Raw genomic sequence first — 227,276 nt, 5'->3', positions numbered from 1 at the left:
GCCCCTTCGGGCACGGCGATCATGAAGACGATGTCGGCGTCGCCGTCCGGGGCGCCGAACGACACCGTCCGGGCGAGGCGGCTCATCGCCAGGGTCGGCTCGGAGACCGACGCGGACCGGGCGTGCGGGATCGCGATGCCACCGGGGACGCCGGTGCCGACGCTGGCCTCGCGCTTGATCGCGTCAGCGGCGAGGGATGCCCCGTCCGCCGCGCGGCCGGTCGCGGCGACGCGGTCGGCGAGGACGCGGATGACGTCGCTCGAGGTGGCGCCGAGGTCCTCGTCGAGACCGACGAGCTGGACGCTGATGAGGCGTGGACTCGTGTTGACGGACATGGGTTGCTCCTTTGCAATGGCGCTGGGGGCGCGGGTGCTGCGGGGTTGAGTGTGTGTGCGGGGGTGGGTCAGGCGGGTTCGGGCGCTCGCTCGAGCGCTCGGACCTCGATGCCCGACGGGTCGGTGTGGTCGAGGGCGGGGACGTCGCTTCCGGGGAGGGCAGCGGCTGCCGCTCCGGTGGCGACGGCCTGGGCGAGGCGTTGCTCGGGCGACTGCCCGGCGACCTCGGCGAGCAGGTAGCCGGCGAGGGAGGAGTCCCCCGCGCCGACGGTCGAGCGCGCCACGATCCGGGGTGCTGCGGCCGCGTAGCTCCCGTCCTCCGTCACGAGGACGGCTCCGGCGCTGCCGAGCGTCAGGAGCACGGTGCCGACGTTCTTGTCACGGAGGCGCTGCGCCGCGGTCGCTGCCGCGTCGACGTCCCGCTCGAACTCGTCCGGGTCGCCGCCGACGACCTCGGCGAGCTCCTCGGCGTTCGGCTTCACGAGGTCGATCCGCTCGCCGGACTGCAGCAGCGCGGTGAAGGGGACGCCCGAGGAGTCGACCGCGATCCGGACGTCGTCGCCGTGGCGCTGCCGGACGGCTCGGACGAGGACCGCGAGGGCGTCGTCCGGCAGCCCGGGGGGCAGGGAGCCGGCGAGGACCACCCAGCGTGCGACCGGTCCGGTCGCGGTGGCACCGGCGGTGTCCGCGACGAGGGCCGCGAGGTCCTCGAGGCGACCCGCGAGCGACGGACCGGGCTCGTTGAGCTTCGTCGTCGTGCCGGTCGGCTCGGTCACCGTGACGTTCGAGCGGAGCGGCGCACCGATCGGGAGTGCCGCGGTCGGGATCCCGCGCGTCGCGAGGCCGAGCAGCACCGGGTCGAGTTCGTCGCCGGGCAGGACCGCCACGGTGTCGCCGCCGCTCGCGACGACGACCCGGGAGACGTTGACGCCCTTGCCGCCGGGCTCGGCCGTGGAGCGGGTGGCGCGCTGGACGGCGCCGCGCTGGAGTTCACCGGCGAGCTCGATCGTGCGGTCGAGGCTCGGGTTCGGGGTGACGGTGACGATGCGGGTGCTCGTGGTGCTGCGTGTCGTGTTCGTGTTCGTGGTCATGCGACGACCACCTCGACGTCGGCTTCGGCGAGCGCTCCGGCGAGGTCGGCCGGCGGCTCCTCGTCGGTGACGATCGTGTCGATCTCGTCGAGCCGGGCGAACCGCATGAGCGCCTCGACCCCGTGCTTCGCCGCGTCCGCGAGCACCACGCTGCGCCGGGCCGCGAGGACGTACGCCCCCTTCACCGCCGCCTCGTACTCGTCCGGCGTGCTCAGGCCGAAGCCCGCGGACAGGCCGTTCGTCCCGACGAAGGCGATGTCCGGACGCAGCGCGCCGATCTGCTCGACCGTGGCCGTCCCGACGGCGGCGCTCGTCACCCCGCGGACACGGCCGCCGAGCAGGTGCAGTTCGACGTGCTCGCTGTGCTGCAGGGTCGCGGCGATCGGGACCGAGTTCGTGATGACCGTGAGGGTCGCCCCGGCCGTCGCGGGTTCCCACCGGGCGAGCTCGGCGGCGACCGCGGCGCAGGTGGTGCCGGCGTCGAGGGCGATCGAGCCGGTGAAGGTCGGCGGGACCAGTCGCATCGCGGCCCGGGCGATGGCGGACTTGGCGGAGTTGTGCTGCCCCTCGCGCTCGGCGACGGTGAGCTCGACGACGCTCGATCGTCCGACCGGGACCGCTCCCCCGTGCACGCGGCGCAGGAGGCCGGCGGACTCGAGGGCGTCGAGGTCACGTCGGACGGTCTCGGTCGTGACGTCGAAGTGCTCGGCGAGGTCGGCCACGGACACGCGGCCGGCGTCCTGCAACGCTGCTGCGATCGCGTCGTGCCGCTCGGTTGCGTACATGCCCGAACTCCTTCGTTCCCGTGGGTTTCGAGAAGAGTACGTCCGGATGCCACACAAACGCAACCGTTCCGTGCCGGAACCAACACGGCCGCAGGTCGGCGGGACCGCCTCCGCCCGGTCCGCCCGGTCCCGCCCGCCCGGTCCCGCGGCCCGCCCAGGCCGGTCTCACCCACGGCCGAGGTCGCACGAACTGCCGCCCGCACGCTCCCCGAACGGCACGTCGTGCGACCTCGGCGGAACGCAGACGGCAGGTCGTGCGACCTCGGCACCGCCCCACCCGCGCGCCCGACACACACCCCGGACACGACGACGCCCCGACCCGCCGGAGCAGGTCGGGGCGCGGTCGTCCCGGACGTCGAGCGCGTCAGCCCTTGACGGCTCCCGCGGTCATCCCGCTCACGAGCCGCCGCTGCACGATGAGGAAGAACACCACCACCGGGATCGAGAACAGCACACTCGCCGCCATGAGCCCGCCGAAGTCCGTTCCCTTGTTCGTCGAGAACCCCGCGAGCCACACCGGCAGCGTGTACATCCCCTGGTCCTTGAGCATCACGTACGCCGTCAGGTAGTCGTTCCACGCAGCGATGAACGCGAACACACTCGTGGCGATGACCCCCGGCATCACCAGCGGGAACAGCACGCTCCACAGGATCCGGAACGTCCCCGCGCCGTCGACCTTCGCGGCTTCCTCGATCTCGACCGGCACCGCGACGAAGAACCCGCGCATGACCCAGATCGAGAACGGCAGCACGCTCGCGACGTAGGCGAGGATCAGCCCGATGTAGCTGTTGAGCAGCCCGAGCGACTGGAACGACAGGAACAGCGGGATGAGCAGAGCACCCGACGGGATCATCTGCACGAAGAGGATCGCCACGAGGATCGCCCGCCGCCCACGGAACCGGAAGCGCGACAGCGCCGCCGACGCCAGGAACCCGACGACGATGGACAGCAGCACGGCCGCCACGACCACGATCGCCGAGTTCCGCAGGTACACGAGGAACCCGTCCTGCGTCAGCGCCCGCGTGAAGTTCTCGAGCGTCGGCCGCAACGGCAGCCAGATCGGCGTGAGGGTCGTCACCTCGTCCGACGGCTTGAACGCCGTGTTCACCATCCAGTAGATCGGGAACACCCAGACCAGGCAGAAGACCACCGCGATCGTGTTCGCCACGACCCGTGGCTTGCGTCGGCGCGCACGCACCGGCGCGATCGGACCGGGCCGGGAGGCGCGGCCTGCCCCCGTCACGTCGGGTTGCGCCTCGGAAGCGGTCGCCCCGGTGACACCGGGGGTGGTCGTCGTCGTCACAGGTCTTCCTCCCCGCTCCGGACCAGCCGGCGGATGTAGTAGCTGGTGAGCGCCCCGAGGATCAGCGTCGAGATGACGGCGATCGCCGCGCCCTGCCCGTACGCGTTCGACACGAAGGACTTCACGAACGTCCAGATGCCGAGGGTGAGCGTGGTGTCCTCGGGCCCGCCCTTGGTGAGCAGCCAGATCTGGTTGAAGACGTTGAAGTCCCAGATCACCGAGAGGATCGTCACGAGCAGCAGCGTCGGCACGAGCGCCGGCAGGGTGATCGAGCGGTACATCGCCCACGCGGATGCCCCGTCGAGCGCCCCGGCCTCGTAGTACTCGGGCGCGATCTGGGACTGCGCGGCGTACAGCGTCAGCGCGACGAACGGCACCGCCTGCCAGATCACGAGCGAGAGCACGATCGTCAGTGCCTGCCCGGGACTCGACGCCCAGTTGTCCTGCGTGTGGTCGCCGAACACCCCGAGCTGGGTGATGAGCCAGTTGAGCACGCCGTAGAAGGGCTGGAAGAGCCACTGCCAGACCAGGCTCGACGCGACGTTCGGCATCGCCCACGCCAGCACGAGCACGACGCTCACGACCGTGCGCATGACGACACCGAGCCGGGTCAACAGCTGGGACACCGCCATGCCGATGCCGATGGTCCCGATCACCATCGCGCCGGTGACGAGCACGGTGCGCAGCATGACCGGCCAGAAGCTGGCGTCGGTGAGGACGTTCGTGTAGTTCGTGAAGCCGGCGAACCCGGCCTGCCCGGTGAAGATCGCCCGCAGCCCGTAGTCCTGGAAGGAGATGACCACCAGGCGGACGAGCGGGTAGACGACGAGCGCGAGGAGCAGCAGCGCAGCCGGTGCGAGCAGGACCAGCGGCGCTCGTGACGAGGTGAGCGATCGACGCCCTGCGCGACCGCCCGGCCCGGTGGGACCGCGACGCCCCGTCGACCCACGCCGGGTCCCCGGCTCGGCCTGCGCCGAACCGGGGACCCGCTCCGCAGTGGAGGTCATCGAACTACTGCTGCGCGTTGAGCGCGGTCGTGAGGTGCTCCGAGAAGCCCTCGGCTGCCTGCTTCGGCGTCTTCCGACCGGTGGCGACGTCCGCGAACATCGTCTGGAACGTCGAGTCGCCCTCGATCGTCGCCCAGCCCGGGGTCGCCGGCGTCGGACGGCTCGTGGAAGCCGCCTCGAAGTACGGCTTGTGGAGCTCGTCCACGTCACCGGCGACCGCGTCGAGCAGCTGCGTGGAGTTCGGCTCCCAGCCGTCGACCCCGAACACCTGGTCCTGCTGGAACTTCTTCGAGGTCAGGATCTTCGTGTAGTACAGCGCGAGGTCCTGGTTGGCGGACTTCGACGGGATGCCGAGGTCCGAGCCACCGAGGAACACCGGCTGCGTCTTGCCCGCCGTGCTCGACGGCATCGCGAACGTGCCGATCTGGTCCTTGAGCTCGGGCTTCGCCGTGGTGATCGAACCGATCTCCCACGCGGACCCGAGGATCGCCGAGGTGTTGCCCTGCGCGAAGACGTCGGACTCAGCCGGCTTGTCGGTGTTGATGTCCTGCGTGGACTTCGCCGAGTACGAGTTCTGGAAGTCCTTCCACGCGGTGAGGCCCTTCACGGCGTCGGCGGAGTCGATCGCGCCCTTCCACTTGCCGTCCTTCTCGGTGGCGATCTGCCCACCGGCGTCCCACACCCACTGCAGCCCGCCGTACCAGTACTGCCCCGGCATGTAGAACGCCGAGAAGTCCGCCTGCGGGTTCTTCGCCTTGACCTTGTCGAGGTCGGCCGTGAGCTCGTCGTAGGACTTCGGGACGTCGGTCACCCCGGCGTCCGCCCACATCTTCTTGTTGTAGATCACCGCGCGGTTGCCGGCGAAGAGCGGGGCGCCGTACAGCTTGCCGTCCACGGTCGCCGGGCCCTCGAGCCCGGAGAGCCACGTCTGCCCGTCGGCCAGCTCGTCCTTGTACGGCGAGAGGTCCATCAGGCCACCCGTCGCCGCGTACACCGGCACCTGCGTGTTGCCGAGGTCGACCACGTCCGGCGCGTCCTTCTGCGCGAGGGCCGTGGTGAGCTTCGTGGTGATGCCGTCCCACTGCTGGAGCTGCAGCTTCACCTTGGCACCGGTGGCCTTGGTGAACTGCTTCTCGGCGACGTCGAGGATCTTCGGGCTGAGGTCGCCGTTCATGATCCAGACGGTGAGGGTCTTGCCCTTGCCATCGGGTGTGCCGATGGACTTCGTGCCGCCGTCGGAAGCTCCGTTGCTTCCGGCGGAGCACCCGGTGAGGGCGAGCGCGCCTGCGAGGGCGAGCGCACCGAGTGCGGCGAAACGCGTGCGTGTCACGTTGACTCCCTTGGTCCGACCTTTATGAAAGGACGTTGCGTAATGGTGAGTAAAGACCCATCACGCGGGGATGTCAACCACGAATCGGCAGGCTGTGGACAATCGCGATCCGCATGTTTCCGGGGGATCACGGATGTGGAACGGATGATCGACGGCGCTTGACGAACTGGTCATGACCAGGCATGATCAGCACCCACGCTCAGGCGTCGAACGGCACCTCGCCGTGCTGGCTCACACCCGCACGCTGCCGGTAGGCCAGGTGCCCACCGAGGTACCCGCCGACGCCGACGACCGCGAGCCCCGCGAACCCGAGGAGCTTGCCTGCCCCGTGGTTCCCGGACTTCCGTTGCATCCACGACAGCCCGTACAGCGAGATGCCCACCCAGTTCACGGCCTGGTGCACCCAACCGGTGCGGAGTTGCGCACGATCGAGCTCCGACCAGTCGACGTAGCCGGCCACCGAGGCGCTGCCCGACGACACCAGCCCCACACCGACGAGGGTCTTCGCCGCCCGCGCGTTCCCCTTCCCGCCGATCAGGTCGAGCACCGCCGCCGAGATCCACGCACCGAGCGGCACCTGCACCATGAGCGGGTGCAGCGGGTGCCCGAACGGCACGCCGTGGAGCAGCTGGCGCAGTGCCTTCGGCTTCGCGAGGGCGTTCACCACGGAACGATCGATGTCGACGGCCTTGTCGAGCACGCTCGCGTGCTCGACGGCGTCGGTGAGGCGACGGAACGCTCGGATCTCAGGCATGCCCTGGACCGTAGGCCTGGAGGCGCGGTGCCGGTCCCAGGAACCGGCACCGCCCCTCCAGGTCGTCACGTCCAGTGCGCCGCCTACTCCTCGACGATCTCCGCGAGTTCGAACGGCTCCACCGTCAGCTCGTCGCCGCCTGCGGCGACGTCGACGCGGACGGTGTCCCCGTCACGCACGTCACCGGCGAGGATCGCCCGCGCCAACCGGTCGTCGATCTGCCGCTGCATGAGCCGGCGGAGCGGACGCGCTCCGTACACCGGGTCGTACCCGCGCTCGGCGAGCCAGGCACGGGCGTCCGGGGTGACGGCCAGCTCCAGTCGGCGGTCGGTCAGCCGGCGTGCGAGCCGGTCGACGTAGAGCGACACGATCTGGCCGAGGTCCTCTTGCGTGAGCGCCTGGAACACGACGATGTCGTCGAGTCGGTTGATGAACTCGGGCCGGAAGGCCTGCTGGACGAGCTCGCGGACAGCCTCCTCGCGCTGCACGTCGGTGATCGACTGGTCGGTCATGAACTGCGACCCGAGGTTCGACGTCAGGATGAGGATCGTGTTCCGGAAGTCCACCGTCCGGCCCTGACCGTCGGTCAGGCGGCCGTCGTCGAGGACCTGCAGGAGCACGTCGAAGACCTCGGGGTGGGCCTTCTCGATCTCGTCGAGCAGCACCACGGAGTACGGGCGACGCCGGACGGTCTCGGTGAGCTGCCCGCCGGCCTCGTAGCCGACGTACCCGGGCGGGGCGCCGATGAGCCGCGCGACCGAGTGCTTCTCGCCGTACTCGCTCATGTCGATCCGGACGAGTGCCTTCTCGTCGTCGAACAGGAACTCGGCGAGCGCCTTGGCCAGCTCGGTCTTGCCGACGCCGGTGGGGCCGAGGAACAGGAACGAGCCCGTCGGACGGTCCGGGTCGGAGATGCCCGCGCGGGTGCGACGGACCGCTTCCGACACGGTCGAGACGGCGGAGCGCTGCCCGATGATCCGACGGCCGAGTTCGTTCTCGAGGTGCAGGAGCTTCTCGGTCTCGCCCTGCAGCAGGCGCCCGAGGGGGATGCCCGTCCACTGCGCGATCACGGCGGCGATGTCCTCGTCGGTGACGCTGTCGTTCACCATCCGGTCGGCCTGCTCGGCTTGTTCGGCGGCGGCGAGCTCGGCCTCGATCCGGGGCTTCTCGCTGTACTCGATGCGCGACACGAGTTCGTAGTCGGCCTCGCGCTGTGCCCGCTGGGAGCGCATGTTGAGGTCGTCGAGCTGCTGCTTGAGTTCACCGATGCGGTTGAGGCTGGCGCGTTCGGCCTGCCACCGCTGCTCGAGTTCGCCGAGCAGGGTCTCGCGGCTCGCGAGCTCGGCCCGCAGCGTCTCCAGCCGGGCCTTCGACGCGTCGTCCTTCTCCTGCTTCAGCGCGAACTCCTCGACGCGCAACCGGTCCACGGTGCGCTTGAGCTCGTCGATCTCGACCGGGCTCGAGTCGATCTCCATCCGGAGCCGGCTCGCGGCTTCGTCGATGAGGTCGATCGCCTTGTCGGGCAGCTGCCGACCGGAGATGTACCGGTTCGACAGGCTCGACGCGGCCACGAGCGCTGAGTCGTTGATCGTGACCTTGTGGTGCGCCTCGTAGCGCTCCTTCAGGCCGCGGAGGATCGCCACGGTGTCCTCGACGCTGGGCTCCCCCACGAAGACCTGCTGGAAGCGCCGTTCGAGGGCGGCGTCCTTCTCGATGTACTCGCGGTACTCGTCGAGCGTCGTCGCGCCGATGAGTCGGAGCTCTCCGCGCGCGAGCATCGGCTTGAGCATGTTCGACGCGGCCACGGAGCCTTCGCCCCCACCGGCGCCCATGAGCGTGTGCAGCTCGTCGATGAACGTGATGACCTGCCCGTCGGAGTCGTTGATCTCCTTGAGCACGGCCTTGAGCCGCTCCTCGAACTCGCCGCGGTACTTCGCGCCGGCGATGAGGGCGGACATGTCGAGCGACACGAGCCGCTTGTCCTTAAGGGAGTCGGCGACGTCACCCGCGACGATCCGCTGGGCGAGTCCTTCGACGACGGCCGTCTTGCCGACGCCGGGTTCCCCGATGAGCGCGGGGTTGTTCTTGGTGCGACGCGTCAGCACCTGGGAGACGCGTCGGATTTCGGCGTCCCGCCCGATCACCGGGTCGAGCTTGCCGTTGCGGGCGATCGCCGTGAGGTCGACGCCGTACTGCTCGAGGGCGGTCTTCTGTCGCTCTTGCGAGTCGGGAGCGCCCTGGAGGTTCGCCATGCGTTCCGTCCTTTCGTTGCGGTGGTCCTGTAGTTGAGTCTACTCCACTCAACTTGCGTTCGCAGCGGGAGATTCCCGCCGCGGGTTCCGGATGCCGACGGCACTCACGAGTGCGCCGGCGAGGAGCAGCAGCGCCATCACGACCATCGCGCGGTGCAGTCCCTCGACGCTCACGGCACCGCCGAGGACGATCCCGGCGAGCGCGACCATGACGAGCCCGGCGATCCGCGCGATCGCGTTGTTGACGGCCGAGCCCGCACCCGCCTCCGACTGCGGGACCGACCCGAGGACCGCACTCGTCAGCGGCGTCACCATCAACGCGATCCCCGCTCCGAAGAGCACCAGACCGGGGAGCACCGACCACCAGTATCCGATCGGCTCGTCACCGGCGAAGAGCAGCAGGAGCGCCCCGACCGCGGCGATCGCAGGACCGGCGGCCATGAACCACCGCGGACCCCAGCGGTCGGCCAGCGACCCGACCGTGGTGGAGAGGAGCAGGAGCATCACGGTCGGGGGCAGCGTCGCGAGGCCGGCGAGCCAGGCCGGGAACCGCCAGACCTCTTGCAGGAACAGCGTCACGACGAAGAACACCATCCCGAGGGCCCCGTAGATCGACAGCGTCGCGAGGTTGCCGACGGTGAAGTTCCGCGCACGGAAGAGCTCGAGCGGGACCAGGGGTGCACCGTGCCTGCGGGTGACGCGGAGCTCCCACGGCACGAACGCCACGAGCGCGGCCCCGCCGAGCACCAGCGCGGCGAGGACGACCGGCGCGCCCCACCCGAGGCGCTCCTGCTCGATCAACCCGAGGACGACACCGCCGACGCCCACGACCGCCAGCACGGCGCCGACCACGTCCACGTGCGCCCGCGGCCCCACCCGGACGTCCGCCGAGATCCGTGACACGAGCGGGATCGTCACCGCGATCGGCACGGCCGTCAGCACGAAGATCCACCGCCAGCCGACGCCGTCCACGACGAGGCCGCCGACGACCGGCCCGAGGATCGTCGCCGCGCTCGACCACGCCGTCCACGTGCCGATCGCCTTCGCCTGGGCCGCACCGCGGAACGCCGCCACGATGAGCGCGAGGGCACTCGGGGTCACGAGCGCACCACCGACGCCCTGCAGCGCCCGGGCGACGATGAGGACCTCGCCCGTGGGGGCGATCGCGCACACGATCGAGGCGATCCCGAAGACCACGAGGCCACACGTGATGATGCGGACGCGGCCGAACAGGTCGGACAGACTGCCGGCCACGAGGATGAGCGAACCGAGCGTCACGAGGTACGCGTCCACCGTCCACTGCTGCACGACCAGTCCCCCGCCGAGTTCGTCGCGGATGGCGGGGAGCGCCACGTTCACGACGCTCGAGTCGAGTCCCACGACGAAGGACGACAGGATCGCGACGACGAGCACGACACGGCGGTCGTCGCGGAGCGGGGCCGTGGCCGACGGGGCTGGGGTCGTCATGTGCCCATCCTCCGCCACCGCGCGCGGTCCCGCCTGCCCCTCGGAGGACCTGTGGACAACTCGCCGGACACGACGAAGCCCCCGCGACCGATGGGGTCGCGGGGGCTGCCGACAGGACGGGGCTGGGGTCCTAGTTCCTGGAGTCCGAGTTCGGCTGGACCGACGGGCCGGGGTTGACGACCGGCTGCGGAGCCGGCTCGGCCGCGGTGTTCGTCACGGTCGTGGCCTGCACGCCGGGGTCGGTGCCCTTGGCCTTCTTCTCGTCGTCGCCCATCTCCTTCTTGAAGATGTTGATCGACTGCCCGAGGCCCTTGGCGAGTGCCGGGAGCTTGGTCGCACCGAACAGCAGGATGACGATCCCGAGGATGATCAGCAGGTGTACGCCACCGAGGTTTCCGAGCATCATGACTCCTTGAATCTGGATCTGGTCGCCGTCTCCGAGTCACCGTCGACGCGTGCGGCGGAAGTCCGTCGTGCACCCATCGTAACTCGCACCGGTCGGGAAACCCAGGCCGGGCACCCGAACGGACACCGTTCGCACAGGCAGCACCCCCGGACTGCCGTTGCAGCCGGGGGGTGCGCGTGCCGGTCGCGGGTCAGGCGCGACCGGGTCAGTAGGCGCCTCGGGAGCGCAGCACGGACGGGATGGTCCGGGCGAGGATGACGACGTCGTGGACGAAGGACCAGTTCTCGACGTAGTGCAGGTCGAGCCGGACACCGTCGGCCCAGTCGAGGTCCGAGCGGCCGCTCACCTGCCAGAGCCCGGTGATGCCCGGGGTCACGAGCAGCCGGCGGTCAGCGAAGTCCTCGTACAGGGCGACCTCGCGCGGGAGGGCGGGTCGGGGGCCCACCAGGCTCATCGAACCGGTCAGGACGTTCCACAGCTGCGGCAGCTCGTCGAGGGACGTCCGACGCAGGAACGCACCGACCCGGGTGATGCGCGGGTCGTGCTTCATCTTGAAGAGCGGCCCCGCGCCCTCGTTCTCCTGCTCGAGCGCGGCCATCCGGGCTTCGGCGTCGACACACATCGTCCGGAACTTGAGGATCGGGAACTCCCGCCCGTCGCGCCCCACGCGGGTCTGGCGGAAGAACACGGGGCCTCGGTCATCCGCGCGGATGACCAGGGCGATGACGGCGAACACCGGCGCGAGGAGCAGCAGACCGATGCCGGCACCGAGGACGTCGAGCGTCCGCTTGCCGATCCGCCGCCGGTAGTCGGGCGTCTCGACGTGCATGAGCGGCAGGCCGTCGACGGGTCGCTCGTGCACCCGGCCGGCGGCGATGTCCGCCAGCGGCGAGGACACCACGAGTTCGACGCCGTGCGCTTCCAGTTGCCACCCGAGCCGCCGGAGTCGCTCGTGCCCGCCCCGGATCGCGCCGGCGACCACCACGGCGGCCACCGGTTCGCTCTGGGCCCGGTCGAGGACGGCGTCGACCCCGTCGATCACCGGGACGCTCGTGTCCCCGAGCGGCACCCGGGACCCGGCGCGGACGCAGTCGGAGATGACCGCCCGGACGCGGTACCCCGCCGCGGGGGTGGCCGCGATGCGCCGCCCGACGTAGGTCACGTCGTCGAGGTCGCCGACGAGCAGGACGTCCTGCAGCCCCTCGCCCCGGCAGCGACGTCGAGCGAGCACGGTCCGGACGGCCTTCCGACCGATCGCGAGGAGGAGCAGCCCGAGCGGGAACGCGATGGCGACGTAGCCACGGGCGAGGTCGACCTGGACGGCGTACGCGACCCCGGCCACCGTCGCGACGGTGACCAGACTCGCGGTGATGAGTCGCCGGAACTCGTCGCCGCCGACACCGACGATGCGTGGGTCGCGGCTGCGGGACACCGTGAGCAGGACCATCCAGGCCACGATCATCACGGGGGCGACCACGAACTCGGTCCACCCGGCAGCGCTCGAACCCGCGGGGAGCTCACCAGGGAACCGGACCACGTGGGCGACGGCGAACGCGACGAGCAACAACCCCAGGTCGAGCCCGGCCAGGCCGAAGCCCGTCGCACGACTGCGACGGGTCCGGCTACGGGTCGGACGCCCGACGACCTCGACGGAACGGGACACCGCGCTCAGCGGTCGCATCGCGAGTGACATCGGGAGCCCTCCTGTCGGCCACCGGCCGGGGAAGGACCGACCGGGTGCCGCCGTCATCCGGGACGACGGAACGGCACTCCGATCAGAATATCACGCTGGAGTTCTGCATATCAATGGCCGAGCACGTCCGCGAGGGTCCACACGACGGGAGCCGCGGTGAGCGCCGGGATGTCCGCCTCGGTCACGCCGCGCAGTCGGTAGGCGACCCGCTCCCCCGGCAGCAGGGTCATGAACCCGCGGTCGACGGTGCCTCCGGGCGCGACCCGGTCTGGCTGGAAGAGGAGGTCACGCACGAGACCCTCCGCCTCGACGACGAGGTCGAGGCCGTCGCCGTCGGAGGCGGGAGTGAACGTGGTCCGGTACTGTGCCGGCTCCCAGCGCATGTCCGTGTCGGGCCCAGGAGTCCAAACCGCCCGACGCCAGTCCATGTCCGCGACGACGAGCTCGTTCGTCGGGTCGTCCACCACGCCGACCGACTCCGGCAGTGCCACCACGGCGACACCGGCGGCGGAGAGGCGGACGGGCAGCGACGCCTCGGCGAGGACCGTCCCCGCGAGGGTGACCCGCCGCACGCGGACGACGCTGTCGTGCCCCGTGCGGGTCGAGCGGACGGCGACCTCGATGGGCGCGTTGCCGAACGCCCCGGGCGACACCCCGAGCGAGAGCGTGTCCGCCAGATCGCCCAGATCGGCCGTCTCACCGACGGAGGCCGACGTGGTCGGGCGATCCGCGCCTCCTGGCTGCCCCGACGGCTCGCCCGCAGAACCGGACGCGCCCGCCGGAGCGGACCCGCCCGCCGGACCGGATCCGCCCGCCGGACCGGACGCGACCACAGCCGCGACCGAGGACACCGGACGGATCGTCAGCAGCACGTCGTCGTAGAGCCGCCGCAGCTCGTGCGCCAGCGGCTTCAGCCGCCCGGCCGAGTCGATCGCCGACCACGACGAGACCGGCCAGAGGTCGTTCAGCTGCCACACGACGACGCCGGTGTTCCGAGGCCAGTGCGTCCGCCAGTGCTCGACGCCCGTCGCGATGGCGCGCGCCTGCTGCAGCTGCGTCAGGTAGTGCCACCGGTCGAACTCGGCCGGCGCCACGGAGCCGAACCGCGGCGCGAGGCCCCGCGCGAGCTTCCCCATGCCGTCCGCGGCCTTCTGGTGGTGGACGACCCCGGGCGAGTCCACCGCGAGCGGCGAGTCCCGCACCGCGTCGCGCAGCGTGCGCCACGCGGGCGGCGCCTGCCAGCCGAACTCCGAGACGAACCGCGGCACCGAGTCGCGGTAGGCGGTGTCCGGGAGCCGGTTCCAGACGTCCCACGAGTGGTGCGTCTCGTGGTCGACGTCGTTCGCGGGGAGCGACTCGGAGCCCGACCACGGCGAGGCGACCGTGTAGAAGCGCGAGGGGTCGACCGCGTCGACGATCGTCGGCAGGAGGTCGAGGTAGTAGTCCAGACCCCAGCCGCGGCCCTCGAGCGAGGCCTCCCAGCCGTCGACCTCGTGCAGCCAGATGTTCTCGTTGTTGCCGTTCCAGAGCACGAGCGAGGGGTGCCGTGCGAGCCGGGCGACGTTGTCCCGGGCCTCGGCGATGATCTCGCTGCGGATCGGCTCGCCCTCGGGGTAGGCCGAGCAGGCGAACGGGAAGTCCTGCCAGACGAGCAGTCCGAGCTCGTCGCAGACCTCGTAGAAGTCGTTCGACTCGTAGACCCCGCCGCCCCAGACCCGCACGAGGTTGACGTTGAGGTCGGCTGCCGCGCGCAGACGGTCCTCGACCCGGTCGCGCGACACCCGCGAGACGATGACGTCGTCCGGGATCCAGTTCACGCCGCGGACGTCGATGATCGTGCCGTTGACGTGCACGTTGAACGGCTTGCCGATGCTGTCGGACGTCGTCTCGATGCGCGTCGAGCGGAAACCGGTGCGGAACGTCGAGCGGTCGAGGACCTCGCCGTCGACCGTCTGCAGCTCGACCACGACGTCGTACCGGTCCTGCGCGCCGTAGCCACGCGGCCACCACCGCTGGACCTCCGGCACCCGCACGGTGACGACGGTCTCGTCGTCGCGCGGGGTCAGCTGCGCGCGGGAGCGCTGGCGGGTGGTGCCGCCCTCGGCCGTCGCTCCGCTGACCGTCACGACGAGCACGAGGTCGTCGTCCTCGCCGTCCTGGTCGAGGTCGTTCAGCCCGGAGCGCTCGACGGTGATGTGCGCGTCCAGCACGCCCTCGCCCGCCTCGACGTCGACCAGTGGCCGGACGTCGCGCAGCCTGGCGGTCGACCAGCGCTCGATCGCGACCGGTCGCCACGGGCCGCTCGTGACCGCCGTCAGCCCCCAGTCCCACCCGAAGTTCGATGCCATCTTGCGGATGTACGGGAACGGTTCGTCGTACGGACCGGGCATGCTGCCGGCCTTCGCCGCGACGCGTCCGGCCTCGCGGTAGGGCGACTCGAACAGGAGCTCGAGCGTCTTCTCCCCGCGGCCGACGCCGCCGGTGCTGTCCCGGGCGTCGAACCGGTAGCGGCGGTGCATGTTCCGCGTCGTCCCCACCACCACGCCGTCGAGGCTGAGCTCGGCGACGGTGTCGAGCCCGTCGCACACGAGGTCCACGCGCTCGAAGCCCCGCGGGTCGACGTCGACGGTGCGCTGGTAGGACCAGTCGGCCCGGCCGACCCACTTGGCGCCGTCCTCGTTGCGGTCGAACGTGGGGTCCGCCAGCAGCCCCTCGCGCTCGAGGTCGGTGTGGACCTGCCCCGGCACGGTGGCGCCGATGGTCCGGCCCACGACGTCGGCCGGCGCGCCTGCTGGCGGCGCCTCACCCGCCATGGTCACGGTCCAGCCGTCGCGGAGTTCCTCGCGTTCGAGGGTCATGCGGGTCCTTCTCTTCGGCGGACGGGTTGGTGTCCGCTGCGGTCGGGACGCCGGCCGGGGGCCCGCCTCGTGGCCGGGTTCTCGGCCGGGAGGCGCGGCACCGGTTGCCCGGGCGTCGTCGCGTCGCGCGCGCGGAACGCTGGTGCGGTCGCGCGTCGGGGTGCTCGGCGATGCTAGTACGGCGACCTTGCAGGACTGCGAGTGGCAGGCTGGAAGACGTGATCAGTGTTGCACTCGCCACCGCCCTGCGCGACGCCGGCCTGCGGTGGCACCCGACGACCGGTGACCGGTTCGTGATCGACAAGCCGGGTGTCGACGACGACGTCTACACGGTGTCCGAGATGACCGTGGAGCGGCACGACTACCCCTCGGGGACGGTGCTCGGCTTCAACGGGACGACCGAGTGGGCGCTCGACTCGGTCGACGCCGCGGAGTCCCTCTGGCTCCCGCGCGAGGACCAGCTGCGTGAACTGCTCGGGCCGGCGTTCGTGTCCCTGTCGGCGGGGTTCACGGTGGTGGCGACGGTCGACGGCGCTGATCGTTCGTTCACGTCCGACGACGCGGCAGAGGCGTACGGGCTGGCGCTGCAGGCGTACATCACGGCGGCGCTGGCGTAGCGGGGTACGTCGGGCGGCGACGGCTCGCCCGGGCTGAACGTTGCCGGAATGCCTGCTGGGTGCCCTTTGGTTGACTCGGACCATGACCGTTCCGAACATCACCCTGAACGACGGCAAGACCATCCCGCAGCTCGGCTTCGGCGTCTTCCAGATCGACCCCTCCGAGACGAAGGAAGCGACGCTCGCGGCGCTCGAGGTCGGCTACCGCCACATCGACACCGCTGAGATGTACGGCAACGAGAAGGAGGTCGGCGAGGCCATCGAGGCCTCGGGCATTCCGCGCGAGGAGATCTTCGTCACGTCGAAGCTCAACAACGGCTTCCACGACCCCGAGGCAGCGCTGGAGAACGGCAAGAAGTCGGCCGACCTGCTCGGCGGCTACACCGACCTCTTCCTCATCCACTGGCCGCTGCCCACCGTGTCGGACTTCGTGCCGACGTGGAAGGCGATGGAGGAGCTCTACCGCGGCGGCACCGCCCGCTCGATCGGCGTGAGCAACTTCCAGGCCCACCACCTCAACCGCCTCGCCGCCGAGACCACGATCACCCCGGCCGTGAACCAGATCGAGGTGCACCCGTACCTCACGCAGGACGAGCTCCGCGCCTACGACCGCGAGCACGGCATCGCGACCGAGGCCTGGTCGCCCATCGCGCAGGGCCTCGTGCTCGACGACGAGACGATCACCCGCATCGCCGGCAACGTCGGCAAGTCCGCGGCGCAGGTCGTCCTCCGCTGGCACATCCAGCGCGGTGACATCGTCTTCCCGAAGTCGGTCACCCGCGCCCGCGTCGAGGAGAACTTCACGATCTTCGACTTCGAGCTCTCCGACGAGGACATGACGGCGATCTCGTCGCTCGACAAGGGGCACCGCACCGGTCCGGACCCGGACACGTTCGACTACGTCCCGGCCTGATCCGGACACGCAGAAGGCCCCCGCGTTAGCGGGGGCCTTCTGCGTGTGTGCCGAGCTACTCGCCCTGCTTCTCGATGATGTTCTGGGCGCCGCGGTCGTCGACCTTCGACGGCGCCGCACCGGAGTAGAGGACGTCGTTGGCGTTGCCCGACAGCACGACCCTGTCGGCGGTCCCGACGGTGATCCGGGAGATCGCGCTCTCGACGATCAGTTCCTCGACATCGCCGAGGTGCACGATCGAGTCGTTGCCCGACACCGTCACCTTGGCGCAGGCGCCGTCCACGGTGACCTCCGCCCCGGACTGGTCCACGACGGCAGCTCCCTCGGCGCACGTGACGGTCTTCTTCGTCTCCGGCACGCGCACCTCGGCGTCGCGGAGCACCGAGGTCTTCGCGGAGGCCGACGCCGAGGACTCGGATCCGGCCGCTGACGACGACTTCCGCTCGTCCGTGGCGGAGCAGCCGGCGAGCACGACCACGAGCGCGACGGCGGCAAGAGTGGGAGCAAGGATTCGGGACGTGCGCATGACGGCGCCTTTCGTTCGGGATGGGGCTCTGTCGGAAGTGATGGGGTGGGAGGGCCCGACCGGTCTTCGGGCCCTCCCGGTGCAGCGCATGGGCTGCGGTGTGGTGTTACTGGGCGTTGCGGTCGACCGTGAAGTTGGCCGACACGGTCGAGGTCTTGCCCGACGCGGTGGTCTGCTTCACCTCGAGACCCCTGTACTCGCCGCCCCGCTTGAGGTCGAAGTCAGCGGTGGCACGCCAGGTGCCGTCCTGCCCGACCGTGGTCGTGGCGACTTCGGTCCGCGACGAGGCGACCCGGATCTCCGCCCCCGGAGTGGCGGTCCCGACGAACGTGGGACGCAGCACCATCACCTGCTCGTCCTGGGCCGGCGCCGAGAGCGTCAACTGCCGGAAGGACTCGTTCGAGACGATGAAGTGCACGCGGATCGTGCCGACGAGCGTGCCGCGGATCGACTGGTCGACGTAGAGGTTGTACTCCCCCGGCGCCAGCGGCTTGTTCGGATCGGTCTTCGCGACCCACTGACCGTCCACCACCGTGCCCGAGGCGACCTCACGCGAGGACCCACGCACCGAGATCGTCGCGCCCTCGTGCCCGGTACCCCGGAACACCGGTGCGAGGGTGTCGAGGACCTCCCCTTCGCCCGGGCTGGTGACCGTGTGCGGCGTCACGATCGGGGTCACCGCACCGATCGTGAACCGGTGACGGATCGTGGACGTCAGCCCGCCCTTGCCGATTTGGTCGAAGTACAGGTCGTAGTCGCCCGTCCCCAGCTCCATCGTGGAGTTCGCCGACCAGGCGCCTTCCCCGTTCACCTTCGCGGACGCGACCTCGCGCGTCGAGCCTCGGACCACGACCTTCGAGCCGGCCTGCCCGGTCCCCGCGAATGCGACCGCCCCCGGAGCGACCGTGCCGTCCTTCGCCGGCGTCGTCACGACCACCGGCGCAGCGGGCGCGCCGTAATTCAGGGTGAACGACTTCACGTCCTCCGGCGCACCCTCGATGACGACACTGAACGAGTTCGCGCCGGAGGTCGCCTTGTCGGGGTCGATCGGGATCTCGTACCCGTCGCCCTTCGCGACCGTCCGGCCGATCTCCTGTTCGATCGAGTTGCGCAGCACGACGCTCGATCCGGTCGGGGCGGCGCCGAACGCCGTCGCCGGCTTCGTCGGATCGGCCGCGTCGAAACGACCGTCGGCAGTGAGCTCGACCGTGCCCTCGCCCGGGTTGACCACGATGGTCTCGGTCTGGACGTTGCCGCCCTTCGACTTCTGCGTGACCTTCAGCTCATGCTCGTTCTCGTTGAGGTCCGCGGTCTTCAAGCTCCAGTTCTGAGTGTCACGGACCGTTGCGGGCCCACCCACGAGCCGGTCCCCTTCTCGCACCTCGACGACAGCGCCAGGCTCACCCTTGCCGCGCACATCGACCTGCCCGCCCGGGTGCAAGAACCCGTCCTCGGGACGCTCGACGAGAAGCTGCCTCCCGTAATCGACCGACACGGCAGTCTTGCTGGCCCGCTCGCCCTGGAGCGACTGGTACACATTGAGGTCGTACTTGCCACCCTTGTTCGGGGCAGGCAGTTCAACCGACCACGCACCCGAGATCGCGTTCGCCGGCTCCGAGGCAACGACCATCTGGTCGTCCTCGTTGAACACCTGTACGACCGCGCCAGGGTGCGCGGTCCCGGAAAGCGTGACGAGGTCATCACGATCCGTGCCGAACGCGTGGTCCACGACCAGGTCCGCGATCCTCAGCTCGACATCAAGGTCGTATTCCGCGGTGATTTCCTGGTTCTCGTACTGCAGCAGCTTCACCGGGTTCGACCCCAGCTCCAACTCGTCGAGACGGAAGTCCCACACGCCGTCATCGTTCACACGTGTCTGGTCCTCGAACTCGCCATCGCCCCACTGCAACACCACATCCGCAGCAGGGGCGGCGATTCCGCTGACAAGTGCCTCGCGCGCCGGAACGTCGATCGAGTCGACCGCCCCGTAAAAGCCGGAGAAGGGGGCAGCGAACTCTGTCTTCTGGCCTGACTCCGTGAACTCCGCCCAGGACGTGTTCCAGGGTACGAGCCAGCTGTTCGGGCGGTCGAGTGGCCGGGGGCCCGACGCATCCTCCACGAAGAACCGCTGCGCGGCATCAGAGGGATCGCAGGACACAAAATTCGTGGCAGTGAGGCTGAGGCAGAGATCCGTTGCCTCCACTCGGAGCTGTTGCGCGAACGACCCGGCGGGGACACTGACCCGCACCGCCGCATCTCGAGCCTCATCAGCGGTGCTGAAGTGCCTGTAGGACAAGTCGCCACCCGACATGATGTATGCGACGTACGTACCACCGTACTTTCCGTACAGCGCACCGTAGGAAGACGAATGGGCGGGCTTGTCCGGATCGATGCCAGGAGTCCGTGTAAGGGCGGAGGCAGGTGCTGCCCCGAAGGACAGGCCGGAGGCGAGGGTCGCGACGGTGAGCACCGAAGCACCCAGACCCTTCGCGAACCGCTTCTTGTTGCTTGACATGGTGAAGGTCCCTTTCGAGGGGATCAGGCCGCGTGCTCTCGCTCGGGACGATCGGGTCGCCCGCGATCTGCGGTCATCGTGGTCGCGGGACACCCCGCTGCCATACCACAATATCAAACACCGGCGTGAAATACAACACTCGTCATGGCAACAACTTGAGTCATTCGGACGCAACTTCCAGCTCCCAGAGTTGACGCGCCTCCTGGCAGGAGTAGAGTTGAGTCCATCGGACGCAAGTCCAACGACTTCAGCAAGACCCGCACCAACAGAAGGAGCACCCACACATGGGACGTGCAGTAGGCATCGACCTCGGAACCACCAACTCGGTCGTCAGCGTGCTCGAGGGCGGTGAGCCCACGGTCATCGCCAACGCCGAGGGCATGCGCACCACGCCGTCGATCGTCGCCTTCACCAAGGACGGCGAGGTGCTGGTCGGCGAGACCGCCAAGCGCCAGGCCGTCACGAACGTCGACCGCACCATCGCATCGGTCAAGCGCCACATCGGCACCGACTGGACGACGGACATCGACGGCAAGAAGTACACGCCGCAGGAGATCTCGGCCCGCATCCTGGGCAAGCTCAAGCGCGACGCCGAGCAGTACCTCGGTGAAGACGTCACCGACGCGGTCATCACCGTGCCGGCGTACTTCAACGACGCCGAGCGCCAGGCCACGAAGGACGCCGGTGAGATCGCCGGTCTCAACGTCCTCCGCATCATCAACGAGCCGACCGCCGCTGCTCTGGCGTACGGCCTCGACAAGGGCAAGGAAGACGAGCTCATCCTGGTCTTCGACCTCGGTGGTGGCACGTTCGACGTCTCCCTGCTCGAGGTGGGCAAGGACGACGACTTCTCCACGATCCAGGTCCGTGCGACCTCCGGTGACAACCGCCTCGGTGGTGACGACTGGGACCAGCGCATCGTCGACTACCTCGTGAAGAAGTTCAAGGACGAGCACGGCGTCGACCTCTCGACGGACAAGATCGCGAAGCAGCGCCTCAAGGAAGCCGCCGAGCAGGCGAAGAAGGAACTGTCGTCGCAGATGTCGGCGAGCATCCAGCTCCCGTACCTGACGCTGACGGCAGACGGTCCGCTCAACCTCGACGAGACCATCTCGCGCGCCCAGTTCGAGCAGATGACCTCCGACCTGCTCGACCGCACGAAGAAGCCGTTCAACGACGTCATCAAGGAAGCCGGTGTCTCCGTCAACGACATCGCGCACGTGGTGCTCGTCGGTGGCTCGACCCGCATGCCCGCCGTGGCCGAGGTCGTCAAGTCGCTGACCGGCGGCAAGTCCCCGAACCAGGGCGTCAACCCGGACGAGGTCGTGGCCGTCGGCGCCGCGTTGCAGGCCGGTGTCCTGAAGGGCGAGCGCAAGGACGTCCTCCTCATCGACGTCACGCCGCTGTCGCTCGGCATCGAGACCAAGGGCGGCCTGATGACGAAGCTCATCGACCGCAACACCGCGATCCCGACGAAGCGCAGCGAGACCTTCACGACCGCTGACGACAACCAGCCGTCGGTCGCGATCCAGGTCTTCCAGGGCGAGCGCGAGTTCACCCGCGACAACAAGCCGCTCGGCACCTTCGAGCTCACCGGCATCGCGCCGGCTCCCCGTGGCGTCCCGCAGGTCGAGGTCACCTTCGACATCGACGCGAACGGCATCGTGCACGTGTCTGCGAAGGACAAGGGCACCGGCAAGGAGCAGTCGATGGTCATCTCCGGCGGCTCGTCGCTGCCGAAGGAGGACATCGAGCGCATGGTCCGCGAAGCCGAGGAGCACGCGGCCGAGGACAAGGCTCGCCGTGAGGCCAACGAGCGTCGCAACCAGGCCGAGCAGCTCGTCTACTCGATCGAGAAGCTCATCAAGGAGAACGACGAGAAGCTCCCCGCGGACGTCAAGTCCGAGGTGCAGGCCGACGTCGACGCCCTCAAGTCCGCGCTCGCCGGCGAGGACGACGAGGCCGTGAAGACCGCCTTCGACAAGCTCAACGAGTCGCAGGGCAAGCTCGGCCAGGCCATCTACGCCCAGCAGGACGCAGGCGCCCCGGCCGGTGAGCAGCCCACCGCCGACCAGGCGGCACAGGACGACGAGGACATCGTCGACGCCGAGGTCGTGGACGACGAGGACGACAAGGACAAGAAGTAACGATGACGGATCCCAAGGACAACGTGCCGAACGAGGACGAGCCCCAGGTCGAGGGCGACGCCACGAACGCGGCCGAGCCCGAGGACCTCATCGAGGCGGAGGGGCCCGACGTCGAAGTACCGACCGACGGCCCCGCCGCCGGGGGCCCGGCGGCGAACGACCTCTCCCCCGAGGACGAGGCACTCCTCGCCGACGCCGCCCGTGGCATCGCGGAGGACAAGCTCAGCACGGAGGACCGCGACCTGGTCGCCGAGATGCGTGCGGACATGCTCCGTGCGCAGGCCGAGCTGGTGAACTTCCGGAAGCGCGTCGAGCGCGACCGCGAGGCCAACCGCGAGGTCGCCATCGCCGAGGTCGTCCGGGCACTCCTGCCGGCGCTCGACGACCTCACCCGCGCCGAGGCGCACGGTGACCTCGCCGAGGGCCCCATGCAGGTCATCGGGCAGAAGATCCGCGGCGGCTTCGAGAAGTTCAAGCTCGTGCAGATCGGCGAGAAGGGTGAGTCCTTCGACCCGAACATCCACGAGGCGATCGTGCAGCTCCCGACACCGGGCGCCACCGGCCAGACCGTGGCGGACGTCGTCGAGCCGGGCTACAAGCTCGGTGAGCGCGTCCTCCGTGCGGCCAAGGTCGCGGTGGCGGTCCCGGCCTGAGCGCGGGGAGGAGGTAGGGATTCATGGCCAGTCAGGACTGGTTCGACAAGGACTTCTACAAGGTCCTCGGCGTCGACAAGACGGCGAGTGACGCTGAGCTGAAGAAGACCTACCGGAAGCTCGCGCGGCAGTACCACCCGGACTCCAACCCGGGTGACGCCGCCGCCGAGAACCGCTTCAAGGAGATCAGCGAGGCGTACTCGGTGCTCTCCGACAAGGAGCAGCGCCAGGAGTACGACCAGGTCCGCGCCATGGGCTCCGGCGCCCGCTTCACCGCGGGTGGCCCGGGCCAGGGCGGCGGCTTCGAGGACGTCTTCGGCGGCATGTTCGGTCAGGGCGGGGGCGGACAGCGTGTCCGCTTCGGCCAGGGCGGAGCAGGTGGCGCCGGTGGCTTCGAGGACATCCTCGGCGGGATGTTCGGCGGTGGCGGCGGCTTCGGCCAGACCACCGGCGGCTACCGCGGCTTCGGTGGGCCGACGAAGGGCCGCGACGTCACCGCGACGACGACCCTCGACTTCACCACTGCGATCGCCGGCGACACCGTCAAGCTCTCGCAGGGCAACGGCCGTCCGGTGAACGTCCGGATCCCCGCGGGGGTCGCGGACGGGCAGAAGATCCGGCTCCGTGGGCGCGGCGAATCCTCGCCCGACGGCGGGGAGGCCGGTGACCTCGTGGTCACCGTCACCGTCCGCAAGCACCCGGTGTTCGAGCGCGACGGGCAGAACCTGCGGCTGGACGTCCCCGTGACGTTCGTCGAGGCGGCACTCGGCGCGACGATCGAGGTCCCGACGCTCGGCGGCTCCACCGTCAAACTGAAGGTCGCGCCCGGCACGCCGTCGGGTCGCGTCCTGCGCGTCAAGGGCCGCGGCGTCGCCACCAAGAACGGGACGGGCGACCTGCTCGCGACCGTCCAGGTCGCGGTGCCGTCGCATCTGACGGACAAGCAGCGGGAAGCGGTCGAGGCCCTCGCCGAGGTCCTGCCCGACGAGGACCCCCGTGCGGACCTCCTCGCCAAGGCGCGCAGCTAGCGGCGCGCAACACCAGCAGTAGACCCGGCCTGGAGGCGCGGCGCGGCTCCGTCAGGAACGCGCGCCGTGCCTCCAGTCTGGTTTCCGGACCATGCGAACGACGGAAAGGAACACGCCATGACCGACATGGACGAGAACTCGCCCGTCTTCGCGATCGCGATGGCGGCGGAGCTCGCCGAGATGCACCCGCAGACGCTGCGACAGTACGACCGGCTCGGCCTGGTCGTGCCCGGCCGTACGCGCGGCGGGTCGCGCCGGTACTCGATGCGTGACGTCGCGCAGCTGCGCGAGATCGCGCGCCTCGGGTCCGAGGGTGTCTCGCTCGAGGGTATCCGCCGTGTCCTCGAGCTCGAGAACGAGAACCGCGCCCTGCGCGAGCGCGTCAGCGAGCTGGAGACGGCCCTCGCCGACCAGCTCATCAACCGGCCGGGCGCCCGCGTGTTCGCGGCGACCACCACCGGCGGAGCGGTGCCGCTCCGTGCCGGCATGCGGCCGCAGCGGAACACGCAGATCGTGCTCTACCGCGGGCCTCGCTGACCCGTCCGCACCGGGACCATCGGTACGCTGGCGCCGTGCCACCGGACTTCGCCGACTTCTTCCGCCGCCGCGACGACGACGCGCCGGACCTCATCGCGATCGACGGCACGGACCGCTTCATCCTCGACGAGGCTCCGCACGTGCACGGCGACGCGCTCCGGCAGCCCGGCGAGGTCGCCGTCGTCGACGACCGGTACGGCGTGCTGACCCTCGGGGCGATCACGGTGCACGGTGCGTCGGACGTCCGGGTCGTGCAGGACTCCCTCGTCGGGGTGCGTGCGCTCGAGGCCAATGCAGGCACCTTCGGACGCCGGGGCTTCCACCACCCCTCGTCGCTCGAGCAGGCGTTCCGCGACGTCCGGCTCGTGCTGCTCCGGCTGTCGAAGTCGAACGACCGGCTCGACGAGCTCGCCCGCGCCGTCGCCCGGTTCGCCGCGCCCGACGTCGTGCTGCTGTGCGGCGGGGTGTCGAAGCACATGAACCTCTCGCAGAACGACGTCCTGCGCCGGTACTTCGGCGAGGTGACGGCGTCCCGCGGCCGTGGGAAGTCGCGGCTGCTGATCGCGCAGGACCCGCTCCGCGCCCAGGCGACCCGGGCGGACGCGACGAACCCGTGGCCGCGGTCGGTGCACGTCGACGACCTCGGGATGACGCTCGTGGCCCACGGCGGGGTGTTCGCCGGGACCTCGCTCGACCAGGGCACCCGGGTGCTGCTCGACGCGATGGACGATGCGGTGCCCGGCGCTCGGACCGCCGTCGACCTCGGCTGCGGGAACGGGGTGATCGCCACCGCACTCGCGCGGCGTCGACCGGGCATCCGGGTGATCGCCACGGACGTGTCGCAGATCGCCGTGGCATCGACGATCGCCACGGCCGAGGCCAACGGCGTGGCGGACCGGGTGCTCGTCGTCCGGAGCGACGCCGGCGACGAACTCGACGAGGGCTCCGCGCAGCTCGTCCTCTGCAACCCGCCGTTCCACGCGGACACGACCGTGACCACGGACGCGGCCGAGGCGATGTTCCGGAACGCGGCCACGATCCTCCAGTCCGGCGGGGAGCTCTGGTGCGTCTGGAACTCCCACCTGCGGTACCGGCCGGTGCTGGAGCGGTTCGTGGGGGAGACGCGGCAGGTGGTGCGGACGCCGAAGTTCACGGTGACGGCGTCGCGGCGAGCGTGACCGTCCTCACCGTGCGGCCTGGACCACCTCGCCGATCGGTGTCACCATCGCACGCGCCCACTCCCGCGTGAGGTGGCCGTGATCCCGGTACATCAGCGTGTCCCCCGAGATGACACCGCACCGTGACGCTGAGCAGAACCAGTCGTTCAGGTCGGCGTAGGTGTGGCCCGCCGATTCGGCGGTCTCGCGCTCCATGGCAGCCCATGCGTCGTCGAGGCCCTCAGATCGGTCGATCGCGCAGGCGTCGGCGTTCTCGAGGTTCGCCGAGAGACATCGCGGTACGGACTCGGCGAACTCGGGCGTGTCACGGAGGACACTCACCCGCGAGTCGCGAGGAAGCGCTGCGAGCGTCCGGGCGAGCCCCTCGCGCCACTGCGTAGCCCGGTCCTCGGCGTGCACGAGGTCGAGGTGGGCCGATCCGGTGACGAGGACGACATCGGGCTGCTCCGCTCGCAACCGGTCCAGGACCTTGCCCCGCCAGGTGTCGCACTCGACGGAGTGCCGGCCCATCGCTCGCACGGGCACGTCGACCATCGTGCAGGCGTTCTTGGTGAATGCGAGGACACGCATCCCGGCCGTCCTGGCTGCGAGCGCCTCGACGGCGGGCACCCAGTGTGCTGCGTGCGAATCCCCGACGATCGCGACCGTCATCGAGCCGGACGGATCACCCAACACGCACGTGTTCACCGACGTGTCACGGGCACCCACGTTGTGACACCGGACGCTGCGCGGTGCGGAGTCCGCCCCGGTCGCGGCGTCGAGTCGCGGGCGCACGTTCTCGGGGACGAACGGTGTGAAGAGCGGCTCCGGTACCGGGACGGTCTGCGCGGCGGTCCGCTGGCTCGTGAGGACGGGCTGCGGGATGACCGCGTTCCCGGCGAGGACCACGGCGATCGCGGTCACGGTCGAAGCCACCCCCGCGAGCACGGCCCGTCCGTCCGTGCGCCCAGCTGCCCGGAACGGGTGCTCGACGAAGCGCGTCGTGACGTGTGCGAGCACGACCGCGACCGCCAGTGCGGCACAGCGTGCCCAGAGCGGCAGGGGCGTCGCGAGCCCGATCGCGGCCTGCGGGATCACCAGGAGCGGCCAGTGCCAGAGGTAGAGCGAGAAGGAGACGCCGCCGACGTACTGCAGCGGGCGCAGGCCGAGGAGGCATCCGGGACCGGCGACGTGTCGCGACGCCCCGGCCCACACGAGCGCAGCCGTGGCGAGGACCGGCAGCAGGATGGCGGCCCCTGGGTAGGACGTGCGCGCATCGAACCCGAGCGCCGCGGTCAGGATCCCCGCGAGCCCGAGCCACCCGACGATCGGCGTCCAGCGTCCTCGGAGAACGGCGCCGCGGTGCACCGCGATGGCGACGACACCACCCAGCCCGAGCTCCCACGCGCGAGACGGCAATGAGAAGAACGCCCACGGTTGGGCGTACGAAGTCAGGACGATCCCGAGTGTCAGGGAGACCACGACCGCGACCGCGAGCGTGGTCGTGATGACCGCGAAGCGTTGCCGGACGGGCAACCGACGGGCGAGCCACCAGACGCTGGCGAGCATCATCGGCCAGAGCAGGTAGAACTGCTCTTCGACCCCGAGGGACCAGAAGTGCTGGAACGGCGACGGTGCGCCGCCGGTGAGGTAGTCGGTGCCCTCGGCGGCGAAGTAGAGGTTCGGGATCGAGAGCAGTGCTGCGATCCCGGCCTCGACGAGCTGCTGTCGCACGAGTGGAGGCATCAGGACTGCCGCACCGGCGAGGGTCACGAGTGCAACGAGGAGCGCCGACGGGAGGATCCGGCGAACCCGTCGAGCCCAGAACCCGAGGAGATCGATGCGTCCGCGAGTGCTCAGCTCACGGATCAGGTGCCCGGTGATGAGGAACCCGGAGATCACGAAGAAGACGTCCACCCCGACGAAGCCGCCGGTGACACCGAGGTGCGCGTGCTCGAGGAGCACGAGCGCCACCGCGATGGCCCGGAGGCCCTGGATGTCCGGGCGGAACGTCGGGGAGGTGCGTGTCATGGCTGCTCCGATCTCGTGGTCACCGTAATACTACCATGTGATATATTTAACGAGCGGCATCAGGGCCGCTCGACATCGATCGGAGGCACCGTGGAGACCACGAACCTGCTCAAGGCCTTCCGCAAGGGCTGGCTGCTCATCCTCATCGGCGCACTCCTCGGCGCGGGTGGAGGGTTCGCCGCCGCGGTGCTGGCGACGCCGGAGTACTCAGCGACGACCAAACTGTTCGTCTCCGTGCGAACCTCGGACGCCGCGTCAGCGACCGACGTCTCGCAGGGCAACTCCGCGGCCCAGCAGAAGGTGCGCTCCTACGCAGACGTCGTCCTGACGGAGAGCATCCTGCAACCCGTCATCGAGGAACTCGCGCTGGACACCACGCCGGCCAGACTCGCTCGACGGGTGCAGCCCACCATCAACACCAACACCGTCGTCATCTCCATCGCGGTCAGCGACGAGTCGGCGGCCCGGTCAGCACAGATCGCGAACAGCATCGGCCGCAGCTTCGTCCGGGTGGTGGAGCGGTTGGAGAAGCCGAGCGCGGACTCCGCGAGCCTCGTGCGCGCGTCGACCGTCCAGAGCGCGGTCGTGCCATCAGCTCCGTCATCTCCGAACAGGACGCTGAACATGGTCGTCGGACTCGCGGCCGGGGCCTTCCTGGGGTTCGCTGCGGCGCTGCTCCGGGGACTCGTCGACACGCGCATCCACGGTCCCCGCGACGTCGCCGCGGCCACGGACGCCCCACTGCTGGCGACACTCGGCTTCGACTCCGAGGCCAAGCGTCAGCCCCTCGTCGTGTCCACGAAGGGGCGCAGCCCTCTCGCCGAGGCGTACCGCCTCCTCCGGACCAACCTGCAGTTCGTCGACCTCGGCGCCGGCAACGGCAGCTTCGTCGTCACGTCGGCGATGCCGAGCGAGGGCAAGACCACGTCGACCGCGAATCTCGCGATCGCTCTCGCCGAGACCGGCGCGCGCGTCGTCCTCATCGACGCCGACCTCCGGCGCCCCCGTGTCGCCGAGGTGATGGGGCTGGAGAACTCCGCCGGCCTCACCGACCTGCTCATCGGCCGTGCCGAACTCGACGACGTGGTGCAGCCCTGGGGACACACCAAGCTCGACGTCCTGCCCGCGGGACTGGTCCCGCCGAACCCGAGCGAGCTGCTCGGTTCGACGGCGATGCAGGCGCTGCTCGAGCTCTTGACCGCCCAGTACGACCACGTCCTGCTCGACGCTCCACCGATCCTGCCGGTCACGGACGCCGCTGTGCTCGCCACGATGACCTCCGGCGCGGTCGTGGTGACGTCCGCTCGGAGCAGCAGGACGCCGCAGCTCCGTGCTGCCGTCGACCGGCTCGAGCGGGTCGGGGCAACGGTGCTCGGCGTCGTGGTCAGCATGGCCGCGTTCCGTCGACGCCAGCGGTACGGCGGTGCGTACAGCAGCGCGTACGGCACCTACTACGGCGGTCAGGAGACGGTCGACCTCTCAGCTGCCACGCCGAAGCGCGGTCGCCGGCTGCGCGACGAAGACTCCGCGACCTTCCCTGTCGCACCGGCGACGCCCGCACGTCCACAGCGCGGAACGACTCCCTGATCAGAGGCGAGCGCCCGCGTCGACATCCTCAGACGAGGGTCGGCGCGGGCGTTCGCTCGTCTGGGTTTCACGGGAGCGACATGAAGGTCGATCGATGCTCCAGACCGGTGGCCGCGCTCCATGCCCGGTACTCGGGCAGGCGTTCAGCCCGCTGCCACTGCAGCCGGACGGAGTCGGCAAGCGCGATCGTGTTCTCGTTACTGTTCAGCCCAGCGGGAACGCCGTCGTGCGCGTACAGGTACGCGTGAGCGGCACCGGAGAAGACGTTCCCACGCACCGTGAGGGTCGGCCGCACGCCGTCCACGTAGAACAGCAGGTGGCTCCCCTTTCCAGCCTTGTCCGGCCGGACGGCAGCGCTCCAGCTCGAGCCTGCGTCGTACGCCCGGTTCCCCCGCACGCTGCACGTCGAGGACCCGGGACTCTCGGCTCCGCCGGTCGACCAGTACTCGAAGGTCTGCATCGTCCGTTCGACGGTGTTGCCGGTGAACTCGACGTCCGACCACGACACACCTTTCGAGACGCCCGGACCCTGGATCGTCATCGCGCTGTCCCAGCAGTCGACGATGGTGTTCCCGCTGACGAGCACGCCGGACGCGCCGGACCAGACCTGGACTCCGTTGCCCATCCGCGACACCCCGTCCGACGCCAGGGCACCACCGGCCTCCCCGATGACGCAGTCCCGGACGACCGCCCCCTCGGTCCGGCTGGCCGACGTCGTCTGGACCGCGTTCCGCCCCGTTCCGATGACCGCGAGGTCCTGGATGACGAGCCGAGACCGGACTTCCACGATGGGATCGGCGACGGCGAGCCACACACGACGCCCACCGGCGCTCGGGTTCGTGGCGCAGCGCACGGTGACGAGGGAGCCCCTCGACCGGAACTGCCAATCCCGTTCGAGCGCGGCCAGATCGGTCTTGCGATCACCGTGGAAGGTCGAATCGACTTTGAGGAATCCGACCTCGGTCGTCCACGGGCTCACGTAGCCGTGGTGCGTCCGTCCGACGTTCGCCGCACTGATGTCGACCGACCAGAGATCGTCCCCCGCCCTCGTCCAGCATGCAGCGCTCTGAACGTACTTGTACGACGTGACGACGGGCGGCTCCGGCTCATCTCCCCACGACGCGAACCGCAGCGCGCCGACCGCGCCCGGGCGGATGACTCCCGGGTGCCGTCGCCCGCGCCGGAGCCGCACCGTGCTGCCCGGCGGGATGGCCGACGCCGCGAGTGCTGCGTTGACCCGCGCCAAGGAGGCCCACGGTCGCTTGGCAGCCGTCCCGTCGTCCGCATCATCGCCAGCAGCGGGGTCGACGTAGTAGGTCGTCGAAGCCGCGGCTCTCGCCGGCCGAGTCAACAGGCTCAGACCGACCGAGGCGCTTCCGATTGCGGCCCCGGTCAGCAGGGCCCTCCGGCTCAGGACGGTCGCTCGGGGGATTGGTCGGTGTTCCATCTGTGCCTCTCCGCGCCGCTCCGGTGGCGACGCCGAGGGGAAACTATTCGCTCCGCGTTCTTCGACACCAGCTTCCGGTATGTCACATCGTGTTGCGCCGCGAAAGTCGACGGATCGCTCGGAGAAACGACCGGATGTCACTGCGTCGAACGCCGTAGAACGACTTCGGGTGGATCCCGTGGCGGTGCCACACCTGCAGCACGTTGAGCGAGCTCGAGACGAAGCAACCGGCCAGGGTTCCGATGGCTGCCCCGAGGGCCCCGAGGGACGGCACCAGAGCGACGAGGAGCGCCGTGTTGACGAGCGCAGCGACGACGAGCGACGCGCTGCGGCGGCCTGGAGCGCCTCTCGCGCTGAGCGTGACTCCTGCGAGGGCACCCTGTCCGCCGACCACCGTCGCGAGCAGCAGCACCAAGCAGGCCGGCATGGCGTCGACGAACTCGGCACCGAAGACGAGCGGGACCCACCACCAGGCGCTCGCGGCGAGGGCACCGGCCGCCACGATGGTCAGTGCCGAGGAGATCCGTGAGGCGGCGAGCATCCGGGCGTCGTCCTGCTCGGCGGCGTCAGCGGCGAAGGAGACGTCCCGGACGGCGTCGCTGATGACGAGCGGCAGGTCGGCGACGTTCACCGCGACGACGTACAAGCCGAGTTCCGCGGCGTCGGACAACGGCGCGATCAACGCCTGGTCGAGGCGGGTCAGGAGCACTCCAGCAATGGATCCGAGCCAGACCCTAGCCCCGAACGACATCAGAGCACGGGTGCTCGGCGTCTCGGCGCCTTCGGGACACGCCGCTCCTGTTCCGCGTCGCAGTCCGACGTACGCGACGGCTCCGATGATCGGCGCCACGGCGAGCACCCCGACCGCGTGGGCGACGTCGAGGGATCCGGCTGCGGCGAACGACCCGAGCGCGATGAGCCGCACTCCGGCCGTGATGGCTCGTTCCACGGTCACCAACCGCCACCGGTGCATGCCCGCGGCGACGGCCTGGAGCAACGCCACCATCAGCGTCGGCACCAACATGACCGATGCGAGGGTGACGAGGCGGACCAGGTCTCGGTCTCCGGCGGCGGAGAACGGCGCGGCGGCGATCAGGAGCACGGTGACGACCACGCCTGCGCCGCCCAGGACCGCGACGGCACGCCGCACGAATCCGCCGTGCGACGACGGGTGCCGTGCGATCGTCCGGGTGACGGCGGCCGGGACGCCGAACGTCGCGACCGCCGTGGCGAGGAAGAGTGGTGCCGTCACCGCTGCGACCGCTCCTCGCCCGTCGACTCCGAGGGTCTGCGCGAGGATCGGCGCTGTGGCTATCGAAGCGATCGGGGGGAACACGTTGCCGATCAGTGCGGCGACGATGTTTCCGACCCGATTGCGTCCGCCAGCACTCACAGGGGCACCGTGGCAGGTCGCGTGGGCCGAACGAGGCCGTCGAGGGAGGGGCCCACACGCGCCGAATGCCCGTTGGGTGTCGGCACGAGTGCGAGCAGGACCAAGACGAGGACGCCGGTCGGAGCGTTCGCGCTGAGGGAGTTGAAGCCCAGGATCGATGTCAGGACGACGAGGGAGCCGAGCCGAGCCCCCCGCGCACCATTGGTGTCACCCCGCGCACCGCTGAGCGCGAGGGTGACCAGGGCCCCGAAGAACAGCAGGGTCGCGAAGAGTCCGAAGTCGATCGAGAACATCAGGAACGGGTTCTCGAAGGTCGTGCCGATGAGCGCGTTGCGGGTGACCTGCTCGCTCGCACCGAAGCCCTGGCCGACGATCATCGTGTCGGCCCAGCGCTCCACCGCGAGGCCGACGGTCTTGAGCCTGGCCGACGACGATCCCCCGTCGTCGGCGAATCGCTCCGTGACGGTCATGCTCGCTTCGCTCGCCAGGAACCCGACAGCTCCGATCGACGCGAGCGCGGTAGCCCCTGCCTTCGCCAGGACACCGACACGGGCCCGCAGGATCATCACCGCTACCGCGACGATCGCGGCGAGCAGCGCGAACCGGGATCCGGTGAGGGCGATCCCCACGATGAGCAGGACCGGCGCAGCCAGGCGCAGCCACCCTGAGCGGAGTGCGGCACTGAGCGGGACCGCAGCGGACATCCAGAGTGCGGCGACGAGGGGGTGGTCGAAGGTCCCCACCATGCGTCCGGGATCGGTCTTCCACCACCGGAGGCCTTCGAGCGTGGTGAGCCACGGCTGGGGAACAGCGCCGGCCCAGACGGTCAGGACGAGCGCGGCTTGGGCACTCCCGATCAGGACCAGCAGCCGTGCAGCGCGGCGGGGGAACTCGGCGTCGTCCATGCCGCGGCTCCGGATCCACAGGAAGAGCAGTGCTGGCCCGAGGATCTGGAGCACCAGTGTGCCGAGGTCGCCGGCGCGTCCGGTGAACCACGACGTGGCGAACGCGATGACGAGGAACGTCCCGAGCATCACGCAGACGACCAAGTGCTGCGCGACGACCCGTGCGATCCCACGCGGGTCACGGATGCACTCGACGATGACGATGGCGAGCGTGAACGTCGTGGCTGGCTGCCAGCTCGTTCCGACGGAGGTTCGAACAACCTCGAACGGCAGGACCGACGCGGCGACGAGTACGGCACCGATCGCCCACGTGGGGCGCCGGAGTCCGACGACCCCGACGACGAGCGACAGCACGAGTTGCGCGATGAAGAGCATTCGGTCACCTTCCCGTCTGTACTCTTCATTACAACATGAAATGTGTTATATCAACAGCTATCCCAGTGATCTTGAAGCACGATCTGCAGGTCGGCGGACGACCACAATGCCGCGCGGACGCGGTCGTTCCGACCCGCCCGGACGTTCTGTTCGAGCAACGCGGGCGAGCGGCGCAGTCCTCGGACCGGCCAGAACCCCGCGCCGCCGAGCGCCACGACCGGGAGCACGGGGACGCCTGCGCGGAGGGAGCAGTGGTGGAGCCACGTGTCCGAGGATCCCGGAGCGACTTCCGTGAACCCGTCACCCCGCTCGCGCAGCACGTCGAGGAACTGCGGCGGGTAGAGGATCCCCTTGACCCCCACTGCGTAGTTGCGCGGCGTTCGTCGCTCCGAGGTCGCCCGCCCCCAGCGCTCGTACGGCGCCACGGCGGCCCCGTCCACCACGATGCGGTTCACCCGGTGCGCAACGATCGCGTCCGGGTGCCGACGGTGGTCCGCGACGAGCGTCTCCAACCACCGCGGCGGGTAGAGCACGTCGTCGTCGGCGGTGACCACCGCCACGCGATGCCGAGCGATGCTCGACACGTACGGGAAGTACTTCTTGTGCGGCCCGAGGTCGTCGCAGAGCCGCACCTCGACCCCGCGACGGCGAAGCCTGGACAGACCCCGAGGCGGTGAACGGACGAGCTCCGCATCGTCTATCCAGACGATGAGCCGCGAAGGTCGAACCGAGCCGCGTCCGATCGAGGCGAGCGTGAGATGGACCGATCTCGCCCGCACGCCGAAGGTCGTGAGTGACACCACCGGCCCCCCGGGAGCGACCAGCGACCGGCGACCGAAGCGGACCCGGATCGCCGCCGAGCCCATGCGGAGGTACGAGGAGAGGAGGCGGATCGGGTCGCGAGGAAGTCGGCGCATGACTCCAGCCTGGATGATCAGATCGGCCGATCCGAGCTTTCTGCATGTCATATACACAGGGTCGAATCAGGTTGCCGCTAAGGTCGTCACCGTGCGATGGAGTCGAGTGGGCTGGCCCGCCGTCGGGTACGTCTCCCTCGAGGACGTCGACGGCTACCCCGAGCACCTCGCGCGCCTGGTGACCGACGCCCCGCCGTCCGTGGCCGCCCTCGCGTCCGTCACGTGGAGCGAGTCCCGCATCCAGAGCTGGCGCATCGAGGAGGCCGGCCGCCACGGCGACGCTGGCGTCGACGCCACACCGACCCACACCGTCCACGCCGTGTTCGTCGTCCGCAACGACGAGGTGCTCGACACTCCGGACGGCCTCTGGCGCCGGTGGAACCACGCGCGGGTGTCCCTCCGCTTCGACCGCGCCGTGCTCGATCCGTCCGACACGGAGGCGCTCGACCTGCTCGCCGGTGACGTCCACGTCTCCCGCGGCGAGATCGCACACGTGGACGCCGACGTCTGGGAACTGCGCCTGCTCGTCTCCCCCACCGGCGAGCTCGCGATCCACTTCCGCGACGTCGTGATCGAGGTGCGGCCGGTCGACGAAGAGGACTGGGCAGCGCTCGAGTCACGCCCTGCCCACGGCTGGCACGGCCCGGTCCCGGACGGCTGGGTCGAGTGGGCGACCCCGGCGGTGCGGGCTGCGGCGCACGGAGACGTCGGCGGCCTCTCGCTGGCGCTCGACGGCATCGGTCAGGACCCCGCTGGCATCGACGAGGTCGACCCGCGGTGGGGCTTCGCGCCGCTGCACGCGGCCGTCTGGTTCGACAACCGCGGCACGACCGAGGCACTGCTCGAACGCGGTGCGGACGTCCGGGTCGAGGACGCCGAGGGGCGCACCGCGATGGACATCGCCCACGAGCGCGGCTCTCGCCGGGCGGAGGAGATCCTCCTGGCCTGGTTCGACCGGCCGGCGCACGAGCCGCCCCAAGGCGACTGACGACGGACGGGAGGCGCGGTGCCAGCTGGCACCGCGCCTCCCGTCCGCCCTCCGGCTGGGTCTCAGACCGTGAGCGCGTTGGCGGCGGCGACCCGCCCGTACCACCGCGCCGAGTCCTTCGGCGTCCGGGCGAACGTCACCGGGTCCCACGACACGAGCCCGAACGTCGGGCGGAAGCCCGACGCCCACTCGTAGTTGTCGAGCAGCGACCAGTGCTGGTAGCCGAGGACCTCGATGCCGTCCTCGATGCAGGCGTGGATCCCCTCGAGGGCACCCTGCGTGTAGGCCACCCGGCGGGAGTCGTCGGCGGTGGCGATCCCGTTCTCGGTGATCATCATCGGCACGTGCCCGGAGAGCTCCCACGCGCTGCGGAGCCCGTCGGCCGAGGCCTCGGGGTAGAACTCCCACCCGGTCAGGGTCGTCTCGACGTCGTCGGCCACCGGGAGGGGGCCCGACGGTCCGATGAAGGTGCGGGTGTAGGCCTGCACGCCCAGGAAGTCGTCACCGGCGGCGTTCTCGAGGTACCAGTCGTCGCGCGGGTACCCGTACTCGCGGAGCATCTCGTCGGCACCGGGCTCCCCGTTCGACCGGAACGCCTGCGTCGCGATGGTCCAGCCGGACTGCAGGCCGGACACCTGCGACAGGACCTCGCGGGACCGCTTGTGCGAGGCGAGCAGGGCGTCGGCGACCCCGAGGTCCGGGTTCGGCAGGCCGTAGGCGACCAGGTTCGCCGCGTCCTCACCGCCGGCGAGCATCGCCGCGATGTTCGGCTCGTTGATCGTGCAGACGTAGCGGACGCCGTCCTGCACGACGGGGAGCGCGGCCTCGGTGTAGCGGGCGAAGAGGTCGGCGGCGTCGGGAGCGCGCCAGAAGCCGTCGCGTTCGAACCAGCGCGGCACGGTGAAGTGCATGAGCGTGACGATCGGTTCGATGCCGAACTCGTGGCAGGTCTCGACCATGCGGCGGTAGTGGTCGATCTCGGCCCTGCTGACGAACCCGCGCTCGGGTTCGATCCGTGCCCACTCGATGCTGAACCGGTAGGAGTTCAGCCCGAGGTCGGCCGCGATGCGGATGTCCTCCCGGTACCGGTGGTAGCTGTCGGCGGCGTCACCCGAGGGCTCGACGATGGTGGTGTCGGGCTCGTGCTCGTGCACCCACCAGTTGCTGTTGACGTTGTTGCCCTCGATCTGGTGCGCGGCGGTGGCGGCACCCCAGAGGAAGCCCTTCGGGAACTGCAGCGTGGTGATGATCGTGCCTTTCAGTGCTGTGACAGGAAGCGGTCGAAGGTGTGGAGCGTCGCCGACGGGTTCTCGACCTGCGGGCCGTGGTAGCTCTCGGGGATCACCTCGTAGGCGGCTCCGGTGTCCTCCGCCATCTGCCGCTGCCAGGGGATCGGCCAGGCGCCGTCCCACTCGCCGTGGGTCACGAGCACCGGGAGCCCGGTGGCGCGGAGTGCGGCGGAGGAGTCGGTGTGGTCCTCGAGGATGTGCCCGCCGGCGACGACGCTCGCGGGGTCGTGCGCGTCGAAGCGGTCACGGACGAACCGTGGGTCGTCGGGGAGTTCCTCGTCCGGCCGGTACGCCCAGAGCGGGTTGGTGGAGTCGAACAGCTGGCGGAGGTTGCCGCCGGTGTCGTGCAGGATCGTCAACTCGGCGACCTTGCGGTATGGCCAGCCGTACGGTCCGGAGCAGAACTGCACCACGTCGCGGAAGGCGCTCGGGTCGGCGATGGCCGCCTCGCGGACGATCACGCCGCCGAGCGAGTGGCCGATGAGGTGCACGGGAGCGCCGTCGTCGAGCAGCCGTGCGACCCGGACGACATCGGCGGCCTCTTCCGCCAGCGTGTAGCCGGACGGCCCCGATGCGCGCGCCGAGTCGGCCTGGCCGCGGCGGCTGATCGCCACCGCGGTCCAGCCGGCGTCCCGGAGGAGCGGCATGAACGTGCGCCAGTCCTCCTTCGAACCGGTGTACCCGGGGACGACGAGGACGGTGCCCTTCGACGGCCCGGGAGGCACGACGCGGTATGCGGTGAGCCGGCCGACGGGGAGGTCGATGCCGACGACGTCGACCCCCTCGGGGGTGGGCAGGTGTCCGAACGGCGGGACGGACGGGAAGTCGCGGAGCGTGCTCATGCCAGCAGCGCCCGTCGTGGGTTCGGCACCGCGTCGAGCAGCGCCACCGTGTAGTCGTCCTGCGGGTGCTGCAGCACCTCGGCCGTGCGGCCCCGTTCGACCACGGCGCCGTCGTGCAGCACCATGATGTCGTCCGTGATGAGCCGCGCACTGAGCAGGTCGTGGGTGATGTAGAGGAGCGAGACGCCCCACTGCTCGCGGAGGTCCTCGAGCAGGGCGAGCACCCCGGCACGGAGCGTCACGTCGAGCATCGAGACCGGCTCGTCGGCGATGATCACCTGCGGGTCGGACGCGAGCGCCCGGGCGATGACCACGCGCTGGCGCTGGCCACCCGAGAGCTGGTGCGGGAGCTTCTGCGCGAACTGTTCCACCGGGGTCAGGCCCACGGTCTCGAGCAGCTCGAGCACGCGCTTCCGGGCATCGCGCCCGCGCAGGTTCGTGTAGTTCGCGACGGGGCGGGACAGCGTGTACTCGACCGTGTGCAGCGGGTTGAGCGCGGCGTAGGGATCCTGGAACACCATCTGCACCTCGGAGCGGAGGTCCTTCAACCCCCGTCTCCCGAGCTTCGCCACGTCCGTGTCGCCGAACCGGACCGTGCCGGTCGTCGGCTTCTCGACGCCGGTCAGCATCTTCGCGATCGTCGACTTGCCCGAACCGGACTGGCCGACGAGGGCGAGCGACTGCCCGGGTTCGAGGGTGAACGACACGTCGCGCACCGCCTGCACCGGCTGCTCGCCGCGACGGGGTGCCGGGTAGGTCTTGACGAGGTGCTCGACCACGATCGGGTTGCGGGCGGCGCTGCGCTCGCGGGAGCCGACCGTGCTGAACGACGAGGTCGTCTCCTGCCGCTTCTCGCCTGAAGCAGCACGGACCGCCCGGTCCGGGAACCCCGGCAGCGACACGACCGACGCCCGCGGGTCGGCGTAGTGCGACAGCAGCATCTGCGTGTACTCGTCCTGCGGGTCGCGGAGGATCTCCTTCGAGCCACCGTCCTCGACGATGCGGCCCTCGTGCATGACGAGCACGCGCTCGGTCGCCTCGAGGACGATGCCGAGGTCGTGGCTGATCAGGATGGCCGTGAACCCCTCGGACTGCTGCAGCTCGATGATGGTGTCCATCACGGCGTGCTGCACGAGGACGTCGAGCGCGGTGGTCGGCTCGTCGAACACCATGAGCTGCGGCTCGAGCGAGAGCGCCAGGGCGATCGACACGCGCTGCCGCATGCCGCCGGACAGCTCTCCCGGGTACCGGGCCAGCATGGCGGTGGGGAGCTTCACCTTCTCGATGAGCTCCTTCATCCGGGCGTCCCAGCGATCACGCGACACGTGGCCGTGGGCCCTGAAGATGTCGATGAAGTGGTTGCGGATGGTCCGCACCGGGTTGAGCGCGTTCATACCGGACTGCAGCACCATCGCGAACCCGCCCTGGCGCTGCTGCCGGAGGGCTTCCTCGTCGAGGTCGCGGATGTCGTGGCCGCCGAAGAAGATGTTGCCGCCGTTGGTCCGAGCCGGCGGCTTCTGCAGCCGGGTCAGCGCGTAGCCGAGGGTCGACTTGCCGGAACCCGACTCCCCCACCAGGCCGACGAACTCGCCCTTCCGCAGCTGGAAGGACACGTGGTCGACCGCCTGGACGGCCTCCTGGCCGGCCGATTCGTACACGACCGACAGGTCGCGGACGTCGAGCAGCACGTCCTGCGTGGCGCTCGTGGCGTCGGACGGGAGGCGCGTGGCGGCGCCGTCCCGCGCCTCCAGGCCGTCGATCGGTTCGGAACGCGAGCCGCTCATGCGGTGGCCTCCTTGCGCTTGCGACGCGCGCCTTCGCGCAGTCGCGGGTTGGACACGGCGTCGACGCCGAAGTTGATCAGGGTCAGGCTCATCGCGAGGAGCGCGATGCAGAGACCCGGGGCGAACAGCAGGATCCACTGACCGGTCAGCAGGGCGTTCGAGTTCTGCGCCCAGTAGAGGATCGTGCCCCAGCTCACGATGGACGAGTCACCGAGTCCGAGGAACTCGAGGCCCGCCTCGGCGAGGATCGCGCTCGTGGCCGCACCGAAGAACGAGCCGACGATGAGGCTCGTCATGTTCGGCAGGATCTCGCGGAACACGATGCGCGTCGCACCGTCGCCGGAGAACTGGGCCGCCGTCACGAAGTCACGACCGCGGAGGGACTGCGTCTGGCTGCGCAGGACGCGCGCGCCCCAGGCCCAGCCGGTGACCACGATCACCGCGATGATGACCGCGATGCCGCCGTTCTGCAGGTACGCGGCGATGACGATCATGAGCGGCAGACCGGGGATGACGAGGAAGAGGTTCACGATGAACCCGATGACCTCGGCGATCCAGCCGCGGACGTAGCCCCAGCTCAGGCCGATCGCGACGGCGACGAGCGTGGACAGCAGCCCCGCGACGGCACCGACGAGCACGGAGATCCGGGCGCCGTAGATGATCTGCGACAGGACGTCCTCGCCGGCGGCGGTCGTGCCCATCCAGTGCGCACCGGTGGCGTCGGCGCTCCGGGCGAACCCGTTCTGGCTCGCGCCGTACGGGGCGAGGAGCGGGGCGAAGATCGCCACGATCACGAAGACGGCGAGGATGATGATGCCGATCCGGGCCTTGGTGTTGCTCCAGACGACGCCGAACTGGCGGGCGGCGGCTCGGAGTTTGCTCGGGGCGGTGGGTTCTTCTGCTTGCGTGCGAACTGCGATCGTGGTCATCGGCGCGTCCTCGGGTCCAGGACGCCGTAGAGGACGTCCACGATGAAGTTGGCGATGAGCACCGACACGGTGATCATCAGGAAGAGGGCCTGCATGAGCGGGTAGTCCTGCCCGATCACGGCGTTGAACAGCAGGTAGCCGATGCCCGGGTAGCCGAACACCTGCTCGACCAGGACCGAACCGCCGACCACACCACCGAGGGCCAGACCGAAACCGGTCAGGTTCGGCAGGATCGCGTTGCGGGCCGCGTACCGGATCGCCACGGTGCGACCGCGGAGACCGTTCGCCTCGGCGAAGGTCACGTAGTCGTCACCGAGGGTGTTGATCATGGCGTTGCGCATGCCGATGATCCAGCCGCCGAGGCTCGTCACGAGGATCGTGATCGCCGGCAGGACCGCGTGCTGCAGGGCGTCCCCGAGGAACGCACCGTTCAGGCCCGGGGTCGTCGTCGCGGAGTAGGCGCCCGTCGTCGGGAACCAGTGCAGGACGTAGCCGAGGAAGAACAGCAGCAGGAGCGCCGTCCAGAAGTACGGGAACGTCGACATGAACGAGCCCGACAGGGTCGGCAGCGAGTCCAGCCAGGTGCCGCGCTTCCAGGCCGCGCCGACACCGATCAGGGTGCCGAGCACGAACGCGAGGATCGTCACGACGCCGACGAGGATCAGCGTGTACGGCAGGGCCTGGGCGACGAGGTCGCCGACGGGCTGCGGGTAGAACGTGTAGCTCGTGCCGAAGTCGAGGGTGATGACCTGGTGCAGGTAGCTGACGTACTGGTCCCAGAGGTTGCCGCTCGGGACGCCGAGCTGGGCCTCGATGGCCTTCTTGGTGGCGTCGGTGACCGGGCCGTTCTGGCTGAGCTTCGCGAGAGCGGCGTCGGTCGGGCTGCCGGGCATGAGTCGCGGGAGCACGAAGTTCAGCGTGACCGCGGCCCAGAGGGTCAGGACGAAGAGGACGAGTTTCTGGAGGATGTACTTCACTTCTGGTCCTCTTCGGCCTTGATGATCGCCCGGCCGGCTGCGCTGTCGCGGAGCCGCAGCTTCGAGAAGATGAGCAGCGGTGCCGAGTCGTAGTTCTGCGGCGCCATGTAGGGGTCCTCGGCGCTGGGCCAGCCGACGAACTTGCCGGTGTTGAACAGGCCCCAGAGTCCGCCGTAGTACATGCCGATCACGGGCAGGTCGTCGTACACGATCTCCTGCAGCTGGTTGAGGATCTCCTGCTGCTTCGCGGTGTCCGTCGTCGCCTTGTACTCGTCGAGGAGCTTCTGCGTGTCGGCGTTCTGGTACCGCTCGAAGTTGTTCACCGTCGACTTGCCGACCGGCTGGTAGAAGTCGCTGCTGAGCAAGGAGTTGAACGCCTGGTAGACGTCACCGTTGCCCATGCCGCCCATCGCCATGTCGAACTGTCCGTTGTTGATGTTCGACTGGTAGCCGGCGGGCTGCGGCGCCTGGATCGACACCTTGATGCCGATGGCCGTGAGGTTGCGCTGCACGGTCTGCGCGGCGCGGAGCCAGTCCGAGTAGCCGTTCGCGGTCATGATCGTGATGGACAGCTGCTTGCCGTCCTTCATGATCTTGCCGTCCTGCTCGGTCCAGCCGGACTTCGCGAACGCCTGCTTCGCGGCGTCGACGTCCTGCGCGATCATGCCCTGGTCGGGGATGTCCGGGTTGAGGTACTTCTCCTGGTTCGGCAGGATCAGGCCGGTCTGGCCCGCCGCCGCCAGGTTGCCCTCGGACGCGGTCTCGGCGATGTCGTCGCGGTCCAGGGCGAGGGAGATGCCCTTCCGGACGTTGACGTCGTTGTAGGGCGCCTTCGTCAGGTTCGGGATGAGACCGATGACGCCGCCGGCCGGGAACCACCACGTGTTCGTCTTCGATGCCGCTCCCCAGGTGCCCTTCACGTCGGAGATGAAGGAGTACGCCCAGTCGTAGCCGCGCGTGACGGTGTCGAGCTGCGTGTTCGTCGCCGGGAGGATCAGGTGCTTGATGGCGATCTTGTCGGCCTGCCAGTACTTCGGGTTCTTGTCCATCGAGTACTGCTGGTCGGTGTAGTTGCCGAGCACGAACGGACCGGTCCCCACGGGGTTCGGGTCACGCCAGGTCGTCGGGTCCTTCACGCCGCCGTAGTGCTTCTCGCCGAGGATGTACGTCGCGCCGATGATGTTCAGGCTCGGCACGTCGTCGCCCTTGAGGTGGAAGACGACGTGGCCGTCCTTGCTCTCGATGCTGTCGATGTGCTGCCAGGCGCCCTTGACGTCCATCGCCGGGAACTTCTTGAGCAGGTCGAACGTGAAGACGACGTCCTTCGCGCTGAACGGCGAGCCGTCCGACCACTCGACACCCTTGCGGATCGTCATGTCGATCGTGCGCGCGTCCGGCTGGTCCCAGCTGCTCGCGAGCCACGGGGTGCCCTTGCCGTCGAGGGGGTTGATCTCGATGAGCGGCTCGTACATCCACTTGCTCGCCGTGCGGGCGTTCGCGATGTACGGGTTGAAGTTGCGGTCGAACAGCGGGTTGCCGTGGTCCGCGTTGATGAGCATCGTGTCCTTGCCGATGCTCGGGTCCGGCTGGGACCGGACCTGGATGCTGCAGCCGGTGGCCGCGAGGGCCACGACCGCGATGCCGGCGATGGCCGCGATGAGGCGGCCTCTCCGTCCCCGGCGGGTGCCCGGGGTGCGCGCTGGGACGCGCTGTGGGGGAAGCGTCATTGCTCGGTCGACCTCCGTGTCGAGTCGGTACGGAGACAATGTATGCGCTTACATCGCATCGCGCAACCGGGTGGGTTGTTTCGCGGGGCGGCACGTGTGGGCGCGGCGCAGCCGCCACCTACAGCGCCGGCGGGCAGCTCTCGCGCAGGAGCACCTCGACCGGCAGGCGCATCGCCCGCGGCGGCCCCTCGCGGCGCTCCAGCCGGTCCACGATCGCCCGCACCGCCGCACGCCCGAGCTCCCCCATCGGCTGGTGCACGGTGGTCAGGCGCGGCGACGAGAACCGACCCGCGTCGATGCCGTCGAAGCCCGTCACGACGAGGTCCTCCGGCACCCGCACACCCCGCGCCCCCGCGGCGTCGAGCACCCCGAGCGCCGACTGGTCGTTCGAGCAGACGATCGCCCGCGGGACGGCGTCCCCGTCGAGCAGCAGTGCCGCGAGCTCCCGGGCCCGCGCGCGCCCGAAGTCGCCGTGCACGACACGCACCGACGACGCCGGCACCCCGTGGTCCTCGAGCGCCTGGCGGAACCCCGCGGAGCGTTCGATGTCGTCCGGCGAGTCGATCGGCCCCGCCAGGTACACGAGCGACGACCGGATGCCGAGGCGCCCGATCACGTGCGCGCCGAGTGTCCGCATGCCCGCGGCGTTGTCCACGCTCACCGAGTCGAACCCGTGCGAGCGCCGGTCGTCGGCGAGCACCACGACCGGGATCCGTCGGGCGACGTGTTCGAGCAGGTCGTCCGGCACCGTCTGGGCGAGCACCGCGAGACCGTCGACCCGGCCGGCGACGTCGTTCACGATCACGTCCCGCGAGGACCCCCGCCCCGCGGCCACCATCAGCGCCAGACCCCGCTGCCACGCCTCGGTCTCGGCGCCGCGCAGGACCTCGTCGAAGTACAGGTTGGACGAGAACGGCTGCGTCACGTGCCGCCGGTCGTCGACGACCCGCACGCCGCCGTCCGTGACGAGGTCGGGGCGTTCGTCCGGCACGACGTCGAACCCGGGCAGCAGCAGTCCGACCACGCCGGTGCGCTTGCCCGCGAGGGCCCGTGCGTTCCCGGAGGGCACATACCCGAGCGTCCGGATCGCCGCCTGGACCCGGTCGCGCGTGCCCTCGCGGACGGCGTCCGGCGTGCGGAGCACGCGGGAGACGGTGGCGATGGAGACGCCCGCCGCGGAGGCCACGTCGTAGACCGTGGGAGGTGCGGTGCGCTGCTCGGCCAAGCCCGTCCCTCCTGTCCGACGTCCGCTGGTGTCGTGCCGCGAGCCGCGCGGCCGGACCATCCTAGGCATGGTGCAGACCGGGACTTTCCCACATGTGACGGAAACCCCTTGCGCGATCCGGACAGCGCGCGCAACACTGTCACGACCTCAGCACGTCCCGTGAGGAAGCGCACCAACGACGGTGCCCACACACACAGGAGAAGACGCGATGTCCCAATCGACACGGTCCGGCAGCAAGAGCGCGATCCGGCTCACCACCGACGAGGCCGAGGTGCGCGACGCACTGCTCGACCACTCCGACGGCGGCAACGCCTGGATCTTCGACCAGATCGACGCGGCCGAGGACGCGGCGACGAAACCGTAGCGGCCTTCCCGGAGGCGCGGTGCGGGTCCGCCCCGCACCGCGCCCTCCGCAGGTGGGCGCGTCCACGGCACGGCCGTCGCGTCAGCGCTCGGTGCTGCCCACGATCGCCATGCCGGCGCCCCGCAGACGCCGGCGCTCCTGCGCGATCCACGCCAGCAGCCGGTCGTTCGTGCCGGCGACGTGCGCCGCGAGCAGCTCGGCCGCGCGGTCCGCGTCCCCGGAGCGCACGGCGTCGATGATGGCGCTGTGCTCCTCCCACGCGGCGTCGCGGGCCTCGGGCGTCCGCACCTCGATCCAGCGCGTGCGCTCCAGACGGGTGAGTGCGTCGGCGATGGCGTCGGTGATGAACCGGTTGCCGCCGAGCGCGGCGAGGTCGAGGTGGAACGTCGAGCCCATCCGGATGCCGGCCTGCTGGTCGGGCGTCGGCCGGAGGGTGTCGAGGTGGCCGCGGACCTCGGCGAGCTGCTCCTCGGACGCGCGTGCCACCGCGAGCCGGGCGGCGGCGGGTTCGAGGACGCCGCGGAGTTCCGCGAGCGAGGCGATCTCGTCGAGGTCGATCGGGGTGACCGTCCACGAGCGGCCTTCGTGCAGGATGAGCCCTTCGCGCTCGAGCCGCGACAGGGCTGCGCGCACGGGGGTCCGTGAGGCATGGAACCGCGCCTCGAGCCCCCGCTCGGAGATGCGCTCCCCCGGGGCGATCTCGAGCGTGAGGATCGCGGCTCGGAGGTTGTCGTAGAGCTGGCTCGTCTGCGACACGGGCGCTGCATCGGTCGTCTCGGTCACGGCGATCCAGCCTAGCGGCGATCCAGACCGGATGGTATACCGTAATGGTATACCAATCCGTTCCACACTGAAACGATCTCGTGACCACCACCTCCCGCGCCTGGACGATGCTCGGCCTCGGCGTCGCCGCCCAGGCCGCCGGCACCCTCGTGGTGTCCGCCCCCGCGCTGCTCATCCCGTACCTGCACGCCCACGGCACGCCGCTGACCCTCGCCGGACTCCTGGCCGCCGCACCGACGTTCGGCATGGTCCTGACGCTCATCGCCTGGGGCGCGATCACCGACCGCGTCGGCGAGCGCGTCGTCATCGCGGGCGGGCTCGTCCTCACGACCCTCGCGGTCGTCGGGGCCTGGCTGGCAGCGGGTGACCCAGTGCTGCTCGGCCTGGCGTTCCTCGCCGCCGGCATGACGAGCGCCTCGACGAACGCCGCGAGCGGACGGGTCGTGGTGGGGTGGTTCCCGAAGGAGCGGCGCGGCCTCGCGATGGGCATCCGGCAGATGTCGCAGCCGCTCGGGGTGACGCTCGCGGCCGTCACGGTCCCGCAGCTCGCCGAGGCGGACGGCATCCGCGCGGCCCTCGTCCTGCCCGTGGTCCTGTGCGCCGTGCTCGCCGCGCTGTGCGCGATCGGCATCGCGAACCCGCCCCGGCCCGCGCGTGCGGACGCCCCGGTGGAGCACGTCGCGAACCCGTACCGGGCGAACGGGTTCCTGTGGCGGATCCACGCGGTGTCGGTCCTGCTCGTCGTACCGCAGTTCACACTGTCCACGTACGGCCTGGTGTGGCTCGTCGGCCTCGGCTGGTCGACCCCGGCCGCGGGACTGCTCGTCGGGGCGTCGCAGTTCGTCGGCGCCGTCGGGAGGATCCTCGTCGGCGCCTGGAGCGACCGCGCCGCCTCGCGCGTCGGCCCGCTGCGGATCGTCGCGGTGAGCGCCGCCGTGGCGATGGGGCTGCTGGCGCTGGTGGACGCCACGCACCTCGCCGCCGCCGCGGTGTTCCTCGTCGTCGCCACGAGCGTCACCGTCGCGGACAACGGGCTCGCGTACACGTCGGTGGCCGAGGCCGCGGGGCCGTTCTGGTCCGGGCGGGCGCTCGGGGCGCAGAACACCGGGCAGTTCATCGCGGCGAGCGCCGTGGGTCCCGGGGTCGGCGCGCTCGTCGGGGCGCTCGGGTTCGCGGCGTCATTCTCGATCGTGGGGGTGCTGCCGCTGCTGGCGCTGCCGCTGGTGCCCCGGCGCGATCGTTCCCACGACTGACCGCGGGACGGACGGGAGGCGCGGTGCCAGCCGGCACCGCGCCTCCCGTCCGTCAGGTGGTCACCGCATCAGGCGGGCACGGCCGGCCCCACCGGCCACCGCAGCAACGCCGCCGCCGCGACCCCGCCCGGCAGCGACGCCGCGTTGACGAGCACGAGCTCCGCGTCCGTCAGCACCGCCGCACGCACGAGCGCGCACACCGCCGGCACCGCTCCGATGACGGGCGTCCCGGCAGCCTGTTCCGGCGCCGTCGCCACCCACGGGGCACCGGCGAGCGCGAGGAGCGTCCGCTCCCCGACCGCCACGGCGTCGAGCGCGACGACCGATCCCTGCGCCTGTTGCAACGCCCCGACGACTGCTCCGAGCCCGGTCACCGCGAGGTTGTCGCCCCGACCGACGTGGGTGCGGAGCAGGTCCTCGAGGTCGTGGCGTCGGGTGGCGACGACTCGAGCGAGCGCGGTCTCGACGTGCTCGACGAACGCCTGCTTCGACGAGGCGTCGGCGCGGGGGTCGCCCGGGAAGACGGAGGTCAGCGCACGGGTCTCCGACGACAGCGCCTTCACGAGGAGCTCCCGCGCGGTGACGTCCCCGGCGACCACGACGAGTCCGGGGCGGAGTGTCCGGACGGCCTCGTCCACGGCGGCTGCGGTCTCCGACGAGTTCTGCTTCCAGATCTCCTCGGTGTGCTGCTGCCAGTGCGGCTGCTTCCACCCGGTCCCGGCCTTGGCGTAGTGCAGGGTGTCGTTGCGCCCCTGGACCTGCTGCTCACCGCCGGTCGCGTCGAGCGGCGCGTGGCCGAGTCGGTAGGCACGGAAGGCTCCGCCCTCCTTGCCGGCGTGCACCACCAGGAACGGCAGGTCGACGGGCCGGTGGGCGACGAGCGGCACGAGGTCGGGGACGGCACCGACGCCGACCGACTCCGCGCCGTGCAGGTGGCCGGGCAGGACCTCGCTCAGCACGAGCGCACCGTCGTGGACCAGCACGTACCGGGTGACGGGCGAGGGGACGCCGGGTTCCTGCTCGAACTCGCCGGCGACGAGGTCGACCACGTCGTCGGTCGCACCCTGCGCACGGAGTGCCTCCTCGACCGCACGCAGCTTCAGCGCCGCCTGCCGTCGGGGGTCCTCCACGTTGCCGGAGACGTCGGCGTACGCCCAGGCCCAGGTCCCACCGCCCTCCAGCCGCTGTCCCAGGATCCCGTGCAGTTCGCTCGTCGCGTTGGTCGACGTCATGGCAGCTCCTCTCGGACGGATGCCGGGGCTGTCACGGACCCCGACGTTTCGTGTTGGCCCACACTCCACCCCGGCGGGGCACGGTGTTCCACGTCCGGAGGGAACGTCCAGAGTCTTCGTGAAAGTACAGCTGCGTTCGGTTTTGTGGTTGGGTTGGAGACATCCCGCTCGACGACGAACCGGAGTCCCGGCAATGACGCCTCCACCGAACCGACGGCCCATCTCCCGACGACAACTGCTGGGCTTCGGCCTCGGCGCGGCCGCGACCGGACTGCTCGCCGGCTGCGCGGTGCCGGGCTCGACGAACGTGAACAAGGCGGCGCTCATCCCCGCCGCCGCGAGCGGGCAGAAGGTCGAACTGACCTACTGGGCCTGGCTCAAGGACCTGCAGAAGGTCTGCGACGTCTGGAACAAGACCCACCCGGACATCCAGGTGACCGCGAACTGGATCCCGGGCGGCAACAGCGGCGGGTACCAGAAGATGTACTCCGCGCTCGCGGCCGGTGGTGGCCCGGACATCGGGCAGGTCGAGCTCCGTCAGATCCCCGAGTTCATGCTCGCCAACGGCCTGGTCGACCTCGCCCGCTACGGCGCGAAGGACTTCGAGTCGAAGTACGACGACGCCGCCTGGGCGCAGGTCTCGTTCGTGGACGGCATCTACGGCATCCCCCAGGACACCGGCCCCATGGGGTTCTACTACCAGACGGCGCTCCTGGAGCAGGCCGGCGGCGAACCCCCGACGACGTGGGACGAGTGGCGCGACCTCGCCGAGAAGGTCCGGAAGACCGGGGCGCAGAACTACCTCGAGGTCTTCCCGGTCTCGGACGCCTCCCCCTTCGCCGCGTACGCGCAGCAGGCCGGCGCCCGGTGGTTCAAGGTCGACGGTGACGAGTGGGTCGTCGACATGACCGATGAGAAGACCCTGATGGTCGCCGAGTTCTTCGACGGCGTGATCGACGACAAGCTCGTCGACACGAGCGCCGGCGCGTACTCCCCCGGCTGGTACGCCTCGGCTGCGAGCGGCAAGATCGCGGCCGTCACGAGCGCGAGCTGGGGCGACGCCCTCATCGAGTCCGTCCAGGGCGGCGAGGGCAAGTGGAAGGTCGCACCCATGCAGAAGTGGGGCGACACCGGGTTCGGGTCGAGCGCGATCGGCGGTTCGACAGCCGCGGTGCTCGCCAACGCGAAGCACCCGAAGGAAGCGCTCGAGTTCATCACGTGGATGACCACCTCCAAGGAGGGCATCGACGCGATGATCAAGTACTGCGGCATCGGGTGGTCGCCCGCGAAGGACTACATCGGGGCGCAGCGCGAGCAGCCGAGCAAGTGGTTCTCCGGGCAGAACTACAACGAGGACGTCTTCGTCCCCGCCGCCCAGGAGCAGAACGTCGAGTGGTCCTGGTCGCCCGTGACGCAGTCGGCGTTCACGAGTCTGCAGAACCAGTTCCGCCGCAAGCTCACGAGTGGGCTGAAGCTCACCGACGCGGTGGAGCTCGCCCAGAAGGAGATCGTCCAGTCCTTCAAGGACAAGGGCCTCAGCGTGAGGACGGCACGATGACCACGACGCAGCCGAAGAACGGCTTCCGCACGAGCACGAAGGCCACGGTCGCCCAGAAGCGCGCCCCGTGGATCCTGCTCGCACCCTTCCTCGCCCTGTTCGTGTTGACGTTCATCATCCCGATCATCAGCGCGCTGTTCCAGTCGTTCACGACCGTCGACCGCGAGGGGCTGTTCGGCGAGGACGGCGTCGTCGGCAGGTTCGCCGGGTTCGACAACTACGCGATCGCCCTGCAGGACGCCGGCTTCGTCGCCTCGATCGGCCGCATGCTGCTGTTCGGCATCGTGCAGGTCCCGGTGATGATCATCGCCTGCACGATCCTCGCGCTGCTGCTCGAGTCGGCGAGCGCCCGCTGGCCGGGCTTCTTCCGTGCGATCTACTTCATGCCGTACGGCGTCCCCGGCGTCATCGCGACGATCCTGTGGTCGTTCCTGTACGTGCCGGGCCTGTCGCCGATCGTGTCGCTGCTGCAGGGGATCGGGCTCCAGCCGGACTTCCTCGGCGCGAACAGCGTGCTCTGGTCGATCGCGAACATCGTCACGTGGACGTACACCGGCTACAACATGCTCATCATCGTGGCGCAGCTGAAGTCCATCCCCGGCGAGGTCTACGAGGCCGCCAAGGTCGACGGCGCGAACGCGTTCCAGGTCGCGTGGCGGATCCAGATCCCCCTCATCGCGCCGGCACTCGTGCTCACGACGGTGTTCTCGATCATCGGCACGCTGCAGCTCTTCGCGGAGCCGCAGATCCTGTCCACGGTCGCCCCCGCGATCGACACCGAGTACACGCCGAACTACGCCGCCTACACGAACGCGTTCGCGTTCAACGAGTACGGCGTCGCGAGTGCGCAGGCGGTCATCATCGCGCTGGCAGCGTTCATCCTGTCGTTCGCGTTCCTCGCGTTGACGAACCGTCCGCCGAAGGACGAGCGGGATCGCCGCAGGCGGGCGAAGCGGGACGGCCAGGAGGCGCGGGTCGCGCTCCAGACGCGCGTCGCGTCGGCCGGGACGGTCACCACCCAGGCCGCACCGCACCTCCAGGGCCGCTCCGGTCCGGACCACGGCACCACCGTCACGAAGGGGGCGGACGCATGAGCAGCGAAGCCATCGAAGCGCCGGCCACCGCGAAGACCGCGGTCCCGGTGGACACCACGTCGATCTCGGCGCACCAGCGCCGCAAGCTCGACCGCTCCGGCAAGTCGCAGATCGTCGTGACGGGCATCCTCGTCATCGTCGCGATCTACTTCCTCGTCCCGCTGTACTGGGTGATCATCGCCGCGACGAAGACCACCGGCGCACTGTTCGCCACGAACGGGTTCTGGTTCGGCGGCGACTTCGCGCTGTTCAGCAACCTCCAGCAGGTGTTCACGTACGACGGCGGCATCTTCGTCCGCTGGATCGCGAACAGCATCCTGTACTCGGGCGTCGGCGCCGTCCTCGCGACGTACTTCGCCGCGGCGGGTGGCTACGCGCTCGCGAAGTACGAGTTCCGGGGTCGGCAGCTCGTGTTCGGCACGATCCTCGGCGGCGTGCTCGTGCCGGGGACGGCGACGGCGCTGCCGCTGTTCCTGCTGTTCTCGACGCTGGGCCTGACCGACACGTACTGGAGCGTGCTCATCCCGAGCCTCGTCTCACCGTTCGGCCTGTTCCTCTGCCGGGTGTACGCCGCGGCGTCGGTGGACACCGCACTCCTCGAGCAGGCACGCATCGACGGGGCCGGCGAGCTCCGGATCTTCCACACGATCGTGCTCCGGCAGATGACGCCGGCACTCGTCACCGTGTTCCTGTTCCAGGTCGTCGGCATCTGGAACAACTTCTTCCTGCCGCTCATCATGCTGGCCGACCAGAAGCTGTACCCGATCACACTGGGACTCAACAACTGGCGCTCGCAGGTGGACCGGCTGCCGGAGTTCTACCAGCTCACCACCGGCGGGGTGCTCGTCTCGGTCATCCCGCTCGTCATCGCCATCATCGTCCTGCAGCGCTTCTGGCGCGGGGGCCTCACGGAAGGATCGGTCAAGGGTTGACCATCGCCGCACTCTCCTCCACCGCCCCCGGTTCGGACACCCGACTGGCCCCACGGGCCTGGCTGCACACGGACGCTCCCGCCCTGTCGTTGGACGGGGAGTGGGACTTCCGGTGGTCGCCCGTCGCGGACGTCCCGGAACCGGGGCCGGAGGACGAGTGGGGCACGATCCCGGTGCCGGCGCACTGGGTGCTGCACGGGCACGGCGCGCCGAGCTACACGAACCTGCAGTACCCGTTCCCGATCGACCCGCCGCACCCGCCGGAGGAGAACCCGACCGGCGACTACCGCCGCACCTTCGACGTCCCGACGTCCTTCGACGCCGCGGCCCGGGTGCTGCTCCGGTTCGACGGGGTGGAGTCGCACTTCCGGGTGTGGGTGAACGGCGTCCTCATCGGATGGTCGACCGGGTCGCGGCTCGCGACGGAGTTCGACGTCACGTCCGTGCTGCGACCGGGGGCGAACGAGGTCCGCGTCCGGGTGCACCAGTGGTCGGCGGCCTCGTACCTCGAGGACCAGGACCAGTGGTGGCTGCCCGGGATCTTCCGCGACGTCACGCTGCTGGCGCGGCCGACCGCCCCGATCGATGACGTGTTCGTCCAGGCCGGGTGGACCGCCGTGCTCGGGAGTGCGGCGAGCGCCGGGACCGCGGCGTCCGGCCGACCGTCGACCGGCACGGGGACGATCTCGTTCCCGACCGTCGATGCTGCGTTCCCGGTGCGCTTCACGGTGCCCGCGCTCGGCGTCGACGTCTCGTGGGCGTCCGCCGACGAGGTCGGACCGATCACCGTCGAGGGTGTCGAGCCGTGGAGCGCCGAGCTCCCGACGCTGTACGACGCGACGCTGTCCACCGGGACCGCAGCCGGTGGGAGCGCCGGTGGTGAGACCGTGTCGCTGCGGCTCGGCTTCCGCACCGTGTCGATCGAGGGCGATCGGTTCCTGGTGAACGGCGAGCGCGTGGTGTTCCACGGCGTGAACCGGCACGAGACCCACCCCGTGCGCGGTCGGGTGTTCGACGAGGAGCACGCACGCGCCGACATGGCGCTCATGAAGCGGAACAACGTCAACGCCATCCGGACGTCGCACTACCCGCCCCACCCCCGTGTGCTCGACCTCGCCGACGAGCTGGGCTTCTGGGTGATCCTGGAGTGCGACCTCGAGACGCACGGGTTCATCTTCACCGGCTGGGTCGGCAACCCGTCGGACGACCCGGCCTGGCGCGAGGCGTACCTCGACCGCATCGCGCGGACCGTCGAGCGCGACAAGAACCACGCGTCGATCGTGATGTGGTCGCTCGGCAACGAGTCCGGGACCGGCCGCAACCTCGCCGCGATGTCGCAGTGGGTGCACGACCGCGACGACGAACGTCCGGTCCACTACGAGGGCGACTACACGGGCGCCTACACCGACGTGTACTCGCGCATGTACCCGTCGCTGCAGGAGACCGAGTCGATCGGCGGCGGTCCGGCAACGCCTCTGCTCGGCTGCGGCCCGGCCGAGGCGGCTCGCCAGCGGTCGAAGCCGTTCATCCACTGCGAGTACGTGCACGCGATGGGCAACGGACCCGGCCAGATCGCCGAGTACGAGGCCCTCGTGGACAAGTACCCGCGGCTGCACGGCGGGTTCGTGTGGGAGTGGCGGGACCACGGGCTGCTCGCGCACACCCCCGACGGACGGCCTTACTACGCGTACGGCGGCGACTTCCACGAGGTCGTCCACGACGGCAACTTCGTGATGGACGGCCTGGTGCTGCCCGACGACACCCCGACGCCGGGGCTGGCTGAGTTCGCGGCCGTCGTGGCGCCGATCCGGCTGTCCGCGTCGGACACCACCGTGCTCATCGAGAACCGGTACCACTCGGCCTCGACCGCGGGACTGCGGTTCCACTGGACGCTGTCCCGGAACGGCGTGGTGGAGCACGAGGGCCGGTTCACGCCGGGCGTCGTCGCGGCGCGGTCCTCCGCCACGGTGCCGGTGCCGGATGAGGTGCTCGAAGCCGCGACCGCGGCGCTCGCACCCGGTGATGAGCTGTGGTTCGACGTCACGGCGGAACTGGCGGGGCCGACCTCGTGGGCGGACACCGGCCACGTCCTGGCACGCACCCAGACGCTCGTCGCATCGCGCGAGGCGGACGTGCCACGGGCCTCCGGTCAGGGGTGGGACGGCGACCGACTCGGCGACGGGACGTTCTCGGCCCGCGGTGACCTGGTGTCCTGGAAGGGGCACGAGGTGGCCGGGCCGCGACTCGAGCTGTGGCGCGCACCGACCGACAACGACAGCCTGGCGTCGCAGGGCGGGTACGAGACGGCCGACCCGGTGCTGACGCACGGCGTGGGCGACCCGGACGCTCCCCCGTCGGCCACACGCTGGCGGGAACGCGGGTTGGACCGGCTCACGCACCGGCTCGTGTCGGTGTCGCGGACGGACTCCGGGCTCGAGCAGCGGGTCCGCGTCGCGGCGGCGAACAGCGGCTGGGGCGTCGACGTCACGCACCGCTGGACCCTGACCGACGCCGGGCTGCTGCTGCAGACCGACGCGGTGCCGTTCGGCGCGTGGGACGTCACGTGGCCACGGATCGGCGTGCGGTTCGACCTGCCGGCGTCCCTGGCCGACTCGGACGCGTCGTGGTTCGGCACGGGGCCGCTCGAGTCGTACGCGGACTCGTCGCACGCCGCCCGCGTCGGACGCTTCTCGGCGCCGGTGCGGTCGCTCGGCGTCGAGTACTCGATGCCGCAGGAGACCGGGCACCGGCCGTCGCTGCGCGAGCTGTCGGTCGGGCCGTTCACCGTGTCGACCGTGGGCTCGCACCGTGCGGGGTTCACCCTGTCGCCGTGGACCGCGCAGCAGATCGGTCGCGCGATGCACCCCTACGAGCTGCCGGAGTCGGAGCACCTGTACCTGTACCTCGACGCCGCGCAGCACGGCCTGGGGTCGCGTGCGTGTGGCCTCGACGTGCTGCCGGAGCACCAGCTCTGGCCGCAGGCGTTCTCGTGGAGCGTCGTGCTCGGCTGAGCGCAGCCCGGAAGTCGTATATCTGATACATATTCCTTGCGCCCGTGTCGGGCGTCCGGAAGGGTCTTCTCCACCAGCAGAGAGGACCCCATGCACAGCACTCCCAGGCGCGCCGTCGCGAGCGCCGCCCTGACCGCCCTCGTGGTGGTCGGCGGCGGCCTCGCGACCGCGGTCGCCACGACGTCCCCCGCGCACGCGGTCGCGCCGTTCCCGGTCACCGACCCCTTCGTCGGCCTGCCGGTCGGCACGACGATGCCCGCCGGCTGGACCCGGATCGCGACGGACGACGGACAGGCAGCGATCGTCGACCACGGTGCCGCCGGACGGTGGCTGCGGCTGACCGACGACACGAAGCGGGTGAGTTCCGCCGTGTACAACGAGTCGCCCTACGACTCGAGCCACGGCCTCACGGTCGAGTTCGACCAGCGGATGTGGAGCACGACGGACACCGGGTACGCCGACGGGATCGGGTTCTTCCTGCAGGACGCCGCCGTCCCGCTCGACGCGATCGGGCCGGTCGGTGCCGGCCTCGGCTACCACGACGGCACCCGTCCCTGCGAGGAAGGCCTCGACGGCGGGGTGGTCGGGATCGGGTTCGACCGGTTCGGCAACTTCGCGCGTCCCGACGTCGTCCCGAACGCGATCACCGTCCGGGGTCCGGAGCGCGAGTGCTACCCGGTCCTCGCGACCACCGGGGACCTCGGCGACGGGTTCCTCGAAGACCGCGAGACCACGGCCGAGGCGGCCACGCACCGTCACGTGCAGATCGATCTGCTGCCGACCGACGCCGGCGGGATCCGGGTGCTCGTCGCGATGTCCGAGCCGACCGATCCCGGCGCCGACGCGGGCGAGCTGCGCGAGGTCGTCAGCGCCGACCTCCCCGCCACGGCGCTGCCGGAGCAGGTGCGGTTCGGCTTCAGCGCATCGACCGGGGGCCGGACGCAGTTCCACGAGATCCGGAACCTGCGGGCGACGCAGCCGACCGACGTCGTCACGACCGCCCACGCGCTGACGAACGCGCCGGTCACCCCCGGCGAGGACGTCGCGTTCGAGCTGCGGACGGTGAACGACGGGCCGGCGACGATCGGCGGAGCGGTCGCCGCCGTCGCGCGCACGGTGGCGGTGACCGAGGGACTGCCGCTGACGGACCTGCGGTGGACGTGCCGTGCGGAGGACGGGGCGACGTGCGGCGCCGCTGCGGGACAGGGGACGGTCGCCGCCGACTGGTCGGGCCCGCCCGGCGGTGCGGTCACGATCACGGTGCGGGGGACGGTGCCGGTGACGACCCGCTCGGGCCTCCACACGATGCCCGTCGAGAGCGTCACGGACTTCACGACCGACCGCCTCGACGCAGCCCGCCCCGCGATCGCGCTCGACGGTTCGGTGACCGACGTCGAGCTGTCGAACAACGCCGAGCGGACCGCGTTCGAGGTCGTCCTGCCCGAGGCCGTCGCGGTCGACGACGAGGGCACGACGAAGCAGGGTGAGCCGGTGACGATCCACGTCCTCGGGAACGACCCGCTCGACGGGAGCTCGGCGGACCCGGACTCCCTGCGCTTGAGCGGCGACGGGATCGAGGGGGCGGAGCTCTCGGCAGACGGCAAGCGGCTCCGGGTCCCCGGCGAGGGCGTCTGGACGGTCGAGGGCGTGCAGGTGACGTTCACCCCGGAGTCGTCGTTCTCCGGACCGGCGACGGCGGTGCGGTACCAGGTGACGACGCACGCGGGGCAGACCGTGGTGGCGGTCGTCCGGGTCGTCGTCGAGCCGGTCGAGTCGGTGGTCGTACCGCCGGGCACGGGCGCGGGCGGCGGCGCGGGACCGGGCGCTGCCTCAGGCGCTGGTGACCGCGGGGCGTCCGACGCCGTGGCCGAGCGGGCGAGCGCGCAGGGCGTGCTGGCCTTCACGGGCGTGTCCGGGCCGGCCGTCCTCGTCACCGTGGCCGTTGCGGCGCTGCTGCTCGCCGCGGGTGCGTGGGTGCTGCTCGCGCGGCGGCGCGGCGCGACCGCGGTCGCGCGCTAGCCGCCGGCGGCTCGCCGCGAGGCGGCGCGGCTCGCACAACGGAAGTCACCTCGAACCAGGCGGAAGCGTGGTTCGAGATGACTTTCGTTGTGCGACGGCCGGGCGCGCCAGCGCGAGCGCGCGGGCCGCGGGGCGCGGGGCGCGGGGCGCTCTACGCGCTCAGCGCCGGGATCGCCGCCGGGTCGGACGCATCGAGGAACTCCGTCAGCCGCTCGGGCTCGCCCGGCTCCTCGATCGCCGAAGCCGCCCGCCGCAACGCGAACAGCGCCCGCAGCACGCCCCGGTTCGGCTCGTGCGACCACGGCACCGGCCCGGCGCCGCGCCAGCCCGCCTTCCGCAGCGCATCGAGCCCACGGTGGTACCCCACCCGCGCGTAGGCGTAGGACTCGAGGGTCGCCCCACGCTCCCACGCCTCGTCGGCGAGCAGTGCCCACGCCAGGCTCGACGCCGGGTGCGACACGACGACGCTCGCGACGGGGGCGTCGGCGGCGAGGGCGGCGGTCACCTCCGGCTCGGCGGGCAAGAGCGTCTCGGGGTTCGCGGTCGGGTTCGGCAGCAGGTTCTCCGGCATGCCCCCAGCCTGTCACGGCTCGAGGGCCTTGCGCGGCGCGAGACTCCCGGCGTACCGTAGGCGGGTCCTCGTCGTCATCGCGAGGCCACCGGTGCGGGACGACCGACCGGCGGTGCGGGTGGCGGTCACGCAGGGCTCCCCGACGGAAGTGGACGAATTGCTGTCGATCACCGGATCTGCTCAGCCCTCGCGCTGACACCGTGATCGTCGCGCCCCGTCGGGCGCTCCGCCCTCCCGTGGCGGGTCCGGTGTCGTGCGCCCAGCATCGACCACCGGGGAGGCACCCGTATGCCCATCAATCCGTCCGTCGTCCTGAACGACCTCAGTTTCGCCTGGCCCGACGGCACCGTCGCGCTGAGCCACCTCACCACCGCCTTCGGCCGTGGCCGGACCGGCCTGGTCGGGAGGAACGGTGCCGGCAAGTCGACCCTCGTCCGGCTGGTCACGGGTCGGCTCCACCCCACGTCGGGCACCATCACGACATCCGGCCCCGTCGACCACCTGCCGCAACGCCTGCAACCGCAGAACGACGACGCGGTCGCCGACCTCCTGCGCATCCGTCCGACCCTGACGGCCCTCCGCGCGATCCTCGGCGGTGACGCCGCTCCGGAGCACTTCGACGCCGTGGGCGACGACTGGGACCTCGAGGAACGTACGGCTGCGGCGCTCGACGGCATCGGCCTCGGCGCCGACCTCGAGCGTCCGGTGAGCACCCTGTCCGGAGGCCAGGCCGTCCTCGTGGCGGTCGCCGGCATCCGGCTGCGGGGGCTCCCGATCGCGTTCCTCGACGAGCCGACGAACAACCTCGACCGCCGTGCGCGAAGCATGTTGCTCGACATGGTCGACGACTGGCCGGGCACCCTCGTCGTCGTCAGCCACGATCGCGAGCTCCTGGAACACGTCGACGAGGTCGCCGAGCTCCGCGCGGGCGGCATGACCGTGTTCGGCGGGACCTTCAGCGCCTTCGAGGAGCACCTCGCGGTGCAGCAGGCCGCCGTCGAACGCGAGGTCCGGGTCGCCGAGCAGCGACACCGCACCGAGAAGCGGCAGCGCATCGAGGCCGAGACGAAGATCGCCCGTCGGGCCCGGGCAGGTCGCAAGTCAGCCGAGAACATGCCGAAGGGGTGGTCTGACGAACGACGGAAGCACGCCGAGCAGACCGCCGGGCGCTTGCGCGCCGGGTACGCGGGCGACGAGGCCGCAGCGCTGACCGCCAAGCACGATGCCGAAGGACGGCTCCGTGCCGACGAGTCCATCCACGTCGAGCTCCCCGACCCGGACGTGCCGGCGTCGCGGCAGATCGCGACGATCACGCTGCGCGGGCGGGCGACGATCGTGCAGGGTCCGGAACGCATCGCGGTCGCCGGGGACAACGGCCTCGGCAAGACGACGCTGCTCGAGCAGCTCGTCGGGGTCCCCGGAGCGCGGGCGCACCCGTTACCCGACACGACTGCGGTCCCGCACGTGGACCGCATCGGCTACCTGCCGCAGCGGAAGGACTCACTCGACGACGCGCTGTCGGTGCTCGAGAACGTCCGGCGGGATGCCCCGCACGTCCCGCCGGCGGAGGTGCGGAACCGGCTGGCGAAGTTCCTGGTCCGCGGGGACACCGTCGACCGCCCGGCCGGCGCGCTCTCGGGCGGGGAGCGGTTCCGGGTGGCGTTGGCGAGCCTCGTGCTCGCGGATCCGCCGCCGCAGCTGCTGGTGCTCGACGAGCCGACGAACGACCTCGACCTGACGAGTGTCGACCAGCTCGTGGACGCGCTCCGGGCGTACCGCGGGGCCCTCGTGGTGGTCAGTCACGACGAGACGTTCCTCGACCGCCTCGACCTCACCACGAGGATCGAGCTCCGCTGACCCGCCCCTGGCCGCAGCGGGTCAGCGCCGCCGCGTCGGCCGGATCGCCAGCGACTCGATCGTGCCCCGCTCCGGCAGGTCGACCACGGTCCGGACGGCGTCGGCCACGTCCGAGGGCGCGAGGTAGTAGTCGGTGTCGTAGTCCTCGCCGAGCTTCTCGGTCAGCGCCCGCTGCATGTCCGAGTCCGTCCGGCCCGGGTGCACGCTCGACACCCGGACGCCGTTCGCCCGTTCTTCTTCCCGCAGGGCATCGGCGAACGCCCGCAGCGCGAACTTCGACGCCGCGTACACGCCACCGCCGGGGCCGGAGTGGAACCCGGACCCGCTGTTGATCGGCACGACGATGCCCCGCGCCGCGCGGAGGGCCGGGAGGGCGAGCCGCGTCAGCTCGGCGACCGCGAACACGTTCGTGGCGAAGACCTGCTCCCACACCTCGCGCGGGGTGTCCGCGACGGTCGTGCCCTGCTCGACCCCGGCGGAGTGCACGAGGACGTCGAGGCGCTCCGGCAGCGGCGGGAACTCGCCCGCGCCGAGGTCGCCCACGAACGGCGACGCGCTGGGCAGCTCGGCGACGAGCGCGTCCACGGCGGCGGCGGTCCGGCCGCCGACGAGCACGTGGTGCGTGCGTCCCAGGTCGAGCGCGATGGCCCGGCCGATCCCACGGGTCGCGCCCGTGACGAGTGCGGTCGGACGGACGGGAGGCGCGGTGTCGGTCATGCGCACCACCCTACGGAAGCCGCGGGGCGAGCTGGCACCGCGCCTCCTGGACTGTGGAGAACCGGACGACGGCCGCGGGGCGGGCCGACACCGCGCCTCCTGGCCGTCAGACCCGGGACGTGTCCGCGGCGAGACGGCGACGACGCCGGACCGTCCACACGGCGACCGAGGCGGCCGCCGCCAGCACGACGAGCACGATCACGCCCCACGGCGACCCCGCGAAGGCCGCGAGCACCGCCCAGAACAGCGCGATCCCCACCGTCGCGTACACGAACGCCCACGCCACGCACCCCGGGACCATCGCGATCGTGTACCGCCACCACGGCACCCGGGCGATGCCGGCGGCCGCGTTCATGATCGTCTGCAGCCCCACGGTGAGGAAGCTGACCGTGACGACGGGCAGCCCCCAGCGGTCGAGCAACGCAGAACCCCGTCGGACCGCCGCCGAGTCGAGCCAGCGGCCCCAGCGGGACCGCGCCGCGCCGGTGACCGCGAGCCGTGCCAGCCAGTAGGTCGCCTGCGCGCGGCAGACCACCACGACGAAGAGCGCGAGGACCAGCCACCAGAACGGGAGCCCCTCGAGGAAGGACGGCACGGGCGAACCGTAGCGACCCCGACCGGGAATGTCCCGTCAGCGGCGGTCGGCGTCCTCGCGGATCTTGATGCCGTCGAGGACGTCCTGCGCGCGCTTCTCGTCCTGCTTCTCGATCTGCCGGGTGTCGCGTTCGGGCAGCTGGATGTCCTCCTCCGCACGGATGCCGGCCTGCAGCTGCCGTCCACGCTCGAGCTCGGCGTCGAACTCCGCGCCGAAGAGCAGCGCGTTGTTCGTGATCCACACCCACAGCAGGAAGACGATCACGCCACCGAGGGATCCGTACGTGGCGTTGTAGTTCGAGAAGTTCCCGACGTAGAAGCCGAACCCGACGCTGGCGACGATGAGGATCAGGATGGCCAGGATCGACCCGCCGCTCACCCACCGGAACTTCGGCTGCTTGACGTTCGGCGCCCAGTAGTAGAGCACCGCGACGACGATGATCGCGATGACGAGCAGGATCGGCCACTGCACGATGCTCAGGACCGTCGCGGCGGCGTCGCCGAGGCCGATCACGTCGCCGAAGCTGCGGGCGAGCGGGCCGGACACGAGCGCGAGCAGGCCGAGGACGAGCAGGACGACGGTGAAGAGCGTGACACCGAGCATGGTCGGGCGGAGCTTCCAGATCGGACGCCCCTCGCGGACGTTGTAGATCCGGTTCATCGCGCGGCCGAACGCGCCGACGTACCCGGAGGCCGACCAGAGCGCACCGACGACACCGATGATGAACGTGATCGGCGCCGCGGGCGAGCGGACGAGTCCTTCGATGGGGTCCCGGAGCAGGCTGACGACCTGTTTGCCCCCGATGTTGTTCACGAGGTCGAGCAGCGTGTCGATCGTCTTCTTCGGGTCGGACACGAGCCCGAGGATCGACACGACGGCCAGCAGACCGGGGAAGAGCGCGAGCACGGTGTAGTAGGTCAGGCTCGCGGCGAGGTCGGTGCACTGGTCGCTGGAGAACTCGCGGAGCGTCTTCTTCAGCGTGTAGACCAGCGTGGGCTTGGTGAGGTCCGCCGGGCTGTCGGGCTTGCGGGGGTCGTCGGGTTCGGGCTTGTGCTGCTCGCGTGCCACGGGACTACCCCCTCGCCTTCAGTGCCTGCTTCGAACGCTTGGCGGCCTGCTTGCGGTTCTTCGTCGCCCGGCGCTGGACCGCGGCGATGCCGGCACGCTGCTTGACGCGTGCGCGGTGCTGCGGGTCGCGTTCGAGCGACTCCTCGGCGGCCTTCGCACGGGCCTTGCGCCCCTTGCGTCCGGGCTGGCTCTGCTCGGCGGCGCCCGGGCCGTCGCCACCACGGGCCCCGAACGGCAGCAGCGCGGTGAAGGCCGACGACGCGGGCGGCTCGGCGAGGTGGCCGGCGGGGTTGTTGCGGATCGCGATGCCGACGACGATCGCCGCGACACCCGCTGCAGCGGTCACGCCCATCGCCACGAGCGGGGTGGGGTCGCGGTGCCAGCGCTGCTTGGTCTTCGCGATCGCCAGGCGGGTGCGCGCCGGGATGTCCGCACGACGACGGATCTCGGTCACGGTGTCCGTGATGCCCTCACGTGTGCGGACGTTCGCGAGTTCGAGCTCGGGGAGACTGTCCTTGGCCATTCCCCATTTCGTACACGCTCGGGCCGGGGTCGTGTCCAGCCCCGGGCGTGTCCCGCGCACGGCGGACGCGGCCGGCGGCGTGCGGTGGGCGCGACCGGACGGCGGCCTGGAGGCGCGGGTCGGGCCCGCACCGCGCCTCCAGTCCGTGCCGCCGGAGCGACCGACCCGTGGGCCGGCCCGCAGGGCGTCAGGACGGGACGACGACGTCCTCGGGCAGGCCCGACGCCGCGGAGCGGCCCGCCGCCTCCATGAGCGCGAGGCTCCGCAGGTTGTCGCGACCGCTCGTCGCCGGCGCGGGACCACCGGACACCGAGCGCGCGAACGCCTGCAGCCCGCCCTGCCGATCGGTGTGCGCCATCGTCGGCAGCTCGACCGCCTCAGCCTCGTCGTCCTGCGTCCGGCGGACCGTCACGCGGTCCCCGGCCACCGCGTTCGGCTCCCCCGAGCGGCTCGTGAACCACAGTTCGCCGTCCTCGCCCTGGATGCTCCACTCGCCGGCCCAGGCCGTCCGGGGGCCGCGCGAGAGCCAGCTGCCGCGGTAGCTGACCACGAGGCCGTCGTCGAGCTCGATGATCATCGAGGCGACGGCTTCGTCCTGGTACTTGCTGTACGACGGGTACGACGACTTCGCGAACACGCGGACGGCCTCGCGACCGGTGATCATCCGGAGGAGGTCGAAGTGGTGGATCGCCATGTCGTTGATCATCGCGTGCGGGAACCGGTAGTGCGGGTGCTCCTCGAACGCGAGGTCGTTGTCCCACTGCCGGAAGTCGACGTTGATCGCCGAGAGCTCGCCGACGGTGCTCGCGGCGAGCAGGTCCTGCACGACCCGGGGTGCGGGGTACCAGCGGTAGTTCTGGCTGACCTGCAGCACGAGCCCGAGCTCCTCGGCACGACGGACCGCGGTGACGGCCTCGTCCGTGGTGTTGGCGAAGGGCTTCTCGACGAGGACGTGCTTGCCGGCCTCGAGCGCCTCGAGGGCGAGCGGCACGTGCGTCACGGCGGGGGCGGTGATCACGACGGCATCGGCTTCGACCCCGGCGAGCGCCTCGGTGAGGGACGCGAACGCCGCCGACTCCGGCAGGCCGAGGTCCGAACGCACGGCGTCCAGTGTCGCCAGGACCGGGTCGACGATCCCGACCACCTCCACTTCGGTGACCTCCGGGATGGCGGTGCGGGCCCAGTTGCCGCCCCACCCTCCGAGACCGACGTGGATGATCCGGACCGTCATGCGTGCACTCCTTCGTGGCTGGCGCCCCACGACTCCCGCGGCGCGTGCGTCCAGTCTGTCAGGGCACGGGTCAGTGCGTGAACGCGTACGCGATGAGTGCCATCGTCACGATGAACCCGGCGAGGTAGTTGATCCAGAGGAACCGCTTCCACCCGGCGTTCGCGGACTCGGCGCCCGCGTCGGTGACGTTCCACCACGGCAGCACGTTGAGGGCGTACGGCACGACGACGATCGCGGCGATCGGACCAGGGAACGCCGAGAACAGCAGCGCGACGCCGGCCACGAGGTACGCCACGAACGCCAGGCGCACGGTGGCGCGGGCACCGATGACGGTCGCCACGGAGCCGATCCCACCGGCCCGGTCGGCGAGGACGTCCTGCACGGCACCGAACGCGTGCGACGCCACGCCCCACAGGAAGAACGCCACGCACACGGCGACGAGCTGCCCGGTCCAGTGCGGGCCGGCGAGCGCCAGGCCGTAGATCGCCGGCGACACGAAGTGGGTGCTCGACGTGAGCGAGTCGAGGAACGGCTTCTCCTTGAAGCGCAGCCCCGGTGCCGAGTAGGCGATGACGGCGAACACGCTGATCGCGAGGACGAGCCACGACCACGGCCCGTTGCCGGACACCGCGCCGAGCACGACGAGCGCGACCAGGAACGGCACGTTCGTGACGACGACGGCCCACAGCGTGGTGCGGTGCACGCTCTTGTCGAGCAGGGCACCCTCGACCCCGCCCTTGCGCGGGTTCCGCAGGTCGGACTCGTAGTCGAAGACGTCGTTGATGCCGTACATCGCCAGGTTGTAGGGCACGAGGAAGTACACGACGCCGACGAGGAACGCGACGAGCGAGAACCCGCCGCCGCCCTCGACGCCGACCCCGCTGCCGAGCAGGTACGCGGCGCCGAACGGGTAGGCGGTGTTCACCCAGCTGATCGGCCGGGACGACACGAACAGGGCGCGCAGGGTCGACGGCCTGGAGGCGGTGCTCGCGTTCATCGGGTCGGTTCCTCTTCGTGGGATGGCCGGGTGGGTCGGTCGAACAGGACCCACAGGCTGGGGAGCAGCACGATCGCGGCGATCGAGTACGCGAGGTCCTCGACCGGGATCGCCCCGATCTTCGCACCACTGATGAGCGCCGGGTCGTACGCCACGATCCGCAGCGTCACGATGACGTTGTCGAACACGATGGTCATGACGAGCAGCGCGATGCCGGCGACGAGCCCGGTCACGAGGGCGATCCGCCGGCCGGTCGGTGCGCGGCGGCCCCGGGCACGAGCACGTCGTGCGGCGACGACCCCGGCGGCGACGGCGACCACCGCGACCGCGGCGAAGAACGGCAGCGCGAGCAGGGCGTACGCGCCGGAGCCGGTCACGATCGGCTCCGCTCGGCCCGCCGCAGGCCCCGCGCGACGAGGGGCTGCACGAAGCCGACCAGGTTCATGGTCGTGTAGCAGAGCAGCAGGAGGAAGAAGAGCTCCTCGAGCGGGACGTCCGGCGCGAGGAGGACCCCGGTCAGCAGGTTCTGCGGCCCGATGAAGAAGATGCCGAGGGCGACCCCGATCACGTCCCACAGCAGGAAGAACGCGACGCCGACGACCATCACGGCCGCCGCACGCCACGGCGCCCGCCAGAAGAACAGGTGCAGCCGGGCGTCGAGGACGGTCATGCCGACGAGCGACACCAGCAGCCCGGCGAGGTAGAGCCCGGGCATCAGTCAGTGGCGCCGGGTCGCCGGAGCGGTGCCGGGAGCGGTTCGGTGCTGGTGTCCCCGTGGATGCGCTTGAGGAGCACCTCGGCGCTGATCAGGCACATCGGCAGCCCGATGCCCGGGATCGTCGAGGCACCGGCGTAGTAGAGCCCGTCGACCTTCGCCGAGGCGTTCTTCTCGCGGAAGAACGCGCTCTGCTTCAGGGTGTGCGCCGGCCCGAGCATCGAGCCGCTCCAGGCGTTGTAGTCGTCGGCGAAGTCCCGGGGACCGATCGTCCGGCGGACCCGGATCCGGTCGCGGAGGTCCGGCACCCCGGCACGCTCCGCGACGACGTCGATGGCGCGGTCGGCGATCCGCTCGACCTCGTAGTCGCCGGCACCGTCGATGCCGCCCTTGCCGATCGACAGGTCGGCGGGCAGCGGCACGAGGATGAACAGGTTGCTCGATCCCCGCGGGGCGACCGAGGCGTCGGTCTCCGACGGAGCGCAGACGTAGATCGACGCCGGGTCGGGGACGTGCCGGTCGGCACCGAAGATCGCGCCGAAGTTCGCCTTCCAGTCCTCGGTGAACACCAGCGTGTGGTGCAGCAGCCCCGGCACGGGCCCGTCGACGCCGAGGTAGACGAGCACGGCGCTCGGCCCCGGGTCGCGCTTCGCCCAGTGTGCGGCGGGGTACGTGCGGTGCTCCGCGTCGAGCAGCTGCAGCTCGGTGTGCCGGAGGTCGGCGGCGCTCACCACGAGGTCGGCGGGCGCCGTGTGCTGCGCGCCCGCGCGGTCGCGGTGGACGACACCGGTGACGTGACCGTCCTCGACGACGATCCGCTCGACCTTGGCGCCGGCGATGATCTTCGCGCCCTCACGGCGGGCGACGCGTTCGACGGCGGAGATGACCTCGGTGATGCCGCCCTTCGGGTAGAGCACCCCGTCGGCGAGGTCGAGGTGGCTCATGAGGTGGTACATGCTCGGCGCCGCGTACGGGCTCGTGCCGAGGAAGACCGCCGGGTAGCCGAGGACCTGCCACAGGCGGCGGTCCTTGACCGCGGACTCGGCGAAGGTGGAGAGCGGCTCGATGAGGAGGCGCGCGAGCTTCGGCAGCCGTCGGAGGACGTCGGGGGCCGCGAGCTTCGTGAGGTCCTGGAAGGTCGTGTAGAGGAACCGGCGGATCGCCATCGCGTAGGTGTCCTCGGACGAGGCCAGGTACTTCCGCATCCGTCTGCCGGCGCCCGGCTCGACGGACTCGAACAGGGCGATGTTCGCCTCCCTGTCGGCGCGGAGGTCGATCGGGTCGTCGTAGCCCTCGCTGTACACGCGGTACCCGGGGTCGAGCTTCTCGAGGTCGAGCTCGGCGTCGGCCGAGGTGCCGAGCAGCTGGAAGAAGTGGTCGAACACCTCGGGCATGAGGTACCAGGACGGGCCCGTGTCGAACCGGAAGCCGTCCTGCTCCCACGACCCGGCGCGGCCGCCGAGCTGCCCGCGCTGCTCGAGCACGGTCACCGAGAAGCCGTCCCGCGCGAGCAGGGCGGCGGACGCGAGTCCGCTGATGCCACCGCCGACGACGACGGCACGTCGGGCGGGCACCTTGCGCTTGGTCGTGGTGCCGGCGTCCTTCGGACTGGAGGCGCGGGGCGGGGTCACGCCGTGCCTCCCGTCCGGTGGTGGGTCGCGCGCGACCGCAGCGGCGCGCGTCCGGCGAGCACCTGCGCGGCCAGTCGGGCCTTCACCGGGTTCGGAACGCGCACCCGGGTGGTGACCAGGCGGTCGGCGGGCGTGGCGGCGATGCGGTCGTTGAGCTCCTGGAAGAGCGCGTGCGCGAGGCCGACGGCGTTCCGCGCGTCGGCCGGCAGCAGCCGGACGGTGCGGGCGGCCCGGTCGAGGTCGGACTGGACGTCGGCGACCAGCCGGTCCTTCGTCGCCTCGTCGAAGCTGCGGATGTCGACCCCCGGGAAGTAGGAGCGGCCGAGCACCTCGAAGTCGGCGTGCAGGTCGCGCAGGAAGTTCACCTTCTGGAACGCGGCACCGAGCGCTCGGGCGCCGTCGACGAGCACGGTGCCGTCGAACGTCGGCCGGCCGGCGCGGTGGACGAACGCACGCAGGCACATCAGGCCCACCACCTCGGCCGAGCCGTACACGTAGCGGTCGAAGGACTCCTGGTCGTGCTCGGTCCGCTCGAGGTCCATCCGCATCGAGGTGAAGAACGGCCGCGTGAGCTCCGGGCCGAACCCGGTGACCCGAGCGGTGCGGGCGAAGGCGTGCACCACCGGGTTGACGGAGAAGCCGAGCGCGATCGCCCGCTCGGTGTCGGCCTCGAGCTCGTCGAGGACCGTCCGGGCGAGGTCGTGGTCGAGTCCGGCCTCGGTCGCGGGCCCGTCGACGACCTCGTCGGCGACCCGGACGAGGGCGTACACGTTGCGGATGTGCTCACGCGTGTCCTTCGTGAGCAGCCGACTGGCGAGCCCGAAGGACGTCGAGTACCGGTCGATGACGACGCCCGACGCGGCCTCGGCCGTGGCGTCGTAGAGCGGGAGCCGGGTCGTGGGACGCGGCTCCGTTCGGCTGTGGCTCACCGGGCGCGCTCCACGAGTTCGGTCACGAGGGCCTCCAGGCGGTCGGCGAGGTCGTACGGCAGTCCGGCGAGCTCGGCACGGGCGAGTGCAGTGTGCTCGGCGATCCGCGATTCGGCGGCGGCCCGTGCGCCGCAGGTGACAAGGGTCGCACGGAGTTCGGCCGCGCGCTCCTCGCTGAGGTCCGGGTCGCCGAGGTACGGCGCGATGTCCGGCCAGCACTCGGTCGTCGCGGCGTGGGCGATCAGCATGGTGCGCTTGCCCTCGCGCAGGTCGCCGAGGACGGTCTTGCCGGTCGTGCCCTCGTCGCCGAAGACCCCCAGCAGGTCGTCGACGATCTGGTAGGCGATCCCGATCTCGCGGCCGAAGGCGCCGAGCGCCTCGACGATCGGTTCGGCGGCGCCGGCCAGCACCGCGCCGGACTGCAGGGGTGCCTCGAACGAGTAGACGCTCGTCTTCGCACGCTCCATCTGCAGGACCTCGTCCACCGTCGGCATCACCCCGAGGGCGAGGTCGACGTCGGTCATCTCGCCCGCGGCGCTGGCGAACACGGCCTCGTCGAGGAGCTCGAGCAGTCGGGCACGTCGGTCACCCGTGACGCCGGCCGACTCGATGAACCGGGGTGCGCCCGCGAGCGCCAGGTCGCCGGCGATGACCGCGGCGCTCATGCCGCGGTGCTCGGCGGTGGGCAGCGGCAGGCCGCCCGTCGTGCCGGTGTCGCGGAAGGACCCGGCGACGTTCGGCTGGCCGCGGCGCGACCAGTCGCGGTCGATGACGTCGTCGTGCACGACGAGCGCGGTGTGCAGCAGCTCGTACGCGGCACCGACGTGCGCGGCCGCGTGCAGGTCGTCGCCGCCGAGGCCGGTGTAGGCGGTGAGGACCATGCGCGGGCGGAAGCGCTTCCCGCCCATGCTCGCCTTGCGGAGCACCCGCCAGAGTTCCCCGGACGGTCGTCCGTACCGCTCGGCGCGAGCCGACGACACGGCGAAGAAGCGCTCGAGGCAGTCGTCGACGAGCGCGAGGTCGATGTGCGCCACGGTGGCCGCTTCCTCGCTCATTGGCCTAACCTATCGATGCAGATGACGACTTTCCCTGAATCCGTGGTGCTCCTGGCCGATGACCGTACCCCGATCGGTACGGCGGACAAGTTCACGGTGCACACCGACCACACGCCCCTCCACCTGGCCTTCTCGTGCCACGTGCGGAACACCGACGGCGACGTCCTGGTGACCCGTCGTGCGCTGTCCAAGAAGACGTGGCCCGGGGTGTGGACGAACACGTTCTGCGGCCACCCCGGTCCCGACGAGTCGTTCGAGGACGCGATCGCCCGACGGGCCTCGCGTGAACTCGGCATCACCGTCCGCGACGTCGAGCTCGTACTGCCGGACTTCCGGTACCGCGCCGTCGACGCCTCCGGGATCGTCGAGAACGAGGTCTGCCCGGTCTTCCGCGCAGTCACCGACGACGTCCCGGCTCCGGCCGACGACGAGGTCGCCGAGTACGCCTGGGTCTCCGAGGCTGCGCTGCGCGAGTCGGTCGCCGGTGCGCCGTTCGCGTGGAGCCCGTGGCTCGGGTGGCAGCTCACCGAGCTCGCGACGGCCGGTCTGCACATCACCCGCTGACCCCCACCGCGGGCCGCCGAGGCAGCGGTGTGTGAGCGTTCGTTCACTTGGCTCCGCCGACCCGACGGAGTAGGGTCGAGCGTCGGTCACGGGTGTGGCCACGAGGCTGCGCACCGCGGCCGACGGACCAGCAGAAGGGCAGGTGAGGCGCGATGTCGGGTGACCATTCTCGATCGGGCCGGCCGGCCCTGACGGTCGTCGCCGAGCCCGTTCGCTGAGCAACCCCTCCCCCGGACCACTCCGGGGTCACTTCGCGCCTGCCTGCTCCCGAGAGGAGCACGCACATGGCACTGATCGACAACGCGATCTACGTCGAGGGACGTCGCGTCGGGTCGCCGTCGACCCTGTCGCTCGCCACCGGGGGCGACCTCGCCTGGATCGGGCTCTTCCGCCCCGACGACACCGAGCTCGAGGCCGTCGCGACCGAGTTCGACCTGCACGAGAACGCGGTGGAGGACGCCCGCAAGGGACACCAGCGCGCGAAGCTCGAGCGGTACGGCGACACGCTCTTCCTCGTGCTCCGGCCCGCGTGGTTCGACACCACGGCCGAGACCGTCGAGTTCGGCGAGGTGCACCTGTTCGTCGGCGACCGGTTCGTGGTGAGCGTCCGGCACGCCGAGCGTCCCGACCTGGCGGCGCTCCGTGCCCGGGTCGAGGCCGACCCGGAGTTCCTCGCCCGGGGCTCCGAAGCCGTCACCGCCGCCGTGCTCGACGAGGTCGTCGACGGCTACGCCCCCGTGGTCGAGATCCTGCAGGACCACGTCGACGCCATCGAGGACCAGCTGTTCGCCGGGCAGGTCGACCCCGGCGTCTCGAAGCGGATCTACCAGCTCCTCAGCGAGGTCCTGGCCTTCCAGCGCGCCACGAAGCCGGTGCCCGCGATGGTGAAGGGGCTGCTCCGCGGCGCCGACAAGTACGGCGTCGACGACGAGGTCCAGCACCGCCTGCGGAACGTGCTCGACCACGCACTGCGGGTCACCGAGCGGGTGGACTCGTTCCGGGCCCTGCTCGAGAACGCCCTGACGCTGCACGCGACCCTGGTGTCGCAGGAGCAGAACGAGGCGATGCGCCGCATGACGAGCGCCAGCCTCGCGCAGGGCGAGGAGAGCCGCCAGCTCGCACGCGCCGCACACCGGCAGGGCGAGGAGGTCAAGAAGATCTCCTCGTGGGCCGCGATCCTCTTCGCCCCGGGACTCATCGCGGGGGTCTACGGGATGAACTTCGACCACATGCCCGAGCTCCACTGGCGGTACGGCTACCCGGTCGCGATCCTCGGGATGCTCGCCCTGATGGGCGTGCTCTGGGCGATCTTCCGCAAGCGCAACTGGCTCTAGGCACGTCCTGTACCCGGCCAGGCAGCGACGGCTCAGGTGGCGTGGACACTCGAGGCGTGCATAATGATCTGGCTCGGAATGTGAACGTGCACATGGGCGTGCCACGGCCCCGGGCAGGAAACGAGTAGCAATGGCGTCGACGCGGGCACAGCAACCGCGGTCGCCCAGCATCCGCGACGTCGCGCGGGTTGCCGGTGTGTCCCACCAGACGGTGTCTCGGGTGCTCAACAACTCGGACGCGATCCGGGCCGAGACCCGCGACCGTGTCCTCGCGGCGATGGAGCAGCTGCAGTACCGGCCGAACCGTGCCGCACGGGCACTGGTCACCAGCCGGACGCGGACGATCGGTGTGCTCACCGCGCAGCGCTCGCACTACGGGCCGGCCGTGACGATGCAGGCGATCGAGGACGCCGCGGTCAGCCGCGGGTACTCCGTGACGACGGCGAACATCGCCGAGCCGACCGACACCGCCGTCCGCGACGGCCTCGGGCACCTGCTCGACCAGGACGTCGAGGGGATCGTGGTCATCGCGCCGCAGCAGCGGGTGTTCGACCTCATCGAGGAGCTCGGGATCCGGACGCCGTACGTCACGATGCGCTCGAGCGTCGGCGAGGACCCGACCGCGCTCTGGGTCGACCAGATGGAGGGCGCTCGGCTCGCGACGGCGCACCTGCTCGACCTCGGGCACGAGTACGTCCGGCACATCGCCGGACCGCAGGACTGGATCGAGGCGGACGCCCGGATGCAGGGCTTCCTGCGCGAGATGTCCGACCGCGACATGCCCGTCGTCCCGCCGATCCTGGGCGACTGGTCCGCAGACTTCGGGTACCACGCCGGCCGGGAGCTCCTGCGCTGGCGGGACTGCACCGCGATCTTCTGCTCGAACGACGCGATGGCGCTCGGGGTGGTGCACGCCGCACGCTCGTACGGCCTCGACGTCCCCGGGGACCTGTCGGTGGTGGGCTACGACGACATCCCCGAGGCGAAGCACTTCTGGCCGCCGCTCACGACCGTGCAGGTGGACTTCGCCGAACTCGGCCGACGGTGCGTGGACCTGCTCCTGCCCGGCGACGACGACGCCGTCCTCCGGCCGATCGACATCGTGCCCCAGCTCGTGGTGCGCGGCTCCACGGGCGCCCCCCGCAAGCGCTGAGCGCCGCGTCGGGCGCCCATGCGGGGTGGGCGCGCCCGTGTGCAGACGGGAGGCGCGGGGCGGCGCCGACCCGCGCCTCCAGGCCGTCATCGACCCACCCGGGTACCCCAACGCGGGGGACGTGCGGTGCCCGGTTCCGCCAGATCACGCGGCCCGTTACACAAACGCGACCAAACCGAATTGACAGGCGCGCCGATCGCGTGCGTAGTATTACCTCCGTTCCGCCGATGTGAACGGTCACATGACCGTCACGACGCGGATCTCCGGACGCGACAACGAAGTCCACACAGACCTCCTGTGCCTTCGCTGCCGCTCGCAGAACCACCCGAAGGACTGCCGCATCGCAGCGGCAGAAGGAGATGCACCGTGGCGTCAACCCCGATCGACACCGGCCTCGAGACCCGGTCGATCACCGCACCCGAGACGATCCTCGAGATGCGCTCGATCACCAAGGAGTTCCCTGGTGTCAAGGCGCTGTCCGACGTCTCGCTCAGCGTCCGTGCCGGCGAGATCCACGCGATCTGCGGCGAGAACGGCGCCGGCAAGTCGACCCTCATGAAGGTCCTGTCCGGCGTGTACCCGTACGGCACCTACGACGGCGAGATCGTCTTCGAGGGCGAAGAGGTCCGGTTCAAGGACATCAAGCAGTCCGAGCAGTCCGGCATCGTGATCATCCACCAGGAGCTCGCGCTGATCCCGGAGCTCTCGATCACCGAGAACCTGTTCCTCGGCAACGAGCCGGGCAAGTTCGGCGTCATCGACTGGACGAGCGCCCAGCTCCGCGCACAGGACCTGCTCGCCCGCGTCGGCCTCGCCGACGACCCGGACACGCAGATCAAGAACATCGGCGTCGGCAAGCAGCAGCTCGTCGAGATCGCCAAGGCCCTGCACAAGGACGTCAAGCTCCTCATCCTCGACGAGCCGACCGCGGCGCTCAACGAGAACGACTCGCAGCACCTCCTCGACCTCATCGTCGGGCTGAAGGCCAAGGGCATCTCGAGCATCATCATCAGCCACAAGCTGAACGAGATCGAGCAGATCGCCGACGAGATCACGATCATCCGCGACGGCAAGACCATCGAGACGCTGAATGTCAAGGGCGACGGCGTCAACGAGGACCGCATCATCCGCGGCATGGTCGGCCGGTCGCTCGAGAGCCGCTTCCCGGACCGCACCCCGAAGATCGGCGAGACGTTCTTCGAGGTCCGCGACTGGACCGTCCAGCACCCGCTCGACTCCTCGCGCCTGGTCTGCAAGGGCTCGAACTTCCACGTGAAGCGCGGCGAGATCGTCGGCTTCGCGGGTCTGATGGGCGCCGGCCGCACCGAGCTCGCGATGAGCATCTTCGGTCGCTCCTACGGCACCTGGCTCGGCGGCCAGATCATCAAGGACGGCGAGGAGATCAAGGTCACCAACGTCCAGCAGGCGATCGAGCACGGCATCGGCTACGTCTCCGAGGACCGCAAGGCGCTCGGCCTCAACCTGCTCGACACCGTCAAGCGGTCGACCGTCGCCGCCGACCTCCAGAAGATCTCGAAGGCCGGCGTCGTGGACTCCCTCGAGGAGTACAACGTCGCCGAGAAGTACCGGAAGCTGCTCCGCACGAAGGTGCCGACCGTCGAGGAGAACGTCGGCAAGCTCTCCGGCGGCAACCAGCAGAAGGTCGTCCTGTCGAAGTGGATGTTCACCGACCCGGACATCCTCATCCTCGACGAACCGACTCGCGGCATCGACGTGGGCGCCAAGTTCGAGATCTACGGCATCATCCAGCAGCTCGCAGCCGAGGGGAAGGGCATCATCCTCATCTCCTCCGAGCTCCCCGAACTCCTCGGCCTCTCCGACCGGATCTACACGATCTTCGAGGGCCAGATCACGGCCGACATCCCCTCGGAACAGGCCGATCCAGAAACGCTCATGCGCAGCATGACCTCCGCGCGGAAGGGCGCTCTCGTCTCATGAAGAACCTGAAACTGCTGTTCGGCAAGGGCAACAGCATCGGCCAGTACGGCATGATCATCGCGTTGATCGCGATCGTGATCTTCTTCTCGATCACGACCAAGGGCCTGATCCTCGAGCCGACGAACGTCATCAACCTGTTCCTGCAGTACTCCTACATCCTCATCCTCGCGCTGGGGATGGTGATGGTGATCATCGCCGGCCACATCGACCTGTCGGTCGGTTCGGTCGCGGCGTTCGTCGGCATCATCGTCGCGCAGTCGATGTCCGTGTGGCACTGGCCGGCGTGGGCCGCGATCATCCTCGGCCTGGCCGTCGGTGCCCTCGTCGGTGCCTGGCAGGGCTTCTGGGTGGCGTTCGTCCGGGTCCCCGCGTTCATCGTGACGCTCGCCGGTCAGCTCATCTTCCGCGGTGCGAACCAGATCATCGGTCAGTCGACCTCGGTGCCGACCCCGGACTCGTACAACGCCATCGGCGCCGGCTACCTCGGTGACTTCGGCCCGGACTTCGGGTACTCCAACGGCACGCTGCTCATCGGTCTGGCCACGATCATCGCCCTGATCGTCATCGAGGCCCGCGGCCGCTCCCGCCGCAAGAAGATGCAGGCCGAGGTCCCGCCGCTGTGGGTGTCGATCGTCCGCACGGGCGTCCTCGTCGCCGTCACGCTCGTCGCGACCTACCTGTTCGGCGCCGGCCCCGTCGGTACCTCGATCCCGATCGTCGCGATCATCCTCGGTGTTCTCACGATCATCTACGGCTTCATCACGAAGAACACGATCTTCGGTCGCCAGGTCTACGCGGTCGGCGGAAACGCGAGCGCCGCGGTGCTCTCCGGTGTCAGCGCCCGCAAGGTCAACTTCTTCGTCATGGCGAACATGTCCGTGCTCGCCGCGGTCGCCGGCATGGTGTTCGTCGGCTACTCGAACGCCTCGGGTCCGGCTGACGGCACCGGCTGGGAGCTCGACGCGATCGCCGCCGTGTTCGTCGGTGGCGCCGCGGTCGCGGGTGGCATCGGCACGATCTCCGGGTCGATCATCGGTGGCCTCGTGATGGCGCTCCTGTCGAACGGCCTCCAGCTCATGGGCATCGAGTCGAACAAGGTGCAGATCATCCGTGGTCTCGTCCTCCTCGTCGCGGTCGCCTTCGACGTCTACTCGAAGTCCCAGGGCCGCCCGTCGCTCATCGGCGGCATGATGCGGCAGTTCCAGAAGAAGGACACCGAGCAGAACACGGTGGCAGCCCAGCAGCCGCAGTCCATCCAGGACCAGCCGGACAAGGTCAACACCCAGTAAAGACGTGGCGCCCCGGGCTCCCGGGGCGCTCGAACCCCTCACCACAGCACCACCCCTCAACGAAGAGAAAGCACTCACATGCGCAAGAAGCTCATCGCCGGCATCGGCCTGGCGCTCGTCGCGGGCCTCGCCCTCAGCGGCTGCTCGGCTCGCGGCACCTCCGGCTCGGACTCGGGCTCGAGCACCGAGATCAAGAAGGGCGACCTCATCGGTGTCGCCCTGCCGGCCAAGACCTCGCAGAACTGGGTGCTCGCGGGCGCCGCGTTCGAGAAGTCGATCGAGGACGCCGGCTTCAAGGCCGACATCCAGTACGCCAACGCCGGCAACCCCGTCCCGGACCAGCAGTCGCAGATCTCGGGCATGGTCACCAAGGGCGCCAAGGTCGTCATCATCGGTGCCGCCGACGGTTCGCAGCTCGGCTCGCAGGTCAAGGCCGCCAAGGCGAAGGGCGTCACCGTCATCGCCTGGGACCGCAACATCCTGAACACCAAGAACGTCGACTACTACGTGGCGTTCAACAACTACAAGGTCGGCCAGCTGCAGGCGCAGGCACTCCTCGACGGCCTCAAGGCCGAGAAGGGCGACGGCCCCTACAACATCGAGCTCTTCGCCGGTTCGGCGGACGACGCGAACGCCACCGTGTTCTTCAACGGTGCGATGAACGTCCTCGAGCCGAAGATCAAGGACGGCACCGTCAAGGTCACGTCCGGCCAGGAGACCTTCCAGAAGGTCCAGACCAAGGGCTGGCTCGCGCAGAACGCCCAGTCCCGCATGACGGACCTCCTGTCGCAGTACTACTCGGGTGACACCAAGCTCGACGGCGTCCTGTCGCCGAACGACACCCTCGCCCGTGCGATCCTGACCGCGACGAAGGCCGCCGGCAAGCCGAACCCGGTCGTCACCGGCCAGGACTCGGAGACCGCGTCGATCCCGCTCATCATGCAGGGCACGCAGTACTCGACGATCTACAAGAACACCACCGAGGAGGCGCAGGCCGCCATCGACCTGGTGTCCGACCTCTCGAAGGGCAACAAGCCCGACACCAAGATCGACAAGACGAACAACTACAACGGCGTCAAGACGGTCCCGGCGATCGAGCTCACCCCGATCCTCGTGACCAAGGAGAACGCGGTCGAGGCCTACAAGGGCAACGACACCCTCGAGGCACTCGCCAAGAAGGGCTGATCTCCCCGATCACACGACGACGGCCCCGTCTCGCTCCGGCGAGACGGGGCCGTCCCGCGTTCGCGGCGCGGGGGCACGCTCGGACTGGAGGCGCGGTCCGGGGCCGACCCGCGCCTCCAGTCCGTCACCGCATCAGGTCCGCTGCCCCTGCCGCGCCCCGACGGTCACCGCGCGCTGCGTGCGCGGCGCGCAGGCGGTGGACCGCCTCGCAGAGCGACGGCACGTCCACCCGGGCCGTCCCGAACACGACGGCCGGCGTCGTGTCGAAGTACCGCCGGGTGAGGCGTTCGCCGAGGAGCGACACCCGCGACCACGGGATGCTCGGCTCGGTCGACGTCACCGCGCTCGGGAGCATCCGGACCGCCTCGCCGATCTCGACCAGTCGCATCCGGACCGCGTCGTACACGAGGCCCTCCGGCAGTGCGTCGTCGTCGACGTAGGCGCGGATCACCCCGCACGCACGGATCACGTCGTCGAGCAGGTCCCCGACGTCGCGGCTCACAGCGGCACCGCGTCCCGGACGGCGTCGGCGCCCATGCCGGCGGCGTCCACCACGTCCACCCGCACGCCGAGGAGCTGTTCCGCCTCGTCCTGGATCCGCATGAGCGCGAAGATGCCGAGCCCGGGGTCGAGGTCCACCATCAGGTCGACGTCGCTCGCCGGGCCGTCCTCGCCCCGGGCCACGCTGCCGAAGAGCCGGGGGTTGCGGCCACCGAGGCGCTGCACGATCGCGACGAGTTCCCGCCGTGCGGCCATCACCCGTTCGCGGAGGGGCGGCGGTTCCTCGACGGGGTGCAGGACGATCGCGGCCGTGAACCCCGCTGCGAGCAGGAGCCGCTGCAGTGCGGCGAGGGACGGCTCGCGGCGTCCGTTCTCGTAGGTGCTGATGACGCTCTGCGTGACGCCGGCGCGGTCGGCGAGCTGCACCTGAGTGAGTTCGGCGCGGAGGCGGGCGTCCCGGATGAGCCCGGCTGCCGACACTGGCGGCGCGGGTCGTGGGAGTACTGCGGACATGCGGCCACGATACACAGAATGCGACATTTCTTTACGCACATCCTGCGATTCGGAGTGCCGCGTCCAGGAGATTGCGTCGGGCGATATCGCGGGCCGCGTTACGCCGAATACAAGTTTTTCCTCTCGACGTCCGCTTTGCTTGTACGATCACGCCATGGACGTCGTGCGAGGCCTCGAGCTGCTCGAGACAGTTGCGCCCGACCTGGACCTCTCCGTCCGTGCGACCTCGTCACGGACCGCCAGTCTGACGTCTCGGCAGGGGCTCCGCCACGTGCTCATCCGGGCGCTCGACACCCCTCCGACCCCGGCGCGCGTGATGCGTGAGCTGGGCACTCTCGGCCGAGGCGCGATGGCGGCTGAAGCGCTGCTGTACGTCGTTCCACGATCGACCGCCTCCCTCCGCGCGATCGCGCTCGCTGACTCGCGGGTGATCGTCGCGGCCGTCGACCAAGGTGCCGTACTGATCGACGGCACCGAGTGGTCGCGGACGCCCGTTCCGGCCCCGGTGCGTGGCTCACGCGGCCGCACGCCCTGGGGACGGTTCGCGCTGATGCGAGCGCTCGTGCGCACCGGCGCTCCGCGAACACAGTCCGAACTCGCGAGCGAGACGGGCGTCACCCAGCAGGCGATCGCGCTCGCCCTGCCCGCGTTGCACAGCCTCGGCGTGGAGCGAACGGCCGGAGGATGGGTCGGTCGTGATGCCTCAGCACTGTGGGACGAGTTCCTGTCGGCGTACCCGGGCCCGTCGGGGGTACGCCGACGCTGGACGAGCGTGGCCGCGCTCGACCTCCAGCGGCAGCGGGCAGTCGAGGCAGCGCGCTCCGAGTCACGTTCGGTGCTCGTCTCCGGCGACTCGGCCGCCGACACCCTCGCGCCGGTTCGTCGCCCGGTCGTCGCGGTCCTCTACAGCGAGGCCGACCTCGACCTCGCGGCACGCTTCACCACGGCACCACCCGGTGACGAGACGCTCGCGGTGGTCGTCCCCGCAGATCCCACCGTCTTCGCGACCGCTCGAGCCTGGGACCCGCACGGCGCACCGACGCTCACGGATCCGCTGGTCACGGCATGGGAGGTCGCCAACTCCCGGGGTCCCGACCGCGACGACGCGGTCTTGGCACTGCGCCGCGTCACGCTCGACGGGCGGGACGAACGGTGATCCGTGTGAGCGTGGTGGTCCCGTGCACCTCGGTCGCCGACGAACTCGCTTTCGCCTCGCTCGGTGACGCAGTACGCGCGATCGCCGATCGCAGCGCCGCGCGCATCGTCGGAGGCCACATGGTCGGACTGCTCCTGACAGCGTTCCCGGTCGACGGCCTCGCGGCGCGGCGGACCGTCGACGCTGACGCGGGCGTGAGCACTGAGATCGCGGCCCGCGGTGACGTGGTCGACAGGCTGCTCGCCGACGGGTACCGGGCAACCGCCGGAAACCGGTTCGAGCGGGACGGCCGAACGATCGACCTGCTCGTGGAGTCGCTCGACGGACGCTTTCGCCCACGGCACCTCGGCGGGCGGCACTTCGACGCGAGTCCCGGCCTCGACGTTGTCCTCGCACAGGACCCGATCGAGGTCGACACGACCGTGGTCGACACCCACGGTCGCGAAGAGCGCTTCGTGGCCCGGGTCCCGACCGTCGAGATGGCGACGATCCTCAAGACGTACGCCTGGGCTTCGCGCCGCTCCACGAAGGACCTCGCAGACCTCGGGCACCTGCTGGAGATCCGTCATGCACACGGTGCCGCCGCCGTCGGCGGGTGGGCCCTCGACACCGAACCGGTGAGCGGGCGCCGGCTGGACACCGCACGAACCCTCCGGAGCATCAGGCCGGCCGATGCACGATTCGCGGACTCCGGGATCGCCGGGCCACGCTTCGTTGCGCTGATCCGGGAGTACGTCGCGGTGGTCTGACGTCCGACGTCCACCCGGGTGCCGGTCAGGAGCGGCGGGAGACGTCCGTCCGAAGGAAGTTCTGCGCCGAGCGCGACGGCGTCGGACCGCGCTGCCCCTGGTACCGCGACTGGTACTCGGCGGAGCCGTACGGCTTGTCGGCCGGGCTCGACAGCTGGAAGAAGCAGAGCTGGCCGATCTTCATGCCCGGCCAGAGCTTGATCGGCAGGGTCGCCACGTTCGAGAGCTCGAGGGTGACGTGCCCGGAGAAGCCCGGGTCGATGAAGCCGGCCGTGGAGTGGGTCAGGAGGCCGAGGCGCCCGAGCGAGCTCTTGCCCTCGAGCCGTGCCGCGATGTCGTCGGGCAGCGTGACGACCTCGTACGTCGACCCGAGCACGAATTCCCCCGGGTGCAGGACGAACGCCTCGTCCGGGTCGGTCTCGACCAGCCGGGTCAGGTCGGGCTGGTCGACCGCCGGATCGATGTGCGGGTACTTGTGGTTGTCGAACAACCGGAAGAACTTGTCGAGCCGGACGTCGATGCTCGACGGCTGGACGAGCGAGGCGTCGTACGGGTCGAGGCCGATCCGGCCCTCGGCCAGCTGGGCGGTGATGTCGCGGTCGGAGAGCAGCACGCGACGAGCCTAGCGGCAGCGGAACGGCACCGGTAAGCTGCGAGGCTGCCCAGCGTCGGGCGGCGTCACACGGCCAGGAGGAACCGACATGACCGCGTACACCGTGCACGAACTCGACGTGCCCGCCACCATGGACGACGACGCCGTGACGGTGCAGGCCTTCCGCGACTGGGTCCGCGTGCAGAACGCCGCCGAGGTCGCCGTCACCCGGTTGCCCGAGATCCTCTGGACGCCCGAGGAACAGCTGCCGTACCTGCTCGACCCCGAGGCACCGAGTCGCCTCTTCGTCGTGCGCGATCCCGACGGCGAGGTGGTGGCCGCCGGCTCCTACGACACCAAGCAGGCACCGGGGACCCCGAACTGCTGGATCGCGGTCGCCGTCGCGCCGGACCACCAGCGGCGGGGCATCGGCACGCTGCTGGCCGAGCACCTCGAGGGCATCGCCCGCGACGACGGTCGCACCCAGTGGAAGACGTGCGCGGTGTCACGGCAGGTCGGGCCTGCGTCCGGACCGGGGTACCTCGTCCCGCCCACCGGCCACGGCGCCGTGCCCGAGGACGAAGCCGGCGCACGGTTCCTCAGCGGGCGCGGCTGGCGCTTCGGGCAGGTCAACCGGATCAGTCGCCTGGCGCTGCCGGCCGACCACTCCGTGGTGCGCGAGCTCCACGACCGGGCAGCGGCCGCCGCCGGGCCCGACTACCGGGTGCACGCGTGGGCCGGGCCGACGCCGGAGCAGTGGCTCGACGGCATCGCGCTGCTCGAGACCCGGATGAGCACCGACGCTCCCGAGGGCGACATGGAGGAGCCGGAGGACGTCTGGACGCGCGAGCGACTGCAGGAGCACGAGGCGCAGCTGCAACGCTCGCCGCGCACGATGGTCACGGTCGCGGTCGAACACCTCCCGACCACCACGTTGGCCGGTTTCACGCAGCTGGCAGTACCGGACGCGGTGCACCAGCCGGTCATGCAGGGCGACACCCTCGTGCTGCGGGAGCACCGCGGGCACCGGCTCGGCTGGCTGCTCAAGGTGGCCGGGATCGAACGCGTCGAGCAGGACTTCCCGGGGCGACCCTCGATCATCACGTTCAACGCCGAGGAGAACCGCCCGATGCTCGACGTCAACGAGGCGGTCGGGTTCGTGGGCGTCGGGAGCGAGGGCATCTGGGAGCGCCGCGTCTGACGTCGTGACCTGAGGCGGGCCGCAGCCGGTGCGCGCGACGCACGCCGCGCCTCCAGGCCCACACGCCTACGATTGGACGGTCATGACCGTCACGTCACCCGAAACCCAGCCAGGAGGCGCGGCGCCGGAATCGGCGCCCGTCACCGCGCGCACGTCCACCGTCGCGACGGTCCTCGTCGTCGCCGTCCCGCTCGCGGTGGCGTGCTCGATCCTCGGGATGACGCTCACCGGCGCCTTCACCGCGAACCAGCAACTGGTGTCCGCCGGCGACTTCGTCGAGTACGGACTGCCCGTCGCGCGCGTCGTGCACGACACCATGGCGGCACTGACGATCGGCCTGCTCGTCGTCGCGGCGTTCGCACTCCCGGCGCAGAAGAAGGACCACCGGGCGATGTCGAGCGTGCAGCACCGCGCCGCGCGCTGGGCGGCCGCGACGGGTTCGGTGTGGTTCCTCGCGGCCGTGGTGAGCATCGTGCTGACGGGCGCGAACACCCTCGGTGTCCCGCTGACGAACCCGGTGTTCGCGCGGAACTTCACCCTCTTCGCGTTCCAGGTCGAGATCGGGCAGGCGCTCGTGGTGTCGGCCGTGGCGATCCTCGTCGCGACCGTGGTCGCCGCCTTCGCCACCCGGGTGACGACGCTCGCGGTGGCGACGGTCGCCGGGCTGTTCGCCCTGCTGCCGCTCGCACTGTCCGGGCACGCGGCCGGGTCGCTCGAGCACGCGAACGCGGTGAACTCGCTCGCGGTCCACCTCGTCGCCGTCTGCGTCTGGGCCGGTGGCCTCGTCGCCGTGCTCGTCCTGCGCACCCGGACGAAGGGCGCCACCGGTCGGGTCGTGTCGCGGTACTCGACGCTCGCGGGGTGGGCGTTCGCCGCGGTCGCCTTCTCGGGCATCGTGAACGCGTCGCTCCGCCTGACCGGCCCGCTCGACCTGTTCACGACGACCTACGGGTGGCTCATCACCGTCAAGGCCGCCATCCTCGTGCTGCTCGGGCTCGCCGGGGTCGTCCAGCGGCGGCGGCTCGTGCCGGGGCTCCTCCGCGCGCCGCTCGACCGCCGGGTGTTCGTGCGGTTCGCCCTCGCCGAGATCGTGTTCATGGCGATCGCCATCGGGGTCTCCGTCGCCGTCTCCCGCTCGCAGCCGCCGATCCCGCAGACGCCGGAGACCGGGGACGACACCCGCTCCGGACTCATCGGGTTCCCGTACCCGCCCGCGCAGACCGTGCAGACCTACCTGACCCAGTGGCACATCGACTGGGTGTGGCTGGCGCTCGCGGTCGTCGGTGCCGGCTGGTACCTGCTCGCCGTCCGGAAGCTCCGGAAGCGCGGGGACAAGTGGCCCGTCGGACGCACGATCGCATGGCTGCTCGGGTGCGCGCTGTTCATCTGGACGACCTCGGCGGGGCCGGCGGTCTACGGGATGATCCACTTCTCGTCGCACATGCTCCAGCACATGCTGCTGATGATGTTCGTGCCGCTGCCGCTCGTGCTCGGCGGCCCGGTGCTGCTCGCGCTGCGGACCCTGCCGGTGCGGAACGACGGCTCGCGCGGTGCCCGTGAGTGGCTCATGCTCTTCACGCACTCGCGGTACATGCAGTTCCTCGCGAAGCCGGCCGTCGCCGGGGTGATCTTCGCCGGGTCCCTCGTCGTGTTCTACTTCACGCCCGCGTACGAGTACGCCATGCAGTCCCACGAGTGGCACGTGGCGATGATCGTGCACTTCGTGTTCAGCGGGTACCTGTTCTTCTGGGTGTTCGTCGGCGTCGACCCGGGCCCGAAGCGGCCGCAGTACCCGATCCTCATCATCGCCCTGCTCGCGACCCTGGCGTTCCACGCGTTCTTCGGCGTCGCGGTCATGACGTCGGAGTCGGTCTTCGCGATCGACTGGTTCCACGCGCTCGGGCAGACGAACGACGCCGCACTCCTCGCCGACCAGCACACCGGCGGCGGGATCGCGTGGGGCGCGTCCGAGCTGCCGATGGTGTTCGTCGCGCTGCTCGTCGTGCGCAACTGGGTCAGGTCGGACACCCGTGACGCGAAGCGCCTCGACCGCAAGGCGGAACGGGACGGGGACGCGGACCTCAAGGCGTACAACGAGCGCCTCGCGGCGATGCACGACCGCGACTGACGGGGCGCGGCGCGCGACGCCCGCGCGGAGTCCGCTCAGTCGCCGTGGACGATGCAGACCGCGTCGAGGTCCATCGCGGCCTCGAGCGCGGCGGAGATCCCGGACTCGCCGTCCGCCCCCTCGGGCGTCACGGTGTCCACCCACCACAGCGGCGTCGACAGCGTCGGGGCGTCCGGCAGGATCCGCTCGACCTCGTCGAGGGCGTCCACGCGCCGCACCGCGAGCACCGTGATCACGGGGTGCGTGGCGTCCCGGCAGACCTGCATCATCGGGCCGTCGTCGAGCGCCCGGACACCCCAGGACTCGTCGTGCAGGAGCAGCGCCTCGGCGACGTCGCGCGTCTCCACCGGCCCGCGGCAGAGCAGGGTGACGTCACGGGGCACGGTGACCGCCGAACACGTGCGAACCGTCCCCGACGTGGCCGTCCAGCGTGCCTTCGTCGTGCGCCGGGTCGAGCGGGGCACCACCGACGAGCTGCAGGAACCGGTCCTCGTCGATGCGGTCGAGGAACGCCTCGAGCGCTTCCCAGCCGTCGTCGAAGCGCACGACGAGACCGCCGCCGCCGAACGTCGAGGTGGTCGTGCGGGGCGGGGGCCACACGCCGTCCCGGTCGAGGAACTCGGTCGCCTCGGGTCCGACCACGACCGCGAGCGGCGCGGGTTCGCCGTGCGAGACGGCACGGACGAGGTGGTCGGCGTCGCCACGACGCTGCATCACCACACCGAAGACGGGTTCGACGTCCTCGGCGACGCGGTGCACGGCGTCGAGGAGCCGCGGCGCGAGCGTCTGGTCGGCGCCGTCCTCGGGGATCGTGAGCACGGCGGACATCGTCTCGACGACCACGCCGTCGAGCAGGTGCGCGGTCATCGTCGCCGAGAAGCCCTCGCCCACGGCGTACGACGTCGACACCGCCGGGGCCTCGTGCTTGGCGTACTGCGTGACGACCCAGCGGTCCCAAGGCACGGTGAGCGGTTCGGCGGTGCCCCAGCGCGTCGGGCAGGTGCCGACCGTCTCGCAGAGGGCCTCGATCGCGGACCCGATGTCGATCGCGCGTTCGGCGTGGTGGCGCAGCGTGAGGTCGATGCTGATCTGCCGCACCGAGTCGCGTGCGACGGGGTGCTCCGGCGAGGGGGTACCGACGAGCTCGGGGCCGCGGTGCACGAAGTCCTCGATGCGGGAGGCTGCGACGCCGGTCCTTCCGTCGCGGAGCGTGCCGTCGGGATCGGTGACGGCCCACGCGGCCCCGTACGCGCCGAGGGCGTGCCGGAGCGCCGGTGTGAGCGCGGAGCCGGGCCCGGTGCGGAGGACGACGAAGCGTCCGGACTCGGATGCCCGACGGAGCAGGGAGGCGAGCGCCTCGGTCAGCCACACCACCGGCGAGGCCGAGTCGACCACGATCGCGGGGCCGACCACGTCGTCGATGAGGGGATGTCTGACCATCCGGGTCCTCCTCGGGTTCGCGGGTCGCTCGATCCACCTGGACGGTACACACGGGGGCGACACCTGTCCGTCAGACGGACCGGCTCACAGCGGAGACACGGGTCCGGCCAGGAGGCGCGCTGCGGGTCGGCAGCGCCACGCTCGGCGGGCACTCGGCTGGCGTCCAGCGCAGAATCCGCTAGGCTTGCGACGTCCCGCTGAGCGGGGTGCGCGAGTGTAGTTCAATGGTAGAACTCCAGCTTCCCAAGCTGGTAGCGCGGGTTCGATTCCCGTCACTCGCTCCGACACGAAGGGCCGCCCGACCGGGCGGCCCTTCTGCGTGTGGCCCCGGAGCGTGCGGGCACCGTCCAGGACCGCACGCGAGAGTGCTGCCATGCGCGCCACCGCCCCACTCGTCGCCGGCATCGTCGCCGCACTCGCCCTGACCGGCTGCAGCGGCGGGAGCCCGGGCACCACCGCGGCCGCACCGTCACCGACGCGCACACCCCCGTCCTCACCGACGCCGATGCCCTCGCCGACCCGGACCATCACCGCCGCCGACCGGGCTGCCGTCGCCCGCACCCTCGCCGACCTCGAGCGGGAGTACGACGCCACCGTCGGCGTCGTCGCGACCGACACCACCACCGGCGAGACCGTCGCGTACAACGGCGACCGCCGCTTCGGCTACGCGTCGACCCTCAAGGCGTTCGCGGCGGCGCAGTTCCTCCGCGCGGTGCACGGCGCCGACCGGGACGAGCGGGTGCGCTGGAGTGCGGCGGATGCCACCGCCGCTGGCCACTCCCCCGTCACGAGCGAGCACGTCGCCGACGGCCTGACGATCGCCCAGCTCGCCGAGGCCGCGGTCCGGCAGAGCGACAACCTGGCCCTGAACCTCGTCCTCGACCGCATCGGAGGCCCCGCGGGTCTCGACCGAGCACTGGCGGAGCTCGGGGACCGCACCACCGAGGTCGTGCACGACGAACCGGCCCTCAACACGATCGAGCCCGGCAGCACCGGGGACACCACGACCCCGGCGGCGTTCGCGGCGACGCTCGCCACCGTGCTCGACGGCCAGACGCTCGGACGCTCCGACACCGCGCTGCTCGAGCACTGGATGAGCGGCAACGCCACCGGCGACACCCTCGTCCGTGCCGGCGCTCCCGAGGGCTGGACGGTGGTCGACAAGTCCGGCGGCGCGGGCGGCATCCGGAACGACGTCGCGCGCGTGACCCGGCCGGACGGCGGCCCGATCGTCATCGCCGTCCTCACGACCCGCAACGCCCCCGACACCGCCTACGACGACGCCCTCGTCGCGCGGTCCGCCGCGGCGGTGCTCGACGCGTTCGACGGCTGACGGCCGCCCCGCGTCACACGGCGTCATGCACGACACCTGTCGGGGACGCCGGGCAACTACGATCTGGTCATGTCCTCCCCCGACTCCCCCACGGTCGTCGTCGGCGCCGGCATCATCGGTCTGAGCACCGCGTGGCACCTCGCCGACCTCGGGCAGCGCGTCGTCCTCGTCGACAGCGGCCCCGCCGCCGGTGGCACGACGACCGCCGGCGCCGGGTTCGTGGGCCAGTGGGCGGCCGGGTACGCCTGGTACTGGAACGAGTCCGAACGCGACGTCGAGCAGTACGGCATCGACTTCTACCGGCGGCTGGCCGAGTCCGGTCACGGTCCGACGGGCTACCGCCGCAACGGGAACGTCTGGCTGACGGTCACCGAACAGGGCCGCGCGGACCACATCCCGCCGTTCGAGGACCACCCGCTGCGCCCGGCCGGTGCGCGGACGCTCACCCCGGCCGAGGCGGCCGACCTCGTCCCCGGACTCGACCCGTCCGCCGTGACTGCCGGCTTCCTGCACCCGGACGGCATCCAGATCAGCGCGCCCGACACGGCCGCCGCGCTGGTCTGTGCGCTGCGTGCGAAGGGCGTCGAGATCCGCGAGCACACCGCGGTCGCGGGCCTGGAGGCGCGGGACGGCTCCGTCACGGGCGTCCGGACCGCGGGTGGCGAGGTCATCGACGCCGCGCGGGTCGTCCTCGCCGCCGGCAGCTGGACGAACGCCCTGCTCGCGCCCCTCGGTCGCGAGCTCCCGACGGTGCGCGTGGTCGCGAGTCGCCTCGTCACGAAGCCGTTCGGCCTGCCGGGCACGCTGCCGACCCTGATGCTCCCCGAGCTCGAGGGACTCTGGATCCGGGAGCACCGCGGCGGCCTGACCTACGGCGCCGGGAGCGGGTACGAGGCGCTGCACGTCGGTGGCGCGGACCGGGGCACCGATCCCGCGCGCCGCCCGGTCCGGACGGACCTGCTCGACGCCATGCGGACCTCCGTGCACCCGATCGTCGCGCGGCTCCTGCCCGCGGCGGCGAGCGTGCTCGGAGCGGACGAGACCCCGACGCAGGGCGTGGTGTCGATGACCGCCGACCGGAACTTCATCGTTGGCCCGGTCCCCGAACTCGCCGGGCTCGTGGTGGCCGGCGGGGACAACGAGTCCGGCGTCACCCACGGCCCCGGTCTCGGCCGGATCGCCGCCGAGCTGAGCGTCACCGGGACGACCACCCTCGGCGACGCGAGCCGGTACGACCCCGCACGCTTCCCGGCCCGTGCGCCGAGCGAGGCCGACGTCGTGGCGATGATGCCGGCCCGACGCGAGGCCGATGCCCGACGAGCCGGAGCGACGGCATGAGCGACCGGACGACGACGCACGTCGTGATCGGCGGCGGGGTCGTCGGCGCCGCCACGGCGTACGCCCTCACGCTCCGCGGCGAGCGCGTCGTGCTCGTCGAGCAGCACGAGCGGGGGCACCACCGGGGGTCGTCGCACGGCGCCACCCGGATCTTCCGGCAGGGCTACGCCGATGCCGAGTACGTCGCACTGACCACCCGGGCGCTCGCGCTGTGGGAGGCGCTCGAGGCCGCGGCGGGCGAGGAGCTGATCGTCCGGACGGGCGCCGTCGACCACGGGCGGCCCGCGGTCGTCGACGCCATCGCCACGGCGCTCGCGGACGCCGGCATCCCCCACGAGACCCTCAGCCCGGACGCCGCCGCCGAGCGCTGGCCGGGCATCGCGTTCGAGGGGCACGTCCTGACGCACGCGACCGCGGGGCGGATCCGGTCCGACCGCGCGATCGAGGTGTTCCTCACGCTGGCCGACCGCACGGGGCTTGCCGACCTCCGCTTCGACACCCGGGTCACCGGGCTCGAGGACCACGGCGACGAGGTGACCGTGGCGCTGTCCGACGGGTCCACCCACCGCACGTCCTCGGTGATCGCGGCCGTGGGGTCGTGGGCACCCACGCTGGTGGGCGACCTGCTCGCGGAACGCGGGGCGCGCCTCCCGGCCCTCCGTGTGACGCAGGAGCAGCCCGCCCACTTCCCCAGCCACCTGCCGGACGAGGCCTGGCCGAGCTTCGTGCACTGGGCCGACGGCGACGACGTGTATGGCCTGCTGACCCCGGGCGAGGGCGTCAAGGTCGGGTTCCACGGCACCGGCCCCGTGGTCGACCCCGACCACCGCGACTTCACCCCTGTGCCCGCCGAGGCCGAGCGCCTGCAGGCGTACGTCGCCCGGTACGTGCCGGGTGTCGACGCGACGAAGCCGACGTTCATCAGCTGCCTGTACGACAACTCCCCCGACGAGGACTTCGTGATCGACCGTCGAGGTCCGGTCACGGTCGCGACCGGGTTCTCCGGCCACGGCTTCAAGTTCGCTCCGTTGCTCGGCGACATGATCGCCGACCTCGCGACCGACGGGCCACCACCCCCGGCCCGCTTCTCCCTCTCGAAGCACCACCCCACTCCCTCAGGACCATGACGACCCGACTCCTCAGCGCCATCGCGCTCACCGCCACCGCCGCCGCCGTGCTCACCGGTTGCGCGTCCACCGGCTCGTCCGGCACGGACGCCGTCGATGGGCTCGTCGTCGGCACCACCGACGTCGTGACGTCCCTCGACCCGGCCGGCGCCTGGGACCGCGGGAGCTACACGGTGCAGACGCAGCTCTACCAGCACCTGCTCACCTACCCCGCCGGGAAGACCACGACCAGCCCCGAGGTCGCGAAGTCCTGCGACTTCACCGACGGCACGCACTACGTGTGCGAGATCCGGGACGGCCTCACGTTCTCGAACGGCGACGACCTGACCGCCAAGGACGTGGTGTTCTCGTTCGAGCGCCAGGTGTCCCTCGGGTCGACGAACGGCCCGGGCTCGCTGCTGGCCAACATGGCGTCCGTGTCGGCGGCGGGCAGCACCGTGACGTTCACCCTGAAGCAGGCGGACGACCAGACGTTCCCGTACGTGCTCGCGAGCATGGCGGGGGCGATCGTGGACTCGAAGGTGTTCTCCGCGACGAAGGTGCACGCGAACGACGGGGTCGTGGGCTCCGGGCCCTACGCGCTGCAGGACGCCGCGGACGGCGGGGCGACGATCGCCCTCACCGCGAACACTCGGTACGACGGCGACGCGCCGGCCACGAAGAGCGTCACGATCAAGCAGTACACGAAGTCCGCGGACCTCAAGCTCGCCGTGCAGAAGGGCGACGCCGACGTCGCCTACCGCCAGCTCACCCCGACCGAGGTGACGTCGCTGTCCTCGGACGACTCGCTGCAGACCGTGCACGGCGACTCCGGCGAGGTCCGGTTCCTGGCGTTCAACCTGCAGACGATGCCCGGGAAGGACGCCGCGCAGAAGCAGGCGATCCGGCAGGCCGTCGCGGCGACGATCGACCGCGAGGCGATCGCGAAGGACGTCTACCAGGGCACCTACACCCCGGCGTACTCGATCGTGCCGAACGGGTTCCAGGGCGCGACCGAGGCGTTCGAGGACGCGTACGACGGCGCCGACGCGAAGTCGATCCTGCGTGATGCCGGTGTGACCACTCCGGTGCGGCTGCCGATCGAGTACACGACCGACCACTACGGCTCGGGCTCCGACGACGAGTACGCGCTCATCCAGCAGCAGCTCGAGGACACCGGCCTGTTCACGGTCGACCTGCAGTCGGCCAGCTGGGACACCTACGTCGGGAACGTGGGCAAGGGCGAGTACCCCGTGTTCCAGCTCGGCTTCTTCCAGGACTACCCGGACGCCTCGTCATACCTGACCCCGGCGTACGGCGCGACCGACGTGAACCTGCTCGCGAACCACTTCGACGACGCCACGGTGAACGGCCTCGTCGCGTCGCAGGCCGTCGAGCCGGACGCGGCGAAGCGGAAGCAGCAGATCGAGCAGATCCAGCAGGACACCGCCGATTCGGTGCCGCTCATCCCGCTGCTCGCCGGGCAGGAGAACGTCATCGGGCAGGAGTCGCTGACCGGGCTGTCGAAGTCGGTCGACGCGTCCGGCGAGTTCCGGATCTGGGAGATCGGGCGCTCGTGAGCAGCTCCCCGCTGCGCGCCGCCGTCCGCGCCCGCATGCCCGCCGGGCTCGACGACCTCGCCGCGCTCGTCGCGATCCCGTCGGTCCACGACCCCGCCGTGCAGTCGCTCGACGACTGCCACCGGGTCGCGGAGGCGGTGCGGGTCGCGTTCGGCGACCTCGGCCTGGAGGCGCGACTCGCCACCACCGCGGACGGCTCGCAGGCGGTCATCGCGACCCACCCCGCGCCGGCCGGGGCACCGACGGTGCTGCTCTACGCGCACCACGACGTGCAGCCCGCGGGCGACCTCGCGGCCTGGACGAGCGATCCGTGGACCCTGACACCGCGGGACGGGCGGCTCTACGGTCGCGGCGCGGCCGACTGCAAGGGCGGGATCGTCACGCACCTCGTGGCACTCCGGGCGCTGCTCGACGTGCACGGGGCGTTCCCGGTCGGGCTCGTCGTGGTCGTCGAGGGTTCGGAGGAGCAGGGCACCGACGGCCTCGAGCAGTACGTGTCGTCGCACGCCGCCGACTTCCGGCACGTGGACACCGCCGTCGTGATGGACGCCGGGAACGCCGCGGTCGGGGTGCCGGCGCTCGTGACGACGCTCCGGGGTACCGCGTTCGTCGAGCTCCGGGTCCGCGCGCTGCGGGGCACCGTGCACTCCGGGATGTTCGGCGGGGCGGCGCCGGACGCGATCGCGGTGCTGGTCGCGCTCCTCGCCACGCTCCGGGACGAGGTCGGGGACACCACGGTCGACGGCCTCGACGCCTCGCAGACCTGGGACGGCCTGCCGTACGACGCCGACCGGTTCGCCGCCGACGCCGGGCTGCTCGACGGCGCGGTGCCGATCGGCTCGGCGGACCCGGCGTCCCAGGTCTGGGCACGCCCGGCCCTCACGGTCGTGGGCATCGACTCCCCGGCGGTCGCGGGGTCCTCGCCGTCCGTTCAGGCGACCGCCGGTGCCGCGCTGAACCTCCGCGTGCCGCCGGGTGTCGACCCCGCGGCGGCCGGCGAGATGCTCGTCGCGCACCTGCTGCGGCGTGCACCGGCCGGCGTCGAGGTGACGGCTCGGGTCACCGGGGTGGGCGCCGGGTTCCGTGCCGAGGGCGGTCCGTCGTCGGCGACGTTCCGCGCGGCGCTCTCGGAAGCGTACGACGGGGCCCCGGTCGGGTCGCTCGGCGGCGGCGGCTCGATCCCGCTGTGCGCGACGCTCGAGCGGGCGATCCCGGACGTCGAGGTGATCCTGGCCGGGGTGTCCGAGCCGGCGGCGAACGTGCACGGCCCGGACGAGAGCGTCGACCCGTCCGAGATCGAGCACATGGCCCTGGCCGAGGCGCTCTTCCTCACCTCGCTGACCACCCCCTGACCCCGCGAGGCGCGCGGGCCGTCCGCTACGGTGGTGCCGTGCGCATCGTGGTGGCTCCGGACTCGTTCAAGGGGACCGCGACGGCGGCCGAGATCGCAGCGGCCGTGCGCGACGGCTGGCTCGCCGAGCGTCCGGGCGACGAGGTCGTCCTGGCACCGATGGCGGACGGCGGCGAGGGCACGCTCGAGGCCTTCGAGACGGCGATCCCGCTGACCGTCCGGGTGCCGATCACCGTCACCGGTCCCGCCGGCACCCCCGTCGACACGCACTGGCTGCAGCTGCCGGACGGCCGCGCCGTGGTGGAGCTCGCCGCCACGAGCGGGCTCCCCCTGCTGCCCGAGGTCCTGCCCGACACCGCGACGAGCCGGGGCTTCGGCGAGGCGATCGCCGCCGCCCTCGACGACGGCGCGACCGGGCTCGTGCTCGGCATCGGCGGCAGCGCCTCGACCGACGGCGGTGCCGACGCCCTGATCGGGCTGGGAGCACTCATCCATATCGATCCCGCGGTCCCCGAACACCCGCCGCGACCGCGTCAGGGCGCCGAGCTGCTCGACGACGTCACCGGCGTGGACACCACGTGGATGCGCCGGCTGCCGGAGCACGGCGGCATCGTGCTGACCGACGTGACCTCGCCCCTGCTCGGACCGACCGGCGCCGCCGCGGTGTTCGGCCCGCAGAAGGGCATCGCCCCGGAACGGATCGCCGCTTTCGACGCCCGGCTGGCCGACTGGGCGCGCTGCTTCCCCGACGTCGACCCGACGACCCCCGGCGCCGGAGCGGCCGGCGGTGTCGGGTTCGGACTGCTCGCCTGGGGTGCGACGCTGGCGGGCGGAGCGGCCGCCGTCGCCGAGGTCCTCGGGCTCCCGGCGCTCCTCGACGGCGCCGACGTCGTGATCACCGGCGAGGGCCGGTACGACGGGCAGTCCGCGGCCGGCAAGGTGCCGAGCGTGGTGCGGACCCTCGCGTCGACGCACGCACCGGGTGCCCGGGCGATGCTCGTGGCCGGGGCGATCGACGCCGCGCTCGACGACTTCGACGCTGCCGCCTCGCTCACCGTGCTGGCCACGCAGACGACGGGCGAGCCGGACGACGCCCTCGCCGACCCACTGCGCTTCGCCCGGATCGCCGGCCAGCGGCTCGCCCGCCTGGCCTGACGCACGGCCAGCCCGGCGAGCCCGGCGCCCGCGCGCGACACGCCCGCATTCCGTGCAGGGGTGCCCCAACGGGACCTCCCACCCGATGGCGCGCTCCACCACACTGGTGGAGGGTCGGAACCGGCCCGGACGCACCACCCACGAGGAGACCATGCGCACCGTCAACGCGTACGCCGCACCGTCGGCCACCGAGCCGCTCGTCAAGACCACCATCACCCGTCGCGACGTCGGCCCGAACGACGTCGAGATCGACATCGCCTACGCCGGCATCTGCCACTCGGACATCCACACCGTCCGCGGCGAGTGGGGCGAGATCCAGTACCCGCAGGTCGTCGGCCACGAGATCGTCGGCCACGTCACCTCCGTCGGGGAGAACGTCACCAAGCACCAGGTCGGCGACCGCGTCGGTGTCGGCTGCATGGTGAACTCCTGCGGCGAGTGCGAGAACTGCGTCAAGGGCGAGGAGCAGTACTGCCTCAAGGGCAACATCCAGACCTACGCCGGCGTCGACCCCGCCGACGGCAGCATCACCCAGGGCGGCTACTCGCAGGCCGTCGTCGTGAACGAGGACTTCGTCCTCCGCGTCCCCGAGTCGCTCGACATCGAGAAGGTCGCACCGCTGCTGTGCGCCGGCATCACCACCTACTCGCCGCTGCACCACTGGGGCGTCGGCCCCGGCTCGAAGGTCGCCGTGATCGGCATGGGCGGGCTCGGCCACATGGCCGTGAAGATCGCCGTCGCACTCGGCGCCGAGGTCACCGTCCTGTCGCAGACCACCTCCAAGCAGGAGGACTCGCTCCGCTTCGGCGCGAAGGCCCACTACGCGACGAAGGACCCGGAGACGTTCGAGAAGCTCGCGAGCTCCTTCGAGCTGATCATCAACACGGTCTCCGCGAAGATCCCGATGGGCGCCTACCTCGGCCTCCTCAAGGTCGACGGCACCCTCGTCAACGTCGGCGCACCGTCCGAGCCGCTCGAGGTCCCGGCGTTCGCCCTGATCCCCCGCCGGCTGAGCTGGGCCGGGTCCGCGATCGGCGGCATCCGCGAGACCCAGGAGATGCTCGACTTCTGCGCCGAGCACGGGATCCTGCCGGAGACCGAGCTCATCAGCGCCGACCAGATCAACGAGGCCTACGAGCGCGTCCTGTCCTCGGACGTCCGCTACCGCTTCGTGATCGACGCGGCGACGCTCGCCTAGTACGCGACCACCAACGCGACGGGAGGCGCGGTGCCAGCTGGCACCGCGCCTCCCGTGCGTGCAGCGGTCTGTCCCCACAACGCGAGCCGGTCGTCCGGCTGGCGCAGCTGGCGGGCCGGGCACAGCCGTTCACGCCAGACTCGATGCATGAGCAGCACGGCGGAGGAGGGCCCCGCATCCCTCGTGTCCGTCGCCGGGACGGACACCGACACCGCTGTCGCCGACCTCGCCGGCATGTACGCCGGCCGTGCTTGGCACTCCGGCCGCACCGACGGCGACTACTGGTACCGCTACGTCGGGATCGGCGACGAGCGGATGAGCATCCGACGGTCACAGATGCACGGATCGCTCCGCGGGGACGTCGCCGTCGAGGGCGAGGTCGTCGTCCAGTGGATCGACAGCGGCTCCGCGTCCATCGACGTCGGCCGCGACGAGATCCGCCTGCAGCACGGTGTCCCGACACTGTTCCCGATCGAGCGACGCTTCGACATGGACTACCGCGACTGGGACCAGCGGCTCGTGCACCTCGACCGTGACCTCGTGCTCGACGTCGCGTCGGAGCGGTACCTCGTCGACCGCACGGTCGACTTCGACCGGACGACGCCGCCGACGCCCGCGGCGATCGCCGAGTGGCGCCGAGCGGTCGCGCAGTCCGTGCAGGCACTGCGCACGTCGGGGAACGAGTCGCTCGCCTGGCACGAGGCGCAGCGCGGGGTCGCGTCGGCGCTCCTCGACCTGTACCGGTTCCGCGCCGAGGCGGTCCCGGCGGGATGGGGACAGCACCGCAACGCACGCATCCGGGCGGCCGTCGAGTACCTGCACGCCCACGCGCACGAGCCGTTGACGGTGTCGGACCTCGCACGGGCTTCCGACCTCAGCGTCCGCGGGCTGCAGGAGGCGTTCCAACGCACCCTGGACCGGTCGCCGATGCAGTACCTGCGAGAGGTCCGCCTCCGTCGCGCCCACGAGGACCTCGTGGCCTCCCACGTCGGTCAGGTCTCCGTCGCGGATGTCGCCGCCCGGTGGGGTTTCACGCACATGGGCCGCTTCTCGGGCGAGTACCTGCGTCGGTTCGGGGAGTACCCGAAGCAGACGCTCCGCCGCTAACCGACCTCGTCGCCGGACGGCAGCGCCGTGCACCAGTCCACGGACCCGGCGACGACGCTCGCCTCGAGCGCGCCGGACGCCGCGTCGACGATGCTCACGAGCACACCGCCGGCCGACTTCGTCGCCACGGCGACGAACTGCCCGTTCGGGGACGGGCAGACGGCCGTGACGCTCGCGTCGTCGGGGACGGAGACGGGCAGCCTGGAGGCGCGGCTCCCCTCCACGCGCACGATGCGTTGCGCGAGTGTCCCGTCGGCACGCACGTCGCCCACCACGCGCAGGTAGCCGTCGTCGGTGAGCGGGGCGATCCGGCCGAGGTACGCCGCGTCGGTGCTGCCGGCCGGCGCCCGCAGCGCGGTGCGCTTCCCGTCCGTCAGGTCGAGGCGGACGATCCCCGTGCCGGTCTCGACCACCGCCGTGGTGCCGGTGCCGACGAAGCCGTGCAGGTACGTGGCGCTCCCCAGCCGGACGGGGTCGGTCCGCCCGCTCATGTCGACGAGCACGAGGTCGTCGCTGCCGGTGCGGACGAGGGCGCTCTCCGTGCGGGGCACGTAGGCCCACTGCCCGACGCTCATCGGGACCGCCCCCGTGCTCGGCTTCCCGCTCGCGTCGATCGCGGTCGGCAGGTGGGTGCCGGTCATGTCGACGACGTAGAGCCCGACGTTGCGCGACTGACCGGTGGACGTGTCGGCGTACTCGAAGCCGAACGAGGCGCCGTCGTCGGCGGCGTGCAGGGCCGTGACACGTCCCTCGGCGGTCGGGAGCGTCAGGTGCTCGACCGGGAGGTCCTCGTCCTGCACCCCGCCGGCGAGCGGCACGATGTCGACCGACGACCCGGCGTCCGTGCCGCTCACCACGACGAGCGACCGGCCGAGGCGGACGTACTCCGAGATGCCGGCGCCCTCGTACACGGTGGTCGCTCCCCCGGCGTCGAGGGACCGGCGGACGATGCGGTCCTTCCCGCCGGCGCCACCCGGGACCAGCGCGAGCACGTCCGTGGTGCCCGTGCGGATCGAGGTGCGGAGGTCGGCGGTCGCGCGCTGCCCCGGCGCCCGGACGCCCGCGACCGAGATCTCGTACGAGCGGTCGTAGGCCAGGGGTCCGGTGAACTCGACCGCGATGGTGTTGCCGCTCGACGTCACGGTGTGCGCCGCTGCCGGACTGACCCGGACGTCCTGCGCCGACACGCGCTCGATCGCCTGGTTCGCGGTGAGGATCACGCGCTGTGCCGGTCGGGACACCAGGCCGGAGGCGTCGTACGACACGTCGCGCAGCCGTGGGCCCTGCTGCGACCCGACGACCGCGGCCGCGGTGCCGACGACGACGAACACCAGCACGGTCGCGACGAGTCGACGGCGGAAGCGGTTCCGGGGGCGTTCTCGCAGCTCAGTACTCATACGGGTCCTCGGGCTGCTCGACGCCCCGCACCGTGGCGGCGCGGATGACGATGCGGGCGTCGGCGGACTGGTCCGGGTTGGCGGCGAGCGCTCCGCGGACCCGGACCCATGCACCCTGGGCCGGGACCGTCCCGTCGGTGTCGACCCCGATCCCGACGGGTTGGGCGTCCACCGCGCAGCAGCTGATCACGAACCGGGTGAGGGTGAAGGAACCGTCCGCGCCCGGGACGACGAAGCCCGTCAGGTCGACCCGCTTGCCGACGAGCGACGTGGTGTCGGTCGTCTGCCGGATGAGGGCGGCCCAGTCCTTGACGCCGTACTCGGAGGTGTCGACCGAGGTGCTGCCGAGCAGGGACACCGCGGCCTGGGACCCGGTGGCGTTCGACAGGGTCGCCGAGTCGACGCTCCGCTGCTGTGCCGTGCGTGCGGACAGCGTCGTCGGGGGCAGGACCAGCATGGCGGCGGTGACCCCGACGGTGACGAGGGCGGCCACGCCGCTGAGGACGATCCGTGTGCGCCGAGCCGCGCCTCCTGGGCGGTGGTCGTGCCCCTCGTCGTGATCGTGCCCGTGTCCGCGCGCGGTCACCACCAGGCCGGCGATCGACGCGGGCACCGCGACGGCCGCGAGCACGACCGTGAAGACCGAGTAGCGCGGGTTGATGTACAGGTCGAGGTGTCCGGCGAGGGCGAGCCACAGCGTGCACAGCGCCACCGCGAGCACGGACCCGAGGCCGAGGGACGACGACAGGCGGGACTCAGACGAGGACATTCATCACCAACCCGACGGTCGCGGCGAACAGGACGCAGACGACGGCGAGCAGCACCAGGAAGCGCGCACGGAACGTCGTCCGGAGCAGGGCGATCATCTTCACGTCGATGATCGGCCCGATGATGAGGAACGCGGTGATCGACCCGGGGAGGAACGTCGACGCGAAGGACAGCGCGAAGAAGGCGTCGACGTTCGAGCACAGGGAGACCGTCATCGCGAGGAGCATCATCGCCGCGACGGAGAGCACCGGGTTCGCGCCGATCGACACGAGCGTGGACCGGGGCACGGCGACCTGGATCGCTGCGGCGAGCCCGGCGCCGACGAACAGCGCGGGCATCATCGTCGCGGTCTCGCCGCCGAACTGCGCAGCGCTGTCCCGCCAGCGGTTCCGGGACCGAGGGGCGCCGACAGCCGCTCGGCAGCGGGCCTCGAACGCGGGCAGCAGCAGCTCGGTCGGACGACGGTGCGCGGCGACGATCCAGCCGACGAGGTTCGCGATGACGAAGCCGCCGACGATGCGCACGGGCAGGATCCAGCCGGACCACCCGAACGCCTGGGCGGTGCTGATGATCACGAGCGGGTTGAGGATCGGGGCGGCGACGAGGAAGGTGACGGCCTCGGCGGGCGTGAAGCCGCGCATCATGAGGCCGCGGGCGAGGGGCACGTTCCCGCACTCGCACACCGGGAAGAGCATGCCGATCAGGGAGATCACGGCCCGCCGCGGGATCGGCCGCTGCGGCAGGACCTTCTCGAGCGCGCCGACGGGGACCCACACCTCGACGACGATGGACAGCAGGATGCCGAGCACCACGAACGGCAGGGACTCGACGACGACGCTGATCGCGAGCGTGAGGAAGTCCTGCACGACGTCGGGCAGACCGGCGGTGCCGACGGCCGGCGAGAGCAGGCGGATCCCGAGGAGCACGGCGACGGCGAGCAGCACCAGCCCGGGGCCGGTGAGGCTCCGGGAGCGGGACGCGGCGGTGGGGCGCTGCTGCGGCGGCGTGGTCGTCGTCACCGGGCAAGGATAGGCCGCTCGCGCGCTCCTACGGTGAGCGCCGCGCGAGCCCGTCGAGGTGCCGGTCGAGCACGTCGATCGCCCAGTCGCCGGACTCCCCCGGGGCGAGCCGCACGAGGTGCATCGCGAGCCCGTCGATCAGCGCGTGCAGCCGGCGGGCCTCGTACTCGCGGTCGGCCGCCGGGACGCCCACGAGCTCGAGCACCTCCTCGCTCCACTCCCGCATCTCGACCACGACCAGGTCGAGCGCCGGCCGCAGTTCGGCGTCCGTGAGGGCCGCGTTCGCGAGCGCCAGGTACACCTCGAGCTCGATGACCCGCTCGTCGTCGAGGGGCAGCAGCTCGAGCAGGAGCTGGTGCGCGCGCTCGCGGGTCGGCAGCCCGTCGGGGATCGCGGCGATCCGTTCCCGGGTGCGGTCGAACACGAGCGTGATGGTGTGCTCGCGCAGGCTCGACTGCGTCGGGAAGACGTAGCGGACGGTGCTCGGCGGCAGCCCGGCCTCGGCCGCGACGTTCCGCACGCTCAACGCGCCGAGGCCGTCACGGGCGAGGACCCGCCACGCCGCCTCGGACACGGAGCGACGTCGTTCCTCGATGTCGATGCTCCTGGCCACGGGCCAATACTCGCACAGTCGTACGAGTTCGTGCTACCGTGGAGTTCGCTGTCGCACAGTCGTGCGACTTGCGGATCGAGATCGAAGGGAGACCGTCGTGGCGTGGACAGTCCTCGTCCTGTCGGGCGTGCTCGAGGCAGTGTGGGCCACTGCACTGAGCGCATCGAACGGCTTCAAGAAGGTCGTGCCGACGATCGTGTTCGTCGTCGGCATGGCACTCAGCATGGTGGGCCTGGCGTTCGCCATGAAGGAGATCCCGGTCGGCACCGCCTACGCGGTCTGGGTCGGCATCGGCGCATCGCTCACCGTGATCGTCGCGATCCTCCGCAGGCAGGAGGCCGCGTCCGTCGCCCGGGTCGCCCTCGTGCTCGGGCTCGTCGCCTGCGTCGTCGGCCTGAAGGTGGTGAGCTGAGGTGCCGTGGATCGTCCTGTTCGTCAGCGCCGCGCTCGAGACCGTGTGGGCCACCGCCCTCGGTGCGAGCGACGGCTTCACCGAGCCCCGTCCGACGATCGTCTTCGCGATCACCATCGTGGTGAGCCTCGGGGCCTTCGGGTACGTGCTCAAGCACATCCCGATCAGCACCGCCTACGCGGTGTGGACGGGGACCGGAGCGGCCCTCACGGTCCTCTGGGGCATGGCCACCGGCGCGGAGCCCGTGACCGCACTCCGCCTGCTGCTCATCGCCGGGATCGTCGGGTGCGTGGTCGGCCTGAAGCTCGTCCCGGCCCGCCCGGCCCACGCCGCTACCAACCCGCGAGGCTCGGCCCCGCGGACACTTCCGCGCGAGGAACGCGCGAGTTCTGTCCGGTAGCCCGAGACTCGCGACGGCGAGGTGGGTGGCGACCCGAGACGGACTGGAGGCGCGGTGCCAGCTGGCACCGCGCCTCTAGTCCGTCAAGCGGTCACGCGATCAGACGGACGCACCCGTCCACTCGTCCTCGGCGGCGACGTGGTCGCTGCCCAGGGTGCCGGCGGCCATCGCCGCGGCCACGCGGTCGGCGTGCGACGGCGGGTTCGAGGGGACACCTTCCGGGCGACCCTCCTCGTTGATCTTCCGCAGCTCGGGGACGATGTCCTCGGCCAGGATGTCGATCTGCTCGAGCACCGTCTTGAGCGGCAGCCCGGCGTGGTCGACGAGGAACAGCTGGCGCTGGTAGTGCCCGACGTGGTCCTTCATGGCGGCGTACCGGTCGATCACCTGCTGCGGCGAACCGACCGTGAGCGGGGTCTGCTCGGTGAAGTCCTCCATCGAGGGGCCGTGCCCGTAGACCGGGGCGTTGTCGAAGTACGGGCGGAACTCGTCGATGGCGTCCTGCGAGTTCTTCCGCGCGAAGAACTGGCCACCGAGCCCCACGATCGCCTGGTCGGCGCGGCCGTGCCCGTAGTGCTCGAAGCGCTGGCGGTACAGGCCCACCATCTGCTCGGTGTGCTGGATCGGCCAGAAGATGTTGTTGTGGAGGAATCCGTCACCGTAGTAGGCGGCCTGCTCCGCGATCTCCGGCGTGCGGATCGACCCGTGCCACACGAAGGGCGCGACGCCGTCGAGCGGACGCGGGGTCGAGGTGAAGCCCTGCAGCGGCGTGCGGAACTTGCCCTGCCAGTTGACGACGTCGTTCTCCCAGAGCTGGCGGACGAGCGCGTAGTTCTCGATCGCGAGGTTGACGCCCTGGCGGATGTCCTGCCCGAACCACGGGTAGACCGGCCCGGTGTTGCCGCGGCCCATCATGAGGTCCATGCGGCCGTCGGAGATGACCTGGAGCATCGCGTACTCCTCGGCGATGCGCACCGGGTCGTTCGTGGTGATGAGGGTCGTCGACGTCGAGAGCGTGATGTGCTTCGTGCGTCCGGCGAGGTAGCCGAGCATCGTCGTCGGGCTCGAGGCGACGAACGGCGGGTTGTGGTGCTCACCGGTGGCGAAGACGTCGAGTCCGGCCTGGTCGGCGTGCTCGGCGATCGTCAGGATGTCGCGGACCCGCTGGGTGTCGTCGGGGGTCCGGCCGGTGACCGGGTCGGTCGTGACGTCACTGACCGTGAAGATGCCGAACTGCATGATGCGCCGCCTTCCGCGGAGTCCCTCCGCCTGCGATTTCGATGCGTTTGCATCGACTTGCTCGGTACAACGTAGCGCAGGCCGAGGCATTCCCGCCAGCGGCGACTACGCGGCGTCGTCGTCCAGCACGCGGTTCCGCAGCACCTTCGACTCCCGCCACAGCATGTACGCGCCGGTCCACACGAACATGATCGCCACCAGCGCCAGGCAGGGGAAGAGGAAGACGAAGTCGAGCGTGGTCCCGATCGGCGGGGCGCCGGGCATCGCCGACCGGAGCGCCGGGAACGACAGCAGCGTGGCGCTCAGCCAGATCACGTTCGCGAACTCGAGCTTCCGCCGGAGGATCGCGCTGCCGATCGTCACGACGGCCATCAGCGTCGTGAACAGGATCGCCATGATGTAGAACGACACGATCACGACGCTCAGGGTGTCCCGGTGCCCGTCGATCTGCATCGGGACGAGGGTGCGGTCGCTCTGCACCTCGGCGGCGCTCCGTTCGGCGTTCATCACCCACGGCCGGGCGGAGTTCGACATGTCGACCTCGAAGGGCACGGCGTCCCCGGAGTCGTCGTCCTGCACGCTCAGCTGGAAGTTCGCGAACGGCTGGTCGAAGGGATACGAGGTGTCGCCGCGGTCGAGCGTCAACGTCAACGAGGTCGCGTCCACCACCGACTGACCCGGGAACGTCACGACGCTCGTCGTCACCCCGCCGCTCGAGACCTCGATGCGGAGCGGCTGCGAGATCTCGCCGGCCTTCTCGCCCTCGAACGAGCCGTGCGGGATCGGCAGGACGTTCGCCTGCATCACCCGGTTCGAGAGGTCGACGTCCTGCACGCTCATCCGCAGGGTCATGTAGTCGCCGGACTGGCTGTTCGACCCGCTCACCGGGACGGCGGTCGTCGTCTTGAGCGCTCCGGAGAGGCCGATAACGACGTAGTAGACGGCCAGGAGGGCCACCGCCACGAGCAGGATGACCGGCGCGGGGTTCCTGCGGGTGCGCTTCGCGGTCGGAGCGCCGGGAGCGCCGGGTGCGTCGGTCGGGGCGTCGGTCGTGTGGGTCATCGGTTGCTCCCGGACGGTGGGTCGGTGGCGGGTCGGCTCGGGTCGGTTGCGGGGCCGGTCGGACCGCTCGGTGCGGCGCTCGGACCGCTCGGTGCGGCGGTCGGACTGGAGGCGCGGTTCCCGTCCGACGGACCGGACCCGGTCGGCGAGGCGGTCGCCGCTGCGGCGGGGCCGCTCGTGGCCCGCCGGCCGACGACGGTCGCGGCGAGCGCGAAGAGCAGCATCGCGAGGAGCGGCACCATCGCGCCGGGGAACTCCGTCGCGTTGAAGGTCGTGATCTGGTCGGCCAGCTGCGACGCCTCGGTCTCGCCCTTCGCGACGGCCGTGGTCACCGTCATCGCGTTGGACTGCGACGCCCGGTTCGACGCGAGCGAGATCTGCTGGACGGCGGTGTCCGGCGCGTTCACCGGGTCGGCGTACACCCGGACGTCGACGTCCGCCTGCTGCCCGGGGTCGAGCGGGATCATGCACGAGAACGAGCTCGTGGCGACGGTGCAGTCGAGCGGGGAGTCGTCGACCTCGACGTTCACGTTCCGGTAGACCATGCCGGTGGTGATCCGGGCCTCGAACGTGATCGCGACGGTCGCCCCGGAGGCGTTCGGGCCCAGCGTGCCCCGCATGTCGGCTGCGGTGCCGGGCACGATGCGCTGCGTGCCGAAGCGGAGGTCCATCGCGAGCGGACCGTCGTCCGTACCGCCGGTGCCGCTGCCGCCCCCGCTGCCGTTGCCGTTGCCGGCGCCGGCGTTCTCCCCCGGCGCGGGCGGTGTGCTCGAGGGCGGCGACGACGGGCCGGTGCTGCCGCCCACGTCTCCCGACCCGACCCCCTGGCCGGCGCCGGAACCGCTCCCGGCTCCTGTGCTCGGACTGCCGGGTGTGCTCGGCGCGGTCGGCGCGGTCCCGCCACCGGCGCCGCCAGGCCCGCCCGTGGAACCGCCGCCGGTGCCGGGGAGACCACCCGCGCCTCCTGGAGCGGCCGGTGTCGCGACCGTCACGGTGAAGGCGGTCGACGCGCGCGCGGACTCGACGCCACCGTACGTCTGGCTCGCCGTCAGGGCGACCGCGCCGAGGGCGAATGCGCGCTCCGGCGTGCAGGCGAAGGAGGTGGCCCGCGTCGCGGTGGCCGTGCAGACCACGGTCTCGCCCTGCCGGACGGTCACCACCGCGTTCGGGATCACGCCGCGGCCACGGACCTCGGGTGTGCGGTCCGTCGTCGACGTGCGGTTGCCCGGGGCGGTGATCACCGGCGCTCCGGGAGCGATCGTGCGGACGGTGCTGCCGGACTCGACGGGCGAGACGGCCGCGGTGATGGAGGACGCCCGGGCTGTGATGGTGAACGCCGACGCGGGGACGGTCCCGGACCGGGCGGCGACCGTCAGCCGGAGGACGTGCCGGTCGCCGGGAGCGATCGTGCCGAGGTCGACCCCGGCGGCGAGGCCGGCGCAGTCGATCGTGGCGTCGTCGAGCTCGCACACGGGGACCTGCAGGCCGCCGGTGTCGGCGGTGAGGAGGACGCCTCTCGCCTCGCCCTCGCCGGTGTTGGCCAGTGTGACCGTCCGGATCGCCGGGAAGCCCGCGTAGAGCTGCGTCGCACCGGCCTGGGTCACGCTGAGGCCGGCCGGCGCCAGGACGGTGAACGTGCTCGTCACCGCCGGGGAGACCTGCCCGAAGCGGTCCGTCTGCGTCGCGCTGATGGTGTGCTCTCCGACCGCGAGCGGCTCGGTCGGCGTGCACGACCAGTCCGGGGTCGTCGCCGGGTCGACCGTGCACAGCGGCTCGCCGTCGATCGTGGCCGCGAGGGTCGTTCCCGTCGTGTCCGCCGCACCGGCCACCTTCGTGCCGGTGATCGTCGGCTGCGTCGCGATCGACTCGTCGCCCGCGGGCGGGGCGGTGATGGTGGGGGCAGCGGGGGCCGGGGGCGCGACGACCGTGATCGAGTAGGGCGCGGCTGCCTCGAACGGGCTGATCTCGGACGAACCGGCGACGGTCCCGAGCGGCGAAGCCGGATCGATCGTCATCGTGATGGCGACCTGGTTGCCGGTGCCCCACGTGCTGGCGCCGCACGCCGCCTGCGTCCCGCCGTTCGTGGGCACGCAGGTGAACTGTCCGAGCCCGGGTGCGGGGACCGACTGCGCAGCCGTGATCGTCGTGTTGGGCGGCGCGGTGATCGTCCAGGTCCCGGTGCCGGCGGACTGGTTCTGCACGATCGCCGTGGCGGTACCACCGGGTGTTCCTTCGTCGGCCGGCCCGTTCGGGACCTGGACCATGGCGGATGCGGAGGTCGCGGGGACGAGCACCCCGGTGGCGACGAGGAGCGCCCCGAGGGCAGCGGCCACGGTGCCACGGACCCGACGTGCCCGCGTCGGGGTGTGCTCCACCCGCATGTGTTCCCCGTCCACGGCGGCTCCCGAGGCCGGCGTGTGGACGACGCTAGTCGGACAACGGCCGTCCGGTCCGGAGGCGTTACAGGCCTGTAACCCTTACGGATGCGATGGCTACCGGCCGGGGATCGCCTCGGAGTCCGTCCGCGCCGCGTGGTGCATGCCGTCGGCGATCCACACGATCGTCACGACGGCCAGCACGCTCGCGCTCGACGCCATCCGGCCCGCGACGAGGATCGCACCGTGGTCGTGTGCCCCGCCCGAGATGCCGTACACGAGCGCCGCGACACCGACCAGGAACGTCACCCCGGTGGCGACGAGGAGGACCCAGGTTCACCAACCGACGCGGACCACGGTGTCCGTCGCGGTCGCCGCGCGCGCCACGGTCGACCCGTGGTCCGAACGCCCGGACGGCCCCGACCCAGAAGAGTGCGATCGCGCACGCGCCGATGATGTCGCTGACCCGGTGCCAGCCGTAGACCACGGTCTGGTTCGCGACGAAGACCGCGTAGGCGGCGCCGACGATCACGACGAGCGGGCGGAACCGACGCGGCGTGACCATGAGCACGGCGAACAGGGCGGCGAGGGCGATCGTGGCGTGACCGGACGGGAACGAGTTCGGCGTGGTCGACTGGGCGATCTCCGGGCGCTCGGCGATACGCTTGACGAGCGTCGAGGTGGCCGCCGAAGCGAGCACGACGACACCGGCTCCGAGCCCCACTGCGAGCCGGCGCCGAGCGAGCGCGACGGCGGCGATCACGACCACGAGCAACAGGATCACCGGTACCGAGATGACGTTCAGGGCAGTGTCCGACGAGAACAGGTCGGATTCCCGGACCCCGCCGAGTGCGGCGTCCTCGACCCGCTGCCCCACCGGCGTCAGCACCGCCACCGCGTAGACGAGAGGCACGATCACGAACCCCAGAGCCGACAACAGTCCCCACCGCAACCGCCGTGAGACGCTCGGTCCACGCGACTCGGGTGCGCTGCGTTCGGGCGTTCGGGTCACCGGGCTGGTCCTCCTCGGGGTGCTGGTCGTCGGTGTCGTCGCACGCCTGTTCACGCGCGTGCGATTCGGACGGTCGGGGTCCGACACGATACCGTTGGGACGCCGGTCGGAGCCTGGGAACCGCGGGACAGCGACCTTCGGATCCGGCAACGCACCGACCGGCCGCGCGCGGGCGAACGCACCGGCGCGCATCGCCGGACCGACGTACACGGCGTCGGCTGCGTACGAGGAGGAAACCGAAGTGGCCATCAAGGAACCGAGCATCACCGCTTCCCCGAACCGCGGTCTCGCGCTCACCGTGGGCGCGCTGCTCCTCATCTGGGGCATCCTCGGGTTCTTCTTCGCCGCCGACGGCGACCCCGGCTTCTTCAGCCGCAAGGGCGGCATGCTCTGGAACGCGTTCGGCGTCAACCCGCCGCTGGCACTGCTGTGGGTCCTGCTCGCGGCCGTGCTGCTCATCGTCGGGCTCGGCAACACGATCGGGTCGCGGAACGCGAACGTCCTCGTGGGCGCCGTCCTCGTCGTGCTCGCGGTCTACGGCTTCGTGTTCGTGAACACCTCGGCGAACGTGTTCGCGCTCAACACGACCGACAACGTCTTCCACGCGATCGTCGGTGTCATCCTGCTCCTCACGGCGTTCGGCGCCGACAAGGAGAACCTCCGCGCGCTGCGTGCGGACACCGCTCGCGCCTGATCCCGCGCATCCCCGACGCCCCGCCCGCCCTTCGTGGCCGGCGGGGCGTCGTGCGTCCGGGCCGTCGCACGCCCGGCCCGCCGCCCGCCCGCGCGCCCGCGCCGCCGCGCGCCCGCGCCGCCGCGCGCCCGCGCCGCCGCGCGCCCGGGCCGTCGCACGTCCGGGCCGTCGCGCGCCTGGGCCGTCGCGCGGGGGCGGGTCAGTCGCCGTCGTCGGCGTCCGGGGCGGGAGCGGGAGCCGCCTCGAGCTCCGTCGCCACCACCCGCGGCGCCTCGGACATGAACCGCCGGACGTCGAGGTCAACGATGATGTCCTGCGGCCGCAGCGGACGCGTGAGGTACAGCCCCTCGAGCGAGGTCAGCCGTGACAGCGCCACGTACGTCTGCCCGGCGCTGAACACCCGGTTGCCGAGGTCGACCACCGCCCGGTCGTAGGTGCTGCCCTGCGACTTGTGGATCGTCACCGCCCAGGCGAGCCGGAGCGGGAACTGCTGGAACTCGCCGACGGTGTCCTTCTTGAGTTCCTTCTTGTCGGCGTCGTAGGAGTACTTGAACTTCTCCCACACCGACGGCTGGACCTCGAACGACTCCCCGTCGACGTCCACCCACACGGTGTCGCGGATCGTCTGCACGACCCCGAGGGTGCCGTTCACCCAGCGCTGGTCGGGGTCGTTGCGCAGGAACATCACGTGCGCGCCGGGCTTCAGCTCGAGGGCTTCGTCCGCCGGGAAGTTCCGTCCGCCGAAGTCGCCGTTGACGTCGGCCCGTGCGGTCCGCACCTTGCCGGGCAGCCGGTCGAGCGCGGCCTTGTTGATGCGCGCCACGGTGTCGTTCCGGGTCGCCAGCGTGATCGCGTCGTCCGGCGCGGGTCGGGCGCCCACCGCGTTGAGCTGCCCGGCGACGTCGGCCGTCACGCGCCCGTGCCGCACGGCCGTCAGCATCGCGGCGAAGGCGTCGTCGCGCTGCCGGTGGACGGTCGCGAGCTCGACGATGTTGAGCTCCGCCTCGAGCCAGACCTTGGCGTCGAAGAACCACATCGAGCGGTAGTGGTCGGTGAAGTACGCGCGCTCGTCCCCGTCGCCCGGCACCGGCGGCAGCTGGTACGGGTCGCCGAACATGACCACCTGCACGCCGCCGAACGCCTCGAACTGACGCCCGCGGGCCTTGCGCAGCGAGCGGTCCATGGCGTCGAGGAGGTCGGCGTTCACCATCGAGACCTCGTCGATCACGAGGGTGTCGATCGTGTTGAGGAGCTTGCGGGTGTCCGGCCCCTGCCGGAGTTCGGCGTCGGCGATGAGCCCGATCGGCAGGCGGAAGAGCGAGTGGATCGTCTGCCCACCGACGTTCAGCGCCGCGACACCGGTCGGCGCGCAGATCACGACCTGCTTCTCGGTGTTCCACGACAGGTGGTTCAGGAGCGTCGACTTGCCCGTCCCCGCACGCCCGGTGATGAACACGTGGTCGCGGGTGTGCTCGATGTACTCGAAGACGGCCCGCTGCTCGGCACTGAGCTCGACGCTCATCGGGTCGCCACCCGGTCGTCGCTGCGCGGTCCGTCGACGGCGGGCTCCGCCACGGCACGGCGCACCCGGACCAGCACCACCACGACGACGGTCACGACGACGGCGACACCGGCGACCACGAGCAGCGCGCCCGCGCGGGCCTGGTCGACGAGCGGATCCGGTCCCCACGTCCGGCCCATCGCACCGAACCACGACGCCTGCAGGAGCCCGAGCGGCCCGCGCATCGCGATGCCGAGCGACACCAGACCGGCCGCGACGACGACCGCCCCGGCGATCCGGACGAGCGCCGCGGGCATCGAAGCGCGCCGGGCGCCGACCGCGATCGGCGTGAGCAGGGTGGGGACGGCGAGGAGCCCGACGAGCAGGAACCCGACGTCGATCACGGTGCGGCCCGTCGAGTCGCTGACCGACCACCGGAGTGCGTCGGTCACGAAGAACGCCCACCACGCCGCCGCCAGGAACAGGAACGCCGGGAACGGCTGCACGAGGTACCGCACCGCCTGGTTGTCGACCAGGAGGCCCGTCCACTCGCGGACACCGGTGCTGCCGTCGTCGCGGGGGTGCACGGCGGCACGGATGAGCTGCACGGGTGCCGACGCCCAGACGAGCGCCGGCACGACGAGCCCGAGGAGCACGTGCGACCCGACGTTGGCGGACACGAGGAAGCGGTCGTAGGTGTGCAGCGAGCCCGAGGTCGCGACGACGAGCGAGACGATCGCGATGCCGGCGGCGACCGTCCGGCGCACGGGCCAGCGCACACCGGCGCGACGCAGGCGGACGATGCCGGCGGTGTAGGTCGCTGCGAGCAGGACAGCGGCCATCAGCCAGAACAGGTCGATGTTCCACGCCGTCAGCCATCCCCAGGCACCCGGAGCGTGCGGCAGGGCGTCGTCGGTCAGCAACTCGGCCGGCGACGGGTTCGTGGTCTTGCTCAGCGCGACCTGGTCGACGGGGGTCGCGGTGCGGCCGAGTGCCGCGGCGAACCCGCTGGCGACGCCCATCACGGCGAGCTCCGCCACGACGAGGAACCAGAACGGACGACGGCGCCCGGGGGCGGTGCCGAGCGCACGGATCGCCCGTCGACGCTGCACGACCCCGAGCACACCCATCGCGACGATGGCCGCGATCTTCACGAGCACCAGGACGCCGTACGCGGTGAAGAGGTTCGAGAGCGCCCCGACCCGGATCTGCGCCGAGGCCACACCGGACACGGCGACGAGCACGAAGCACCCGAGCGCGATGCTCGAGTACCGCCCGACGACGACGGCCAGGCGGTCGCCGTCGATCACCGGGCGCAACAGCACGAGCATCACGAGTCCGCCGACCCAGAGCGCGGCGCCGACGAGGTGCAGCCCGAGTGCGGTGACGGCCGCGTCGTGGCTCGCCGTGCCCGCGGCGTGCCCCTGCTGGGCGAGCGGGACGAGCCCGATCATCGCGACCCCGGCGGTCAGGGCGACCATCCCGCGGGAGCGCACGGCGAAGCACAGCACCGTGACGGCCGCGGCGACGAGGACGGTGACGAGCCACGCGAGGCCGAGGTCCGTCCCCGTGAGGAACACCCCCATCGACTGCCCGAACTGCTCGTCGATGCTGATCCTCGAGCCGGCGACGCTGAGGAAGGTGAAGAACGTCGTCACGGCCGACGACACGGTCCAGACACCCGCCGCACCGGCGGCCACGTCGATCGCGCGGTTCCACTCGGGCGCGGTGCGGGACAGCCCGACGGTCGCGAGTGCGAGACCACCGATCGCGGCCGCGGCGGAGAGGTCGACCACCAGTCGGGCGATCGGCAAGCCGAACCGGACGACGGCGCCGGGGTCGGCGATGAGCGCGGCGTTCGCTCCGCCCCCGATGACGAGGGCGACGAGGAGTGACACGAACCCGACGAGCAGCAGCACGGCGGGGCCGGCGATGCGCGCGATCCGATTCACCCGTCAAGCCTAGGCGCTGCCCCACCCGGCCACGGAATCGAGCGGGGCGACCTGTGGAGGGCGATCCGCGCCTCCTGGATGTGGAGGGCCGACCACGGACCCATCGCGGGCCGGGAACGACGAAAGGGACGGCCGAAGCCGTCCCTTTCGTGGCGCGGGAGCAGTCTTACTTGACGGCAGCCTTGAGCTTCGAGCCGGCGCTGACCTTGACCGAGTCGCTCGCGGCGATCTCGATGGCCTCGCCGGTCTGCGGGTTGCGGCCGGTGCGGGCGGCACGGTGGGTCTTCTCGAAGGCGATCCAACCGGGGATCGTGACCTTGGTGCCGTCGGCGACCGAGCCGGAGACGACGGAGAAGAGCGCGTCGACGACGCCGTTGACGGTGGCCTGGCTCTGGCCGGACTCAGCGGCGACGGCAGCGACGAGCTCGGTGCGGTTCAGGGACTTGTCAGCCATGGATGTCCTCCTCGGACTTCTTGCAGTATCGGTCGGACGACTTCTCGTCCGGCGCCCGGAGCGGGTGCTCCGTGCCACGGTGCCGGTGGGCGCGAGACCCTGCGGAACCGGAGTCGAACGTACCAGCCACCAGGGACGAAACCTGCCGACTCGCCCGGATTTCCGGGGTTGTCGGGGTACTGGAGGGGCGGAAGTGACCGATGTGACGAGGATGTCCCCCGAAACGGCCCGGGAACGGCGAACGCCCCGCCACCACTGGGGTGACGGGGCGTCCGCGGAAGCTGGTGCTTACCAGGAGCTCTTCGTGATGCCCGGCAGCTCGCCACGGTGGGCCATGTCGCGGAAGCGGACACGGCTGATGCCGAACTCACCGAGGTGGCCACGGGGGCGACCGTCGATGGCGTCGCGGTTGCGGTAGCGGACCGGCGACGCGTCGCGCGGGAGCTTCTGCAGGCCGACGCGGGCGGCCTCACGCGACTCGTCGGAGCCGTTCGGGTCCACGAGGGCCTTCTTCAGCTCGAGACGACGCTCGGCGTAGCGCGCGATGATCTCGGCGCGCTGGTTGTTCTTCGCGATCTTGCTCTTCTTCGCCATGCTTAGCGCTCCTCACGGAAGTCGACGTGCTTGCGGATCACCGGGTCGTACTTCTTGAGCACGAGGCGGTCCGGGTTGTTGCGACGGTTCTTCTTGGTCACGTAGGTGAACCCGGTGCCCGCCGTGGAGCGGAGCTTGATGATCGGACGAACGTCCTGACCCTTCTTGGCCATCAGATCTTCTCCCCACGGGCGAGGAGATCCTTGACGACGGACTCGATGCCGCGTGCGTCGATCACCTTGATGCCCTTCGCGCTGAGCGTGAGCGTGACGTTACGACGAAGCGAGGGCACGTAGTACGTCTTCTTCTGCACGTTCGGGTCGAAGCGACGCTTCGTCCGGCGGTGCGAGTGCGAGATGTTGTGTCCGAAGCCGGGGGTGGCTCCGGTCACCTGGCACACTGCTGCCATGGTTTCCTCCTGAGGTACCGTGCGACCGGACGGCCGCACCCAAGGTCACTTGCCTGGCGCGCACGCGCTGCGTCACCGAGCGACGGAGCGAGGGGGTTGTGCGCACCGCCCAGGCCCGCGATCCCTGTCGAAGGGGCCGTGGACACCGCGCGACCGCGGCGTACGCGACGGTCGGAGGGCTTGGAACAACTGGGCTCGCCGCGCGGACGCGGCGAACCAAGGGTCAAGCGTACGCGACGACCGGGCGTGTCGCAAACTGCCGCAGCTGCGTGGGTCGCTCTGGAGGCGCGCCCCGCGCTACGGCGCCTCGGCCGGCCTCGGCGCCAGCGCCTGCACCATGAGCTCGCCGAGCTCCCGCGGCGCCGTGAACATCGGCCAGTGCCCCGTCTCGAGCCCGAGGATCGCGAGCTCCTCCGTCGCCACGAGCTCCGCTGCCCAGGCCTGGTGGTCGGCCACCATCGTCGCGAGGTCCGCCGCCGGGATCTCGCACGTGATCACCGTCGCCGGGATCGTGTGCCGCGCGCCGTCGGCGTAGTGGAACCGGTCGGACGGCACCGCAGCGGGCTCCGGGATCGCGCGGTGCTCGAACTCCGACCGCAGTGCCGGTGTCATCCCCCGCACGGTCGCCGGTTCCCACACGTCCCACGGGGGCAGCGGCACGACACCGTCCACCACGGGCAGCTCGTCGTTGACGCAGCCGCCCTCGGGCCCCGGGAAGGTGTCGACGTAGAGCAGGTGCGCGACGAGCGAGGGCCGCTGGTCGGCCGCCATGTACGCGATCGGGCCCGCGCCGGAGTGTCCCGCCAGCACCACGGGCTCCTCCGGCGTCGCGACGTCGTCGAGCTTCTCGACCAGGGCGGCCACCTGCTGGTCGAGCGTGTCGCCGTCGCGGGTGACCGCCTCGACCGAGTGGCCCGCGGCTCGCAGCACCGGGGCCACCTCGTCCCAGGCGCTCGCGTCGAGCCAGAAGCCGGGCACCAGGATCACGTGCATGACGCGGAGACTACGCGCCGGTGCGCGCGGCCGTGCAGGACGCGCACTCCCCGAAGATGTCGACCACGTGGCTGGCGTTCGTGAACCCGTTCGCCGCCGCGACCTCCTGCGCCCACCGCTCCACCGGGTCCGCCTCGATCTCGACCGTGCGGCCGCAGTTCCGGCAGATCAGGTGGTGGTGGTGCGCGTCGGTCGTGCACGCGCGGTACAGCGACTCGCCGTCCTGCTGCAGCGAGTCGGCGTCGCCCTCGGTCGCCAGGTCGGAGAGCGCCCGGTAGACGGTCGCGAGTCCGATCGTGGAGCCGTCGTCCCGCAGGTGCTGGTGCAACGCCTGCGCGCTGACGAACCCCTCGGTGCTGGACAACGCGGTGCGCACCGCTTCGCGCTGCCACGTGTTCCGCTTCGGCTTCTGCACGGCGTTCATGCGGTCGCTCCTTCCTTCCGGCCGGCGGCGGACCGGTGGTCCGCATCGTCGGCCTGGAGGCGCGGTGCGCCTCCGTCACGCTGGTCACGGCGCACGATCCGGTCGCGTCCGCGCTTGTCCTTGCGTCCGCCGACGATCCGGCAGACCACCCAGATCACGAACGAGATCGTCGTGACGTACGGGCTGATGGGGAGCCCCCCGCCGAGGGCGAGCAGGATGCCGCCGACGACCGAGACGACGGCGAACACCGTCGACAGGACCGGGACGACGACCGGGTGGGAGCTGAGGCGCAGGGCAGCGGCCGCGGGGGTGACGAGCAGCGAGAGCACGAGCAGCGCGCCGACGATCTGCACCGACACCGCGGTCGCGAGTCCGAGCACGAGCATGAACACGAGCGCCAGCGTCCGGACCGGCACCCCGGCGGCCGCGGCCACGTCGGGGTCGACCGACGAGAACATCAGCGGGCGCCAGATCACGAGCAGCGTCACGACGACGATCGCCGCGACGACGACGAGGAACGTCAGCTGGGGGTTGTCGACCGAGACGATCTGCCCGGTGAGCAGGCCGAACTTGTTCGCGGCACGGCCCTTGTAGAGCGCGAGGCAGAGGATGCCGAGGCCGAGGCCGAACGGCATGAGCACGGCGATGATCGAGTTGCGGTCCCGCGCCCTCGACCCGAGCAGCCCGATGAGCAGCGCCGCGATCACCGACCCGACGAGCGACCCGGTCACCACGTTCACCCCGAGCAACAGCGATGCCGAGGCGCCCGCGAACGAGAGCTCCGAGATGCCGTGCACGGCGAAGGGCATGTTCCGGGCGACGACGAACGGCCCGATGAGCCCGCCGACGATGCCGAGCACCGCGCCGGCCCAGATCGAGTTCTGCACGAGCACGACGAGCTCGCCGTAGTCCTGGAAGGAGAAGACCTGCGACCAGATGTCCATCAGATCCGCCCGTCGTCCGGCGTCGCGGCGTTCGGGTCCGCGTCGCAGTGGTGGTCGTGCGCGTCGTTCGCGCCGACGATGACGATCCGCCCCATCGTGCGGACGACGTCGACGGGGGTGCCGTACAGGTCGGAGAGCACGTCCGTGCGGAGGACCTCGTCGGGGGATCCGATCCGGAACCGCCCGCCGGCGATGTAGAGCACCCGGTCGACCACGTCGAGGATCGGGTTCACGTCGTGGGTGACGAACAGCACGGCAGCGTCCTGCTGCCGACGCTGCCGATCGATGAGCTCGGTGACGCCGCGCTGGTGCCGGAGGTCGAGCGAGATGAGCGGCTCGTCGCACAGGAGCAGCGCGGGGTCGGCGGCGATGGCCTGCCCGACGCGGGTGCGCTGCTGCTCGCCGCCGGACAGCTCGGCGACCGGGGCGTCCGCGAACGCGGTGGCCCCGACCTCGTCGAGGATGCGATCGACCCGGGACCGTTCGGCACGGCTCGCGGGCGTGATGCCCCACCGGGAGCCGGTCACGCCCTGCGCGATCATGTCCCGCGCCCGGAGCGGGGTCCCCGCGTCCATCAGGCGCTGCTGCGGGATGTACCCGATCTTGCGGTGCCCGCGCCGGACGGGCTGGCCGAGGAACGACATCGTGCCGCTCGTCAGCCGCTGCTGCCCGAGGACCGTGCGGAGGAGCGAGGTCTTGCCCGCCCCGTTCGGCCCGAGCACCGCGACGAACTCGCCCGGCGCCAGATCGAGGTCGAGGTGCGACCAGAGTGCACGGGAGCCGTACGACAGCCCGGCGTCGCGGAGTTCGAGCACGGCGGAACCGCCACTGCCCGGGGCAGTGGCGGTCCGCTCGGTCGTCGGGTGGGAGACGGTGGTCACTTCTGGAGCGCCGCCTGCACCTGGTCGATGTTCGCCTGCTGCCACGAGACGTAATCCTCCCCCTTCGGGAGCGTCTCCGTGACACCGACGACCGGGACGCCGTTCTCGTCGGCGGCCTTCTTGACCTCCTCCGTCTCCGGGCTGGAGGTCTGGTCGTTGTAGGCGAGGAGCTTCACGGTCTTGTTCGTGAACAGCTTGAGCGTGTCGTTGAGCGCCGCCGGCGGCACGTCGTCGCCTTCCTCGATCGCCTCGGAGAAGGCGTCAGGCGTGACGTTGTCGAGGCCGATCGCGTCGAAGAGGTACCCCGGGACCGGCTCGGTGTACGCGACCTTCTCGCCGCCGTACGTCTTCTCGAGCTCAGCCGTCTTCGCCTCGAGCCCCTCGAGCTTCGTCGTCAGCGCGTCGGCGTTCTTCGTGAAGGTGTCCGCGTCCGCCCGGTCGAGGTCGCCGAGGCGCTTCGCCACGTCGTCGGCGAGCTTCACCATCGTCGGGTAGCTGTAGAACACGTGCTCGTTGAACTCGGTGTCGCCACCCTTGTCGAGACCGGAGAGCTCGACGACGTTGATCGTGTCCGCCTTCGTGCTGGACGCGTCGGCGAGGGTCGTCATGAAGTCGTCGTACCCGCCGCCGTTCTCGATGAGGAGGTCGGCCTTGGACACCGCGAGCTGGGTCGTGGCGCTCGACTCGAACGAGTGGGGGTCCTGCGACGGGTCGTCCAGGATGCTCGTGACGGAGACGTGGTCGCCGCCGATCGCCTCGACGATCGAGCCGTAGACGTTGGTGGAGGCGACGACCCGGACGGTGCCGTCGCCCGAGGCGTCGCCGGAGGCGGAGGACGTCGCGCAGCCCGTCAGGGCGAGCGCGGCGACGCCGGCGACGAGCGGCAGGGCGAGGAGACGGTTGTGCATGTCGACGAGCGTAGGGCTAGTTGATAACGGTTGTCAAAACCAGTATCAGCCGGATGACGGACGGGAGGCGCGGTGCCAGCCGGCACCGCGCCTCCCGTCCGTCACATGGTGACGGCTACGGCTTCGTGGCCGCCTCGATCGTGTTCTCCGCGATCGTGTCGTCCTCACGCCCGGGCGTGCGGAGGTTCCACTTCTTGATCACGAAACTGAACAGGAAGTAGTAGATCACCGCGTAGCCGAGGCCGATCGGGATGAGCCAGATGGCTCCGTCCGCCTTGCCGAAGTTCAGCACGAAGTCGATCGCGCCGGCCGAGAAGGAGAAACCGTCGTGGATCCCGAGCGCGTTCACCAGCGCCAGCGAGGTACCCGTGAGCACCGCGTGGATGATGTAGAGCGGGAACGCGACGAACATGAACGAGTACTCGAGGGGCTCGGTGATCCCGGTCACGAACGAGGTGAGCGCAGCCGAGAGCATGATGCCGCCGACGAGCTTGCGGTTCTGCGGCTTGGCGTTGCGCCAGATCGCCAGGGCACCGGCGGGCAGGGCGAACATCATGATCGGGAAGAAGCCGGTCTGGAAGATGCCGGCGGTCGGGTCGCCGGCGAGGAACCGGGCGATGTCGCCGTGGTACGTCGTGCCGCCGGTGGTGAAGCTGCCGAGCTGGAACCACGGGAAGAAGTTCAGCAGCTGGTGCAGGCCGATCGGGATGAGCATGCGGTTGACGAACCCGAAGATGCCACCACCGATGACGGCGTTGTCCGCCACGGCCTGGCCGGCAGCGGTCAGGGCGATGTCGAAGTACCGGTAGAAGAACGACATCACGACGGCGATGAGGAGACCGGCGACCGCGGTGAGGATCGGCACGAGGCGGCGCCCGGAGAAGAAGCCGAGGAAGTCGGGCATCTTCGTCCGGTGGAACTTCTCCCACAGGAACGCCGACACGAGCCCCATCACGATGCCGCCGAGGACACCGAAGTTGATCGTGGCCTGGTTGCCGTTCGCGTCCTTCACGCCGTCGAGCACGATCGGGGACATGGCCGCGAACACCTGGTACATGACCATGTAGCCGACGACCGCGGCGAGCGCCGTGGTGCCGTCCGACTTCTTCGCCCAGCCGATCGCGATGCCGACGGCGAAGAGCAGCGGCAGCCAGGTGAAGACACCGTTGCCGGCGGCGGCGATGATCGTCGCGCCCTTCTCGAAGCCGGGGATCGCTCCGAGCATGTCGGCCTGGCCGAGGCGGAGCAGGATGCCCGCTGCCGGCATGACCGCGATCGGCAGGAGCAGGCTCCGGCCGAGGCGCTGGGCGTTGGCGAAGACGCGCGACTGCTTCTTCGGGGTCTTCTTCTCCGGCACATCCGTGGCAGTGGTGGTGCTCATCGGAGGTCCTCTCGTCGTTGGGTGGAGCTGTCGGGGTGAGTTGAGTCGTACAGTCAGCGAAGGTAACCTCGGCGGTGTCGCCAGGTCCGGTCCTGTCCGGTCATGACCAGTTCCGTAGTCTGAACCGCGACCACACGCCTGTCAACCCGGCACGCGTTTTCGTAACGAGGAGGAAACGATGGCTGACATCAAGGCCGCTGACATCATCGCCGCGCTGGGTGGCGCCGAGAACATCGACGAGGTCGAGGGCTGCATCACGCGCCTGCGCGTCGAGGTCGAGGACGGGGACCTCGTCGACAAGGACGCACTGAAGGCCGCCGGCGCGCAGGCCGTCGTCGGTGGCGGCACGGGCTGGCAGGTCATCGTCGGCCCGATCGCCGACAACCTCGCGCAGGACATCCAGGACGAGCTGTGACCGCCGTCCGGACCCCGTTCCAGGGCCCGGTCGTCTCGCTCGCCGACGTGCCGGACCCGGTGTTCGCCGGGCAGCTCGTCGGCGCCGGCGTCGCGGTGGACCCGACCGGGGTCGAGGGTGCCGTCACGGCGGTCGCACCGGTCGACGGCACGATCGTGAAGCTGCACCCGCACGCGTTCGCGCTGCAGGGCGCCGCGGGCACCGACGTGCTCGTGCACGTGGGCATCGACACCGTCAAGCTCTCGGGCGAGGGCTTCGAGCTCGTCGCGGCCGAGGGTGACACCGTCGTCGCGGGCGACCCGGTCGTCCGGTTCACCCCCTCGGTGATCTCGGCCGCCGGCTACTCGCCGATCTGCCCGGTCGTCGTGCTCGGCTCCGCGCCGGACTCCATCTCGCAGGACGCGGTCGGCACCACGGTGCGCGACGGCGACACCCTGTTCGAGGCGTAGCACGCGACACCCTGCCGCGAGACTCGGCTCCGCGGACACTTTCGGGCCCGATCGGTCGCGGATGTGTCCGCCGGGCCGAGTCTCGGCGGGCGGCTACGCGACCGCGTTCGCCGTGACCTCCATCTGGACCCGGTAGCGGTCCGAGCGGTACCAGCTCCGCGTGTGTTCGACGGGGCGCTCCCCCGCGTACGACACCCGGTCGAACTCCAGCAGCGGCGCCCCGGTCTTCGTGCCGAGCAGCGTCGCCACGTCGTCCGCCGCCGGGTTCGCCGCCACGGTCTGCTGCGCGCGGTCGATCGGCGTGCCGTACTCGGTCGCGATGATCGAGTAGACCGACCCCGACAGGTCGTGCTCGAGCAACCCGGGGAACGCGTCCGCGACGAGCCAGGCGTCGTCGATCGACACCGGCGCCCCGTCGGCCATGCGCAGGCGCTTCACGTGGAAGGCCGCGACGTCGGGGTCGAGTCGCAGGGCCGCGGCGGTGTCGGACGGCGGGACCCGCTCCTCGCGCACGAGCACGACGGTCGTCGGCACGTGCCCCATCGCCCGCATCTCCTCGGTGAAGGACGCCAGGTGCAGCGTCGACTGCACGGGGCGGTGCGCCACGAAGGTGCCCTTGCCGCGCACGCGTTCGAGGTAGCCCTCGTTCACGAGCTGACCGAGCGCCTCGCGCACGGTGATCCGGGACACCCCGTACTCGGCGATGAGCTGGCGTTCCGACGGGATCGCCGCCCCGGGTGCGAGCCGGACCGTGGCGAGCTCGAGGAGGATGCGCCGCAGCTGCTGGTGCTTCGGTTCGGCACCCTCGGTGATCCGGCTCGTCATGCGGTCCTCGTGCTCCGTCGCTGGTCGTGCGGGTGGTCATGCGCGGACATGACCAGTGCCTGACACAGTAGCGAGTCCCCCTCGGAACGCCAACGTGCATGACAAGATGACGCGCGTGACAACCGTGGTGATCGTCGACGACGAGACGCTCGTCCGCTACGGCTTCGAGCTGATCCTCGGCGCCGCGCCGGACATCGACGTCGTCGCCACCACCGGGGACGTGGACGCCGTGCAGGTCATCCGGTCGCACGCGCCCGACGTCGTGCTCCTCGACGTGCGGATGCCGCGGGTGAACGGCCTCGAGGTCCTCCGCGAGCTGCAGGCCTTCCCCGAACCACCGGCGGTCGCGATGCTCACGACCTTCGACACCGACGAGTACGTCGGCCGGGCGATGGAGCTCGGCGCCGCCGGCTTCCTGCTCAAGGACACCGACCCCGAGGGCCTGGCCGAGTACGTCCGGGTCCTCGCCCGCGGCGGGGTCGTGCTGGCACCGGGCGTCGATCGGACCCGGCTGTTCGCGGCACGTCCGGCAGCCCCCGCGCCGTCCGTCAGCGAGCGCGAGCACGCGGTGCTCCGGCTCGTCGCCGACGGCGTCAGCAACCCGGACATCGGCCGACGGCTCGGCGTGAGCACCGGGACCGTCAAGGAGGACATCCGGTCGCTGCTCGCCGCGTTCGGCGTCCCGACGCGCGTCCAACTCGCGCTGCGCGCGGCCGAGGCGGGACTCCTGGATGGCTGACACGCAGCGGTCGGGGCGCGTCCGGCGGGTGCTCGCGGCGACCGACGGGAGGCTCGACCGCCTCGTCGACGTCGGCCTGCGGTGGGCGCGCACCCACCGTGCACCGTGGTGGCTGGTCGACGCCCTGTTCATCGCCGCCGCCGTCGCGGACGCCGTGCTCGACATCTCCGGGGCGACCGCCCTCGAGACGTGGTTGTCGCTGCTCGCGGCCGCCGCCCTGTTGCTCCGTCGTCGCTTCCCCGTGCTCGCGTTCGCCCTGACGGTGCCCGGGTTGTTCGTCGGTTCCGCGGTGGTGGCGGCGAGCGTGGCGCTGTTCACCCTCGGGGAGCGCACGAGCCGCCGGTGGCTGATGCTCCTCGCCGCGCTGGTGCAGTTCGTCGGCTTCAGCGGGTTCGTCGGGCCGCCGCAGACCCTCGACGAGATCGTCGTCTCCGTCGTCTACGCGCTCATCTTCGCGCTCGGACCGCTCGCCGTCGGGCTGCTCGTGCAGACCCGCGCGCGGCTGACCGACCAGCTCGTCGAGTCCCGCCGGGCCCGCGAGGACGAACGCCGGCAGGCCGCGGCCGTCGCCCTGTCCCGCGAGCGGGCGCTGCTCGCGCGGGAGATGCACGACGTCGTCTCGCACCAGGTGACCCTCATCGCGGTGCAGGCCGGTGCGATGCAGATGGCCGGCCGCGACGAGGCCGAGCGCGGGTTCGCCCGGACGATCCGGCAGCTGTGCGTGGTCACGCTGCAGGAGCTCCGCGAGATGGTGCAGGTGCTCCGCGCCTCCGGCGGCACCGACCGCGAGATCGCGCCCCAGCCGGTGCTCACCGACCTCCCCCGGCTCATCGCGGAGAGCGGGCTCGAGACGAGCACGACCGTCGACCTGCCGGACACCCTCGCCCAGCCGCTCCAGCGCGCGGTCTACCGGTTCGTGCAGGAGGGGCTGACGAACGTCCGCAAGCACGCCCCCGACGCGACCGTCCGGGTGAGTGGCCGGATCCACTGCGAGCACGTCCTCGTCGACGTCGTGAACGGCCCGGCGCGTTCCGAACGCCTCGAACTGCCGGGGTCCGGGCTCGGCCTGATCGGACTCGGGGAGCGGGCGTCGCTCCTCGGCGGCAGCATGGAGTCGGGCCCGCAGCCGGACGACGGGTTCGCACTGCACCTGCGGCTGCCGGTGGAGCACGTGCCGGCTGCCCGGGCGGTCTGACGGTCATCCTCGGAGCCAGCCCGTCCTGGCCGATCGGCCATCGCGGTTCACGCCGTGGAGCGATGCCCCGGCGGGGGCGATCGGCTGGGATGGAACCGTGGCACCAGCAGCGCTCCTCGGACGACTCCGTCGATCCCCCGTCTCCGTCGCCGTGGCGGTGGTCGCGGTCGCGCTCGTCGTGACCGCGCGGATGGCCCACTCCGAGCCGGACTTCCCGCACCACCCGCCCGTCGCGTGCCTCGCCCTCGTGGCGGTGGTCCTGACGACCGTCCTCGCCGAGCGCTCCCTCGGATCGCTCCGGACGCTCGTGATCGGGGTCGGCGCGCCGCTGCTCGGGGTCCTCGCGACCCTCCTCACCGTCACGATCGGTTCGGCGCTGGGCGAGGCACACGCCGAGTTCGCCGTCGGACAGCCGCTCTTCGCCCCTTCCGTCGTCGCCGCCGCGTTGCTCGGGGCCGCGTCGGCGGCGATGCCCGCGCAGCGCCGCTGGCGGACGCGCGCCGCGCTCTGGACCGTGGTGCTGACCCTCGTGTTCTTCGCGGGCCACGGGTCGGACCTGGCCCGCGCCCTGGCGACCCTGCTCGGGACCGCAGCCGGCGCGTGGATCGTGCGCCGCGCCTCCAGGCCCCAGAGCCGCACCACCCGCGTCACCGCACGGACGGTCGTGGTGAGCGCCCTCATCGCGCTCGGTGCCGGCACCCTGGTGACCCCGATCGTGCCGGACCCGGATGGCGTGCTCTCGCCGTTCGCCGACGCGATGCCGGACCGTTCGGTGGTCGTCGTCGGCGTGCTGCTGCTCCTGGCCGCCTGGCTCGTGCACCGCGGTCGCCGGACGGGCATCGCGCTGGCGATCGGCGTGCTCCTGACGCTCACGGTCGTGCTCGCCGACGTCTTCCTCATCGAGCCGGTCAAGGACGACGCGGTGCAGTGGCAGGGGCTCGGACTCGACGCGATCGAGTGGCAGGTCACCCTGCTCGGCGCGTGGATCGTCCCAGCCACCGTGCTGCTCGCCGTGCTCCTCCTCCGACCACGGCTCGTCCGGGCGCGGTTCCGGGCCGCCGGTGCCCGCCGTGACGACCTCGTCGAGATGCTCCGCGACGGCGACGCCGGGACCCTCGGGCACATGGGGACCTGGCGCGGGAACGCGACCTGGACCCACCCGGACGGACGCGGCGCCGTGGCCTACCGGGTGCGCGGCGAGGTCGCCCTCGCCGTCTCGGACCCGGCGTGCGCCACCGCCGACCGTGCCGAGGTCCTCGCCGGCTTCACCGCGTTCTGCGAGCGCAACGGCTGGGTGCCCGCGTTCACGAGCGTCCACGAACCCGTCCGCGCCATCCTCGGTGCCGAGGGGTGGACCGCGCTGCCGGTGGGCGTCGAGTGCGTGCTCGACGTGACGACGTTCGACCTGCGCGGCAAGAAGCGGCAGGACCTCCGGACCGCGTCGAACCGGGCCGACCGCGAGGGCCTCCGCGACGAGTGGACCACCCTGGACGCGCTCGACGCCGGCCGTCGTGCCGAGGTCGAGGCGATCTGCACGCGGTGGGCCGCCGATCGGCGTCTGCCGGAGATGGGCTTCACGCTCGGCGGGTTCCGCGAGCTCGACGACCCGGACGTCCGGCTCATGCTCGCCGTCGACGCCGACGGGCACGTCACCGCGGTCACGAGCTGGCTGCCCGTCCACGAGCGGGGAGCGCTGACCGGCTACACGCTCGACGTCATGCGCCGCGGCGACGACGGGATGCCCGGGGTGATGGAGTTCCTCATCGCCCGGACCGCGCTCCGTGCCCGCGAGGCCGGCCTCACCACGATCAGCCTCTCCGGCACGCCGCTGGCCGCCCACGCCGGGGCCCGGTCGCTGGTCGTCCGCGGGTCGGTGCTCCTCGCCCGCGTGCTCGAGCCGGTGTACGGGTTCCGGTCGCTGCAACGCTTCAAGGAGAAGTTCGGCGCGCGGCACGAGCCCCTGTGGTTGGTCGTCCCGACGCCGTTGCACGTGCCGCGGGTCGCCCGGGCCCTGGCGTCGGCGTACGTGCCGGGCCTTCGGCCGAAGCACCTGTGGGCGCTCCGGCAGGCGCACCGTGCGGCGGCGGACGCCCGAGCGGTGGCCGAGGCCAGTGCCGCGGGTGCGGCGCGCTCGTGAGTCCGACCGAGTGGCTGCTCGCCACCCAGCTGCAGGCGCCGTCGAAGCTCGTCCCGGTGGACATCGCGTTCGCGGTGCTCGCCGTCGCGGTGCTGCTGCCCGCTCTCCGGCACACCCGGTCCGGGTCCGCCTGGCGTGCCGTCCGGCTGCGCGCCGTGGTCGCCGTCGGGGCCGCCGTCGCCGTGCTCCTCGTCTGCTGGGTCCTGAGCGACGTCCTGAACCTGTTCGGCGTCGCCCTGAGTCCGGTCACGCGGATGTGGGTCGCGATCGCCACCGCCGCACTCGCCCTGGCGGTCACCGGCATCGTGCAGGGCGGTCGCGGACGCCGGGTGCTCGCCGCCGTGCTCGTCCCGGCGGCGCTGCTCGTCCCCGCGCTCGGGGTGAACGTCGAGTTCGCCAAGTACCCGACCCTCGGCACCGTGGTGCAGAGCGACCCGTACCCGGCGCTCGACCTGCACGCGGCTCCGGCAGCGGCGCTCCCGGCGCACGGCGAGGTCCGGACGGTGGACATCCCCGGGACCCGCTCCGGCTTCCCGGCCCGCCCCGCCGTCGTCTACCTCCCGCCGGCCGCGCTCGTCCGGGGCCCGGCACGCCTGCCGGTCGTCCTCGCGTTCGCCGGGCAGCCCGGGGCGCCGAGCGACATGTTCACCGCCGGGCAAATGGGGACCGTGCTCGACGCCTACGCGGCCGCGCACCACGGATCGGCACCGATCGTCGTGTCCGTCGACCAGCTGTCGGCTCCCGGTCGGAACCCGATGTGCGTCGACTCGACGCTCGGGAAGTCCGCGACCTACGTCACCGAGGACGTGCCCGCCTGGATCGGCGCGCACCTCCCGGCGACGCCGGACCGGCACGCCTGGGGCCTCGTCGGGTTCTCGCAGGGGGCGACCTGCGCGATGCAGTTCGTCACCGCCCACCCGGGGTCGTTCGGCGCCGCGCTGGCGATCTCCAGCGAACTGCAGCCGATCGACCAGAACCCCCGGCACAGTGCCGACCAGGCGTTCGGTGGGTCGGTGGCCCGCTGGAAGGCCGCCGCCCCGATCGCGCAGATGCGGGCGAACGGCCTCGGCGGGCACGCGCTCTGGCTCACGGCAGGGTCCGCCGACCACCAGTTCAGTCGGAACGCCCGGGCACTCGGCAGTGCGGCCCGGACGGCGGGCGCGGACACCGTGGTCGCGTTCGCGCCGGGGAGCGGGCACGACTGGAACACCGTGCAGTGGTCGCTGCGCACGGAACTGCCGCACGAGGCCGACACCCTGTTCGGGGCCCTCGGGTGAGGCCCGTCGTGCTGGCGGTCGTCGCCCTCGTCGCGGTCCTGCTGCTGACGGTGGGGCCGGTCGCCGTGGCGCCGCTCGCCGCCGTGCTCCTGCTGCTCTGCGTGGGTGCGGCTGCCCTCGCGACCGGGGACGACGGCTCGGGGCCGTTGGGCTCCTGACCGGTGCGGCTCGGGGCCGTCGGGCTCCTTGCCGGTGCGGGTCAGGCGTTCGCGACGAGCCAGGCCCGCTGCGTCCGTGAGAGCGCCCGGTCCGCCCAGACCTGCCGCTCGACACCGTCCGGCAGCGTCGACGACGTCGAGCCCTGCCACACCAGCTGCAGGCCCGCGCGGTCGAGCACGGCCGCCGAGGCCGGGTTGTTCGTCAGCACCCGCCCGGTGACCGCGACGTCGGGAGCGACGTCCGCCGCGGCAGCCACCGCCGCGAGTGCGATCTCCGTCGCGTAGCCGTTGCCCCACGCCGCCGGTGCCAACCGGTAGCCGAGGTTCCACACCCCGGCCGCGGTCATGTCCACGCCGCCGACACCGAGGAACGCGTGGTCGGTCGCGGCGCGGACCGCCCACGAGCCGAGCCCGTGTCGTGCCCGGCCGCCGATCTTGCGCTGGACGAGGTCGACCGTCGAGGCCCGCACCGCGTGCCGTCCCGCGGGGAGGTGGGTCCACGTCCGGGCGTCGGAGAAGACCGCGTGCACGTCGTCGATGTCCGCCGGTGACAGCGGGGTGAGCAGGAGGCGATCCGTTCGGATCTCCTGCGAGGGCATCAGGAGCTGGTGGACCATGTCTCGATCATCCCGCCGCCCACCGACATCCGTGTGAACACCACGCGACGAATGCGGGAGTCCGCAACGGCGGTGACGGCTAGTCGAGCAGCAGCGCCGGCTCCTCGAGCACCGAGGCCACGTCGTGCACGAAGCGGGACGCCACGTCGCCGTCGACGACCCGGTGGTCGAACGAGGCGCCGATCGTCGTCACCATGCGCGACCGGACCTCGCCATCGACGACCCACGGCTTCGGCTTGATCGTGCCCATCGCCACGATCGCGACCTCGCCCGGGTTGAGGATCGGGGTGCCGGTGTCCATGCCGAACACGCCGATGTTCGTGATCGACACCGTGCCGTTCGCCATCTGCGCCGGGGTGGTCTTGCCGTCGCGGGCGGTCAGGGTGAGCTGCTCGAGGGCCTGGGCGAGCTCGAGCAGGGACATGTCCTGCGCGTCCTTGATGTTCGGCACGATGAGGCCGCGCGGGGTGGCCGCGGCGATGCCGAGGTTCACGAAGTGGTGGACGATGATCTCGCGGTCGGTCCAGGTGGAGTTCACCGAACGGTTGCGGCGGACCGCCCAGATCACGGCCTTCGCCACGAGGAGCAGCGGCGACACCTTCACGCCCGCGAACGTCGGCGAGGACTTCAGTCGCTTGACGAACTCCATCGTGCGGGTGGCGTCGACGTCGACGAACAGCGAGACGTGCGGTGCGGTGAACGCCGACGTGGTCATGGCGGTCGCGATGGCCTTGCGGACGCCCTTGACCGGGATCGTCTCGCTGCGGACGTCGCCCCACTCGGGCGTCTCGATGTTGCGGAAGACGCTGGCCTGCTTCGCGTGCCGGATGACGTCGTCGCGGGTGACCTCGCCCGCGAGGCCGGTCGCGACGATCTCGCTCAGCTCGACGCCGAGGTCCTTCGCGAGCTTCCGGATCGGCGGCTTCGCCAGGACGTTGGTCGCCACACCGTGCTTGCGCGCCGAGCCGGAGCCCTGCGCGGAGATGGCTTCGGCGGTGGTCTCCTCACCGGGGTCGGTGGCGGCTTCGGCCGCTGCAGCGGCGTCGGCACTGGAGGCGCGGCTCGCCTCGGCCGCGAGCGCTGCGGCCCGGCGGGCGCCCGGCTTCCGGCGGGACGGCGACGAGGTCGCGGAGCCGTAGCCGACGAGGACGGCGCCGGAGGACTCGTCCGTGCCGACGACGGAAGCGTCGACGGCGACCGGCTGGGCGGGTGCGGCTGCGGGCTGCGCGGGAGCGGTGGCGGGCGCCGCGGCGGCCCGCGGCGGGGTCGGCGCACTCACCGGAGCGGGTGCGGCGGGGGTCTGCGCGACCGGGGCGGCGGGCGCGGCCGGTGCCGGCGGGGTGGCGGTGACGTCCGGCGAGGTCGGGACGCTCTGGGCGACGTGTGCCGCGCCTCCTGGGCCGGCGACCGCCGCACCGGACGCGACCTGCGCGTCGGACTCCACGCGGATGATCGGCTTGCCGACCTCGACGGTGTCGCCCTCGGAGACGAGCAGGCCGGTGACGGTGCCGGAGAACGGCGACGGGAGCTCGACGAGGGACTTCGCCGTCTCGATCTCGACGAGGACCTGGTCGACGGCGATCTCGTCCCCGATCGCGACGCGCCACTGCACGATCTCGGCCTCGGTGAGGCCTTCACCCACGTCGGGCAGGGGGAATTCGGCGACGGCCACTACGGCTCCTTCGGCGTTCTGGTCGAGCTCGGACAGGGAGGTCAGTAGGCGAGGGCGCGGTCGACGGCCTCGAGGACGCGGTCGGCGTCCGGCAGGTGCAGGTGCTCCAGCTTCGACACCGGGAACGGGACGTCGAACCCGGAGACCCGGAGTGGCGGTGCCTGCATCGTGTAGAACGCCTTCTCGGCGACGGTCGCGGCGATCTCGCTGCCGACGCTGACGAAGCCGGAGGCCTCTTGCGCGATGACGAGACGACCGGTCTTCCGGACCGACGCCAGGAGCGGCTCCCAGTCGATCGGCGAGATCGAGCGGAGGTCGATGACCTCGCAGCTCGTGCCCTCGCCCTCGGCGATCTCCGCCGCCTGCATGAGCGTGGCGACCATCGCACCGTGGCCGACGAGGGTGACCTCGGTGCCGGTGCGGGCGACGCGCGTGGTGTGCATCGGGACGTGCCCGTCGACGAGGTCCACCTGACCCTTCGGCCAGTAGCGCGACTTCGGCTCGAGGAAGACGACGGGGTCCTTCGAGGCCACTGCTTCCTGGATCATCCAGTAGGCGTCGTTCGGCGTGCTCGGGCTGACCACACGGAGACCAGGGGTGTGCGCGAAGTACGCCTCGGGCGACTCCTGGTGGTGCTCCACGGCACCGATGTGGCCGCCGTAGGGGATGCGGATGACGACGGGCAGCGACATGTGCGCCGGCAGCCGGTTCGCCATCTTCGCGAGCTGCGAGGTGATCTGGTCGAAGCCCGGCCAGACGAAGCCGTCGAACTGGATCTCGACGACCGGGCGGTAGCCGCGCAGGGCCAGACCGATCGCGGTGCCGATGATGCCGGCCTCGGCGAGCGGGGTGTCCCGCACGCGCTCGGGGCCGAACTTCTCCTGCAGGCCCTCGGTGATGCGGAACACACCGCCGAGTGCGCCGATGTCCTCGCCCATCAGCAGGACCTTGTCGTCCGCCTGCATCGCGGCGGCGAGCCCGGCGTTGAGCGCCTTGGCCATCGTCAGGGTCGGGGTGGGGTCGCTCGGGACCTCACCGGCGCCCGGGTGGGAGCGCAGGGTGTAGTCGAAGAGCTGCTCGGTGGTGCTCATGCGTGGGCGCCCCCTTCGAAGCCGGCCTCGTACTGTTCGAGCCAGGCCTTCTGCTCGGCGATCAGTGGGTGCGGCTCGCGGTAGACGTTGTCGAACATGACGTCGACGGACGGCGGTGTCAGGGCCACGGTGCGACGGCGGACGTCGGCGGCGATGTCCTCGCCCTCTTCGTCGAACGCGGCGAACTGCTCGTCGGTCGCGCCCTTGGAGCGCAGGTACGCCTCGGACCGGACGATCGGGTCGCGGCGGACCCAGTCCTCGAGCTCGCCCTCGGCGCGGTAGCGGCTCGGGTCGTCGGAGCTCGTGTGCGCGCCGATGCGGTACGTGTCGGCCTCGATGAACGCCGGGCCCTGGCCACTGCGGGCGTGGTCGGTGGCGACGACCGAGGCCGTGTACGAGGCGAGGATGTCGTTGCCGTCGATGAGGACGCTCGGGATCCCGAAGCCGCGCGGACGGTCGACGAGCGGGGTCGGCGACTGCACCGACACCGGCACCGAGATCGCCCAGTGGTTGTTCTGCAGGAAGAAGACGACGGGGGCCTTCGTCGAGGCCGAGAACACGTACGCCTCGTTCACGTCGCCCTGGCTCGTCGCGCCGTCGCCGAAGTAGACGATCGAGCACGCGTCGCGGTCGGGGTCACCCGTGCCGACGTCGCCGTCGAGCTTCTGCCCGAGTGCGTACCCGGTGGCGTGCAGGGTCTGCGAGCCGATCACCAGGGTGGAGATGTGGGTGTTGCCGCGCTCGTCCGGGTCCCACCCGCCGTGCGTCTGGCCGCGGTACATCGCGATGATCTCCATCGGCTCGACGCCGCGGTGCATCGTGACCGCGTGCTCGCGGTAGGACGGGAAGACGTGGTCCTGCGCACGGAGGGCGAAGGCGGAACCGGTCTGTGCGGCTTCCTGCCCGTGGCTCGGCACCCAGAGGCCGAGCTGACCGGTGCGCTGGAGGTTGTGACCGGCGTGGTCGAACCGACGGGTGAGGACCATCCGGCGGTGCATCGCCAGCAGGGTCTCGTCCGGGATCGCCCGCGCGGCGGCGGCGAACTCGGCGTTCTCGTCGGTCTCCACGAACCGACCCTCGGGGTCGAGGAGCCGGACGGTGGTCGTCGCGGGGGCCGCGGCGCGGAATGACATGCGGGCCAGCGTAGCGGCAGCGACTACTCGGCTGCCTGGAGGTCCCCCACAAGCGACCGTGCTGTTTCGAGGAGCGTTCCCACAGCCTCGTGCTCCCCGATCGAGATGCGGATGCCCTCGTTCCCGAAGGCCCGGACGATGATGCCGGCCTGCTCGAAGCGCTCCGTCGCGTGCGCCGTCAGCTCGCCGGTCGGCAGCCACACGAAGTTGCCCTGGGCGTCGGGCACGTCCCAGCCCTGCTCGCGGAGCGACGTGACGACGTGGTCCCGCAGGACAGCGATCTCGGACACGCGCTCGAGCAGTTCGGACTCGCGTTCGAGGCTCGCGAGCGCCGCCGCCTGGCCCTGCGCCGTGACCGAGAGCGGGATGGCGCAGGCGCGTACGGCATCGAGCACGTACGCCGGGCCGAGGGCGTACCCGACACGGAGTCCGGCCAGCCCGTAGGCCTTCGAGAAGGTGCGGAGCACGACGAGGTTCGGGTACCGCTCGAGCAGTGGTGCACCACGGACGGCGGTCGGCTCGGTGACGAACTCGGCGTAGGCCTCGTCGAGGACCACGAGCACGGTGGCGGGCACCTGCGCCATGAACGCCTCGAACTCCGCGCCGGTCACGATCGGGCCGGTCGGGTTGTTCGGCGTGCAGACGATCACGAGCCGGGTGCGCTCGGTGACGGCGGCGGCCATCGCGTCGAGGTCGTGTCCGCCGTCGGGGCGGTTCGGCACCTGCACGCTCGTGGCACCGGCGACCGTGACGACGCCCGGGTAGGCCTCGAAGGAGCGCCACGCGTAGACGATCTCGTCGCCGGGGCCGGAGGTGGCCTTGGCGAGTTCGTGGAGGATCGCGACGCTGCCGGGGGCGACGTGGACCTCGTCGACGGTCGTACCGAAGCGGTTCGCGAGCACGGCCCGGACGGCGAGCGCGGTGGCGTCGGGGTAGCGGTTGAACGCGGTCTGCGCCTGCACGGCCTCGACGACGCCGGGCAGCGGCGGGAACGGGTTCTCGTTGCTCGACAGCTTGAAGGCGTCGGCCGCGGCCTGGCGCCCCTGCTTGTAGGCGGGGAGAACGGCGATCTCGGGCCGGATGTGCACGCGCTCGTCAGTCACGGGATCAGGCTACCCGGCCGGGAGAACGGCGATGCGGTGCCCATCCGGGTGCCGGAGGGCATCATGGACGCATGCGATTCCTCGTCCGCCTCGTCGTCAACGCCGTCGCCCTCTGGCTCACCACGCTGATCGTCAGCGGCGTCTCCGTCACGCCCTTCGGCGACGGCGGCACCACGGCCACCGTGCTCACCTACCTGCTCGTGGCGTTCGTGTTCGGCCTCGTGAACGCGGTCATCGGCACGCTCATCCGGATCGTGGCCTTCCCGATCTACATCCTCACGCTCGGGCTCATCTCGTTCGTCGTGAACGCGATCCTGCTGCTCATCGTCGCCGGGATCTCGGACGCCTTCGGCTTCGGGCTGCAGGTCGAGTCGTTCGGCTGGGGCATCGTCGGCGCCTTCGTGCTCGCGGTGTTCGCGTGGCTGATCGGGCTGTTCGTGCGGCCGGTGCTGAACCGCCCGCGCGCGTGACGCTGGCCGACGACCCGTCGGCGAGCACCCCGTCGGGGTGGGCCGACGACCGGACCGGCACCGCGCCTCCCGACGGCAGCAGCGTCGCGGACGGACGCTCCCTGCGCCATGATGTCCCCATGACCCCGGACGCCGACGCCCCCTTCCGGGTCTCGTTCGTCTGCAGCGGCAACATCTGCCGCTCCCCCATGGCCGGCATCGTCTTCGCCCAGCTCGCGGCGGACGCCGGCATGGCCGACCGGTTCCAGGTCGAGTCCGCCGGCACCGGCGACTGGCACGTCGGCGAGCCCGCCGACGAGCGCACGATCGCAGCACTCGCAGCGCGCGGATACGATGGCAGCAGGCATCGCGCCCGTCAGTTCGATCCGGACCGGTTCCCGGACCTCGATCTGGTGGTCGCACTCGACCGCTCCCACGAACGCATCCTGCGCTCGTGGGCACCGACCATGGACGACGCCGCGAAGGTGACGCTCCTGCTGCGGTACGACGACGCCTGGCCCCAGCAGACCGACGTACCGGATCCGTACTACGCGGACCGGCACGAGTTCGACCGAGTGCTCTCGACCGTCGAACGGGCCTGCCGGGCGCTCTTCCGCCAACTCGAGCCGGCAGTCCGTCAGGGAGCCCCATGACCCCCCTTCCCCCGCAGCCGATCAGCCCGCTCGACGGGCGGTACTACCCGATCGTGCACACGGTGGGCGAGCACCTCTCCGAGGCCGGGCTCAACCGCGCGCGCATCGTGGTCGAGGTCGAGTGGCTCATCTTCCTGACCGACCACGCGATGTTCACCACGTCGCCGCTCAGCGTCGACGACAAGGCCGCGCTCCGCCGGGTCGTGGAGACCTTCGGCCAGGAGCAGATCGCCGAGCTCGCCGAGATCGAGGCCACGACGCGGCACGACGTCAAGGCGGTCGAGTACTTCGTCCGTCGTCGTCTGTCCGAGCTCGGGCTCGACGCGATCGCCGAGCTCACGCACTTCGCCGCGACGAGCGAGGACGTCAACAACCTCTCGTACGCGCTGACCGTCCGCGACACCGTCGACCAGGTGTGGCTGCCGGCGTACCGCGCCGTCGTGGCGAGGCTCCGCGAGCTCGCCGACGAGCTGAAGAGCGTCCCGATGCTCTCGCACACGCACGGGCAGCCGGCGACGCCGACGACGCTCGGCAAGGAGCTCGCCGTGGTCGTGTACCGCCTCGAGCGCGTGCTGTCCCAGATCGAGGGCGGCGAGTACCTCGGCAAGTTCTCCGGCGCGACCGGCACGTTCTCGGCGCACCTCGCGGCCGACCCGGAGGCGGACTGGCCCGCACTCTCCCGCGAGTTCGTCGAGGGTCTCGGGCTCACCTGGAACCCCCTCACGACGCAGATCGAGTCGCACGACTGGCAGGCCGAGCTGTACGACCGGGTGCGCCACGCGAACCGGATCCTGCACAACCTCGCGACCGACGTGTGGACCTACATCTCGATGGGGTACTTCACGCAGATCCCGGTGGCGGGTGCCACGGGCTCGTCGACGATGCCGCACAAGATCAACCCGATCCGGTTCGAGAACGCCGAGGCGAACCTCGAGATCTCGTCGGCGCTGTTCTCCACGCTGTCCGAGACGCTCGTGACGTCGCGGCTCCAGCGTGACCTCACCGACTCGACCACGCAGCGGAACATCGGCGTCGCGTTCGGGCACTCGCTGCTCGCGCTCGACAACCTGCGCCGTGGCCTGGGTGAGATCGCCGTGAACGAGGTGCGTCTCGCCGAGGACCTCGACCGCAACTGGGAGGTGCTCGCCGAGGCCATCCAGACGGTCATCCGCGCCGAGGTCACCGCCGGACAGTCGAACATCGAGGACCCCTACGCGATGCTCAAGGAGCTCACGCGCGGGAAGCGCATCGGGCAGGCGGAGCTCGTCGCGTTCGTGAACGGCCTGGACATCTCGTCCGGCGCGAAGGCCCGGCTGACGAACCTCACCCCGGCGACCTACACGGGCCTCGCCGACGAGCTGGTCGACCACCTCGACGTCTGACCAAGCGTCGGCCTGGAGGCGCGGGTCGGCCCCGCCGGCAGCGTCACCGCCTCAGGTGGTGACGTCCAGGGCCTCGGCGACCAGCGCCTCCAGGACCGTCCGGACCACGGGGCGGACCGCACGGTCCGGCCGGACGAGCGCCTCGATCCGCCGCCCCGCGCGGACGTCGGCGAGCTCGGCGAGGTGGAACCGACCGGACGCCCGCGTCCCCGAGGTGTACCGCGGCACGAGCGCCACCCCGTGTCCGGCGGCGACGAGGTTCTCGATGACGGGCAGGTGGATCGTCCGGAAGCCGACGCTCGGCGGTGTGTCCGTCGCCGCCGCCATGGCCGTGAGCACCCGGTCGATCGGGTAGCCCACCGGCACCCCGATCCAGGACTCCCCGACGACGTCGTCGATGCGGACGCGCTCGCGGGCGGCCAGCCGGTGGTCGAGCGGGAGCGCGACGTCGAGCGGCTCGCGGAGGAGCGGGACGGTCTCGAGCGCCTCCCGGCCGGCCGGCGGGGCGCCGTCCGGCCGGTGCCCGATGACGACGTCGTGGTCGGCGGCGAGGGGGCCGAACGCGTCCTCGCTGACGTCGACGTCGACGAGCACCAGGTCGATGCCGGGGTGCTCGCGCATCCGGGTGAGCAGGCCGGGCAGCAGGAGTTCCGCGGCCGACGGGAACACGGCGAGGTCCACCCGCCCCGTCGCGCCGCCGAGGTGCTCCCGCCACGCCGCGTCCACAGTGGCGATCGCCGTCGCGACGCCGCTCGCCAGCCCGGCGAGCACCCGGCCGTGCTCGGTGAGCCGGACCCCGCGGCCGACCCGTTCGACGAGGGCGACGCCGACCTGTCGCTGCAGGGTCTGGAGCTGTTGCGAGACGGCGCTGGGCGTGCGGTGCGTGGCCTCGGCGACGGCGGTGACGCTCCCCCGCTCGGCGAGTTCGCGGAGGACGGCGAGGAGCTGCACGTCGAAGCCGACCATGCAGGGAGCCTACAACGTCGGTGCGGAACTCTTCGCTGGTGCTGAACGGTGCGGCTGCGTCACGATCGACCCGTGCGCACCCGTGACCGTCTCCTCGCCGTGGTCGTCGCCGTCGTGTGGGGGCTCAACTTCCCCGCGACGGCCCTCGCCCTCGAGCACTTCCCGCCGTTCCTGCTCGCCGCGCTGCGGTTCACGCTGCTCGCGATCCCGACCGTGCTGCTCGTCCCGCGTCCGAGGATCCCGTTCGGCCGGCTCCTGCTCGTCGGCTTCGGGCTCGGCGTCCTGCAGTTCGCGTTCCTGTACCTCGGCATGGCCGCAGGGCTCCCGTCCGGGCTGGCGTCGCTCGTCCTGCAGGCGTCGGCGCCGTTCACGGTCGTGCTCGCCGGGGTGTTCCTGCGCGAGCGACTCACCGGCCGGCAGGTGATCGGGGTCACGATCGCGGTGGCGGCGCTGGCGGCGATCGCCGTGCACCGGGCGCAGGCGGCGGCGCTGCTGCCCGTCGTGCTCGCGCTGTGCGGGGCGCTCGGGTGGGCGATCGGCAACGTCGCGACCCGTCGGGCCGGGGCGGCCAACCCGCTGCACCTGACGCTGTGGTGGTCGATCGTGCCGCCGGTGCCGATGGCCGTCCTGTCGTTCGTCGTCGAGGGGCCGTCGCGCATCGGGAACGCGCTCGGGACGGCGTTCACCGCGGAGGCGCTTCCGGCGGACCTCGGGCTGCTCTACATCGTGCTGGTGGCGACCCTCGTCGGGTACGGCATCTGGTCGCGGCTGATGGCGGCGTACCCGTCGAGCACCGTCGCGCCGTTCTCGATGCTCGTGCCCGTGGTCGGGGTGTTCGCCTCGTGGGTGGCGTTCGGGGAGGTACCGGACGCGGTGGAGATCGCGGCCGGGGTCGTCGTGGTGGCGGCCGTGCTGTGGTCGTCCCGCCCCGCGCGGTCCGGCCCGGGACGAGTCCGCCCGGCGCGGGTCCGCCCCGCGTGGTCCCGCCCGGCGTCGTCACCGGTCGAGGTCGCACCACACGCCGCGGACGCTCCGCCGAGGTCGCACGACGTGCCGCCCGCCGACGGGCTGGGCGGCAGTTCGAGCGACCTCGGCGACCCGCCCCCGCCGACGCGGACGCCGGCGCTCAGCCCCGGTGCTGCCGACGCTCCGCGATGATCCCGGCGAGTGCGCCGCGCAGGTGCGGGTAGCGGAACTCGTACCCGGCCTCGACCAGGCGCGTCGGCACCACCCACCGGCTCTTCAGCACGAGCTCGGTCTCGGTCCGGATCGCGAACGACCCGAGCTCGAGCATCCACCGCCACGTCGGGATCCCGAAGCGTCGCCCGACGGCGTCCCGGATGGTGGCCATCACGGTGCGGTTGTCCGACGGGTTCGGGCTGGACACGTTGACCGCGCCGTCGATGTCCTCGTGGTCGCGGACGAAGCGGATCGCCCCGACGACGTCCGCGATGTGCACCCAGCTGAACCGCTGCCGGCCCCGGGTGTGCCGGTTCACGTGGTAGGTGCCGGCACGGAGCCGGGAGCGCGTCGGGAACCACGGGCCGTCGTACTGCGGCCCGCCGAGTCCCGCCTGCGCCAGCCGGAGCAACGGCACGAGGGCGCTGCCGTCGCCGAACACGATCGCCATCCGGAGCGCCACGCGGCGGGTGCCGGGCAGGTCGATCGCGGACAGGGCGTCCTCCCACGCGGTCGCCACGGACACCGAGAACCCCTCGCCGAGTTCCCCGGTCGCCTCGTCCTGAGGGCGGTCGTCGGCGTGCCGGTAGATCGTCGCCGTCGAGGCGTTCACCCACAGCGGCGGCGGGTGCTCGCTCGTGCGGATCGCCTCGGCCAGTTCGAGCGTGGTGTCGACCCGGGAGCGGATGATCTCCGCCCGGTTCCGGCGCCCGTACCGGCAGTTGACGCTCTTGCCGGCCATGTTCACGACGAGTGCGGCCCCGTCCACGAGCTCCCGGATCCGCATGGTGTTGCCCCACACGGCGTCCCCGGTGCGGCCGATCGTGACGACCTCGTAGCCCTCGTCGCGGAAGGCGTCCTGCAGGTACTGCCCGACGAAACCGCTCGCCCCCGCGATCACGGCGCGGCCCTTGTGGTCGCTCATCTCATCCCCGTCCTGTGTCCGGCGCGATCTCGTACCGGAACGCCCCCTCGTACCGGTACAGCGTGCCGACCAGCGGGGCCGAGAGCACCAGGGACACGCGCTGCTGGTCGGCATCGTCATCGAATCGTTCCACGAGCGTCACACGCGGTGCGATGCGGCTCGGGAGGCGCACCTCGCGTCCCAGCGCACGGAACGACACACGGGTGGAGACCAGGCGCAGGGCGCCCGCGTCCGGGCCGTGCGCGTCGACCTCGGCCCGGAGCAGGGCGCTGACGCGCCCACGGCGACCGAGGTGGTCGACGAGCCCGTCGGGTCCGGCGGTGATGGCGTCGACCATCGTTCGGGTGCCGGAACGGAAGCGGAAGGTGCGGTGCGCGCGGACGGCGACCCGACCCTCCTGGACCGCCGGCCCGCGACCGACGCGAGCCGGGCGGTTCTCGACCGTGAAGGGGACGTCCCGTTCCCAGACCGGGAACATGACGGCGTCGCGGGCGAACCACGCGAGCACCGGCCAGAGCCAGCGGCGGGGTGTGCCGACGACGTCGAAGACGCCCTCGCCACGGCCGACGTGTCCGGGCGGGACCGCACCGAAGTACGTCGACAGTCGCGGGTGCAACCGGGCCAGCACGTCGGGCGGTGTGGACAGCTCGTAGGGCGACCGGGTCACGTCCCGATCCTGGCATGTCGTCGGTACGGATCCCTACGATGATGCGCATGGGACACGACCACGGAGCAGGGCACTCGCACGGGCACGCGTCCGAGCGCGCACTGCTCATCGCGTTCTGCATCTCGGCGACGATCCTGCTGGCGGAGGTCGTCGGTGCCGTCGTGACCGGATCGCTCGCCCTGCTCGTCGACGCCGGGCACATGGTCGTCGACACCGGCGGGCTCGGCATCGGCCTCGTGGCGACGCGGCTCGCACGACGCTCGCCGACCGCGCAGCGCACGTGGGGCTTCCAGCGTGCCGAGGTGCTCGGGGCCACGGCGCAGGCGGCGATCCTGCTCGCCGTCGGCGTCTACGTGATCATCTCGGCGATCCAGCGGCTGTTCGTGCCGGCCGAGATCCACTCCGGTCCGCTGCTCGTGTTCGGGATCATCGGCCTCGTCGGCAACCTCGTGGCGTACGCCGTGCTGCTGCGGGCCTCCGGCGAGGGGTTCACCTCGCGGGCCGCCCGGCTCGAGGTCCTCAACGACACCCTCGGCTCCGTCGCGGTCATCGCCGCCGCGGTCGTCCTCATGCTGACCGGGTGGGAGCGTGCCGACTCGGTCGCGGCGATCCTGATCGGGCTGCTCATCCTGCCGCGGGCCATCCGGCTGCTGCGCGAGACCGCCAACGTCCTGCTCGAGTCGACGCCCCCGGGGCTCGACCTCGACGACGTCCGGGGGCACATCCTCGAGCTCGACCACGTCATCGCCGTGCACGACCTGCACGCGACCCTCGTGGCGACCGGGGTGCCGAACCTGACCGCGCACGTGGTGGTGGACGACGAGTGCTTCTCGACGGCGCACGCCCCGCGGATCCTCGACGAGCTGCAGCAGTGCGTGGCGGAGCACTTCGACGTCCCCGTGGAGCACTCGACGTTCCAGCTGGAGCCGGCGTCGCACCGGCGGCACGAGCACGAGGTGCACGCCTAGGCGGTGCCCGGCGCGCCACCGTCGCCGGGGACGAGGTCAGCAGCCGCCGTCGCTCGTGGGGAACGCCGTGATCACGCGGTCGGTGGTGGCCGACACGATCACGCGGACGAACGGCTCGGCCGCGGGGCGGGACCCGTCGTCGAACCGCACGGGAGCGGCGAAGCAGACCTTGCCGTCGCCGGCGTCCTGCGGGTACCCGGTCGCCGGTGCCTCGAGGGCGGACTGCACCGCGGTGAGCATGGCGTCGTCCCAGTCCCGGGAGCCGTGGCCGGTCACGACGTCCTCCCAGTCCGCGGTGTGGCGGACGCGGATGTGCTCGTAGCCCTGGCCGGAGTTCCCGCACTGCAGCACGACCGTGCCGAGCGCCTCGGTGTCGTACCGGGCCACGGTCTCGCGGGTGCTCGTGTCGCAGCGGGCGAGGACGGCGTCGCCGGGCAGGTCCGGGCCGGTGCGGGTGATCGTCACCGTGCCGTCCTTCGTCGCGTCCCCGCCGGCGGTCGCGCTCGGGACGACGCTGGCCGCCGTGCCCCCGAGCACCGGGTCGTCCGCACCGCGCTGCGCCGTCAGTGCGACGCCACCGGCCACGAGGCCGGCGGCCAGCACGGCGGCGACGCCGGTGATGACGGAACGGTTGCGCTTCTGGGACACGCGCCCAGTATGCCGGACGGGTGTCGCGCCTCCTGGACCGGCCGCGGGACGCAGTCGAACCACGTTCCCGACATCGCACCGCGCCCCAGCGGTGGTGCGATGTCGGAAACGTGGTTCGACGTGGCCGAACGCGCAACGCGGCCGACGCGCGGGACGCGGACCAGCGCTCAGGCCCGCGCCGCCAGGCGGGTGCCGGCGACGACGGCCAGTACGACCACGAACACGACGTACCCGAGCAGCACGGGCAGCGTCGGCAGCACGAGGAGCGCGGCGCCGACCGCCACCACCGGCACGGTCAGCCCGGCGTAGGCGATGAGGAAGGTCGCGGCGAGGACACCGCCGCGACGTTCCGGGCCGACGAGGGCGCCCGCGCTGCCGATCGACGCGCGGAACAGCAGCCCGACGCCGGCTCCCGCGACGACCCCGCCACCGATGAACCCGGCGACCTGCAGCACCACCGCGGCACCGGCCAGGACGACCAGACCACCGACGAGCAGGACCATCCCGAGACGGATCTGCGCCCGCTGCGACAGCCGGGCGAAGACGATCTGCGACACCGCGCTCGCGGCGAACACCCCGAACGTCGTGGCTCCGGCGGCGAGCCGGTCGGTCACGTGGAAGGTCGTCCCGAGGAACGTCGGCGCGACCGAGGTGAAGAGTCCCTGCACCGCGAGCGCGGCGAACGCGGCGGTGCCGGCGGTCCAGAACGCTCCGGCCTGCCCCTCCGGTGCCTGCAGTCGCTGCGGGCGGTAGGGCACGGGCGACGTGGGACGGTCGACGGTCTCCGGGGCGGCGAGCACCACCACGAACGCGACGGCCAGCGCCACGACGAACACGACGTACGGCACCATGAGCGGCTGCCCGACGAACTCCGCGAGCGCTCCTCCGACGAGGGCGCCGAGCGACAGCCCGCCGAGGTTCACGACCCCCGCGACCACGCCCGCCCCGCCGACCGACGACTGCGAGCCCGTCGCCCGGACCCGCAGCTCGCCGAGGTGCGCGGTCGCCGTCGCCGTCAGGAGCCCGACCCCGAGGCCGGTCACGAGCCGGGCGACGATGAGGCCGCTGACGTCGTTCCAGAGCAGGAAGAGCACCGCTGCGACGAGCTCGAGCGCCACCGACACGAGGATGAGCGGGCGCCGTCCGTGCACGTCGCTGAGGTGTCCGGCGAGGTACAGGGAGCCGACGACACCCACGCCGTACGCCGCGAAGACCACGGTCGTCGTGAAGGTCGGGAAGCCGTCGCGTGCCTGGTAGATGACGTAGAGCGGTGCGGGCACGGTCGCGAACGCCATCACCGCGAGGAACGCGAACGCCACGGCCCAGAACCCGACGCCGTGCCGACGGCGCGTGTGCGCTCGTCGTCCGCGCGGGGCGGCGACGCGCTCGCTCGCGGTGGCGGCGGTCGACGACGTGGGAGCGGATGCGGTGGCGGTTGACATGCTCCGATCGTCCCGCCGAACACCCATCGAGTCCAACGGATCCTCTTGATGACGTCCATCGACCTGATCGATACTGAGCCGGTGGAGACCCGCCTGCTCGAACAGTTCGTCACCGTCGCCGCCGAGGGCAGCGTCACCCGCGCCGCCGAACGGCTCTGGGCGGCGCAGTCCACGGTGTCCGCGGGGATCGCGTCACTCGAGCGGAGCTTCGGGGTCCGGCTGTTCGACCGCACCGGACGGCACCTCGTGCTGACGACCGCTGGTGAGGACCTGCTCCCCCACGCCCGCGCCGTGCTGGAGTCCCTCGACCGGATGCACGACCTCGCGACCGTCGACGACGCCGACCTGCGGGGACGGGTCCGGCTCGGCATCTTCACGAGCATGGACATCGTCGACCTCACGGGCGTGCTGCGACGGTTCCGGCAGCGGCACCCGCTGGTCGCGGTGGAGCTCATGACCTCGCCCTCCGGGACGACCGGGCTCGTGCAGGACCTGGTCGCCGGGCGGCTGGACATCGCCTACACGGGCCTCCCGGCGGTCCCGGCCGGGGTCGAGGTGGCGCCGCTCCGAGAGATGCCGTTCCGGGTCTTCACCGCCGCCGACCACCGGTTCGCCGGTCGTCGCTCGGTCTCGCTCGCGGAGCTCGCCGACGAGCCGTTCATCGACACGGCGCACGGCTTCGGCAACCGGATCATCCTCGACACCGCGCTGGAGCGGCTCGGGATCCGGCGGCGGATCGTCGCGGAGATGAACGACATGCCCGCGGTGATCCGGTTCGCGTCGGCCGGCCTCGGTGTCGGCGTCGTCCCGGACTCCGGGGTGCGCCACGACGGTGCGGTGCTCGAGCTCGAGGACGAGGTCGATCCCCTGCGCATCGGGCTCGCGATGCGGACGAGTCCGGAGCCGAACCGCGCGGTGCGCACGCTGGCGCGCGACATCGTGGCGGCGCGCGTCGACGTCGCTACGCAGCCGGGCTGAGCGGCCGGATCCCGGTCGTACCCCACCGACGGACTGGAGGCGCGGGTCGTCCCCGCCACGCGCCTCCAGGCCGTCAGTCCCCCCAGATCTCCCCGACGATCGCACCCAGCAGGTTGTCGGTCGGGAAGTTGGTCTGTTCGATCACGACCCATGCCGTGCCGCGCGTGTAGTACGTGTACGCGCGATCGACGTCGTACGGCTCGACGTTGGACACGGTCTGACAGAAGGTCCCGTGATCGCGCTCGCTGCAGGTCCCGCCCTCCCCTCGGATGACGGCGAGGTTCTCGCTGATCGCCTCGGGGGTCGACTCACCGGCCGTGATCCCCAGCCCGGTCACGTCTGCCTGGGGGTCCCGCCAGGAGCACCGCAGCGAGACGTCGTCGCCCGTCTCCCGCTCGAGGTCGCGGTACTCCTCCGGGGTGTCCGGCAGCGACGGCTTGATCTGCACGAGCGGTGTCCCACCGAAGAGTCGGTCGTAGTCGGACGCCGGGACGAGTGCCCGGCAGTCGGTCGGGATCGTCGCCGTCGTGTTGACCGGGGTCGGGCGTGGTGTCGGGCGCTGGGTGATCGGCGCCGACGTCGGGGTCGTCGCGGAGGGCGACGGCTCCGGCTGCTGCGTCCGGGTGGGTGCGGCGACGGGCGACTCCTGCTGCGACAGCGACAGGGCCACGGCGCCCGTTGCGGTGCCGATCGCCAGCAGGCCGATGACGCCGAGCGCGATGCCCGGACGGAACCGACGCCGCTTCGGACGCGGGGTGGCACGTTCGAGGACGTTCTGCTTCATCGAGACGAGCATGCGCTGCAGGTCGTCTCCCTCGGGGGGCTCAGTGTTCATCGTGCATCACCACCTTCTTGAGTCGGCGTCGGGAGCGGGAGACCCGCTGGGTGACCGCACCGACGCTGAGGCCCAGCATCTCGGCGGCCTCGGCGTAGGAGTGCCCCTCGAGGAGGCACAGTTCGCAGATGCGTCGGTCGGTCTCGGGGAGCGCGGCGATCTCGTCGCGGACCCAGCGGAGGCGCTCACGGGCCTCGGCGTGGTCCTCGGGTGCGGCGAGCTGCTCGGGGAGTTCGTCGGCGCGACGGCGGGCCTGCTTCCGGCCGGTGTTGAACGCGTGGTTCCGGCAGACGACGAGCAGCCACGGGAGCATCGTGTCCGCGGGGAGCTCGAGGGTCTCGGCACGCTGCCAGAGCGTCAGGAAGGCGTCCTGCACGATCTCCTCGACGTCCTGGCGGTCGTCGACGAGTGCCCAGGTGTAGCGGGTGAGGGTCGCGGCGTACCGGTCGAACGCCCGGGCGAGCGCGTTCTTGTCGCCCCGTGCCATCGCACGGACGATCGCCTCGTCCGTGTCGGTGCCGGTCGTCACGTCCACATCCCACCTCCTTCACTCCAGAGGTGTCGGCTGCACGCGCGATCGTGACAGGACCGTGGCGAAAACGTGATCCCGGGCGTGTCGGTCGTCCGAGCGGGTCAGGCGTCGAGCAGGTGCGCGATGCCGGCGACCGAGCGCTTCGCCGCAGCCGAGGTCGACAGGTACCCGACGAGGACGATCCCCGCTCCGATCCCGACGACGATCCACCAAATCGCGTGCGTGGCCACGGCGAACCCGGCGCCGACGGTCGCGACCGCACTCGCGCCGGTCACGGTGCCGGCGAGTGCGACCCCGAGCGACACCCCGGTCTGCCGGCTCGTGGACGCGACGGCCGCGGCGGACCCGGACTGCGCGCGGGGCATGCCCGAGACGGCCGTGTTCGTGATCGGCGCGTTCACCATGCCGAACCCGAACCCGAACAGCACGAAGGCGACGACGAGCACCCACATCGGGGTCGTGGCGTCGATCGTCGTGAGGATCGCCCCGGCGCCGCCGACGCCGATGCCGGCGAGGACGAGCGGGACCCGGGTGCCGATAGAGCCGACGAGCCGCCCGGACAGCGGCGAGACGAGCATCGTCGCGACCGCGGCGGGCAGCGTCCACAGGCCGGCCTGGAACGGCGACATGCCCCGGACCTCCTGCAGGTAGAGCGCGTTGAGGAAGAGGAAGGCCCCGTTCGCGCCGAACGCGCCGATCGCGGTGACGACCGCGGCCGAGAACGGGATGCTCCGGAAGAACCGGACGTCGATGAGCGGTTCGCGGCGACGGCGCTCGACGGCGACGAGCACGACGAGGGACGCTGCGGCGAGGACGAACAGCCCGAGGGCGGCCGGTGACGTCCAGCCGAGCCGCGGCCCCTCGATGAGCCCGCCGACGAGCGTCGCCAGGAGCACGATGACGAGCACCTGGCCGACGGGGTCGAGCCGTCGGGGCTCCGGCGACTTCGACTCGGGGACGAACAGGAACGTCAGCACGATCGCCGCGATGCCGATCGGCACGTTGATCCAGAAGATCGCGCGCCAGCCGACGGTGTCGGTCAGCGCGCCGCCGACCAGCGGACCGAGCCCCATCGACACACCGACGACGGCACCCCAGACGCCGACGGCACGGGCACGCTCCTTCGCGTCGTCGAAGGTGGCGGTGATGATCGACATCGCGACCGGGTTCATCATCGAACCGCCCACCGCCTGGACCATGCGGAAGACGACGAGCCAGCCCACGCCGGGCGCGAGCGAGCAGAGCAGCGACCCGACCGTGAAGAGCGCGAGCCCGATCTGGAAGGTGGTGCGGCGGCCGATGCGGTCGGCGGTGGAGCCGGAGAGCAGCAGCAGGCTGGCGAGGACGAGCGTGTAGGCGTCGATCGTCCACTGCAGCCCGGAGATCGAGCTGCCGAGTTCACGCCCGATCGAGGGCAGGGCGACGTTCATCACGGTGGCGTCCATCGAGACGATGAACAGGCTCATGCAGCAGACCGCGAGGATGAGGTACCGGTGCCGGTACCGGTGCGGCAGGCCCGGGTCGCCCTGGAACGGCCGCCGTGACGGCACCGCGGGGGCGGCCTCCGACTCAGTGGAAGTCGTTGCCGTCTCCTTCACCCGGGGCCTTGTGACCACCGAGCATGTCGTTGTCGTCCTGGTCGCTCGTCGACGCGAGCTGCAGCATCGCGAGGACGACCACGACGACGATGAACGCGATGCCGAGGAAGATCGCGGCGAGCTGGAGCTCACGCGTGGCGAGCAGCACGACGAGCCCGGTGAAGACCGCAACGATCGCGGAGATCCCGAGGAGCTCGACCGGGCGCAGGCGGTCGCGACGGCTGGGGGTGGTCATGCGTGTGGTGCTCCGTCCGGGGTTGCGGCCGGGGCCGCCGTTCCCCACTTGTGCGAGAGGCCGGCGATCACGTGGAAGACCGCGGTGATGGCGAGGTAGGCGCCGAGCAGGCCGACGAGGACGATCGAGGCGTCCAGCGTGCCGGTGACCCGCTCGACACCGCCGAGCTCCTGCGAGTAGTCGGGCGGCGTCACCAGGAAGGCGATGGCGAGCAGCAGCGTCAGGCCGCCGACGGTCGTCCAGTCGCGCGCGAACGGCGAACGCCCACGGGCGCGGAGCCCCTGCGTGAGCTCGAACGCCCCGGTGAGGACGGCGAAGGCGACGACGACCGCGATGAACGCCGGCAGGCCGAGGCCGTTGCACGCGAACGCGGCGACCGCGGCGACGAGGGTGATCACCGCCTGCAGGAGGGTCGTCCGGCGCGACCGTCCGTCCGCCGGGAGCCGCGTCGTCCCCGCGAGCAGCAGCACGAGTCCGTCCACCGCCGCGAACCCACCGAACAGCAGCAGGCCGTAGCCCGCCGCGTGGTTGGACGAGAAGGTGATGACGATGGCCACGATCGCGGCTGGCACGGCCCGGAGGACGGGGATCGGCCAGTACCGCGCGCGCTGGCCGGAGTCGTCCACGGAGTCGGACACGAGACCTCTTTCGGGCATGCGGATCGTGGTTCGATCCTACCGCCGCACGGTGCAGCGGCCGACCGCGCGGGGCGATCGGCCGCTGAGGATGCTCGAACCAGCAGGCGTCAGCGGGGCGTCGACCCGACCTCGTCTTCCGCCGAACGTCGGCGCGCACGCCGCCGCGCGAGCCACCAGCACGTCGCCCCGGCCGCAACACCGACGGCGGCCACCGCCGCGACCACGCCGAGGTCCTCCGTGCCGGTGTAGGCGAGCGCTCCGGTCCGAGTCGGCCCGGCGTCCCCGCCGTCTCCACCGTCCCCGGCGGGACGGGCCCCGCGGCCGTCGGGCGTCCGGTCGCGCGGGCCCGGGTCAGCGTCCCCGCCGTCACCCGGCCCGTCGGAGCCGCCGTCGCCGCCGTCACCACCGCCGCCGCCGGGGACCACCACGATCCCGACGCCCGGCGAGGGGTCGCCGCCGTCCGGATCGCTCGGCGACGTCGCGGTCGCAACGTTCACCACGTCCGACCCGTCCCCGGAGTACGCCGGGTCGAGCTGCGCCCGGACTCGGAACGACACGGTCTCCCCCGCGGCGAGCGCGGCACCGGAGCGACAGGTCACGTCCTGCCCCTCGGCCGTGCAGTCGTCCGGCGACCCGACGAACCGCATCGCGCTCGGCAGTTCGTCGACCGCCCCGACGTCCTCGGCGGTACCCGGGCCCCGGTTGCGGGCGGTGATCGTGTACTCGACCTCGTCACCGGGCTCGACCGCCGTCGAGGGGGACACGGACTTGTCCGTCTCGACGTGCGCGTCCACCCGGGCGGCGACCGTGGTGCTCGCCGCCGAGGTGTTGTCGTCCTCGTTCGTGTCGGCGGTCCGGGGCGCCGGTCGGATCGTGGCGACGCTCTCGAGCGTGCCCTCCGCGTCGTCGGCGGTGCGGCCGCTGATCGTCACCGTGGCCGTCCCGTTGCGCGGCAGGCCGAGATCGGTGGCGACGTCGCCGGCGCCCGACTCGGTCCCGCACGACGACCCAGCGGCCGCCGCGCAGGTCCACGTGACGTCGCGCAGGGCGTCGGGCACGTCGACCTCGAGCGCGCTCGGGTCCGACGCGTTCACGCCGGCGTTCCGAGCGGTCACCGTGTACTCGACGTCGGCACCCGCCGGGACGCTCGGCGCGAGGTCGTGTGTGACGGTGACGTCCGTCGGCGTCCAGACGCGCAGGGCGTCGACTTCGTGCACGTTGACGTGGCTGCCCGTCGCCCCCGCGAACCCGAGGCGGAGCGTGCTCGGCAGCGGTGCCTGGCCGTCGCCGTGCAGGGGGACCCGGTCGAGCACGGTCCGCATCCGGTCCCCGTCCTGCAGCCGGACGGTGACCGCGAGTTCCCCGGCGTCCCCGGGGAGCAGGGTCACGCGGACCTTCCGGAGCGTCGCCCCGGCGGTCTCCGTGCCACCGGGAGCGGGGGCCGCGCCGACCCAGCGGTAGCCGAGCACCCCGTCGCCGGAGCCGCGGATCGACACGGTGTCCGGCCGCGCCCCGGGTCCGGAGTAGTTGATCGGCGTCGAGAAGTTGCCGTAGTGGTCCACCGCGATGCCGGCGAAGCCGCCGGGGACCCCGGGCAGGTCGCAGGACAGGCCACCGCCCTGGGACGCCTCGCGCCGGCACGCGTAGCCGAGCCCGGCGCCGAACGACCCGACGCCCTGCTCGGCCGCGCCGTCCGCGAGGAAGAGCAGCAGGCCGTCGGCACCCGGGTCGTCGACGTCGCGGTACATCGCGTAGCTGAACTCGATCTCGAGCCCGAGGTCGGACGGGAACGTGTCGTGCATCGACCACGCCCCCGCCTGGTCCTTGACGTCGTCGGTCAGCCGGAGCCGACCGTCGACGATCGCCGCGTCGCCGTGCAGGGCGCCGCCGGCAGCGGTGGCGAACTGGTTCTCGTAGGGGAAGGCGAGCTCGTCGGCCGAGGAGGCGGACGGCACGAGGCCGGGTGCCGCGAGGACACCGAGCACGGTCAGGACGGACGCGACGGCCGCGACGCGGCGGAGCCGGCGTGACCTGGCGGGCGGTCGACCGCCCGGCGGGGTGTTGGGAGCTGTCATGCCCCGATCGTCGCGACCGGAGGGTCCCCGTCAGGCGGGCGTCGGCCGATCTGTGGAACGCGTCCCCGCGCCTCCTGGCTGTGGAGGAAGAGTCCGGCTCAGCGCAGCCAGACGGTGGTCTCCCCGGGGAGCACCCCGTCGCCGAGCGGACCGGACGACACGACGACCTCGCCGGCGGGCAGCCGCACCGGCTCGGTCCCGAAGTTCGTGACGGAACGCCACCCGTCGTGCCGCGCGAACGCCACGATCCCGTCCGGCGCCTCGATCCACGCGAGGTCCTCGCCCCGCTGCAGGTCCCGTCGGGCGGCGGTCGCCGCGCGGTAGAGGGAGAGGGTCGACGCGGGGTCGCCGTCCTCCGCCTCGACCGAGGACGCCCCGAAGTCGGCCGGTTGCGGCAGGTGCGGTGCGACCGCCCCGAACCCGAACGACGGCCCGGACGTCGTCCAGGGGATCGGCACGCGACACCCGTCCCGCCCCTTGACGGTGTGCCCGGTGCGGATCCACTTCGGGTCCTGCAGCGCCTCGTGCGGGATCGCCGCTGCCTCCTGCAGCCCGAGCTCCTCGCCCTGGTAGACGTACGACGAACCGGGCAGCGCCAGCATCAGCAGCGTCGCCGCCCGCGCCCGCCGGAGCCCCCGCGCACGATCGAGCGACGGTGTCGTGCCGTCGGTCAGGAGCCACGCGTCGGTGTCCGTGCCGTCCGGCAGGCCGTAGCGGGTCGCGTGCCGGACGACGTCGTGGTTCGACAGCACCCACGTGCTCGACGCCCCGGACTGCGCCGACGCCGACAGGTTCCGCTCGATGATGCCCCGGAACGCCGCGGCGTCGAACGGCGCCTCGAGCAGGTCGAAGTTGAACGCCTGCCCGAGCTCGGTCGGCCGGGCGTAGAGCACGCGGCGCGGCGCGGGCGCCCAGGCCTCCGCCACGGCGGCTCGTGGTGGGTCGTACTCGTCGAGCACCCGGCGCCACGCCGCGAAGATCTCGTGCACCTCGTCGCGGTCGTAGAGCGGATCGGAGCCGTCGAGCGGCAGGTGGTGCTCGTCGGACGGACGGTACGGGGTCGACAGGTCCTTCGCCAGGCCGTGCGCGACGTCCACCCGGAAGCCGTCGACCCCGCGGTCGGACCAGAAGCGCAGCGTGTCCTCGAAGTCGGCACGGACCTCCGGGTTCGACCAGTCGAGGTCCGGCTGCTCGGGGGCGAACAGGTGCAGGTACCACTGGCCGTCGGGCACGCGGGTCCAGGCGCTGCCGCCGAAGTTCGACACCCAGTCGCTCGGCGGGAGCGACCCGTCGGCACCGGCACCGTCCCGGAACACGTACCGAGCGCGTTCCGGCGAACCCGGGGCCGCGGCGAGCGCGGCACGGAACCACGCGTGCTCGTCCGAGGTGTGGTTCGGGACGATGTCCGCGATCAGCCGGATGTCGTGCTCGTGGAGCGCACGGACCAGTGCGTCGAAGTCGTCGAGTGTGCCCAGGCGGTCGTCGACGTCCCGGTAGTCGGCGACGTCGTAGCCGCCGTCCGCCAGCGGGGAGGGGAAGAACGGCGACAGCCAGACCGCGTCGACGCCGAGCGACGCCAGGTAGGGCACGCGGCTCGTCACGCCCGCGAGGTCGCCGAGGCCATCGGCGTCCGTGTCCGCGAAGCTCCGTGGGTAGACCTGGTAGACGACGGCGTTCCGCCACCAGTCCGGGTCGGTCGTGCGGGGCGTGCTGGCCGGCGTCCGAAGCGTGCTCACGTCGCCAACGTACCGACGATCCACCGGACCGGGAATAGGGGTCCACGCGCACGCATTGGTTGTCGATGACACCTTTCCGTCACAGAACCAGTAAGGATCCCCGATGACGAACGTCCTCGCCCTCGTCGGCAGCCTCCGCGCCGAGTCCATCAACCGCAAGCTCGCCGAGGCGGCTGCGCACCACGCCCCGGAGGGCATCGAGCTGACGACCTTCGACGGCATCGTCGACCTGCCCTTCTACAACGAGGACATCGACGGCGACACCCCGCCCGCCTCGGCCGTCGCCTTCCGCGACGCGGTGGCCGCCGCCGACGCCGTCCTGCTCGTCACCCCCGAGTACAACGGCACCATCCCGGCCGTCCTGAAGAACGCGCTGGACTGGGGTTCGCGTCCGTTCGGCGCCTCGCCGCTGTCCGGCAAGCCGCTCGCCGTCATCGGCTCGGCCTTCGGCCAGTTCGGCGGCGTCTGGGCCCACGACGACGCCCGCAAGGTCGCCGGGATCGCCGGCGCGAAGGTCCTCGAGGACGTCAAGGTCGCCATCCCGCAGTCGGTGGTCCGGTTCGCCGAGACCCACCCGCGCGAGGACGCCGAGGTCACCACGCTCGTCCAGGGCGCCCTCACCGCGCTCGCCGAGGCGACCGAGGAGCAGGCCGCAGCCTGACGACGTCACGCACGTGACGACGGACGGGAGGCGCGGTGCGGGCCCGCACCGCGCCTCCCATCCGTCCACGGGTGCGGGAGACCGCATCCCGTGAGATCCCTAGACGCTCTAGCAACGAGACGGGCTACCCTGAACGCCATGTCCACGCAGGAGATCACGGAAGCGTCCGGGTACTGGTTCCCCGATGACGACGCGACCCAGCGGGGCGTCACCGTCCTGAACGCCCTCCGCCGGTACCGCGCCGCCGAGACCGCGATGCGTCGACGCACCCGCGACTCGATGGGCATGGGCGAGACCGACCTGCTCGCGGTGCGCTTCCTGCTGCAGGCGCAGCGCGCCGGGCGCACCGTGAAGCCGAAGGACCTGGCGGCGTACCTCAAGATCTCGTCCGCCTCGACCACGATCCTCATCGATCGCCTCGTCAAGTCGAACCACGTCCGCCGCGACCCGCACCCGACCGACCGCCGCGCCCTCGTGATCACCCCGACCACCGAGACCGACGAAGAGGTCCGCGCGACCCTCGGCATCATGCACCGCCGGATGATGGGCATCGCCGAGGGACTCTCCCCCGAGGACGCCCGCGTCGTCGCCGTGTTCCTCGAGCAGATGCGCTCCGCCGTCGACCAGGTCGACCCCGCCGTCACGCACTGATCGGACCACGGGGGACGCGTCCTCTGAGCGGACGTCCTGCCGCACCGCGTAGACCGGTGTGGTACCGGCCACCAACGCGGAAGGAACCGATCATGCACGCATCGGACAAGCTCGCCAAGAACCTCCAGGCGGTCCTCGTGGACCTCATCGACCTGCACGTCCAGGGCAAGCAGGCCCACTGGAACATCCTCGGGACCAACTTCCGGGACCTCCACCTCCAGCTCGACGAGATCGTCGACGCCGCCCGTGAGTTCGCCGACGACACCGCCGAGCGCATGCGCGCCCTGTACGCGGTCCCGGACGGCCGCTCGAGCACCGTCGCGGCGTCGAGCCACCTCGACCAGTTCCCCGAGGGCGAGATCACCACGCACGACGCCATCGACCAGGTGACGCTCCGCCTCTACCAGGCGACCGGCACCATGCGCGACGTCCACGACGAGGTCGACGAGGAAGACCCGACGACGGCCGACCTGCTGCACGGCTTCATCGAGCGCCTCGAGCAGCTCGCGTGGATGGTCTCGGCCGAGAACCGCGCACCGAGCACCCCGCTCGCCTCGGCCACCACGCCCGCGGTCGCGGACGCCTCGGCGCACGCGTAGCGGCCACCAGGTGGACCTCGGGATCCAGGGCAAGACCGCCCTGGTCTTCGGCGCGGACTCCGGCATCGGCTGGAACACGGCTCGCATCCTCCTCGCGGAGGGTGCGACCGTGGTCGTGTCGGACCTCGACCAGTCGCAGCTCGACAACAGCGCCGATCAGCTCGAGGCGCCGTACGGCAGGCTGCACGCCTTCGCCGCGGACGTCACGAGTGCCGCGAGCCTGGCCGACCTGCACACCAGGGTGCGCGACGCCGTCGGCGAGATCGACATCCTCGTGCAGTCCTCCGGCGTCACGGGCGCCCAGGGCCTGTTCCACGAGATCGACGAACAGGGATGGCTCGACACCATCGACGTCGACCTGATGGGGCCGGTGCGGATCACGCGTGAGTTCATCGGCGACCTGCGCCAGGGCGGCTGGGGTCGCATCGTCTACCTCGTGTCCGAGGACGCGTCGCAGCCGTACGACGACGAGCTCCCCTACTGCGCGGCCAAGGCCGGGGTGCTGTCCTTCGCGAAGGGCCTCTCCCGCACCTACGCGAAGGAGGGCCTGCTCGTGAACACCGTGTCGCCGGCGTTCATCCACACGCCGATGACCGACGCGATGATGAAGAAGCGCGCCGAGGAGACCGGCCAGACCTTCGACGAGGCGATCGCGTCGTTCCTCGACGACGAGCGCCCGTACATGGAGCTGCAGCGTCGCGGCGAGCCGGAGGAGGTCGCGAACGTCATCGCGTTCCTCTGCTCCGACCTCGCCAGCTTCGTGAACGGCTCGAACTACCGGGTCGACTCCGGCTCGGTCGCAACGATCTAGGAGACGCCATGACCGACTTCCGCTACCTCGTCGTCGGCGGCGGGATGGTCGCCGACGCCGCTGCCCGCGGTGTCCGCGAACTCGATGCCGACGGCTCGATCGGCATCATCAGCGAGGACGTCGACCGGCCGTACGCCCGGCCGGCGCTCTCGAAGAAGCTGTGGACCGACCCGGACTTCAGCTGGGACGAGAAGGTCGACCTGCACACCGAGGAGACCGGCGCGACGTTCGTGCTCGGCACCGCGGTGACGGCGATCGACCGCGCGGCGAAGACCGTCACGACCTCGGACGGGCAGACCCACGGCTACGAGCGGCTGCTCCTCGCGACCGGCGGCACGCCCCGTGGGCTCCCCGGGCTGTCGCCGTCCGACCGGGTGCTCGACTACCGGAGCGCCACCGACTACCGACGCCTCCGTGAGCTCGCCGACGCCGGGGCCCACGTGGCCGTCGTCGGTGGCGGGTACATCGGCACCGAGATCGCGGCCGGCGTCGTGCAGAACGGCGCCCGGGTGACGCTCGTCGACCCGGACGAGGTCGTCGGCGGCCGGATGTTCCCGGAGGACCTCGCCCGGGCGTTCCAGCAGCGCTTCGTCGACCACGGCGTGGAGCTCCGGCTCGGGCGCCGCGTCGACCACGGGACCGAGCACGAGGGTGGCGTCACGCTGACCCTCGACGACGGGTCCGAGGTGTCCGCCGACGCGGTCGTGGTCGGACTCGGCATCGAACCGGCCACCCGCCTCGCCGCGGACGCCGGACTCACCGTGCGGGACGGCATCGTCGTGTCCTCGACGCTCCTCACCGACGACGACTCGGTGTTCGCCGCCGGCGACGTCGCCGAGTACCCCGACCGGATCCTCGGCACGCGCCGGGTCGAGCACGTCGACAACGCCCAGCAGCAGGGCCGGCAGGCGGGGCGCAACCTCGCCGACGCCGACGAGACGTACGACCACACGCCGATGTTCTACTCCGACGTCTTCGACATGGGGTACGAGGCGGTCGGGCAGGTCACCACGAAGCTGCGCACGGTCGAGGACTGGCAGGAACCGACCGTCACAGGTGTCGTCTACTACCTCGACGACGACGACCTCGTGCGCGGCGTCCTGCTCTGGAACGTCTGGGACAAGACCGACGAGGCCCGCAAGGTCCTCGCCGATGCCCACGCGCTCACGCCGGACATGCTGATCGGGCGCATCACGCCGTAGCGTCGCGTCCACCCTGGAGGCGCGGTGCCGGTCCACGAGACCGGCACCGCGTCTCCGGTCGGTCGCGTCCGTCCGCGGGCCGGTCCGCGGGATCAGCCCGCCTTGCGGGTCTCCGGAGCCACCTCGTCGACGATCTCGCGGCGATCCGCCGGGTCGACCGGCAGGTCGTCGCCGTCCGCCATCGCGACCGCGTGCGCCGACTTCGCCGCCTCGAGCGTCTCGTCGTCGTTCTTCGCCATGCCGAGCAGTTCGACGAAGCGCGACTTGACGAGCAGCCAGGCCTCGCGGGGGCCGAGCCGGGACAGGTCCGACGCCGTCGAGTCGTCGCGGACGCGCTGGAGCGAGGACACCCCGCGGTCGGGGAGCCGTCCGGCCACGTGGTCCACGGCGAGCTGGGCGACCGCGTCCGCCTGCGCGTGCATCACCGAGTGCGCGCCGTCGACGACCTCGCGCAGCACCGCGTACGGGAACACGCGGGCGAGCCGGCGCACCCAGTCCCGCGGGACCATCGCGTCGTGCTCGCCGCGCACGATGAGCGTCCGTGCCTGCACGTGGGCGGCGCGCTCCTCGATCGGGAAGGCGATCATCCGCGGCAACACCTTCGAGAACCAGTGCCAGCCGCACAGGGCGTACGCCGTGATGCCGTGCCAGCGGACGGCTGCCGGCTCGTGCAACGTGGACCGGAGGAACCGGAACGCCGACTGCCGGACCGTGCGCGCGTGCGAGTCGACCACCGGGCTGATGAGCACCAGGTCGGAGATCTCCGGACGACGCGCTGCCACCTCGGTCACGACCTGGGTGCCCATCGAGTGGCCGACGAGCACCGGGTCGACGAGTCGGAGGTCGTCGATGACCTTCTCGACCGCGTCGGCGTACCGCTCGATCGAGACCTTCCCGCGGAAGCGCGGGACACCGGCGAAGCCGGGCAGGTCGAGGGCGTGCACGGGGCCGTTCTCGTTGAGGTGCGGGGCGAGCCGCTCGTAGTACGTGGCGGCGATGCCGAGCCCCGCGACGAGCAGGAAGGCGCGGTCGCCGGGTTCGCCGACGGAGCTGACGCGCACGTACGTGCCGTCGACCGCGACCCGGTCGACCTCGACCGTGACGTCGGCGTTCTCGGCCTCGTCCAGTCGCTTCGCGGGGTCCGGTGTCGCGTCCGTGTGCTCGTCGTCCACTTCGGTCTCCTCGGGTCGGGCGTCGCTCCTCGGTTCGGGCGATCGCCCAGGATACCCGCGGTGCCCCCGATCCCGCCGTCGGCGCCCCGTCAGCCGCTGAAGGTGTTCGCGGGGAACCCGTGCACCCGCGTCGGCACCGCGAGGACGGCACCGGAGTGCGGGTGCGCGACGAGCTGCTCCTCGGTGAGGTTCTCCCGCGCCGAGGCGACGAACAGCGTCGACATGTCCGGGCCGCCGAACGCCACCGACGTCACGTTCGGCACCGGGAGCTCGACGGTCTCGAGGTGCGATCCGTCCGGACCGTACCGCTCGACCCGACCGCCGCCGTAGACCGCGCTCCACGAGCAGCCCTCGTCGTCGCGGACCAGCCCGTCGTGCGCGGACCCGACGACGAACGGCTCGAGCTCGCCGAGCTCCCCGTCGGGGCCGTACGACCCGCGGTAGATCGTCGACGCGCTCGTGTCCGTGACGTACATGACCGTGCCGTCCTCCGACCACTCGATGCCGTTCGTCACGCCGAAGCCGCCGCGGAGGAGTCTCGTGGTGCCGTCCGGCTCGATCGAGTACAGGGCACCGTCCGGCTCCCCCGTGGTGAGGTTCATGCTGCCGACGAGGAACCGGCCGAACGGGTCGCACTTGCCCTCGTTGAACCGGAGGCCGGCCGTGGCGTGCTCGACCCGGGCGATCTCACGCTCGACGACGCCCTGAGCGTCCGTCACGACGACGGAGTCGCCGAGGGCCGCGACGAAGCCACCGCCCGCGCGGGGCTGGAAGCTCGCGAGCGGGGGCGGCAGCTGCACGGTGGACGTGACCGTGCCGTGGGCGTCCGCGGTGGTGAGGGTGCCGAGGGTGATGTCGACCCACCGCAGCTCGTTCGTCCCGGGGTCCCACACGATGCTCTCCGCGAGGACGGCTCCGGCGTCGGAGAAGACGGTCACGGGTCCGGTCGTCGCGCTGCTGCTCATGACACCGGTCTACCGGTGCCGCCTCCGTGCGCGTCCACCGTGTCCGTGTCAGAGGCGAGCGTAGCGGGCGCGGAAGAAGCTGTAGACGCCGAAGGCCACGAACCCGATGCCGACGGCGACGAGCACGACCGCCCCGCCCGGCATCGAGCGGAGGGCGTCGAACGCCCCGTCCAGTCCGGTCGCCTGGTCGGGGTCGCTCCGGAAGGCAGCGACCGCGATGAGCACGCCGACGACCACCACGGCGATCCCCTTCAGCACGTACCCCACGACGCCGAGCACGGTGACGACGCGTTCGAGCGGCTGGCGCGGGCGCACGAGCTGCTTCCAGAACGAGCGGCGGCAGCCGATCACCACGAGGCCGACGCCGATCGCGACGGCCACCGCGGCGACGAGCAGCAGGAGGAACACGCCGCCGGGCGTCGCGAGCGCCTTCGCGGCAGCACTCCGCGAGGACCCGCTCGAACTCGTGCCGGCTCCGACCGCGTAGGACGCCGCGGAGTACGCGATGACCCCGTAGACCACGGCCTTCCCGACGTTCTTCAAGCGGTTGCCCCAGGCGCGGGCGCTGTCCGTCCTCCCACCGACCACGGCTTCGAGCACCAGCCGGATCGTCAGCGCAGCACAACCGACGGCCATGACCCAGAGCAGGACGACCCCGCCGGGGACCGCGGCGAGCTGCTGCAGCGCACCCGACTGGTCGGTCTCGCTGCCCGACGACGCGTTGCCGACGCCGAGCAGGATCGCCAGGTAGCCGATCAGCAGGTGCACGATGCCGCTGCCGACGAACCCGGCGCGCGCCGTCAGCTCGAACCACCGGCTGTCGGCCACGCGCTTCGCTCCACGACCGGTCTTCCGGGCCGCCTGTTCCGCCTGTTCACTCACGCCATCGAGCGTGCCCGACGGAACGGGCCGTGTCCGGCACGGGCGGTGACACCCGGCCGTCTGGCAGACGGGAGGCGCGGTGCGGGCCCGCACCGCGCCTCCCGACCCTGCGTGGCGGCGACGTCAGTCGCCCTTCACGTTGACGACCTGCCGCAGCGTGTGCCGGATCGACACGAGCTCCGAGGCGTCGGCCATGACCTGGTCGATCGGCTTGTACGCCGCCGGGATCTCGTCGAGGAACGCGTCCGTGTCGCGGTACTCGATGCCGACCATCGCCTCGCGCAGCTGGTCGTGCGTGAACGTCCGCCGGGCGGCGCTCCGCGAGAACAGCCGACCGGCACCGTGCGGCGACGACTCGAGCGACGGCTTGTTGCCGAGCCCCTCGACGACGTACGACGCGGTGCCCATCGACCCGGGGATGAGCCCGGGCTGCCCGGCCCGCGCCTGGATCGCGCCCTTGCGGGAGACCCACACCGACTTCCCCCAGTGCGTCTCGCGCTGCGTGAAGTTGTGGTGGCAGTTGATCCGCTCCTGCTCGTCGACGGGCGTGCCGACGGCCTCGGACAGCTGCCGCACGACGCGGTCCATCATCTCCTCGCGGTTGAGGAGCGCGAAGTGCTGGGCCCACCGCAGCTCGGCGATGTACCGGTCGAACTCCGGGGTCCCCTCGACCAGGTACGCCAGGTCGGGGTCGGGCAGCTCGATCCACCAGCGCTGCATGGCCTTCTTGGCGACCGCGATGTGTCGCTGGGCGATCTTGTTGCCGACACCCCGCGACCCGGAGTGCAGGAACAGCCAGACGCGGTCCGCCTCGTCGAGGGACACCTCGATGAAGTGGTTGCCGGACCCGAGCGTGCCGAGCTGGTTGCGCCAGCCGCCGTGCGCTCCCGCGGGGTCGAACCCGGCTGCCTCGGCCATGGTCTCGAGCTCCGCGATCCGGGGCTCGGCCGTGGCGACGATCTTCCGGTTCGACGCACCGGCCGACAGCGGGATCGCCCGCTCGATCTGCTCGCGCAGCTCCTGCAGGTCGTCGGGCAGGTCGGCCTCGGTGAACTGGGTCCGGACCGCGATCATGCCGCAGCCGATGTCCACGCCGACGGCTGCCGGCATGACCGCGCCGAGGGTCGGGATGACCGACCCGACGGTGGCGCCGAGGCCCAGGTGGGCGTCCGGCATGAGGGCCAGGTGCGGGAACACGAACGGCATGCGAGCGGTCGTGCGGGCCTGCTGCTCGGTGTTCTCCTCGAGCATCGAGGCCCAGCTCAGCAGCCGGTCGGTGATCTTCTCCATTGCTTCGTCTCGCTTTCGTGACGGTCTTCGGTGACGGTCCGGAGCGGGGTCCTGCTGCCGTCCGGCACCACGAGGCGTGGCGTTCGGAGGGCAGCGTCGTGGAGAGGACGCCCCGGGCCGGGTGGGCACGGGGCGTCGGGTGACGTCGCGTGCCTACGCGGGATAGCGGTCGGACTGCTGCTGGTTGCGCTGTTCGGGCAGCACGGCGAGCGTGTCGAGCTGGAGCTCGACTCGCTGTTCGTGGTGCTGCACGGTGCGCACGCGCGGTCCTTCCGGTGGTGCCCGGGACGGGCGGTCCTGCCGATGGGCAGGAGGACGACAGTAGTGCGACACGCCCGGGGTGCACAAGCGCGACACGCCCGGGATGCGCTGGACCCGGTGGTCGGGGTGGGTCAGGCGCCCCCGCGCTCGTCGAGTCGTGCTCGCAGGCGCTCGAGTGCCGGCACGGCCGCCACGAGCGCTCGCCGGTCGCCCTCGGAGAGCGCGTCCATCGCGTCGACGAGGACCCGCTCGGCGGATGCGTCGTAGTCCGCGAGGCGGCGTTCGGCGAGGCCGGTCAACCCGACCTCGGTACTCCGCCCGTCACCACGCGCGAGACGACGCTCGACCAGACCGTCCCGCTCCATCGCCTGGACGAGGTTGCTCACCGTCGAGCGCGCGAGCCCGAGCGACCGGCCCAGCGCGGTGGGACTCGACCACCCGTCCTCCCCCAGACGCCGGAGCACCTCGATCTGCGCGTCGGGGATGTCGGGCAGGGCCACCGAGCGGCGGGCCGTGGCGAGCAGTGTCCGACGGAACGGGCCGATCTCCGCGCTCAACCGCCGCGCCACCCGGGGCAGGTCGGGGTCGTCCGGTTGCTCGTCCACACTCCCAGGGTAGTCATCGGAAATGCGCTTGCAACAAACGCTGTTCGGGAGCAAACTCGAACCATGGACATCACCACCAGCGTCGAACACCCCGTCCCCGAACAGGACCTCTCCGGCATCGTCGGGCACCGTTTCATCTACACGTACGCCAACGGGTGGCAGTACGAGATGTACGTCAAGAACGCGACGACGATCGACTACCGCATCCACTCCGGCATGGTCGGCGGACGATGGGTGAAGGACCAGCAGGTCGACCTCGTCGCACTCACCGCGGGCGTCTACAAGGTGTCCTGGAACGAACCGACCGGCACCAGCGTCGTCGTCACGGTCGTCCCCGGTGAGCGGGTCCTGCACGGCACGATCTTCTTCCCGCACTGGGTCGAGGAGGACGGCAGCAAGACGGTGCTGTTCCAGAACGACCACCTCGACCGCATGCGCGAGTACCGCGACCAGGGGCCCACCTACCCGATCTACGTCGTGCCCGAGTTCGCGCACATCACCCTGTTCGAGCACGTCGGCGAGGACGACGAGACCGTCGTCGACACCGCGCCCGGCGACCTGCCCGCAGGCTTCGCCGACCGGTCCAACTGATGCGCGCGTTCGCCCCGGTGACGCTCGGGCACGGCGGTCGCACCCTCCGCGGCTGGCAGCTCGGCACCGTCGCGCGGAACGGCTCCGCGGCCCTGCTCGTGCACGGCTTCGGCAGCACGGACACCGGCGGACAGCAGCTGTTCGTGCAGACCGCGCGCACCCTGGCCGAGCACGGCTCCACGGTCCGGTCGTACAGCCGGCTCGGGCACGGGACGAGCGACGGCGACTTCGCCGACATCACCATCGGCGACGAGGTCGACCAGGTCGTCGCGATGATCCGCACGCTCGCGGCGGACGCGGCCGGGCCCGTGCACGTCGTGGCGCACAGCCTCGGGGCGGTGGAGTCCGCCATGGCGGCCGCACGCGTGCCGGAACTCGTCGCGACGCTGACCCTGTGGTCACCGGCCGGTGTCGTCGTGGACGACATCGCACGGCACGACCGGATCCAGGGCCAGCCGCTCGCCCGGGCACGGGAACAGGGCTGGTTCGACTTCGGCGGCATGGCCCTCGGCACGGCGTTCATCGACGAGGTGACGGCCGGCCTCGACGTGTACGCGACGATCGACCGCTACACCGGTCCCGCCGAGGTCCTGCACGGCACCGCGGACCAGATCGTCCCCGTCCGGTACGGGCAGCGCTACGGCGAGGTGCTCCCCGGGGCGACGTTCACTGCGGTGGAGGGCGCCGACCACGGCTGGTCGTCCGTCCCGTGGCGACGGACGTTGCTCGACCACCTGGTCGCCTCGACGGGCGGCGGCGCCCGCTGACGGCTCCTCCACAGCCCGGAGGAACGGCGGGCGTCCTCCACAGCGGGGTACGCCCGCCTGATGGTCGGGCCCAGGGCGCGGGCAGGCTGGGACCATGACCGAGCGGACCCGAGACACCCCTGACGTGATCGACCACGAGGAGCGCACCGACGGCTACGCACCGCTCCGGTCCTACGGCGCGATCGGCGACGGTCGGACGGTGGCGCTCGTCGCACGGGACGGCCGGATCGACTGGCTGCCCATCCCCTCGATGGACTCGCCACCGGTCTTCGCGAGCATCCTCGACGCCGAGCACGGCGGACACATCGCCCTCCGGCCGGTCGACGCCGACGCCGGGGTCTCGCGCGAGTACCTGCCGGGAACGAACGTGCTCGTCACCACCTGGACCACGCGGTCGGGCTCCGTGACCGTGACCGACGCGATGGTGACCGGCGTCGCGGGACGCCTGCCCTGGGCCGAGGTCGCCCGGTGCGTGCAGGGCGTCGACGGCACGGTCGAGATGGAGTGGGCGGTGGTGCCGGGGACCCTGCTCAACACGGCCGAACCGCGACGCCTCGACACCGCGAACGGCGCCGTGATCGGCATCGACGGCATCACGATCGCCATCGTCGAGCAGGGTTTCGAGCCCGTGCACGACGACGGGCCCCGGTTCTCCGGCCGCTTCACCACCGCCGAGGGCTCGAAACACATCCTGACCATCGTCGGGACCCACGACGAGCCGATCTTCATGCCCCGGCCGGAGAGCGCGCTCCAGGCGATGGACCGGACGATCGACAACTGGGCGACCTGGTCGGAGGAGTTCTCGTACGACGGGCCGTGGGCCGAGCCGGTGCAGCGGAGCGCCCTCGCCCTCAAGCTGCTCATCTTCTCGCCGACCGGCGCGATCGCAGCGGCGCCGACGACGAGCCTGCCCGAGGACCGCACCGGCGGCAAGAACTGGGACTACCGGTTCGCCTGGGTACGCGACCTGTCGTACACGGTGCACGCGCTGACCCGCTTCGGGCTGCGCGAGGAGACCCACGCCGCGGTGTCCTGGGTGATGCGCACGATCGCCGAGCACGACGAGGACATGCCGATCTTCTACGAGCTCGACGGCTCGAAGAGCGACGGCGTCGAGGAGCGCGACGTCCCGGGCTGGAACGGCATCGGCCCCGTCACCATCGGGAACCGCGCCGGCGACCAGCTGCAGCTCGGGGTGTGGGGCGACGTCTTCGAGATCCTGCGCCAGTACGTCCGCGCCGGCAACGTCCTCGACCGGAAGACCGCGGCCGTCCTGCAGGAGCTCGCCGACGACGCCTGCCACCGGTGGGAGGAGGCGGACTCGGGCATGTGGGAGCTCCAGGACACGCAGCACTACGTCTCGAGCAAGATCGGCTGCTGGCAGGCGCTCGACGCCGCGGCCGAGCTGCACGAGGCCGGGATGATCGACGGGCCGCGCGACAAGTGGATCGAGAACCGCGAGCTCATCGAGCAGTGGGTCGCCGAGCACGGGTGGGACGAGGAACGCGGGTACTACGTGATGTACCCTGGCTCCGACAAGCTGGACACGTCGATCCTGCTGCACGCGATGAGCGCCTTCGACCGGGGTCCCCGCATGGAGTCGACCATCCGGGCGATCGAGGAGCAGCTGCAGCACGGCCCGCTCGTGTACCGGTACTCGGGCATGGAGTCCGAGGAGTCGCCGTTCGTGGCGTGCTCGTTCTGGCTCGCAGCCGCGATGGCCTGCGTCGGACGGGTCGACGACGCCCGCGACCTCATGGACGAGATGGTGGAGCAGACGAACGACGTCGGCATGTTCAGCGAGATGATCAGCGAGGACGGCACGTTCATGGGCAACATCCCGCAGGGGCTGTCGCACCTGGCGCTCATCCAGGCAGCGCTCACGATCGAGGAGGTCGCTGGCGAGGAGCGCTCCGGGGAGTGATCATGGAGGGGTCATGAACGACGTCGATGCACGCATGGACCGGTTGCGACGGGCCGCCCGCTACCGGTACCAGCAGCTCGTGGACAGCGAGATCGAACGCGGCTCCCTCGACCCCGACGAGGTGCGCGAGGAACGTCGGCTCCTGAAGGCCGCCGACGTCGCGGCGCACGCTCGGGCCCAGATCGAGGAGGCCGAGCGGCGGGGTGTCTTCGAGGGCAACCCGTACCACGGCAAGCGGCTCCCGGGGAACGACGGACGCCACGACCCCGACTGGTGGATCAAGGCGAAGATCGAGCGCGAGGAGATCACCGGCATCGCCCCGCCCGCCCTGGCGCTGCGGAAGGAGGACGCCGAGCTCGACGAGCACCTCGACGCCCTCTCCTCCGAGCCCGACGTCCGTGACGTGCTCGACGACTTCAACGCCCGCGTGAAGGAGGCCCGCCGGCAGCTCCTCGGTGGGCCGCCGGTGGTGACCCCGCTCCGTGACGTCGAGACCGAGGTCGCCGGCTGGCGAGCGCGTCGGCAGGAGCGACTGGCGGCCGAGGCGCAGGCGGCCGCGGACCGGGCCGCTGCCGAGGCGGACCGACCCCGGCGGTGGTGGCGCCGACGTCGGTGAGGTGATCCACGCCTCCTGGACCACCCCCGGACACGGGAACGACCGCAGCACCGCGCTCGTGGCGCGGTGCTGCGGTGGTCCCTGGCGTGGGGGTGTTACTTGATCTTGGCGGTGATGGTGGCGGTGCCGACGAGGAGGCCGGACTTCACGGCGTCGGTCTTGAAGGTGCTGTTGAGCAGCTTCGCGGCGTCACCCGAGACGTGCACCGTGGTGCCGGTCAGGATCGCGTTGTCACCCTCGAGCTGGAGGGGCTTGAGCGTGCCACCGTGCAGCGAGAACAGGTACGCGTTGTTCACCGCGACCTTGCCGTTGACCAGCACGTCACCGTAGAGCTTGGACGAGCCCGGGTTCACGACGAAGTTCTCCAGCGTGACCGTCGTCGAACCGGCGGTGAGGGTCAGACCCGAGTCGTCGTGGTTCAGCAGACCCTGCACGTACGGACGGTAGTCACCGTCCGGCGACCAGTACGTGACCCGAACCGGACGTGATCGGGAACGACACGGACCCGTCGGCGAGCTTGGCGTCACCGGAGACACCCGGGGTGAGCTTCAGCGCGGTGAGGGCGTCGGTGAAGCCGGAGTCGAGCTTCACGGCGGTGTCGCCACCGAGGACCTCCGGCACCGATGCGACGGGGCCGGGGATCTTCGACGAGGACGACGACACGGTGTGCACCGACGGGGTCGAGGCCTGCGCCGAGGTGATGCCGAACGCGGCACCACCCAGCACGAGCGCACCCGTCGTGGCGAGCGTGATGGAGGTCTTCAGGGACTTGCGCATGGGTTGGGTCCTTTGCTGTCTCGGGGGCTCCGGCCGGTGGCGACGTGCTCCTGTGCACGCGCCGTGCTGTGTGCTTGCTGTGGCCCGGCCGTTCGTGACCGGAGAGCGCCCTGGGCGTTTGCCCTTGTGACATGCATTCGGCACCCCCTGCCGAACGGTTTGGAAGTTTTTCTGGGATTCCCCCGCGACCGCCTCCGTACCGTGGGGGCATGGCCCCCGCATCCCCCTCGAGCACCGACCGGATCCGCGCGATCGACGCCTGGTGGCGCGCCGCGAACTACCTCACCGTCGGGCAGATCTACCTACTCGACAACCCGCTGCTCGACCGCTCGATCACGCCGGACGACGTGAAGCCCCGGCTGCTCGGACACTGGGGCACCTCGCCGGCGCTCAACCTCGTCTACGCACACTGCAACGCGCTCATCGCCGAGACCGACCGGCAGCTCCTGTACATCTGCGGGCCCGGTCACGGCGGTCCCGCGATGAACGCGAACGCGCTGCTCGACGGCACGTGGGGCGAGCTCTACCCGGACATCACGCCGGACCCGGACGGGCTGCGACAGTTCTTCCGGCAGTTCTCCTTCCCCGGTGGGATCCCCTCGCACGCGGCGCCCGAGACCCCGGGGTCGATCAACGAGGGCGGCGAGCTCGGCTACTCCCTCGCCCACGCGTACGGAGCGGCACTCGACAACCCGGACCTCGTCGTCGCGTGCGTCGTCGGCGACGGCGAGGCCGAGACCGGGCCGCTCGCCGGGTCCTGGCAGGCGCACACGTTCCTCGACCCGGTGTCGGACGGCGCCGTGCTGCCGATCCTCAACCTGAACGGGTGGAAGATCGCGAACCCGACGGTCCTCGCACGCATCCCGCACGACGACCTGCACGCCTACTTCCGCGGGCTCGGGTACGAGCCGATCGTCGTCGACTCCGCCCGCGTCGACGACGACCCGTTCGCCGTGCACGCCCTGTTCGACGGTGCGCTCCGGCGTGCACTCGCGACGATCGACGACATCCAGGCCGCGGCCCGCGCCCAGGCGCAGCGAGCGGCCGCCGGGCAGCCGGCGGGTGCTGCGGCCCTCCGACCGCGCTGGCCGATGATCATCCTCCGCACGCCCAAGGGCTGGACCGGCCCGAAGGTCGTCGACGGCCAGCAGGTCGAGGGGACCTTCCGCGCCCACCAGGTCCCCCTGCCCGCCGTCCGCGAGGACGACGACCACCGCCGGCAGCTCGAGGAGTGGATGCGGTCCTACCGCCCCGAGGAGCTGTTCGACGACGACGGCCAGCCGATCGGCATCCTCACCACCATCCGGCCCACCGGCGACCTGCGGATGAGTGCGACCCCGCACGCGAACGGCGGTCGGCTCCGCACCGCCCTCGACCGCCCCGGGCTCGAGGAGTTCGGCGTCCCCGTCGGCGAGGACGCGAGCGCCACCGGCACGCTCGGCCCCTGGCTCGCTGCACTCATCCAGCGGAACCCCTCGTCCTTCCGGCTCTTCGGCCCGGACGAGACGGTGTCGAACAAGCTCGACGCGGTCTTCGACGTGACGTCGCGCGTCTGGCGCGCCCAGCGTGGCGTCGGGGACGAGCACCTCGGCGCACACGGTCGGGTCACCGAAGTGCTGTCCGAGCACCTGCTCGAGGGGATGCTCGAGGGCTACGTGCTGAGCGGCCGCCACGGCGTCCTCAACACCTACGAGGCGTTCGCGCACATCATCGACTCGATGGTCGGCCAGTACGCGAAGTGGCTCGAGTCCTCGACCGACATCGACTGGCGGGCACCCGTCTCGAACCTGTCGATCCTGCTGTCGTCGCACGTCTGGCGCCAGGACCACAACGGCTTCTCGCACCAGGACCCGGGCTTCCTCGACGTCGTCGCGTCGAAGCAGCAGGACCTCGTCCGCATCAAGCTGCCGGCCGACGCGAACACCCTGCTGGCCGTCGCCGCGCACGCACTGGAGACGACCGACCGCATCGAGGTGATCGTCGCCGGCAAGCACCCCGAGCCGGTCTTCCTGTCGCTGCCCGACGCGGTCGAGCACGTCGCCGCTGGACTCGGCGTCTGGAACTGGGCCGGCACCGAGGAGTCCGTCGGCCGCGTCGACGTCGTGCTCGCCTGCGCCGGGGACGTCCCCACCGTCGAGGCCGTGGCCGCCGCGGACATCATCCGCCAGCACGCTCCCGAGGTCGGCGTCCGTGTCGTGTAACGTCGTCGACCTGCTGTCCATCGGCGACCCCCGGAAGCACGAGCACCCGGTCTCCGACGAGCGCTACGACGAACTCTTCCTCCCCGGTACCCCGACCGTCTTCGCGTTCCACGGGTACCCGTCCCTCGTGCACCAGCTCACCTACCGCCGGAACGGGCACGACGACCTGCACGTGCACGGGTTCCTCGAGCAGGGCACGACGACGACCCCGTTCGACATGCTCATGCGCAACGAGATGGACCGGTTCGCGCTCGCGCACGACGCCCTGACCCGGGTGGACGCGGCGGCGCACGACGCGCTGCGCACGCGGCTGTCCGAGGCCCGCACGGCGGCCCGTGAGTACGCGTACACGAAGGGCGAGGACCACCCGAGCGTCGGTGCGTGGCGGTTCTCGGGGTGGCCGCAGGACGAGGCGGCATCGGAGGGCACGGGTGGCGACCCGGGCGAGGGGGAGACCGAGGGGGCCGCGCCCGGCAACTGACGCGCGTCCGCGCGCTCCTCCACATCCAGGAGGCGCGGATCATGTTCCACAGGACCGGTCACGCTCGGCGCGTGGCCGGTCCTGTCGCGTCAGGGTGCGGAATACAGAGTTCTTGGGGCATCGGGACCACTGGTGGCAGCGTTGGGCGTGGGTGGTCGAGCGGGCGTTGTCGGCCGACGAGCGGCGCCGTGACGCGGCCGCTCTGATGACCGATGCCCTGATGACCCGGACCTGGGTCACCGACGACGACAAGTGGGTCGAGCGCGCGCTCGACGACCACGAGACGACCGCCGCGCGACGGCTCCGCGGCAGAGAGGAACGACCCGACGATGATCTCGGATGAGGACGACGCGTCCTTCAAGGCCCGACTCGACCGGATGGAACGCCGGACCCCCAGCCTGCTTGCGCACCCGCACTACGGGCCGCTCGTCCGTGCGGCCGGTGACCTCGAACGACTCGAGGAGATGCGCATCGAGTGGCGCGAACGACAGGAACGGGCACGAGCACGGAAGCTCCGGTGGGAGGCCTCGATCAGCGAGGGCTGACCGCGCACCGCGCCGCCGGTGGCACGCTGGACGGGTGAGCGACCTCGTCATCCCGGCCCCGACCCTCCCGACCGTCCCCACCACGACCGGCGGACGCTTCCCCGTCCGGCGGGTGTTCTGCGTGGGCCGCAACTACGCCGCGCACGCACGCGAGATGGGCCACGACCCGGACCGCGAGCCGCCGTTCTTCTTCACGAAGCCGGCGGGCGCGGTGGTGACCGACGACGCGGACACCCCGTACCCGTCCGTCACCGAGCGCCTCGAGCACGAGGTCGAGCTCGTCGTGGCGATCGGTCGCGGCGGAACGGACATCCCGGTCGACACGGCCCTCGACCACGTCTGGGGCTACGCCGTCGGGATCGACCTCACGCGGCGCGACCTGCAGGCCGAGGCGAAGCGGCTCGGCCGCCCCTGGGACACCGCCAAGGGCTTCGACGCCTCGGCCCCGGTCGGCGCGATCGTCCCCGCAGCCGACGTCGACCCGACCTCGGGCACGATCGAACTGCGGGTGGGTGGCGAGCTCCGACAGTCCGGGGACCTCGCCGACCAGATCTGGTCCGTCGCCGAGACCATCGCGGAGCTCTCGCGGTTCGTGTCCCTCGCGCCGGGCGACCTCCTGTTCACCGGCACCCCGGACGGTGTCGGAGTCCTCGCCCGGGGGGACCTCGTCGAGGGCACGATCGCCGGCGTGGGCTCGGTCCGGACCGTGATCGTGTGATCCCACGCGTTTCCCCCGTGTGTCGGCGGCCTGGGAGGGCTCGCAGCACCACCGAGTAGCAATGTCTCGACGCCGCTGCGGGGTGCGCGGTGTCGCCACACTGGGGACACCCGACCGCGACGGGGCGGGGCGGCGTGTTCGGAGAACGGAGGTGCCGCCGTGCAGGAACACGACCTGCTCGCGACGTCCTGGACATGGGCCGGGACCGAACCGATCGGCGAGCGCATCGACGCCGTCGGTGCTGCCGGCTTCGCCGGACTCTCGCTGTCGCTCGGTGACCTGCACGAGGTACGGGCGACGATCGGGTTCGCCGCCCTCCGCCGCATGCTCGACGGTGCGGGGATCGTCTGGGTCCAGCTGGGGCCGCTCGAACACTGGTGGACCTGCTCGAGCCACACCACCGACCAGGACGCCGACCGCGGTGTGGTGCTCGAGGCCGCCGCGACCCTGAGCGCCTGGCAGGTCGTCGCGCGTGCGGACGTCACGCTGCCCGGCGTCTCGCCGTCCGCCATGGTCGACGACTGGAACGAACTGGCCGGGCAGGCCGCGAAGGTCGGTGCGCAGCTCGTCCTAGAGCCCGAGCCGTGGTCGAACCTGCCGACGGTGGAGCGCGCGTCCCGGTTCGTCACCGCCGCCGGTCACCCGAACGGCGGGCTCCTGGTCGACGTGATGCACGCACTGCGCGGCGGGTCCACGCTCGCCTCCATCCGCGAGGGCGTCGCGCCGGCGTCGCTCGCCGCGGTCGAGCTGAGCGACGGTCTGCTCCACACGCCGGCGGGCATGACCCTCGCCGAGGAGGCCCGCGAAGCTCGCCACCTGCCCGGAGCCGGTGCCTGGGACGTCCCGGGGTTCGTCCGCACCGTGCGCGACCTCGGGTTCGACGAGCCGTGGGGTGTCGAGGTCCGGACGGCAGCACACCGGGCGATGCCGATCGGAGACGCCCTCCGGACCGCTGCCGCGGCGACACGGGCGGTGCTCGACGCCGCCGACGCCTTCGGGACGCCCGCCGTCCCCGCGATGCCGACGACCCCGGCGCCGACCTCGGCGGTGGACTTCGAGCCGCCGGCTGCTCCCCCGTCGAGCGACCGTCGCCGCGATGCCGACTCAGGAGCTCCGGCGTAGCGTCATCGGCATGACCGACCAGCCAGCACACGACGACGACCTGCTCCGCCGCTCCCAGGAGTCCATCGACGAGGCGAAGGCGGCTGCGGCCGAGGTGGTCGAACCGGACGAGGACGACCTCATCGACGAGGACCTCCCGGTCGCCGACGACGCCGAGCCCGCCGACGGTCCCGCGCCCGCTCCCTGAGTTCCCCCGGCCGGTGGTCTCTGGCGCTCAGTCGATCTCGACGACCCGCACGGTGACGTCCGACGGTCGACGTCCCAGCAACGCCGTCCCCTCGGCGACCACCGCGTCGCGGACGCTCCGGACGAGCCCGAGCGTCGGGACCCGCCGGTCGGTCGTCACGACCACGCGGATCCGGGCGCCCTCGCGTCGATCCTGCACGAGGACCGCGCCACCGTCTCGGGGCAGGTCGAGCACCGAACGGACGTCGCGGACGAGCGTGGCGAGGTTCGGCCCCGGCGGCAGCACCGAGCGGACCCCGGGGACCCCGAGCACGACCGCGGTCAGTCCGCGCGAGACACTGCGCACGTCGTCGGTCACGGTCGTCCTCCCTCGATGAGGTCCGCCACCCGCACCACGAGCGACCGCACCACGAAGGGTGCGTGCGCCGCGAGCGCGTCCTCGATGATCGACCGGAGTGCCTCGGCGCGGAGGTGCACCGGCCCGTCGGCGCTCGCGGCGATCGACACCTCGACGTCGACCGATCCGCCGGCCGTGCCGACGTCGCCCGTGAACCGGGTCCGTCGGACGACCACGCCGGGTACCTCGTCGCCGAGCGCCCGCACGAGTCCGCGGAGTGCGCCTTCGGTCACGACGAGCGTCGACGCGGGGTCGTCGTCCGGGACGGGGATGTCCCGCCCCGCGTGCGCCGTCGTCCGCACCGACGCGAGCACGCTGGCGATCCAGCCGACGTCGGCCCCGGCGGCCTCCGCGGCCTCGGCGTCGAGCAGGTCCCGCGAGGCCGTGCGCAGCGACTCGAGCCGTACCAACGCAGCGGCCGCCTCGGGGTCGCCGTCGATCTCCGGCCGCGCCGGGGTGCGGTCGGTGTCCAGGTAGTCGGAGAGCTCCTCGAGGGTGAACGCGCCGAACCGTTCGTCGTCGGTCATCGCCACCCCTCCATCTGCTCGAGGACACGACGTCGTGCCCGCGCCAGCACCCCGCGCACGGTCGCCTGCGGCATCCCCGTCGCCTCGGCGATCTCGGCGTACGACGCCTCACCGATCTCCCGCATCACCCAGACGGCACGGTGCGCGTCCGGGAGTGCCTGCACGATACGCGCGAGTTCCTGGACCTGCAGCCGCGTGCTGACGACCTCGTCGACGGGGCGGTCGTCGGCCGAGTCGACCACCGCTTCGAGGTCCAGGTGTGGATGCCGACGACGGAGGCGGTCGAGCGCCTTGTTCGCCGCGATCCGGAACAGCCAGTTCCGCACACGGTCGGGGTCGTCCACCCGGTCGATGCGCTGCCAGGCCTGGAGCGCCGCCTCCTGCACGGCGTCCTCGGCCTCGCCGTCGCCGTGTCCGAGGATCCGAGCGGCGTAGGCGCGCATGTGCGGGCCGTAGCGGCGGATCAGCACCCCGAACGCGACCGTGTCGCCGTCGGCGCTGCGCGCGACGAGGGAGGCGTCCGACAGGGACGCCAGGGCGTCAGCGTCGCTCAGGGTCGGCTCCTCGTCGATTTTCTTCGGTTCTCGCGTGACGATCGCGGTCGTCGTCACGTCTTACGTACGGGTCTACCAGGAGCGCGGTGCGTGCCTGGTGCGAAGCGCGTCGTGACCGGTCATCCCTGAACGACCGGTCACGGCGCCCCGACGGCGGCCCGTGCGTCCCCTGATCCGGCGCACGGGCCGTCTTCACCCGTCGATGCCCCGGGGTGTCGTCGTTCTCCGGGTGCTACTCGTCGACCTCGTCACCGAGGAAGTCCGCGTAGGTCGCCTCGGACTCCGTCACCGCGACCCCCGGGTCCACGGGTGTGCGCGCCGATCGGTCCCCTGCGATCGTGACTCGTTCCTCCGCGGTGAACGGGGGCAGGTACTTGCTCGCGCTCATGCTCGCGCCCTTTCGTCCCGGCGAACGTAACAGCCCGTACCGGAATCCCGGGGGATCGCCCCCGATTCGTCCCCCGGTCGAGGGTGGAACGGGGGACGAAAGTTCGCCCCGGGCTGACCCCATGCGGATGCATGCTCACGATTCCGGGACGACGTCCGCGGGGTCCTTGTCCACCCGCCACCCGCGCCACGAGGGCTGTCGCAACCGGCCGTCCGACGTCCACTCGGCGAACTCGACCTCGCCCACGCGCTTCGGCGTCACCCAGTGCGCGTCGCGGGCATCGGGCCGAGGGACGTCGACGAACGGCGAGGTCTTCCGCTCGAGCGCGGCGAGCGTCGCGCCGATCTCGTCGAGATCGCGGTCGCGGAAGCCGGTGCCGACCTTCCCGATGTACTCGAGCCCGTCCGGCCCCGGGACGCCGAGGAGCAGCGAGCCGACCCCACCCGCACGCCGACCATTCCCCGGCTTCCACCCGCCGACCACGACCTCCTGCGTGGCGTGGTGCTTCAGCTTGAGCCACGCCTCGGATCGCCGACCCTCGGCGTACTTCGACGTCCGCTTCTTCGCGACGACCCCTTCGAGTCCCTGCTCCGCCGAGTCCGCCATCGCCCGGGCGAGGTCGCCCTGGTACGCGGACGGGACGTCGATCGCGCCACCCGGTTCGACCACCGTCTCGAGCGCCTGGCGACGCGCGTCGTACCCGAGGCGGGTGAGCTCGTGCCCGTCCGCCTCGAGCACGTCGAAGAGCAACAGCCGGACCGGCGTCTCACGTCGCGCCGCCTCGACCTCGCGCGACCTCGTCAGTCCCATCCGGTTCTGCAGCAGCTGGAACGAGGGCCGCCCCCGATCGTCGAGGGCCACGATCTCGCCGTCGAACACGCCGTCCACCCCGGCGCGGTCGCCGAGCTCCTGGAGCTCGGGGTACTGCACCGTCAGGTCGTTGTCGTTGCGGCTGCGGAGCGTCACCGAACCGTTGCTGACGGTCGCGAGCGCGCGGATGCCGTCCCACTTCATCTCGAACGCCCAGTCGGACGCGTCCAGCGTCGGCTCGCCCTTCGCGAGGGTCGCCTGCATCGTGCGGCGATCAGCCGGAGCGGTGTCCGACGCGGCCGTCCGGTCGATGCGCGCGGTCGGGTCGCCGCCGGCGGGTGCGGGTCGGGAGGCGCGGCCCGTCCCCGCCCCGTCCCCGCCGTCCGCCAGGCGGTCCGGCTGGTCCTTCGTGCGGTGGATGAGCCAGTTCTTCTCGTCGCCGTCGCGCCCACGACCCCGCCCGCGGGTGTGCAGCAGCGCCAGTCGGCGAGCGCCCCCGGTCCGGCCGTGCAGTGTGACGATGACCTCTTCGCCCTCGCGCCACTTCTCGAGCTCGTACGTGCCGTCGTCCCAGATCGTGACCGTCCCGCCGCCGTACTCGTCCTTCGGGATCGTGCCCTCGAACGCGCCGTACTCGAGCGGGTGGTCCTCGGTCTGCACTGCCAGGTGGTTCTTCCCCGGGTCAGTGGGTTCACCCTTCGGCAGCGCCCAGCTGACCAAGACCCCGTCGTGCTCGAGCCGGAAATCGTAGTGGTCGCGTGTGGCGTGGTGTTCCTGGATGACGAACGTCGGGGTGCCGTCCTTCCGCACCGTCGGCGCGTCCTCGGGCACGGGTTCAGGGGTCTTCGACGCGTCGCGCTTGGCGCGGTACGCGGCGAGCCGGTCGCGCGCGGGCTGCTCCGCGTCGTTCGCCTGCTGGGTCCGGTCGCTGTCCCAGTGACCGTGGTCGTCCCGTCCGACCGCCAACGAGGCGGAGGCGACCGGGTGCAGGTGGTCGCCCCGTTCCTCCAGGCGTTCGAGGACCTCGTCCAGGGTGAGCTGCGCGAGCCCGCGTTCGGTGAGTTCCTTCCAGGTGCGGGGCGCGGCGACCGTCGGCCGGTCACGGCCGCGCAGGGAGTACGGCGCGATCGTCGTCTTGTTGCCGTTGTTCTGCGACCAGTCGACGAACACCTTGCCCGTCCGCTCCGCCCGGCTCATCGACGAGAGCACGAGGTCCGGCAGATCCTGCTCGAGCGCCTTCGCGAGTTCGTGCGCCACCTCGGAGACGTGTGAGGTGGAGGCCGTGCCGTCGAGCGCGGCGTAGAGGTGGATGCCCTTCGACCCGGACGTGACCGGGTACGGGTCGAGCCCCATGCCGTGCAGGATCTCGCGCGCTGCGAGGGCGACCTCGACGCACTCGGGCAGCCCGACGCCGTCGCCGGGGTCGAGGTCGAGGACGAGCCGGTCCGGGTTCTGCTGCCCGCCGCGGGGGCCGAACCGCCACTGCGGCACGTGCAGCTCCAGCGCGGCCTGCTGCGCCATCCACACGAGGGTCGGCAGGTCGTCGACGATCGGGTACTCGTTGTCGTGCTCGGCGTGGTGGATGGTGTGGTGCCGGACCCAGTCGGGCGCGGAGTTCGGCAGGTTCTTCTCGAAGAACACCTTGCCGTCGACGCCGTTCGCCCACCGCTTCCGGGTCACGGGGCGGTCCTTCACGTGCGGGATCATCCACGGCGCGACCCGCTCGTAGTACTCGATCACGCGCCCCTTGGTGGTGCCGGTCTCCGGGTAGAGCACCTTGTCGGTGTTCGTCAGGGCGATGCGGCGGTCCCCCACCAGGACCACGGTCTTGCGCGCGGTCGGACTCACAGCGCCACCCCGGTCGCCCCCGCCACCGTGAGGGTCGTCCCCGACGTGTACGACGACTCGGGGCCGGCCAGGTACACGTACGCGCTGCCGAGCTCGACCGGCTGTGCAGGTCGACCGAAGGGCGTGTCCTGCCCGTAGGCGGCGATCTCGTCGCCCGGGTAGCTGATCGGCTGCAGCGGCGTCCACACCGGGCCCGGGACGACGGTGTTCGCCCGGATCCCCTTCGCCGCGAGCTGTCGCGCCAGCCCGTTCGTGTACGTGATGATGGCGGCCTTCGTCGCCGCGTAGTCGATCATCCGGTCCTGCGGTTGGTACGCGGACACCGAGCTCGTCGTGACGATCGCACTGCCGGGCGCCATGTGCGGAACGGCCGCACGCACCAGCCAGAACAGCGAGTACAGGTTGACCTTCATCGTGCGGTCGAAGTCCTCGGTCGACTGCGCCGTCACGTCGTCGTGCACCTTCTGGTGGCCGGCGACGAGGACCAGGGCGTCGAGTCCGCCGAGCTCGCTGACCGCGTCCCGCACGAGTGTGTCGCAGAACCCCTCGTCGGTCAGGTCACCGGGGAGCAGCACGGCCTTCCGCCCGAGGTCGCCCACGATGTCCCGCACGGCTTCGAGGTCGTCGCGTTCCTCGGGCAGGGCGTTCAGGGCGACGTCCGCGCCCTCCTTCGCCATCGCGATCGCCGCTGCCCGCCCGATGCCCGAGTCGGCCCCGGTGACGAGCACGCGGTAGCCGGGCATGCGGCCCGTGCCGAGGTAGCTCGTCTCGCCGTGGTCCGGTGTGGGGTCCATCGCGCTCGCCAGTCCGGATCCCTGCTGCGTCTGGGCCGGGAAGGGCGGACGGGGGAACTGGTCGCGCGGGTCCTGCTTGTCGAGCTGGCTCATGGGCCCATGGTGCTCGCGCCGCGGCCACGGCGGTTCAGCGAAGCGGGATCTGTGGAGAACCCGTCCGCTGCGGGCGCTCCCGTGGAGAGACGGGCATCATGTGCCCATGAGGTCGATCTGGAAGGGCTCCATCGCGTTCGGGCTCGTCAACGTGCCGATCAAGGTCTACGCGGCGACCGAGACGCACGACGTGTCGCTGCACCAGGTCCACGACGAGGACAAGGGCCGCATCCGGTACAAGCGCGTCTGCGAGTTCGGCCACGAGGTCGAGTACGCCGACATCCAGCGCGCCTACGACGACGGCGACAAGACGGTGGTGCTCACCGCCGACGACTTCAAGCAGCTCCCCGAGGAGCAGTCGCACGAGATCGAGGTCCTCGAGTTCGTCCCCGTCGACCAGGTCGACCCGATGATGTTCGAGAAGTCCTACTACCTCGAGCCCGACTCCCGCTCCCCCAAGGCCTACGTGCTCCTGCGCGAGACCCTCGCGAAGACCGACCGGCTGGCGATCGTGCAGTTCACGCTCCGGCAGAAGACCCGGCTCGGCGTCCTGCGGGTGAACGACGACGTGATCCTGCTGCAGGGGCTGCTCTGGGGCGACGAGGTCCGCGCCGCCGACTTCAAGGGGCTGGACGCAGCGGTGAAGGTCAGCGCGAACGAGCTGAAGATGTCGTCGTCACTCGTCGACAGCATGTCCACGGACTTCGACCCCGACCGCTACACCGACGCCTACCAGGTGGAGCTGCAGCAGCTCATCGACGCGAAGCTGGAGTCCGGCGACGACATCGACACCGAGAAGACCTTCGGTGAGCGCTCTGAGGACGACGACGATGACGAGGGTGGCGACGTCATCGACCTGATGGCCGCCCTGCGCGCGTCGGTGGACAAGAAGCGGTCCGGGTCGGGAGGCACGGGGTCGCGTTCCCGGAGCGGGTCCCGTTCCACGAAGCAGGACTCCACGGCCGACGAGTCACCGGAGAAGACCCCGGCCGAGAAGGCACCCGCGAAGAAGGCACCCGCGAAGAAGGCACCCGCGAAGAAGACCCCGGCGAAGAAGGCCCCCGCCAAGAAGCCGGCCGCCAAGAAGCAGGCCAGCTAGCCGTCCTTGCGGGTCCGCCGGAGCCCGAGCGGGATCGAGACCCAGAGCAGGGCGGTCCCGAGGAACACGACGATCCCGCCGACGAGCCCCCCGACGTCACCGACCACCACGTCGAACACGAACAGCACCGTGCCCGAGAAGAGCAGGGCGCTGGCTGCCAGCGCCGCGATGAGGACGACGTTCCCGACCCGGACGAGGTCGTGCTTCTGACGCTGCCGGAAGACGAGCCGGTGCGACGCCACCGCCGAGAGGGCGACCACCGTGACCAGCACGGCCAGCACGACGAGGACGAGGTAGATCGTCTCCTGGCCATCGCTCAACGCCGTGAACCGTTGTTGGAAGGGCAGGGTGAGCAGGAACCCGGCGAGGATCTGAGTGCCGGTCTGCACGATGCGCAGCTCCTGCTCGATGTCGTTCCAGTTCCGGTCCCACCGTTCCGTCGACGTCTCGTGCCGACCACGCTCGGTCTCGCTCACACCACGAACCTAGCCTCGCCGACGCCCGAGCGGCGCGGGCGCAACAGACCGTGTCACGAGCAGGAAACACGCGTCGGCCAGACTTGACGCATGACTCCAGAAGAGCCTGGGGCCTTGTCGTCGCCACCCGCGACCGATGGCCCGCCCGTCACCGTCTCCATCACCCGACTCGTCGAACCCGAACGGATCCCCGACGTCACCCGCTGGGTGCAGTCCGGCGTGAACCTCGCCAACCGCTACCCGGGCTTCCTCGGCTCGGGCTGGGTCCGCTCGCACGCGACGAGCCGTGAGTGGCACATGCTCTACCGGTTCGCCGACCACGACTCCCTCGCCACGTGGGAGAACTCCGACGACCGGCTGCGGTGGCTCGACCTCGGCCGTGACCTCGTGGTGGAGTCCCGCGTCGAGAAGCGCACCGGGATCGAGGGCTGGTTCGACGCACCGGCCGATGCCCCGGCGTCGAGCGCACCGCCGCGGTGGAAGCAGGCCGTGAGCATCTGGCTCGGGTTCTTCCCGGTCAACCTGGCGTTCACGTACCTCGTCGGCTGGCTGGTCCCCGCGTTCGGCGCACTCCCCGTGCTGCCGCGCGTGCTCGTCACGACGCTCGTGCTCACGCCGATCATGACGTTCTGGGTGCTGCCGTTCGTCACCCGGATGATCCGCCCGTGGCTCCTCGCGCCGCCGAGGAACGGCTAGCCGAGCACCGACAGCTGGTCGAGCCGCTCGAGGATCACGCCCTCGCGGAGCGCCCACGGGCAGATCTCGAGCGCCGGCAGGTCGAAGATGTCCAGGCAGGCCTCGGCGACCAGTGCTCCCGGCACCACCTGGTGCGCCCGGCTCGGCGACACCCCGGGGAGCTCGGCCAGCTCGGCGACCGACATCGTCAGGAGCGCCGGCAGCTTCGCGCGGAGCACGTCGCCGTCGAGCGCGCGCGGCACGAGCGGCCCCGCACCCGAGGGCGCTGCGCCGCAGATCCGTGCGATCGACCGGAACGTCTTCGAGGTCGCCACGGCACGGTCCGGCCGCCCGGCGCGCAGCAGCAGCCCGGCGTCGCGGGCGATCTCCACTCGGATCTCGTGGCGGATCCGGCGCACGTCGTCCTCGGTCGGGGTCCCAGCCGCGAAGTACGACCGGGCGAGCCGGGCGGCGCCGATCGGCATCGACCATGCGACGTCCGGCGCTTCGTCCGCTCCGCCGGCGATCTCGAGCGACCCACCGCCGATGTCGAACACGGCCAGGCGACCGGCGGACCACCCGAACCACCGCCGCACGGCGAGGAACGTCAAGCGCGCCTCGTCCCCGCCGGACAGCACGGCGAGCTCGACCCCGGTCGCCCGTTCGACGTGGGCGAGCACCGCGTCGGAGTTCACGGCGTCGCGGACGGCCGAGGTCGCGAACGCGAGCATGTCCTCGCACCCGCGGTCCTCGGCGACGCGGACGGCCTCGGCGACGAACGAGGTCAGGGCGTCGACGCCCGCCTCCGTCACCGCGCCGGCGTCGTCGAGGTGCTCGGCGAGGCGCAGCGGTTGCTTGAACGACGACGCCGGCAGCGGGGCGGCACCGCCGTGGGCGTCCACCACGAGCAGGTGGCCGGTGTTGGACCCGATGTCGAGGACTCCCACGCGCATGCCACAACGCTAGTGGCCCCGTCGGACGGGCACGGCCCGGGAGGCGCGGTTCAGCCCCGCAGGAACGACTCCAGTTCCGCGGTGGTCGGGTACGACGCCTGCGCGCCAGCCTTCGTCGCGGCGTACGCCCCGACACCGACCGCGAACCGTGCGGCGTCGACCAGCGGGTCCCCGGCGGCGAGGCGCAGCGCCACCGCACCCATGAACGCGTCGCCGCAGCCCGTGGTGTCCACCGGGTCGACCCGGACGGCGTCGATCGACACCGGCTCGGCGTCCCCGTCGTGCACGACGCAGCCCGAGCCGCCCCGGGTCACGATCGACCGTCGGACGCCGTGCTCCCCGAGCTCGGCGGCCTCGTGCTCGTTGACGAGCAGGACGTCGGTCAGCTCGAGGAGCTCCGCCGGGACGGCACCGAACGGGGACAGGTTCGTGAGCACCGTGACCCCGGCGGCGTGCGCTGCGCGGGCGGCGGCCAGGACGACGTCGATCGAGACCTCGAGGCAGAGACCGAGCACGCCGGCACCGTCGAGGGCATCAGCGGGGACGTCGTCCGGGGTCAGCGTGCCGTTGGCGCCGGCGGAGATCACGATGGTGTTCTCCCCCGCGCGGTCGACGGTGATGACGGCGGTGCCGGTGGCCACGCCCTCCCGGACGGCGACGTGCGTCGTGTCGACACCCGCCGCCGCGACGGAGTCGCGCAGCAGTCGACCGTTCCCGTCGTCGCCGACCGCGCCGATCATGCGCACGGCACCCCCGAGCCTCCCGGCAGCCACCGCCTGGTTGGCGGACTTGCCGCCTGGCAGGATCGCGAGGTCGGACCCCTGGAGGGTCTCACCGGGCTTCGGGAAGCGCTCCGTGCGGACCACCAGGTCCGCGTTGAGGCTCCCCACGACGACGATGCCGGTCATGCGGCGGCTCCTGTCTCGGCCGAGGCCGGGCGCGGGATGAGGAAGGACGTGGCGAGTGCCGCGCAGGTGATCACGGCACCGAGCAGCATGCCACCGGAGTACCCGGCGGTGCCCGCGGACCCGCCGGTCCCGAGCGCGATCTGCAGGGCGGGCAGGACGGCGAAGCTGATGCCGGCACCGAGGTTGAACGCACCGGCGTTGAGGCCGGGCAGGAAGCCGGGGTTGGACTCCGGCGAGAGCACGATGCCGAGCCCGTTCAGGATGATGTTCGCGATGCCGGCGTACGTGATGCCGATCAGCACGGTCGCGGCGATGAGCACCGGCAGCGAGTGCACGCCGACGAACGCCATGACGAGCGTCGCGACGATGCTCCCGACCAGGCCGACGCGCAGCACGGCGCGGTAGCCGAGGGTCGGCGCGAGCCGGCCGGCGAAGGGTCCGACGATCCAGCCGACCAGCGCGTACGGGGTGAGGAACGCGAGCGAGGCGAGGTCGGCCTCCATGCCGAAGCCCGCGTCCGGGTTCTGCGCGAGGCTCGTGACGAGGCCGTTCACGACCGCGAACACGCCCGTCATGGTGAGCAGGGTCGTGACGAGCAGCGCCCAGGTCGCACGGCGCTTGAGGAACCGTGTCTCGACGAGGGGCTCGCGCACCCGCGACTCGACGGCCCAGAAGACGCCGAAGGCCACGAGTGCGAGGACGATGCCACCGACCACGAGGCCCCAGTCGGCGGCTGCGAGCTTGCCCGCCTCGTTGAACGCGGTGAGCAGCGCGCCGACGCTGACGACGAGCGGCAGGACACCCCACCAGTCCATGCGGGTGCCGGCCGACGGCTTCGACTCGACGCCCCACGCAGCGACCATCAGCGCCGCGACGACGGTGACGATCGCGATGACCCAGAAGATCCCGCGGAACCCGAAGTGCGTCGCGATCCACCCACCGGCGAGCGCGTCGACGCCCGCGATGCCGCCGTTCACCGCGGTGAGCAGGCCGAGGGCGGCGCCGTAGCGCTTCGGGTCGGCGATCTCGTTGCGGAGGATGAGCAGGCCGATCGGGACGACCGGGCCGGTGACGCCCTGGATCATGCGACCGACGAACAGCATCGGGACGTTGACCGCGAGCGCCGCCACGATGCTGCCGACGAGCATCACCGCGAGCATGCCGAGCAGGACGCGCTTGCGGCCGACGATGTCGGACAGGCGCGGCAGGAACAGCGAGAACAGCGCCGCCAGGGTGAAGAACAGCGTCTGCGACAGGCCGATCGTGGCGTCGTCGGTGTGCAGCTCGCGGGCCATCGTGACCAGGGCGGGGCTGAGCATGCTCGCGTTCAGCTGGAACGCGATGCAGGCTGCGAGGAGCGCGGCGGTGAGGGCGCCGATCGACTTCTTCGTCGATGTGGTGGTCATGGGGGTCAGTGCTCCGTGGTGGTCGTGGTGGCTGCGGTCCGGGGCGTCCAGCCGGTGTCCGGGGTCTCGCCGATGCGCTCGAGGGCGTCGACGACGAGGTCCCAGAACCGTCCGTGGTCGAGCTCCATCGCGGCGCTCGTGCGGCAGTCCTCCGGCGCGGGCGCGCGGAAGTCGGCGACGGTCATGCCGAGGGTCAGGGTGCCCTGCGTCTCGACGTGGATCGGGACCTTCACGGCACGGACGACGGTCGGGTCGATGACGTACGCGACGGCGCAGGGGTCGTGCACGGGCGGGGCGTCGAAGCCCTGGGCGTCCTTGTACGTCTGGCCGAAGAAGTCGAGCAGCTCGCCGACGAACGCGGCCGGGGCGGTGCCGACGGCGGCGATGCGCTCGGCGACCTCGGGCGTCGCGAGCGCCTGGTGCGTCAGGTCGAGGCCGACCATGACGACGTCCCAGCCCGCGTCGAAGACGATCGAGGCGGCCTCGGGGTCGATGACGATGTTGAACTCGGCGACCGGGCTCCAGTTGCCGACGTGCACCCCGCCGCCCATCAGGACGACCTGCTTGACACGCTCGACGATGCGGGGCTCCTTGCGGGCCGCGAGGGCGATGTTCGTCAGGCCGCCGGTCGGCACCAGGGTGACCGTGCCGGGCTCGTGCGCCATGACGGTCTCGATGATGAGGTCGACCGCGTGCCGCTCGTCCAGCTCGAACGACGGCGAGGGGAGCATCGGCCCGTCGAGACCGCTCTCGCCGTGGATGTCGCCGGCGACCTCGATCTCGCGGAGCAGCGGACGGTCGGCACCGGCGGCGAACGGGACCCCGGTGATCCCGGCGATGCGGGCGACGGCGAGGGCGTTGCGGGTGACCTTCGGGAGCGTCTGGTTGCCGACGACAGTCGTCACGGCGAGGAGCTCGATGTCCGGGTTGCCGTGGGCCAGCAGGATCGCGACGGCGTCGTCGTGGCCGGGGTCGCAGTCGAGGATGATCTTCTCGGGCACGCGGGGCGCTCCACTTCTTCGGGGATCAGGAGGTCGAGGCTCGACGAGGTGGGGATCCGCGGCGAGGATCAGCTCCCGCGGCACGTCAAGCGTTTGACATGGAAACACGTCAAGCGTTTGACGTCAAGTCATCGGCGGCGGAACCGAACTGCGCGGTCCGCGCTCGGTAGCATCGACGCGTGCCATCCTCCGCCGCCCCCGGCCGTCGTGTGACCGCTGCGATGGTGGCCGAGCGCGCGGGGACGAGCATCGCCACGGTGTCGCTCGTCGTGAACGGCAAGGACCGCGGCCGGGTCTCCGTGCCGATCGCCACGAGGGTCCGCGACGCCGTCGACGAGCTCGGCTACGTCGTCGACCACGCTGCCAGTTCCCTCGCGCGGGGCAGTGGCGACCTCGTCGTCCTGATCGCCCCCGACCTGTCGAACCCCTTCTTCGCCGAGGTGATCCGCGGCGTGCGCGACACCGTCGGCGACCGCTTCCAGCTCGTGCTCTCCGTCACGGAGCGCGGGGCCCAGCCCGTGGCCGCCGACGTCCGACGGTTCGAGCGGCTCCGCCCGGCCGGGATCCTGGTGGATGCGCCCGCCGCCGACGAGACGATGACCGCCACCGTCCCCGTGGTGCTGCTCGACGCTCCCGGCGGACCCGAGGCCGTGAACTACGACCTCTCCCCCGGTGTCCACGAGCTCGTCGCCCACCTGCACGAGCGCGGGCACCGGCGGGTGGGGTACCTCGACGGGACCTCGCGGGCTGCGACGTTCGGCGTCCGTCGGGAGCTCTTCGAACAGGAGTGCGCGGCCGCCGGCATCGAGGTCGCCGAGGTCACCGCCCGCGCCGACCTCACGGTGGACGCCGCGGCCTCGGCGACCGAGCACGTCCTCGAGGCCTGGCAGGACGACGACGTCACGGCGGTCGTCGCGGCTGCCGACACCCTCGCGTACGGGGTGCTCCGGGTCGCCGGGCAGCTCGGCATCGCGGTCCCCGGCGAACTCGCCGTCGCGGGGTTCGACGACCTGCCGTCGTCCTCGGTCACGGCGCCGGCCCTGACGAGCGTCGCACTCCCCGGCGCGGACCTCGGCCGGGCCGCGGCGCTGCGGTTGCTCGCGACGCTCGACGGCACCGCGCCGGAGGCCGCGGCGCTCCCCACGCGCCTGGTGCGCCGCGCGAGCACGGGCGCGTAGCGCGCGCCGCGGCTGCGCGCGGGCGCCGCGCGCGGTCGCGGACCGCGGCGGTTCGCGCCGCGAGAGCGACGATGTGCCGCGAACGCGCGGCGATCATCCCGCGGAAGCGACAGGTGCCAGCTGAGATCCGGCGGCAGCCTGTCGCTTTCGCGAGCGGGGCGCGGTGGGCGCGCGCCTTCGCGGACGGGAGGCGCGGTGCGGGCTGGCACCGCGCCTCCTGGCCGGGGGTGGTCCGGACCACCCCGCCGGAGCGACAGATCGGCGCCGCCACGGCACGTCCGTGCCGGGGAAGCGACAGTCCCCCGCAGGGATCCCGCGGGGGACTGTCGCTTTCGTGGATCGCGCGGTCAGCGCTCCGAACGGTCTGGACCGGCATCTGCCGGCTCCGGCTGCGGCTCGGCCGCGCCGGCCGCGTGCCCCGCGCGCTGCGCACGCTCGAGCTCGTCGGCCTCGGCTCCGCCGACCGCCTCGCCGCGGGCGACCATGCCGGCCGTGTCGGAGAGCTTGATCTGCGGGAGGAACAGCGCGAGCAGGAACGCCACCGCGATGAACGGCAGCAGGTACCAGAACACGGGCGCCAGGGAGTCGGCGTACGCGTTCACGATGCCGTCCTGCACCGCCTCCGGCAGCTTCGCCACGGTCGCTGGGTCGATGCTGCCCGCCGACGACGCAGCGTCGGTCGCCGATCCGCCGGCGCCACGGAACACGTCGGTGAGCGACGTCGTGAGCCGCGCCGTGAAGAGCGCACCGAAGACGGCGGTGCCGAGGGAGGCGCCGACCTCACGGAAGTAGTTGTTCGTCGACGTGGCGGTACCGACCTGCTCGGCGGGCACCGCGTTCTGCGCCACGAGGACGACCACCTGCATGATGAGGCCGAGGCCCGCGCCGAAGACGAACAGGTACGCGCAGATGAGCCAGATCGGGGTGTCCGCCGCGAGCTGGGTCATCGCGAGCATCGCCAGGGCGACCAGGATCGTCCCGATGATCGGGAACATCCGGTAGCGACCGGTCTTGGTGATCAGGTTGCCGGACGCGATCGAGGTCCCGATCAGGCCGACCATCATCGGCAGCATCAGGAGACCCGAGACCGCCGCCGAGGTACCGGACGCCATCTGCAGGAACGTCGGGACGAAGCCGATCGCCGCGAACATGCCGATGCCGAGCACGAGGCCGATGCCGGTCGCGAGCAGGAAGGTGCGGTTCTTGAAGAACGACAGCGGCAGGACGGGGTCCGCCGCACGCGACTCGACGAGGACGAGGAGCGCTGCCGACACGACGAGACCGGCGAACCAGGCCCACGTCTCCGGGGCGTCCCAACCGTGGTCCTTGCTGCCGCCGAACTCCGAGAAGAACACCAGGCACGTCGTCGCGGCGGACATGAAGAGCACGCCGAGGACGTCGATGCGCTTCGTCGCCTTCTTGCTCGGCAGGGTCAGCGCGAACCACGCCACGAAGAACGCGGCGATGCCGACCGGGATGTTGATGTAGAACGCCCAGTTCCAGGTGAGGTGGTCGACGAAGAACCCGCCGAGCAGCGGGCCGCCGATCGCCGAGAGGCCGAAGATCGCACCGAGCGGGCCGAGGTACTTGCCGCGCTGGGACGCCGGCACGATGTCCGCGATGATCGCCTGCGACAGGATCATCAGGCCGCCGCCGCCGAGGCCCTGCATGGCGCGGAAGACCACGAGCTGGGTGAAGTCGCCGGCGAAGGCACAACCGGCCGACGCGATGGTGAACAGTGCGATCGCGATGAGGAACAGGTTGCGGCGACCGAGGACGTCACCGAACTTGCCGTAGACGGGCATCACGATGGTGGAGGCGAGCAGGTACCCGGTCGTCAGCCACGCCTGGTGCGCGACGCCGCCGAGCTCGCCGACGATGGTGGGCATCGCCGTGGAGACGATGGTCTGGTCGAGGCTGGAGAGCAGCATCCCCGCGATGAGCGCGGAGAAGATGATCCAGATCCGACGCTGCGTGAGGAGCAGCGGTCCGTCGGAGCCTGGGCGGGCACGCTTGGTCGTGCCCGGCGCGGTGGCGCTCATTCGGTGGTGTCCTGTCCGGTCGTGATGGCCGCCCTCATCAGGCGGAGGTTCTGGGTGAGCAGCTCGTCGAACGCGGGGCCCGTGGCTTCGTCGAACGCGTCGTCGAAGTAGGTCTCCGCCGTCACCTTGAGCAGCCCTGCGGCGGCCTCGGTGACGAGCCGCGCACGGCGGTCGGTGGCGTCGCCCCAACCGAACCGCGCTCGAACGGCGTCGGTGATGCGGCCGAGCTGCACGTCGGTGGCCGAGAGGAACCGGGCGACGAGCGCCGGCTCCCGTTCGAAGACCCCGCGGACGAGGACCTCGTCGGCGCGGTCGATGCCGGCCCGGTGGAACTGGTCGATCGCCAGCGCGACGATGGAGTCCAGCGGCTCGAGGTCGGCCGCGACGACACCGCCGGCGGCGTACGCGTCGATGGCTTCGACGTCCGCGTTGATCTCGATGCCGAGCACGGCGTCGTCCTTCGACGCGAAGTGGTTGAAGAACGTCCGCCGGGACACCCCGACCGTCTCGCAGAGCTGCTCGATCGTGAAGCCGTGCAGCCCGTGCTCGATGGTCGCCCGACGTGCCTCGACGATCATGCGTCGGCGCAGCGCGCGGGTGCGTTCGGTGGTGCTCACCGGACAAGAATTGCACTATCGGACTGAGAGTGCAATGTGGAAGTGGGGTACCGCTAGAGCGCCTTCTCGAAGCAGAACGACCACGGCATCGTCGCGGCGTACGGCTCGTACACCGGGATCGGGGTCCAACCGGTCTTCTCGTAGAGCGCCACGGCCTCGGGCTGCTTGTCGCCGGTCTGCAGGATGAGCCGCGCGGCGCCCTCATCACGCCCGACGCGCTCCCCCTCGGTGAGCAGCGCGGTGGCCGCACCCTTCCCGCGGGCGGCGGCGAGGACGATGAGGCGCTTCAGTTCGACCTCGTCACCGAGGCGCCGGACGGCGATGTGCCCGAGGGCCTCGCCGTCCTCGTCGATCGCGAGGATCGAGGTGATGATCGTCGCCGGGTCCACGGCGAGCGCCCGGCAACGCTCGGCCGTCACCGCCGGGTCCTCGTCGCCGTTCGCGGCGCCGTAGCGCTCGTGCATCTCCTCGTCCATGCGGGCGCGGAGCGCCACACCACGGGGGTCGTCCCACCGAACGCGTTCGATCGTGATCACGACCGACGATCCTGTCACGGATGCCAGCGTCGGCGCGACGTGTGCTCCTCGTAGGGCTGGGGATCGGGGTAGGTCAGGAGCTCGACGGTGCTGCCCCACGGCGTCCGGACGTACACGAACCGGTTCCGGTCGCCGGCTTCGGGCCCGGGCAGCGGGCGGGGTGCGCCGAGCGCAGTCGCCCCGGCGGCGACGACCCGGTCGAGCGTGGCGTCGAGGTCGTCGACGTACAGCGCGAGGTGCTGCCACCCGAGGTCGGACGGCACCGCCGGGGTGTCCTGCTCGACGTGGTCGAAGGCGAACAGCTCGATGCCGGGGCCGTCGGGCAGCGCGAGCATCCGGATCCGCACCTCACGGGCGTCTCCGGGGACACCGAGGCGCGACGTCGTCGCCGCACCGCCCTTCGGAGGCTGGTCGGCCGGGAGCGTGTCGTAGAGCACCTCGGCACCGAACGCGTCGACCAGGAACGCGCTGGCCGCGTCGACGTCGGGGACGGTCAGTCCGATGTGGTCGACGCCGCGGACGCTCACGCGCCCGCCCCGCTGCCGGCGGCTCCCCCGGCGCGGCTCGCCAGGTCCGCGATGGGGCCCCGGCCGGCCCGCAGGTCGGCGAGGACCGCTGCCGCGTCGTCGTACACCTCCGCCGCCCCGGCCCGGCGCAGCTCGTCGCCGCCGATCCCGCCCGTCATCACGGCGACGCAGGGCACACCGACCCGTCCGGCGGACTCGACGTCCCACATCGCGTCGCCGACCATCACCGCAGCATCGGCGGACACGCCGACCTTCCGGAGTGCGACCTCGATGATCCCCGGGTTCGGCTTGGCCTGTTCGACGTCCTCCGAGCTCGTGACGGCGGTGATCCACGCCTCGGCGTCGAGCAGTTCGCGCAGTCGCACGAGTTCGTCCTCGGGCGCGCTCGTGGCCAGCACGACGGCGTGACCGGCGTCGGCGACGGACCGGAGCAGCTCACGGGCACCCGGGAGGAGCCGCAACCGCGGCATCTGCTCGGCGTAGTACGCGGTGTGGAACTGCTTGACGGTGTCGCGCTGCTCATCGGTGGCGTCCGGCAGCAGCTCCTCGAGCAGCTTCGCCGAGTCCATGCCGATCGCGCGGTGGATCCGCCAGGCGTCGACGGACTCGCCCGCTGCCGTGCACGCCCGCCACCAGGCGTCGATGTGCGGGTAGTTCGAGTCGACGAGGGTCCCGTCGATGTCGAAGAGGACGGCGGTGGAGGGTGCGTCGGGCATCCCTCCACCCTGCCCTGGAGGCGCGGATCACCTCTCAGGGGCGCGTCACGTCCGTCAGACGGTGATCGACTCGCCGGCGGGCAGGATCTGCACCGGCACCGGTCCGAGACCGTCCGGGCCGAGGAACCGCGCGGCGGACTGCTGCCCGAGTTCGCTGAGCATGGCCTCGTGGATCTGCACGGCGTGCTCCGGGGAGACCGCGCGGACGTAGTCGACGGCCTCGGCGGTGCTCGTCCACGGGCCGCTGGTCGGCAGCAGCAGGGTCCGCACCGGGACGCCGGGCACGAGGTAGGCGTCGCCGGGGTGGAACACGGCGCCGTTCACGAGGTAGCCGACGTTCGCGATCGTCGGGATGTCGCCGTGGATGACGGCGTGCTCCTCGCCGAAGACCTGCACCGAGAACGGGTCGACCTCGAACGCGTCACCGGCCGAGACCGCGGCGACGCGGCCGTCGTGCGCGCCGAGCTGGTCGACGATCGCGGCGGGCCCACGCACCACGAGGGCGTCGTTCGTGGCGAGGGCGGCACGGACGGCGTCGACGTCGAAGTGGTCGAAGTGCTCGTGGGTGACGAGGACGGCGACGGCGGCCGTCGCGAGGTCGGCGCCCTCCGGCGTGAACGTGCCCGGGTCGATGACGAGGGTGGCGCCGTCCTGCTCGAGGACGACGGTGGCGTGGTTGTACTTCGTCAGCTCCATGTCGACGAGTCTACAACAGTGTTGTACATCGACGTGGTCGATCCGGATGAGAGGGCGTTCACCGTTCGAGTCTCGCCGCGATGCGGTCGAACAGTTCCGGCACCCTGGCGAGTGCCGCACGCTCGGCCTCGGACAGCTCGGAACCGATCACCGACGCGAACGCCCCGGCTCGGGCGCTCCGTTCCCGGAGCATGACCGTGCGGCCCGAGTCCGTCAGCCGGATCACCGAGACCCGCCGGTCCCCGTCGGAGACGCCTCGCTCCACGAAGCCGCGCTCCTCGAGTTCCGCGACTGTCCGCGACTGTCCCTGGTGCTTCACGCCGCGGGCCCGCGCGAGCTCGGCGATGGTCTGCGGCCCCTGCCGGTCGAGCAGGCCCAGGCTCGCGCTCTGCGCCTGCGGCAGCTCGTCGGTGAGTGCCCGGGTGGCCCGCACGATCCGGCCGATCGACTCGCGGAGCTCCTCGGCGAGGTCGTCCGGGGTCGTCGTCATGCCCTCGACCGTACCGCCGGATCCCTGCGACGGCGGCCTACCGGAGCGCCACCCAGACGGGGAAGGCGGCGGCGGCACTCCAGGCCTGCGGGCGGCAGGCGGCCGGGTACGGGGCCGGACGCGTGACGGCGGACGCGTCGTCGCCGGCGTGCAGCTCGGGCATCCGGAAGTCGAACGCCACCGCCGCGGCGAGCAGCTGCTCGGACAGGACCCGGGCCTCGTCGTGGTGTCCGGACCGGGTGAGGCCCGTGATCACCACGGCGGTGTCGTGCGCCCAGACGGTGCCCCCGTGGTAACTGAGCGGCCAGTACCCGGCGGCGGTCGTGGAGAGGGTCCGGAGGCCGAAGCCGCTCGCCAGGTCCGGGCTCACGACGCGTGCTGCGACGACGGCTTCCTCGTCCGGGGTGAGCAGGCCGGTGCCGAGCAGGTGGCCGATGTTGCTCGTGGCGGAGTCGACGGGGCGCTTGCGGGCGTCGAGGGCGATCGCCGGGTACCGACCGATGTCGTCGGCCACCCAGAAGGCGTCGCGGAAGCGATCTGCCAGGCGCGCGGCCCAGGCACGCCACGCGTCGCCGCCGGGACGGCCGAACGCATCCAGCAGGTCGGCACCGTGCACCGCGGCCTCGTGCGCGTAGCCCTGCACTTCGCACAGCGCGATCGGGCCGTCGGCGAGGGTGCCGTCCCGCCACTGCACGCTGTCCCCGGAGTCCTTCCAGCCCTGGTTCGCCAGCCCCCGGCCGGACTCGTCGACGTACTCGAGCAGCCCGTCGCCGTCGGCGTCGCCGTCGTCGCGCATCCACGCCAGGGCGCGTTCGAGCGTCGGCAGGAGCGCCTCGACCTCGGCGTCGGGGAGCCCCGCACGCCAGGCGTCGTGGAGCAGGCACACCCAGAGCGCCGTCGCGTCGACGGTCCCGTAGTAGAGCGGTGGCAGGGAGATCTCGTCGTTGTCGACCGGCAGGGACGCCTGGCGCAGCTCGTGCATGATCTTGCCGGGCTGCTCGGCGGTCGCGGGGTCGTCCGCGGTGCCCTGCAGCGCGGCGAGGACCCGGAGGGTGCCCCCGGCGGTGCTGGTGTCGACAGGCAGCAGGAAGCGGGCGGCCCAGATCGCGTCGCGGCCGAACAGGGTGAAGAACCAAGGGGCGCCGGCCGCGATGAACTCGCCCTCGGGCCGCGCCAGCCGGAGTGCGTCGAGATCGTCGGTGGCACGCTCCAGCCAGCGCCGGAGCCGGTCGTCCTGCACGCCGGCCGGGACGTCGAACGGGCGCGGGGTCGTCACGCCGGTGACGACGGCGTCGGGCGTCTCCACGGCGCAGTCCCACGCGAGGTCGACCTCGTGCGCGCGCTCCGTCCGCCAGCGCAGCACGACGTCACCGTCCTCGACGCGGACGGATGCTCCGGGGGCGTCGAGCCGGACCCGTACGGAGCCCGAGGTCCACGATGCGGTCTGCTCCGAGGCGTCGGCGGGGACCGGCTGGGGGCCGTGACCGGCCTTCACCGCGTCCATCCCGGCGGCGTCCGGGGTCACCCTGACGGTCACGACGAGCTCCGCGGTGGTCGCGCCGGGCCCCTCGAGCCGATCCGTGACGCGCAGGCGTTCCGCCACCCCGTCGATGCGCACCGTCCGACGACGGTCGAGGCGGACGTCCGGATCGGCCCCGGTACCGTCGAGGCCGCGCAGGAGTCCGGTGAAGACGACCTCGCGGGCACCGGCGGGCACGACGGCGATCGGTTCCACCGCGGAGTGCTCGACGCTGACGCGCACGGCGGAGACGAACCGCTGGTCGCCGGTCCAGTAGCCGTGCACGGGGTTCGCGCCGATGGCACCGTCCCGACCGGACCATGCCTGCGTCGGTGCCGCGATGACGGCGACCTCGTCGTGGAGCAGGGGCTGCAGCGTGGCGGTCGTGGCAGCGGCGGTGGTGGTGTTCGTGGTGGTGGAGGTCATGGGGCTTCCTCGTCGACGGGTTCGGGGGACGGGGTCCAGGCGCTGGGTGTCCAGCTCGGTGCGGGTCGGGGTGCGTCCGGCAGGCGACGCACGGGCAGGGGCTCGGCACGGATGCCGGTCGGGTTGCCGGGGGCACGGGCGATGCGCACCGCGCCGCCTCCGTCGTGGTCGGTGACGGCTTCGGCGAACGTGGCCGAGCGCCCACGGTGGACGACGCCGACGCCCTCGTCGAGCTCGATGCCCGCCGGGAGGTCCCCCGCCGCGACGGGCCGCGCGGAAGACCGGCGACCGCTCCGGGTCCGAGTCGGTGTGGACACCGAGCGAGCCGGACACGAAGCCGAGTCCGTCGGCGAGGACCGACGGCTGCGGGCCGTGGCTCTGCGTGACGCCGCCGGTGTGCCAGCAGAGCGCGCCGGCCGATCCACCGGCGAGCACCACCCCGGCTCCCCAGGCCTCACGCAGGACCTCGTCGAGACCGTGGGCACGCCACACGGCGAGGAGGTTGACCACGGAGCCACCCGAGACCCAGACGACGTCCGCTCCGAGGACGGCGTCGCGCAGGGACGGCACGTTCCGTCTCGGGAAGAACCGCAGGTGCGACGCCTCGACACCGGCCGTACGGGCCGCTGCGAGCTCTGCCCCCTCGACGGTCCGCTGGTCGCCGCCGGCGGTGTTCACGTGCAACACGCGTGGCGGCCGACCGGCGGGGACGCGGGCGAGCCGGACGGCCTCGAACAGGAGCGGACCGTAGGCCGAGTCGTCCCACTCACCGCCGACCAGACCGCCGCAGGTGGCCAGGATCGTGGGTTCGGTGGCGGTCACGTCGGGGTGCTCATTCCTTGACCGCCCCGTCGCTGCCGTTCATGATGCGCTTCTGGAACACGAAGAACGCGACCGCCACGGGGATGGTCATGACGAAGGCCGCCGCGAGCTTGACCGGGAACTGGTTCCCCGCGCTCAGCGCGCCCGACGCCAGTGATGCGACGCCCTTCGTGAGCGTGGTGAGGTCGGGCGACGAGGTCGACACGATGAAGTGCGCGAGCTCGTTCCACGATCCCTGGAACGACAGGACGGTGATCGTCACGACGGCCGGACGCGCCATCGGGAGCACGACCGACCAGAAGGTCCGGAACGTGCCGGCACCGTCGATCTTCGCCTGCTCCTCGACGCTCACCGGGATCGATTCGAAGAAGTTCTTCATGATGAACACCCCGGCGGCGTCCACGAGCAACGGCACGATCATGCCCGAGTACGAGTCGTACATGCCGAGCTGGTTGATCACGAGGAACTTCGGGATGAGCAGGACCACGCCCGGCACCGCCATGACGGCGATGAGCAGGGCGAAGACGGTCTGGCGACCCGGGAACCGCAGTCGCGCCAACGCGTACCCGGCGAGGGAGTCGAAGAAGATCCGGCCGAGCGTGACGAAGACCGCGACGATGATCGAGTTCATCGCCCAGATCCCGAAGTCGGAGTTCTCGAAGAGGGTCTGGAACGCCGCGCCGGTCCAGGTGACGGGGAGCGCCAGCGGGTGCAGGGAGGCGTCCTGGTCGGTCTTGAACGCGTTCACGATCGCGACGTAGAACGGCAGCAGGTAGACGACGGCGATCAGGACGCCGAACACCAGCAGCACCACGCTCCGCGGCGTGAGCCGACGTGGCCGCCGGCCCGGGCCGGGTGCCTGCGTGACGGTGGTGGCGCCGAGGTCCGGCACCGCGCCTCCTGGCAGTGCCGCCCTGGAGGCGCGGGTCGGCTCGGTCCCGCCGCCTGCGGTCGCCGGGGTGGGTGCGCTGGTCATCGCGTGCTCCCCTTCTCGATCCACCGCATCCGGCGGCGGGACACCGGGCGGTCGCGCAGCGCCCACCGCTGCAGCAGCGTGAAGACGACGATGATGCCGAACAGGATGAAGGCGATGGCTGCGCCGACGCCCCACTGCTGGCTCTGGAACGCGGACGTGTACGACAGGAACGCCGGCGTGAGCGTCGTGTTCGCCGGGGCGCCCTTCGTGCCCGTGTAGATCTGGTCGAAGACCTGCCACGTCCCGATCAGCCCGAGCGTCAGCACCGTGAAGAGCGTCGGGCGCAGCTGCGGCAGGGTGACCCGCCAGAACCGCGTCCAGGACCCGGCGCCGTCGATCATCGCTGCCTCGTCGACCTCCGGCGAGAGGTTCTGCAGGGCCGCGATGAACAGCAGCATGAAGGTGCCGCTCGTCGTGAACACCGCGAGCAGGATGAACGCGGTCATCGCGACCGACGGACCGGCGAGCCACCTCCCACCACGAGATGCCGAGCATCGTGTGGTCGGCGAGGAAGGCCGGTGGTGTGCCTGCGCCGAGGTGGAACAGGCCGGTGGGCTCGTTGAACCAGTTCGGTCCGTTGATCCCCGCCCAGCTGATGATCTTGTTGACGGCTCCCGTCGACGAGAACAGGAACAGCCAGAGGACGGTGATGGCGACCGAGCTCGTCACCGAGGGGAAGTAGAACGCGGTCCGGAAGAACCCGCGCCCGCGCAGTGCCCGACCGCTGACGAGCAGGGCGAGCCCGAGCGCCACGGCGGTCTGCAGCGGGACGACGAACACGACGTACCAGAGGTTGTTCCGCAGCGCGGTGCCGAAGTTCTGCTCGTCGAGGCCCCCGCCGCCGAGGATCTTGGCGTAGTTCTGCCCGCCGACGAAGGAGACGTCGGACGAGAACGGGCTGCCGACACCCCGCCAGTCGGACACGCTGACCCAGGCCGCCATGACCACCGGCACGGCGAGGAACAGGCCGAGGACGATGATCGTCGGCGCGGTGAACAGCCAGCCCGAGACGGCTTCGGCACGGTTCTTCCGGGACACGTCCGTCAGCCCTTCAGCGCGGCGGCCATGTTCTTCTGGACGCCCTCGAGCAGGGTCTTGGTGTCGGTCGTCCTGAGGCTGCCGAGCTTCGAGTCGAAGTCGGCGATCACGTCGGCGGTCCCGGACGCGTTCGGCAGGCCCTGGGCGGCGTCCGCCTGGTCGAGGAACGCGGCGTACTGCGGGTACTCCTGCTTCCAGGTGCCGGCGGCCGACTCGACCGAGGGCATCACACCGAACGCCTTCGCGAAGGCGAGCTGCTGGTCGGTGCTCGTCATCTTCTCGACGAAGGACAGCGCTGCCTTCTGGTTCGGGGAGTCCTTCGCGATGCCCCAGCAGTTCGTGAACTGCAGCGTGCCGGAACCCTTCGGGCCCTTCGGCAGGGCGACGACCTTGTAGTCCACGCTCGGGTAGCTCGACGACATCGCCCCGGTGAGCCAGTTGCCCTCGATCGTCATCGCGGCCTTGTCCTTGCCGAACGCATCACCTCCCCAGCTCTCGCCGAGGTCGCTCGAGAACTTCATCGAGCCGTCGTCGAGCAGGCCCTTCACGTAGTCGAGGGCCTCGACGTTCGCGGCCGAGTCGACGGTCGCCTTCGTCTGGGCGCCGTTCGTCAGGGCACCGCCGGCCTGGGTCATGAACGCCCCGAGACGCTCGATCTGCGGGCTGGTCGTGAGTCCGACCCGTCCGTCGCGGGTGAGCTTCTCGGAGACCGTCCGCAACTGGTCCCAGGTGGTCGGGACGTCGCTGTCGGTCAGCCCGGCTGCCTTCCAGTCCTTCGTGTTGATGAACAGCGCGAGGGTGGAGAAGTCCTTCGGCGCGCAGTAGAGCTGGTCGTCCACGGTGAACGACTTCGTGAGCGTCGGGTAGAAGTCGCTCGTGTCCTCGAGCTGGTCGCCGTAGGCCAACAGCGAGCCGTTCGCGGCATACCCGGCGAGGGACGACGTGCTGACGTAGAACACGTCGGCGGGCTTGCCGGCCGCGAAGCCCTGGGCGAGCTGCTGGTCGAGGTTGTTCGCCGGCTGCACCGTCGCGCCGGTGCCCGAGGACTTCGACCACGCGGCGGCGGCGCTCTTCACGGCGGCGGTCTCGGCGTCGCCCGACGAGCCGATGAGGACGGTGAGGGGGTCGTCGCTCGAGGTGAGCTTCGCGGCGCCACCGCCGGAACCGTTGCCGCCCGAGCTCGAGAAGCCGGAGCCACAGGCGGAGAGGGTCAGAGCTGCGGTGAGCGCCATCGCTCCCGCGGTCAGCATGCGTGCTGTGCGTCGTTGCATCAGGGGGACTCCTCGTCGAGTGCAGTACTTCGATCGTTCAAATTTGATCGATCAAACGAGTCGACCATACACCTGCGAGGCGCTACGGTGAACCCCATGTCGCATCCCGCCACCGTCGCCGACGTCGCCCTCGCCGCGGGCGTCTCACGGCAGACGGTGTCGAACGCGTTGAACCGGCCTGAGGTCGTCCGCCCCGCGACGCTCACCAGGGTCCAGGCAGCCATCGACGACCTCGGGTACCGGCCGCACGCATCCGCCCGTCGGCTCCGCACCCGCCAGAGCTCCACGCTCGGCGTCCGGCTGGAACCGGTGCACGGCATCTCCGGCGCCGTGCTCGACCGCTTCCTGCACGCGCTCGTCGAGTGTGCCGACCTGCGCGGGATGCGCATCCTGCTCTTCACCGCCACCGACGTCGACGACGAACTCGCCCACATCGAACGCCTCGTCGAGGGCTCGGACGTCGACGGGTTCGTCCTCACCTCGACGTTCCACGGCGATCCCCGCGCAGCGTGGCTCGGCGCCCGGGACATCCCCTTCGTGACCTTCGGCCGGCCGTGGGGGCTGCCGGACATGGACGCCGCGCCGCACCCTTGGGTCGACGTCGACGGGTACGCGGGCGTGCACGTCGCGACCGAGCACCTGGTGGCGCAGGGGCACCGCCGGATCGGGTTCCTGGGCTGGCCGAGCCCGTCCGGACAGGGTGACGAGCGCCGACGGGGCTGGCGGGACGCGATGCGCGCGGCCGGGCTGCCCGACGACCCCGGGCTCACGTGCGAGGACGACGTCACCGCGGCCACTGGCACGGTCGCGGCGGCGGTCGAGGACGGCGCCGGGTTCGACGCGCTCGTCTGTGCGTCGGACACCCTCGCCCTCGGAGCCCGGTTCGCGCTCGGGGCGGCGGTGCCGGTGGTGGGCTACGACGACACCCCGGTGGCCGAGGCGGTGGGCATCTCCAGCGTGGAGCAGCCCCTGGTCGAGGTCGCCGCGGCCGCGATCGAGCTGCTCATGGGCACCGGTCGGACCGTCCTGCCCGCGTCGACCGGACACCGCCTGCTGGCTCCGCGGGTGGTCTGGCGGAGCTGAGACCGCGCGACCACGCCCTGCCGCTGCGCTACCGACCGACGCCGTCGCGCCCGACCGACCCGTTCGACACCGTGCCGACGTGGAGGATGCGCTCGCGGATGACGTCCGCCGCACGGTCGTCGGCCGACACCACGACACGGACCGCCGGCCCGTCCGCGGCGGGGACCGTCTGGCCGTGCTCAGCCCCACCGACCACCACGTCGAGCGGCGTGGTCCGGACGGTGGGCTCGACCTCGCCCGCCGCGATGGCCGCCGCCAGCGGGTCGTGGAGCGGTGCGCGACGGACGCGGTCGACCGACTCGTAGAAGTCGACGTAGCTGCGCAGCATCGTGCCGAGCGCGACCCGGAGCGGATCGCCGGCCGCCGTGAACCGGTCGGCATCGGCGTCGTCGAAGCGGTGCTGCCGGGTGACGTCGAGCGGCACGAGCACGAGGTCGAAGCCGGCGCGGAGGACCCGCCTGGCGGCCTCGGCGTCGTTGTGGACGTTCGCCTCGGCGGTGGGCGACACGTTGCCCGCGTCCCACACGGCACCGCCCATGATCGTCAGCGTGCCGACGAGCTCCGGCAGACGCGGCTCGGCCTCGAGCGCGACGGCGAGGTTCGTGAGCGGCCCGATGGCCAGGACGTCGAGCTTCCGGTCACCGGCTGCGCGGTCACGGGCCAGCCGGACGAGGAGCTCGGCGGCGGAGTCGTCCGCGGCCGCGACACCCGGCGGGAGGTCGACCCCGCCGATGCCGTTCGCCCCGTGCACGTGCGGTGCGCCGCCGCCGTACGAGCCGCCGATCGGGTCGTGCGCGCCGACCACGACGGGCACGGTCCGGCCGCACAGAGCCAGCAGCGCCGCGGTGTTGACGGCCGCCGTCGCCGCGTCGGTGTTGCCGGAGACCGTACCGATGCCGACCAGGTCGACGTGCGGGACGTCGAGCAGGTAGGTGAGGGCGAGGGCGTCGTCGACGCCGGTGTCGCAGTCGAGGAAGAGCGGGACGGTGGGCGTGGTCACCCGGTCATCCTCCCATCGCCGCCCGGAACCGCCGAGGACACGATCCGATGACGATCGGACCGACCGGAGACCGGCACGACTACCGTCGGCCGCGGGCCGCCGACAGGCCCGAGATGGCTGCACCAGGGGGAGCGCATGCGACGGAACAGGACCACGGGAACCACGGCGATCGCGATCGCGCTCACCGCGCTGGCGCTCACCGGCTGCGCCCAGAGCACGACGGCCTCCGCCCCGACCGGGACGACGCCCGCGGGAGCTTCGAGCACGACGTCCACTCCGAGCGCCTCCCCGACCACGCCGGGCTCGACCCCGCGTCCGACCTCGACGATCACCCCGGTGCCCGGGGTCGACGACGACGCCGGCCGGATCCCGGACTCGTGCACGGCGCTCATCACGGCGGGCAAGTGGGACTCCTCGTTCGCGGGGTCCCCGCTGAACGACCCGACCGTCGTCGGGAACCCGGTGGTGGTGCCGAAGGACGACCTCACCCCGGTGCTCCAGCCGGACGGCAAGCAGCTCTACTGCGTCTGGAAGGACCCGCGGGCGGACATCTCGTTCCTGTCGATCCGGGTCGCGACCGTCGACTCGACCAAGGCGTACCCGCACCTGAAGTCAGCACTGTCCGGGTACGACTGCTCCCTCGACGGCTACGGGTACCGCTGCCAGAAGATCACGCAGAACAGCCAGTACCCGGTCACCGACGGCGACACGTACTACACGCGCGGCGACGTCGGCATCCACGTCCAGCAGTCGAACACGCCGACGTCGGGTCTCCTCGACAACGTGATCGCACACGTCTTCTAGCGGTCGGCAGGCCGCGATCGGATGTGCGCCCGCTCACCCTGCGGCCCGTACAGGCACAGCACCTCGGTCACCTCGTCCGTGGTGTTCCCGACCCAGTGCGGCGTGTGCGTGTCGAACTCGACGACCTCGCCCGGCCCGAGGTCGAAGTCACGGTCGCCGAGGAGCAGCCGGAGCCGTCCGGACAGCACGTAGAGCCACTCGTAGCCCTCGTGCGTCCGCAGGGACCGATCGGTGTTCGCGGGCTCCGGCGGGATCAGCTGCTTGAAGGAGCGCACGCCGCCGGTCCGTCGGGTGAGCGGCACCACCACCCGGCCGCCGTGCCGCTCCGGCGCGAGGTGCACCCGCGGATCCCCGGTCCGAGGCGCCCCGACCAGGTCGTCGAGGGGCACCTGGTACGCCCGCGCGAGCGGCAACAGGAGCTCGAGCGTGGGCTTCCGCTGGCCCGACTCGAGCCGCGACAGCGTCGACACCGAGATCCCGGTCTCGGCGGCGAGCGCCGCGAGCGTGACGGCACGGCGCGTCCGCAGCGCGCGCAGTCGTGGGCCGACCCCGTCGACGACCTCAGCCGTCGTGCGCGGGGTGATCCGTTCCTCCCGATCCGTGGCCATGCCAGCCATGTTGCCGGACCGGCAAGGATGTTTGCCGTCGGCGCTCATGGATCCGCAGGATGCAGGCATGCGTGATCACTACGACGTCATCGTGGTCGGCGGAGCAGCCGCCGGCCTGTCAGCAGCACTCGTCCTCGGCCGTTCGCGACGGTCCGTGCTCGTCGTCGACTCCGGCGAGCCGCGGAACGCCCGCGCCGAGGGGGTCCACAACTACCTGGGGCGCGAGGGCGCCTCGCCAGCGGAACTCGGCTCTGTCGGCCGCGACGAGGTGGCCGCCTACGGCGTCGAGGTGACGACCGGGAGGATCGTGGCCGCGTCCGCCACGGACGGTGACGGTGTCGACCCGGTCGGCTTCTCGGTCACGCTGGAGTCGGGCGCGGTCGTCGCGACACGCAGGCTGGTCGTCGCCTCCGGCGCCGTGGACGTCCTGCCGGCGGTCTCGGGCCTCGCCGAGCAGTGGGGGCGCGGTGTCGTGCACTGCCCGTTCTGCCACGGGTGGGAGATCCGCGACCAGCGCATCGGCGTGCTCGTGACGTCGCCGATCGGGGCGCACCAGGTGCTCATGTTCCGCGCGCTGAGCGAGGACGTGACGGCCTTCGTCACGGACCCGGCGCTCGTCGACGACACCACCCTGACCGGATTTGCCGCCCGCGGTGTCCGGGTCGTGACGGGACCGGTGCGCGACGTGGTGTCCGACGGTGATCGGCTCACCGGCGTCTCGCTGGTGTCCGGCGAGTTCGTGGCGCTCGACGCCCTGGCCGCGGCGAGCACGGCGGAGGCGCGCATCGGGTTCCTCGAGGGACTCGGGCTCGAGGCCACCGACCAGTTCATGGGAGACCACCGGTACGCGAGTGCCCTGACGGTGGACGCCGCCGGACAGACGAGCGTGCGGGGCGTGTACGCGGCCGGGAACGTGGCGGCGCCGATGGCGACCGTCATCGCGTCGGCGGCGGCCGGGACGCAGGCGGGTGCGGCGGTGCACGGCGACCTCGTGCAGGCTGACCTGGCGCGCGCGCTGGCGACCGCGTCCGCGCCGGCGGGTCAGTCGACGCGGTAACCCGCCTGGGCAGCGAGGAGCGGCGCGAGCGTGTACAGCTGGTCGGCGGCGATCGTCGCGCCGCGGAACCCCTCGAGCCGCTCCACCCGGTCGAGGTCGGCGCCCCGGAGGTCGACGTGCTCGATCCGGGTGTTCGAGCCCTCGGCCGCGCGGATCCTCGTCCCCTCGAACGACACCCGCAGCAGTCGGGCGTCGGCGATGTCCAGCTCGTCGACGACGCAGTCGTGGAACACCACGTCGGTGAGCGTCGAGCCGCGGAGGTTCACGAACCCGAGCTTCATCCCGACGAACTCGACGCCGTTCAGCCCCGCGTCGTACAGCTCGGCGGAACCGATGCGGCCGCCGGCGATCCGGACCTCGCGCCAGGAGCTGCTCGACGCCCGGAGCACCGGCGCGTCGAGCGTCTCGACGACCGAGTCACGCACGCGCAGTCCCCGGAGGTCGGCGCCGTCGACCCGGAGGGTACCGATCACCGACTCCTCGATCTCGAGGTCCGGCAGCCGCTCCCCCGCGAGGTCGAACACGTCGATGCGCTTCCCGTCGATCCGGTCGCCCGTGAGGACGTCGCCGGGACCGGGCGTCCAGTCGTCGAGGTCCGTCGGTTCGGTCAGGGTGATGCGCGGGGCGTCGGTACCGGAGCTGCGGGGCATGCACTCAGTCTGCCGCGTGGGACCGACGTCGCAGCGTGCTGTCGAGGACGTAGTCCTTCGCGGGACCGTGCGCCTCCCACCGGACCGTCCACCGTTCGGCGTCCCCGGCGAGCACCCCGGAGTAGTCGTCGGGCGCGCACGCGTGCGACACCGCCGATCCCCAGACCCAGTCGTGGAACACCCGGCCGTCGGCGAAGTGCACGGTCCAGCGGTCGTCCGGGCCCCGGCGCACCCGGAGCGTCCGTGCCACGGGGACGGTCCGCCCGTCGAAGGCCATCGTGCCGGTCTCGTCCCAGTGGACGTCGTCCGGGGCCGCACGCGTCAGCGTGGTCGTCCCGGTCACGAGGCCGTCGACCCCGGCCCGCCGGTCGTGGACCGTGCGGCGCAGGGTCCACTCCCCGAGCAGGTCGATGGGCTGCAGCACCCGCCCAGGCTAGCCGCGGAGGGCCTCGGTGCGGGCGGTGCGGTGCTCCTCGTCGGAGATGACGCCGCGGGCGAGCAGGTCGTCGAGCTCGGCGAGCCGCTGCTCGAGCGGGCGCCCCGGCGCGCGTCGAGCACGTCGGGCGACGAGCACGATCGTGACGACGACCGCCGCCACGACGAGCACGGCCACGACGCTCCACACGAGGTCGGAGACCGGCGGGACGAACGGGTTGTGGGTCTCGGCGCCGAACTGCGAGACGTCCGGCCCCTCGAACTCGCCGGAGGCCATCGGGCTGGACAGCATCGCGAACATCATCGGGCCCCCTCGTGGACTGGTGGTGCGATCGTAGCCCGCGCGGGCCACCGCACGCTGCCCCGCGAAGGGGCCACCCTCACCCGCTCAACGGCCCCGACCCCGGCACCCGCGCCCCGTCAGCGAACCCGGCCACGAGCTCGCGCAAGGCCTCCTCGGAAGTGTGCCGCGCCTCCCATCCGAGCACCGACCGCGCCCGGTCGGTCCGCATGATCGGCACCTGGGCCGCGATGTCCACCCACCCGGCGTCCGTCGGCTGCAACCGCAGCCGCCACGTGAGCGTGACGAGCCCGCGGATCAGCCACATCGGCGCCCTGATCGCCCCGAGCATCCCGAACGCCCGCGCCATCCTCGGCGGGTTGAGCACGGGTGTGGCAGCGATGTTGAACGCCCCGTCTGCACGTCGGTCGATCGCGCGCCAGAAGGCATCGGCGACGTCGTCGGCGTGCACGGCCTGGAACACGAACGGCAGCGGCAACGGCAGGACCGCCCAGCGGATCCACCGGACGATCGACATCGGCACGAGTCGTCCGAGGAACAGTCCGCGGAGCTCGGCAGCGGCGCTGCGCTGGAAGACCAGGCCGGGGCGGAGCCGTGTCACGACGACGTCCGGGTGGCGAGCGGCGAAGGCGTCCATCGCCGCCTCGTTCTCGGCCTTGTGGATCGAGTACGTGGCGGTCGGGATGCCGGTGACGGGGAACTCCTCGTCGACGGGCGTCCGCTTGCCGTCCACGTCGACCCCGCGGTACGCGCCAACGGACGAGGCGACGACGACCTGGGGGACGCCGACGCGCGCCACGGCCTCGAGGACGTTGGCGGACCCGGTCACGTTCGTCCGGTACTGCGCCGGGATGTCGTGCGTCGGTTGCAGGGCCCAGCCGAGGTGGACCACCGCGTCGGCGCTCCGGAACACGGCCGACAAGTGGTCGACCGCGTCCGGGGCACCGATGTCGACGGCGTGCCAGACGGCCGTCCCGTAGGGCTCGGCACGGAGGTCCGGCAGCCGCCGGGCGATCCCGACGACCTCGACGGAGGTGCCCTCGGCACGGGCCCCTGCCAGCCGCCGCAGCACGGCGGTCCCCAGGTTGCCGGTCGCGCCGACGACGACGATCCGCATCAGGCGGCCAGCGCGGGGTCGAGCACGACCTTCACGCAGCCGTCCTCCTTCTTCTGGAACACCTCGTACATGTGCGGGGCGTCCTCGAGCGAGACCCGGTGGGTCGTCAGGTCGAGCGTCCCGAGCGGGTCCGACGGGTCCTGCACGAGCGGCATGATGTCGTCGATCCAGCGCTTCACGTTGCACTGCCCCTCGCGGACGGTGATCTGCTTGTCGAACATCGTCATCATCGGCATCGGGTCGGCCATGCCGCCGTACACCCCGCTGAGCGAGACCGTGCCGCCGCGTCGGACGAGGTCGATCGCCGCGTGCACGGCCGCGAGTCGGTCGATCCCGGCGGTCTCGATCGCCTTCTGCGCGAGCTTGTCGGGAAGCAGACCGGCTGCGCGCTGTGCGAACCCGGCGACCGGGTTGCCGTGCGCCTCCATGCCGACCGCGTCGACGACGCCGTCGGGACCGCGACCGTCGGTCAGGTCCACCAGCTGCGGCACGACGTCCTTCGTCAGGTCGAACACCTCGGCCCCGTGCTTCGCCCCCAGGTCGCGGCGGACCTGCTCGGGGTCGACGGCGAGCACCCGGTAGCCCAGGTGCGCGCCGATGCGGGCGGCGAACTGTCCGACCGGACCGAGGCCGAGCACCGCGAGCGTCCCACCCTCGGGTACGTTCGCGTACTGCACGGCCTGCCACGCGGTCGGCAGGATGTCGCTGAGGAAGAGCCAGCGCTCGTCGGGCGTGCCGTCGTCCGGGATGACGATGGGCCCGTAGTCGGCGTGCGGCACGCGGAGGTACTCGGCCTGTCCGCCGGGGACCTGGCCGTACATCTTCGTGTAGCCGAACAGCGCAGCACCGGTGCCGTACTCGGTCACCTGGGTGGTCTCGCACTGCGACTGCAGGCCGTGCTGGCACATCCAGCAGTGCCCGCAGGAGATGTTGAACGGGATGACGACCCGGTCGCCCACCTTGAGCTTCGAGACGGCGGAGCCGACCTCCTCGACGATGCCCATCGGCTCGTGGCCGAGGACGTCGCCCTTGTCGATGTAGGGGCCGAGCACCCGGTAGAGGTGCAGGTCGGAGCCGCAGATCGCCGTGGAGGTGATCCGCACGATGGCGTCGGTCGGCTCCTGGATGGTCGGGTCGGGGACGGTCTCGACGGACACCTTCTCGGTGCCCTGCCAGGTCAGTGCGCGCACGTCGCGTTCCTCTCGTCGTGATTTCAGCCGGCCTGGGCCCCCGCCGCCGGTTCCTGGCCGTCGCGCCAGCGGCGGACAGGCCGTGCCGGCGGGGAGAGGCGCGGCTCGTCTCCCCACGTCGGTACCCGCCCGCCCCGTGGTGCGTTCCCAGCCCCGTCCGGTCAGCGCGTTCCGTGGCGGACGCGAGCCGCGCCTCCTGGCCCGCCCTCGGCGACCCCGGTGGCCGACCGGCCAACCGGATCGTCCCGCCAGCCGATGCGCCGAACCGGCCGGTCGACCGAAGCTGGTACCGATGGACCACCGCACCACCCGCCGCTCCCTGCTCGCCGGAGCGGGCGCCCTGCTCGCCGCCGGGGCGCTCTCGGCCTGCTCGCCGACCGGACCACGACGGGAGGCCGTCGCGACGCACCCGCCGTCCCCGACGCGTTCCCCGACGCCGACGCCCACTCCGACGCCGACACCGACGTGGGTGCAGCCGACGATCTCGAGGACGTTGCTCCCGGCGGGCACCGTGACCGGACTGCCGGCGGGGACGCCCGGGATCGCGTGGACCGTCGACGACGGAGCGTCCTCCGACGTCGTCGGCGCCTACGCCCGCTTCGCCGCCGCGACCGGCACCCGGTTGACGTTCTTCGTGAACGGGGCGTGGCCCGCCTGGACGGAGCACGCCGACGCGCTCCGGCCCCTCGTCGAGTCGGGACAGGTGCAGATCGGCAACCACACCTGGGACCACCCGGCGCTGACGAAGCTCGGCGACCAGGCCATCGAGGACGAACTGACGCGCAACCACGAGTTCATCGAGCGCACGTTCGGCGTCGACGCGCGCCCGTACTTCCGGCCGCCGTTCGGGTACCACGACGCCCGGGTCGACGCGGTGGCCGCTCGGGTCGGCTACACCACGCCGTTGCTCTGGTACGGCACCCTCGCGGACTCCGGGGACATCGGTGCCGGGCAGATCGTCGGGTTCGCGGATCAGTGGTTCACGCCGGGCCGGATCGTGATCGGGCACGCGAACTTCCCGGGGACGATCGACGCGCTCCCCCGGCTGGGCGCGCTCGTCCGGCAGCGTCGGCTCGGGACGTACACGTTGGACGACGTGTTCTCACGCTGACCTCGGACCCCGCGCGGGACCGGGGTCGGGGGCGCCGGGATCGGCGGGGTTGGCGGGGTCGTGCCGGGTGGCCGTGATCCCGGGTCCTGCTCCGGTGCGTGCCAGCGCGCGACGGGCGGCGGCGCGGGCCTCGGCAGCGGTCGGGGCGGGTTCGAGCCCCAGCAGTCGCCGACGGTGTCGCTCCCCGAGGAGCAGCGTGAAGAGCGCTTCCGCCTCGCCCGGGTCCGCACCGGCGCGGACGAGCGCGGCCTGCGCCGTGAGCGGGCCGGCCTCGTGGAAGCCCCGTGCGAGTTCAGGCGAGCTGACGGCCGTGGCGATGACCAGCCGGTGCAGCGCGACCGCGCGGTCCGAGAGCAACGCCTCGACCACGGCGGTCGCGGTCGACTCGAGGTCGGGGTGCGCGTCGTCGCTGTACCCGTGGTGCCGTTGGACGACCGCCCGGAGCAGGGCCGCCTTGTCGCCGAAGGCCGTGTAGATCGTCCGCTTCGTGACCTCGGCCGCTGCGGCGACGCGGTCGAGCGAGACGTCCGCGAAGCCGTGCGCCAGGAAGAGGTCGGTCGCGACGTCGAGCACCCGTTCGTCCCGTGCAGCACGCTCGTCCGCGGTCGGTCGTCCTCGCTTGCCCATGGTCCGAGTGTACCGGTAATGATACGTTGGCGTTTCATTACGAGAGGATGCGCAATGGACGACGTGATCTGCCACGTGGCGATCGCCGACGACTGGGAGATGAGCCGCGGGTTCGGCGTGTACGAGGTCGCGACCCGGAACGTGCCGCTCGAACCCGGCGACCACATCCGTGTGACCACACCCGCGGAAGTCGATGCGATCGTGGCCGAGCGCTACGCCGACCTGTCCATCCCACTGCTCCGGATCGACCTGAGCGTCGCCGGACTCCGTGGCGCCGGCGTGGAGGTCGCCTGGCACGAGGGCACACCCCGGATCCTCGGAGGCATCCCGATGGACCCGGACGTCGTCCTGGCCGAGACGCCCATCAGTCCACGGCGCTGACCTCGGGGACCGCGTCGAGTCGCCGACCGAAGCACACCGAGTTCGTCGATCCGGCGTAGGCGCCGAAGAGCGGGATCGCCGTGTACCCCTCGCGCTCGTAGAACCGGATCGCGTCGGGCTGCGCCGTGCCGGTCTCGAGGACCACCGAGCCTGCGCCCGCCCGCACTGCTTCCCGCTCGAGCCGCCGGAGCACCGCCGTCGCCACACCGGTCCCCCGAGCGGACGGCGCCGTGTACATCCGCTTGACCTCCACGACCCCGGCACCGAGGACGTGGTCCGGGAGCGGCCGGAGTCCGCCGCAGGCGATCGCGGAGCCTCGCTCGTCACGCGCCAGGACGAACACCGGAACGTCGGCCGCGGTCGGCGGGACGCCGGGCTCGTGGTCGCTCGTTCCGTACCGCGCGTCGAGCTCCTGCCGCTGCGCTCGGCGGAGCCGGTCGGCGTCCGGGTGGTCGAACGGGACGGTGGTGATGGTCCAGCGCATGGCGATCCTTTCGGTAACGATCGTTACGGTAACACCTGTTACGCTTCCGGTGTGCCCCGGACTCGAGACGACGCCTCCCAGCGGACCCGGCTGTCCGAGGCCGTCTTCACCACCCTCGCCGACCTCGGTCCGACGGGCCTGACGCTCCGTGCCGTCGCCGAACGCGCCGGGTGCACGACGGGGCTCGTCCTCCACACGTTCCCCGACAAGCGCGCCCTCCTCCTGCACGCCCGGGACGTCCTGCACGACCGCACGAGGGTCCGTGCCGACGCGCTCGAGGCGGACGCCCCGGATGCGGCGTCGGCAGTGCGGGCCGTGGCCGGCGGCGCACTCGCGGTCGATGCCGGACGCCTCGCCGAGGCCCGGGCGTGGGTCGCGTTCCTCGCCGCTGCGCTCGGTGACCCGGTGCTGCGTGATCGGCACGTGACGAACAGCCGCTCCTTCGCCGAGCGACTCGCTCGACTGCTTGCGCTCGCGACCGGCCTCGCGGGTGCGGTGTGTGACGACCGCGCGGCTGCCCTGGCCGCAACCGTCGAGGGGATCACCGCGTTGGCCGCGGGCGACCCGGAGCGGTGGACGCCCGAGCGACAGCTCGCGGCGCTCGACCTCGTGCTGGACGCGGTGCTGACGCCCTAGTCCCGCCCCCGCCCCAACGGGCGGTCCGACTGCGTGACTCGGAGTTCAGGTCGCGACCGGATCGTCGAGGACCGCCCGCAGCACCGCCTCGTGCTCGCCTCGGTCCCCCGGCCCGGAGCTCCCCGCGAGCATGATGAGCGCCTTCCAGAGCGCCCAGCCCCGAGCACGCGCCCACGTGTCCCCGTCGAGACCCACCGCGTCACGGAAGTCCCGGCGGGCATCGCCGTCGAGGAACGTCCACGCGAGGACGAGGTCGCACGCCGGGTCGCCGACGCCGCACGTGCCGAAGTCGATCACCGCGGAGAGCCGGCCGTCCGCGCCGACGAGCAGGTTGCCCGGGGCGACGTCACCGTGGAACCACACGGCGGGCCCGTGCCAGACCGAGGCCGTCGCAGCGTCCCAGACCGCTTCGCAGGCTCCGCGGTCGACGGCGTCGCCGAGCGTGTCGAGCGCCGCCACCACCTCGGCCGCGTAGTGCGAGGGGTGCGCTCCCCGGTGGAACGAGTGCGCTCCGGCGACCGGCCCGTCCCCGGCCGGCACGGCCCGGAGCTGCCGGAGCACCGCGCCGACGTCGGCGGCGAAGACCCTTCGGTCGAGGTCCGTCGCCCGGAGCGCGACCGTGCCGTCGATCCAGCGCCGGACCGACCACGGGAACGGGTACCCGTCGGCGGGGACGCCCAGTCCGACGGGTTCCGGCACCGGGACGTCGAGCCGCGACGCGAGGTAGGGCAGCACCCGCTGCTCCTTCTCGACCGCGGCCACGTACCCGGCGGCGCTCGGCAGCCGGACCGCGAGCTCGCTGCCGAGTCGGTAGGTGCGGTTGTCCCACCCCTGCGGATCGACCTCCTGCACGGGCAGCCCCGACCACTGCGGGAACTGCACGGCCACGAGCCGTTCCACGAGTGCGGGATCGATGCGGGGCCGGGGCACCTCGGTGTGCATGCCCCCAGGCTAGGCTCCGGGCATGGCCACCGTGTCCGAGCTGCTGACCGCGAACCTCCACGACGTCTTCGGGAACCGCGACGCCGCCTCCCGCCGTGCCGCGATCGAGCGGACGTACTCCCCCGACGTGACCTTCACCGACCCGGAGGGCACCGCCGTCGGCTGGGACGCCCTCGAGCAGAAGGCCGCCGAGCTCCTCGAGACCGTGCCCGGCGCCTTCCAGTTCGTCGAGGAGGGGCGTCGCTACGTCTCGGAGACGCACGGCGCACTCGCGTGGGGCTTCGGCCCGGTCGGGGCGCCCGCCGTGCGCGGGATCGACGTCGTCGAGGTCCGCGACGGTGTCGTCGTGTCGCTCACGACGTTCTTCGCGGAGCCCACCGAATCCGACTGAGGGCACTCGCCGCGTCCGACTGAGGGCACTCGCCGCGTCCGACGTGACGTCCGGCGGTCGCGTCAGCCGCGCAACCGGTCGCGTTCGGCCGCCGGCAGGTGCTCGGTCGCCGTCGCCCGCGCCGCCGGGCTGAGGAACCGCCCCTGCCGCTCGAGGAACGCCACGAGCGCATACTCCGACGCCCGCTTGCCGGTCTCGCGCAGCACCCAGCCGAGCGCCGACTGCACGGTGTCGCTCCGCTCCCGCACGAGTCGCCCCGCGATGGCGAGCGGCACCTCGGCGTCGCCCTGCTTCACGAACGCCAGGGTCGCGACCAGAGCGATCCGCCGGACCATCGCCACGTCGGACTTCACGAGCGCGAACAGCGGTCCGGTCGAACCGCCGACGAGCGGGGCGCCCACGAGCTCCTCCGCCCCGAGGTCGACCAGCACCGTGTCGTCGAAGCGCTCCGCCTTCGCCGCCGACAGGTACTCGTCGGTCAGCTCCGGGTCCGGGTGCGCCCGCATCGCCTGCACCATGAGGATCACCGCGACGAGCCGTGCCCCCGCGTCCTCGCTCCAGAGCAGCGCGGACCGCTCGCCCTCGTCGAGGTCGGCGAACTGCCGCGCGACGCGTCGCGCCGCAGTTACGTCACCGGTCGTCCGTGCGAACGCCGCGAGCACGGCCTCCGCATCCGCCGGGTTCCGTCCACCACCGGCCTGGAGGCGCGTCACGCGACCTCCCCGTCCGTCGCCTCGTTCCGCGGCACGGCCCGGCGACCGCGGCGCAGGACGATCACCGCGACCACCACGAGGAACGCGGCGAAGAGCCAGATGCCCACCTGCGGATCGACGAGGCGGGCGATCCACGCGCCTCCTGGAGAGCAGATCGCGGCCGTGATGCCGATCGTGAGGCCGACGCGCAGCTCCACCGCACGGCGGCGGAGGTTCGCCACCGTGCCGGAGACCGACGTCGGCACCATCGTGAGCAGCGAGGTGCCCTTCGCCAGCAGGTCGCCCGCGCCGAGGACGACCTCGAGCCCCGGCACGATGACGACCCCGCCGCCGACCCCGACGAGCCCCGACAGCACACCCGACAGCAGCCCGAGCAGCAGGAGCACGATCGCCTCCACCACTCCGAAGTGCACGTCGCCCCCGCGCGTCGGCACCGTCGTGAACAGCGAGACGAGCACGACCGCGATGAACCCGACGAAGATCCATGGCAGGACCCGCAGCGGGAGCGCACGGAGGAGCCGCGCGCCGATCGGGGCCCCGACGACGCTGCCGATCGCCAGGGTCAGGGCCGCGAGCCAGTGCACCTCGCCCTGCACGGCGTAGGTGATCGCACCGACGACGGCCGCGGGAGCGATCGCCACGAGGGACGTCGCCGAGGCCCGACGTTGGTCGAGGTGGAGGAACGCCATCAGTGCCGGCACGACGATGACCCCGCCGCCGACGCCGAACAGGCCGGAGAGCACCCCCGCGACCACCCCGATCGCCACCAACACGAGCACCCGGCCGCCGCGCTTCTCCATCCCGACAACCCTACGGCGCTGGAGGAACGACTCGGCCGTCAGGAGGCGACCGCCACCGCGGAGTCGTCCTCGTGCACCAGCTGGTGCACGCGCTGGTACGAGACGCCGAGCACGACTGCGATGTCGCGCAACGTCATGCCGTCACCCTGCAACGCCACGGCGATCGCCCGGCGGAGGGAGAGCGCACGCGCTTCCTTGGCTTCGGCCTCTGCCCGGAGCGCGGTCGCTTCTTCGAGGGATCGGGCGAGGGCCGGCTCGAGCTCAGCGCGGATGACGACCACGACGTCCGCCTGGTCGACGTCCGCCACGAAGGCGATCGCCTCGCGCTGCGCTGCGGCGGCGAGGTCGAGTCGCTTGACCTGCGAGATGGCACCCGGGTGCTGGTCGTTCTGCACGACCCACCAACCGCCGTCTCGGTGCGCGTGTGACGTGTAGGTCATCGCCACCACCCCTTTCCGCGCTCCTGCTCGAACTGCTTGAAGAACGCTCGCGCAGTGCCGTCTGCGATCTCGGTGTGCCGCCCGATCGTGCTCCGAGTACTCCCGACGATCACACCCGTGTGGTTGGTCAGCTCGATCTCGCGATGATCCAGGCCTGCTCTGCGCGCGGCGATCTTGATTCGTTTGAGGACCGCCTGACGCTTCACAGCGTATGTCTAACGCCCTTGACGCATCAAGTCAAGCGCGTTAGACGACACAAGCGGCCGGCGTCAGCGGAAGTGCAGCAGCGTCAACGGATCGAAGAGCGACCCCGCCCGCCGCGTCTCCACGTGCACGTGCGGCCCCGTCGACTGCCCGGTGTTCCCGGACCGCCCGATCTCGCTCCGCACGGACACGATCTGCCCCTGCTTGACCTCGATCTTGCTGAGGTGCGCCGTGAGCACGGTGACGTTGCCGTAGGTCACGACGATGTAGTTGCCGTACGAGGCGTTGTTCGCGACGGTGCTCGTCACGGTGCCGGTCCCGGAGGCGTACACGGGCGTGCCCACCGCGACCGGGGCGTCGGCACCCTGGTGGTAGCGCGGGACGTGTCCGGCCCCGCGGTCGTCGCCGTAGCGCCCGGAGATCTTGGTGCTCGCGACCGGCCACATCAAGCCGGTGACGGGCTTCGTCGACCACACGCGGGTGTCCTTGCCGCCGTAGAGCACGACGTTGCCGTCCACCTGCACCATGAGCGTGCCGGCGCCCGCCGTGCCGGTCCGCGAGTTCCAGAGCGTGACCTTCTTCTGGGCGGCGTCGCGGCCGACGACGGCGAAGTTGCCGTCCTTGCGGAGCTCGGCCCACGCGCCCTTGTGGCCGGCGGTGCCGGACTGCCAGACGACCTTGCGGTTCACGGTCTGCACGAGGTTGCCGTCGGCCTGCATGGAGAGGCGACGGGCACCACTCGTGTCGGAGCTGAGCACGGTGCCGGAGTAGATCGAGTTGCCGGCGGGGACGGTGCCCTGCTGGCTCGTCCAGTTCACGATCGCGGTCTTGCCGGAGTAGAGCCCCATCGTGCCGTCGGCGCGGACGGCGAACGACGTGGACTGCGCGGTGCCGGCCGAGGCCCAGCGGACGATCCGCTTCCCACCCCGCAGCAGGTCGACGGCCCGGTTGCGGCCGATCGTCACGATCGCGCCGGGCTGGTTCGAGGTGTTCGATGCCCAGAGCACCTGGTTCCCGACGCCGTACTCGACGAGGTTGCCGTCGCCCTGCAGGATCAGCCGGAACTGCCCGTTCGGCGAGGTCACCGAATCGCCGGGCTGGAGCGTCGTGCCGGCCGGGACGGAGCCCTTGTGGACGACGGCGGCGGACGCCGGTTCGGCGATCCCGACGACACCGCCGGCGACGACGGCGATGGCCACGACCGCGGCGGCGAGTCGAGGGAGTCGGCGTGCGTGCGCGACGGAGGACGGTGTGCTGGTCATGGAACCCCTGATCTGGAACCGGCCGAGCCCCTGCGCGGCCGTTCGGCGACGTGCTCTCGACACGCCGCCGAACGATGGTCACCTTTTCGTGACGAGTCCACAACCCCGTTGCCCGGACCGGACAACCCCAGTTCCGGGGGCAACGGCCGTCGTCACGGGGCCTGGAGGAACTCCTTCGGCGACCCCAGGAGCGCCTCGAGCTTGTGGAACGACTGCGTCCAACCGGCGATGTTCATGTCGCGCATGACCTCGGGGAAGGGGCCCTGGGTCAGGGTGACGATCGTGCCGTCGCCGTCCTCGGCGAACTCGAGCGTGAGGGACAGCGGCGTCCCGTCCTCGATCCCGGGGATCCCCTGGGCGGTCGAGGTGCCGACGATGATGCGGTTCTCCTCGATCTGCTCGAGCACCGAGGTCACCGGCGACGTCCACTCGGGGTTGTCGTTGCTCACCATGGTCAGGTTCCACGCCCCGCCGGCCCGGGCGTCGACCTCGACGGTGGCTGCCGGGACGTGGAAGCCGAGCGGCCCGAACCACAGCGCGAGCAGGGTGGGGTCGACGAAGGCGCGGTAGACGTCCGCGACGGGGTACGCGAACCGGTGTGTGGCGTGGGCGGTGAACTGTTCGGTCATGACTGCTCCTGGTGGTCGACGGGCGGAACGGCGCGTGCGGTGGACGCGCCACCCACCGGGGTGGGCGGTCGCTGGGAGGCGAGCAGCGCCTCCAGGCTGTCGAACCGGCGGTCCCAGTCGGGCCGCAACCGGCCCACCCAGGTGCCGAGCTCGTCAACGGCTTCCTGCCGGAGGCGGCACGTGCGCCAGGTGCCGTGCCGTTCGCGGGTGATGAGGCCGGCGCGTTCGAGGATGCCGAGGTGCCGGGAGATCGCCGGCGCACTGACGTCGAACGGTGCCGAGAGGTCGGTGACGGTGGCTTCGCCCCTGCCGAGGCGTTCGACGATGCGGCGACGGATGGGGTCGGCGAGCGCCGACAGGACGGCGTCGGTGCGGTCGGTCTCCATCGTCGCCTCCTCGGTGAACGTTGCGGTTAATTAACCGTTGGGTTCAGTATGGACGCGCGCCGACCTCGGCGCAAGGGGAAGATGGACGCATGCCGAACCCCGCGTTCACGCCGCCCACCGCACACCCCACCCGCCCGGACATCCGCGGCACGTTCGGCACGGCGGCGACCACGCACTGGATCGCGACCGCCACGGCACAGTCCGTCCTCGAGCGCGGCGGGAACGCCTTCGACGCAGCGGTCGCGGGGGCGTTCGTCCTGCAGGTCGTCGAACCGCACCTGAACGGCCCCGGAGGCGACCTCACCGCGGTGTTCGCCACCGCCACGGACCCGACACCGGCGGTGCTCGTCGGGCAGGGTCCGGCCCCGGCCGGCGCGACGCCGGAGCACTACCGCGCAGAGGGCCTCGACCTCGTCCCCGGTTCCGGTGCCCTCGCCGCCACCGTCCCCGGCGCCGTCGACGCCTGGCTCCTGCTGCTCCGCGACCACGGCACGTGGGAGCTCGCGGACGTGCTCGCACCGGCGGTCGGCTACGCACGCGACGGCCACCCCGTCACACCCGCGGTGGTCCGGACGATCACCGCCGTGCACGACCTGTTCCGGCAGCACTGGCCCACCTCCGCAGCGCAGTGGATGCCAGGAGGCGCGGTGCCCGTCCCCGGGGAACTGGTGCGCAACGAGGCGCTCGCCTCGGTGTTCGAGCGGCTCGTCGCCGCCGGTGCCGGTGCCGACACCCGGACCGCCCGCATCGACGCCGCCCGCGGCGAGTGGGCCGAGGGCTTCGTCGCCGAGGCGATCGACCGGTTCGTCCGCGAACCGCACCGGCACGCGTCCGGGACCGACCACGCCGGGGTGATCCGGGCGTCGGACCTCGCCGCGTTCCGGGCGTCCTACGAACCCGCGACGACGGCGGAGTTCCGCGGCTGCACGATCGCGAAGACCGGCCCGTGGGGTCAGGGCCCGGCGCTCCTGCAGACCCTCCGGCTGCTCGAACCGCTCGACGACGCCCGGCTCGACCCCTCGACCGAGCTCGGCGCGCACACGATCGCCGAGGCCCTGAAGCTCGCGCTGGCCGACCGCGAGGCGTTCTACGGCGACGGCGACGTCCCCCTCGACGTGCTGCTCTCGGACGCCTACACCGACGCGCGCCGGGCACTGATCGGCGAGCGTGCGTCGGCGGAACTGCGTCCGGGGACGGTCGACGGGGTCGTGCACGCCATGCCGCCGGTCCGGACGTCGTACGCGACCGGTGCCGCGGCGGGGCTCGGCGAACCGACCGTGCAGGTCGCTCGGGAGCGCGCACCCGGCGCGGCTGCCGCACCCGCCGTGCCTGCTGCACCCGCCGCTCCCGTCGAGGACCGCGGTGAGCCGTTCGTCGCCCCGGACGGCGAGACCCGCGGCGACACCTGCCACATCGACGTCGTCGACCGCTGGGGCAACATCGTCAGCGCGACCCCGTCCGGTGGCTGGCTGCAGTCGTCCCCGACGATCCCCGAGCTCGGCTTCTGCCTCGGCACCCGGCTGCAGATGACCTGGCTCGAACCGGGCACGGCGTCGACGCTGCGCCCCGGTGAGCGCCCGCGCACCACACTCACCCCGACCCTGGTGCTCCGCGACGGCGAACCGGTCGCCGCGCTCGGCTCACCCGGCGGCGACCAGCAGGACCAGTGGCAGCTGCTGTTCCTGCTGCGGTGGATCGTCGGCGGGTACTCCCCGCAGCAGGCGATCGACGCCCCCGCGCTGCACACGACGTCGTTCCCGGGGTCCTTCTGGCCGCGCACGTGGGAGCCGGCGGGACTCGTGGTCGAGGACCGCCTCGGAGATGACGTGATCGCCGGCCTCGAGGCCCGCGGGCACGTCGTCACCCGGGCGGGCGACTGGGCGCTCGGTCGACTGTCCTGCGTGACGCGGGACCCCGCGACCGGTGTGCTCGGCGCCGCGGCGAACTCGCGGGGCGCGCAGGGCTACGCCGCCGGACGCTGACCGCCCCGAGGCGAATGGGTCAGAGCGTCGGGACGACCACCGCGCGGCCCGAGAGCTCGCCGGCCTCGAGCTTCCGGTACGCCTCGAGCGCGTCGGACAGGGCGTAGCGCTCGACGTCGGGGACGATCTGCCCCGCCCGGTACATCGCGACGACCTCGTGCAGGTCCTCGATGGTGCCCCAGTACGTGTTCGTGATGGTCGACTCGTACGGCGTCCGGAAGAAGTTCCACTCGGTGGTGCCACCGGCGATCCCGACGACGGTGAACCGGCCACCGACGGCCATCGACGCCTGGGCGACCGTGATCGTCGGCGTCGCCCCGACGAAGTCGAACGCGGCGTCCACCCCGCGGCCGCCGGTGATCTCGCGGATCGCAGCGGCCTGGTCCGGGCCGCCCGGCACGGTGATCGCTCCACGAGCAGCAGCGCGGTCCATGGCGTCCTGCTTCATGTCCGTCGCGATGACGGTCGCACCGGTGAGCGCCGTGAGGATCTGCACGGCGATCTGCCCGAGGCCGCCGAGTCCGACGACGAGGGCGTACTTGCCGCCGCCCGCCAGGTTCGGCAGGGAGTTCTTGATCGCGTGGTACGGCGTGAGGGCCGCGTCGCTGAGCGGTGCGGCGGCGACCGGGTCGGCGTCGCCGAGCGCCACGAGGTTGCGCGCCGGCACGGTGACGTACTCCGCCATGCCGCCGTCGCGCCCGAGGCCGATTCCCATGTACGGGTTCGTGGCGGCGTTCTCGCAGTAGGTGTCCTGCCCCTTCGAGCAGTACGAGCAGTGCCCGCAGCCGACCGGGCCGTAGACGAGGTAGGCGTCGCCCACCGTGAAGCCGGAGACACCGTCGCCGAGTTCCTCGACCCAACCCGAGTTCTCGTGCCCGAGGACGAACGGGGGCTGCTGCGCGCCCGGCTGCCCCGCCTGGAACTCGCGGTAGACGGCGACGTCCGAGTGGCACGCACCGGCACCGGCGACCTTGAGGAGCACCTCCCCCGGACCCGGGGTGGGCTTCGGGACGTCCGTGAGGGACGGGAACGTCTGGAACTGTTCGAACACGACGGCGCGCATGGTGGGTCTCCTTTGAACGCCCTCCAGATTACACCCGTCGTTCAGGGCGACACGTGTTGTGCATCCGGCCGGACCGCCGCACGACCGGAGAAGAGCCCGCGGTCGAAGCGGGCCCCGCCCGGACGCGATCGGCCGACCACCACTGTCCCCCATGCGCCCGATCGTCGGGCAGACCTGCGTCTTCCCCGAGAGCCGATGCGAGAACGGTCGTTCTCTGATTGACTCGGCGTCGGCGGTCCCGATCGGGACCGATCCCCACACGAAAGGAGCGGCCATGCCCACGCGCACCGCACGCACTGCTTGGAACGGCGGCCTCGAGGACGGCACCGGCCAGGTCGAGCTCTCCAGTTCGAAGGTCGGCACCTACGACGTCTCGTTCCCGAAGCGCGCCGCCGAGGACGCCGACGGCACCACCAGCCCCGAGGAGCTCATCGCCGCCGCGCATTCCGCGTGCTACGCCATGCAGTTCTCCGCCGTCCTCGGTGAGGCCGGCGGCACGGTCGAGGCCCTCGACGTCAAGGCCGACGTCTCGCTCGGCCCGGACAGCGCGGGCGGGTTCAAGCTCACCGGCATCGTCCTCACCGTGAACGGCGAGGTCTCCGGCATCGACGAGGCGGCCTTCCTCAAGGCCGCCGAGGACGCCAAGGCCACTTGCCCCGTCAGCAAGGCACTCACCGGCGTCGACATCACGCTGCACGCGACGTTCGAGCAGTAGGCGAGCGACGCAGGAGCCGTCACCTGATGACGGACGGGAGCGCGCCCCGCTCAGCGGCAACGCGAAGCGTTGCGCGGGGCGCGCCAACCGAGCCTGCGAGGGAGGAGTGCCGGCTGGCACCGCGCCTCCCGTCCGTCGGTCACCACGTACGCTGGCCGACGTGATCCGACGTCTCTTCGCCACCCCGACCGGCATCGCGTTCTGGGCGGGGCTCGTCGCCGTGGTCGCGGGACTCGTGGTCGCGGCCTCCGCGCCGCCGGCCGCGTTCGGGTGGTTCGCGTACGCCCCGCTGTCGGACTACGCCTTCGTCGCGGGGACCAGCTCGTGGCAGGGGGTCGTCGGGCAGCTGCTCGTCGTCGTGGGCGCCGTGGTCTCCGCGTTCGCCGCCGGCCGCCTGAGCGTCCGCCGCCCGCGCTGAGGCGTTCAGCGCGCGTCCGGACTCGGCGGAGCGCGCCTGGCACGATGGCGTGATGGCCGAGCAGTCCCTCCCCGGAGCCAGACCCGGGCGTCCACCACGGCCACGCGTCCGGAGCCTCGCGCAGCACGACATCCGCGACGCCCGGGCACGCCTCCGCGGCACCATCTACGAAGAGGTCGTCCCCGACACCCGACCGCTCGAGCAGTACTCGCCGGTGCAGATCGTGGACTTCTGCCTCGACCTCGCCGAGGTGATGCTCGCGTCCGGTGCGGACACCCGCAGCGTCGAGACGGCCGTCGTCGCGGTGTCGACGAAGTGGAACCTGGCGCCGCTCGACCTCGACTTCTCCGGCAGCTCGGTGACGATCCAGTACGCACCGGCCGACCACCCGCCGCTCGTGAAGGTCCGCACGGTGCAGTCGGACGGATCCGACCTCGACCGCCTGGCGCGGGCGAACCAGATCGTCGACGACCTCGTGCACGACGAGCGGGACATGACCTCCGCCGTGAGCGCCCTGGTCGCGGTCCTCCGGCTCCCGCCGCGCTGGCCGCGGTGGACGGCCGACGTGGGGCTGTCGATCCTCGGCATCTCGATCGCGATGCAGGCCGGCGGCGGCTGGCGTGCCGGACTCGGCGCCTTCGTGCTCATGCTCGGGATCATCGTCTCGGGCCGGTGGCTGACCGGTCGGGGCTTCCCCCAGTTCTTCGTGTCCGGCGCGCAGGGTGCGGTGGCGTCGGCGATCGGCACCCTCGCGATCTGGGCGGGTGTGCTGCACCCGGGGCAGGCGGCGACGATGGTGGCCGCGCTCGTGGTCCTCCTGCTCCCCCACCCGTCGCTCGTTACCTGGGCGCAGGACGCGATCTCGGGGTTCCGTGCGATGGCGGTGGCCCGGGCGTTCTACATCGGACTCGTCATCGCCGCGATCGTGGTCGGGGTGCCCGCGGGCATCGCCGTGACGAAGTGGCTCCGGATCGAGGTCGACCCGTCCGGCATCGTCACGCAGACGCTGCCGCTGTGGGCGTCACTGCTGCTCACCGTGGTGTCGGCCGCGGCGAACTGCTTCGTGCAGCAGGCCAGCGCGCGGGTGATCCCGGTCGCGGTGGTCTTCTCGGTCGCCGCCGGTGCCGCGCTGCGGGGCCTCCGGGAGCTCGGCATCCCGTTGCTCGGTGCGACGTTCCTCGCCGCCGTGCTGCTGGGCGTCCTCGCGACGATCGCGGCCGCGCGGATGCGGACGGCGGTGGCGGCGATCTCCGTGCCGGCGTTCTGCGGCGCCCTGCTGCCCGGTGTCGCGGTGTCGAACGCGCTGCTCAACTTCATGTCCGGGTCGTCGAGTGCCGCGCTGGACTTCGTCGCGGCGGTCTCGGTCGCGCTGGCGATCGGGGCGGGGCTGGTCCTCGGCGGCCTCGTGGCGACGCCGGGGGCGCGGCGGGCGCTCCGGCGGTCCCGACGGGTGGTCGTGCACTCGGTGCACAACGACACGACGGCGATCAAGGTCATCCGCGACTCGGGCTACGACCCCGGCAACGGCTCGGTACCGCGGGGGCCGCGCCCGCGCTGACGGGTGCCGCCGCGCGGCGTCAGAGCTCCCAGCCGCCGTCGCTCCACGTCGAGAGCCGCCGGGCCGCCTGCGGCTCGTACCGCTCCATCCAGCCCCGCTCGAGCCGCGCGACGGCCCGGTCGAACGCCGGCACGAGGTCGAGGTCCGACCGCAGCAACGCCTGCAGCTGCAGTCCCTCGTACAGCGCGATGAGCTGCTCGGCCCCTCGGCGCGGGTCCATCGTGTGCGGCGCCCGGCCGACCGCGATGTCGTGCTCGAGGCCGCGCTTGATCTGCGCGTAGAAGAGCTGGTAGCGCGACCGGAGGTACGTCGCCATGGGGTGCGCCGGGTTGCCGGCGACCGAGAGCAGCGCGACGAGGAGCCGCATGAGCGCTGGGTCCTCGGCGTTCGACGCGACGATCCCGCGCAGGAGCTGCACGGTCGAGCCGTCCCCGACCTCGCGCGCGACCTCGTCCATGCGACCGCCGTTCCACCGGTCGACCGCGGCGAGCACGAGTCCGTCCCACGAGGGGAAGTGCTGCCGGAGCTCCTCGACGGTGATCCCCAGTCGCTGGGCGACGAGTCCCGCGTCGGCCTCGTGGAAGGGCACGTCCCGCAGCAGGTCGACGGTCGCCCCCACGATCGTGATCCGCAGGTGCAGGGTCGCGGCCGCGGCGGCTGCCGCCTGCGTGTCCGCGCTGGTGTGTTCGAGCATCGTGCCCTCCGTCGGTCCCCGGACGTCCTGTCCGCGTCGCCCCTGGGGGCAGGTCCATCCAAACGGAGATCGGGGGACACCAGAATCCCCGGTCCGGGTGTCGGCATGTCGGGGGACAAGCGATGCGGTTCGCAGCGCGTTCGCGGTCATCCGTGTGACGATGCCGTCATGACCCCGAACGACCCCACCGCGCAGGGACTGGCGACCATGGCCTCGGCCGGCTTCGAGTTCGGCGGCGACCCGGATCAGGTCGCCCACGACGTCCGGACCATGTGGGAGCAACTCGGGCGGCCGACCGGCGCGTTCGACGCCGCAGCCCGGGCGATCGCCGCGCTCCCGCAGCGCCCCGAGGTCCCGATCGCCGACCAGGCCCGGCGCCGCGCGTTCGAACGGGCCGTCGGCATCAACCCGGTCGAGGTCGAGCTGGCCGCGGCGCTGTCCGCCCGCGAACTGCTCGAGCGCCTGGCGCGCACCTGCACCGCGCCCTGTTGACGACCGACTGACGGACTGACGGAAGGACGGGAGGGACGGTGCCAGCTGGCACCGTCCCTCCCGTCCGTCGCCGGGTCGCGACTACGGCGTCGGCATGCCCCCGTCGACGTGGAGCGTCTCACCCACGACGTACGACGACTCGCCGCTCGCCAGGAAGACGTACGCGGGCGCGAGCTCGGCGGGCTGCCCCCAGCGGCCGAGGTAGGTCTGCTCACCGGCGGACGGCAGAGCCTCCGGCGGCTGACCACCGGCGGGCTGGAGCGGGGTCCAGATCGGCCCCGGTGCGACGGCGTTCACGCGGATGCCCTTCGGGGCGAGCTGAGCGGCGAGGCCCTTCGCGAGGTTGTTGACCGTCGCCTTCGTGGCCGCGTAGTGCACCAGGTGCGGCGACGGCGCGTACGCCTGGATCGACGTCGTGTTGATGATGGTCGAGCCCGGCTGCAGGTGCGGCACGGCCGCCTTCGTGATCCGGAAGGTCGCGTAGGCGTTGGTCTTGAAGGTCTCGTCGAACTCGTCGTCGGAGATCTTCGTGATGTCGTCGACGTTCTGCTGCTTGCCCGCGTTGTTCACCAGGATGTCGATGCCGCCGAGCTGTGCGACGGTGTCGGCGACGATCTGCTCGCACACTGCGAGCGAGGTGATGTCGCCGGGCAGAGCGACGGCCTTGCGACCGGCGGCCTCGATGAGCGCGACGATGCGGTCGGCGTCCTCCTGCTCTTCGGGGAGGTAGGAGATCGCGACGTCGGCACCCTCACGGGCGTAGGCGATCGCGACTGCCGCGCCGATCCCGGAGTCGCCGCCGGTGATGAGCGCCTTGCGGCCGGTGAGCCGCCCGGACCCGCGGTAGGTGTCCTCGCCGTGGTCGGCCGGGACGTTCTCCGCCATCTCGGCGTCGGTGCCGGCGCCCTCGAGGTACTGCTCGTCGGGCTTCTTGTCGGCGTACATCTTCGTCGGGTCCTGCATGCTGTACTGGTCGATCTGCTGGTCCGTCATGCCCTCGACGGTACGCACGCGGTGCCCCCGCACCGTCCAGGAGGCTGTCCCCCGTTCCGCCGACAGGCGCCCGTCGGCGGGGGCCGCCGAGCGCTCGTGACGCGTCACCGACGAATGTCACGGTCCGGTGACGACCAGGCTCCGATTCGGTAACACCCGTCGTCCAGACGGGTAGGGCGTCGTACCGTCGAGTGGTGACCTTCCGGACCGTGCTGGCGTTGAGCGCCGCCGTGCTCGCCTTCTCGGCCGGCACGGTCGCCGTCGACGGCACGGTCGGGACCGGGGTCGCAGCGACCCCGGCGAGCGCGGCCGAGCTCGGACCGGACCCGGTGCACCACGAGTCCGTCCGGGTCACGAACGCGAAGCTCAAGCGGGTCGACTCGATCGAGCTCGGCGCCGAATCGCTCGTGTTCCGGCGCGGCGACAAGACCGTGGCCGAGGCGTCGATGCGCGACTCCCGCACGACGGTCAGCCTGCTGAACCGCCTGCTCGGCACCGCGTCGCGCACGCAGACGGCCGAGGGTGACGGCGGCGCGTGCTTCCCCGCCGGCACGACCTACACGTGGGGCGGGGCGGTCCGCGTGGCTGCCCTGACGTCCCCGGCCGCTGCCGGCAACGCGGTGGAGATCCGCGTCCTACGCGAGACGGTGCGGTCCCGCTTCGGCGGCGACGTCGAACTGACCGGACCCGACGGCGTCCAGGTGGGCGACGACATCCGCACGGCGATCCAGGACGCCCCGAAGTCCGACCGGATGTCGTTCGGCTCCGCGGACGCCCGCGCGTTCCAGCTCCTGCTCGAGCCCGGATGGGCCCCGCAGCACGACGCCTCGAGCCCGCCCGACAGCCGCGGCACGGGCACCGAGACGGACACGAGCACGCCGTCCGACACGGACACGGAGTCCGCTGCCGCCGACCTCGGGACGAACGGCGTGTCCGCCCTGACCGACGACACCACGGTCACGGTGCTCGGGTCGCCGATGCCGGTGCACGCCAAGCGCACCTGCTGACCGACCGCGGTCAGACCCGCAGCGTCGCCACCACCGGGAAGTGGTCGCTCGCGAACCACGTCTCCGGGCCGTCGTGGTCGATGACGACGCGGTCGACGCCGGCGATCCCCCGGGTGAACACCCAGTCGATGCGCTCCCCGGAGTCGACCGGCGGCTGCCAGTCGTTGAAGGTGGCCGTCCGGTCCGCCGGGTCGCCACCGACCAGCCAGGCGTCCTCGAACCCGGCCTCGACGAGCACCCGCGACGCAGGCCCCGCTCCGGCCGGCTCGTTGCAGTCCCCCGCCACGATGACCGGGCCGTCCGCCGTGCTGAGGCGTTCGACGATGAGCGCCGCGCTCCGCGCCCGGACGTCGTCCCCGTGCGGTCCGACCTCGTGGTCGAGGTGCGTCGTCAGGAGCGTGAACGCCTCGCCCTCGGCGTCGAGGAACCGCGCGTGGTTCGCCACCCGGGGGAACAGGCTCCCCCAGGTGTTCGAGACGGGCTCGTCCGGGGTGTCCGAGAGCCAGAAGGCGCCCTCGTCGATCGGCCGGAGTCGGCTGCGACGGAAGAAGACGGCCGCGTGCTCACCGGCGGTGCCGCCCTCGCGACCCTGGCCGACGTCGCCGTGGTCGGGCAGACCGGCACGGAGGTCGTCCAGCTGGTGCGCGAAGGCCTCCTGGACGCACACGAGGTCGGGGTCGTGCCGCCGGACCATGTCGAGCAGGACCGGCAACCGGGCGGGCCAGTCGTGGGCCGGATCCGGGTTCTTGACGTTGTAGGTCATCAGGGTGATCGGACGCGCTGCGTTGCTCACCCGTCGAACCTACCGACGGGCGCGCTCAGGGCACCATGACCCGCCGCAGTGCGATGACCCCGTCGCGCGCCCGGGTCTTGGCGGTGCCGACCGGGACCCCGAGCCGCGCGGCGACCTCGGGCCCGGTCATCCCCACCAGGTGTCGGAGGACGACGGCGTCGCGCTGGCGCCCGGGGAGCGCGGCGACGGCGCGGCGGAGCTCGGCACGGTCGAGGACGCTCTCGGCCCGTTCCACGCTCGAGTGGTCCACGAGGTCGGCGTCCCTGGTGCCGATCCGCAGGTCGCGGTCACGGTCCGCCCGGCTCTTCCGGACGCGGTCGATCGCCCGGCGCTGCGCGATCGTGCGGATCCACGCGATCGCCGAGTGTGCCGGGTCGAACCGGTCGGCGATCTGCCAGATCTCGAGGAAGACGTCCTGCACGACCTCTTCCGCCTGCCACGCATCGACGAGCTGGTGGCGGACGTACCGCTCGACGAGCGGTCGAAACCGATCGTGCAGTCGGGTGAAGGCGTGCCGGTCACCGGCAGCCACGGCGATCAACAGTGCGCGTTCTTCGTCGCGCTTCGCGAGGAGTCCGTCGTCCACCAGAAGAATGTCACATACAGAAAATGTACTAGCAAGTACACTCTTGCCATGCGCTCCGACCACGCCTCGCGGACTCCCAGACGCACGACCGCGAAGGGACTGGCGACCCGGAACCGGATCGTGGTCACGGCCGCCGACCTCATGCTCACGCGCGGCATCTCGGGGACGACGCTCGACGACATCGGCGCCGCCGCCACGGTCGGACGGTCGCAGATGTACCACTACTTCGCCGACAAGCAGGAGCTCGTGCGCGACGTCGTCCGGCAGCAGACCGACGCGATCATCGCACACCAGGGGCCGGACTACGGCGACCTCACCACGTGGGACGCCTGGCAGCGGTGGCGGGACCGGACGGTCGCCGACGCCGAGGCCGGCGGCTGCGTGGGCGGCTGTCCGCTCGGGTCCCTCGGGACCGAGGTCGCCGAGCGCGACGCCGACACCCGCGACCTCGTCGCCGCCGGCTTCGCCCGCTGGGAGCAGGGGTTCCACGACGGCATCCGCACGATGCGCGAACGCGGGCTGCTCGGCCCGGACGCCGACCCCGCCGCGCTGGCGACGACCGTGATGGTGGCGCTGCAGGGCGGGCTGCTCCTGGCGCAGGTCCAGCGGGACGTCCGCCCCCTCGCGATCGGGCTCGACACCGCGATCACGAGCATCCGCCGGCACGCGACCGACTCCGGCGTCAGTTGATGCAGACGCCTGCCTTGCCGTAGCTCTTCACGTCGGTCGACGACGGCTTCGGCTCGGGCGCGGCGGGCTTCGAGGCCGCGGGCTTCGACGCCGCAGCGCCCGAGCCGGTCGAACCGGCATCGGACGAACCGGAGCCGGCAGCGGGGCTCGAGGCGGTCCCACCGGCGGCGGCGACCGGGGTCACCGTCTTGCCGTCCGACCCGAGCACCAGCGTCACGCCCGTGACCGCGTTCGTCCGCACCGCGACGGCACCGGGCACGACGGCCGCGACCGCCTTCGCCTGCTTCTCCATGCCGGCCGGGTACTGCACCTGGGTCGTCTTCGTCAGGTCGGAGGACCCGGGCGCACCGACCTGGAAGCCGCGCGCGGTGAGGACGGTCCCGGCGGCGCCCGCCGCACCGGTCACGCCGCTGCCGTTCAGCACGGTGACCGAGGTGCTCGCCGGCTGGGCGCGCCCGGCCTTGCTGTACTCCGCGGGCTCACCGACGAGGCCCTGCACGAACGCGGGCAGCCCCACCTCGTCGACCTGCACGATCGAGAGCGGCGCTCCGTTCACCGTGATCGTCGGAGTGCCGAGCGTCGGGATGGTGGCGGACTGGATGTTGCCTGGTCGCAGGTTCCGCATCTGGGTCGCCAGGTTGACCAGGTCGGTGTCGGTCTGGATCGAGCCGCCGACCGCCTTGAGGATGTTGCCCATCTTGATCGGGTTGAGCAGCGTCCCCGCCGAGAGCACCTTGCGGGCCTCCTGCGAGAGGAAGTACTGCTGCCGGACGTTGCGGTCGAGGTCCCCGTTGGGCAGCCCGTGCCTCTGTCGGACGAAGGACAGCGCCTGGCTCGGTGTGAGTTCGGAGGTACCGGCAGGGAGCTTGAGGTTCGACCAGTGGTCGTCGACGGCGTTGTTGAGGCAGACCTCGACCGGCCCGAGCTCCTTGACGATCTGGTAGAAGCCGAGCAGCGAGACGCGCACGTAGTGGTCGATCGTCAGGCCGCTGAGGTTCTGGATCGTCTTGATGAGCAGCTTCGCGCCGCCGGTGTCCCCGCCGCCGTTCAGCGAGCCGAAGTAGAACGCACTGTTGAGCTTGCCCTTGCCGACACCCGGGATGTCGACGTACGAGTCACGCGGGAACGAGATCATCGTCGCCTGCGATCCGTCCTCGTTGATGTGCAGGACGATCATCGTGTCGGTGTTCTTCGAGCCACCGTCCGATTCGGTGCCCAGCTCTGCGAGTTGCTCCGGCGTCGCGTTGTCCGGGCGGTGGTCGTCACCGACCAGCAGGATGTTCTGCGCCTGGCCGTCGACGTCGTCCTTCGTCGCAGTCTTTCCCGAGATCGCATCGATCTTCGTGATGCCGTTCGACAGCGTTCCGTAGGCGTACGCGGCGTAGCCGCCGCCGAGCAGGAGGGCCATGGTGAGCACGCCCGCGACGGCGGGGAGGACCACCCCGCCACGTCGCTTCTGGCGGCCGTGCCGCGGTGGCGTGAAGCCGCGGCGGCCACGACCGGTCGTCTGCTCGGGCTCGTTCGTCACCCGGAAACCATAACGGGCGTGTGCGCCGACAACATCAAACCGTCCTGGCAGGTCGCCGCGATCCCGCCGTGACCGACCGGCGGACGGGAGGCGCGGTGCCAGCCGGCACCGCGCCTCCCGTCCGTGTTCGGTCGCGTCTCAGGACGCGAGCTTGCCCTTGTTGGTCTCCCGCGCCCGCAGCACCGTGATCCCGGTGATCGCCGCGGCCGCCATCACGTAGAACGCCGGCGCGAACGTGTTGCCCGTCGCCGTGATCAGCCAGGTGGCGAAGTACGGCGTGATCCCGCCGAAGAGCGCGACGCTGATGTTGTACGCGATGCCCATCGACCCGTAGCGGATCGCGGTCGGGAAGAGCTCGGCCATCGCAGCGCTCACGGCACCGTCGAAGGCCGCCATGAACAGCCCGAGGAGCACCATCGCGCCGGCGGCGGCCCAGAAGTTGCCGGCGTTCATGAGCATGAGCGTCGGGTAGGTGAGCACGAGGAAGCCGCCGCAGCCGGCGAGCATCACGGGCTTCCGGCCGATCTTGTCCGAGAGCAGGCCGAAGAACGGCACGAGTCCGGCGATCACGATGAACCCGATGACGACCACGCCGTACGACACGAGCGGCGAGTAGCCGAGGTCGGCCTGCAGGTACGACGGCATGAACGTCTGCAGGATCCAGTGCCCGACGGCCTTGAGGACGACGAACCCGACGCAGAAGAGCAGGGCCTTCCACCCGGTGCGGAGCGATCGCCGCAGCGGGTTCTTCGCGAGGTCGCCCTTGGCCTTGAGCGCGCGGAACTCCGGGGTGTCCTCGAGCTTCGAGCGGAGGTAGAGCCCGACGAGCCCGAGCGGCAGCGCGATGAGGAACAGCACGCGCCAGCCCCACGACTCGAGGGCGCCGTCGCCCGCGATCGTGGTGAACAGGAAGACCAGGCCGCCACCCACGATGAACGCCGCGAAGCCGAAGACGTCGATGAAGCTCGTGACGAAGCCGCGTCGGTTCGAAGGCGCGGACTCGGCGAGGAGCGTGGTCGCCCCCGCTCCCTCACCACCGGCGGCGAAGCCCTGCACGAGCCGCACCACGACGAGGAGGATCGGCGCCAGCAGCCCGACGCTCTGGTACGTCGGCAGGATGCCCATCACCGCGGTCGCGCCGCTCGTGATGAGGATGACCGTCGCGAGGGTCGTCTTCCGGCCCACCCGGTCGCCGAGCGAGCCCCAGAAGAGTCCACCGAGCGGACGCATCACGAACCCGGCACCGAACACGGCGAAGGCCGAGAGCAGCGCGACCTGCGGGTCCCCCTGCTTGAAGAAGTACAGCGAGATGACCGTCGCCAGGGTGCCGTAGAGGCCGAAGTCGAACCACTCCACGAAGTGGCCGACGCCGGCCGCCACGATCACCTTCCGCATGCTCCGGCGGCGGGCGTCGTCGCCGAACAGGTCCGGGACGGGGGCGTTGGCGGCGTCGGCGCTGGTGCGCGTCTGGGTTCCGTCGCTCATGGGGAGACCTCACACTTCGTTGTCGAGAGTTGGTTGACGATAGCACTCGCCGGGCAGACTTTGCCACACAGTGGGAAAGTCTCGCCAGCAAGTGATACCGTAGCCGCCATGCAGTCCCGTGAACAGCACCACGACGTCGTGGTCGTCGGAGGTGGCCTCGCCGGTGTGAGCGCCGCCGTCGCCGCCGCCCGCCTCGGCTCCAGCGTCGCTCTCGTCACCAACCGCCCGGTCCTCGGCGGGAACTCCTCGAGCGAGATCCGCGTGTGGGTCGTCGGTGCCACCGCCCACGGCACGCAGCGGTTCGCCCGCGAGACCGGGATCATGGGCGAGCTGTTCCTCGAGAACCAGTACCGGAACCCGCAGGGCAACGCGATCTACTGGGACCAGGTCGTGCTCGACCTCGTGCGCGCCGAGCCGAACGTCCACCTGCACCTCAACACCGACGTGCGGACCGTGACGACGGTGGACGACGAGGCCGGCGCACCGCGCATCGCGTCCGTCACCGGCTGGACGATGGGCTCCGAGGTCGAGACGACGTTCACCGCCCCGGTGTTCCTCGACTGCACGGGAGACGGGCTCGTCGGCGCCCTGGCCGGGGCGTCGTACCGGATCGGGCGCGAGGGCTGCGACGAACACGGCGAGGAGTGGGCGCCCGAACAGCCGGACGACGAACTGCTCGGCAGCTCGATCTTCTTCTCCACGCACGACACCGGCCGCCCGGAGAAGTTCGTGCCGCCGTCGATCGCGAAGGACCTCAGCACGACGCCGATCCTGGCGAACCGCGCGATCAAGACCGGGGACAACGGCTGCAACTACTGGTGGATCGAGTGGGGCGGCGAGCTCGACACCGTCACCGAGAACGAACGGATCCGCGACGAGCTGTGGGGCGTCGTCTACGGCATCTGGGACCACATCAAGAACTCCGGCGCGTTCGACGCCGACTCGCTCACCCTGGACTGGGTCGGCGCGATCCCGGGCAAGCGGGAGTACCGACGGTTCGTGGGCGACCACACCCTCACCCAGCAGGACCTCCTCTCGCAGCGGACCTTCCCGGACACGGTCGCGTTCGGCGGGTGGTCGATCGACCTGCACCCGGTCGAGGGCGTCTACGCCGAGACCGCCGGGGCGCAGCAGCGGTACACCGACGGCACGTACGACATCCCGTTCCGCTCCCTCTACTCGGCGGACGTCGCCAACCTGCTCTTCGCCGGCCGGAACATCTCCGCGTCGCACGTCGCGTTCGGGTCGACCCGCGTCATGGCCACCTGCGCGACCCAGGGCCAGGCCGCCGGGACCGCCGCGCACCTCGCCGCCCGCCACGGCCTCGCGCCGCGCGAGCTCGGCGCCGACCACGTCGCGATGCTGCAGCAGACGCTCCTCCGCGAGGACGCGCCGCTCATCGGCGTCCGGGCCCACGACGGGGCGGACCTCGCCCAGCGCGCCCGGATCAGCGCGAGCAGCGAACTCGTCCGGCTCGACACCACCCAGTGGGCGACCGCGGACACCTTCGCGCTCGACCGCGACGCGGCGCTGGTCGTGCCGGTCGACCCCGTGCTCGGTTCCGTCGCGTTCCGGACCGTCGCCGACCACGACACCGACGTCACGATCGAGCTCTGGACCACGGGCCGGCCGCAGAACTACGCCCCGATCGCGCACGTGTCGACGCACACCGCGAGCGTCCCCGCCGGGGCGGGCGAGGCGGTCGTCGACCTCGGGTTCCGGCCGGACGAGCCGTGCAACGCCGTGGTCGTGGTCCGCCGGACCCCCGGCGTGCGCCTGGTCCTCACCGACGGGCACCCGTACGGCGTCCTCGCGCTCCGCGCCCGCACGGCCGACGACGAGCAGTTCGACGACCACATCCCCGAGGAGGCCGACCAGCCGGTCACCGACTGGGAGGCGCGGGCCCTGCGCGGACGCTCCTTCGCGTTCACCGCAGCCGACGCGTCGGACGCGTGGCGCGCCTCCCGGGTCACCGACGGCTACCAGCGCCCCTTCGGCGGACCGCACCTGTGGTCGTCGGACCCGGACGACGGCGCGGCGACCCTCACCCTCGACTGGGCGGAGCCCGTCGACGTCCGCGAGGTCCGCATCGTCTGGAACGACGACGTCGACGCCGACCTCATCAACCTGCACCACCACCGCACGCCGTGGGACGCGGTCCCGACCCTGGCCCGCGACTACCGGATCGAGGCGTGCGTCGACGGATCGTGGCAGGGACTCGCGACCGTCACCGACAACCGGCACCGGCACCGCGTGCACGACGTCGCGCCGACGCGGACCGCCTCGCTCCGCGTCGTCGTGACCGCCACGAACGGTTCACCGTTCGCGTCGGCGAGCGCCGTGAAGGTCTACTGACCCACCGCACCACCCGCAGCACCACCACGATCAAGGGAGATCGCCATGCGCCTGCGCGCACTGACCATCGCGACGGCCGTCGCACTGTCGCTCACCACCGTCGGGGTCGTCGGGCCGCCGGCCGTCGCGTCCGGCACCGCGGTCGCCGCCGGCACCGCGAGCATCCAGGCGAACCCGGGGAACCCGACGTCGCCCACCGCCACCGCGCACACGGTGTCGGTCAACGGGACGGCCGTGCCGGTCAAGGCCGAGTCCGTGAGCGGCACCTCGCACGACGTCGCGATGTTCGCGAAGGGGACGGGTACCGCGACGATCAGCGTCACGATGCCCGGCCTCGCCGCGTCGGCCACCCCGGTCGTCACGCCCCGGACGCTCGGGATCGCCACGACCCGGGCCGGTGACACCGTGACCTTCACGATCCGCGACGCGCACCCGCTCGTCATCGAGACTCCCGGCGTCCGCGCACTGTTCCTCTTCGTCACGCCGTCGGAGACCGCGGTGCCGTCCGCGTCGGACCCCGACGTGCTGTACTTCGGGCCCGGCGAGCACGACGCCGGCGTGATCCGCCCCGTGTCGGGCCAGACCGTCTACCTCGCCCCGGGTGCCCTCGTGCACGGGCGCATCGACGGCGACGGCGTCACCGGCGTGCACGTGCTCGGGCGCGGGATCCTCGACGCCGGCTCGGACACGTCGCGGACCGACAAGACGATGGCGATCCGCTTCCACGACAGCTCGGACATCACGGTGTCCGGCATCGGCGTCCGCAACGCCCAGTGGTGGCAGACGCTGTACATCCGCTCCTCGGGCATCCACGTGTCCTGGCTGAACCTGATGGGCACGCTCATCAACAACGACGGCATCGACACCGACGGTGTGCAGGACATGACCGTCGAGCACAACTTCGTGATGAGCGGTGACGACGGCTTCGGCTGGCACGCCCTCGACGCGGCCACGAACGGCGAGCCGGAGACCCGTGGGCTGCACGCGACCGACACCACGTTCTGGAACGTCACCGGCGGCAACCCCGTCCGGTTCGGCTCGTCCATGGAGACCGAGGTCTTCACCGACGTCTCCATCACGCAGTCGTACGTGCTCCGCGCGAAGGAGGTCGCGCTGAAGTTCGACGTCCAGGACTGGGCGACGGTCTCCGACGTCACCGTGGACGGCTTCCACGTGGAGTCGCAGCCGGTCGGCGGGCAGGCCATCGTGCTGCAGGTGCTCAAGGGTCAGTACTCGAACGACACCGGGTACCGCGACGAGCGGGGCAGGATCACGGGCATCACGATCCGCGACTTCACCGACGTCACGGCCGACACGGTGACGCTGTCCGGGTGGGACGCGACGCACGGGGTGTCGGACGTCGCCCTCGAGGACGTCGTGCTCGGCGGCGCACCCCTCACCACGGCACAGGTGCGGACGAACCAGTTCGTCAGCGGTGTCACGGTGTCCTGATCGACTCCACGGGACAGAATGGGCGGATGGCCACCACCCCTCCGAACCAGAGCATCGAGCGCGCCGCGGCGGTCCTCGGCGCGCTCGGTGCCGCCGACGGGGCGATGCGCGCCTCCGACATCGCACGGGCGATCGGCCTCGGCACGTCGACGACCGGGCGGCTCCTGGCCACGCTCGAGTCGCTCGAGTACGTGCGACGCGACCCCGAGTCGCAGGGGTACTCCGTCGGACGGGCCGTCCTCGAGCTCGCCAGCCAGGGGCTCAACCACAACCCCGTCCACCGCGAGAGCCGGGCCGCCGCGCAGGAGCTCGCACACCGCATCGGCCTCACCGCGAACGTCGGGGTGCAGGACGACGCGGCCTGCATCTACCTCTGCCACTTCGAGGGCTCACTCGCCCCGAAGTCGCACACCATGATCGGCATGCGGCAGCCGCTGCACGCCTCGGCGCTCGGCAAGGCGCTCATGCTCGACCTGTCTCAGGCCGAGCGGGAGGCGCTGCTCGGCGCGGACCTCGCGCGCTACACGGACCACACGATCACGTCGCACGACGCGCTGACGGCGGACCTCGAGGCCTCGGCGAAGCGCGGCTGGTGCGTCGAGAACCAAGAGGTCGCGCTCGGCCGGTTCTGCATCGCGGCACCGATCCGGAACGCGTCGGGGCGCATCGTCGCGGCGCTGTCGATCTCCGGGCGGGTGACGCAGCTGCGGGACCGCGACACCGCGTCGCTCGCCGAGGACCTCATCGAGGTGGCCGACCGCATCAGCGTCGGCCTCGGCATGATCAGCGCGGTCGCGCACTGACGCACTGACTGACGGCCAGGAGGGACGGTGCGGGCCCGCACCGCGCCTCCTGGCCGTCAGGTGGTCGCGCCGGTCGCGCTCGTCGCGCCGGTCGCGCTCGTCGCGTCAGTCGCGCGACGGCAGCAGGTGGATCGCCTCCATGGCGAGCTCGGCGGCGATCGGGTCCTTCGCGACGACGGCGGCCTTGAGCTTCTCGAGCTCCGGCAGCACGACCTCGGCCGGCACCAGCTCGGCCAGCTCCGGCACCCGCAGCTTGAACGCGAGCCCGTCCGTCGTCGCCTTGCAGAGCTGCTCGAGCGACGGGTTGCCGCAGTGGTCCGCCCACATCGCGTAGATGTCCGCGCCGTGCTGGGCGACCTCGCCCTGGTGCCGGGCCTCGACCTGCGCCGTGACGTCGTCGAGGGTCTTCACGACCTTCTTGCGCTGCGCGTCCGTGAAGCGCGGCGTCGCGAGGCGGGCGACACCGCCGTAGATCACGCCGAGCGTGCGGTAGGCGTCGAGGAGCTCGTCCTTCGTCGGGGCGGCGACGCGGGTGTACCGGTTCGGCGCCATCTCGATGAGTCCGGCTCGGGCGAGCTCGGCGAGGGCTTCACGGATGGGGGTGCGGGAGACACCGAGCCAGGCGATGAGGTCGTCGTCGTTGAGCCGTTCGCCCGGCTCGAGGGTGCCGTCCATGATCGCGTCCCGGATCTTGTCCTGCACGGTGTCACGGAGGAGCTTCCGCTCGGCGGCGGGCTGCGTCGAAGGAACTGGCATGCGTCCAGCGTGTCACATGTGATGGGCCGGACGCGACAGGCGCGACGGCCACCAGGCCCGGCGCCCGAGGTCGTACGCCAGCGCGGGGACGAGCAGCGACCGGACGACGATCGTGTCGAGCAGCACACCGAAGGCGACCACGAACGCGATCTGCACGAGGAACAGGATCGGGATCACGCCGAGCGCCGCGAACGTCGCCGCGAGGACGACCCCGGCCGAGGTGATCACGCCGCCCGTGACCCCGAGCCCGCGCAGGACGCCCTCGTGCGGACCGTGCTGCAGGGCTTCCTCGCGCACCCGGGTCATGAGGAAGATGTTGTAGTCCACGCCGAGCGCCACGAGGAACACGAACGAGTACAGCGGAACGCTCGGGTCGGCCCCGGGGAAGTGGAAGACGTGGTCGAACACGAGGGCACCGACGCCGAGCGCCGCGGCGAAGGACACGATGACGCTGCCGATGAGCACGAGCGGCGCCACGATGCTCCGGAGCAGCAGCATCAGGATGAGCAGGATGACCGCGAGCACCACGGGGATGATCAGCGTGCGGTCCCGGATGCCGGTGTCGTTCGTGTCGACGGCGGTCGCGGTCGCGCCACCGACGATCGCGCCGGGGTCCACCCGCTCGACCGCCGTGCGGAGGGCACGCACGGTGTGCTCGGCGGCGTCGGAGTCGGCCGGGTCGGACAGGGTGGCCTCGAGGAGCACGTCGCCGCGGGAGACGGTCGGGGTCACACCGGTGGTGCCACCCGGGTTGCCGCTCGTCGTCACGGGGACGGTGCCGGACGGTGCGTCCTTCGCGGCCGCCACGACGCTGTCCACGCCATCCACGCCGGTGATCG

General features: G+C 71.6%; 222 protein-coding genes, 1 tRNA gene and 4 pseudogenes (2 of these 227 running past the window's edge). 87 read left to right on the top strand and 140 right to left on the bottom strand.

What is annotated here, in order from left to right:
* From QE359_RS06300 to QE359_RS06245, 12 genes and pseudogenes are all read right to left on the bottom strand, one after another.
* Positions 1-335, bottom strand: a pseudogene (locus tag QE359_RS06300) (fructose-specific PTS transporter subunit EIIC); it reaches 1,814 nt to the left of the window's first position.
* Positions 336-403: 68 nt separating this feature from the next.
* Positions 404-1,426: a hexose kinase gene (locus tag QE359_RS06295; protein ID WP_309778294.1), complete on the bottom strand. Its 1,023-nt coding sequence runs from the start codon at positions 1,424-1,426 to the stop codon at positions 404-406.
* Positions 1,423-2,211 (bottom strand): DeoR/GlpR family DNA-binding transcription regulator, encoded by a 789-nt coding sequence (locus tag QE359_RS06290; RefSeq protein ID WP_309778292.1) that lies wholly within the window; start codon positions 2,209-2,211, stop codon positions 1,423-1,425. Before QE359_RS06290 ends, QE359_RS06295 begins: the two co-directional genes overlap by 4 nt.
* Before the next feature lie 364 nt (positions 2,212-2,575).
* Complete coding sequence (locus QE359_RS06285) at positions 2,576-3,379, bottom strand: carbohydrate ABC transporter permease (RefSeq protein ID WP_254791852.1); 804 nt, start codon at positions 3,377-3,379, stop codon at positions 2,576-2,578.
* Between the two features lie 131 nt (positions 3,380-3,510).
* Positions 3,511-4,521: a carbohydrate ABC transporter permease gene (locus QE359_RS06280; protein ID WP_083295087.1), complete on the bottom strand. Its 1,011-nt coding sequence runs from the start codon at positions 4,519-4,521 to the stop codon at positions 3,511-3,513.
* A gap of 4 nt (positions 4,522-4,525) precedes the next feature.
* The gene (locus QE359_RS06275; protein ID WP_070417070.1) at positions 4,526-5,851 is read right to left on the bottom strand and encodes a sugar ABC transporter substrate-binding protein; all 1,326 of its coding nucleotides are present in this window, start codon (positions 5,849-5,851) and stop codon (positions 4,526-4,528) included.
* 199 nt (positions 5,852-6,050) lie between these two features.
* Positions 6,051-6,605, bottom strand: coding sequence for a DUF2231 domain-containing protein (locus tag QE359_RS06270; RefSeq protein WP_309778289.1), 555 nt, complete (start codon positions 6,603-6,605; stop codon positions 6,051-6,053).
* A gap of 83 nt (positions 6,606-6,688) precedes the next feature.
* Positions 6,689-8,857 carry an AAA family ATPase gene (locus QE359_RS06265; protein WP_309778288.1) on the bottom strand — a complete coding sequence of 723 codons (2,169 nt, stop codon included), beginning with the start codon at positions 8,855-8,857 and terminating at the stop codon, positions 6,689-6,691.
* 48 nt (positions 8,858-8,905) lie between these two features.
* Entirely contained in the window at positions 8,906-10,324 is a 1,419-nt protein-coding gene (locus QE359_RS06260) for an MFS transporter (RefSeq protein ID WP_309778286.1), read from the bottom strand.
* A gap of 130 nt (positions 10,325-10,454) precedes the next feature.
* Entirely contained in the window at positions 10,455-10,730 is a 276-nt protein-coding gene (gene tatA / locus QE359_RS06255) for a twin-arginine translocase TatA/TatE family subunit (protein WP_309778284.1), read from the bottom strand.
* A 205-nt stretch (positions 10,731-10,935) separates the two neighbouring features.
* Positions 10,936-12,423 (bottom strand): sugar transferase, encoded by a 1,488-nt coding sequence (locus QE359_RS06250; RefSeq protein ID WP_309778283.1) that lies wholly within the window; start codon positions 12,421-12,423, stop codon positions 10,936-10,938.
* A gap of 110 nt (positions 12,424-12,533) precedes the next feature.
* A complete protein-coding gene (locus QE359_RS06245; protein ID WP_309778281.1) occupies positions 12,534-15,281 on the bottom strand; it encodes a glycosyl hydrolase 2 galactose-binding domain-containing protein in 2,748 nt (915 codons plus the stop codon).
* A gap of 218 nt (positions 15,282-15,499) precedes the next feature.
* Here QE359_RS06245 and QE359_RS06240 point away from each other — a divergent pair, with 218 nt between their 5' ends.
* Both QE359_RS06240 and QE359_RS06235 read left to right on the top strand, forming a co-directional pair.
* Positions 15,500-15,898: a pilus assembly protein CpaE gene (locus QE359_RS06240; protein ID WP_309778278.1), complete on the top strand. Its 399-nt coding sequence runs from the start codon at positions 15,500-15,502 to the stop codon at positions 15,896-15,898.
* Positions 15,899-15,980: 82 nt separating this feature from the next.
* Positions 15,981-16,811 carry an aldo/keto reductase gene (locus QE359_RS06235; protein ID WP_309778277.1) on the top strand — a complete coding sequence of 277 codons (831 nt, stop codon included), beginning with the start codon at positions 15,981-15,983 and terminating at the stop codon, positions 16,809-16,811.
* Positions 16,812-16,866: 55 nt separating this feature from the next.
* Here QE359_RS06235 and QE359_RS06230 read toward each other — a convergent pair whose 3' ends face one another.
* Positions 16,867-17,337 carry a DUF3060 domain-containing protein gene (locus QE359_RS06230; RefSeq protein WP_309778275.1) on the bottom strand — a complete coding sequence of 157 codons (471 nt, stop codon included), beginning with the start codon at positions 17,335-17,337 and terminating at the stop codon, positions 16,867-16,869.
* A 106-nt stretch (positions 17,338-17,443) separates the two neighbouring features.
* Positions 17,444-19,945: an Ig-like domain-containing protein gene (locus QE359_RS06225; protein ID WP_309778274.1), complete on the bottom strand. Its 2,502-nt coding sequence runs from the start codon at positions 19,943-19,945 to the stop codon at positions 17,444-17,446.
* A gap of 191 nt (positions 19,946-20,136) precedes the next feature.
* Here QE359_RS06225 and dnaK point away from each other — a divergent pair, with 191 nt between their 5' ends.
* The 5 genes from dnaK (at position 20,137) to QE359_RS06200 (ending at position 25,395) form a co-directional block, all read left to right on the top strand.
* On the top strand, positions 20,137-21,999 hold the full coding sequence (gene dnaK, locus QE359_RS06220; RefSeq protein WP_070417079.1) for a molecular chaperone DnaK: 1,863 nt from the start codon (positions 20,137-20,139) through the stop codon (positions 21,997-21,999).
* Between the two features lie 2 nt (positions 22,000-22,001).
* Positions 22,002-22,652 carry a nucleotide exchange factor GrpE gene (locus tag QE359_RS06215; RefSeq protein WP_309778273.1) on the top strand — a complete coding sequence of 217 codons (651 nt, stop codon included), beginning with the start codon at positions 22,002-22,004 and terminating at the stop codon, positions 22,650-22,652.
* 23 nt (positions 22,653-22,675) lie between these two features.
* Positions 22,676-23,680, top strand: a complete 1,005-nt coding sequence (locus QE359_RS06210; protein WP_309778271.1) for a DnaJ C-terminal domain-containing protein — start codon at positions 22,676-22,678, stop codon at positions 23,678-23,680.
* Between the two features lie 126 nt (positions 23,681-23,806).
* A complete protein-coding gene (locus QE359_RS06205; protein WP_309780405.1) occupies positions 23,807-24,217 on the top strand; it encodes a heat shock protein transcriptional repressor HspR in 411 nt (136 codons plus the stop codon).
* A gap of 35 nt (positions 24,218-24,252) precedes the next feature.
* Positions 24,253-25,395 (top strand): methyltransferase, encoded by a 1,143-nt coding sequence (locus QE359_RS06200; RefSeq protein ID WP_309778270.1) that lies wholly within the window; start codon positions 24,253-24,255, stop codon positions 25,393-25,395.
* A 6-nt stretch (positions 25,396-25,401) separates the two neighbouring features.
* On the opposite strand, the gene QE359_RS06195 is transcribed toward QE359_RS06200, so the two are convergent.
* Positions 25,402-27,405: an acyltransferase family protein gene (locus tag QE359_RS06195; protein WP_309778269.1), complete on the bottom strand. Its 2,004-nt coding sequence runs from the start codon at positions 27,403-27,405 to the stop codon at positions 25,402-25,404.
* Between the two features lie 90 nt (positions 27,406-27,495).
* Between QE359_RS06195 and QE359_RS06190 the strand changes: the two genes are divergently transcribed.
* Complete coding sequence (locus tag QE359_RS06190) at positions 27,496-28,992, top strand: polysaccharide biosynthesis tyrosine autokinase (protein WP_309778267.1); 1,497 nt, start codon at positions 27,496-27,498, stop codon at positions 28,990-28,992.
* 67 nt (positions 28,993-29,059) lie between these two features.
* Here the strand turns inward: QE359_RS06190 and QE359_RS06185 are convergent, their stop codons facing one another.
* The 4 genes from QE359_RS06185 to QE359_RS06170 form a co-directional block, all read right to left on the bottom strand.
* Complete coding sequence (locus QE359_RS06185; RefSeq protein WP_309778266.1) at positions 29,060-30,238, bottom strand: right-handed parallel beta-helix repeat-containing protein; 1,179 nt, start codon at positions 30,236-30,238, stop codon at positions 29,060-29,062.
* Positions 30,239-30,521: 283 nt separating this feature from the next.
* Positions 30,522-31,832 (bottom strand): oligosaccharide flippase family protein, encoded by a 1,311-nt coding sequence (locus QE359_RS06180; protein WP_309778264.1) that lies wholly within the window; start codon positions 31,830-31,832, stop codon positions 30,522-30,524.
* Positions 31,829-33,112: a hypothetical protein gene (locus tag QE359_RS06175; protein WP_309778262.1), complete on the bottom strand. Its 1,284-nt coding sequence runs from the start codon at positions 33,110-33,112 to the stop codon at positions 31,829-31,831. The genes QE359_RS06180 and QE359_RS06175 overlap by 4 nt, the downstream gene beginning before the upstream one ends.
* 50 nt (positions 33,113-33,162) lie before the next feature.
* Entirely contained in the window at positions 33,163-33,744 is a 582-nt protein-coding gene (locus tag QE359_RS06170; RefSeq protein ID WP_309778261.1) for a glycosyltransferase family A protein, read from the bottom strand.
* A 376-nt stretch (positions 33,745-34,120) separates the two neighbouring features.
* Here QE359_RS06170 and QE359_RS06165 point away from each other — a divergent pair, with 376 nt between their 5' ends.
* Positions 34,121-35,017, top strand: a complete 897-nt coding sequence (locus QE359_RS06165; protein WP_309778259.1) for a hypothetical protein — start codon at positions 34,121-34,123, stop codon at positions 35,015-35,017.
* Between the two features lie 62 nt (positions 35,018-35,079).
* Here QE359_RS06165 and QE359_RS06160 read toward each other — a convergent pair whose 3' ends face one another.
* From QE359_RS06160 to QE359_RS06130, 7 genes are all read right to left on the bottom strand, one after another.
* Positions 35,080-36,267, bottom strand: coding sequence for a glycoside hydrolase family 1 protein (locus QE359_RS06160; protein ID WP_396127751.1), 1,188 nt, complete (start codon positions 36,265-36,267; stop codon positions 35,080-35,082).
* 8 nt (positions 36,268-36,275) lie between these two features.
* Positions 36,276-37,148 carry an alpha/beta fold hydrolase gene (locus tag QE359_RS06155; RefSeq protein ID WP_309778258.1) on the bottom strand — a complete coding sequence of 291 codons (873 nt, stop codon included), beginning with the start codon at positions 37,146-37,148 and terminating at the stop codon, positions 36,276-36,278.
* Positions 37,145-38,932 (bottom strand): ABC transporter ATP-binding protein, encoded by a 1,788-nt coding sequence (locus tag QE359_RS06150; protein WP_309778256.1) that lies wholly within the window; start codon positions 38,930-38,932, stop codon positions 37,145-37,147. Before QE359_RS06150 ends, QE359_RS06155 begins: the two co-directional genes overlap by 4 nt.
* Positions 38,929-39,861 (bottom strand): ABC transporter permease, encoded by a 933-nt coding sequence (locus tag QE359_RS06145; protein WP_070417090.1) that lies wholly within the window; start codon positions 39,859-39,861, stop codon positions 38,929-38,931. The genes QE359_RS06150 and QE359_RS06145 overlap by 4 nt, the downstream gene beginning before the upstream one ends.
* Complete coding sequence (locus tag QE359_RS06140; RefSeq protein ID WP_070417091.1) at positions 39,858-40,838, bottom strand: ABC transporter permease; 981 nt, start codon at positions 40,836-40,838, stop codon at positions 39,858-39,860. Before QE359_RS06140 ends, QE359_RS06145 begins: the two co-directional genes overlap by 4 nt.
* On the bottom strand, positions 40,835-42,565 hold the full coding sequence (locus tag QE359_RS06135; protein ID WP_309778254.1) for an ABC transporter substrate-binding protein: 1,731 nt from the start codon (positions 42,563-42,565) through the stop codon (positions 40,835-40,837). Before QE359_RS06135 ends, QE359_RS06140 begins: the two co-directional genes overlap by 4 nt.
* A 118-nt stretch (positions 42,566-42,683) precedes the next feature.
* Complete coding sequence (locus QE359_RS06130; protein WP_309778253.1) at positions 42,684-43,790, bottom strand: LacI family DNA-binding transcriptional regulator; 1,107 nt, start codon at positions 43,788-43,790, stop codon at positions 42,684-42,686.
* 208 nt (positions 43,791-43,998) lie between these two features.
* Here QE359_RS06130 and QE359_RS06125 point away from each other — a divergent pair, with 208 nt between their 5' ends.
* Positions 43,999-44,154, top strand: coding sequence for a hypothetical protein (locus QE359_RS06125; RefSeq protein ID WP_156794780.1), 156 nt, complete (start codon positions 43,999-44,001; stop codon positions 44,152-44,154).
* A gap of 81 nt (positions 44,155-44,235) precedes the next feature.
* On the opposite strand, the gene QE359_RS06120 is transcribed toward QE359_RS06125, so the two are convergent.
* Complete coding sequence (locus QE359_RS06120) at positions 44,236-44,937, bottom strand: GntR family transcriptional regulator (protein ID WP_254790679.1); 702 nt, start codon at positions 44,935-44,937, stop codon at positions 44,236-44,238.
* Between the two features lie 107 nt (positions 44,938-45,044).
* On the opposite strand from QE359_RS06120, the gene QE359_RS06115 reads away from it, so the two are divergent.
* Positions 45,045-46,190 carry an MFS transporter gene (locus QE359_RS06115; protein ID WP_309780403.1) on the top strand — a complete coding sequence of 382 codons (1,146 nt, stop codon included), beginning with the start codon at positions 45,045-45,047 and terminating at the stop codon, positions 46,188-46,190.
* Between the two features lie 68 nt (positions 46,191-46,258).
* On the opposite strand, the gene QE359_RS06110 is transcribed toward QE359_RS06115, so the two are convergent.
* Positions 46,259-47,422 (bottom strand): Vms1/Ankzf1 family peptidyl-tRNA hydrolase, encoded by a 1,164-nt coding sequence (locus QE359_RS06110; protein WP_092384694.1) that lies wholly within the window; start codon positions 47,420-47,422, stop codon positions 46,259-46,261.
* Positions 47,423-47,615: 193 nt separating this feature from the next.
* On the opposite strand from QE359_RS06110, the gene QE359_RS06105 reads away from it, so the two are divergent.
* From QE359_RS06105 to QE359_RS06085, 5 genes are all read left to right on the top strand, one after another.
* Entirely contained in the window at positions 47,616-48,980 is a 1,365-nt protein-coding gene (locus QE359_RS06105; RefSeq protein WP_070417094.1) for an extracellular solute-binding protein, read from the top strand.
* On the top strand, positions 48,977-50,074 hold the full coding sequence (locus tag QE359_RS06100; protein ID WP_309778250.1) for a sugar ABC transporter permease: 1,098 nt from the start codon (positions 48,977-48,979) through the stop codon (positions 50,072-50,074). The genes QE359_RS06105 and QE359_RS06100 overlap by 4 nt, the downstream gene beginning before the upstream one ends.
* Positions 50,071-51,006 carry a carbohydrate ABC transporter permease gene (locus QE359_RS06095; RefSeq protein WP_092384698.1) on the top strand — a complete coding sequence of 312 codons (936 nt, stop codon included), beginning with the start codon at positions 50,071-50,073 and terminating at the stop codon, positions 51,004-51,006. Before QE359_RS06100 ends, QE359_RS06095 begins: the two co-directional genes overlap by 4 nt.
* Positions 51,003-54,017, top strand: coding sequence for a glycoside hydrolase family 2 TIM barrel-domain containing protein (locus tag QE359_RS06090; protein ID WP_309778248.1), 3,015 nt, complete (start codon positions 51,003-51,005; stop codon positions 54,015-54,017). Before QE359_RS06095 ends, QE359_RS06090 begins: the two co-directional genes overlap by 4 nt.
* Positions 54,018-54,107: 90 nt before the next feature.
* Positions 54,108-56,036 carry a lectin-like domain-containing protein gene (locus tag QE359_RS06085; RefSeq protein WP_309778246.1) on the top strand — a complete coding sequence of 643 codons (1,929 nt, stop codon included), beginning with the start codon at positions 54,108-54,110 and terminating at the stop codon, positions 56,034-56,036.
* A gap of 151 nt (positions 56,037-56,187) precedes the next feature.
* Here QE359_RS06085 and QE359_RS06080 read toward each other — a convergent pair whose 3' ends face one another.
* Positions 56,188-56,607 carry a DUF3151 domain-containing protein gene (locus tag QE359_RS06080; RefSeq protein ID WP_071294394.1) on the bottom strand — a complete coding sequence of 140 codons (420 nt, stop codon included), beginning with the start codon at positions 56,605-56,607 and terminating at the stop codon, positions 56,188-56,190.
* A 288-nt stretch (positions 56,608-56,895) separates the two neighbouring features.
* Between QE359_RS06080 and QE359_RS06075 the strand changes: the two genes are divergently transcribed.
* Complete coding sequence (locus QE359_RS06075; RefSeq protein WP_309778245.1) at positions 56,896-58,464, top strand: ABC-F family ATP-binding cassette domain-containing protein; 1,569 nt, start codon at positions 56,896-56,898, stop codon at positions 58,462-58,464.
* 21 nt (positions 58,465-58,485) lie between these two features.
* Here QE359_RS06075 and QE359_RS06070 read toward each other — a convergent pair whose 3' ends face one another.
* The 11 genes from QE359_RS06070 to QE359_RS06020 form a co-directional block, all read right to left on the bottom strand.
* A complete protein-coding gene (locus tag QE359_RS06070; protein ID WP_092384992.1) occupies positions 58,486-59,181 on the bottom strand; it encodes an SDR family oxidoreductase in 696 nt (231 codons plus the stop codon).
* Positions 59,182-59,287: 106 nt separating this feature from the next.
* On the bottom strand, positions 59,288-59,776 hold the full coding sequence (locus tag QE359_RS06065) for a VTT domain-containing protein (protein ID WP_309778243.1): 489 nt from the start codon (positions 59,774-59,776) through the stop codon (positions 59,288-59,290).
* A 36-nt stretch (positions 59,777-59,812) separates the two neighbouring features.
* Positions 59,813-60,844, bottom strand: a complete 1,032-nt coding sequence (locus tag QE359_RS06060; protein WP_309778242.1) for a YihY/virulence factor BrkB family protein — start codon at positions 60,842-60,844, stop codon at positions 59,813-59,815.
* 4 nt (positions 60,845-60,848) lie between these two features.
* On the bottom strand, positions 60,849-61,367 hold the full coding sequence (locus QE359_RS06055) for a hypothetical protein (RefSeq protein ID WP_070417102.1): 519 nt from the start codon (positions 61,365-61,367) through the stop codon (positions 60,849-60,851).
* 187 nt (positions 61,368-61,554) lie between these two features.
* On the bottom strand, positions 61,555-62,598 hold the full coding sequence (locus QE359_RS06050; protein ID WP_309778241.1) for a Gfo/Idh/MocA family oxidoreductase: 1,044 nt from the start codon (positions 62,596-62,598) through the stop codon (positions 61,555-61,557).
* A gap of 70 nt (positions 62,599-62,668) precedes the next feature.
* The gene (locus QE359_RS06045) at positions 62,669-63,595 is read right to left on the bottom strand and encodes a prenyltransferase (RefSeq protein ID WP_070417104.1); all 927 of its coding nucleotides are present in this window, start codon (positions 63,593-63,595) and stop codon (positions 62,669-62,671) included.
* The gene (locus QE359_RS06040; protein ID WP_071294389.1) at positions 63,592-63,972 is read right to left on the bottom strand and encodes a lycopene cyclase domain-containing protein; all 381 of its coding nucleotides are present in this window, start codon (positions 63,970-63,972) and stop codon (positions 63,592-63,594) included. Before QE359_RS06040 ends, QE359_RS06045 begins: the two co-directional genes overlap by 4 nt.
* Positions 63,969-64,310, bottom strand: a complete 342-nt coding sequence (locus QE359_RS06035; RefSeq protein WP_309778239.1) for a lycopene cyclase domain-containing protein — start codon at positions 64,308-64,310, stop codon at positions 63,969-63,971. The genes QE359_RS06040 and QE359_RS06035 overlap by 4 nt, the downstream gene beginning before the upstream one ends.
* The gene (gene crtI / locus QE359_RS06030) at positions 64,310-65,941 is read right to left on the bottom strand and encodes a phytoene desaturase family protein (protein WP_309778238.1); all 1,632 of its coding nucleotides are present in this window, start codon (positions 65,939-65,941) and stop codon (positions 64,310-64,312) included. The genes QE359_RS06035 and crtI overlap by 1 nt, the downstream gene beginning before the upstream one ends.
* Complete coding sequence (locus tag QE359_RS06025; protein ID WP_309778237.1) at positions 65,938-66,870, bottom strand: phytoene/squalene synthase family protein; 933 nt, start codon at positions 66,868-66,870, stop codon at positions 65,938-65,940. The genes crtI and QE359_RS06025 overlap by 4 nt, the downstream gene beginning before the upstream one ends.
* Positions 66,867-67,925 (bottom strand): polyprenyl synthetase family protein, encoded by a 1,059-nt coding sequence (locus QE359_RS06020; protein ID WP_071303425.1) that lies wholly within the window; start codon positions 67,923-67,925, stop codon positions 66,867-66,869. The genes QE359_RS06025 and QE359_RS06020 overlap by 4 nt, the downstream gene beginning before the upstream one ends.
* 21 nt (positions 67,926-67,946) lie before the next feature.
* Here QE359_RS06020 and idi point away from each other — a divergent pair, with 21 nt between their 5' ends.
* The 6 genes from idi (at position 67,947) to QE359_RS05990 (ending at position 75,409) form a co-directional block, all read left to right on the top strand.
* Entirely contained in the window at positions 67,947-68,489 is a 543-nt protein-coding gene (gene idi, locus QE359_RS06015) for an isopentenyl-diphosphate Delta-isomerase (RefSeq protein ID WP_070417109.1), read from the top strand.
* Positions 68,490-68,773: 284 nt separating this feature from the next.
* Entirely contained in the window at positions 68,774-69,823 is a 1,050-nt protein-coding gene (locus tag QE359_RS06010; protein ID WP_070417110.1) for a magnesium and cobalt transport protein CorA, read from the top strand.
* 130 nt (positions 69,824-69,953) lie between these two features.
* Entirely contained in the window at positions 69,954-70,976 is a 1,023-nt protein-coding gene (locus QE359_RS06005; RefSeq protein WP_070417111.1) for a LacI family DNA-binding transcriptional regulator, read from the top strand.
* A gap of 435 nt (positions 70,977-71,411) precedes the next feature.
* On the top strand, positions 71,412-72,935 hold the full coding sequence (mmsA, locus tag QE359_RS06000) for a multiple monosaccharide ABC transporter ATP-binding protein (RefSeq protein WP_175473765.1): 1,524 nt from the start codon (positions 71,412-71,414) through the stop codon (positions 72,933-72,935).
* A complete protein-coding gene (gene mmsB / locus QE359_RS05995) occupies positions 72,932-74,224 on the top strand; it encodes a multiple monosaccharide ABC transporter permease (RefSeq protein ID WP_070417112.1) in 1,293 nt (430 codons plus the stop codon). Before mmsA ends, mmsB begins: the two co-directional genes overlap by 4 nt.
* 78 nt (positions 74,225-74,302) lie before the next feature.
* Positions 74,303-75,409 (top strand): substrate-binding domain-containing protein, encoded by a 1,107-nt coding sequence (locus QE359_RS05990; RefSeq protein WP_309778232.1) that lies wholly within the window; start codon positions 74,303-74,305, stop codon positions 75,407-75,409.
* Between the two features lie 124 nt (positions 75,410-75,533).
* On the opposite strand, the gene QE359_RS05985 is transcribed toward QE359_RS05990, so the two are convergent.
* Together QE359_RS05985 and QE359_RS05980 are read right to left on the bottom strand one after the other, a co-directional pair.
* The gene (locus QE359_RS05985; protein ID WP_309778229.1) at positions 75,534-75,911 is read right to left on the bottom strand and encodes a HepT-like ribonuclease domain-containing protein; all 378 of its coding nucleotides are present in this window, start codon (positions 75,909-75,911) and stop codon (positions 75,534-75,536) included.
* On the bottom strand, positions 75,908-76,423 hold the full coding sequence (locus QE359_RS05980) for a helix-turn-helix domain-containing protein (RefSeq protein ID WP_309778227.1): 516 nt from the start codon (positions 76,421-76,423) through the stop codon (positions 75,908-75,910). Before QE359_RS05980 ends, QE359_RS05985 begins: the two co-directional genes overlap by 4 nt.
* A 154-nt stretch (positions 76,424-76,577) precedes the next feature.
* Between QE359_RS05980 and QE359_RS05975 the strand changes: the two genes are divergently transcribed.
* Together QE359_RS05975 and QE359_RS05970 are read left to right on the top strand one after the other, a co-directional pair.
* Positions 76,578-77,579 (top strand): hypothetical protein, encoded by a 1,002-nt coding sequence (locus QE359_RS05975; RefSeq protein WP_309778225.1) that lies wholly within the window; start codon positions 76,578-76,580, stop codon positions 77,577-77,579.
* A gap of 5 nt (positions 77,580-77,584) precedes the next feature.
* A complete protein-coding gene (locus QE359_RS05970) occupies positions 77,585-78,328 on the top strand; it encodes a hypothetical protein (RefSeq protein WP_309778223.1) in 744 nt (247 codons plus the stop codon).
* A 25-nt stretch (positions 78,329-78,353) separates the two neighbouring features.
* On the opposite strand, the gene dcd is transcribed toward QE359_RS05970, so the two are convergent.
* Positions 78,354-78,941, bottom strand: coding sequence for a dCTP deaminase (gene dcd / locus QE359_RS05965; RefSeq protein ID WP_070417116.1), 588 nt, complete (start codon positions 78,939-78,941; stop codon positions 78,354-78,356).
* Between the two features lie 88 nt (positions 78,942-79,029).
* Here dcd and QE359_RS05960 point away from each other — a divergent pair, with 88 nt between their 5' ends.
* Together QE359_RS05960 and QE359_RS05955 are read left to right on the top strand one after the other, a co-directional pair.
* Positions 79,030-80,121, top strand: coding sequence for a GNAT family N-acetyltransferase (locus tag QE359_RS05960; RefSeq protein ID WP_309778219.1), 1,092 nt, complete (start codon positions 79,030-79,032; stop codon positions 80,119-80,121).
* Between the two features lie 82 nt (positions 80,122-80,203).
* Entirely contained in the window at positions 80,204-82,249 is a 2,046-nt protein-coding gene (locus tag QE359_RS05955) for a cytochrome c oxidase assembly protein (protein ID WP_309778217.1), read from the top strand.
* A 35-nt stretch (positions 82,250-82,284) separates the two neighbouring features.
* Here the strand turns inward: QE359_RS05955 and QE359_RS05950 are convergent, their stop codons facing one another.
* Together QE359_RS05950 and QE359_RS05945 are read right to left on the bottom strand one after the other, a co-directional pair.
* The gene (locus tag QE359_RS05950) at positions 82,285-82,632 is read right to left on the bottom strand and encodes a hypothetical protein (RefSeq protein ID WP_070417120.1); all 348 of its coding nucleotides are present in this window, start codon (positions 82,630-82,632) and stop codon (positions 82,285-82,287) included.
* Positions 82,622-83,689, bottom strand: coding sequence for a DUF6177 family protein (locus tag QE359_RS05945; RefSeq protein WP_070417121.1), 1,068 nt, complete (start codon positions 83,687-83,689; stop codon positions 82,622-82,624). The genes QE359_RS05950 and QE359_RS05945 overlap by 11 nt, the downstream gene beginning before the upstream one ends.
* A gap of 210 nt (positions 83,690-83,899) precedes the next feature.
* Between QE359_RS05945 and QE359_RS05940 the strand changes: the two genes are divergently transcribed.
* The 9 genes from QE359_RS05940 to QE359_RS05900 all read left to right on the top strand — a co-directional run bounded on the left by QE359_RS05940 (position 83,900) and on the right by QE359_RS05900 (position 93,857).
* Positions 83,900-83,970, top strand: a tRNA-Gly gene (locus QE359_RS05940).
* Between the two features lie 92 nt (positions 83,971-84,062).
* A complete protein-coding gene (gene bla / locus QE359_RS05935) occupies positions 84,063-85,022 on the top strand; it encodes a class A beta-lactamase (protein WP_309778214.1) in 960 nt (319 codons plus the stop codon).
* A 69-nt stretch (positions 85,023-85,091) separates the two neighbouring features.
* Positions 85,092-86,360 carry an FAD-binding oxidoreductase gene (locus QE359_RS05930; protein WP_309778212.1) on the top strand — a complete coding sequence of 423 codons (1,269 nt, stop codon included), beginning with the start codon at positions 85,092-85,094 and terminating at the stop codon, positions 86,358-86,360.
* On the top strand, positions 86,357-87,487 hold the full coding sequence (locus QE359_RS05925; protein ID WP_309778211.1) for an FAD-dependent oxidoreductase: 1,131 nt from the start codon (positions 86,357-86,359) through the stop codon (positions 87,485-87,487). The genes QE359_RS05930 and QE359_RS05925 overlap by 4 nt, the downstream gene beginning before the upstream one ends.
* Positions 87,484-89,046, top strand: a complete 1,563-nt coding sequence (locus QE359_RS05920; RefSeq protein WP_309778209.1) for an ABC transporter substrate-binding protein — start codon at positions 87,484-87,486, stop codon at positions 89,044-89,046. The genes QE359_RS05925 and QE359_RS05920 overlap by 4 nt, the downstream gene beginning before the upstream one ends.
* Positions 89,043-90,398, top strand: a complete 1,356-nt coding sequence (locus tag QE359_RS05915) for a M20/M25/M40 family metallo-hydrolase (protein WP_309778207.1) — start codon at positions 89,043-89,045, stop codon at positions 90,396-90,398. Before QE359_RS05920 ends, QE359_RS05915 begins: the two co-directional genes overlap by 4 nt.
* A 38-nt stretch (positions 90,399-90,436) precedes the next feature.
* Positions 90,437-91,552: a glycerate kinase gene (locus QE359_RS05910; protein ID WP_309778206.1), complete on the top strand. Its 1,116-nt coding sequence runs from the start codon at positions 90,437-90,439 to the stop codon at positions 91,550-91,552.
* 151 nt (positions 91,553-91,703) lie between these two features.
* The gene (locus tag QE359_RS05905; RefSeq protein WP_229085913.1) at positions 91,704-92,750 is read left to right on the top strand and encodes an NAD(P)-dependent alcohol dehydrogenase; all 1,047 of its coding nucleotides are present in this window, start codon (positions 91,704-91,706) and stop codon (positions 92,748-92,750) included.
* A gap of 147 nt (positions 92,751-92,897) precedes the next feature.
* Positions 92,898-93,857 (top strand): helix-turn-helix transcriptional regulator, encoded by a 960-nt coding sequence (locus QE359_RS05900; protein WP_309778204.1) that lies wholly within the window; start codon positions 92,898-92,900, stop codon positions 93,855-93,857.
* Here the strand turns inward: QE359_RS05900 and QE359_RS05895 are convergent.
* From QE359_RS05895 to QE359_RS05880, 4 genes are read right to left on the bottom strand one after another with little or no spacing between them, the layout of a single operon-like run.
* On the bottom strand, positions 93,854-95,254 hold the full coding sequence (locus QE359_RS05895; RefSeq protein WP_309778202.1) for a hypothetical protein: 1,401 nt from the start codon (positions 95,252-95,254) through the stop codon (positions 93,854-93,856). The two genes, QE359_RS05900 and QE359_RS05895, sit on opposite strands and share 4 nt — an antisense overlap.
* A complete protein-coding gene (locus QE359_RS05890; protein ID WP_309778200.1) occupies positions 95,244-96,023 on the bottom strand; it encodes a TIGR03943 family putative permease subunit in 780 nt (259 codons plus the stop codon). The genes QE359_RS05895 and QE359_RS05890 overlap by 11 nt, the downstream gene beginning before the upstream one ends.
* The gene (locus QE359_RS05885) at positions 96,010-97,041 is read right to left on the bottom strand and encodes a permease (RefSeq protein WP_071303407.1); all 1,032 of its coding nucleotides are present in this window, start codon (positions 97,039-97,041) and stop codon (positions 96,010-96,012) included. The genes QE359_RS05890 and QE359_RS05885 overlap by 14 nt, the downstream gene beginning before the upstream one ends.
* Before the next feature lie 28 nt (positions 97,042-97,069).
* A complete protein-coding gene (locus tag QE359_RS05880; RefSeq protein WP_309778199.1) occupies positions 97,070-97,654 on the bottom strand; it encodes a TetR family transcriptional regulator C-terminal domain-containing protein in 585 nt (194 codons plus the stop codon).
* A 97-nt stretch (positions 97,655-97,751) separates the two neighbouring features.
* Between QE359_RS05880 and QE359_RS05875 the strand changes: the two genes are divergently transcribed.
* Positions 97,752-98,066: a multidrug efflux SMR transporter gene (locus tag QE359_RS05875; RefSeq protein ID WP_071303405.1), complete on the top strand. Its 315-nt coding sequence runs from the start codon at positions 97,752-97,754 to the stop codon at positions 98,064-98,066.
* Position 98,067: 1 nt separating this feature from the next.
* Entirely contained in the window at positions 98,068-98,466 is a 399-nt protein-coding gene (locus QE359_RS05870; protein WP_309778198.1) for a multidrug efflux SMR transporter, read from the top strand.
* Positions 98,467-98,565: 99 nt separating this feature from the next.
* Here the strand turns inward: QE359_RS05870 and QE359_RS05865 are convergent, their stop codons facing one another.
* The 4 genes from QE359_RS05865 to QE359_RS05850 all read right to left on the bottom strand — a co-directional run bounded on the left by QE359_RS05865 (position 98,566) and on the right by QE359_RS05850 (position 104,061).
* Positions 98,566-99,705: an LLM class flavin-dependent oxidoreductase gene (locus QE359_RS05865; protein ID WP_070417138.1), complete on the bottom strand. Its 1,140-nt coding sequence runs from the start codon at positions 99,703-99,705 to the stop codon at positions 98,566-98,568.
* 105 nt (positions 99,706-99,810) lie between these two features.
* A complete protein-coding gene (locus QE359_RS05860; RefSeq protein ID WP_309778197.1) occupies positions 99,811-100,767 on the bottom strand; it encodes a DUF4436 family protein in 957 nt (318 codons plus the stop codon).
* Positions 100,764-103,163, bottom strand: a complete 2,400-nt coding sequence (locus QE359_RS05855; RefSeq protein WP_309778196.1) for a hypothetical protein — start codon at positions 103,161-103,163, stop codon at positions 100,764-100,766. The genes QE359_RS05860 and QE359_RS05855 overlap by 4 nt, the downstream gene beginning before the upstream one ends.
* A gap of 64 nt (positions 103,164-103,227) precedes the next feature.
* On the bottom strand, positions 103,228-104,061 hold the full coding sequence (locus QE359_RS05850) for a phosphatase PAP2 family protein (protein WP_309778195.1): 834 nt from the start codon (positions 104,059-104,061) through the stop codon (positions 103,228-103,230).
* A gap of 334 nt (positions 104,062-104,395) precedes the next feature.
* On the opposite strand from QE359_RS05850, the gene QE359_RS05845 reads away from it, so the two are divergent.
* On the top strand, positions 104,396-104,848 hold the full coding sequence (locus tag QE359_RS05845; RefSeq protein WP_175473751.1) for a DUF4383 domain-containing protein: 453 nt from the start codon (positions 104,396-104,398) through the stop codon (positions 104,846-104,848).
* A gap of 199 nt (positions 104,849-105,047) precedes the next feature.
* On the opposite strand, the gene QE359_RS05840 is transcribed toward QE359_RS05845, so the two are convergent.
* From QE359_RS05840 to QE359_RS05785, 12 genes are all read right to left on the bottom strand, one after another.
* Positions 105,048-106,370 carry an AAA family ATPase gene (locus QE359_RS05840; RefSeq protein ID WP_309778194.1) on the bottom strand — a complete coding sequence of 441 codons (1,323 nt, stop codon included), beginning with the start codon at positions 106,368-106,370 and terminating at the stop codon, positions 105,048-105,050.
* Complete coding sequence (locus QE359_RS05835) at positions 106,367-108,301, bottom strand: cytochrome c oxidase assembly protein (RefSeq protein WP_309778193.1); 1,935 nt, start codon at positions 108,299-108,301, stop codon at positions 106,367-106,369. The genes QE359_RS05840 and QE359_RS05835 overlap by 4 nt, the downstream gene beginning before the upstream one ends.
* Positions 108,302-108,467: 166 nt before the next feature.
* Positions 108,468-108,755, bottom strand: coding sequence for an HU family DNA-binding protein (locus QE359_RS05830; protein ID WP_022908191.1), 288 nt, complete (start codon positions 108,753-108,755; stop codon positions 108,468-108,470).
* 288 nt (positions 108,756-109,043) lie between these two features.
* Complete coding sequence (gene rpsN / locus QE359_RS05825) at positions 109,044-109,349, bottom strand: 30S ribosomal protein S14 (RefSeq protein ID WP_070417144.1); 306 nt, start codon at positions 109,347-109,349, stop codon at positions 109,044-109,046.
* 2 nt (positions 109,350-109,351) lie between these two features.
* Positions 109,352-109,522, bottom strand: a complete 171-nt coding sequence (gene rpmG / locus QE359_RS05820; RefSeq protein ID WP_022908193.1) for a 50S ribosomal protein L33 — start codon at positions 109,520-109,522, stop codon at positions 109,352-109,354.
* Positions 109,522-109,758, bottom strand: coding sequence for a 50S ribosomal protein L28 (rpmB, locus tag QE359_RS05815; RefSeq protein WP_022903747.1), 237 nt, complete (start codon positions 109,756-109,758; stop codon positions 109,522-109,524). The genes rpmG and rpmB overlap by 1 nt, the downstream gene beginning before the upstream one ends.
* A gap of 297 nt (positions 109,759-110,055) precedes the next feature.
* Positions 110,056-110,751 (bottom strand): alpha/beta hydrolase, encoded by a 696-nt coding sequence (locus QE359_RS05810; RefSeq protein WP_309778188.1) that lies wholly within the window; start codon positions 110,749-110,751, stop codon positions 110,056-110,058.
* Positions 110,752-110,761: 10 nt separating this feature from the next.
* Complete coding sequence (locus tag QE359_RS05805; RefSeq protein ID WP_070417146.1) at positions 110,762-111,175, bottom strand: Fur family transcriptional regulator; 414 nt, start codon at positions 111,173-111,175, stop codon at positions 110,762-110,764.
* Entirely contained in the window at positions 111,172-112,119 is a 948-nt protein-coding gene (locus QE359_RS05800) for a metal ABC transporter permease (RefSeq protein WP_071303398.1), read from the bottom strand. Before QE359_RS05800 ends, QE359_RS05805 begins: the two co-directional genes overlap by 4 nt.
* The gene (locus QE359_RS05795; protein ID WP_396127721.1) at positions 112,119-113,000 is read right to left on the bottom strand and encodes a metal ABC transporter ATP-binding protein; all 882 of its coding nucleotides are present in this window, start codon (positions 112,998-113,000) and stop codon (positions 112,119-112,121) included. The genes QE359_RS05800 and QE359_RS05795 overlap by 1 nt, the downstream gene beginning before the upstream one ends.
* Positions 112,997-113,908, bottom strand: coding sequence for a metal ABC transporter solute-binding protein, Zn/Mn family (locus QE359_RS05790; protein ID WP_309778185.1), 912 nt, complete (start codon positions 113,906-113,908; stop codon positions 112,997-112,999). Before QE359_RS05790 ends, QE359_RS05795 begins: the two co-directional genes overlap by 4 nt.
* A gap of 115 nt (positions 113,909-114,023) precedes the next feature.
* Positions 114,024-115,289, bottom strand: a complete 1,266-nt coding sequence (locus QE359_RS05785) for a PTS transporter subunit EIIC (protein ID WP_070417148.1) — start codon at positions 115,287-115,289, stop codon at positions 114,024-114,026.
* A gap of 178 nt (positions 115,290-115,467) precedes the next feature.
* On the opposite strand from QE359_RS05785, the gene QE359_RS05780 reads away from it, so the two are divergent.
* Together QE359_RS05780 and QE359_RS05775 are read left to right on the top strand one after the other, a co-directional pair.
* Positions 115,468-115,704, top strand: a complete 237-nt coding sequence (locus tag QE359_RS05780) for a PTS transporter subunit EIIB (protein ID WP_022907163.1) — start codon at positions 115,468-115,470, stop codon at positions 115,702-115,704.
* Positions 115,701-116,153: a glucose PTS transporter subunit IIA gene (locus QE359_RS05775; protein ID WP_309778183.1), complete on the top strand. Its 453-nt coding sequence runs from the start codon at positions 115,701-115,703 to the stop codon at positions 116,151-116,153. The genes QE359_RS05780 and QE359_RS05775 overlap by 4 nt, the downstream gene beginning before the upstream one ends.
* A 93-nt stretch (positions 116,154-116,246) precedes the next feature.
* Here QE359_RS05775 and QE359_RS05770 read toward each other — a convergent pair whose 3' ends face one another.
* Positions 116,247-116,978, bottom strand: a complete 732-nt coding sequence (locus tag QE359_RS05770) for a GntR family transcriptional regulator (protein ID WP_309778181.1) — start codon at positions 116,976-116,978, stop codon at positions 116,247-116,249.
* Between the two features lie 115 nt (positions 116,979-117,093).
* Between QE359_RS05770 and QE359_RS05765 the strand changes: the two genes are divergently transcribed.
* The 5 genes from QE359_RS05765 to QE359_RS05745 all read left to right on the top strand — a co-directional run bounded on the left by QE359_RS05765 (position 117,094) and on the right by QE359_RS05745 (position 122,484).
* Positions 117,094-117,717: a response regulator transcription factor gene (locus tag QE359_RS05765; RefSeq protein WP_217637367.1), complete on the top strand. Its 624-nt coding sequence runs from the start codon at positions 117,094-117,096 to the stop codon at positions 117,715-117,717.
* Positions 117,710-118,912: a histidine kinase gene (locus QE359_RS05760; protein WP_309778179.1), complete on the top strand. Its 1,203-nt coding sequence runs from the start codon at positions 117,710-117,712 to the stop codon at positions 118,910-118,912. Before QE359_RS05765 ends, QE359_RS05760 begins: the two co-directional genes overlap by 8 nt.
* A gap of 97 nt (positions 118,913-119,009) precedes the next feature.
* Complete coding sequence (locus tag QE359_RS05755; RefSeq protein ID WP_309778177.1) at positions 119,010-121,049, top strand: DUF2156 domain-containing protein; 2,040 nt, start codon at positions 119,010-119,012, stop codon at positions 121,047-121,049.
* Complete coding sequence (locus tag QE359_RS05750; RefSeq protein WP_309778175.1) at positions 121,046-122,326, top strand: alpha/beta hydrolase-fold protein; 1,281 nt, start codon at positions 121,046-121,048, stop codon at positions 122,324-122,326. Before QE359_RS05755 ends, QE359_RS05750 begins: the two co-directional genes overlap by 4 nt.
* Complete coding sequence (locus QE359_RS05745; RefSeq protein WP_309778173.1) at positions 122,323-122,484, top strand: hypothetical protein; 162 nt, start codon at positions 122,323-122,325, stop codon at positions 122,482-122,484. The genes QE359_RS05750 and QE359_RS05745 overlap by 4 nt, the downstream gene beginning before the upstream one ends.
* 41 nt (positions 122,485-122,525) lie before the next feature.
* Here the strand turns inward: QE359_RS05745 and QE359_RS05740 are convergent, their stop codons facing one another.
* The 5 genes from QE359_RS05740 to QE359_RS05720 all read right to left on the bottom strand — a co-directional run bounded on the left by QE359_RS05740 (position 122,526) and on the right by QE359_RS05720 (position 128,100).
* Complete coding sequence (locus tag QE359_RS05740) at positions 122,526-123,101, bottom strand: GNAT family N-acetyltransferase (RefSeq protein WP_309778172.1); 576 nt, start codon at positions 123,099-123,101, stop codon at positions 122,526-122,528.
* Between the two features lie 79 nt (positions 123,102-123,180).
* Positions 123,181-124,773 carry a dihydrolipoamide acetyltransferase family protein gene (locus QE359_RS05735; RefSeq protein ID WP_309778171.1) on the bottom strand — a complete coding sequence of 531 codons (1,593 nt, stop codon included), beginning with the start codon at positions 124,771-124,773 and terminating at the stop codon, positions 123,181-123,183.
* 41 nt (positions 124,774-124,814) lie between these two features.
* Positions 124,815-125,774: an alpha-ketoacid dehydrogenase subunit beta gene (locus QE359_RS05730; RefSeq protein WP_070419276.1), complete on the bottom strand. Its 960-nt coding sequence runs from the start codon at positions 125,772-125,774 to the stop codon at positions 124,815-124,817.
* 86 nt (positions 125,775-125,860) lie between these two features.
* Positions 125,861-126,997 (bottom strand): thiamine pyrophosphate-dependent dehydrogenase E1 component subunit alpha, encoded by a 1,137-nt coding sequence (locus tag QE359_RS05725; RefSeq protein WP_071295537.1) that lies wholly within the window; start codon positions 126,995-126,997, stop codon positions 125,861-125,863.
* 23 nt (positions 126,998-127,020) lie between these two features.
* A complete protein-coding gene (locus QE359_RS05720; RefSeq protein ID WP_309778168.1) occupies positions 127,021-128,100 on the bottom strand; it encodes a histidinol-phosphate transaminase in 1,080 nt (359 codons plus the stop codon).
* Positions 128,101-128,171: 71 nt separating this feature from the next.
* Between QE359_RS05720 and QE359_RS05715 the strand changes: the two genes are divergently transcribed.
* The 3 genes from QE359_RS05715 (at position 128,172) to purB (ending at position 130,584) form a co-directional block, all read left to right on the top strand.
* Complete coding sequence (locus QE359_RS05715) at positions 128,172-128,570, top strand: phage holin family protein (protein WP_309778167.1); 399 nt, start codon at positions 128,172-128,174, stop codon at positions 128,568-128,570.
* 119 nt (positions 128,571-128,689) lie between these two features.
* Positions 128,690-129,202, top strand: a complete 513-nt coding sequence (locus tag QE359_RS05710) for a low molecular weight protein-tyrosine-phosphatase (RefSeq protein WP_070419277.1) — start codon at positions 128,690-128,692, stop codon at positions 129,200-129,202.
* Positions 129,199-130,584, top strand: a complete 1,386-nt coding sequence (gene purB, locus QE359_RS05705; protein ID WP_070417158.1) for an adenylosuccinate lyase — start codon at positions 129,199-129,201, stop codon at positions 130,582-130,584. The genes QE359_RS05710 and purB overlap by 4 nt, the downstream gene beginning before the upstream one ends.
* A gap of 51 nt (positions 130,585-130,635) precedes the next feature.
* On the opposite strand, the gene QE359_RS05700 is transcribed toward purB, so the two are convergent.
* Positions 130,636-131,550 (bottom strand): LysR family transcriptional regulator, encoded by a 915-nt coding sequence (locus QE359_RS05700; RefSeq protein ID WP_309778165.1) that lies wholly within the window; start codon positions 131,548-131,550, stop codon positions 130,636-130,638.
* 72 nt (positions 131,551-131,622) lie between these two features.
* Here QE359_RS05700 and QE359_RS05695 point away from each other — a divergent pair, with 72 nt between their 5' ends.
* Positions 131,623-132,708 carry an EamA family transporter gene (locus QE359_RS05695; RefSeq protein WP_309778164.1) on the top strand — a complete coding sequence of 362 codons (1,086 nt, stop codon included), beginning with the start codon at positions 131,623-131,625 and terminating at the stop codon, positions 132,706-132,708.
* Here QE359_RS05695 and QE359_RS05690 read toward each other — a convergent pair.
* Complete coding sequence (locus tag QE359_RS05690; RefSeq protein WP_309778162.1) at positions 132,677-133,654, bottom strand: DUF1731 domain-containing protein; 978 nt, start codon at positions 133,652-133,654, stop codon at positions 132,677-132,679. The genes QE359_RS05695 and QE359_RS05690 overlap by 32 nt on opposite strands.
* A gap of 1 nt (position 133,655) precedes the next feature.
* The gene (locus QE359_RS05685) at positions 133,656-134,321 is read right to left on the bottom strand and encodes a DUF4166 domain-containing protein (RefSeq protein WP_309778161.1); all 666 of its coding nucleotides are present in this window, start codon (positions 134,319-134,321) and stop codon (positions 133,656-133,658) included.
* Between the two features lie 47 nt (positions 134,322-134,368).
* On the opposite strand from QE359_RS05685, the gene QE359_RS05680 reads away from it, so the two are divergent.
* Positions 134,369-135,289, top strand: a complete 921-nt coding sequence (locus QE359_RS05680) for a cation diffusion facilitator family transporter (protein ID WP_070419278.1) — start codon at positions 134,369-134,371, stop codon at positions 135,287-135,289.
* A 36-nt stretch (positions 135,290-135,325) separates the two neighbouring features.
* Here the strand turns inward: QE359_RS05680 and QE359_RS05675 are convergent, their stop codons facing one another.
* Complete coding sequence (locus QE359_RS05675; protein WP_309778159.1) at positions 135,326-135,937, bottom strand: hypothetical protein; 612 nt, start codon at positions 135,935-135,937, stop codon at positions 135,326-135,328.
* A 167-nt stretch (positions 135,938-136,104) separates the two neighbouring features.
* Positions 136,105-137,379 (bottom strand): MFS transporter, encoded by a 1,275-nt coding sequence (locus tag QE359_RS05670; protein ID WP_309778157.1) that lies wholly within the window; start codon positions 137,377-137,379, stop codon positions 136,105-136,107.
* Positions 137,380-137,427: 48 nt separating this feature from the next.
* Between QE359_RS05670 and QE359_RS05665 the strand changes: the two genes are divergently transcribed.
* Positions 137,428-138,357 (top strand): LysR family transcriptional regulator, encoded by a 930-nt coding sequence (locus QE359_RS05665; RefSeq protein ID WP_309778155.1) that lies wholly within the window; start codon positions 137,428-137,430, stop codon positions 138,355-138,357.
* A 73-nt stretch (positions 138,358-138,430) separates the two neighbouring features.
* Here the strand turns inward: QE359_RS05665 and QE359_RS05660 are convergent, their stop codons facing one another.
* From QE359_RS05660 to QE359_RS05630, 7 genes are all read right to left on the bottom strand, one after another.
* Positions 138,431-139,192 carry a hypothetical protein gene (locus tag QE359_RS05660; protein ID WP_309778153.1) on the bottom strand — a complete coding sequence of 254 codons (762 nt, stop codon included), beginning with the start codon at positions 139,190-139,192 and terminating at the stop codon, positions 138,431-138,433.
* The gene (locus QE359_RS05655; RefSeq protein ID WP_309778151.1) at positions 139,182-139,721 is read right to left on the bottom strand and encodes a sigma-70 family RNA polymerase sigma factor; all 540 of its coding nucleotides are present in this window, start codon (positions 139,719-139,721) and stop codon (positions 139,182-139,184) included. The genes QE359_RS05660 and QE359_RS05655 overlap by 11 nt, the downstream gene beginning before the upstream one ends.
* A 104-nt stretch (positions 139,722-139,825) precedes the next feature.
* The gene (locus tag QE359_RS05650) at positions 139,826-141,322 is read right to left on the bottom strand and encodes a DHA2 family efflux MFS transporter permease subunit (RefSeq protein ID WP_309778148.1); all 1,497 of its coding nucleotides are present in this window, start codon (positions 141,320-141,322) and stop codon (positions 139,826-139,828) included.
* Entirely contained in the window at positions 141,294-141,557 is a 264-nt protein-coding gene (locus QE359_RS05645; protein WP_309778146.1) for a hypothetical protein, read from the bottom strand. The genes QE359_RS05650 and QE359_RS05645 overlap by 29 nt, the downstream gene beginning before the upstream one ends.
* Positions 141,554-142,195 carry a DUF308 domain-containing protein gene (locus QE359_RS05640; RefSeq protein ID WP_309778144.1) on the bottom strand — a complete coding sequence of 214 codons (642 nt, stop codon included), beginning with the start codon at positions 142,193-142,195 and terminating at the stop codon, positions 141,554-141,556. The genes QE359_RS05645 and QE359_RS05640 overlap by 4 nt, the downstream gene beginning before the upstream one ends.
* 107 nt (positions 142,196-142,302) lie before the next feature.
* Complete coding sequence (locus tag QE359_RS05635) at positions 142,303-144,270, bottom strand: lectin-like domain-containing protein (RefSeq protein ID WP_309778143.1); 1,968 nt, start codon at positions 144,268-144,270, stop codon at positions 142,303-142,305.
* 98 nt (positions 144,271-144,368) lie between these two features.
* The gene (locus tag QE359_RS05630) at positions 144,369-146,006 is read right to left on the bottom strand and encodes a glycoside hydrolase family 13 protein (protein ID WP_309778141.1); all 1,638 of its coding nucleotides are present in this window, start codon (positions 146,004-146,006) and stop codon (positions 144,369-144,371) included.
* A 103-nt stretch (positions 146,007-146,109) separates the two neighbouring features.
* On the opposite strand from QE359_RS05630, the gene QE359_RS05625 reads away from it, so the two are divergent.
* The 5 genes from QE359_RS05625 (at position 146,110) to QE359_RS05605 (ending at position 149,930) form a co-directional block, all read left to right on the top strand.
* Positions 146,110-146,667 (top strand): NAD(P)H-dependent oxidoreductase, encoded by a 558-nt coding sequence (locus QE359_RS05625; RefSeq protein ID WP_309778140.1) that lies wholly within the window; start codon positions 146,110-146,112, stop codon positions 146,665-146,667.
* Positions 146,668-146,805: 138 nt separating this feature from the next.
* The gene (locus QE359_RS05620; RefSeq protein ID WP_070417171.1) at positions 146,806-147,318 is read left to right on the top strand and encodes a MarR family winged helix-turn-helix transcriptional regulator; all 513 of its coding nucleotides are present in this window, start codon (positions 146,806-146,808) and stop codon (positions 147,316-147,318) included.
* Between the two features lie 92 nt (positions 147,319-147,410).
* Positions 147,411-147,917, top strand: coding sequence for a Dps family protein (locus QE359_RS05615; protein ID WP_144756919.1), 507 nt, complete (start codon positions 147,411-147,413; stop codon positions 147,915-147,917).
* A 10-nt stretch (positions 147,918-147,927) separates the two neighbouring features.
* The gene (locus QE359_RS05610; RefSeq protein WP_261646949.1) at positions 147,928-148,728 is read left to right on the top strand and encodes an SDR family oxidoreductase; all 801 of its coding nucleotides are present in this window, start codon (positions 147,928-147,930) and stop codon (positions 148,726-148,728) included.
* 8 nt (positions 148,729-148,736) lie between these two features.
* Positions 148,737-149,930 carry an FAD/NAD(P)-binding oxidoreductase gene (locus QE359_RS05605; protein WP_309778138.1) on the top strand — a complete coding sequence of 398 codons (1,194 nt, stop codon included), beginning with the start codon at positions 148,737-148,739 and terminating at the stop codon, positions 149,928-149,930.
* Between the two features lie 92 nt (positions 149,931-150,022).
* On the opposite strand, the gene QE359_RS05600 is transcribed toward QE359_RS05605, so the two are convergent.
* The 5 genes from QE359_RS05600 to QE359_RS05580 form a co-directional block, all read right to left on the bottom strand.
* A complete protein-coding gene (locus QE359_RS05600; RefSeq protein ID WP_309778136.1) occupies positions 150,023-151,102 on the bottom strand; it encodes an alpha/beta fold hydrolase in 1,080 nt (359 codons plus the stop codon).
* 89 nt (positions 151,103-151,191) lie between these two features.
* Positions 151,192-152,067, bottom strand: coding sequence for an SMP-30/gluconolactonase/LRE family protein (locus QE359_RS05595; RefSeq protein WP_309778135.1), 876 nt, complete (start codon positions 152,065-152,067; stop codon positions 151,192-151,194).
* 48 nt (positions 152,068-152,115) lie between these two features.
* Positions 152,116-152,949 carry a DUF1206 domain-containing protein gene (locus QE359_RS05590; RefSeq protein WP_309778134.1) on the bottom strand — a complete coding sequence of 278 codons (834 nt, stop codon included), beginning with the start codon at positions 152,947-152,949 and terminating at the stop codon, positions 152,116-152,118.
* Positions 152,950-153,072: 123 nt separating this feature from the next.
* A complete protein-coding gene (locus tag QE359_RS05585; protein WP_309778133.1) occupies positions 153,073-154,239 on the bottom strand; it encodes an RtcB family protein in 1,167 nt (388 codons plus the stop codon).
* A gap of 392 nt (positions 154,240-154,631) precedes the next feature.
* Positions 154,632-155,105, bottom strand: a complete 474-nt coding sequence (locus QE359_RS05580; RefSeq protein WP_309778132.1) for a MarR family winged helix-turn-helix transcriptional regulator — start codon at positions 155,103-155,105, stop codon at positions 154,632-154,634.
* A gap of 63 nt (positions 155,106-155,168) precedes the next feature.
* On the opposite strand from QE359_RS05580, the gene QE359_RS05575 reads away from it, so the two are divergent.
* The 4 genes from QE359_RS05575 (at position 155,169) to QE359_RS05560 (ending at position 159,003) form a co-directional block, all read left to right on the top strand.
* Positions 155,169-155,696, top strand: coding sequence for a phenolic acid decarboxylase (locus QE359_RS05575; RefSeq protein WP_309778131.1), 528 nt, complete (start codon positions 155,169-155,171; stop codon positions 155,694-155,696).
* Positions 155,696-156,463: an alpha/beta fold hydrolase gene (locus QE359_RS05570; protein ID WP_309778130.1), complete on the top strand. Its 768-nt coding sequence runs from the start codon at positions 155,696-155,698 to the stop codon at positions 156,461-156,463. Before QE359_RS05575 ends, QE359_RS05570 begins: the two co-directional genes overlap by 1 nt.
* A gap of 94 nt (positions 156,464-156,557) precedes the next feature.
* Complete coding sequence (locus QE359_RS05565) at positions 156,558-158,387, top strand: glycoside hydrolase family 15 protein (protein ID WP_309778129.1); 1,830 nt, start codon at positions 156,558-156,560, stop codon at positions 158,385-158,387.
* A gap of 13 nt (positions 158,388-158,400) precedes the next feature.
* Positions 158,401-159,003, top strand: coding sequence for a DUF1992 domain-containing protein (locus QE359_RS05560; RefSeq protein ID WP_309778128.1), 603 nt, complete (start codon positions 158,401-158,403; stop codon positions 159,001-159,003).
* Between the two features lie 95 nt (positions 159,004-159,098).
* Here the strand turns inward: QE359_RS05560 and QE359_RS05555 are convergent, their stop codons facing one another.
* Positions 159,099-159,437, bottom strand: coding sequence for a hypothetical protein (locus QE359_RS05555; RefSeq protein ID WP_309778126.1), 339 nt, complete (start codon positions 159,435-159,437; stop codon positions 159,099-159,101).
* 13 nt (positions 159,438-159,450) lie between these two features.
* Entirely contained in the window at positions 159,451-159,780 is a 330-nt protein-coding gene (locus tag QE359_RS05550) for a hypothetical protein (RefSeq protein WP_309778125.1), read from the bottom strand.
* Between the two features lie 209 nt (positions 159,781-159,989).
* Between QE359_RS05550 and QE359_RS05545 the strand changes: the two are divergent.
* From QE359_RS05545 to QE359_RS05515, 6 genes and pseudogenes are all read left to right on the top strand, one after another.
* Positions 159,990-162,462: pseudogene (locus QE359_RS05545) on the top strand (phosphoketolase).
* 151 nt (positions 162,463-162,613) lie between these two features.
* A complete protein-coding gene (locus QE359_RS05535) occupies positions 162,614-162,805 on the top strand; it encodes a hypothetical protein (protein ID WP_309778121.1) in 192 nt (63 codons plus the stop codon).
* Positions 162,792-163,007 (top strand): hypothetical protein, encoded by a 216-nt coding sequence (locus tag QE359_RS05530; protein ID WP_309778119.1) that lies wholly within the window; start codon positions 162,792-162,794, stop codon positions 163,005-163,007. The genes QE359_RS05535 and QE359_RS05530 overlap by 14 nt, the downstream gene beginning before the upstream one ends.
* Before the next feature lie 34 nt (positions 163,008-163,041).
* Complete coding sequence (locus QE359_RS05525; RefSeq protein ID WP_309778117.1) at positions 163,042-163,725, top strand: fumarylacetoacetate hydrolase family protein; 684 nt, start codon at positions 163,042-163,044, stop codon at positions 163,723-163,725.
* Between the two features lie 159 nt (positions 163,726-163,884).
* Positions 163,885-164,847 (top strand): TIM barrel protein, encoded by a 963-nt coding sequence (locus QE359_RS05520; protein ID WP_309778116.1) that lies wholly within the window; start codon positions 163,885-163,887, stop codon positions 164,845-164,847.
* A gap of 10 nt (positions 164,848-164,857) precedes the next feature.
* The gene (locus tag QE359_RS05515) at positions 164,858-165,034 is read left to right on the top strand and encodes a hypothetical protein (protein WP_156794789.1); all 177 of its coding nucleotides are present in this window, start codon (positions 164,858-164,860) and stop codon (positions 165,032-165,034) included.
* A 27-nt stretch (positions 165,035-165,061) separates the two neighbouring features.
* On the opposite strand, the gene QE359_RS05510 is transcribed toward QE359_RS05515, so the two are convergent.
* From QE359_RS05510 to QE359_RS05485, 6 genes are all read right to left on the bottom strand, one after another.
* Positions 165,062-165,391 (bottom strand): hypothetical protein, encoded by a 330-nt coding sequence (locus QE359_RS05510; protein WP_070417187.1) that lies wholly within the window; start codon positions 165,389-165,391, stop codon positions 165,062-165,064.
* Entirely contained in the window at positions 165,388-165,957 is a 570-nt protein-coding gene (locus QE359_RS05505) for a hypothetical protein (protein ID WP_309778114.1), read from the bottom strand. Before QE359_RS05505 ends, QE359_RS05510 begins: the two co-directional genes overlap by 4 nt.
* Positions 165,954-166,568 carry a sigma-70 family RNA polymerase sigma factor gene (locus tag QE359_RS05500; RefSeq protein WP_309778113.1) on the bottom strand — a complete coding sequence of 205 codons (615 nt, stop codon included), beginning with the start codon at positions 166,566-166,568 and terminating at the stop codon, positions 165,954-165,956. The genes QE359_RS05505 and QE359_RS05500 overlap by 4 nt, the downstream gene beginning before the upstream one ends.
* Positions 166,569-166,743: 175 nt before the next feature.
* Positions 166,744-166,899 (bottom strand): hypothetical protein, encoded by a 156-nt coding sequence (locus QE359_RS05495; protein WP_309778111.1) that lies wholly within the window; start codon positions 166,897-166,899, stop codon positions 166,744-166,746.
* Between the two features lie 135 nt (positions 166,900-167,034).
* Positions 167,035-169,557 (bottom strand): ATP-dependent DNA ligase, encoded by a 2,523-nt coding sequence (locus QE359_RS05490; protein ID WP_309778110.1) that lies wholly within the window; start codon positions 169,555-169,557, stop codon positions 167,035-167,037.
* A complete protein-coding gene (locus QE359_RS05485) occupies positions 169,554-170,444 on the bottom strand; it encodes an SDR family oxidoreductase (protein WP_309778108.1) in 891 nt (296 codons plus the stop codon). The genes QE359_RS05490 and QE359_RS05485 overlap by 4 nt, the downstream gene beginning before the upstream one ends.
* 106 nt (positions 170,445-170,550) lie before the next feature.
* On the opposite strand from QE359_RS05485, the gene QE359_RS05480 reads away from it, so the two are divergent.
* Entirely contained in the window at positions 170,551-171,543 is a 993-nt protein-coding gene (locus QE359_RS05480) for a Ku protein (RefSeq protein WP_309778107.1), read from the top strand.
* Here QE359_RS05480 and QE359_RS05475 read toward each other — a convergent pair.
* Complete coding sequence (locus QE359_RS05475) at positions 171,540-172,019, bottom strand: DUF6328 family protein (protein WP_309778105.1); 480 nt, start codon at positions 172,017-172,019, stop codon at positions 171,540-171,542. The genes QE359_RS05480 and QE359_RS05475 overlap by 4 nt on opposite strands.
* Before the next feature lie 90 nt (positions 172,020-172,109).
* On the opposite strand from QE359_RS05475, the gene QE359_RS05470 reads away from it, so the two are divergent.
* The gene (locus tag QE359_RS05470; RefSeq protein ID WP_071296587.1) at positions 172,110-172,715 is read left to right on the top strand and encodes an antibiotic biosynthesis monooxygenase; all 606 of its coding nucleotides are present in this window, start codon (positions 172,110-172,112) and stop codon (positions 172,713-172,715) included.
* Here QE359_RS05470 and QE359_RS05465 read toward each other — a convergent pair.
* From QE359_RS05465 to QE359_RS05450, 4 genes are read right to left on the bottom strand one after another with little or no spacing between them, the layout of a single operon-like run.
* Positions 172,712-173,647: a Ppx/GppA phosphatase family protein gene (locus QE359_RS05465; protein ID WP_309778103.1), complete on the bottom strand. Its 936-nt coding sequence runs from the start codon at positions 173,645-173,647 to the stop codon at positions 172,712-172,714. The two genes, QE359_RS05470 and QE359_RS05465, sit on opposite strands and share 4 nt — an antisense overlap.
* Before the next feature lie 50 nt (positions 173,648-173,697).
* Positions 173,698-174,555, bottom strand: coding sequence for a ribokinase (locus tag QE359_RS05460; RefSeq protein WP_309778101.1), 858 nt, complete (start codon positions 174,553-174,555; stop codon positions 173,698-173,700).
* Positions 174,552-175,961, bottom strand: coding sequence for an MFS transporter (locus QE359_RS05455; protein ID WP_071303358.1), 1,410 nt, complete (start codon positions 175,959-175,961; stop codon positions 174,552-174,554). Before QE359_RS05455 ends, QE359_RS05460 begins: the two co-directional genes overlap by 4 nt.
* A 5-nt stretch (positions 175,962-175,966) precedes the next feature.
* Positions 175,967-176,962: a nucleoside hydrolase gene (locus QE359_RS05450; RefSeq protein WP_070417195.1), complete on the bottom strand. Its 996-nt coding sequence runs from the start codon at positions 176,960-176,962 to the stop codon at positions 175,967-175,969.
* A 179-nt stretch (positions 176,963-177,141) separates the two neighbouring features.
* Between QE359_RS05450 and QE359_RS05445 the strand changes: the two genes are divergently transcribed.
* Positions 177,142-178,140: a LacI family DNA-binding transcriptional regulator gene (locus QE359_RS05445; protein ID WP_309778099.1), complete on the top strand. Its 999-nt coding sequence runs from the start codon at positions 177,142-177,144 to the stop codon at positions 178,138-178,140.
* A gap of 347 nt (positions 178,141-178,487) precedes the next feature.
* Here QE359_RS05445 and QE359_RS05440 read toward each other — a convergent pair whose 3' ends face one another.
* From QE359_RS05440 to QE359_RS05380, 13 genes and pseudogenes are all read right to left on the bottom strand, one after another.
* Positions 178,488-180,182 carry an MDR family MFS transporter gene (locus QE359_RS05440; RefSeq protein ID WP_309778098.1) on the bottom strand — a complete coding sequence of 565 codons (1,695 nt, stop codon included), beginning with the start codon at positions 180,180-180,182 and terminating at the stop codon, positions 178,488-178,490.
* Positions 180,179-180,799, bottom strand: coding sequence for a TetR/AcrR family transcriptional regulator (locus QE359_RS05435; protein ID WP_070417197.1), 621 nt, complete (start codon positions 180,797-180,799; stop codon positions 180,179-180,181). Before QE359_RS05435 ends, QE359_RS05440 begins: the two co-directional genes overlap by 4 nt.
* A gap of 53 nt (positions 180,800-180,852) precedes the next feature.
* On the bottom strand, positions 180,853-181,335 hold the full coding sequence (locus QE359_RS05430) for a GNAT family N-acetyltransferase (RefSeq protein WP_309778096.1): 483 nt from the start codon (positions 181,333-181,335) through the stop codon (positions 180,853-180,855).
* 14 nt (positions 181,336-181,349) lie between these two features.
* Positions 181,350-181,862: a VOC family protein gene (locus QE359_RS05425; RefSeq protein ID WP_071296581.1), complete on the bottom strand. Its 513-nt coding sequence runs from the start codon at positions 181,860-181,862 to the stop codon at positions 181,350-181,352.
* Positions 181,859-182,578 (bottom strand): HAD family hydrolase, encoded by a 720-nt coding sequence (locus QE359_RS05420; protein ID WP_309778093.1) that lies wholly within the window; start codon positions 182,576-182,578, stop codon positions 181,859-181,861. Before QE359_RS05420 ends, QE359_RS05425 begins: the two co-directional genes overlap by 4 nt.
* A gap of 54 nt (positions 182,579-182,632) precedes the next feature.
* Positions 182,633-183,274, bottom strand: a complete 642-nt coding sequence (locus QE359_RS05415; protein ID WP_309778091.1) for an MBL fold metallo-hydrolase — start codon at positions 183,272-183,274, stop codon at positions 182,633-182,635.
* A gap of 58 nt (positions 183,275-183,332) precedes the next feature.
* Positions 183,333-183,764, bottom strand: coding sequence for a MarR family winged helix-turn-helix transcriptional regulator (locus QE359_RS05410; protein ID WP_071296579.1), 432 nt, complete (start codon positions 183,762-183,764; stop codon positions 183,333-183,335).
* 37 nt (positions 183,765-183,801) lie between these two features.
* Positions 183,802-185,709 (bottom strand): MGH1-like glycoside hydrolase domain-containing protein, encoded by a 1,908-nt coding sequence (locus tag QE359_RS05405; protein WP_309780401.1) that lies wholly within the window; start codon positions 185,707-185,709, stop codon positions 183,802-183,804.
* Positions 185,706-186,026, bottom strand: coding sequence for a hypothetical protein (locus tag QE359_RS05400; RefSeq protein WP_309780473.1), 321 nt, complete (start codon positions 186,024-186,026; stop codon positions 185,706-185,708). The genes QE359_RS05405 and QE359_RS05400 overlap by 4 nt, the downstream gene beginning before the upstream one ends.
* 16 nt (positions 186,027-186,042) lie before the next feature.
* Positions 186,043-186,387: pseudogene (locus QE359_RS05395) on the bottom strand (Type 1 glutamine amidotransferase-like domain-containing protein); the annotation flags it as partial.
* Between the two features lie 154 nt (positions 186,388-186,541).
* Positions 186,542-187,507: a carbohydrate ABC transporter permease gene (locus QE359_RS05390; RefSeq protein WP_309778090.1), complete on the bottom strand. Its 966-nt coding sequence runs from the start codon at positions 187,505-187,507 to the stop codon at positions 186,542-186,544.
* Positions 187,504-188,554, bottom strand: a pseudogene (locus QE359_RS05385) (carbohydrate ABC transporter permease). Before QE359_RS05385 ends, QE359_RS05390 begins: the two are co-directional and overlap by 4 nt.
* Complete coding sequence (locus QE359_RS05380; RefSeq protein ID WP_309778088.1) at positions 188,551-189,816, bottom strand: extracellular solute-binding protein; 1,266 nt, start codon at positions 189,814-189,816, stop codon at positions 188,551-188,553. The pseudogene QE359_RS05385 and the gene QE359_RS05380 overlap by 4 nt, the downstream one beginning before the upstream one ends.
* Positions 189,817-189,912: 96 nt before the next feature.
* Between QE359_RS05380 and QE359_RS05375 the strand changes: the two genes are divergently transcribed.
* The gene (locus tag QE359_RS05375; RefSeq protein WP_309778087.1) at positions 189,913-190,899 is read left to right on the top strand and encodes a LacI family DNA-binding transcriptional regulator; all 987 of its coding nucleotides are present in this window, start codon (positions 189,913-189,915) and stop codon (positions 190,897-190,899) included.
* Positions 190,900-190,927: 28 nt separating this feature from the next.
* On the opposite strand, the gene QE359_RS05370 is transcribed toward QE359_RS05375, so the two are convergent.
* Positions 190,928-191,899: a nucleoside hydrolase gene (locus tag QE359_RS05370; protein WP_309778086.1), complete on the bottom strand. Its 972-nt coding sequence runs from the start codon at positions 191,897-191,899 to the stop codon at positions 190,928-190,930.
* A 135-nt stretch (positions 191,900-192,034) separates the two neighbouring features.
* Here QE359_RS05370 and QE359_RS05365 point away from each other — a divergent pair, with 135 nt between their 5' ends.
* Complete coding sequence (locus QE359_RS05365; protein WP_309778084.1) at positions 192,035-192,703, top strand: hypothetical protein; 669 nt, start codon at positions 192,035-192,037, stop codon at positions 192,701-192,703.
* Here the strand turns inward: QE359_RS05365 and QE359_RS05360 are convergent.
* Positions 192,700-193,311: a helix-turn-helix transcriptional regulator gene (locus tag QE359_RS05360; RefSeq protein WP_309778083.1), complete on the bottom strand. Its 612-nt coding sequence runs from the start codon at positions 193,309-193,311 to the stop codon at positions 192,700-192,702. The genes QE359_RS05365 and QE359_RS05360 overlap by 4 nt on opposite strands.
* A gap of 67 nt (positions 193,312-193,378) precedes the next feature.
* On the opposite strand from QE359_RS05360, the gene QE359_RS05355 reads away from it, so the two are divergent.
* Complete coding sequence (locus tag QE359_RS05355; protein ID WP_309778082.1) at positions 193,379-194,368, top strand: NAD(P)/FAD-dependent oxidoreductase; 990 nt, start codon at positions 193,379-193,381, stop codon at positions 194,366-194,368.
* Here the strand turns inward: QE359_RS05355 and QE359_RS05350 are convergent.
* The 5 genes from QE359_RS05350 to QE359_RS05330 form a co-directional block, all read right to left on the bottom strand.
* On the bottom strand, positions 194,353-195,018 hold the full coding sequence (locus tag QE359_RS05350) for a pentapeptide repeat-containing protein (RefSeq protein WP_309778080.1): 666 nt from the start codon (positions 195,016-195,018) through the stop codon (positions 194,353-194,355). The two genes, QE359_RS05355 and QE359_RS05350, sit on opposite strands and share 16 nt — an antisense overlap.
* A gap of 4 nt (positions 195,019-195,022) precedes the next feature.
* On the bottom strand, positions 195,023-195,442 hold the full coding sequence (locus QE359_RS05345; RefSeq protein WP_309778079.1) for a DUF6314 family protein: 420 nt from the start codon (positions 195,440-195,442) through the stop codon (positions 195,023-195,025).
* A 9-nt stretch (positions 195,443-195,451) separates the two neighbouring features.
* Positions 195,452-195,757: an SHOCT domain-containing protein gene (locus QE359_RS05340; protein ID WP_309778078.1), complete on the bottom strand. Its 306-nt coding sequence runs from the start codon at positions 195,755-195,757 to the stop codon at positions 195,452-195,454.
* Positions 195,758-195,833: 76 nt separating this feature from the next.
* Positions 195,834-196,871: an NAD-dependent epimerase/dehydratase family protein gene (locus QE359_RS05335; RefSeq protein WP_309778077.1), complete on the bottom strand. Its 1,038-nt coding sequence runs from the start codon at positions 196,869-196,871 to the stop codon at positions 195,834-195,836.
* The gene (locus tag QE359_RS05330; RefSeq protein WP_309778076.1) at positions 196,871-198,061 is read right to left on the bottom strand and encodes a zinc-dependent alcohol dehydrogenase; all 1,191 of its coding nucleotides are present in this window, start codon (positions 198,059-198,061) and stop codon (positions 196,871-196,873) included. The genes QE359_RS05335 and QE359_RS05330 overlap by 1 nt, the downstream gene beginning before the upstream one ends.
* A 292-nt stretch (positions 198,062-198,353) precedes the next feature.
* Here QE359_RS05330 and QE359_RS05325 point away from each other — a divergent pair, with 292 nt between their 5' ends.
* Positions 198,354-199,172, top strand: coding sequence for a polysaccharide deacetylase family protein (locus QE359_RS05325; RefSeq protein WP_309778075.1), 819 nt, complete (start codon positions 198,354-198,356; stop codon positions 199,170-199,172).
* Here the strand turns inward: QE359_RS05325 and QE359_RS05320 are convergent.
* Positions 199,164-199,799, bottom strand: a complete 636-nt coding sequence (locus QE359_RS05320) for a TetR/AcrR family transcriptional regulator (protein ID WP_309778074.1) — start codon at positions 199,797-199,799, stop codon at positions 199,164-199,166. The genes QE359_RS05325 and QE359_RS05320 overlap by 9 nt on opposite strands.
* Before the next feature lie 54 nt (positions 199,800-199,853).
* Here QE359_RS05320 and QE359_RS05315 point away from each other — a divergent pair, with 54 nt between their 5' ends.
* Positions 199,854-200,180, top strand: a complete 327-nt coding sequence (locus QE359_RS05315) for a hypothetical protein (protein ID WP_309778073.1) — start codon at positions 199,854-199,856, stop codon at positions 200,178-200,180.
* Here the strand turns inward: QE359_RS05315 and QE359_RS05310 are convergent.
* Positions 200,164-200,664, bottom strand: coding sequence for a GNAT family N-acetyltransferase (locus QE359_RS05310; RefSeq protein ID WP_309778072.1), 501 nt, complete (start codon positions 200,662-200,664; stop codon positions 200,164-200,166). The genes QE359_RS05315 and QE359_RS05310 overlap by 17 nt on opposite strands.
* A gap of 51 nt (positions 200,665-200,715) precedes the next feature.
* Here QE359_RS05310 and QE359_RS05305 point away from each other — a divergent pair, with 51 nt between their 5' ends.
* Positions 200,716-201,300 carry a TetR family transcriptional regulator C-terminal domain-containing protein gene (locus tag QE359_RS05305; RefSeq protein ID WP_309778071.1) on the top strand — a complete coding sequence of 195 codons (585 nt, stop codon included), beginning with the start codon at positions 200,716-200,718 and terminating at the stop codon, positions 201,298-201,300.
* Between the two features lie 45 nt (positions 201,301-201,345).
* Here QE359_RS05305 and QE359_RS05300 read toward each other — a convergent pair whose 3' ends face one another.
* Entirely contained in the window at positions 201,346-202,242 is an 897-nt protein-coding gene (locus QE359_RS05300; protein WP_309778070.1) for an aminoglycoside phosphotransferase family protein, read from the bottom strand.
* 22 nt (positions 202,243-202,264) lie between these two features.
* Here QE359_RS05300 and QE359_RS05295 point away from each other — a divergent pair, with 22 nt between their 5' ends.
* Entirely contained in the window at positions 202,265-202,633 is a 369-nt protein-coding gene (locus QE359_RS05295; protein ID WP_070417224.1) for a nuclear transport factor 2 family protein, read from the top strand.
* A gap of 62 nt (positions 202,634-202,695) precedes the next feature.
* Here the strand turns inward: QE359_RS05295 and QE359_RS05290 are convergent, their stop codons facing one another.
* From QE359_RS05290 to QE359_RS05260, 7 genes are all read right to left on the bottom strand, one after another.
* Positions 202,696-203,346: a DNA alkylation repair protein gene (locus tag QE359_RS05290; RefSeq protein WP_309778068.1), complete on the bottom strand. Its 651-nt coding sequence runs from the start codon at positions 203,344-203,346 to the stop codon at positions 202,696-202,698.
* Complete coding sequence (locus tag QE359_RS05285; RefSeq protein WP_309778065.1) at positions 203,343-204,146, bottom strand: sulfite exporter TauE/SafE family protein; 804 nt, start codon at positions 204,144-204,146, stop codon at positions 203,343-203,345. The genes QE359_RS05290 and QE359_RS05285 overlap by 4 nt, the downstream gene beginning before the upstream one ends.
* 38 nt (positions 204,147-204,184) lie before the next feature.
* Positions 204,185-204,586: a sigma factor-like helix-turn-helix DNA-binding protein gene (locus tag QE359_RS05280; protein ID WP_309778063.1), complete on the bottom strand. Its 402-nt coding sequence runs from the start codon at positions 204,584-204,586 to the stop codon at positions 204,185-204,187.
* The gene (locus tag QE359_RS05275) at positions 204,583-204,792 is read right to left on the bottom strand and encodes a ribonuclease PH (protein WP_309778061.1); all 210 of its coding nucleotides are present in this window, start codon (positions 204,790-204,792) and stop codon (positions 204,583-204,585) included. Before QE359_RS05275 ends, QE359_RS05280 begins: the two co-directional genes overlap by 4 nt.
* Before the next feature lie 63 nt (positions 204,793-204,855).
* Positions 204,856-206,052 carry a peptidoglycan DD-metalloendopeptidase family protein gene (locus tag QE359_RS05270; RefSeq protein ID WP_309778060.1) on the bottom strand — a complete coding sequence of 399 codons (1,197 nt, stop codon included), beginning with the start codon at positions 206,050-206,052 and terminating at the stop codon, positions 204,856-204,858.
* A 152-nt stretch (positions 206,053-206,204) separates the two neighbouring features.
* On the bottom strand, positions 206,205-206,681 hold the full coding sequence (locus QE359_RS05265; protein ID WP_070417228.1) for an SRPBCC domain-containing protein: 477 nt from the start codon (positions 206,679-206,681) through the stop codon (positions 206,205-206,207).
* Positions 206,678-207,067, bottom strand: coding sequence for a metalloregulator ArsR/SmtB family transcription factor (locus tag QE359_RS05260; protein WP_309778058.1), 390 nt, complete (start codon positions 207,065-207,067; stop codon positions 206,678-206,680). The genes QE359_RS05265 and QE359_RS05260 overlap by 4 nt, the downstream gene beginning before the upstream one ends.
* An 89-nt stretch (positions 207,068-207,156) precedes the next feature.
* Here QE359_RS05260 and QE359_RS05255 point away from each other — a divergent pair, with 89 nt between their 5' ends.
* Positions 207,157-209,049, top strand: a complete 1,893-nt coding sequence (locus QE359_RS05255; protein WP_309778056.1) for a gamma-glutamyltransferase — start codon at positions 207,157-207,159, stop codon at positions 209,047-209,049.
* Between the two features lie 19 nt (positions 209,050-209,068).
* Here the strand turns inward: QE359_RS05255 and QE359_RS05250 are convergent, their stop codons facing one another.
* Positions 209,069-210,112: an NAD(P)-dependent alcohol dehydrogenase gene (locus QE359_RS05250; protein ID WP_309778054.1), complete on the bottom strand. Its 1,044-nt coding sequence runs from the start codon at positions 210,110-210,112 to the stop codon at positions 209,069-209,071.
* Positions 210,113-210,386: 274 nt separating this feature from the next.
* On the opposite strand from QE359_RS05250, the gene QE359_RS05245 reads away from it, so the two are divergent.
* The 3 genes from QE359_RS05245 to QE359_RS05235 all read left to right on the top strand — a co-directional run bounded on the left by QE359_RS05245 (position 210,387) and on the right by QE359_RS05235 (position 212,803).
* A complete protein-coding gene (locus tag QE359_RS05245) occupies positions 210,387-210,827 on the top strand; it encodes an OsmC family peroxiredoxin (RefSeq protein ID WP_071303323.1) in 441 nt (146 codons plus the stop codon).
* Positions 210,828-210,987: 160 nt separating this feature from the next.
* Positions 210,988-211,245, top strand: a complete 258-nt coding sequence (locus tag QE359_RS05240; protein ID WP_309778052.1) for a hypothetical protein — start codon at positions 210,988-210,990, stop codon at positions 211,243-211,245.
* Between the two features lie 52 nt (positions 211,246-211,297).
* Entirely contained in the window at positions 211,298-212,803 is a 1,506-nt protein-coding gene (locus QE359_RS05235; protein WP_071296545.1) for a threonine/serine exporter ThrE family protein, read from the top strand.
* A gap of 19 nt (positions 212,804-212,822) precedes the next feature.
* Here the strand turns inward: QE359_RS05235 and QE359_RS05230 are convergent, their stop codons facing one another.
* Positions 212,823-213,497 carry a TetR family transcriptional regulator C-terminal domain-containing protein gene (locus QE359_RS05230; protein ID WP_309778050.1) on the bottom strand — a complete coding sequence of 225 codons (675 nt, stop codon included), beginning with the start codon at positions 213,495-213,497 and terminating at the stop codon, positions 212,823-212,825.
* 168 nt (positions 213,498-213,665) lie between these two features.
* Here QE359_RS05230 and QE359_RS05225 point away from each other — a divergent pair, with 168 nt between their 5' ends.
* Positions 213,666-213,989 (top strand): hypothetical protein, encoded by a 324-nt coding sequence (locus QE359_RS05225; RefSeq protein ID WP_022907826.1) that lies wholly within the window; start codon positions 213,666-213,668, stop codon positions 213,987-213,989.
* Between the two features lie 81 nt (positions 213,990-214,070).
* On the opposite strand, the gene QE359_RS05220 is transcribed toward QE359_RS05225, so the two are convergent.
* Positions 214,071-214,982 (bottom strand): SDR family oxidoreductase, encoded by a 912-nt coding sequence (locus QE359_RS05220; RefSeq protein ID WP_309778049.1) that lies wholly within the window; start codon positions 214,980-214,982, stop codon positions 214,071-214,073.
* Between the two features lie 194 nt (positions 214,983-215,176).
* Here QE359_RS05220 and QE359_RS05215 point away from each other — a divergent pair, with 194 nt between their 5' ends.
* Positions 215,177-215,989, top strand: a complete 813-nt coding sequence (locus QE359_RS05215; protein WP_309778048.1) for a hypothetical protein — start codon at positions 215,177-215,179, stop codon at positions 215,987-215,989.
* Between the two features lie 10 nt (positions 215,990-215,999).
* On the opposite strand, the gene QE359_RS05210 is transcribed toward QE359_RS05215, so the two are convergent.
* Together QE359_RS05210 and QE359_RS05205 are read right to left on the bottom strand one after the other, a co-directional pair.
* On the bottom strand, positions 216,000-216,782 hold the full coding sequence (locus QE359_RS05210; RefSeq protein WP_309778047.1) for an endonuclease/exonuclease/phosphatase family protein: 783 nt from the start codon (positions 216,780-216,782) through the stop codon (positions 216,000-216,002).
* Positions 216,783-216,807: 25 nt separating this feature from the next.
* The gene (locus QE359_RS05205) at positions 216,808-217,368 is read right to left on the bottom strand and encodes a sigma-70 family RNA polymerase sigma factor (RefSeq protein WP_309778046.1); all 561 of its coding nucleotides are present in this window, start codon (positions 217,366-217,368) and stop codon (positions 216,808-216,810) included.
* Between the two features lie 48 nt (positions 217,369-217,416).
* Between QE359_RS05205 and QE359_RS05200 the strand changes: the two genes are divergently transcribed.
* Positions 217,417-218,058, top strand: a complete 642-nt coding sequence (locus QE359_RS05200; RefSeq protein ID WP_309778044.1) for a TetR/AcrR family transcriptional regulator — start codon at positions 217,417-217,419, stop codon at positions 218,056-218,058.
* Here QE359_RS05200 and QE359_RS05195 read toward each other — a convergent pair.
* Together QE359_RS05195 and QE359_RS05190 are read right to left on the bottom strand one after the other, a co-directional pair.
* A complete protein-coding gene (locus QE359_RS05195; RefSeq protein ID WP_309778042.1) occupies positions 218,051-219,586 on the bottom strand; it encodes an LCP family protein in 1,536 nt (511 codons plus the stop codon). The genes QE359_RS05200 and QE359_RS05195 overlap by 8 nt on opposite strands.
* 138 nt (positions 219,587-219,724) lie before the next feature.
* Positions 219,725-221,071, bottom strand: coding sequence for an MFS transporter (locus tag QE359_RS05190; protein WP_309778040.1), 1,347 nt, complete (start codon positions 221,069-221,071; stop codon positions 219,725-219,727).
* Between the two features lie 33 nt (positions 221,072-221,104).
* Between QE359_RS05190 and QE359_RS05185 the strand changes: the two genes are divergently transcribed.
* Genes QE359_RS05185 through QE359_RS05175 form a run of 3 tightly spaced genes read left to right on the top strand, consistent with a single transcriptional unit; the run spans position 221,105 to position 225,681 of the window.
* Positions 221,105-223,426: an FAD-dependent oxidoreductase gene (locus QE359_RS05185; RefSeq protein ID WP_396127720.1), complete on the top strand. Its 2,322-nt coding sequence runs from the start codon at positions 221,105-221,107 to the stop codon at positions 223,424-223,426.
* Between the two features lie 45 nt (positions 223,427-223,471).
* Positions 223,472-224,878 (top strand): hypothetical protein, encoded by a 1,407-nt coding sequence (locus QE359_RS05180; RefSeq protein ID WP_309778036.1) that lies wholly within the window; start codon positions 223,472-223,474, stop codon positions 224,876-224,878.
* 26 nt (positions 224,879-224,904) lie between these two features.
* A complete protein-coding gene (locus QE359_RS05175; protein ID WP_070417242.1) occupies positions 224,905-225,681 on the top strand; it encodes an IclR family transcriptional regulator in 777 nt (258 codons plus the stop codon).
* A gap of 105 nt (positions 225,682-225,786) precedes the next feature.
* Here QE359_RS05175 and QE359_RS05170 read toward each other — a convergent pair whose 3' ends face one another.
* Entirely contained in the window at positions 225,787-226,437 is a 651-nt protein-coding gene (locus QE359_RS05170) for a GntR family transcriptional regulator (protein WP_083295114.1), read from the bottom strand.
* Between the two features lie 12 nt (positions 226,438-226,449).
* Positions 226,450-227,276 carry the 3' portion of an efflux RND transporter permease subunit gene (locus tag QE359_RS05165; protein ID WP_309778031.1) on the bottom strand. 1,300 nt of this gene lie beyond the right edge of the window, so only the last 827 of its 2,127 coding nucleotides appear in the window; its start codon lies off the right edge, out of view; its stop codon occupies positions 226,450-226,452.

The organism is Curtobacterium sp. SORGH_AS_0776 (assembly GCF_031453355.1).
Classification (GTDB): domain Bacteria; phylum Actinomycetota; class Actinomycetes; order Actinomycetales; family Microbacteriaceae; genus Curtobacterium.
The sequence above is the reverse complement of the archived record's forward strand: the minus strand, read 5'-3'. Positions and strand labels throughout refer to the sequence as shown.

What these genes read in the sequence shown, in the direction of transcription:
- QE359_RS06295 (WP_309778294.1), bottom strand. Translation starts at nt 1,426, where the DNA reads ATGACCACGAACACGAACACGACACGCAGCACCACGAGCACCCGCATC.
- QE359_RS06290 (WP_309778292.1), bottom strand. Translation starts at nt 2,211, where the DNA reads ATGTACGCAACCGAGCGGCACGACGCGATCGCAGCAGCGTTGCAGGAC.
- QE359_RS06280 (WP_083295087.1), bottom strand. Translation starts at nt 4,521, where the DNA reads ATGACCTCCACTGCGGAGCGGGTCCCCGGTTCGGCGCAGGCCGAGCCG.
- QE359_RS06270 (WP_309778289.1), bottom strand. Translation starts at nt 6,605, where the DNA reads ATGCCTGAGATCCGAGCGTTCCGTCGCCTCACCGACGCCGTCGAGCAC.
- QE359_RS06265 (WP_309778288.1), bottom strand. Translation starts at nt 8,857, where the DNA reads ATGGCGAACCTCCAGGGCGCTCCCGACTCGCAAGAGCGACAGAAGACC.
- QE359_RS06260 (WP_309778286.1), bottom strand. Translation starts at nt 10,324, where the DNA reads ATGACGACCCCAGCCCCGTCGGCCACGGCCCCGCTCCGCGACGACCGC.
- tatA (WP_309778284.1), bottom strand. Translation starts at nt 10,730, where the DNA reads ATGATGCTCGGAAACCTCGGTGGCGTACACCTGCTGATCATCCTCGGG.
- QE359_RS06250 (WP_309778283.1), bottom strand. Translation starts at nt 12,423, where the DNA reads ATGTCACTCGCGATGCGACCGCTGAGCGCGGTGTCCCGTTCCGTCGAG.
- QE359_RS06245 (WP_309778281.1), bottom strand. Translation starts at nt 15,281, where the DNA reads ATGACCCTCGAACGCGAGGAACTCCGCGACGGCTGGACCGTGACCATG.
- QE359_RS06235 (WP_309778277.1), top strand. Translation starts at nt 15,981, where the DNA reads ATGACCGTTCCGAACATCACCCTGAACGACGGCAAGACCATCCCGCAG.
- QE359_RS06230 (WP_309778275.1), bottom strand. Translation starts at nt 17,337, where the DNA reads ATGCGCACGTCCCGAATCCTTGCTCCCACTCTTGCCGCCGTCGCGCTC.
- dnaK (WP_070417079.1), top strand. Translation starts at nt 20,137, where the DNA reads ATGGGACGTGCAGTAGGCATCGACCTCGGAACCACCAACTCGGTCGTC.
- QE359_RS06215 (WP_309778273.1), top strand. Translation starts at nt 22,002, where the DNA reads ATGACGGATCCCAAGGACAACGTGCCGAACGAGGACGAGCCCCAGGTC.
- QE359_RS06210 (WP_309778271.1), top strand. Translation starts at nt 22,676, where the DNA reads ATGGCCAGTCAGGACTGGTTCGACAAGGACTTCTACAAGGTCCTCGGC.
- QE359_RS06205 (WP_309780405.1), top strand. Translation starts at nt 23,807, where the DNA reads ATGGACGAGAACTCGCCCGTCTTCGCGATCGCGATGGCGGCGGAGCTC.
- QE359_RS06195 (WP_309778269.1), bottom strand. Translation starts at nt 27,405, where the DNA reads ATGACACGCACCTCCCCGACGTTCCGCCCGGACATCCAGGGCCTCCGG.
- QE359_RS06175 (WP_309778262.1), bottom strand. Translation starts at nt 33,112, where the DNA reads ATGCTCTTCATCGCGCAACTCGTGCTGTCGCTCGTCGTCGGGGTCGTC.
- QE359_RS06155 (WP_309778258.1), bottom strand. Translation starts at nt 37,148, where the DNA reads ATGAGCACGCTCCGCGACTTCCCGTCCGTCCCGCCGTTCGGACACCTG.
- QE359_RS06150 (WP_309778256.1), bottom strand. Translation starts at nt 38,932, where the DNA reads ATGAGCGGCTCGCGTTCCGAACCGATCGACGGCCTGGAGGCGCGGGAC.
- QE359_RS06145 (WP_070417090.1), bottom strand. Translation starts at nt 39,861, where the DNA reads ATGACCACGATCGCAGTTCGCACGCAAGCAGAAGAACCCACCGCCCCG.
- QE359_RS06135 (WP_309778254.1), bottom strand. Translation starts at nt 42,565, where the DNA reads ATGACGCTTCCCCCACAGCGCGTCCCAGCGCGCACCCCGGGCACCCGC.
- QE359_RS06125 (WP_156794780.1), top strand. Translation starts at nt 43,999, where the DNA reads ATGTCCCAATCGACACGGTCCGGCAGCAAGAGCGCGATCCGGCTCACC.
- QE359_RS06115 (WP_309780403.1), top strand. Translation starts at nt 45,045, where the DNA reads ATGCTCGGCCTCGGCGTCGCCGCCCAGGCCGCCGGCACCCTCGTGGTG.
- QE359_RS06110 (WP_092384694.1), bottom strand. Translation starts at nt 47,422, where the DNA reads ATGACGTCGACCAACGCGACGAGCGAACTGCACGGGATCCTGGGACAG.
- QE359_RS06105 (WP_070417094.1), top strand. Translation starts at nt 47,616, where the DNA reads ATGACGCCTCCACCGAACCGACGGCCCATCTCCCGACGACAACTGCTG.
- QE359_RS06100 (WP_309778250.1), top strand. Translation starts at nt 48,977, where the DNA reads ATGACCACGACGCAGCCGAAGAACGGCTTCCGCACGAGCACGAAGGCC.
- QE359_RS06095 (WP_092384698.1), top strand. Translation starts at nt 50,071, where the DNA reads ATGAGCAGCGAAGCCATCGAAGCGCCGGCCACCGCGAAGACCGCGGTC.
- QE359_RS06085 (WP_309778246.1), top strand. Translation starts at nt 54,108, where the DNA reads ATGCACAGCACTCCCAGGCGCGCCGTCGCGAGCGCCGCCCTGACCGCC.
- QE359_RS06080 (WP_071294394.1), bottom strand. Translation starts at nt 56,607, where the DNA reads ATGCCGGAGAACCTGCTGCCGAACCCGACCGCGAACCCCGAGACGCTC.
- QE359_RS06075 (WP_309778245.1), top strand. Translation starts at nt 56,896, where the DNA reads ATGCCCATCAATCCGTCCGTCGTCCTGAACGACCTCAGTTTCGCCTGG.
- QE359_RS06070 (WP_092384992.1), bottom strand. Translation starts at nt 59,181, where the DNA reads ATGACCGACACCGCGCCTCCCGTCCGTCCGACCGCACTCGTCACGGGC.
- QE359_RS06055 (WP_070417102.1), bottom strand. Translation starts at nt 61,367, where the DNA reads ATGGCCAAGGACAGTCTCCCCGAGCTCGAACTCGCGAACGTCCGCACA.
- QE359_RS06050 (WP_309778241.1), bottom strand. Translation starts at nt 62,598, where the DNA reads ATGACGGTCCGGATCATCCACGTCGGTCTCGGAGGGTGGGGCGGCAAC.
- QE359_RS06045 (WP_070417104.1), bottom strand. Translation starts at nt 63,595, where the DNA reads ATGAACGCGAGCACCGCCTCCAGGCCGTCGACCCTGCGCGCCCTGTTC.
- QE359_RS06035 (WP_309778239.1), bottom strand. Translation starts at nt 64,310, where the DNA reads ATGCCCGGGCTCTACCTCGCCGGGCTGCTGGTGTCGCTCGTCGGCATG.
- QE359_RS06020 (WP_071303425.1), bottom strand. Translation starts at nt 67,925, where the DNA reads ATGAGCGAGGAAGCGGCCACCGTGGCGCACATCGACCTCGCGCTCGTC.
- idi (WP_070417109.1), top strand. Translation starts at nt 67,947, where the DNA reads ATGACGACTTTCCCTGAATCCGTGGTGCTCCTGGCCGATGACCGTACC.
- QE359_RS06010 (WP_070417110.1), top strand. Translation starts at nt 68,774, where the DNA reads ATGGCACTGATCGACAACGCGATCTACGTCGAGGGACGTCGCGTCGGG.
- QE359_RS06005 (WP_070417111.1), top strand. Translation starts at nt 69,954, where the DNA reads ATGGCGTCGACGCGGGCACAGCAACCGCGGTCGCCCAGCATCCGCGAC.
- mmsA (WP_175473765.1), top strand. Translation starts at nt 71,412, where the DNA reads ATGCGCTCGATCACCAAGGAGTTCCCTGGTGTCAAGGCGCTGTCCGAC.
- mmsB (WP_070417112.1), top strand. Translation starts at nt 72,932, where the DNA reads ATGAAGAACCTGAAACTGCTGTTCGGCAAGGGCAACAGCATCGGCCAG.
- QE359_RS05990 (WP_309778232.1), top strand. Translation starts at nt 74,303, where the DNA reads ATGCGCAAGAAGCTCATCGCCGGCATCGGCCTGGCGCTCGTCGCGGGC.
- QE359_RS05980 (WP_309778227.1), bottom strand. Translation starts at nt 76,423, where the DNA reads ATGTCCGCAGTACTCCCACGACCCGCGCCGCCAGTGTCGGCAGCCGGG.
- QE359_RS05975 (WP_309778225.1), top strand. Translation starts at nt 76,578, where the DNA reads ATGGACGTCGTGCGAGGCCTCGAGCTGCTCGAGACAGTTGCGCCCGAC.
- QE359_RS05960 (WP_309778219.1), top strand. Translation starts at nt 79,030, where the DNA reads ATGACCGCGTACACCGTGCACGAACTCGACGTGCCCGCCACCATGGAC.
- QE359_RS05955 (WP_309778217.1), top strand. Translation starts at nt 80,204, where the DNA reads ATGACCGTCACGTCACCCGAAACCCAGCCAGGAGGCGCGGCGCCGGAA.
- QE359_RS05945 (WP_070417121.1), bottom strand. Translation starts at nt 83,689, where the DNA reads ATGGTCAGACATCCCCTCATCGACGACGTGGTCGGCCCCGCGATCGTG.
- bla (WP_309778214.1), top strand. Translation starts at nt 84,063, where the DNA reads ATGCGCGCCACCGCCCCACTCGTCGCCGGCATCGTCGCCGCACTCGCC.
- QE359_RS05930 (WP_309778212.1), top strand. Translation starts at nt 85,092, where the DNA reads ATGTCCTCCCCCGACTCCCCCACGGTCGTCGTCGGCGCCGGCATCATC.
- QE359_RS05925 (WP_309778211.1), top strand. Translation starts at nt 86,357, where the DNA reads ATGAGCGACCGGACGACGACGCACGTCGTGATCGGCGGCGGGGTCGTC.
- QE359_RS05920 (WP_309778209.1), top strand. Translation starts at nt 87,484, where the DNA reads ATGACGACCCGACTCCTCAGCGCCATCGCGCTCACCGCCACCGCCGCC.
- QE359_RS05905 (WP_229085913.1), top strand. Translation starts at nt 91,704, where the DNA reads ATGCGCACCGTCAACGCGTACGCCGCACCGTCGGCCACCGAGCCGCTC.
- QE359_RS05900 (WP_309778204.1), top strand. Translation starts at nt 92,898, where the DNA reads ATGAGCAGCACGGCGGAGGAGGGCCCCGCATCCCTCGTGTCCGTCGCC.
- QE359_RS05895 (WP_309778202.1), bottom strand. Translation starts at nt 95,254, where the DNA reads ATGAGTACTGAGCTGCGAGAACGCCCCCGGAACCGCTTCCGCCGTCGA.
- QE359_RS05890 (WP_309778200.1), bottom strand. Translation starts at nt 96,023, where the DNA reads ATGTCCTCGTCTGAGTCCCGCCTGTCGTCGTCCCTCGGCCTCGGGTCC.
- QE359_RS05865 (WP_070417138.1), bottom strand. Translation starts at nt 99,705, where the DNA reads ATGCAGTTCGGCATCTTCACGGTCAGTGACGTCACGACCGACCCGGTC.
- QE359_RS05860 (WP_309778197.1), bottom strand. Translation starts at nt 100,767, where the DNA reads ATGACCCACACGACCGACGCCCCGACCGACGCACCCGGCGCTCCCGGC.
- QE359_RS05840 (WP_309778194.1), bottom strand. Translation starts at nt 106,370, where the DNA reads ATGAGCGTCGAGCTCAGTGCCGAGCAGCGGGCCGTCTTCGAGTACATC.
- QE359_RS05830 (WP_022908191.1), bottom strand. Translation starts at nt 108,755, where the DNA reads ATGGCTGACAAGTCCCTGAACCGCACCGAGCTCGTCGCTGCCGTCGCC.
- rpsN (WP_070417144.1), bottom strand. Translation starts at nt 109,349, where the DNA reads ATGGCGAAGAAGAGCAAGATCGCGAAGAACAACCAGCGCGCCGAGATC.
- rpmG (WP_022908193.1), bottom strand. Translation starts at nt 109,522, where the DNA reads ATGGCCAAGAAGGGTCAGGACGTTCGTCCGATCATCAAGCTCCGCTCC.
- rpmB (WP_022903747.1), bottom strand. Translation starts at nt 109,758, where the DNA reads ATGGCAGCAGTGTGCCAGGTGACCGGAGCCACCCCCGGCTTCGGACAC.
- QE359_RS05810 (WP_309778188.1), bottom strand. Translation starts at nt 110,751, where the DNA reads ATGCACGTGATCCTGGTGCCCGGCTTCTGGCTCGACGCGAGCGCCTGG.
- QE359_RS05805 (WP_070417146.1), bottom strand. Translation starts at nt 111,175, where the DNA reads ATGAACGCCGTGCAGAAGCCGAAGCGGAACACGTGGCAGCGCGAAGCG.
- QE359_RS05800 (WP_071303398.1), bottom strand. Translation starts at nt 112,119, where the DNA reads ATGGACATCTGGTCGCAGGTCTTCTCCTTCCAGGACTACGGCGAGCTC.
- QE359_RS05790 (WP_309778185.1), bottom strand. Translation starts at nt 113,908, where the DNA reads ATGCACAACCGTCTCCTCGCCCTGCCGCTCGTCGCCGGCGTCGCCGCG.
- QE359_RS05785 (WP_070417148.1), bottom strand. Translation starts at nt 115,289, where the DNA reads ATGAGCACCACCACTGCCACGGATGTGCCGGAGAAGAAGACCCCGAAG.
- QE359_RS05780 (WP_022907163.1), top strand. Translation starts at nt 115,468, where the DNA reads ATGGCTGACATCAAGGCCGCTGACATCATCGCCGCGCTGGGTGGCGCC.
- QE359_RS05770 (WP_309778181.1), bottom strand. Translation starts at nt 116,978, where the DNA reads ATGACGAGCCGGATCACCGAGGGTGCCGAACCGAAGCACCAGCAGCTG.
- QE359_RS05760 (WP_309778179.1), top strand. Translation starts at nt 117,710, where the DNA reads ATGGCTGACACGCAGCGGTCGGGGCGCGTCCGGCGGGTGCTCGCGGCG.
- QE359_RS05740 (WP_309778172.1), bottom strand. Translation starts at nt 123,101, where the DNA reads ATGGTCCACCAGCTCCTGATGCCCTCGCAGGAGATCCGAACGGATCGC.
- QE359_RS05730 (WP_070419276.1), bottom strand. Translation starts at nt 125,774, where the DNA reads ATGGCCAAGGCGCTCAACGCCGGGCTCGCCGCCGCGATGCAGGCGGAC.
- QE359_RS05725 (WP_071295537.1), bottom strand. Translation starts at nt 126,997, where the DNA reads ATGTCATTCCGCGCCGCGGCCCCCGCGACGACCACCGTCCGGCTCCTC.
- QE359_RS05715 (WP_309778167.1), top strand. Translation starts at nt 128,172, where the DNA reads ATGCGATTCCTCGTCCGCCTCGTCGTCAACGCCGTCGCCCTCTGGCTC.
- QE359_RS05710 (WP_070419277.1), top strand. Translation starts at nt 128,690, where the DNA reads ATGACCCCGGACGCCGACGCCCCCTTCCGGGTCTCGTTCGTCTGCAGC.
- purB (WP_070417158.1), top strand. Translation starts at nt 129,199, where the DNA reads ATGACCCCCCTTCCCCCGCAGCCGATCAGCCCGCTCGACGGGCGGTAC.
- QE359_RS05700 (WP_309778165.1), bottom strand. Translation starts at nt 131,550, where the DNA reads ATGGTCGGCTTCGACGTGCAGCTCCTCGCCGTCCTCCGCGAACTCGCC.
- QE359_RS05690 (WP_309778162.1), bottom strand. Translation starts at nt 133,654, where the DNA reads ATGAGCGACCACAAGGGCCGCGCCGTGATCGCGGGGGCGAGCGGTTTC.
- QE359_RS05680 (WP_070419278.1), top strand. Translation starts at nt 134,369, where the DNA reads ATGGGACACGACCACGGAGCAGGGCACTCGCACGGGCACGCGTCCGAG.
- QE359_RS05670 (WP_309778157.1), bottom strand. Translation starts at nt 137,379, where the DNA reads ATGTCAACCGCCACCGCATCCGCTCCCACGTCGTCGACCGCCGCCACC.
- QE359_RS05665 (WP_309778155.1), top strand. Translation starts at nt 137,428, where the DNA reads ATGACGTCCATCGACCTGATCGATACTGAGCCGGTGGAGACCCGCCTG.
- QE359_RS05660 (WP_309778153.1), bottom strand. Translation starts at nt 139,192, where the DNA reads ATGAACACTGAGCCCCCCGAGGGAGACGACCTGCAGCGCATGCTCGTC.
- QE359_RS05645 (WP_309778146.1), bottom strand. Translation starts at nt 141,557, where the DNA reads ATGACCACCCCCAGCCGTCGCGACCGCCTGCGCCCGGTCGAGCTCCTC.
- QE359_RS05635 (WP_309778143.1), bottom strand. Translation starts at nt 144,270, where the DNA reads ATGACAGCTCCCAACACCCCGCCGGGCGGTCGACCGCCCGCCAGGTCA.
- QE359_RS05625 (WP_309778140.1), top strand. Translation starts at nt 146,110, where the DNA reads ATGACGAACGTCCTCGCCCTCGTCGGCAGCCTCCGCGCCGAGTCCATC.
- QE359_RS05620 (WP_070417171.1), top strand. Translation starts at nt 146,806, where the DNA reads ATGTCCACGCAGGAGATCACGGAAGCGTCCGGGTACTGGTTCCCCGAT.
- QE359_RS05615 (WP_144756919.1), top strand. Translation starts at nt 147,411, where the DNA reads ATGCACGCATCGGACAAGCTCGCCAAGAACCTCCAGGCGGTCCTCGTG.
- QE359_RS05605 (WP_309778138.1), top strand. Translation starts at nt 148,737, where the DNA reads ATGACCGACTTCCGCTACCTCGTCGTCGGCGGCGGGATGGTCGCCGAC.
- QE359_RS05595 (WP_309778135.1), bottom strand. Translation starts at nt 152,067, where the DNA reads ATGAGCAGCAGCGCGACGACCGGACCCGTGACCGTCTTCTCCGACGCC.
- QE359_RS05585 (WP_309778133.1), bottom strand. Translation starts at nt 154,239, where the DNA reads ATGGAGAAGATCACCGACCGGCTGCTGAGCTGGGCCTCGATGCTCGAG.
- QE359_RS05575 (WP_309778131.1), top strand. Translation starts at nt 155,169, where the DNA reads ATGGACATCACCACCAGCGTCGAACACCCCGTCCCCGAACAGGACCTC.
- QE359_RS05570 (WP_309778130.1), top strand. Translation starts at nt 155,696, where the DNA reads ATGCGCGCGTTCGCCCCGGTGACGCTCGGGCACGGCGGTCGCACCCTC.
- QE359_RS05565 (WP_309778129.1), top strand. Translation starts at nt 156,558, where the DNA reads ATGACCGAGCGGACCCGAGACACCCCTGACGTGATCGACCACGAGGAG.
- QE359_RS05560 (WP_309778128.1), top strand. Translation starts at nt 158,401, where the DNA reads ATGAACGACGTCGATGCACGCATGGACCGGTTGCGACGGGCCGCCCGC.
- QE359_RS05550 (WP_309778125.1), bottom strand. Translation starts at nt 159,780, where the DNA reads ATGCGCAAGTCCCTGAAGACCTCCATCACGCTCGCCACGACGGGTGCG.
- QE359_RS05530 (WP_309778119.1), top strand. Translation starts at nt 162,792, where the DNA reads ATGATCTCGGATGAGGACGACGCGTCCTTCAAGGCCCGACTCGACCGG.
- QE359_RS05515 (WP_156794789.1), top strand. Translation starts at nt 164,858, where the DNA reads ATGACCGACCAGCCAGCACACGACGACGACCTGCTCCGCCGCTCCCAG.
- QE359_RS05505 (WP_309778114.1), bottom strand. Translation starts at nt 165,957, where the DNA reads ATGACCGACGACGAACGGTTCGGCGCGTTCACCCTCGAGGAGCTCTCC.
- QE359_RS05495 (WP_309778111.1), bottom strand. Translation starts at nt 166,899, where the DNA reads ATGAGCGCGAGCAAGTACCTGCCCCCGTTCACCGCGGAGGAACGAGTC.
- QE359_RS05485 (WP_309778108.1), bottom strand. Translation starts at nt 170,444, where the DNA reads ATGAGCCAGCTCGACAAGCAGGACCCGCGCGACCAGTTCCCCCGTCCG.
- QE359_RS05480 (WP_309778107.1), top strand. Translation starts at nt 170,551, where the DNA reads ATGAGGTCGATCTGGAAGGGCTCCATCGCGTTCGGGCTCGTCAACGTG.
- QE359_RS05470 (WP_071296587.1), top strand. Translation starts at nt 172,110, where the DNA reads ATGACTCCAGAAGAGCCTGGGGCCTTGTCGTCGCCACCCGCGACCGAT.
- QE359_RS05465 (WP_309778103.1), bottom strand. Translation starts at nt 173,647, where the DNA reads ATGCGCGTGGGAGTCCTCGACATCGGGTCCAACACCGGCCACCTGCTC.
- QE359_RS05460 (WP_309778101.1), bottom strand. Translation starts at nt 174,555, where the DNA reads ATGACCGGCATCGTCGTCGTGGGGAGCCTCAACGCGGACCTGGTGGTC.
- QE359_RS05455 (WP_071303358.1), bottom strand. Translation starts at nt 175,961, where the DNA reads ATGACCACCACATCGACGAAGAAGTCGATCGGCGCCCTCACCGCCGCG.
- QE359_RS05440 (WP_309778098.1), bottom strand. Translation starts at nt 180,182, where the DNA reads ATGAGCGCCACCGCGCCGGGCACGACCAAGCGTGCCCGCCCAGGCTCC.
- QE359_RS05420 (WP_309778093.1), bottom strand. Translation starts at nt 182,578, where the DNA reads ATGCCCGACGCACCCTCCACCGCCGTCCTCTTCGACATCGACGGGACC.
- QE359_RS05415 (WP_309778091.1), bottom strand. Translation starts at nt 183,274, where the DNA reads ATGGAGCTGACGAAGTACAACCACGCCACCGTCGTCCTCGAGCAGGAC.
- QE359_RS05410 (WP_071296579.1), bottom strand. Translation starts at nt 183,764, where the DNA reads ATGACGACGACCCCGGACGACCTCGCCGAGGAGCTCCGCGAGTCGATC.
- QE359_RS05405 (WP_309780401.1), bottom strand. Translation starts at nt 185,709, where the DNA reads ATGACCTCCACCACCACGAACACCACCACCGCCGCTGCCACGACCGCC.
- QE359_RS05390 (WP_309778090.1), bottom strand. Translation starts at nt 187,507, where the DNA reads ATGACCAGCGCACCCACCCCGGCGACCGCAGGCGGCGGGACCGAGCCG.
- QE359_RS05380 (WP_309778088.1), bottom strand. Translation starts at nt 189,816, where the DNA reads ATGCAACGACGCACAGCACGCATGCTGACCGCGGGAGCGATGGCGCTC.
- QE359_RS05375 (WP_309778087.1), top strand. Translation starts at nt 189,913, where the DNA reads ATGTCGCATCCCGCCACCGTCGCCGACGTCGCCCTCGCCGCGGGCGTC.
- QE359_RS05365 (WP_309778084.1), top strand. Translation starts at nt 192,035, where the DNA reads ATGCGACGGAACAGGACCACGGGAACCACGGCGATCGCGATCGCGCTC.
- QE359_RS05360 (WP_309778083.1), bottom strand. Translation starts at nt 193,311, where the DNA reads ATGGCCACGGATCGGGAGGAACGGATCACCCCGCGCACGACGGCTGAG.
- QE359_RS05355 (WP_309778082.1), top strand. Translation starts at nt 193,379, where the DNA reads ATGCGTGATCACTACGACGTCATCGTGGTCGGCGGAGCAGCCGCCGGC.
- QE359_RS05350 (WP_309778080.1), bottom strand. Translation starts at nt 195,018, where the DNA reads ATGCCCCGCAGCTCCGGTACCGACGCCCCGCGCATCACCCTGACCGAA.
- QE359_RS05340 (WP_309778078.1), bottom strand. Translation starts at nt 195,757, where the DNA reads ATGATGTTCGCGATGCTGTCCAGCCCGATGGCCTCCGGCGAGTTCGAG.
- QE359_RS05335 (WP_309778077.1), bottom strand. Translation starts at nt 196,871, where the DNA reads ATGCGGATCGTCGTCGTCGGCGCGACCGGCAACCTGGGGACCGCCGTG.
- QE359_RS05325 (WP_309778075.1), top strand. Translation starts at nt 198,354, where the DNA reads ATGGACCACCGCACCACCCGCCGCTCCCTGCTCGCCGGAGCGGGCGCC.
- QE359_RS05320 (WP_309778074.1), bottom strand. Translation starts at nt 199,799, where the DNA reads ATGGGCAAGCGAGGACGACCGACCGCGGACGAGCGTGCTGCACGGGAC.
- QE359_RS05315 (WP_309778073.1), top strand. Translation starts at nt 199,854, where the DNA reads ATGGACGACGTGATCTGCCACGTGGCGATCGCCGACGACTGGGAGATG.
- QE359_RS05310 (WP_309778072.1), bottom strand. Translation starts at nt 200,664, where the DNA reads ATGCGCTGGACCATCACCACCGTCCCGTTCGACCACCCGGACGCCGAC.
- QE359_RS05300 (WP_309778070.1), bottom strand. Translation starts at nt 202,242, where the DNA reads ATGCACACCGAGGTGCCCCGGCCCCGCATCGATCCCGCACTCGTGGAA.
- QE359_RS05295 (WP_070417224.1), top strand. Translation starts at nt 202,265, where the DNA reads ATGGCCACCGTGTCCGAGCTGCTGACCGCGAACCTCCACGACGTCTTC.
- QE359_RS05285 (WP_309778065.1), bottom strand. Translation starts at nt 204,146, where the DNA reads ATGGAGAAGCGCGGCGGCCGGGTGCTCGTGTTGGTGGCGATCGGGGTG.
- QE359_RS05280 (WP_309778063.1), bottom strand. Translation starts at nt 204,586, where the DNA reads ATGACCTACACGTCACACGCGCACCGAGACGGCGGTTGGTGGGTCGTG.
- QE359_RS05270 (WP_309778060.1), bottom strand. Translation starts at nt 206,052, where the DNA reads ATGACCAGCACACCGTCCTCCGTCGCGCACGCACGCCGACTCCCTCGA.
- QE359_RS05265 (WP_070417228.1), bottom strand. Translation starts at nt 206,681, where the DNA reads ATGACCGAACAGTTCACCGCCCACGCCACACACCGGTTCGCGTACCCC.
- QE359_RS05260 (WP_309778058.1), bottom strand. Translation starts at nt 207,067, where the DNA reads ATGGAGACCGACCGCACCGACGCCGTCCTGTCGGCGCTCGCCGACCCC.
- QE359_RS05255 (WP_309778056.1), top strand. Translation starts at nt 207,157, where the DNA reads ATGCCGAACCCCGCGTTCACGCCGCCCACCGCACACCCCACCCGCCCG.
- QE359_RS05250 (WP_309778054.1), bottom strand. Translation starts at nt 210,112, where the DNA reads ATGCGCGCCGTCGTGTTCGAACAGTTCCAGACGTTCCCGTCCCTCACG.
- QE359_RS05245 (WP_071303323.1), top strand. Translation starts at nt 210,387, where the DNA reads ATGCCCACGCGCACCGCACGCACTGCTTGGAACGGCGGCCTCGAGGAC.
- QE359_RS05235 (WP_071296545.1), top strand. Translation starts at nt 211,298, where the DNA reads ATGGCCGAGCAGTCCCTCCCCGGAGCCAGACCCGGGCGTCCACCACGG.
- QE359_RS05230 (WP_309778050.1), bottom strand. Translation starts at nt 213,497, where the DNA reads ATGCTCGAACACACCAGCGCGGACACGCAGGCGGCAGCCGCCGCGGCC.
- QE359_RS05225 (WP_022907826.1), top strand. Translation starts at nt 213,666, where the DNA reads ATGACCCCGAACGACCCCACCGCGCAGGGACTGGCGACCATGGCCTCG.
- QE359_RS05220 (WP_309778049.1), bottom strand. Translation starts at nt 214,982, where the DNA reads ATGACGGACCAGCAGATCGACCAGTACAGCATGCAGGACCCGACGAAG.
- QE359_RS05200 (WP_309778044.1), top strand. Translation starts at nt 217,417, where the DNA reads ATGCGCTCCGACCACGCCTCGCGGACTCCCAGACGCACGACCGCGAAG.
- QE359_RS05190 (WP_309778040.1), bottom strand. Translation starts at nt 221,071, where the DNA reads ATGAGCGACGGAACCCAGACGCGCACCAGCGCCGACGCCGCCAACGCC.
- QE359_RS05180 (WP_309778036.1), top strand. Translation starts at nt 223,472, where the DNA reads ATGCGCCTGCGCGCACTGACCATCGCGACGGCCGTCGCACTGTCGCTC.
- QE359_RS05175 (WP_070417242.1), top strand. Translation starts at nt 224,905, where the DNA reads ATGGCCACCACCCCTCCGAACCAGAGCATCGAGCGCGCCGCGGCGGTC.
- QE359_RS05170 (WP_083295114.1), bottom strand. Translation starts at nt 226,437, where the DNA reads ATGCCAGTTCCTTCGACGCAGCCCGCCGCCGAGCGGAAGCTCCTCCGT.